Raw genomic sequence first — 230,686 nt, 5'->3', positions numbered from 1 at the left:
GCGCACATAACCTTTTCCAGAAAAATGTAGATTACATCGTTACCGATAACGAAATTGTTATCGTTGATGAATTCACTGGTCGAACAATGCCTGGAAGACGTTGGTCTGAAGGCTTACATCAGGCTGTTGAAGCTAAAGAAGGCGTTCATATCAATGCCGAAAACCAGACGATGGCTTCTATCACATTCCAGAACTATTTCCGTTTATACGACAAATTATCAGGGATGACAGGAACGGCTGATACCGAAGCATTCGAGCTTCAAGAAATCTATGGTTTAGAAGTGGTTGTTATTCCTGGAAACAAGCCATTGGCTCGTGAAGATGGTAATGACTTGGTATACATGTCTGAGGAAGAAAAATATCAGGCAATCGCAGAAGAAATCGAATACTGCCAGAAGAAAGGTCAACCAGTCTTAGTAGGTACGGCGTCAATTGAAACATCTGAGGTGCTTTCTCGTTTACTTAATGAAAAAGGCATCAAGCACGAAGTACTAAATGCTAAGCAGCATGAACGTGAAGCGAATATTATTGAAAATGCTGGTCAGCCGGGGGCTTTAACCATAGCAACCAATATGGCTGGTCGTGGTACCGATATCGTTTTAGGTGGATCTCTAGATGCTGACCTAAGAGAATTAGGTGAAGATGCGACTGAGGCACAAAAAGAAGCGGCAAAAGCTGAATGGCAGAAGCGTCATGATGCCGTAATTACTGCAGGTGGTTTACATATTATTGGTACAGAGCGTCATGAGTCACGTCGTATTGATAATCAGTTACGTGGACGTGCTGCACGTCAGGGCGATCCTGGTTCTTCTCGCTTCTTCTTGTCTCTGGAAGATAACTTAATGCGTATATTTGCCTCGGATCGTGTTAAAGCGATCATGCAGCGCTTAGGTATGGAGAAAGGGCAGGCGATTGAAGCAAAAATGGTGAGTAAGTCGATTGAAAATGCTCAGCGTAAAGTTGAAGGGCATAACTTCGATATACGTAAAAACCTACTTGAATACGATGATGTTGCCAATGATCAACGTAAAGTGATCTACGAGCAACGTGCAGAGCTTCTTGAAGCCGCAGACGTTGAAGAGTCGATAGCTTCATTCATCGAAGATGTGGTTGAAAGTACCATTGATCAGTATATTCCACGTCAAAGTATTGTTGAGCAATGGGACATTCCTGGCTTAACCAAGCACCTTAAAGAAGAAATGTCGGTAGATCTTGATATTCAAGGTTGGTTGGATTCTGATGATGAGTTGCACGAAGAAACGTTGAGAGAGAAAATCCTTCAGTCAATTCAGGGTATGATCAAAATCAAAGAAGATTTGATCAGTTCTGAACGTATGCGTGAATTAGAACGTGATGTGATGTTGCATGTTGTCGATACACATTGGAAAGAACACTTGGCTTCTATGGATTATCTACGTCAGAGTGTTGGTTTACGTGGCTATGCACAAAAGAATCCAAAGCAGGAATATAAGCGTGAAGCTTATGAAATGTTCGAAGAGCTGTTGGGTAAAATCAAAACAGACGTGGTGACTTTCTTAACGCGCCTGGAAATTACAGTTCCTGAAGATTTAGAAGCGCTTGAAGAAGAGCAAAAACTCTTACAAGAGCAAGAAGAAGTCGATCTGGATTTTGTCCACGCTGATGCAGAAAGCGCATTAGGGTCAAGTGATCCTGCCACTGATTTACCACCACCTGAGGCTATGAAGCCCTTCAAGCGTGATGTTGAAAAGGTAGGACGTAATGATCCTTGTCCTTGTGGTTCTGGAAAAAAATATAAACAATGTCATGGAAAGCTAGCCTAAATGCCTGTTAATTTCATACCTGCTTCTGAGCTTTCTCCTGTACAAGGAGTGAGATTAGCTTCAATAGAAGCCAATATTCGTTATAAAGATCGAGATGATCTAACCTTAATCGAGGTTTCTGAAGGCTCTAGTGTCGCAGGTGTATTCACCAAGAACGCTTTTTGTGCGGCACCTGTAACAATCTGTCGAGAGCATTTGAAGACCACTGATGGTATTCGTTACCTAGTTATTAACTCAGGTAACGCTAATGCCGGAACCGGCGAAGAAGGCATGACTTCAGCTGATCTTATTTGTGCCGAAGTAGCAGAAGAAGGTATGTGTAATCTGGATTGCGTATTGCCATTTTCAACGGGTGTAATAGGTGAGCAATTGCCTTATTGGAAGATCGTTGAAAAAGTGCCAGCGCTAATCGAGAGTCTGGATGCGAATAACTGGATGCGTGCTGCCAAAGCAATCATGACGACTGACACCGTGCATAAAGGTGTGAGTAAGCAATTAGAGATTGATGGCGAAACAGTGACCATTACCGGCATTTCTAAAGGTTCAGGAATGATTGAGCCGAATATGGCGACAATGCTTTCTTATGTGGCAACCGATGCAGCTATCAAGCAATCTGAATTGGAAGCTATTTGTCAGGACATTACCACGCAAACGTTTAACTCAATTAGCGTTGATGGTGATACATCGACGAATGATTCATTTGTATTAATGGCAACAGGTAAGTCTGGTGTTCAGCTTGATGAAAAGAATAGTGACAAGATTATCTCGGCACTAAGCGATGTTTGTCAGGAGCTTGCACAGGCAATTATTCGAGATGCTGAAGGTGCCACTAAATTTGTCACTGTCAGTGTTGAACAAGCCCCAGATTATGATTATGCAAAAGAAATAGCCTACACGGTTGCGCGTTCACCTTTGGTCAAAACGGCATTATTTGCCAGTGATCCAAACTGGGGACGAATTGTTGCAGCGATCGGGCGTGCTCCTGTTGAAAATATCAATATCAGTAAGTTAACCCTGTATTTGGGTGATACCCTGCTGATTGAATCTGGGGAACCTGCTGATAGCTACACGGAAGAGCAGGGTCAGGCAGAGATGAATAAAGAAGAAATTACCATCCGTGTGGTGTTAAATACGGGGGATGCCAAGGCCCATGTTTGGACTTCTGACTTATCTCATGACTACATCACAATAAATGCTGATTATCGAAGTTGATTAACGGCTTACTAAACGTTAGCTTGTAGAAAGAATCAATATTAAACGCCCATCTTGGGCGTTTAACGTATCTGGCGTTTCTACTTTACAGTAGTAATGTTTAATATGATTTAGTGGTCATAAACTTCGCTATTAATTATCGGGTTCGATGAATATGAACTAATGTCGGGATTTTCAAACTAAGCTATTGTACGTATGATAAAACTCATTTATTGATCAGTTAGGTGAGTCTAAAATCAACCGGGCAAATATAAAAATATCTCGTTAAATAAATGAAGACAAATACATGAAAATAAAAGTACACCCCCCCACTTATAGCCTGTTTTTTATATTATTACTGGTTAATCCGTTGATGGCTTTTCAGGTTTTTGCTGGAGAAAACTGCAATGCAGTGCGCGCTCAATATCAGTGTCCTGTAAAAAAACATCGATTGCATTTAAGTTTTGATGATGGCGTGGGTAGTGTTACACCTAAAATTCTTGATGTGCTTAAACGCGAAAACATTAAAGCCACTTTTTTGATTTTGGGCAATAAGGTTGACTGTAAACAATATAAACCGGGTAAGTCGCTAGAACTGTGTAAGCAGCGTTTTAATACGCTTAAGCGCATAAAAAGTGAAGGGCATGACATTGGTTCTCATAGTTATCAACATTATCATCATAGTAAGCTTAGCTTGGCTGAATTGAATAAGACTATTCTTGACTCTAAGAAGATCCTTGAGCCATTTTTTACCACGCAACCACCCGTTTTTAGACTGCCTTATGGCGATGGCTGGTTTAATCAGAAAGATCAACCACAGGTGATGGAAGCCCTTAAGAAAGCTGGCTTTGAGCATCTTGGCTGGGAAATGACGGCTTATGACTGGAATGAAAAATACCAACACGGTGATCAAATTCTGGATAACGTGATGGGGCAAATGTGTAAAGGTCGTGGTCGAGATGGTGTGGTTTTGTTTCATGATGGAGTGTTCGAAAACGAACATGAAGGTCGTGTTTTTACCGCTAATAACCTAGCACGCTGGATTCCTAAATTACGTTGTGCGGCTGATTTTGTTCCATTGACTGATGTGAAGAAAAACTTCAAGAAGAGATAGAAGGAGAATAAGAGTTGATTATACGTGTTGCTGTCGCGGCGATTATTAATCAGGATAAAGAGGTTCTGATTGCGAAACGTTCTAAAGATCAACACCAGGGAAATAAATGGGAATTTCCCGGAGGCAAAGTTGAAGCCAACGAAACCAGTCAGGAAGCATTGCACAGAGAAATTATGGAAGAGCTAGGGATCGATATTCAATCGAGCTCAGAAATGACATCTATCACCCATGAATATATCGAAGAGAACCCTGACAATAGCAAGACAGTCATTCTTGATGTATTTGATGTAAGAGATTGGCGGGGCGAACCCAAAGGGGTTGAAGGACAACCGATTCGCTGGGTGACTGTTTCAGAAATAGACGACTACGAATTTCCTATCGCCAATGTAGAGATAGTCAATATAATCAAACATCTTTGAGTAGAAAATTGCTAAGTATCAGTTAAGTTTGACTTTGTTATGTTGCTTCATGTTTAGCTTGAATATTCTGTCAAAGAAATGCTATTTACTTATTTTTTTACATATATTTTCTTATCGGAGCAGATATGAAAAAATCCATCTACAAAATATCTCTTAAACTAATCATTGTACTACCACTGCTGTTCAGTCTGAATACGGCTCACGCTAATGGTTGGTTTGGTAACAACACTAATTATTTTAATGGTTATTCCGGCAATAATAGTTATAACGATTGGCCGGTATGGACGCCGATGTATTGGATGCAGGAAATGTTCGGCAATAATTATAATAATCGTTATTACGGAAATAATGGTCGTTATATGAGCGCTTATGGAAACCCCTATCAAGGGCAATACAGCAATGATTATCAAGCACGATTGAATGGTTACGGTGCTGACCCTTATTCCGGATTATATAATAATGCTTATCCTGGACAGACTTACTATTCGAATCAGGGGTATGCAGGATATTACCCTCATGCTCAGTATCCGCAGAACCAGTATCAAGCTCAATATTATGCACCTAACGCAATACCTGGTTTGACGCCTTTTGGACTTAATCAATATAATCCATTTGCGAGTTCTGCTGGCTATAATAATTTTGGACAATCTTTTCCTGCTTATAACGGAGGAATGCCAATGAATGACTTTGGCTCTTCGGCTTATCCATCGCTGGGTTTTCCGATGAGAAATGGACTTGGTTCAACTGGCTTTGGTTACGGCTCACCTATGAGTGGTTTCGGGTCACCTATGTCTCCTATGTCGCCAATGTCGCCAATGTCGCCAATGTCCACGATGCCAATGGCAGGATTTGGGGGATCACCATTTGCTAGTAATGGCTTCACTCCGTTTAGATAGTATGATTTTATTAAAGAGCCAAAAAGTCGCTCAAAGTAGGGGGGTGGGTTTTTATTCTTTTAAAAGCTAAAAGTACATTGAAGAGTTAATAAGCATTACATCAATGTAAAACGCATATCTCGTGAGTATTGTATTTACGCTATCTAACGTCTATTAAAATCAACTCAGTTTATTTCAACCGTGCTAAATTCGGCATGTCTATCTAAGGCGGTAATAGATTTTATTTTATCCAGTCTGATCTGGGTTATATCTTGATTGATATCGGACGCTACTTCAGTGCTGATAAGCAAAAATTCCTGTTTATCTGCGATTCTGGTTGTTTCGGCGCGTCCTTGAATTTCGCTTCCATCCAGTAGCTTTATAGAGAGTTTGTAATGCCTTAAACAGGCAATCTCAATATAGTCGTATAATTGACATTGAATTGGGTTATAGGTCATTTCTCGTCACTTTCCTTTCTGCCTGCGTGTGTTTTAGGATAAGCGATATTTTCATACTCAACGACTTCAGCTTTGCCATTGTGACGATAGATTCGTTTATTTTGATTAGGATAATCGCCAATATCGTGTTTTAAGCGCTGTCCCATGACTAGGCAGACAAGTGTCTCATTGCTGTTATTAAATAGACTGTGGGCGACTTCATTCGCAGGAAAACCAATAAAGTCACCTTTAGTCACAGTATAGGTATCTTGTTCTATCGTTAGCTCACCACTACCCTCAAGAATATAAATGCATTCTTCTTCGTATTGGTGTTTATGAAATTCAGTGGAATCACGATCCGGTTCAACAGCGATCATGTGAACGCCCATCTGGGACATGCCGACAGCATCTCCCAGAGACTTATTCAATCTTATAGCGTTAGGATTGAGAAAGTGGGTGATTTCTTGTCCTTCTAACGCCTCTATATCAGAAGCGGTTAAAAGGTATTTACGGGTATTATCTGTGATGTTACTCACTCTCGGCAGGAGGGTTGATTCCTGTCATTCCTACGGTGCTGTAACCACCATCAACATACATAATTTCTGCTGTGATACCGGAAGCCAGGTCAGATGATAAGAAAGCTGCTGCGTTACCTACTTCTTCAATAGTAACATTACGGCGTAACGGAGCCGCCCCAGAGAATTGCTCTAACATCTTACGGAAACCTTTGATTCCCATTGCGGCAAGGGTGCGAATAGGGCCAGCAGAGATGCAGTTGACACGAATACCTTCTGGTCCAAGGTCTGATGCCATGAAACGTACAGCCGACTCAAGACTTGCTTTTGCCATGCCCATGACATTGTAGTTTGGTATAGCGGATACAGCGCCTAAGTAGCTAAGTGTCAGCATAGAAGGATTTTCACGACCTTTCATTAGTGGTCGAGCCGCTTTGGCCATAGCGAGGAAACTATAAGCACTGATATCGTGCGCGATTTTAGAACCTTCGCGAGTAGTATTATCTACAATACTGCCTTCCAGTTCTTCTTTCGGGGCAAAACCAATTGAATGGATAAGGATGTCTAAGCCATCCCATTTTTTACCTAACTCGGCAAAGCATGCATCAATCGATTCATCACTACCTACATCGCACTCAAGCACGATATCTGATCCAAACTCATTGGCGAATTTTTCAACACGACCTTTTAGACGTTCATTCTGATAGGTGAATGCCAGTTCAGCACCTTCACGATGCATAGCTTGTGCGATGCCGTAGGCAATTGATTTATTACTTGCGATACCCGCAATAATGGCGCGTTTTCCGGTTAAAAAGCCCATAAAATTCCTTTTGCTTGTTTCTAATTGAAAGAGGGAATAATACGACTCAGGCGAGGTTTTTACAATCTTATGCACTTACAATCTGTAAGCGGGGTCTTGAGAAAGGTGATTCCCATGAAATTCATCATGGGAATCGTTTTGATTTTATCTTTTAGCATTAGTGTTATCTAAAAATATCACTAAATGAAAATGATTAATCTAGAACAAATGTTACTTTAAGGCGTACATTGTAAGCAGATACTTTTCCGCCTTCTACTGATACGCTTTGATCCGCAACCCATGCGCTCGTGATGTTCTTAAGTGTTTTATTAGCGCGTTCTACGCCATTATCGACAGCATCTTCAAAGCTCTTTGTTGATGTTGATGTGATTTCTGTTACTTTTGCTACTGACATATTTAACTCCTTTGATTAGTAATTATTTTTTTCGTCTTTCATAGTTTCTTACATTTTTGTCTTTTATCGAGACTTTGTGACGTCTATAGCTTAATGCTAAATTACAGCTGACCTACAGACGTTAGCAATTGTTTGTAGGCAATTAAAGTGTAGTCGTTCAAATTAGAAGGTGTTATTTATTTGCGATGACGTGAATGTGATGAATCGACTGTCTTTATTAGTTTAAAATATATTTTAAAGACTATTTTAAGATGGTTGCACCATCAGCTTCATCGAGAAAAACTTTATTTATTTTGTAGCCATTAATTTCGACATAACCGTCTAAGCGACTATCTCTGTCTAAACTAAAGTTGAATCGATAAACACGCTGGAATCCCATTCGCCCAGTGTTAGTACGAATTAGTTTTAAAGACTTCAGTGAGGCCGTTTGGTCCAGAAATTGTGCGTGAATTTCCTTACATGCGTTCGCTGAAGCCTGCAGAGCTATTTCTTTGGCGCGAACGGAATTCATCCAAAACCATGCGATGCTAGCCAATATGAGTAGTATTATTATGCTTGTCATTTGTTAGTATATGTAAGAGCTTATGGATAAATATGATGCCGAATAATTAAAATTCAAGATGAAAAGTATGTTACCAGAGATAGAGTTACCAGAACTAAGAGAACTAGAAGATATTATACGAGAGGTTGCGAAAGAAGAAATTCTGCCTCGTTATAATAAGATAGATTTTGTGGTGAAAGGAGATGGTAGCCTATTAACCGAAGCAGATTTATCTACAGATAAGCGAATTCGCCAGTCCTTGGCAGAGCGATATCCAGATATCGATTTCTTAAGTGAGGAAATGGAACCAGAGCAACAGGAAGCTTTGGTCAAGAACTCGGAAAAGCTCTGGTGCTTAGATCCCCTGGATGGAACCAGTAATTTTGCTGCCGGCATTCCTTTGTTTGCTACCTCGCTCGCATTATTTGTTAACGGTGTAGTGCAAATTGGAATTACTTACGATCCGCTTCGAGATGAGATGTTTAGTGCGGTTAAAGGGCAGGGGGCTAAGTTAAACGGTGAAGTACTAAAATGTGGCGAGAGTGGTTTTGACTTGAATAAGTCTATTGCTATTGTTGATTTTAAACGATTAAAGCCTGATCTCGTGCAACGCTTAATTTCCCATGCACCTTATAAATCCCAAAGAAATTTGGGTAGTTGCGTACTTGAATGGGCGTGGATGGCTGCCAATAGAGGGCATTTGTATTTGCACGGTGGAATGAAGTTATGGGATTTGGCGGCAGGTACTCTAATTTTGTCCGAGGCAGAAGGTCATGCCTGTACACTTGAAGGTGAAGATGTTTTTAGACCGTCGATGAAGCCTCGTTCTGTTTTGATCTCACCGGATAAAAAGCTATTTGATCAGTGGAAAGATTTTCTAATTGATCAAGAGAAGCAATAAGCACCAACTATGAAAAGCAAATCACTGTGGGCAGGATTCTTGTTGTTAACGTTTGTCATAACCTTGCCTGTCAGCTGGGGGATGTTAGCTAAAGTAAATTTTTTATATCCGGTGCTACATGATGTGGTCGGTATTGATAAGCATATAGAGATTTATGCGCCTAAGAATAGAAAAAATAAGTTAGGTTTCGAAAAGACCTCTAAAGAAGAACGGGCTCGCCTGTTTTTAGGCATTGTAGATGCCATACATAACCATGGTGAAGGTTTATCTGCACTTAGCTATACGGCAACGAGTAATCAACAAGGGACAACCCAGTTAATGCCATTGCTCACTGAGCCTGAGATTGTGCATTTGAAAGACGTGGCTGTATTGCTGGATAAAATTAAGCCGCTAATGCTTATATTAATCACTGTTTGGCTGTTTGTTGTTATTGTTCTTAAAATGAAAAAAGTGGGGATGCCTGATGCTGTCCAATTTTTGTGGAGTGCGTTGCTTTTAATAAGCTTATGTGGATTATTATTGTTATTAGGCCCTGAGAAGATATTCAATCAGTTGCATATCTGGGCATTTCCAGATGAGCATCAATGGTTTTTCTTCTATGAAGACTCATTGATGAGTACCATGATGAAAGCGCCTGTAATTTTTGCTTATATCACTGGGATATGGATTATTTTATCAATCGTTTTGACGAGTATCATTTTGAAGCTATTTAGCTTGCCAATACTATTAGGTGCATATAAAAAAGCCCATGCATAACGAATGCATGGGCTTTTTAGAAAAGAACAATTTATTGTTAGTCGAGCTTATCTACTAACGATTTAATGTAAGTCATTCTGGTGTGAACTTCCTCTTCGAGTCTGTTGATTTCATCAAGGATGATCGCTTTATGCTCTTGATGAGTATGTTTCAGTTCTACCACCTGATGTAGTTCATCGATAACTTTATTCAAGAACGGAGAAATTTCACTAAGAATTTCAGTGCTGTTAGTTCCACTGTCTGCTACAACCATGCGCTTAGATCGAGCAAATCTGAATTTCTTGCTATGCGGCAATAAAGAGCCTTTCTGACGTTTATAGACAACGCGTAAAATGTCTACGTCATTAACATTCTGTAATGAGTATCTTGATATGTCTTCTGGGTTTTGGATGCCCATTTCATGAAGAGAAGGATAATTAACTGACATATTGTCTCCTAATTAAAAGTAGTGTTGGTATTAACATTCTATCAATTACTTTAGCTGGGAATTGATATGCTAATTAAAAATTCACATATTAAAAAACCCCTTATAAGTAGGGGGGTGGGTTAAATAGAGATATTAGACCCATTTTGCTGTTTGTGCATGATTTTATGCATAATAAAGCGATATAAATCAAAGTTGTAATGATCTTCAACGCTAATAAATATAAGCCTTTAAGGTATAAATGGCAGATAAAAAAAAGCCCGCGATGAAATTAATCATCGCAGGCTTTTCAAGCTTAATGCTTTTTTAGCTTATCTGTCGTCTTCGTCAACAAATGTGCCAATAGGCTGCTTCTCTACAACTTCCATATCACTATCAGCATCTGGAGTAACGATTACTTTAACAGTAGTCTCTACATCAGTGTGTAAGTGAATAAGTACATCGTACTCGCCAATAGCGCGAATAGGACCTTCTGGCATACGAACTTCGCGACGTTCGATATGTACGCCTTTAGCAATAATTGCTTCAGAGATTTCGTGGTTAGAAACCGAACCAAATAACTTGCCTTCCTGACCAGCTCTTACTTCGATATTAAGCTCACCAACACCGTTGATAGCCACAAGACGATCTTCGGCTGCTTTAGTCGTTTCTGCTGCTGCTTTTTCTAGTTCAGCGCGAATAGTTTCAAATTCTGCAATGTTAGTTTTCGTTGCAGTTTTTGCTTTTTTCTGAGGAACTAGGAAGTTACGTGCGTATCCAGATTTAACTGAAACGATATCGCCGATCGCTCCTAAGTTCTCAATTCTTTCCATTAATATAACTTGCATGGTTATCACCTTTTCGACCCTTGGGCCGGTTATCTATTTAATTAACGTATTCTTTAAGTAGTATTGCCTGGTTTCTTACGACGAAAATCAACAAATGTGTCAATAATTCCGAAAGTTGCAAGCAGTACAATCATTTGTATCAGCAATAAAAACATCATTAAATAGAGGCCAATTAACCAGGCTTTATTCAAGTTATGTTTTTTTACCAAGGCATGTGCCAGAGCTAAGCCCTGAAACATAAAAACTGCAATCCCCACCATAATGAGTTCAACAACTAGCTGATTCATGGTGAGTACTGCTATTGCTATACCTACTAGTACTGCAATAGCGGCTTGTTTGCCCAAATTAATCTGGCGAAACTCTTCACCAAAACCACCCGGGTTATACAATACTGCTTGCCAATTCCTCGCGATGATCAATGATAGTATTGATATCAATGCTAGGGCAGCGGCAAATGTTCCTGTCATCCACTTTGCGACATCATTGATACTCTCATCAATTTTGGCATCGCTAAGTTGATAGCCTTGTTTAAGCAAGGGTTTGAACTGTTCTAATACAGGCTTCCAGTATGCTGCTGCATCTGGTTGCATGAAATGAAACAATAAAACACCTGCTGTTGCTGTTAGCAGAACTAGCTGTAAGGTTTTACTCCATGATTTTGTTATGGCAAGCGCGCTTGCTATAACCACCATAGGCAACCAGTTGGCTAAACCTGCTAAGAAGCCTCTACTTGCTTGTTGATCTAAAGCGACACTAATGATTAAAAGAGTGACACTAGCAAGTAGAGTGTAAATGATCCCTTGTTGCCAACCCTTACGTAACGTTATTAATGCAATAGCTGCATTATTGAAAACGATAAGGGGTGGAAATAGTAATGAAATCAGGGTGGATAAAACAACAAATATCGCTGCTTGTATCCGGCCTGCCATTATAAAGCCGGCCATCATTTAGTTCTTCCTATCTATTCTTAATATTATTTGTGTTGATCCGTGTAAGGAATCAACGCAAGAAAACGAGCGCGTTTAATAGCAGTTGCTAATTGGCGCTGGTATCTAGCTTTAGTGCCTGTAACACGGCTAGGTACAATTTTACCTGTTTCAGTAATGAACGCTTTTAAGGTATCAAGATCTTTATAATCTATCTCTTTAACACCTTCTTTGGTAAAACGACAAAATTTTTGACGACGAAAACGTTGTGCTGACATGATTAACTCCTATTAATTAAATGATTTTCTTTCTGGCTTCTTTTCATTCTCTTTGCTGAGAATTGAAGGGTCAGTGTCAGCTTCATCGCGACGGATAACCATATTGCGAAGTACTGCATCATTGAAACGGAATTGATCTTCAAGCTCACTTAATGTAGCTGAATCACACTCGATGTTCATAAGCACATAGTGTGCTTTGTGTAATTTAACGATTGGGTAAGCTAAAGGACGACGACCCCAGTCTTCTAGACGGTGGATTGTGCCTTTATTGTCTTCGATAAGCTTGCGGTAACGCTCTAGCATGCCTGGAAGTTGGTCGCTTTGATCTGGGTGTAGCAGAAAAACGATTTCATAATGTCTCATAGTTATCTCCTTATGGACAAGTTGGCTATGATTTTTGTGTTTTTTACTGTGTAAATTACAGCAAATTTCATAGCAAGGAGGGGTCATAGACCCACGGAACGCGGCATTATTATGGAAAGCAAATTAAATGTCAAACAGTACCCGCTATTTCTTATGCATTAAGGAATTTATACGCTGAAATGATAAAAGAAAACTGCTTTATGTTAATCATGGCGGAAGAATATTTCAGTCAATCAAGCGCTTATGTCCTAGACTATGCTCTAGGAGGAAACAGAATAAGAATGAGTTTATCAGTATTGTTGATTCAAAATACAGGTGTCCCTGAGGATATCAAGGTAATGCTTGAGTCGAAAATACCACATTTGACGTTAGCTCAATATGATTATGCTTGTTTGCAACTTCTGAGCAGGGAAGAGCTGCTACAAAAGCTCAAGCCTTTTGATCTGGTTTTTTTTGATAATAAAAAAGAATGTAAAAAACGATCTTTGCAGCCGAATAAATGTTTGTATTGGAAAAATATTTCAGATCTATCGTCGAAAATAGATGTTTATCTACAACTGCGAAGGTGTTTAGCGCTTTTCCCTCTTAATCTGAAACACTGGGTGTTAGTAGAGGTTCTACATAACAGTCAGGATTGTATTATCTATCGGGGCGTCAATAAAAAAGGTGAGTCTGCCGCGATTAAACGCTTTAAATTTAAACCGAATGAATTATCCGATGAGATGATTCAAAAGTTTTTAGAGCGTGTCGAAAGGCAATGCGCTATCCGCTCTGAGGGTTTAGTGCACTTCTATGATGGCGGTATCTGCAATCATGCCTTCTATCTGGTGATGGAGTATCTCGAATTTGGTACATTGAGACAGGCTCTTAATAATTGTGAGAGATCTCTTCCTTTATTACATGCCTTGGAATGGTTTAGAGAAATCACGTCTGCCCTCGATTGTGTACATAATGCTAATTTAATTCATCGCGATTTAAAGATAGATAATGTAATGCTCAGAAGTGACGGTGTGCTAGCACTCACCGATTACGGTGTATCTAAAAGGATATTGCTCGATGCGGGTTTTTTGAAAGAAGATGAACTGCATTGTTCGCCACATTATGTAAGCCCTGAATTAGTTGCAGGGGAAGATTGCACAAAAGCGTCCGATATCTATAGCTTGGGTGTGATCTTCTATGAGTTACTGATGGGGGAGAAGCCCTTTGCGGGAAATAGCCCGACAGAACTTATGATGCAACATGTTATGGCACCCATACCGATTTTGGATGAATCCATTGCTCATCTTCAGCCAGTGTTAAATAAAATGATGGCTAAGTGCCCGGATGATCGGTTTTTAAGTCCGGGTAAAGCGTTGAAGATGCTTGAGTCTCTATTGAGAAAAGAGCCTTCTTATCAGTATGAACAACATGCACCCCCCACCTTATAGGGCTTTTTTTAGTTTTGATACGCTCTAAGTCTATTAAAGGTAGCCCACCATTTTCATTTCTTTTTCGCAGGCTTTAACTATGCGATTTTGTAATTGAGGTTCTAATTCAGTTTTCCAGCGGTTTGCTTCACCTTTGTGGAAGAATTCTTGACCAACAGTCTCGCGAAACCCTGATTTTTTTTCCTGTTGTTTTAGTTTGTCAAAAGCACACGCTTCAATGCTCTTATGCACAAGGTCTTTATCATAGTCCAGATTGAGGAATTGTATTATTTCACTTAAAACTTCAAAAGTATTAGATAGAAGATCTTCGTATCGAAGCGCATAAACTGGGTAGGGTAGGTTTCGCATCCAGGAAGCCACATGGATATTCCAGGAAAGCTGGGGAACAAAAAGACCTTTATTAGGGAAGCGAGTAACAAACTTATTATCTAAGAGTTTATCGACTGCTTCTTTATTAGTGGACGTGTTGTAATGATTTTTAAATGACAAAGCAACATCTCTAGGGTCTCTTACGATATAAATAGCTGCTCTGGTAATATCGTGTGGAATTTGTGCAACACCTGACAGGTCAATATTACAGTCGTGTGTTTTTAGCATTAAATTGCCACCGGCGTCTTCTAGCATTCGCATCATTGCCGCAGGTTTGATCAAGGCCTGGTCAGATGTTGACCATTCTTCGATAGGTTTTTTTATAATGCCATCATAGTACTCTGGATTTTTATCACCGGTTTGCATGATGTTGTTAATCGTTACTTCACCATTGTTTGAGTACGCTGTTATTAGCGCTCTTACCCAGGTGTTGCCGCTTCTAGGAAAGCTGGCGATCCAAGTGATTTTGCCCGTATCTTGTGTCATTTTAGTAAAACCCTAATAACTCTATTGTTTTAATCAGTTGAGTGAATTGCGGCAATATTATAAGCTGTAATCTAGCCTGATTGATAGTTTGTCTATTTCTTACCATTAAATATTTTGTTGTAAAATTGATACACTTTTGTGTGACTGTTGTTTTTTTTTAACAAAATTTGTTGCAAAAAATCTAAATTAGGCTAAAGTAACCATGTCCTAGCGAAGGTCTTAATTGATTTTTGCGGGTTTTTATTAATTTTCGGGGTTAATTCGATGAAAAAGAATATTATGATTAAAACAGCAATTGCTGGCGCGATTGTTGCTGCTACAACTGCTACAACTATAGCTGATACTACACTATACGGTCGTATGCGTGCAGGTCTTGTATGTACTGATGACGGTTCTAACACAGATTGTGGTTTAGAAAATCGCTCTTCACGTTTCGGTATCAAAGTAAACCAGGAAATCTCTGATGGTTTAACTGCATTTGGTAAGTACGAATTCGGTGTAAACCTTGATGAAGGTGCACTTTCTAACGGCGAAGATACAAACCGTTTAGCTTATGTTGGTGTTAAAGGCGGTTTCGGTGAAGTTTCTATCGGTACTCGTTGGTCTCCATTGTACAGCTACGTAATGAGCCCTGTTGACCCATTCCAACTTCTTGGTGGAACTTCTGGCAACAACGTATGGGATTTAGCTGGTGGCGGATACCGTAAAGGCGATTCTATCAACTACAAGAACAAGTTTGGTACTACTGGTATGCACCTTATGGTAGTAATGGACGACGACGACGCTGATTACGGCGGAGCTGACGCAAACGGCGATACTGATGCAATCGATGAAGTACAAATCGGTGCTGGTACTAAAGCTGGTCCAGTTAACCTAGGTTTTGCTTACCGCGACGTAACTGATCAAGGTTCACAGATTGGTATTCATGCTGGTGGTAAATTCGGTATGGCTAACCTTGGTGTTTCTTTGTTAAACACTGATCCAGAGAATGGTGATGATGTTCTTTCTGTTGCTACTCTTGCAGGATTTGGTCTTGGTGGCGGAAAAAGCGTTAACGTAAGTATCCAGACTACTGACGAAGATAACGAGCCATTAATCGTTTCTGCTGAATATGCTCACAAGCTTAGCAAAAATTACCAGTGGTTCGCAGCAGTACAAAATGCTGACGACGGTGATGATTCTACAGATGACGTACTTAAGTACGGTGTTGGTATGCGTCTAGAGTTCTAATCTAGTCTCATAACTATGCACAATAAGAAGGACGCCTTTGGGCGTCCTTTTTTGTGCCTGAAATACTCTTAATTTATCTTAAAATTACAATATCTATTTTATATGTCATATTTTGGGTAATTATTAGTATTTAAGAATGTAAAATAACTAAGTACAATAAGCTTCTTACAAGTAAAAAAATAAAACTAAAATGATTTCTAAAAATAAAATTATATATCTGACATTGTGTTCATTTTTGTCATTAGCGCTGATGTCTGTTTCATTTGCAGAAACTCGCTACAAAGTTAAGTCTACAGATAATCTAAATAAAATTATCGAAAGGTATTATTCGCAAAGTGATTTAACAAGGTCTCAATTATTAATAGGATTGTTAGCCAGGAATCAAGAGGCATTTCGAGGTGGTAATATCAACTTCTTGCTCCGTGGAAAACAGCTTATATTGCCCAATGAGTCTGATATTGAAACGCTGTCTGACGAAGAAGCAAAAGCTTTGCTAAGCGAACATGCGCGTTATTTCAGAAGAGGGCAGACGGGAGATTTTGGTTCGCCGATCGCCAACGGTTATCTTGTTAACAAAAGCAAGAAGGCAGATGTTATTCAAAATAAGCAAGAATTACAGACCATTAAAATTGATCAATTAGAGAAAGAAAGCGATGATCTTCGTAAACGATTAGATCAACTTATCGCCGACAAGAATGAGAGCGATGCGCAATTACGTAAAGTTGAAGAAGCATTACAAAAGACCTTAAGTAAACCGCAAGCTGCTGATACAGATGCTACTGCAACATCTCAAGCTCAGAAATTTGAGGAATCTAAAAAAAAACTAGATGAGCAAGCAAAGGAAAAAATTGATACTTTTCAAAGTATTAATGCTGAGAAATCTCAAATATCAAATGCTCAAAATCAACTAGAAGTAAAAGATAAATCCACAAGCGTTAGCGCAAACACTGAAGTCTCTAAAGAGGCTGGTATGAAGTCGATTATGTCGATGTTAGAGAAATACTATTTGCCTATTATCGCTTTCCTATTACTTCTATTTGGGTGGATGTTCTGGGTTAAGAGTAAACAAAATAGATTGATTGCAGATGAAGTGAATATTCAGCCGGAAATTGAAAAGGCTTATCTGGAAGAGAAAGATTTTCTTAATGTTGATATGGAACAAGAGCCTTTAAAAGATAGCGTAAAGATTGATATGGCTGTAGCTTATATTGATGCAGGGGATATTGATTCTGCTAAAGATATTTTGCATAAGTTGATCAATGAAGGTAATTCTCCTCAAAGAGACAGAGCGCAAAAACTATTGAATACTCTTTAGTTTTTCTAACTAGTGCGTATCAATGAAAATGCGCGAGTCATTTCTTTTAATTGTCCAATAAATGAATCCAGTGAATAACAGGAACGTTGCTAGCTGCTTGTAAGTGAGTCTGGCAGCCTATGTTTCCAGTTACGATCATCTCTGGCGTATGTTTCTGTAGACTTTCTATTTTATTTTGCTGAAGTCTACTTGAGATCTCAGGCTGTAAAATGGAATAGGTGCCGGCAGAACCGCAACATAAGTGTGAATTTTCAACGGGTAATAAATTATATCCACAATCACCAAGAATTTTTTCCACCACTCCTGTGATTTTTTGTCCGTGCTGTAAAGTGCATGGAGGGTGCCAACTAATTTTGGTTTTCTCTGGTGCATTTAATTGTTTGTAATCTTCATTAATTACAATCTCGGAGATATCTTTGCAAAGCTCTGAAATACGCTGAGCTTTGCTGGCATATTCTGAATCGTGTTGTAAGTGGTGTGCGTATTCTTTTACCGTTGCGCCACAGCCACTTGCTGTCATGACAATAGCTTCGGCGCCGCTTTCAATTTCGGGCCACCAGGCATCAATATTATTTCTCATAAACACCAATGCTTTTTCTTCCTCACCTAAATGCTGGCTAACAGCTCCACAGCATCCCGCTTTTTTGATTGTGAGTAATGATATTCCAAGCTTGTCTAAGACGCGTGCGGTAGCCGTATTTATATCTGGTGATAGTGCGGGTTGCACACAGCCATCAAGAATTAGCATTTTACGGTTATGAGAATTGCCAGGAAGTAATCCTTTTGTGGTCTTTCTTGGGATTTTTTTGCGCAATACTTTAGGGGTAAATGGCTTGAAAAACTGACCGGCTTTCAATAAAGGGGTAAAGCGTTTCTCATAAGGAAGTATATTCAGAATGAGTTTGCGAGTGACTCTCTCTTTGAAGCTTCTTGGAACTTTTTCTTCTATTAAACTACGACCTATATCGAGCAGTTGAGCGTATTTTACGCCTGATGGGCAAGTAGTCTCACAATTGCGGCAGGTTAAACAGCGATCTAGATGAAGCTGAGTTGATTGGGTGACCTCTTTGCCTTCTAGTAGTTGTTTGATTAGATAGATACGGCCTCGTGGGCCGTCATTCTCATCACCTAGTAGCTGATAGGTAGGGCAGGTCGCATTACAAAAACCGCAATGTACACAGGTTCTCAGAATTGCATCAGCCTGCTTGCCTTTTGTAGTATTCAATAAAGAAGGTGTGATATCAGTTTTCATAGTATTAAGCCCTAGGTGTTATAAACCAGAGTAGATTCGTCCAGGACTAAAAATGCCGTTTGGATCCATATTACGTTTGAGTTGTTTGTGTAATAGCATGAGTGGTTGATCTAGCAAAGGGAAGCAAGGTGTTTCAGGCAAGTCCCCTTTAAACATATATGCATAACCATTGTTTGAAGTCGCAATATTCTGAATGATGTTGGCTGGAGCATTGCTATTAATCCAGCGCTGAGCGCCACCCCATTCTATGAGCTGATTGTCATCGACACTTGATATTTGTTTTGTCGCAGGCGGTAAGGATAAACGCCATAGCGGCTTATCAGTGCGTCCGAAAAAGTGATGTTGATGATCACGAATATCTGTCCAGAAATCATCGTAATCGCTTAATAAATCAAAGCCTAATTTCTTTTTGGACTGCTCAAGTACGGTTTCACTTTCTGATAGGCGCAAATAGACTTGATCATTAAACCAGGCGCTAGCTGTGATCGGTAATTGCTGCAATCTGGATTCTTGAAAAAACTGTAGTGCTGATTTCTGATCAGATTCGAACGTGAGTGTAATTTCTTTTGGTGGTTTGGGTAATAGCCTCAATGAAACTTCAAGAATTACACCCAGTGTTCCTTGCGAACGAACCATCATGCGAGACAAGTCGTAGCCAGCTACATTTTTCATCACTTGTCCGCCAAAGCTAACAATCTCGCCGTTACCATTTATGATCTTTACACCGAGAATGGCGTCCCTAACTGATCCGGTATAAGCGCGTCTGGGGCCGGAAATTCCAGCAGCAATAGCGCCACCAATGGTTGTTTCTGTTGTGTACTGAGGTGGCTCAAAAGGTAGAATTTGATTGGTGTTATTGAGTAATGCTTCTAGATCAGATAATAAAGTACCTGCCCTCAATGTTACGCAGAGTTCTGTTGGTTCATAGCTGATTATGCCGGTATGCGGGCTAATATCTAATGGTGTGGCATCAACCGTATTGCCGTAGAACGCCTTGCTATTTCCGCCGTGAATATAGAGTGGTTGTTTGTTTGCTATCGACTCTAGTACGCGTTGTTGCAGGTCAGAACTAATATCGTTATCTTGTATTGTCATGTGTGTCACAAAGGATAAATTACCCAAAGCCTTTTCGTAGTTGTTTGCGTTACTAAAAAAGTGGCTAAAAGTAGGGGGGTGTCATTTTAAAATAATTACTCGTTTTTATGTGTTTAAAACGCTAAAAACGAGGGATTTCAGGATGTGGCAATTGGCCGTTATGTACATGCATTCCGCCGAGTTCAGCGCAGCGGTGTAATGTGGGCACCGCTTTTCCGGGGTTGAGTAATGCATCCGGATCAAAAGCATTCTTAACGGCAAAAAACTGAGTGAGTTCTTCGGGTGAAAACTGTACGCACATCTGGTCAATTTTCTCATGGCCTACGCCGTGTTCGCCGGTAATAGTACCGCCCACTTCTACGCAAAGCGTCAAGATATCGGCGCCGAATTTTTCAGTTTTCTCAAGCTCGCCTTCTTTGTTTGCATCGTACAAAATTAATGGGTGAAGATTGCCGTCTCCTGCATGGAAAACATTGGCTACACGTAAACCACATTCTTCAGATAATTCGCTAATTCTTTTGAGTACGTAAGCAATCTGTTTTCGGGGAATGGTGCCATCCATGCAATAGTAATCAGGTGAAATTCTTCCAACAGCGGGAAATGCAGATTTCCTTCCTGCCCAAAGTCGTGCTTGCTCATCTGCAGAGTCAGCAATTACGATATCGTCTGCATTTGCGTTGCGCAGTGTTTCTGAAACGGTCTCGATTTGCTCTGCCAGTTGCTGTTCGCTTCCATCTAATTCACACAGTAAAATAGCTTCTGCATCAAGCGGGTAGTTGGCTTTAGCGAAGGCTTCTGCCGCATGAATGGCAGGTTTGTCCATCATTTCTAAACCAGCGGGAATGACGCCCTCAGCGATAATGTTAGCAACGGCATTGCCTGCATCTTCAACTTTTTTGAATGACGCCATCAAGACTTTAACGGCATGAGGTTTAGGTAATAGTTTCACCACAATCTCAACGATAATGCCGAGCATGCCTTCAGATCCAGTAATCAATGCTAAAAGATCATAGCCAGGCGTGTCTAATGTCTGGGAGCCTAAAGTAACTAATTCGCCATCGACGGTCACAATGGTTACTTGCTGAACATTATGAACGGTTAGGCCATATTTTAAGCAATGCACTCCGCCAGCATTTTCTGCCACATTGCCGCCAATAGAGCAGGCAATTTGAGAGGAGGGATCGGGTGCATAATATAAGCCGAAAGGTCTTGCTGCTTCGGTAATGGCTAGGTTTCTAACGCCGGGTTGAACCGTTGCGGTTAGATTGTCAGTATCTATCTTCTCAATTTTATTAAATCGGGATAACCCTAAAATGATCCCGCCTTCGTGCGGTAATGCACCGCCTGATAAGCCAGTGCCAGCACCGCGAGCAACAATCGGTACTTTCAATTGAGAGCATATTTTTGTAATACGTTGTACTTGCTCAATCGTTTCGGGCAAAACAACGGCAACGGGAAGCTTTTGATAGGCTGATAAACCGTCGCATTCATAAGGTTTGATCGCTTCTTCACTGGTGAGTAGATATTCTTCTGGTAGAATTTCGCCTAGTTGAAAAAGTAAATTATTACGTGTATTTGTATCTAGAGACATTCCACCATTCTAACCTTTCATATACACTATTGCCCAGTTCTTATGCTAGGTCTTTGGAGATATATTTGTCACTTTCATTCACTCTTTCTGGTTCGCAAGCATTGGCAATAATGGCTGGTGGTTCCGTAGGTGCTTTAGCGCGATATGTGCTGTCGTCAGTTGTGACTGAAAAGCTCGGCGGAAACTTTCCTTATGGAACGCTTACGGTCAATGTTATAGGCTCATTTTTGATGGGTTTTTTGGCGATTGTTCTGGTTGAAAGAATGGAGCTGGATCCATTGTTGCGGTTGGCTATTTTTGTTGGGTTTCTTGGTGCTTTTACCACATTCTCGACATTCTCTATGGAAACCATGAATTTATTCGAGGAAGGGCTGCATGCGCGGGCTTTGTTGAATATGTTTATCAGTGTGATGTTAAGTGTACTAGCGGTATGGCTAGGATTTATAATCGGAAAAACAATCAGTTAAATGACTCGTTGAGTCTTTTGGGAAAATTAGATGTTAGATATAAAATTATTAAGAAGCGATATCGATGCAGTTGCAAAACAATTGTCACGTCGTGGTTTTGAATTAGATGTAGCGGCATTCCAGTCTCTGGAAGATCAGCGTAAAACATTACAAATGACCACGCAGGATTTACAGAACGAGCGCAATACAAGCTCAAAAATGATTGGTAAAGCCAAAGCGAATGGTGAAGATATTCAGCCATTGCTCGATGAAGTTGCTGACTTGGGTGAAAAGCTAAAAGCAGGGGAGCAACAACTCTCTGATTTACAAGCTCGAATTGATGAGATTGTAAGTGGGATTCCGAACATTCTTAATGAGTCTGTGCCTGACGGTAAAAGCGAAGAAGATAACGTAGAAATCAGACGCTGGGGCGAGCCTGCTTCATTTGATTTTGAAGTTAAAGACCATGTTGATCTTGGGGCGACAAATGGCTGGATGGATTTTGAATCAGCAACCAAGCTAACCGGTTCACGGTTCGTTGTGATGCGTTCAGCGATGGCGCGTATGCATCGTGCACTCATTCAGTTTATGTTGGACACGCATACCACCGAGCACGGTTATGAAGAAGTCTATGTGCCGTATATTGTTAATTCAGACAGTCTTTACGGTACTGGGCAATTACCTAAATTCGCTGAAGATTTATTCAAGTTAGAGGGCGAGTTTGGCGATAAGGATTTTTACCTTATTCCAACAGCAGAAGTGCCAGTGACCAATCTAGTCAGAGATGAAATTGTCGATGCTGATAAATTGCCAATGCAATACACGGCACACACACCTTGTTTCCGTTCAGAAGCGGGGTCCTATGGTCGTGATACGCGTGGCTTGATTCGCCAGCATCAGTTCGAGAAAGTTGAATTGTTACACTTTGTAAAACCTGAAGATTCGGACGATGCACTAGAAAGACTCACTAGACATGCCGAGGTTATTCTAGAGAAATTAAAGCTTCCATATCGCACCATCGTATTGTGTACGGGTGATACCGGTTTCTCATCAAATAAAACCTATGATATTGAAGTATGGGTGCCAGCTCAGGAAACCTACCGTGAAATATCTTCTTGTTCGAACATGAAAGACTTTCAGGCGCGTAGAATGCAAGCGCGTTTTCGTAATCCTGAAACCAATAAGACTGAGTTGCTTCATACATTAAACGGTTCTGGTCTTGCGGTGGGTAGAACGTTGGTGGCGATTGTTGAAAATTATCAGCAAGCGGATGGAAGTATCAAAGTACCTGAAGCCTTAATTCCATATATGGGTGGTTTAACAGAACTTAAGGCCTAGCCTGACACAGAGCAGCAGAGCACATAGCGCACAATAACTCAGGGTTTAACAGATCATTCTAGATGTCTTTTGAATGATTTTAGATAATGCAGGGTTACGTTTTTAAGCATGTACACCCCCCTACTTATACGAGGTTTTTATTCTCATGAATAGAAGCCTCGTTATCTGGGTTATGATCACTCGGTATCAAGCACTTTAGCGAGACTCTTTCTAATTGTAAATTACTGTAAAGCACATGCTTGATGGGAACTTTTCTTGTTCTTTTTTTATCGAAACTACCTTTTGTAATATCGTGATACACCGCGAAAAACTATCGCACTAATATAAATTTTGAGTCAGGAAATGAAAGCCAAATCTATCGTCCAAATCATCAACGAGTTTAATAATAATAAAATATTCCAGTTTTTTATTATCGCTGTCATTGTCGTTTCGGCATTAATGATTGGGGCGAAAACGTATGATATTGATCCAAAATACATAAGTTTTCTGGGGTATCTGGATACGGCAATTACCCTGTTGTTTTTATTCGAAATTGTGGTCCGTTTTATCGCCGAAGGGCATTCGCTGGCTTTCTTTAAGAAAGGCTGGAATGTTTTCGACACGCTGATTGTCGGGATTAGTTTGGTCCCTATCGAAGATTCGGAAATGGTGTTGCTGGCCCGTCTGGTAAGAATTTTCCGTGTGCTTCGACTTATTTCAATTATCCCGGAATTGCGTATATTAATCTCTGCGTTACTCAAAGCATTGCCGCCGATGGGTTACGTACTGCTATTAATGTTCATTATGTTTTACATCTATGCGGCAGTCGGTAGCTTCCTGTTTGAAGATATCAATAAAGTGCTGTGGGGTGATATCGCGGTTTCCATGCTCACATTATTCCGTGTCGTTACCTTTGAAGACTGGACGGATGTCATGTATGAAACGATGGAAGTTTACCCGCTGTCCTGGATGTTTTATCTGTCATTTATTTTCCTTAATGCCTTCGTGTTTTTAAACATGATGATTGGTATCGTTATCGAGCGCATGCAGGCAGAACACGATGCCTATAATTTAGAAAATGACGAGGGTGATGTTTCTGACATTAAACATATCCATGAGGATACCCGGGCGATTTTAAAGCGGCTGGAACAATTGGAGTCTAGATTGATAGAACAAGGGGGTTCTGAATTTTCTAATCAAAAGAAAGCAATATGATCTATCAATGATTATTTAAAAAAATGCCCTCAAAGTAGGGGGGTGACTAAAATAAACATAAATCATCTGGACAACTGCTTGTCCTAACGTTCTAATTCTTATTAAATAAGCGTTAAATTAACAAGGCACTTTTAGCAATGACTGAAAACGAAAAACCACTTAATTTCATCGAAAAAATTATTGAAGAAGATCTCGCCTCTGGAAAAGTTACAAGCGTTCAAACCCGCTTTCCACCTGAGCCTAACGGTTATTTACACATAGGTCATGCGAAGTCGATTGTTTTGAATTTTGGTCTTGCTGAAAAATACAACGGCCAATGCAATCTCCGTTTTGACGATACCAACCCTGAAAAAGAAGAAATCGAATACGTTGATTCGATCAAGCAAGATGTCGAGTGGTTGGGATACAAATGGAATGGCGATGTGCATTTTACTTCTGACTATTTTGACCAGCTTTATGACTGGGCAGTTACCTTAATCAAAGAAGGTAAAGCGTATGTGTGCGATCTTAATCAGGAAGAGATGCGCGAGTACCGTGGCAACTTAAAAGAGGCTGGAAAAAATAGTCCTTACAGAGATCGCAGTGTTGAAGAAAACCTCGATTTGTTTGAGCGCATGCGCGATGGCGAATTTGAAGATGGAAAGCGTTCTCTGCGGGTTAAGATCGATATGGCGCATCCGAATATGCAAATGCGCGACCCTGTTATTTATCGTATAAAGAATATGGAACATCACCAGACGGGTGACAAGTGGCACATTTATCCATCTTATGATTACGCACATGGGCAGGGTGATGCAATCGAAGGAGTGACGCATTCCGTATGTACTTTGGAATTTGTCGAGCATCGTCCTTTATATGAATGGTTTATTGAAAATTTACCGGTTCCGTCAGAGCCTCATCAATATGAGTTTTCTCGCCTGAATGTGAATTACTCGGTAACCAGTAAGCGTAAATTAAAGCAGTTGGTTGATGAGAATATAGTTAAAGGTTGGGATGACCCGAGAATGCCAACGATCTCTGGCATGCGTCGTCGCGGCTTCACCGCAAAATCTATACGAGACTTCGTTGAAAGTACCGGGGTGACTAAAGTCGATGGTGTGGTTGATGTGAGTCAGCTAGAGTTTTCTGTACGTGAAGATTTAAATAACGTGGCACCGCGTGCGATGTGTGTGATGAATCCATTAAAAGTGACGCTATGGAATGTTCCAGAAGATATGACGGAATACCTTACTGCACCTCTACATCCACAAAATGAAGAGATGGGAACGCGTACGTTGATTTTTGATCGTGAAATTTATATCGATAAGGCGGATTTTCAGGAAGAGGGCAATAAGAAGTATAAGCGTCTAGTGATTGGTAAGCGCGTACGTTTACGTAATGCATACGTCATAGAAGCTGATGAAACAGTTAAAGACGCTAATGGGGAGATCATTGAGGTAAGAGCCAGAATCATCGAAAACACGTTGGGTAATAACCCGGAAGATGGCATTAAACCCAAAGGTGTTATTCACTGGGTGTCAGCATTGCAGAATGTTGATTGCGAAGTGCGTATCTACGACCGATTGTTTAATGACATAGCGCCAGATGCTGGCGGCAAAGACTTTATGGAAGGCCTCAATCCGAGTAGCCTGGAAGTGCTTACAGGTTGTAAGGGTGAAATAAGCTTGATGGACCCAAAAGCAGACGTGCCCTATCAATTTGAAAGAGAAGGGTATTTTTTCCTGGATTCTGATTCAGTGATAGACGCGCATGAAGAAAACGAAAAACTAATCTTCAATAAAACAATAGGATTACGAGATACCTGGGAAAATAAATAACCCGAGTAACTAAATTTTAATTGTATTTATGCTTCAAAATTACAAAAAAGCCTCGCATTGCGAGGCTTTTTTTATGAATGCTGTAATAATGCCTCTAAGCAGCAGTTACATTAACAGCGGCAGGGCCTTTGGCTCCATCTTCTGTTTCAAAGTTCACTTTTTGTCCTTCTTCTAAAGACTTGTAACCATCCATTTGGATAGAGTTGTAGTGAACAAAAACATCATCACTTCCGTCATCTGGAGCGATAAAACCAAAACCTTTACTACTGTTGAACCACTTAACTGTACCTGTAGCCATTCCTAAGAACCTCTAAAATATAAAAAATAACGCAGACTTTATGCAGAAAAATGCTGAATAAAATCAGCAAAAAAACGGACACATCACTTATCTGCGAGGAAGCCGTTAAACTGCTTCAGGGTAAATACTAAATACTTACCATCAAAAACTGCATGACCAGAATATCATAATTACAGAGAATTTCTATACTGAGGTGTTTTTTTTGGGGTTAATAAGATAAATTATATTGATATGGTCGACCGTTTAGGTAGGTTGTAGCTGCTGAGAGCTTAAAAATTCATCAAATAAAGCAGATAAAAATAAACTTAATTAATGGCTTTCGCTTTATGGCTTAAGATTTTCAATACTGCTTTGTACGCCAGCTAGATTTGCAGGTTTTATGAGTTGAGACCAGCTTTTTCCTGAACGCGTAATTTCGATGCGATAAAATCACTGTGTGAGACATGAATTAAATCAGCAATACGACGAATAACATGATCCTCATGTTTATCTAATACATTATCTGAAAATGCCACTTTCCAAAGCTTTTCAATCAATTCAATGCGCTGTGTTGCAGAGTAATGTTGATTGATCAAACTGGTAAATTGAAAGTTGTCTGTAGATTCTGCATGTTCTTGTCTCGCAAGATCAAGCAGTTCCTGGGCTTCGTCTTTATCGAGACCAAAAGATTCTTCCACCAGTTTGAGCAACATCGCTCTTTCTTCAGGTGCATTTTCATAATCGGCTTCAGCGACTTCTATCATCAGCGAAGCTAATGCTAGTTGTAAGCGATGCTCAGAATCAAGCTCGGACGAGCCTGATTCTGCAATGAAATGATTTTCAAAAAATTGTTTTATTTTTGGTAGCATTTTTAAGATTTAAATTCTCTAATCAAATTGCTTCTTTTTCTAAGTATTTTTAGATTTCAGCAGGTTTACGCGAAAGGGTTTGTTTTTTCTCCATCGCTTTTCTTACCGCGCGTTCTGCACGATGACAGCAATTATCAATCGCTGCATATAAATTTTCTTCACTATCTTCGATAACAACCGTCGGCATTTTCTGTAACTCTACATGAATCAGGCAATGTTGTGCTTCACCACCTTTTGGACCATTCTCGTCAGACAAATGAACATGAACATTGATAATTCTATCGCCATAGTTACGAATCATAGGCTGAAGCTTCTCTTCTGTATGAGTTTTCATTGCTTCTGTTACTGAAAAATTTTGAGATTGAATATCGATCATTCTTTATTATCCTCTTGATAGGTCTTTCGTTATTTTTGAAGTTCTCGTGTGTAGTTTGTGAATAAATTATTCCCTACAATTTAACTATAGTTTCAGAAATCGTAAATTCAAGCCAATTGATTGTTAAAAAGTAGAATATTTTACTAGCATCATGGAGCAGTTTTTATTATCCTACGCGCTCTTTGAAGTTTATCGACTAGAAACTTCAAGGAATACAACAATGGAGAGGTGACTGAGTGGCCGAAAGTACCGGTTTTGAAAACCGGCGACGGGTTAAACCGTCCCAGGGTTCGAATCCCTGCCTCTCCGCCATATTTCAAAAGAAACCCACTGATTTTCAGTGGGTTTTTTGTTTCTGGGGTATGTAGAACCGTCAAGAAGACCGTCAAATAGGGTTGTTACAACTCTTATTAATACCTCTCAGCTAATAAACAAAAGCATAACTAAGAAAGGAAAGGATATGATGAGAAACCAAATATTGATGAGCGTGATCTTATTTTTTACCTTGATAAGTAATCCCAGTTACGCAATGCAAATTTTTGTTATAACGCCCACAGATAAAACCATTGCATTAGAAGTTGAAGCAAATGATACAATTGATAACGTTAAGGCGAAAATCCAGGACAAAGAAGGTATCCCTCCAGATCTGCAACAATTAGTTTTTGCTGGAAAACAATTAGAAGATGGAAGAACCTTGGCTGACTATAATATTCAAAAAGAATCAACGCTATATCTTGTTCTAAGAATAGAGGAGCCAAAGTCTATTCCTACACTTTCACTCTGGGGATTTTTTCTACTCACAACCTTATTAGCTATTTTTGGCTTAAGACGTCGCCCAATAAATCAGGCTTAAATTCATTGAGATAAACTATTCTTGCCTAATAAGGGAAGACACATCGATTTTAGGTAATATAATTTAAGGGCATAGGACTAAGCATCGCCCTTAGTGATTATTAACAATATCGCTAGAAACTAATATCCACTCCCTAGCTACTTTTACAGTTCTAACAGGTCTTTTTTATTAATATCTGAGAGATTGCCAAGACAGTCTTTGCTGGATTCGGGATGGCGGAGCTTCAGGGATTCGAACCCCTGACTTATCAATTCATTTTTACACCCCCCTACTTATAGGCACTTTTTTAAAAAAGTGCCTATAAGTAGGGGGGTGTATTCAAGTATCTAATTTAGTGTTTATTGCTGACTAAAACTGACTTCATCGCCATTTCTTTTGACGGTAACACCTGTCATATCAAAAACGTGCTCATCGCCATCTTCAAGAACCTTTAACTGTTCTGGTCCGCAGTTGATTTTAAATCCTTTGACAACGCCACAGTGAATTGATCCTAATTTATCGTAATAGCCTTCTTTTACTTCTACTGATTCTGACATGTTTTCTCCTGAAAAAAGGGTGTAAAGAAATTATGGGTGTAGTGCATGAATATACAGTTTTTCTGCAGCTTTACGAACTTCTAAAAACATTCTTTGAATTACATATAGATATGAGTTTTTCATATTTATAAGTAATTCAAAGCGCTTTGATAATCACCATTGTCCAGATTTTTACTCATTGTTATTTTTGTCTCAACTGTAAATTCAGATGTTATTGTGAAGTAATTGCTGGACTAAAATTTTTTATGAGATACCCTAATCTATAGAGGTATTACGCAATATATGAACCATGAAGAATGGCTCAAAAGAATAAACATAAAAACGTTTCATAGTTAATTTTATAGGTAATTAGAAAGATGGATCAAAGACCAAAAATTACAATTTCATCACTCGATGCTGAAAGGCTGGAAGAGATGATTGATTCCTTAGGAAATAATCAATTCCCGGGTAAGGAGGAGCTGCTTGCGGAAATAAGCCGTGCAGATATCGTCGAGCCAAATGAAATGCCGTCGAATATCGTTACCATGAATTCGAAAGTAAAATTTAAAAACAAATCATCAGATAAAGAGTTTTCGTTAACGCTCGTCTACCCAAACAATAGCAGTGGTGAAGCAACCGTTTCGATACTCGCGCCTGTTGGTAGTGCCTTATTGGGCCTTACAGAAGGCGATGAAATAGAATGGCCAAAACCTGGTGGTGGCGTACTATCAGTAAAAATTATTGAAATAGAATACCAGCCAGAACGAGAAGGCGAATTTCACCGCTAGCCAATACGGTTAAACGTGCGTGTCTGATCGCAGTGATTCACCTTGAATCACTGCGATGATTTCTCTAATAGCATGCTTTTATTAGTACTCACCTAAATTATTCATTTAACCATCACCTAAATCTTACTTAACCCTTAAAATATCATTCCAGCTTGTCGTGTACTTCGGGGATAATAGATTCTGATTCATATACCAGCGCTTCTTGCTTTCAGATCCTAGCCTTAAGGTTTGCCTGCCATATTTATTGTTCACATGATCCATGAGTTTCATGCGCTGGCGTGCGTTGCTATCGTATTTTTCGGGTTGGAATAAACACAGTTGCTGTTTGCTGTCGGGGATTATGTCTAGAATCATGATGCCCCCTTTTTGATATTCGTATCCGTCTTTGTAAATATTCTCCAGAATGTAGGTTGCCATCTTGATAAACGTGGCAGTGTCTGCAGAGTATTGGTTTAGGCTTACAGTTCCTGCATTGCTGTATTTCGGGCTATCATTGAACGGGCTGGTGCGAATGAATACCTGAATGCTGCTGGCCACGCTGTGTTGTTTTCTCAGCTTTTCACAGGCTCTGGCGACATAGCCGGAGATTAGCGAGCGTAACAGTTGATAGTTGGTGATTTTGTTTTTAAAGCTACGAGAAACGAGTAGCTGTTTCTTTTCCGGTAGTTCCTCGATAGAAATGCAATTTTCGCCGTTTAGTTCACGTTGCGTGCGCTGCATAACCACACTGTATTTGCGCCGGATCCAGGTGCTATCTGCTTGTGCCAAATCGTACGCAGAATGAATACCACAATGCTGGAGACTCATCGACCATTTTCGTCCTATGCCCCAGACATCACCAATGGCTATTTTTTTAAGTACATTGTCTATTTGTTGCTGGCTATCAAAAACGAACACCCCCCCACTTTTAGGCGTTTTTTTTGCTACGCGATTGGCAATCTTCGACAGCGTTTTGGTGCTACCAAAACCAATCGATACTGGCATTCCGATCCATTTGAGTATTTTCTCTCTAACCTCCAAACCGTGAGTGTTTAAATCGAAATGATTAAAACCACGCATATCGGCAAAGGCTTCATCGATTGAGTAGATTTCGATATTGGGTGACAGGTATTCCAATACGCTCATAACGCGTGCGGATAAATCACCGTAAAGTGGGTAGTTAGAGGAAAATACATGAATACCTTTCTGCTTCATTTCTTGTCGAAATTTAAATTCGGGTGCACCCATGGGAATACCCAGCGCCTTTGCCTCGTTGCTTCGGGCAATTACACAGCCATCATTATTTGATAACACTACAATCGGTTGGCCTTCTAATTCTGGCCTGAACAATCGCTCGCAGGAGGCATAAAAGTTATTGCAGTCGACAATAGCAAACATGATTTATACGGACTAATATTGATGAATAGTCGCGGTGACCACGCCCCACACATGCAGCTCTCCATGCACGGGAATGTCTTTATGATGCTTACTTTCCGCTTTTAATAAAATGCCATTGGGGTGGTTGGTAATGAGGCGTTTCACCGTGGTTTCGCCATCAACCACCGCGATGATAATATCCCTATTGGATGCTTCAAGAGAGCGATCAACGATCAAAATATCATTCGGGTAAATACCGACGTTAACCATCGAACGCCCAACAACACGCACAAAAAATGTTGCCTCCTGATGTTTGATGAGTAGTTTATTGAGGTCCAGGTATTCCTCGATAAAATCATCGGCGGGCGAGGCAAAACCGGCGCGTACTTTATTGCCATAGAGCGGAATCAATACAGGTTTGGCAGATGGGCTTAATCGCTTTATTTCTATTATTTCGTTTGTCATAGTAAAAATAAGCTTAGCAGAAAATAAATAAAAAGCGAACAAAAAGCGAACATAAGTGTACTGGGATTTGTTTTCAGAAGAAAAGGACTAAGCAGAAACGCTAGCGAGACTTTATTGGCGTGTAGTGACAGTCACAGTGAAACAAGTATGTAATTGAGTTCTGTCTACTCTAAACAGAATAAACGTACTTTAAAAAAACGCCCCAAAGTAGGGGGGTGACTATGAATATCGCATGAAATCAAACATTACACTTCATCGTATTTTTTCGCGATTATTGATAATCCAACGTACACTTGGTCAGAAACTCTATAAATAATCACAATAAGTTGGGGAAAGTGGGCGCTTTGAATACACAACTACATCACGAAATCAGTTCCAGTCTTACAAAATTAAATAAGGTTATCTTGGGAAAAGAGCAGCAAGTACAGCTCGCTTTTACTTCTATTTTAGCCAATGGTCATTTGCTGGTTGAGGACTTGCCGGGTATGGGCAAAACCACATTGGCACATGCGCTATATAAAGTCTTGGGGCTTGATTATAACCGTGTCCAGTTCACTAGTGATCTATTACCTGCTGACCTTATTGGTGCGTCGGTTTTTAATGCGCAGACCTCATCATTTAGTTTTCATCGAGGCCCAATTTTTAGTTCGATATTTTTGGCGGATGAGCTTAATAGAGCGACACCTAAAGCACAAAGTGCTTTGCTAGAGGCGATGGAAGAAGGTCAGGTGAGTGTTGATGGGGAAACGCATGATTTGCCGAAGCCTTTTTTCGTGATTGCTACTCAAAACCCGCAAAGTCAATCGGGTACGTTTCCATTGCCTGAATCTCAACTGGACCGTTTTTTATTACGTATTTCATTGGGATATCCTGATCCTGCGATTGAGAGAGAAATTTTAACGGGCAAGAAAGGTAGAGCTTCGCTGGATCAAGTAAAACAGGTTTTAAGCAAAGAGAGCTTATTACAAATTCAGCAACTCGTTCCTGAAATCAAAGTATCAGATACCTTACTGGATTACGTTCAGCGTTTAATAGCGCAAACACGTCAGGATGAATTATGTCATCTGGGCTTGTCACCACGTGGCGCGATTGCTTTAGTAAAGTCTTCACAAGCGTGGGCTTTATTACAAGGCCGAGATTATGTGTTGCCCGAGGATGTGCAAGCGGTATTTGTCTCTGTTGTTGGACATCGCATTGTGGGTAAAACTGAAACCCAGGGTGATCAGTTGGCGCGTCATATCTTGCATTCGGTAGATAGTGTCGGTGGTGGAGTGGCAGCAGTCGCTTAATTGGCATCTGTCAATTTTCTACTGACATAAATAATAATGAATAGCTCTCTTGGCAACTTCAAACTCTCCAAATTTAAGCTTGGGTCTAAGAGCTCTGAGTCTAAGAATTCTGTGTCTAAGAGCTTTGGCTCTAAGAACTTCGGATCTAAGAAAAAAGCTAAGCCAAAGTCTGAAGAAGAAAGTAATCAGAAGTTGCCGCAGTGGATGGAAAAACGCTTTCCTGAAACACGCCAAATGACACTGGACCTCAAACGTATTTTTGTTTTTCTCACCGGAACCAGTGGCGCCTTGCTAATAGCTATCGGGTTATTATTTCTAATGGGCGTGAATTTTCAGAGCACCTTAATTTACGCATTGAGTTTTTGGTTACTAGCACTCATTGTCATTTCGATCTTTTTTACCTATCGAAACCTCTCTGGTTTAACGCTTAGGGCTGTTCAGGCAAGTCCCTGTTTTGCTGGGGAAAAGGCTGTTTTCGAATTAGAAGTATCCTGTCCTAAACAACAAAAAAAGTCAGCAATATTTATCGGCTGGAAAAATCAGGATGTCGCGACGGTTAATTTACATGATAACCACACCATCCATATCAAACTGTCTCATAGTACAAAGCATCGAGGGCGCTTTAAGCCAGAAAAATTAAGCATTTTTACCAGCTATCCGCTTGGTTTAATAAAAGGCTGGTCATACGCATTGCTCAATATGAATAGCATTGTTTACCCCGCGCCTTTGCTTCAGGAAAGCGAAGACAAGGGCGATAGTCTGGATGAAGAGGCTGATCAGGGAATGGAAATTCCTCGCGGAACGACAGACTTCTCTGGTATCCGTGATTATCAGGCGGGAGATTCGCCACGACACATCCATTGGGGAGCTTATGCGAAAACTGGCAAGGTACAGACCAAGACCTTTGTCGATTATGCGAGCCACGATCTTTGGCTAGATTGGGATGCTCTATCAATTTCAGGAACCGAGATTAAGCTTTCTCACTTGTGCGCAAAGGTGTTGCAATATCATCAGGAACAACAGGTGTATGGCCTAAAAATTCCGGGCAGAACGATTCAGCCAGCAAGCGGTGAAGCGCATCGAAATACCTGCTTAACAGCGTTAGCTCTGTTTGGTGAGGGTGATCATTCTGATGCTCAGACTCAGGTAAGCACTGATGGGATAGGGAGTTAAGCGGAATGTTTGAGAAAGGTTTTCCTCAAGACAAACTAATTACCTATTCAGGGATGCTGTGGTTGCTCGCCGCACAAATCGTGGTGATGCTGCCATTGATTTTCTATTTACCCATCTGGTTATTGCCAATACTCATATTTTCCGCTGTTTGGCGAATCAGGGTGATGCAAGGGCATAACGCGCAACCCGGTAATCTTATTAAGATCATTATCGGTTTGCTTGGATTAGGGGCGCTCGCAGCCAGTGGCGTTAAAGTAGTGTCTCTGGATATGATGGCTTCGTTGCTAATGCTTGGCTTTGCCTATAAAGCGCTGGAAGTGATTCAGCGTCGCGATGGTATGGTGGTGATCTTAACCGGATTTGTTCTGATTGGCGTGTTGTTTCTGTATAACCAGTCGATGCTGATAGCACTCTACGGTGTGCTTTCAATGACAGTGCTGACGGGGGCATTGATTGCGATTCAACAATCTAAAAGTTATGCCATTTTGCCAAATCTTCGATTGTCATCGATGATGTTATTGCTGTGTTTGCCGTTAATGCTTTTGTTTTTCTTTTTTGCGCCTCGCTTCGAACCTTTCTGGAAAGTACCACAAACAAGTGGGCATGCTAAAACAGGCATCTCTGACAGCATGACTCCTGGCGATATCGCAGAATTGAGTCAGTCTGATGATCTTGCTTTTAGCGTTAAATTTGAGGGTAAGCGACCTGGTCAGAATGAGTTGTACTGGCGCGGTTTGGTGTTACAGCACTTTGATGGGAAAACCTGGACGCAATCAGATATTCCCAATGGGAAAGGCATCAAAATTGGTAATGATCGACTGTCTGAAAAACAAGTGGCAGAGAGTATTGTAAAACGCGGTGACAGCGTTGAGTATGAAGTGATTTATGAAAAATCTGGGCAACCCTGGTTATTTGCGTTAACGCCCGTTTTAGAGGTGAAAGGTCGTGCCTTTTTGGGCGGAGATTTTCGCATTATTTCCTATCGTGATATCAATGAGCCTAAACTGCTGAAACTCACTAGTTATCCTAATTCGTTACGAGAAGTCGAATTATCGGATTATGATCGTGATTTAGCCTTGCAACTTCCAGAGAATGGCAATCAGAAAAGTCGTTTCTTGGCAGATCAATTAATGGCTTCGTCTGCAAGTAATCAAGAATATATAAATCGCGTTTTAGATCGTTTTAGACAAGACCAGTATTTTTACACCTTAAGACCACCAACATTAGGCAGTGAAAATTCAATTGATGACTTCTTAATCGACAGTAAAAGAGGTTTTTGTGCGCACTATGCTGGCAGCTTTGTCTTTATGATGCGCGCAGCGGGAATTCCAGCACGTGTTGTTACGGGCTATCAAGGTGGTAAATGGAATGAGCAAGGGCAATTTCTGGCGGTACATCAATTTGATGCGCATGCCTGGACTGAAGTCTGGTTAGAAGGCCAGGGTTGGGTGAGGTTTGATCCGACCGCCATGGTTGCACCTTCAAGAATAGAACAAAATCTTGAGACGGCGATGGAAAGTGAAGGGAGTTTTCTGGAAGATAACTTTCTCTCCATGTCTAAAATCAAATGGCTGGATGGCATTCGTGAAAAAATAGATTCTGCCCAATATGCGTGGCGTCGACATGTATTAGGTTACGATAAAAACGCCCAACAAAACTTCCTGAAAAAGATGTTTGGCGAACTGTCAGTGCAGAAGATAGGCTTAATCGTCGGAGGTCTCTTCGCAGGTATTATTTTGCTGTGGGTTATGTTCCTTGGCTTGGCTCGCAAGCGTGAAACAGAAGCGGAAGAACATCAGCTGTATCGACGCTTTTGCGATTTGATGGCTAAAAAAGGCGTGACTAGAGACATCTCTCAAACCCCTGAAACGTTTCGTCGATTCGCCATGCAGGAATTGCCCGATTTAGCTGGAGAGATAAATCACTTTTCTCAAGCTTATTCTTCCGTTTGTTACGATCCTTCCATTCAAAGCAAGCATCAATCGTATATTGATGACATGAAATCGTTGCTGAAAAAACTCAATCGTTAATAGATTAAATTTTATCTAATCAATTGTTAAAAAAAACTGCCTGTAAGTAGGGGGGTGTATTCTATACTCTACACAAATGGATGAATTAGAGGTTGTTGAATAGATGCCTGAATTGGTAGACCGCGAACACGTATTACAATTACTGTCTGAATGTGCTGATGTGAAAGGTCAATTCACAGCCAATGAGTACGAAATGTATTCGCATATCAAAGAAAAATACGATAACGAAACCGATGAATCTTTTGACGATAAGATCTGTCTGGAAGTCATGTTGAGAAATATTTCTATCCGTAAAGACCTCGCCATTGACAAAAATGATATCACGCGAGTCATTGATGTTGAGAAGAAGGGCTGAAGGATTATCTTCGATGAAAGTAGATGGATTACTCGAAACGGGTGTTTTTGAAACGCTACCTTTAGATAAAAAATTAGACAAAAGCCTAGAGAATTCATCGAAAAGCAATCAGGGGGTCACTGCCCAACTAGCTGCCTCGCTGAGAGATAATCGGACTATTTTCGTTAAACTCCGAGAAGGTAAAGTCCATTTTGTCAGTAGTACCCGAAATCTCTATTTTGTAGATTCTCTGGATTTCCCAGTCTCAGAAATGATTAAGAAAGTATTCAAAGGCTTGAAGCAAATTCCGAATATCAATCAATGTTATTTAGATCAGCATAGCTACTTTAAAGGGGCTTTTTGTATTCATTTAAATACATCCCAGCATGATGCCGTTTTAGTCGCATTGAGGCTCCAGGGAATTGTTATTAAAGTCACAAAAACGGCTATAAGTAGGGGGGTGTGATTGTCTTCTTCAGGCTTACTCTATAAGCCATTTTTTAGAGCAATTACATCACATAAAATTTAGTAAAAAAATCAAATAGGTTAGACGTGAATATACTCCAACAATTAAACGACATTTTCACTCCAGAGAGAGTGTTAACAGACGAAGATTCGTTACAGAATTACGGCAAAGACTGGACTCAGGTTTATACTCCTGACCCCTTGGCAATCGTTTTTCCTACCTCTACAGAAGAAGTTCAAGCTTTGGTCAAGATGGCCAATGAAGAGGGTGTTGCATTAGTTCCTTCTGGCGGCAGGACGGGCTTATGTGGCGGCGCGGTTGCGATGAATAAAGAGATTGTCGTGTCGTTTGACCGGATGAATAAAATACTGGATTTTAATTCGATAGATCGAAGCGTGGTTTGTCAGCCTGGTGTGATTACTCAACAATTACAAAATTTTGCTGAAGAAAATAATCTTTTTTATCCGGTCGACTTTGGTTCATCGGGTTCCAGTCAATTGGGTGGAAATATCTCTACGAATGCGGGTGGTATCAAGGTGGTTCGTTATGGTCTGACACGTAATTGGGTGCTGGGACTAAAAGTTGTGACGGGTGCTGGCGAGGTTCTGGATTTGAATCATGGTCTGGTTAAAAACGCGACCGGTTACGACTTCCGGCATTTGTTTATTGGCGCAGAAGGAACTCTAGGGTTTATTACTGAAGCGACAATGCGTTTGACGAATATCCCAAAGAATTTAACCGTGTTTGTACTTGGTGTGACAGACATTCCAGCATTGATGCAGGTGTTCGAAACGTTCCAGAATACAATCGAGTTGAGTGCGTTTGAATTTTTCTCTGAAGATACATTATCGTTGATGGTAAATGATAAGGGTTATGCCAGACCGTTTGATACGGAAGCGCCGTATTACGCTTTAATTGAGTTTGAAGTTGATCACGAAAGTAAGGAAGAAAGCGCCTTACAAGCCTTTGAGGCTTGTGCAGAAGAGGGCTGGGTGGTCGATGGAGTTATGAGTCAAAGCTTGCAACAAGCAAAAGATTTATGGCGCCTAAGAGAAGATATCTCAGAAACAATTTCAGCTTACACACCTTATAAAAATGACCTTTCGGTGAATATTTCAAAGGTACCAGAGTATCTTGATAAGGTGGAACAAGCAGTCAATCAGAACTATTCCGAATTTAAAGTGCTCTGGTACGGCCATATCGGAGACGGTAATTTGCATTTGAATATTTTAAAGCCAGATTCGATGGAAGTATCTGAATTTTTTGAACAGTGCTCAAAGGTAAATCCAGACATATTTGAAGTAACCAAAAAGATGAACGGTAGTGTTTCGGCGGAGCATGGCATAGGCATAATCAAGAAAAATTACCTAAAATATTCACGTTCAAAAGAAGAAGTGGAGTTAATGGCTTCAGTGAAAAAAATATTCGATCCTAAAGGGATTATCAATCCAGGAAAAATATTCTAACTACATAATTAATCTATCTATTTATCAAAAATATAAAAAAATAAGTAGTCAATTAATTTATTTTATATTTTTAAAATTTCCTGAAACCTATGCATACCAACAAATTGCAAGGAAGCTAGACTTGCTTTTTGATTGGTGTGCATTTCTTAGGCTTGACTATTTTTTTTAAAAATGTTCTTTTGTCTGTCATAAGAAGAACTGATGAATCCCCCATGCATCAGATTTTCTAAAATAATAAGCTGCTTATTACAAGGAAGATAAACAGCCGGTTTTAATGCTGAAAGATTAAAACCAGATAACTAGAAACAATAGTAAATACAAACCAAAGGATATGCGCCCATGCTTTTTCGTACTCTTGGATTGGTAACACTGTGTGTTACTTTAACTGCTTGTAATATATCTGGATCAGCTCAAAAAGGGCCCTTCAAAGAAGGCTCCAGGGTATCAGCTACACAGTTAGATTCTCAATCTTCTCCTATCTCATCAACAACGCTAAATACTCAAATATCGGGTACTCAGGGTGAGTTTCTGGTTGATAGAATTGAATGGAGTGGCTGGACTGAATTAATAGCGACAGGCCAATACTTTGATGAGTACAATAATAGTGAAAGCAGTAATGAAATAACGTTAAATGTAATCACAAATAAAGATCGTCGTTTTGACACAGCTAACATTAACCTTTTTACACATTTGGCTGCTGCAAGAATTCGTGCTCAAGTCGCTGATGGGGAAAGCATTAGCAGGGCGTGGCGTGACACTCAAACAGAGATAAAACAGTTATTTAATTTAAATCGTGTCAGTAGCAATAGCAGTCGTGGAGTAGAGCAGCTGGACTTGCTTCGTGGGAATGGCAGTTTTAGAAGAGATAATGCCAATCTATTATTATTCACGGGGGCTTTTTTAGCTAATGGTTCGAATAATGATGACTTGCAATCTTTAACAGATGATTTTGCCGATGATGCCCAGTTTAATGGTTCTGGTGTTAATGTTTTTAATAACATCGCTATTAAAGCAGGGGAAAGCGGCCTTCTAGATGCCTTATCCAGTAATCTAAAGTCACTGGGTGTGCGCAATCCACCAAACAGCGGCGACATGAGCGAGCTTCCTGATTGGGTAAACACTGATGAGGTAACTGATAATGTACCACCAGTAATTTTAGTAACAGGTCAAAACCCGTTAACTATCGTTGTGGGCACTCAATATAATGATGATGGCGCAACAGCCTTGGATGATACCGATGGCGAAGTGGCAGCAACTGCTGTTGATGGTTCAGATATTATCGACACCTCAGAGGTTGGTGAGTTTACGGTTACCTATGAAGCAACGGATATAGCTGGAAACACTGCCACTGCTACACGAGTAGTTATTGTTGTAGAGGGGACTGATAATGAACCTCCAACCTTAACGCTTTTAGGTAATAACCCTGATCAGATTGAAGTGGATACTAGTGGTGGTGTCGTTTATGGAGATGAAGGATATACCGCTACAGACAATCGTGATGAAGTCGTTAATGTAATTGTCGATGGTGAGGTAAACATGGGTGTGTTAGGCACATACACGCTTACTTACACTGCAACTGATGCTGCTGAAAACTCAACAATCGTTGAGCGAGAAGTGAATGTCGTGGATACGACACCACCTGAAATAGAACTTGATGGAGCAAACCCTCACGTTATAGAAGTTGATACAAGTGAGGTGCCTGCAGCCTATGAAGAGCAGGGCGCAACAATTACCGATAATTACGATACTGAGTTAAGCTACGACGTCGATTACTCACAACTAGACACAACACAAGCTGGCACTTACATCATAACCTACACAGCAATTGACTCATCAAATAATGAGGCAGAACCTGTTACACGTGAAGTGCAAGTCCAGGAAGCTGAGAACGTACCTCCGACGGTCATTGCAGGAGAAGATACGTCGGTATTGATTAACTCAACAATCACATTAGTAGGCACAGCTTCTGACTCTGATGGTGGCATTGCATCCTATGTGTGGACAGATGCTGAAGGCAATGAATTAGCGACTACCAATGAATTTGTATATACCCCAACCTCTATTGGTGCTCATGAACTTACGCTAACTGTAACTGATGATGATGGCGCTGAAGCAAGTGATTCATTGATTGTTACAGTTAATCTGCCACAGCCTTATCAAATAGTTTTTAATTCTGCGACTGTTACTGTTCCTCGTAATATTTCTGTGTCGGAATTAACCCAGTTACTTGAGGGGAATTCATCGGTAAGAAATGGAGAAACCACAATTTCAACCGAAGCTTCTTTTAATACCTCTAGTGTGAACACAAACACTCCGGGTTCTTACACTGTCGAGGCATCTGTAACTGATCCATACAATGGAGTGATCACACGCGATTTAACCGTAGTTGTCACCAACAGCTCACCAGTTGCTTCTGCGGTTAACATTACTATCGAGGAAGATTCTAGCAATAATGGTATCTCACTTAATGCAACAGATGCTGAGAATGATCCATTGCAGTATTCGTATCCTTCCAGCACTGCAAATGGTGCTATTACTGGAAGTGGTTCAAGCATTAATTACACGCCGAATACCAATTTTTCTGGCACAGATAGCTTTACTTACACCGTAAGTGACGGTTTTGCTAATTCATCGGCAACTGTGACAATAACTGTAAATAATGTGAATGATGCACCGGTTGCAGAAACTAAGACAATCACCCTAGAAGAAGATTCGTCAGGTAATGCAGTAGAATTAAATGCAACTGATGTTGATTCTGAAGCATTGGAGTTTACGGTTGAAACACAACCAGCTAATGGATCTCTAGAAGGAACGCCACCTAACCTTACTTACACACCTGAGGCAAATTTCTCAGGAACGGACAGTTTTACTTTCGCAGTCACTGATGGTCAAGCTAGTTCCAAAGCAACAGTAAGTATTGTTGTTAACTCTGTGAATGATGAGCCTGTTGCTGATTCTTTACCAGTAACAGTTGAAGAAAATTCGGTTAATAATGCAATTGTTTTAACAGCAACTGATGTAGATGGTGACCCTCTTGAGTATGCCGTTTCTGTTGCCCCAACTAATGGTTCCTTAACAGGTGATGCCCCTAGTCTTAGATATACGCCAAATGCTGACTTCTTTGGAAATGATAGCTTTGAATTTACCGTTGGTGATGGAACAGCATCATCAACAGCAATTGTTAATATAACGGTAAATGAAGTTGAAGAAGAAAATATGCCGCCAACGGTTAATGCAGGCTCTGATAGGGAAGTTATTTGGGGTGAAATAATTACTTTAACTGCAGTTGCAAGTGACCCAGATGGTGAAATAGTTAGTTATGATTGGCATAGTGGAGAGTCGGATACTCCGACATATTCGTTAGACACTAGTGATTTAGAGATTGGTGCCAGTTATTCTATTGATGTAACAGTTACAGATGATGATAATGCCACTGCTAGTGATACTGTTATTATTAGTATTATAGCTGATCCAAATTCTCCCGCTGAAATAGCTTTCAGTTTTGAAGGTGCAGACCCTCAGAGCGACCTACCTGTATTGACAATTGATACCACTGATTTTGCCTCGCCGGATGAATTTCATGCGTTTTTAGAAAATGAAATTACTATTCGGGATGGTAATGGGGTTGTTTATGATAATAGCGAGGAAGATTACTATTACAATTATTATTACGAACCATATGGCGAGTCAACATTTGATCCTACAGTAGCAGGTACTTTTGATGGTGAAGTAGGTTTTTGGAATGTTGATACTGACCAAGGGCCTAGTCGACTATTTAGAGTTGTTATAACTGAGCCTACTCGGGTAATACCTGAACTTACCCAGGCGCAGATTGATGACTATCTAACTGTGATAAACACAGCGAGAGCTGAGCCACAATATTGTGGAGAAGAGCAAGTATTGTATCCTGCAGTTTCTCCTCTAACATGGAGTGATAAGCTTTATAGAGCTGCGTACGAGCATAGTCAGGATATGGCAATAAGTGATACTTTCTCACACGATGGTTCGGGTACTGCTTCTGATTGGACAGGGTCTGATTTGGAAGTGCCAGGCCCAAGTAGTGCAGAAGAAAGAGTCGCAACTTATGATTATCAATGGACTAATTTAGCAGAAAATATAACCGCAGGAACTAATAGGGATACAGCCCAAAAAGCGATTGATTCTTGGTTAGCTAGTACCACCGGCCATTGTGAAAGTATGATGAATGCTGATGTAAGAGAGGTCGGTTTAGCGTTTGCTGCAAATGCAGATTCTGAATATACGAACTACTGGACTCAGAAATTAGCTAGACCTTCAGGTTATGTTGATGACGCAATAGTCAATGTCAGAATTACTACAGCAGATGGTGCTGTAGTAAGCGACGTAAGTGTGACAACTTCAGCAGGAACCGAGCAGTCAAACGCTAGTGGAAATGCTAGCATGGTGTTATCAGCGGATCAGGAGTATGTGTTAACGCTGAATAAAGAAGGTTATGCTACGCAAGTGTCTCCTATAAAAGCACCGTTAGCTGGAGAGCAGATCAGTCTTGATTTCACTATGATTCAACGGGGTGCTGTTCAGAGATTTAATGCTGAAAGTGGAGGGGTGATAACAGGCGCTAATGGAGCTTCGGTTTCTATCGAACCTAATTCTTTCGTAATTGGAGATGGTCAATATGTAACCGGTGATATCGAGGTCACGATTACACCTGTTGATGTATCTAATCCTGCATCTTTGGCAGCATTTCCGGGAGAGTTTACTGGTACACAATTAGACGGTACAGATACGCCTATTATCAGCTTTGGAACGGTTGAATATAAATTCACTCAGAATGGTGAGGAAGTTCGTCTTGATGAGGAATCAGGTGCAACAGCGGATATATTAATCCCAATATATGTTGGTAATTACCAGAATGGAGATCCTATTCAAGTTGGTGATCAAATACCTTTATGGTCACTTGATGAACAAACAGGTATATGGACGCAGGAAAGTGTTGAAACTAGATCAGCAGATGAGGGTTTTGGATATGTTGTATCAGATCCATCTTCCCCAACTGGATTAGCATTACAGGCAACAGTAAGTCATTTCACCTGGTGGAATTGTGATGTGTCAATGAGAGCTGGTACAGCTAATGTTAAAGTAGGCGACTCTCAATCAGGTTCCGCAGTAATAAAAGCTGTTGCTAGTGAATCCTGTAATATCGGCTGGAGACCAAATATCGTTGAGACTGTAATTAGAATTGGAGAGACAGCCAATGGATTGTATATTCCTAGTAACTGTGAGGTTTGCTTTAGTGCGGAACTCACCTATGACTCCGGCTCTGTAGCAAACACGATAACTCAATGTGAGGAAGTTGATCAGTACGGGACAGTTGGAATAAATCTACCTGTTCCAGATTTTGGGCCACTTAATATTGAAGCAAATGGAAGCAATGAATCGCTAGATGTTCAAGGAGTTTTAGGTTTTGCTAGTCCTCGTGTGCAATTAACAGCGACCACTGTTGAAACGTCTGTAAATTATGTAGTAAATCCTAGCTTACCCACCGGTCTTTCTTTAAATGTAATTAATGCTACACGTGCAGAGATTGTTGGTGTGCCAACAGCGGCAGGTAATTATAGTGTTGTTATACAGGGTACTGATTCTACGGGTACAGAAACAGATAGTATTACAATCAATTATAATATCGTCGATCCTGCTAACACCGAACTGCCTGTATTCATTAATGAACAAATTTACATCACATTTTCGGAGCCAGGTGGTTTTTTTGATCCAGATACTAGTCAGATCTGGGATTTAAATCCTTATAATATCGGTGGTACTAGTACAAACTGGAGCTTGGTTGAAAACGATAATGGTCCAGTTCCTGAGTGGCTTGAGCTAAGTCCCAATGGTACTTTGACATTTGTTGAGGAATTTCAATCAGAATATAATAGCTGGAGGGGTTTTGTTCGGGCTTCAACAAGTGCTGGTACAGCAGAAACTGAATTTAGGGTATGTTTCAGCATAGATTGCCCGAGTGAATCTACTCCGATTCCAGGTGACTATGCATTGAGTGTTTCAGGCTATACCGAGTTCTATCCATTTTTTATATCTCCTTTCAAAATTTATTTAAATCAAGAATCAACTGAAGATATTACGGTAGATTATGTTATTCGTGAGAGTACCTCTGATGAAATTTTACCTTTTGGAGTAAGTGCAATAGCTGCAATTGCGGGGCAGGACTTTGTTATAGAAACTGGAACTTTTGTTATACCTGCGGGCACTTCAGAGTTTGATTTGGAATATAACGGGGTATTAGACTATCAGGTCACCGAGCCACCTTACTACCCTCAAAAGGTGTTTAGTATAGATATCTCTAGTTCAAATTCTGGTGTTAGGATGGAAAATGAAACAGGGTTAGCATGGATTAATTCAGGTGGTTTGCAACTTGACTAACTTAATGATGTTTTCATAAATAAAATAATCTTCAATAAAAAAGCGGCTTTGAGCCGCTTTTTTATTCTTTACTAATTACTTAATTACTTAATTACTTAACTACTTACGATTCTTTCTCCAGCGTTTTTTACGTTCAGCTTTAGTCGCTTTTTTATCTTCTATTTTCTTTTCAGATTCAGCCTGTGCTGTGATATTTTCATTCTCAAAAGAAATTGGCTCTTCGAGTGTTATTCTACCCAGAGTTCCTAATCGGAATTCATTGATCAGGATCTTACAGGCTTTATCTATTTCAACTTGTCCGCCACTGCGTAAGCAGCCTCTTTGACGTCCAATGATCTCAATGAGCTCAATTTCTGTTTGTGGACACTCTGAAAGCTCATAACGCTTTGTCAATAATTCAGGGTAGTGTTTGATTAAGTATTCGGCTAAATAAAATGCTGCATCATCACTCTCAAACGCTGTGTCTTTTATGGCGCCTGAGATAGCTAATCGATATCCACTGTGTTCGTTATTAATATTTCCCCATAGAAGTCCAGGGGTGTCGAAAAGAACCACGTCATCATTGATTTTAATGCGTTGTTGTTGTCTTGTAACGGCTGCTTCGTTACCCGTTTTGGCAATGGTCCGACCTGTTACGGTATTAATGATGGTTGATTTTCCGACATTAGGAATGCCTACAATCATCGCATGAATTTCTCTATCTCTAGCGTCGCTGATGGTCACCATTTTTCGGCATAGGCTTGAGATTTGTTTGATTTTTTCAGGTTGCTCACGAGAGACACAGAGGGTTTTAATGCCTTTATCGCGCTCGTAATAAGCTTGCCATTTTTCAGTTAATTCTGGATCTGCCAAGTCACTTTTATTAAAAATCTTGATGCAGGGAATATCTCTTGTCGAACTATTACGAATAGCCGCGATCATTGGGTTTTCGCTAGAACCTGGCAAACGTGCATCGAGCACTTCTATGAGTAAGTCCATTTCTGGAAGCTTTTCACGTATTTCTTTACTGGCCCTGTGCATATGGCCGGGAAACCATTGAATTTTCATATTGTTATTAAGCTGTCCATATTTTTAGATCGAATCAGACCATTTTACACGCCAATCTACAAATGTCACTTTGAATAGCAGGGTAGGAGCTATAGGTTCATAAATACTTCTACCATTAGTCTAGCGGTTTAAAAATGATAGGGTGATTATGGTAGATTAGGAGGAGAACTGTTACCAAGTAATAATAAAAATTATCACAACCCCAGTGAGAGAGAACAAAATGTTAGATTCAGTGAAAGAAATCCTTACTAAAGAAATAGATCTTCACGATGTTTTAGATAAAGAGATAGATACTAAACATCTGAAAAAATTCCTTGCTCAAGAAATTGAAATTAAAAAGTTAAAAGAATTATTGGCCACAGAAATAAAGCTGAAAGAATTTCTGGTGCAAGAAATCGATGTTAAAAAAATGTTCTCTACTCATGAGCAGGCTAAAATTGATAAAGAAGAAGCAGAATATAAATCAATTAATAAAGCGGTTAGCGATAATAACTTAAAGATGTTAGACGCAGGCTCAAAAAAAGCCGAAGCAGCTAAAGAAAACACAGAAGAAAATAAGCATAAAAACGCTGAAGCTAATGCTGTTCCAAGCCCTAAAAAACTCCCTCCTTATGATTACAGTTTAATCAAAACGCTTGAAGAAGAGCAGGCCGAATTATTGTTTGTTTATAAGGAGATGATGAAACATGCGGAAGCTGAGCAATACAGTGCAGCGGCAGGTAGGCTGGAAGCCTTTTCATCTAAAATTAAAGCCCATTTTCATAAAGCAGATAAGGAGCTTTACTCGTACCTTAGAACCTTCATTCAGCTCAAATACCCGAAGCGTGAAAGAGCGTTTAACGAGTTAAACCTCGAGATGAAGAATATCTCTATAGAAATTTTCTTCTCGATAACACAAAGTCCTCATATTCCTGTGAATGAAAGAAATCGCAGTGAATTCATCAAAGAGTTTACTCACTTAGGTAAGCTATTAGAAACACGTATTCACCGAGAAGAAACGGTGTTACATGTTATGTATGACGAAAGTAATGGACCTACTGATATTAGTTAAATTAAAGCTTTGTATCTTAATGGTGTAATTGTAATGCTAGAAAGATTACAAATACTACAAAGTAGCATTAGCCATTTTTTGCTACTAATGTCTCATTGGAATACTTACAGTCGATAGCGCTGATCAAAATCTTTAAAGCCGCATAGCTGATGTGGATAATTTTTCGTTAATCCGATACATTTAAAACGTTCCCCCATTTCTGCGGGGAGCGTTAATGTACGTACCTGTTGTGCGAGTGTGTATTGATCATCTAAATTATTTTCCAAAGCGTGTTTAAAGTATTCTTCTAAACCTGTATTCGCCAGAAAACACGCTTGAGAAGTAAACCCTGCAACCTCCAATTTAGAGGAGTCAGCAGCTTCTGCAACTGCTGTAAAATCAACGTTGGCAGTGATGTCTTGTAAGCCTACGTTAAGCAATGGTGCTTCGTTCACTAAATGCTGATAATGGCAAATCAAGGTGCCTTTATTGCGCTCTGCCAAATAATATTCTTTGCGTGGGTATCCATAGTCAATCAAAAGCACCAATCCTTCTTCTATGATTTCAGCGATTGATTTTAGCCAATGCGTTATATGTGAATTGATTTCTGATGTGTAAGGAGTCGCTTCTTTAGGGATATTCAAACGTAATACGCGATCATGAAGTGCCGGATTGGTTTCAGTCGCAGGTCTTAATTGTTCGAGAAGCGCATCATCCTGCCAAATGACATGATGTTCGTAGACGATGTCTCCATGTTGGGTAAATACATCAACGGGCATGGCGTCTAATACTTCATTGGCTAACACGATGCCTGAGAAGTGTTTGGGCAGGGTGGTTAACCAAGTGACTTTGGTCAGTAAATGTGGCGCTTTTGATTCAATCGTTTGTTTCTGGCGCTGTTGCAATTCGGGACTCAGATCGAGAATGAAATAAGTCTCAGGTAAGCTGTTTTGCTTTTCAAGTTCCAATAGGATTTCGGCAGCCATAATACCCGTGCCTGCGCCAAATTCAAAAATGCACCCCCCCACTTTGGAGGCTTTTTTTGTGTATATTGACTTTAAAACCTCGGCACATTGATTCGCAATACACTGTGAAAATAGCGGTGATATTTGCGGTGCAGTTGTAAAATCTCCCTGTTCACCAATTTTGTGAGTGCCTGCGACGTAATAACCCAAACAAGGTTCGTATAAAGCCATTTCCATATAGCGTTTAAAACTAATGCTACCACCATTGCTTTCGATTGCGTTTTTTATGTTAGCGACTAACTTTTCGCTATGTTCCAAGGCATCTGCGGAAGGTTCTGGTAAACTCTGAACGTGTTTCATGGGCTTAGAGTATATAGGGATTAATGACTATGCAATTATTGCAGGGAAAAGTAGCACTGGTAACTGGATCAGCTCGACGAATTGGCGCTGTAACGGTTCGTGCTTTGCATCAACAAGGTGCCACCGTGGTTGTGCATTATCGCAACTCCGCAAATGACGCCAAAGCGCTTTGTGATGAACTCAATGCCATGCGTGAAAATTCCTGTTTGATGCAGCAAGCAGAATTAGCCGATATAGATTCTTTGCAAAGCATGATTGATCAAATAATCAGTAAAACGGGAAGGTTGGATATATTAATCAATAATGCCTCGAGCTTTTATCCGACAAAAGTGGGAGAGATTAAAGAATCTGACTGGGATAATTTAATGGCTAGCAACCTGAAAGCCCCTTTGTTTTTATCTCAAGCTGCCACACCTCATTTAAAAAAGGTACAGGGCTGTATCGTGAACATGGTTGATATTCACAGTGAGCGTCCCTTAAAAGACCACCCCGTTTATTGTTCGGCGAAAGCAGGTTTGGCGATGCTGACTAAATCATTAGCCAAAGAACTGGGGCCAGACATTAGAGTGAATGGCGTCTCGCCCGGTGCGATTTTGTGGCCAGAGGATGATGACGATAGTCCAGAAATGAAAGCTCAGCACCAATCGATACTGGATAAAACTAGCTTGAATAAGACAGGATCAGCGGAAGATATTGCAAATACGATTATGTTTTTGGTTACTCAGGCAGACTACATAACCGGACATATCATTCCCGTTGATGGCGGGCGATTGTTGAATCAATAAAATCATACTTAAACATGTTTTAAAAAAAAAGCCCCAATGTAGGGGGGTGACTTTAGATGTGGTTATAGGCCATTTAACAGATAAAAAAACAGATTAAAACGGGCAGTAATTCTATATGGACAGTATTTTTCTCTTAACCATCGGATTTATTTTTCTCGGTGCGTTGTTATCCAATGTACTGAAATGGAGTAATAAAGACCGAGTACTTAAAGATTTGCAGGGCTTTCATTCCACCATTGAAATGCAAAGCGGCAAGAAAGTCTGGGGTAAAACGAATATTTATTCGAATGGTATGGAGCTACACTTTTCTCGCTCGGCCTCAAATGCTTTGGGTAATCCTATCAATTCGTTCATTTTCTATGGGGTTGATATTGATAAAATTCGCACGATTTTCAGAAATCACGGTGAGTTATCCGAAAAGAATCAATTAAAGCGAGCCAAAGAAGTGGCAAGGGTTTCTAATCCTGACTTTTTACATCGCTCGTCGCGTAAATTACGAATCTTTTTTAACGTATTTAATGATGCGATTGGTGAAGCGTTGAATGTGTTTTTAAGTCGTATGAAAGGTTCGGGTGGTGTGCTTTCTACACAGGGCGATTACATTAAAAAAATGGGTACCACAGCGCTATCTTCTAGCGGTAATGAGTACGACCCCATTCTTGAGTCCTATATCAATAAACGGGTAAGTGTGAATCTCGAAGACGAACATGGGCACAGCGAATACTGTGGTTATTTAAAAGAATATTCATCTGCATGGATGTCAGTGCTGAATTGTAGCGTAACGCATGCGCACAAAATCGATTTGGATGACTTGACGCGTTTATCGTTGCAGCGAGATCTGGATTTTCAGTATACCTTGTATGAAGTAAAACCGGGTGAATATGCTTTGGACGTTAAAATAGACGCGTATGGTGAAGAGCCGATGAAGCTTATAGGCGTAAAAGGTGGTGATGACGACAAAGATGTTGCGGAAAATACGCGAAATTATCAACATAGATTGAATAAAACGCTGAAGCAAGGTGAATCGCTGTCATTTACACTGAATAATTTACCTACTGAAACCCTCATAGACGTTGACCCAACTTTGTTACCGCTATCAATTGAGATGGTTTCTGAAGTTCGCAGAGAGGGTGAATTACCCGAAGCGTATTTTACTCATCAAAAACTATTACCAGAGTTAAAGCTGGAGATTGAATCTACCCATATTGCTGATGTTTATTTGCCACGAACAATTGCAATCGTTAGGCATAGTGCCGGCTAATGTAACTGAAAGACATGCTTTATTAGCGATGTATGGTGTTAGGCATGTACCGTCATTTTGTGCGTTTCAATAAGATCGGACTCAAAAAAGCTTATTAATAGATCGCAGGTTTCTTCTATGCGTTTCTTTCTCTTTGGGAATGCTGTGAATTGCGCTTTTTTCCAACTCTCGATTTCATTCTTCATATCTTCTGCGCTGAACATATAAATGGAACCGCTTTGATTTAAATGACGCATAAACCAGGGCAATGCAGCTTTGGTGATCATGAATGCTTCCTTTTTGGCAGGACTGCTTTCGCTGCGTTCCTCGACCCATTCGTCTATGGCAATATCCAGAGTTTGCTGGCTAAAGACAAAACAGATGTTTGTATTATTGTTAGTGTTATTCATAAGCTTAGTTATCAAAAAGAAAGGGTGTTATGTTTGTTTGCGCACCTTTTAGTATAAGGTGAATGTTAAGCAAATCAAATGACCTGAGTAAAAGAACAAATAAAAAATCAAGCCAAGCGAAGCCTTAAAAATATGCCTCAAAGGTGGGGGGTGTCATTTTTTATTCTTTGTGGCGACCAAGATCACAAATTTCTTATTACTGGCGACCGTCTGGCAATTACCAAAAAGCTTCTTTAGTTTAATGTGATAGGCAAGGTGTCGATTTCCGACTACCCAGAGTTCACCGTTTTTTTGTAACTTTTGCTGGCTTTGTTTAAACATGGTCCAGGCAATATGGTCGCCGACGGCGTGAGCCTGATGAAAGGGCGGGTTACAGAGTATTAGGTCAGGAGTATCACCTTTATATTGATCAAGGCTGTTACTCATTAAAAACTCTGCATCGTCAGTATTTTTATCGATTGTTTCGTTACTGTAGTTAATTTTTGCAGAAGCTATTGCAGCGTAAGATTCATCAGTAAAACTGATTTTTGCATGGGGTATTAATTGTTTCGCCGCAATTCCAAGAATTCCGTTACCGCAGCCTAAATCAATGATATTAGGTGCTTGCTCGGCATATTCTCCATGTTGATTTAAATGCTTTTTAATTGTCTCCAGAAAAAAGCGTGTGCCGATATCCAGATGATCATTGGCAAACACATTGGCAAAATTCTGTAGATTTATTCCAGATGATTCATCTTTAATGGTTTTCGGGTAGGGAGAAACGACATTATTTTTCTGGTCATTTTGTGCATAAATCAATCGTGCTTTTTTGGTTGCGCGCGAAGTCGTTGTAGTACCGATAATTTTTTCAAACAGCTTGAGTGTCGAGGTGTGAATATGTTTGCTCATGGCTGCGCCGATAATCACCGTTTCAGGGTGTATATGTGGCTTAAGTCGGCACAGTTGATCTTCCAGCAACGATAAAGTCTTGGGTATTTTAATCAAAACCAGATCGTACTTTCCTTCTGCTTCTTTTGTCGATGGAATTAATACGGGACTAGCAGAGATTTTATTGAGAGATAGGTTATGCGTAGTGGCAAGGTGTGAGATAAATGAATCAGACCAGCTATGCACCGAGTATTCATTAAAGGCTAATGCAAGAGCGCCAAAAGAATCATTGGCTATAAGTGGGGGGGTGACTAACAGATGAGAATAGTCAGTAAGCACTGTTTCTATTAAAAGCTCATCGGCGGCATCCCAGCCACGTAAAGTATCGTTTTTGATTTTTGGCAGGCGTTCCAGCTGGAATTCACCCGAACGAATATTTAATGTTTCCACGATTATCCTTGACGATTTTTACTTAGATAAGGCTTGGTGTAGTTTTGATTTAGCCCTAGCTTTGCTCTAGATTAGGTCGGGGAATTGTAGTCTAAAAATGGAATGACAGGTATTTTATAAGTCTCTTACAACACGAAAACCGAGATTGGTGTCCATTTCATCATATAAGCGTTTTTTTCTGGCGGCACTGCGTGCGTGGATCGCTTCATCGAACCATGAGCCGCCTTTGGTAACAATCGCAGAGCTAATAAAGCCTGAGTCATTTGAGCCATCTCGATTGCTATTAACATGAGAATCACGCCAAGGTGTGCTGGTAAACTCCCAGACGTTGCCGTGCACTTCATGTAAGCCCCAGTTATTAGGTGGTTTGCACCCCACTTCCAAAGCGGTTGCCATGGGTGAACATAAAGGTAAAAACCAGCGCTTCTTCTTTTTCGCTTCATTGTAGGGAAATAGCGAATGAAAATGCACTTCCTTACAAGTGACTTCGTCGCCAAAATGAAACGCTGAATTTGTGCCTGCGCGTGCAGCGTATTCCCATTCAGACTCTGTGGGTAATCGGTAACGTTTTCCCGTTTGATCGCTGAGCCATTTCAGGTATAACGCGGCATCCGCCATACGAATATTAATTACCGGTTTTCTTCCTTCGGACCAAATTAGGTCATTGCGCAAAAACCATTCTGTATCTTCACGAAATTTTTCAAACTCTTCTGCGGTTACTGTAAAACGACCAATCGCAAAAGGTTGAGTAATATGCGTGTAATGCTGGGGGTATTCGTTAACGGAGTGGCCGAATTCATCACGGTTCGATCCCATTTCATATTGGCCAGCAGGGATAATAGCTAGCTCAGGTCCTTTGCCGCCGATCTTTAAGTCATCAGCAAAGTAGGGGGATAGATTAAATTTCTTCGCCGTATCTTGTTGCAGCGCTTTAATCTCATTTTGATTAAGCTCTGGCAAAAACTTGCTAGAGTTTAAGTGGCTATCTGCTGTCTCTGGTGTCGTTGAAGAATACATATAAAAACAAGCTATATTAATAAATACTTATATTATCGCTTTAGTTTTGAATAGAATTCAAGAGTTAGATCAATAAACAGATATAAATATTGATTAGAATCGAATTTTTATTTTCTCTATTAAATTTTATAATTTAGTAAGAACATTATGCAAGAGCCATAGCAAGTGTGTACAATCTCGGCTTTGGGTTTTACAAATCTTTAGGTTGTATCCTTGAGAGTTGTAATCGAATCCCCATAATTAAATAATCTTAAATTTTGGAGTAACAGTGTATGCCTTGGAATGAACCAGGTGGCGATGATAAAGACCCTTGGAGTAAAGGTAAATCGGGTGATAATTCTAATGGAGGCTCTAAAGAAAGTTCGAAAGGAAATTCTAAAGGCAATCCAGTAGATAACATTGAAGATATCACGCGTAAAATGAATGATAAAATCGGTGGCTTATTTGGGAAAAAGAAATTGGGTAGTGGTAATGGCCCAAGCAGTACTTCTCTAATAATAATCGGTCTTGTGGCACTATCTGCATGGTTGGCAACAGGATTCTACACAGTAGATTCTGCGCAACGTGGAGTAGAGTTTAGATTTGGTGCATTCACCGAAACAACGCTTCCTGGCTTGCATTGGCATATCCCTTACCCAGTTGATACGGTTGAGCTTGTTGATATCGACCGAGTTCGTACAGCAGAAGATCGTACGCACATGCTGACACGCGATGAAAATATCGTCGATTTAGGTGTTGCTGCTCAGTACAAAATCAAGAATGCAGAAGATTACTTATTTAATATCTACCTTCCAGATTACGAAAGAAACCAGTCAATTGGCACACTTTTTCAAGTAATGCGAAGCGCTGTTAGAGAAATTGCCAGTCTTAATACCATGGATTCTATTTTGAAAGAGAATCGTGGCGCGATTGCTCCTGATACTCGTATCGTTATGCAAAAAGTATTAGATGACTACAAATCAGGTTTAGAAGTTGTCAAAGTCAACGTAACTTATGCTGAAGCTCCAAAGCAGGTTAAAGATGCATTTGATGATGCCAACAGAGCGCGTGAGGATTTGGATAGATTCAAAAATCAGGCGGAAACTTACGCAAACAGCGTAGTACCTATCGCTGAAGGTAAAGCATCACGCTTAAGTGAAGCGGCGACTGCTTACGAAAGTCAGGCAATCTCAAAAGCAGAAGGTGATGCGTCACGTTTCAGTCAGTTAGTTGCTGAATACGAAAAGGCTCCTGATGTAACCAGAAAACGTCTTTACCTGGAAACAATGGAAAGCGTTTATGCAAATACAACTAAAATCATGGTTGATTCAAAATCAGGTAACAATTTATTGTACTTGCCATTGAATCAACTAAATACGAGCAAACCATCAACCAGTGCAACGGATGATTTTGATCCAGCGACAGCAGGTTTAGTAGAGCAGGCGCTAAGAAATCAAAGAGCCCAGCAGAGCGGTAGTATTCGCGATGGTGTAAGAGACGCAACGAGAGGGTCACGATAATGAAAAATATAGTAATTATTGTTATCGCGGTTATCGTATTTATTTTTGCTACGGCAACCTATACGGTAGACCAGCGTGAAACTGCAATTAAATTCCGATTCAAGGAAATTGTAGAAACTGATATTAAACCAGGTCTACATTTCAAAATTCCTTTTGTGAATACGGTAGAAAAGTTTTCAAAGCTTATTTTGACGCTTGATGCGCAACCTGATCGTTTCTTAACAGGAGAGAAGAAATACGTACAAGTAGACTTCTTTGTTAAATGGCGTATTGCCGATGCCGGTGTATTTTATCGTGCAACTCGTGGTGACTTGAATCGTGCTCAGAACCGTCTTGAAAGTATTATGAAAGATGGACTTAGAAACGAATTTAGTACGCGTACGGTTAAAGAAGCAATTACCGGTGAACGTGGTGAAATCATGACCGAATTGCGTGAAAAAGCGGCAGAGTCTGCCAAGTCTCTGGGTATTGAAATTGTTGACACTCGTGTCAGTCAAATTGACTTTCCTGAGTCTGTTAGTGAATCTGTTTATGAAAGAATGCGTTCTGAAAGACAACGTGTAGCTCAGGACTTCCGTTCTCGTGGTAAAGCTGAAGGTGAAAAGCTTCGCGCTATTGCTGATCGTCAGGCTGTCATTATTGAAGCAAATGCTTACCGTGATGCTGAGAAAATTCGTGGTAACGGTGATGCTAAGTCTGCTGAAATCTACGCGAAGGCTTATCAGAGAAATCCAGAGTTCTACGCTTTTTACAGAAGTTTAGGTGCTTACAAGAAGTCGTTGGGTAATGGTGGAGATATTATGGTTATCGAACCTGATGCGGAATTCTTTAAGTACTTCAAACAACAAGGTGGGCAATAAGCCCGCTTTGTGTTGTATTGATTAGCTTAACTTCACACTTTAAATAAACGTTAATTACGTTATCATTTACGTGATTAACGTTTACTGGTTATAACCTTCTATGAATTGGCACGATTTACTCAATGCGATTGCATTATTGTTAATTCTTGAAGGTTTATTGCCTTTTATAAAACCCGAAAGTATTAAGAAAATTTACCACACCATGTCGCAAACCCCTGAAAGTTCCTTGCGTATGATTGGTTTGGCAAGTATTGTTGCTGGTCTTGTTTTGCTATACTTAAGTTAAAACCGATCTAAAACTAAGTATACCTCCGCTACTAACCCGTTTAGTTTCTGAGCTACTTTTACAACTACTCTTACTCTTGTAATTAGATATCCCATTATTTTTATATGAAACAACTGTTATGAATACGTGGTTACTTCCTGAGGGCATCAATGAGTCACTTCCTGATGATGCAGAAAAACTAGAAAAATTACGCCGTCAACTTGTAGACCGTTACGCAACATGGGGATACCGCTTGGTTATGCCTCCTATGGTTGAGTACTTAGAGTCTTTACGAGCAGGTATGGGCACTCAATTAGATTTACAAACGTTTAAAATTACCGATCAACAAAATGGTCGGATGATGGGCGTGCGTGCCGATATGACACCTCAAATTGCGCGTATCGATGCACATCGAATCTCAAAAGGTGACACCAAAGCATCAGTAAATCGCTTATGTTATATCGGAACAGTTTTAAGAACGCGCAGTGCACAACAAGGTGGTTCTCGATCGCCTGTACAAGTAGGTGCTGAGATTTTTGGTCATTCCGGCGTAGAGAGTGATTTCGAAATAATCTCTTTAATGCTGGACACTCTACACAGCATCAATGTTACTGAGTTGGTGTTAGATATTGGACACGTGGGTGTCGTCAATGGCGTTGCTGAATACGCAGGTTTAACTAAAAACCAGCAGCAAAACTATTTTGATATGTTGTCTCGAAAGTCTATTCCGGAAATTAATGTCTGGGTAATAGAACAAGGCTTATCAGATTCTGTAGGTGCAATGCTTGAAGCTCTTCCTATGCTGATTGGTTCTAATGACGTTATTGAAACAGCTAAAGAACGCTTGAAAGAAGCCGGCCAACCTGTTTTGGATGCGCTAGAGCATCTTGAGAATATTACTCAGCTAGTTAGCAATAACTTCCCTGAAATTAAAGTAAATATCGACTTGGCAGAAATGCGTGGTTATTCATACCACACTGGTATTATGTATACCGTTTATTTGCCTGGACGTGGTGAATCAATCGCTAACGGTGGCCGTTATGATGGTATTGGTGAAGCCTTCGGTAATAGTCGTCCGGCGATAGGTTTTAGTACTGATCTGCGAACCCTTGCTTCAATGATGAAGCATACAGAGATTAAGTCTGATGGGATCTTGGCGCCGTTTACACTTGATAAAGATCTGGATCAGCTAGTCACTGAACTACGCCAACAGGGTAAACGTGTAATACGTCAGTTAGATGAGAGTTCTACAGCAGTTTCTGAACAGCAGGGCTGTAACCGAAAGATTGAAAAGCAAGGTGATAACTGGATAGTTGTTGCAAACTAAACCGCATCAGCATTAACCGCCTTATGCGTAAACGCTGATAAAGGCAGAAAAGTTAATCGCTAGCGAAAGAACATTATTGTGTTAGGTAAATAGTAAGGAATTGAGAAGATGGGAAAGAACGTTGTAGTGCTAGGAACCCAATGGGGTGACGAAGGTAAAGGTAAGATTGTTGATCTACTTACAGAAGACGCTTCAGCAGTAGTGCGCTTTCAGGGTGGTCACAATGCTGGTCATACCTTGGTTATAGATGGTAAGAAAACCGTACTACACCTTATCCCGTCTGGCGTTTTACGCGAAGGCGTGGAGTGTATTATCGGAAACGGCGTCGTGTTAGCCCCTGATGCATTATTAGAAGAACTAAAAATGCTCGAAGATGAAGGCGTACCAGCGAAAGAACGTCTTAAGCTTTCAGCGGGTTGCCAATTAATCCTTCCTTATCACGTTGCTCTGGATATGGCTCGTGAAACGGCACGTGGCAATAAGCCTATCGGCACAACCGGCCGTGGTATTGGCCCAGCTTACGAAGATAAAATTTCTCGTCGCGGTTTACGTTTAGGTGATTTACTCGATACAGAGCGTTTTACTGAAAAGCTAAAAGAAGTGATGGAATATCATAACCACGCGCTTAAGCATTACTTTAAAGCAGAAGAAGTGAGCTACGAAAAAGTACTCGCTGAAAGCCTTGAGATGGCGGAAGTTATGCGTCCAATGGTGATTGATGTGCCTCACACATTGAGTAAAATGCGAAAATCCGGCAAGAACATCATGTTCGAAGGTGCGCAAGGCACATTATTAGATATTGATCATGGTACTTACCCTTATGTAACTTCATCAAGCACCACGGCGGGGGGAGCATGTACGGGTTCTGGTGTGGGTCCAAAAGATTTGGATTACATTCTGGGGATTACTAAAGCTTACACAACACGTGTTGGCTCTGGTCCTTTTCCTACAGAATTATTTTGTGAAATTGGCAAGCACATTGCAGAAGTTGGCAAAGAGCAGGGCGCAACTACAGGTCGTGATAGACGTTGTGGATGGCTTGATGTAGTTGCACTTCGACGTGCAATGGAAATCAACAGCATCACTGGTGTTTGTGTGACCAAGATGGATGTACTTGATGATTTAGAAACCATTAAAATCTGTGTTGCTTATGAGTTAGATGGCGTGCAGATGGAAGTACCGCCGATTAATACGCCTGAATTTGCGCGTTGTACGCCAGTGTTTGAAGAAATGCCAGGTTGGCAAAGTAAGACCTTCGGCATCACTAAGTACGAAGATTTGCCAGAAAAAGCCAAAGCTTATTTAAATCGTATGTCTGAATTACTAGATACGCCGATTGATATCATTTCAACTGGTCCTGATCGTGATCATACGATGATTATGCGAAACCCTTACGAAGTTTAACGCTTCGTAACTAATGCCCTCTCTGGAGGGCATTTTTATTTCTGTTTTATTGTTTTTACCAAATTTAAAGTATCAATTTACTAGCAAGTACTCATTCAAATGCGCTTAGATAAACTACTCTCCAGTTCCACTGCTTTCACTCGTTCATTAGCCAAAGTTGCGATCAAAAAAGGCAAAGTAAAAGTTGATGGTGTGGTCGTCAAAAATCATGCCCAAAAAGTAGCTGAAGATGCTTTAGTTGAGTACATGGGCGTTAGTATTAAAAAGCCCAAGCCACAATACATTATGTTTCATAAGCCTGCGGGCGTGGTTTGTGCAAATAGCGATGAGGATCATGAAACGGTATTCGATTCATTGTTTCTGCCGCGAGTGGAGACTCTGCATATCGCCGGTCGTTTAGATATTGATACCACGGGACTTATTCTCATCACAGATGATGGCCAATGGTCGCATCGGGTCACTTCACCGAAACACAATCATGAAAAAAGCTATTTGATCGATTTGGACACGCCGATCACAGAGAAACAAATTCGAATATTAAGTGAAGGAGTGCAGCTCAAAGCTGAAGAAAAACGCTGTCTTCCTGCCCAAATTGAGGTGTTGTCAGAACTGAAAATCAGAATGACGATTACCGAAGGTAAATACCATCAAGTTAAGCGTATGATGGCTGCGGTAGGAAACCATGTGGAAAAATTGCACCGGGAACAGATTGGAAAGATCAAGCTCGATGAAAGCCTCAAAGAAAACCAGTGGCGCGAATTAACTGCAGAAGAGATTGAGCTAGTTTAAATAAAGGCCTGGCCCTGCATAAATTCTATTTATGTTTTCAAAGTGCAAAAACGTTATATCATTCAAAAGTAGGGGGGGGGCATTGGCTATTTTGTCCTGGTCTTTATTTAACTAAATCTAAATAGGAATAGCTAAGGCGCTACCAAACCTTCCTGTTTCAACACACTACCCTGAAAAAGATCTATAAAACGCTGTTGATGTCGGCGTAAGTATTTATCTTTTTTGTAGGCAATCTTGGTCGTTTCCCATGGAAATAATTCACTGAGGTCTCGCAATACTAAGTCACTGTCTTTATCTGTTACATAGGTCATATTAGCAATCACACCCACACCCATACCGCTGCGTACATAGGTTTTGATAACATCGGTGTCGGCTGCACTCAATACAATTTGAGGCTTTAATCCCGCTTTTTTAAAGGTTTCGTTGAACACTTCTCTACCAGTAAAGCCATGTACGTATGTGACAATCGGATAGGTGCTGAGCTTTTCCAGGGTAATCTCATCACTCTCAAGCAAAGCGCTGTCTTTTAGGGTGATCAAACTTCTATTCCAGTTATAACTTGGCATACTCACAAGGTCCTTACTCTCGCTAAGCGCTTCAGTGCAAATGGCAAAATCAACTTCATCGTGAAGTGCTTTTGTAACCAGTTGTTGTGGTGTTCCCTGGTGGATTTGTAATTCAACCTCTGGATATTCCTGACTGAATGCTTTAATTACAGGGGGCAAAATGTACTGAGCCTGAGTATGCGTGGTACCTATACGTAGCATCCCTTCGAACTCATTGATGTGATCATGAGCGATCTCCAGAATGCTATTGGCATTGGCTAGCGTGCGATAGGCATAAGCAACGATTTCATCACCTACAGGAGTTAAGCCTGCTAAACGTTTACCTTTCCGATTAAATAATTTAACCCCTATCTCTTCTTCGAGACGGCTAATTTGCTGCGATACAGCTGATTGCACCAAATGTAACTGGTCTGCGGCTTGACTGATATTTAAATTATTTTCGACAACTGATATCAGCGACTTAAGCTGTTTTAGATCCATTACCTTTCCTGTGTCTTCTATATCATATATTATGATATTAAATTAAATTTAATCATTTTACGTGAATAGAAGTCTACTGTAAATTTCACTCCAATATATTAATTCGAGCTGGACAACATTATGAGAGCTTCTACTTCACCATTAAAAACTACAGATGCGTTTATCTTGTCGCTGTTTGATGAAGATGAATTTATGACTAATCCAGATCTTTGGACGCGTTCAATTGCAGAGCAACTAGCAGCGAATGCCGAAATTGATGAGCTAACCAAAGAGCATTGGGAAATCATCGAATTTATTCGTGATCGTTATATGCGTTTAGGCGCTATTCCACCGATGAGTCGTGTATGTAAAGCATTCGGACACGAAAGAGATGGCGTACGTAAGTTATTTGGTGGTTGTTTACAGCTTTGGCAAATATCTGGATTACCTTACCCAGGTGAAGAAGCTAAAACCTATATGAATTAATTGCCACAGATAAGTGGCTGAAAGTAGGGGGGGATGATTAAGTCATCCCTTTTTTTTGCATAAAGATTTACTTTTCAGAATTATTTATCTGACGTTAGCTAATACTTCTACAGAGTCTTGTCTGGATCTGGATATCTCTGAACGCTGCAAGGCAATAGCATCAAGTATTGGCATCGGGCGACCTATATAAAATCCTTGTATTTTGTTTACACCGAGCAGCCTCAGTGCATTATATTCTTCCTGAGTTTCTACGCCTTCTGCGATAATTTCTGCATTTGTTTCTTTTGCAAATGAGATTATTGCTGTCGCAAGCGCATGTCGGGCAGGGTCGACATTGACATCATGAATGATACTCGTATCAAGTTTGATAACATCTGGGGCTATTTCAAGAATATGCTGAAAACTGGCGTAACCTGCGCCCGCATCATCTATGGCTAATAGAATTCCTCTGTCACGAAGTGGTTTGAGTGCCTCGCGAAATTCAACATAGTCAGTAATAGGAGCATGCTCAGTAATTTCTAGAACGACTTTCTTTGGAGAAATCTCCTTAAGTGCCGTGGCTATCGCGCCATTTATTATATGTTCTGGTGATGTATTAATGGATACGTAGGTATCTTTTGGTAGCTGTTCAAGTTCCGTTGTGGCTTTCTTGATCGCCATGATCTCCAGATTCGCAGAAACTCCGACTTGTTTGGCCTCATTTATCCATACATCAGGAGTACGATAAGGGTTTGTCATTACGCGTAATGTTGACTCATATCCAGTTATTTTATCTTGCTGGATATCGTAAATGGGTTGATACACCATATTCAGTTTTGAAGGATCTAGGATTGAGATCACTCTATCGGTCATCTCTTTTTTCTCAAGATTAGATTTAATATTGCTGTCTATCTGTTTACCTGCGAGATCGGCAAATATACGCAACATGCTGAGTTCGCGTTCCCCTATGGTCTCATCTGTTTTGTGATTAAAACAACAGAAGGTCCCATAAATGCTACCATCTGCAATGCGGATAGGAACACCCATGTAATGACGAATAGAGAGTGCTGTCGTAACATCGAGTTTTTCTGTGATAGGGTTTTTTAACGTATCTGTAATATGTTCGGGTATCTCACCGTTTACAATTTTATGGCAATAAGTTTCGTTCACAGGGTCAGAGTCACCTGCTTTAATTACGCACGATTCTTTTTTCGAATCGATATATTTGAAAACGCGTTTACCTTGAGAAAACTCAGCGATAAAAGCAATATCCATATCAAGATGGGTGCGAATGGCGCTTAGAATTTGTTGCAAATCTTCAGAAACTGACTCGCGGTCTTTTCTGGCGTTAGCCAAGAGAAGCTCAGCCAAAATCTTTTTATTCACTAGGTATGTCCATTTTAAGTTATGGCACGATATTAAGTTAATACAGTTGTCATATATACAGATATCCGATGAATGCGTGTTTAACTTTATTTATAAACTCAATTACTTAGAAAGATTAATAAAAAAAGTGCCCCAAAGTAGGGGGGTGACTTAGATAATCTTTTTTGGCCAAATAGCCTGCTAACTTAAGTGGTTTTTTAAGACTCATAAGTCGAGATAGTTGCTTGCATTAGAATAATTGAATGCTTTTCATTCGCTCGGAATGATTTAATCGTCCAACATAGTGTATGACGCGTATAGCTTAGAGCACATGGTGATTTGTAAAATTTGATAAGCAGATAGCCACGATAGAACTGAACACTAAATATTAAACTTTGAATGTATAAAAACAGGATCGTTATAATGAGCAATAAAGAATACACACCACCAAAAGTTTGGACATGGGATACTGAAAGTGGCGGTAAATGGGCAAGCATCAATCGCCCAATTGCAGGTGCAACGCACGAGAAAGTTTTGCCCGTAGGTGATAAGCCCCTGCAATTATATTCACTAGGAACACCAAACGGCGTGAAGATAACGGTGATGCTGGAAGAACTGCTAGCACTAGGCAAAGAAGGCGCAGAGTACGACCTACACATTATCGATATCGGAGAAGGCGAGCAATTCGGATCCGACTTTGTGAAGCTAAATCCGAATTCAAAAATTCCCGTATTGCTTGATCAATCAAAATCACCCCCGCAATCGGTGTTTGAATCTTGCGCAATTTTGCTCTATCTCGCAGAAAAATATCAAGCCTTATTGCCGGAAGACAGTGTTGACCGAATGGAATGCATTACCTGGTTGTTCTGGCAAGAAAGCAGCGCCTCTTTTCTTGGTGGTGGTTTTGGTCATTTCTACAAATATGCACCATACCCGATGGAGTATCCGATTGATCGTTATACCATGGAAACCAAGCGACAATTAGATGTGTTGGATCGTCATTTGGCTGAACGTGAATACATGTGCAAAAGCGGTTATTCAATCGCTGATATCGCTATCTGGTCGTGGTACGGACGTGTAGCACTGGGTGATGTTTATGATGCAACCGAATTTCTAGATACCGCTTCATACAAGAATGTGCTGAGATGGGCTGAGTCAATTCAACACAGAGAAGGAGTGAAGAAAGGACTTGAGTCTGCGTTGTGATAATTGATTAGAGACCCGCCGAGATTGGTTCACAAAATCGAAGGTCTCGGGATGCTCTGATCGAACCCATTGGGGGTTCTCATAGATCCGATTCGTTTCAAAATAAAAAAGCCCACTTCAACGAGTGGGCTTTTTTTGTATTTGGCGGAGAAGGAGGGATTCGAACCCTCGGTACCGGTAAAGGTACACACGCTTTCCAAGCGTGCTCCATCGGCCACTCGGACACTTCTCCGTATGCTTTGTAGCAAGGGTGCGCAGTTTATTCTGTTTTGATAAGTGTGACAAGTGAGATGTATTTTTTAGCACCCTTTGTATAGAAAAATAGCTTAGCCGAAGCTTTGCTGAGACAGCGTTGGAACATTGTGACGACGACCCGAAGGGTGAGGTTTTCATTTAATACTATGAAAAAAACCTCATAAAAGGTGGGGGGTGTCATTTTTCCTGTTAAAACGAGCATTATCAATAACTCATGTCTGGACGCTTCGTCATGCTTATGCAATTATTACCAGTCCTTTTTAACGATAGTTAAAGCATTTTCTCATGAATCAACAAAGCTCTAAAAATACCCCTGAATTAACTGAAGATTACCAGCAACTGCTCGATTATATTCCAGTAGATGGCTTGTTGAAGGATCGCGTTATTTTAGTCACGGGTGCCGGTTCTGGTATTGGTAAAGAAATATCATTGGCGTATGCGCGTTTTGGTGCAACGGTGGTGTTATTGGGAAAAACACTGAAAGAACTGGAAGTCGTCTACGATGAGATTGAAGAGGCGGGATACCCTGAGCCCGCTATCTACCCATTGAATATGGAAGGTGCGGTGACAAAAGATTATCAGGATATGGCGACTACCATCGAAGATAAGCTGGGTGGGCTTGATGGTATTGCGTTAAATGCGGGTTGGTTGCCAGCGTTTATCCCATTCAAAGAATATGATCTTGAGTTATGGTCGAAAACGACAATGGTAAACTTACACGCTAACTTTTTAATCACTCAAGCGTGTTTGCCTTTACTTGAAGCCTCTAAAGATGCGGCGATTGTTTTCTCTGCGCATGATTCACGCAAAGCCTATAACGGTGCTTTTGGTATCGCTAAAGCGGGTTCACAGGCAATGATGGATATATTGGCTGATGAATATGATCTGCCGGATAATTTCATTCGTGTGAATAGCATCGATACAGGTCCAGTCGACACTCAAATGCGCCGCATGAATTTCCCGGGTGAAGATATGACACAGGTTGCAAAACCTAATGCTTTAGTCGGACCTTATTTGTACTTTATGGGTCCAGATGCAGGAAAACGAACCGGTGAGAAAATTACTTTTGGCAAACTATCCGTTGATACTAAATGGCCGGGTGCTTAAGCCTTTTTGCATAGGCTGCTTTAGTTATTACCACTTTTGCGCATTCTTTTACTCACATTCTAGTGACTCATGAAACAAGATAATATTTTCGCTAATAATCAAAAAGTCGTGGATTTCGCTTTTGACGATTCTGTGGCGGATGTGTTTCCTGACATGATTCGTCGATCTGTGCCTGGATATGAAACGGTCATTTCCTTACTAGGTGTTTACGCTGGTCAGTACGCCAAAGATAATAGCAATGTATATGATCTTGGTTGCTCCTTAGGCGCAGCGACTTTAGCGATGCACCGACAAACATCATCACGAAAGTTGAAGCATATTTGCATCGATAATTCTGAGGCAATGGTGAAACGCTGCCAATCTCGTTTGGCTCGTCACATGCCTGAGTCTGATTTAGACGTCCTGTGTGAAGATATCGAGAAATCAGAGATTAGCAATGCGTCTTTAGTGGTAATCAACTTTACTCTGCAGTTTCTTTCTCCTGAGTCGCGCTTAAGCTTATTGAAAAAAGTTTACGAGGGTATGTTGCCAGGCGGAGCGTTGATCTTATCTGAGAAAATTATTTTTGATAACGAGGAAGAGAATCAACAGCAAATCGAGTGGTATCACAATATGAAGCGCTCGAATGGCTATAGTGATCTTGAAATCAGCCAAAAACGTGCGGCTTTAGAAAATGTAATGATTCCTGATACCCTGGAACAACACCAGACCCGTTTGCAAGAAGCTGGTTTTTCTCAGTCTTACCAATGGTTTCAGAGCTTTAATTTTATCTCTCTAGTTGCTTTGAAATCCTAAGAAAGAATATAGTAATGTCCGAAAACATGATTGTTAATTTTGAAAGCTTGTATGCTGATTTAGAAGAGAATGACTTTGTCGAATGGCAGGAAGTACTTCCGCAGCAACTATCTGCTATCTTTGAAAAGCGACAACACGGCAAGAAAGAAGAGTGGGAAAACATTCTTCAACAGCTACCAGAGCTTCAGGCATCTAGTATTGATATTTCCGCGGATAAAGTAAGAATTGGTTCAGCTGAAGATTGCGATCAGGAAACTAGTGAGTATTTGCTTTCACTGCTCAAAAAGTTACACCCCTGGCGCAAAGGTCCTTATGAATTATTTGGTATCCATATTGATACAGAATGGCATTCAGACTGGAAGTGGCAAAGAATTCAATCGCATTTAACGCCTTTAAAGAATCGACGAGTTTTAGATGTCGGTTGTGGTAACGGCTATCACATGTGGCGTATGTTGGCCGATGGTGCAAAGTTGGTGGTTGGTGCTGACCCTAGTCAGTTTTTTCTTGTACAATTTCAGACCTTAAAGAAATACGTGGGTGAAAAACCTATACATCTATTACCCTTCAAAGGTGAAGAGTTGCCTGCATTCAGTAAGGTATATCAGGGCAAAGGCTTTGATACGGTATTTTCAATGGGGGTTTTGTATCATCGCGTTTCCCCCATCGAACACTTACAAGAACTCAGAAGTTTTTTACGCGCAGATGGCGAATTGGTATTAGAAACATTGGTCATCGAAGATGAATCAAATCAACAGAGCCATGAGTTGTTATTGCCCGAAGATCGTTATGCGAAAATGCGTAATGTCTGGTTTTTACCCACCCCCCCACTTTTAGTGAGAATGTTAGAAAGAGTGGGTTTTAAAAATGTACGGGTAGTCGATATAAACCAGACCAGTATTGAAGAGCAGCGCTCGACGGACTGGATGGAATTTGAGTCACTGCAAGATTTTCTTGATCCTGAAGATCATAATAAAACCATAGAAGGATATCCTGCCCCCAAAAGAGCGGTCGTTATCTGTAACCGTTAAGTTGTTAGAGAATACGCCCAACGATTAAGGTGACCAAAAAAGTGCCTGTAAGTAGGGGGGTGACTTTTTATAATCACTATATCTACCCTTAAGCCCCAGTTTTTGATACTGTGTGCAGACTTAATAAAACCAAAAACAGATCAATCGATATGACTCAAATAATTGCCGTTGCTAATCAAAAAGGTGGTGTTGGTAAAACAACCACCAGCGTTAATTTGGCGGCCTCTTTGGCGGTTATTAAGCGCCGTGTGTTAATTGTAGACATGGATCCTCAAGGTAATGCAACTACTGGTATTGGTTTAGATAAACACGAAATGCCGGTGTATTTAAGCGATGTTTTGCTGGGTGATGCAAAGGTTGATGAAGCGATTCAAACTATCCCCAATATGTCTGTGTCTGGTTTAGCGGGTGGTCCTGATCTAACTATTGCTGAACTTGAAATGATGAAAATGGGCGATCGTGAATACCGCCTGCAAAAAGTATTACAATCGGTAAAAGGTAATTACGATTACATCATTATAGACTGCCCACCTTCACTCAATATGTTGACGGTAAATGCTTTAGTTGCGGCAAATGGGGTGCTTATTCCCATGCAATGTGAGTATTATGCATTGGAAGGTCTTTCTGCATTGATTGGTTCGATAGAAACCATTCGTAGCAATTCGAACCCAAAGCTGGAAGTCATCGGACTTTTAAGAACGATGTACGATCCGCGTAATAATCTGTCGCGTGATGTTTCTAATCAATTGGCCCAGCACTTTTCTGATACCTTGTATAATACCTCGATTCCGCGCAATATTCGTTTGGCAGAGGCGCCAAGTCATGGTTTGCCAGCATTGATGTATGATAAGCGATCAAGTGGCGCATTGGCTTATTTAGCGCTTGCAGCTGAAGTCATCCGTAAAGAATCATCGCGACAAGCCGCTTGATAGTAGTTGTTTAAGTCAGTCTAATAATCTTCGATAGGGAATTTGATAATGGTAAAAAAACCAGGACTAGGTCGTGGCTTAGATATGCTACTAAGTTCGGCTGTAAAAGATGATGCTGCAAATAAAGACAGCGAACTAAAGAAACTACCCGTTGAAAAAATCAGAAAAGGTGAGTATCAGCCACGCTTATCTATTGACCCAGATGCGCTTCAAGAGCTTGCCGAGTCGATCAAAGCACAAGGATTAGTTCAACCTATAGTCGTTCGTAGAATCGATGGCGGTGAATATGAGCTGATAGCTGGCGAACGTCGCTGGCGTGCGTCTCAAATAGCGGGTATGCATACCATTCCTGCGATTGTCCGAGATATTCCTGATCAGGCTGCTGCAGCAATGTCTTTGATTGAGAATATTCAACGTGAAGACCTTAATCCACTGGAAGAAGCGATTGCAATGAGCCGTTTGATTGCAGACTTTGGTTTGACACATCAGCAGACGGCGGAATCAGTAGGTCGCTCCAGAGCCGCTGTCAGTAATCTATTACGCTTGCTTGATCTTGAAGAAACTACCAAAGAATTATTAGACACAGGTAAACTTGATATGGGCCATGCGCGAGCGTTGTTGGCTTTATCAGGTGCGAAACAGGTTGAAACGGCACATATTGTTGCAAAGAAAGAACTGTCTGTAAGAGAGACTGAAAAGCTGGTAAAGAAAATAGCAAACCCCGAGCTAGCTGCAGATAAAAAGACGCCCGTGAAGAAAGCCCTGGAAGTGCAGAAGCTTGAAGAGTCCTTATCGCAAACTTTGGGTGCTCAGGTTGCCATTCAGTATAACAATAAGGGCAAAGGTAAACTGGTTGTTGAATACAATAATCTAGATGAGCTCGACGGTATTCTTGAACATATAAAATAAACAAAGGTTGTTTAGATAACTCATAACACTTATGGACGCAGAAATTTTATTTCTTATGTTGGAAAAGGATGAGTCTGAGTTTTTGGCTTATGCTAATGATTATTGCGATTCTATCGATATAAAAGAAGTCACTTCAGAGTTATATGTTGGTGACTGTAAACTACTGTTTACCCATTCTGTTTTAGACAATGAAACCTTGTTTTGTGGCAAGTTAGAAATCAGGTTAGGGCGCGAAGAGTACAACTGCACAGACCATGCAAAAGCGATGTCGGTCTTTAGAAAATTAAGAAATTATATTAAGAAAGGCTATTGGAGTCGTTTGGCATACAATCATCAAAACAAAAAAGGAAAATTAACGCCATCTCGAAATCACTGGCTTGGTCCTGTAGCTAAAAAGTGGAAAGAGGAAGACCCTTCAAATCATATTTTAAAGTTATCCAAAACAAGCTGGATGATATTTGATATTGGTTTTTAGGTAACTGATTTCATTAGAATGCAGTTAGCATTAAAATTCAGCAACAATACTCGATGCGTTGAGTGAAAACTTAGAAGCAGCAACCACTCTTACCGGTTTAGAGAATAGGTAACCCTGAACAGAGTCTGCGCCTAAACTTCTAACCAGATTTAACTGCTCAAGGGTTTCAACACCTTCAACAACAGACTTTACCCCAAGACGTTTTACCAGTGAGATGGCAGATTCTAAAATCGCTTTGTTACCATCGCTCGCACTGAGTAACAAACTTCTATCTATCTTTACACTATCTACGGGCAAAATAGATAAGCGGCCAAGGGAAGAATAGCCCGTGCCAAAGTCATCGATAGAAATTGAAAACCCATTCGCTTTTAATAGATTGATCGCTGGGATTAAGTGATCTGTAGGGATATCTCCATCCTCAGTAACTTCAATGCAGAAACGTTCTGTGGGTAGATTTGCATTATGGAAAGAGCTGATAAATTCGTTCAGTGTATCGGTATTATTCAGCATATAGGGTGGTACATTAACGTTGATATCTACTTTCGGTAGTTTTTCAAAGTTCTCAGCGACCATATTAATACACACTTTTGTGAGCCCGGTTAACAAGCCATAAGCTTTTGCCTGATCAAGAAATTGGCTAGGACGTAGAAGCCCATGTTCATCAGACTGCACGCGAATTAATAATTCCAGTGCTTTAAGAGAACCATCTTTCAGATTATAAATAGGCTGAAAATGAATAGGTAAATAGTTTTGATCTATCGAGCTTTGTAATATCTCTCTAAGTTCTAGTCTCGGGAGATTATCATTATAATTAACGGAAAGTGGATTTTCTCTTTCCTTATATAAAGTAAAATCTTTGTGTAATTCTCTAGCTTCCTTTAACGCAAGCTCAGATTGTCTAACTAATTTTTCTGGTTTGATGGGATGTTTACTGTGGCTGGCTCCAAAAGTTAAGGGAACTGCAACTCTCTTGCCGGAGACCATATCCCATATGCCTAATTCTTGTTGGAGTTTTGCATAAACTTTATATATATGTTCTTGAGGAGCCTGGAAGACTGCTAAAAAACTATCGCTACCGATACGAGCAACAAATAAGACATCACTGAGATTTTTTAGTCTTTTGCCTAAGCTTATTAATACATTGTCTCCAAATTGCCTTTCGTGCATATCATTGATCGATTTGAAGTCTTCAATATTAAGGGTGAAAACCAACATATTTTCTTTGTCATCTATTAAATGACGTATACCTAAATAATTAGGTAACCCCGTTAATGCATCAGTAAATGCGATTGATTTTAATTTCTTGCGTTGTTTTTCGTAATTTCTGAGTAGCACTGAGATTCTTAAAATAACAATTAGACTTAGTGTTGCTCCGACAATGGCTAATAAGTAAGGATCTAGAGGAGTAAGATTAAATTTCCATCTATAAATTACGCCAATTGGAGTAACTAACAATGCAAGAATTGAAGAACTCCAGAGAAACTTTAAACCCAGAACCTTTGCTTTATTAGGGTCATAATTGTAATTATAGTTTTCAGTGAGTATGTGTAGAAAAGCTAAGACGCCAGCAAATTTGTAACAAAACCATTCAATATCGTTTACTGCTTCGCTGTTACCAAAATAACCGATGCTGTTGAATGCATTGACTAATAAGTAGGTAGATAGCGTTAATATCATAATGGCGCTTATAAGATCTTTGATTTTAAATGAAATCAGAAGTCGTAGATTTACAAGAAGAAGACCTATCAGCACTGCTACTAAAAACGCATGCGAAAACTGAAGTTGTTGGTATAAGGTGAGATCTTTAAGTGCAAACTGCAGTAGGTTTGGAGATAATATGAATAAGAAACAAATTACCGAAAATAGGCACAATATGAAATCAATGGCGAAGCCATTTATACGATAATTCGATTCTATTCGTAACAGTAAGCTTAAGCTGAAAAGACTTAAAATGCCTATGCCAATTTCTTTTAGCCATTCATTGTTAAAGAATGAGGCATCAAATCCCAAGTATGGTAACGAAGATAAAATATCCTCTGCTACGAGAATTAAAATAGCAAAAACAAAAATTCCCCAGGGATAGAGAGGTTTTTTGTGGATAAAAATGGCTATTAAAAGAGGGATGGCTGTGAAAGTAGCCAGTAGGATATTAAAAAAGTGCTTTATTTCTGAGCCGTTTGTAAAGAAAGCTATGCAAATCGCAGTAGCAAAAAGAGCAAAAGCATAAAATTGCCAGAAAGCTGACAGCCCTGCATCTTTGACTTCACTAGAAATTTGAGTAATTTTCATTTACAGTTTTAGCAGTTATTTAGACGTTGTTATTTTTATAATTACTCAGCTTTTCAACTGATTGGAAACTTCTAAAATATAGTTACAAAAGCCTTTTATTGGCTTTTGTTAGAATGCAGCTTTTTTTATATTCTATTTATAATTATATCGAGTTAATTTATTTTTTACTTTTATGCAAGAGAGTTTAAATCAATATAAAAATTATTTTCAATATATCTGACGAGTTGCACTTTTATTATTAGATTTTTATTTATTATCAGATTTTTATTAAAACTGTTTTTGTATTTCTTCTTTTATTTTATCCCTAATAATTCTTTTTAATTCTTGAGTATCATTTTTTTGAACGTTCCTATTTGCTGGAGCAGGGCTGTTTGACGCAATCGTAAATGTTTGAATGGTTGTTTCACCGGAAGCTACTCTAACCACTTCGCTGCCACTGAGGCCTCTGTAATTAACACTGACTGTGTGTCTTATAGGTGCTAATTCAAATTCACCTATTGAGACACCGTTTGCTCGTGCAACGATTCTGCCTCGCATGTCTTTGACAAGTAGATTGCCTTTTAGGGGACGGCCAGCTTCATCAATGATCCTGCTCCTCAAGAGTCCTTTGCGAACGCCAAAGTCACTTGTTCTAAAAATCAAACGTGTATTTTGATTTTCTCTGATTGTTACATTTTGACTGCGACGTTGATTTTTATGAATTGCAGTAACGGTGTATTGGCCTGTATCTAATTTAAAATTTCCTGATTTGACACTGGTTAGCTCAACTATTTTTTTACCTGCTTTTGTAGCGACTATAAAATGGGTATTTAAATTTTGATTTGATCCGTTTTGATTATTATCCGCTTGCATTAAAACGTTTAAAAATCCACTTGGAATAATGCCATTATTTACGGGTTTAGCGGGTTTTTGAGGGGCAGGAGTTGCAGACCTTTCTGTGGTGTCAGGCGCTGTCAGATTATCCATCAAAAAGGTTTCGTTTAATTGCTGATTAGCCGAAATACGAATGGTTTTAACGTTGTTTTTTCTGTTCTTTGATCGAACAGTAATTTTATATACGCCTGGTGCTAGCTCAAAAGTACCTGAGTCTACATAGATTTTTTTATCTAGATGCTGACCGGCTGGGGTTTGAATGTAAATATTTGATTTTAACGGCCTGTTATCTGCTGCATTTCTAGCCAGAATGGTGATGCTGGCGTTTTGAACCGCAGCTTCATCTGCTTCTGGAACAGGTTCAATAGCGGGTTGTGTATCAACTTGGTTAGTTTCTTGTTGAGGTTCTACTGCTTTAATTGTGACATTTTCTGTAATTTGGATGCCATTATCACTAGAGTTTCCAGAGGTTTCGGTATCATCGGATACATTGGTCGTAGATGTTTCCGTGGTATTAACGGCAACTTGAGGAGCATCGAAGCGAAAAATCTCACTCAATGATTGTCCTGCTATTACTCTTATATTCTTATTGGATTGTCCGGTTGGACCTGCAACACGAATCTTATAATTGCCTTGTGCCAGTGAAATTTCAGTTTTAGTCACTGATTTTAACTCTTGTACCAGATTTCCTTGAACATCAGAAATCGTAATATCAGCATTCACAGGGGTGCTGGAGCGAGTATCAAAAACCCTGATTAAAACACGTCCCTGTGCAGCAGCTTCTTGAAGCTTAAACGTTTCCTGTGTTGATTCGCCTGCCTCTACGACAACGGTTCTAAAGTCGCTTATGCTGCCACTTCTTACGGTTACTTTATAACTACCTGCATTCAGTTTGAAAAGGCTGTTTGTCACATTGTTTCTGGTAGCGACGGTCTCACCATTGTCTTTTTGAACGATGAAATTTGATCTAACGGCTTTATTTCCAGCACTCGTTGAAACAGCAGATACTTGCAATATCCCAATGGTCAGTGGTGGTTTAAGTTCGAAAACCTGATCGGTTTTAGAGTCGGCACTAATCGATAGTTGCTGGGTCTTTTCTACCGTTGGAATCGGTCTATCGGATGGTGTAGCAGCGGGTGTTAAAGTCGCTGTTATTTTATATTCACCCACAGGTAGTTTATACGTGGCTGTATTTACATTACTTGTCTTTGCAACTTCAGTATTTTCTTTATTCAGAATGACAAAAGAAGCGTTAAGTTTTTCTTTATTGTCTGGATTGATCGAACTGACGGTAAGCATGCCGAATTGAAGTTCTTCAGGTTTCTCCGGTTCTTCCTCTTCTAAAACAGGTTTGTCTGCATCTTTAGTAGAGTCCGCAATTTCGTCAGCGTTTGTTTTTTCTTGATTAGAAGTGAGTTGCCCAGATTGTTCGGCATTATTATTGGTATTGTTATCTGAGTTTTCGGTGTTTGTTGAATTTTGCGGATTAATGCTAATAGAGGGGGCTGGAATATTCGAAGAGTCTCTGCTTGTTGAATTGTTGATGTTGGTATAGTCATCTGGGGATTTACTTTTATCTAATAAGCTCATTGTTCCTACAATGGCTAATATTAGGACAATGCCAATCATGATGCCTTTTAATAACTGAGACATTCCTCCAGAGCTACTCATAAACAATCCTGTTTAAGTGATTTTTTAAAGAGCAAATAATACAACATTTCGCTTGAAAAGTTATTAATTGACCATACATTTTTGACATCTTTTATTAGAACTACCATAGGATTTATTAGGAAATTAACAATGGCTGAAACAAAAGTGAAAAAAGAGAACATGGAATTTCAAACTGAAGTAAACCAATTGCTTCATTTAATGATCCATTCTCTGTATTCAAATAAAGAAATTTTTGTACGTGAATTGGTATCTAATGCATCAGATGCTTGCGATAAGCTTCGATTTGAAGCTATTTCAGATGATTCTTTATATGAAGGAGATTCTGAATTACGCATAGAAGTAGAATTTGATGAAGAGGCTAATACAGTCACTATCCGCGATAATGGTATTGGTATGACGCGAGAAGATGTCATCAATAATATCGGTACTATTGCAAAGTCGGGAACGAAAGAGTTTTTATCAAAACTCTCTGGTGATGCCGCTAAAGATTCAAACCTGATTGGTCAGTTTGGTGTTGGTTTTTACTCATCATTCATCGTCGCTGACAAAGTAACGCTAACGACGAGAAGAGCAGGTGACAAGCCTGAACAAGCTGTCGTTTGGGAATCAAACGGTGAAAATGGCTTTACCTTAGAAGATACAACAAAAGAAGCGCATGGAACTGAGATTGTTTTGCATCTTAAAGAAGATGAAAAAGAATTCGCCAATGATTATCGTTTACGTTCAATAATTTCAACGTATTCAGATCATATTCCTTTACCCGTAAAGATGCGTAAACGCGATGAAGAAGGAAAACTGACTGAAGAATGGGAAGTCGTAAACAAGGCAAATGCGCTTTGGACCGAGCCTAAAAGTAATCTTAAAGATGAAGACTACCAAGAGTTCTACAAACACATCGCTCATGACTGGGAAAACCCGTTAGCCTGGAGTCATAATAGTGTCGAAGGTAAGTTAGAGTATAAATCACTTCTTTATATTCCATCAAAAGCGCCTTTCGATCTTTGGGAGCCAGAGCAGAAAAATGGTATTAAGCTTTATGTTCAACGTGTTTTCATTATGGATGACACCAAGAACCTAATGCCTCATTACTTACGATTTGTTCGTGGTGTTATTGATTCTAATGATTTGCCATTAAATGTTTCAAGAGAGATTTTGCAAAGTAATCATGTTGTAGAGTCTATGCGCAAAGCTTCGGTGAAGAAGGTTCTTGGTTTGCTTGAAAAAATGGCGAAGAACGATAAGGAAAACTATCAAAAATTCTGGAATGAATTCGGGCGTGCTTTAAAAGAAGGTCCTGGCGAAGACATGGCGAACAAGGAACAAATCGCTAAGTTATTACGTTTCTCATCAACGCATACGGATTCAGAAGAGCAGACGGTAACGTTAGAAGATTATGTTTCTCGCATGAAGGAAGAGCAGGAAGAAATCTACTACATAACAGCAGAAACATTTGCTTCTGCTAAAAACAGCCCGCATCTTGAAGTATTCCGTAAAAAAGAGATCGAAGTTTTGCTATTGAGCGACCGAGTAGATGAGTGGTTAGTAAATGGCTTACAAGAGTTTGATGGTAAGAAACTTCAATCAGTTGCGAAAGGAGAGCTTGATTTAAGTAAGTTCGATACTGAAGAAGACAAAAAAGAACAGGAAGAAGTAGACAAGAAAGCAGACGGTATTATCAAACACCTTAAAGAAGTTCTGGGTGAAAAAGTTGAAGATGTACGTGTTTCTCATCGTTTAACATCATCTCCATCTTGTATTGTCTTAAATGAGCAGGACATGGCGCTTTATATGCAGACACTAATGAAGCAGGCAGGGCACGACATGCCTTCAAATAAACCTGTTTTAGAAATAAATCCAACGCATCCATTAATTGAACGTATGGAAGCTGAAACGGATGATGAGCAGTTTGGAGATTGGGCAGAGATCCTGTTTGACCAAGCATTGTTAGCAGAAGGCGCGCAATTAGAAGATCCAGCTGGATTTGTAAGTAAGCTAAATAAATTAATGCTTAAAATGTCGTAATAGCTGTTTTATAACGTTACCAAAGGCGCATAATTCTATGCGCCTTTTTTATGTCTGTGAAAAAGGCACCCCCCTACTTACAGTCCATTATTTTTTATTGATCATTCTTTTATGCTTATTTAAGTTGAAAGGATGGTGGATACCACTGGTCTGATAGTTACTGATAAATGTTGATATTTAGCCGAATAACGGTAATCTGTGAGTGAATAATATAAAAATAATTGGTTTAATTTATCTACATGAAACGTAATTTTCATTATTAGTGCCCGAAAAATAATGTGTACTCAGTAATAAATAAATAAACCTTTTACTCGATAATTTTAAAAATAATAGAAAGTAAATACATACATGTTAAACACAAGAACACGCATTAAAGGCTTTTCAATGATTGAGGTTTTAGTAAGCCTTATTGTCATTGGTGTAGGTATGCTGGGTCTTAGTGGATTGCAGATTGCATCAATGAAAGGGACGAATAACGCCCACTCGAGAACAACAGCAAGTTACCTTGCATTTGAACTTGCCGAAAGGATGCGCGCCAATCAGCTGGGTGTCGATGGCGGCTTTTATGATAATGATGTGAGTTGTGATGTCGTTGAAGAGTTGTGTGAGAGTGACGGCACCGCTTTAGATGCAAATACTACCTATTGTACTCCTCAAGAAACAGCAAGATTCGATACGCAAGAAGTCATGTGCGGAACATTAACGGGTGCAACAAGAGAGGGTGGTATAGCGAATCTGCTTGCAAATGGCTCTCTCGACGTAAGTTGTGTTGGCCTTTGTTCCCAGGCAAATATTGAGCACAATATTACTATTAGCTGGAATGAGTCTAAAACTCATGAAGATCAACCGGACGAAGATCAAGTCCAAACAATAACAATACCGGTTATCCCTTAATCCATAAATAGGATTGCAATATTAGTGATGAAACATAAACAATTTAAAAACACAGCTTATCATCAGACGGGTTTGTCGCTGATAGAGTTGATGATATCAATGGTGGTTGGATTATTTCTGTTGGCAGGCGTAGTAACTAATTTTCTTGGTACTAAAGATGCCGATCATATGCGTGATGCAATTAGTAATATGGATGCTAATGCAAATGAAGCGCTTACAGTTTTGAGAACGACAATCTCTCATGCTGGATACTCTTCCATGGAAAATATTCGTCTTGATAAGCCTTTTTACACGGCATCAGATGGCGTATTGACGAACGAAAATATTTGTAGAAATGGATCAAAACCTAACCGCTGGACACCTGCTTTTAATAGAAGAACCAGAGACATCAATGTGCAAGATAGAATAACGGTTGTTTCATTGGCTGATAACCCATGTCGTGACGGTGCGACTAGTTGCCCAAATATGGCAGATGTTAATCCAGCCGCCTTACATTATACAGATTGTTTGGGTAATGGTGGCGAAGCGACAATTCGAGATACAAGAGCAGTTTATTGCAGTACTGACCCAGATGTGGGTATGCCGGACCCTACCCAGGCGAAAATATACAGCACCTTTAGAATAATTAGAAATCCGAATGTGCCAACTCGAGATAGAGGTTTGTATTGCGAAGGAAGCAGAACCTCAGGTCATATTGATACAAAAAGAATTGCAGATAATGTCGAGGCGATGCAATTTTTATATGGCGTACGTCAGGAAAATGGAAACACATCATACCGAACAGCTAACCAGGTTGAAGATGATGACCAATGGGGCATGGTAAGAAGTGTTCAGGTTGGGTTGCTGATGCGTTCAGAAAATCAATATTTATTGAAGCAACCAAGCACAAAAAATACGTATAGGTTATTAAAAGAACCCGTGACTATTGCAAACGATGATTTACGTCGATTATTTAAAATATATACGACAACCATAAATTTAGAGAATGTTGATACTGGAGCTCTCCTATGATCACGAAGAATAACTTAAAACTATCTCACCAGCAGCGCGGTGCGACATTATTTACATCGCTGGTTTTTTTGGCATTAATGACCGTGGTAAGTGTTTCGGCAACGAAAGTATCTTTATTAGACTTACTTGTTGCAGGCAATAATCAACAGCAAATGCGGAATTTTCAAGATACTGAAAATGAATTAAAGAAACTCACAAGAGTAGAAGAGTTAATGGTGCCAATGATTCATGAAACACCAGGAGAAGAATTTAATGCCACTACTGGTATTTTCTCGGTGCCAGCTAAGGCAGGCGATCATGGTGTTGAAAGAGAGATCCGAGATACTTTTAAAAGGTATACATGTGGTGGCTTTGAAGGTCAGGCAGTAAGCATTGGTCCTGATGTTGCTCCTTGTGATTTATATGATTTTCAAGTTAGACAAAGAGCATCCAATTCTGGAGTAAAAGATCGCCACAATCGCGGAGCTGGAAAAGAAAAACCTAACGCGAATAAAAACAGCTACTTGTAAGATAACGACTCAATACATTTTAGATATAGACCAAATTAATAAAAATAACCTAATCCCTAGGGGATGAAAATTATGAACAAATTAACGAATAAAATCAGCACGGCAATTAAAACAGCATTATCCCTGTCGATGCTCGCATCTTGTATAACCACCTACGCAGAAGATACTGAAGTTTTTTATTCGGTCAATGTTTCTAAGCCTAATTTGCTGTTTGTGTTAGATGTTTCCGGCAGTATGAGTGGCACGATAGAAGTATCATCGGGCCCAGGGACTGCGGTTACGAGTCAAATAAAAAGTTCAGTAGAAGATGGTTCTCAAAATGGAAGCAATTCTAATGTCGTTACAAATCAGAATTCTATTACCTTTAGCCAATATAATTTAAGTCGTTTCAGATTTGATAATTTAGGTATACCACAAGACGCTAATATCACTGATGCTTATATCCAATTTGAATCAGCAGCAACCACTTCTGGCGATGTTACTGTGAGAGTTTACAGTGACGACACAAATAACTCGCCTTCCTCAGACGGAAATTATTTTAGTGGTAATTTCAATCGTGGTTATGATTGGGAGATAAGGGAAGATTGGGCTGCAGGTGACAGGACTGAGGATCAAAGAGTTGACGTAATGAGTGTGTTGCAGGAGGTTGTTGATAGAAATGGCTGGCAACAAAACAATGGCGTATCATTTTTCTTATATAATGTTTCAGGTGGTTCTCGGTCAGTATTCACCTTCGATGATAATTTTGGAACAGTTCCAGAATTACATGTTGAATATACAGATGGTTCTTCCTACAAGAAAAAAATAGATGTAATGAAAGAGTCATTACGCACCGTTTTAGAAGAAGCACCAGACAATGTTAAAATTGGTTTGATGAATTATGGTCAGGAAGGATTGAGTATCTATAACCCTCAAAATAAAAGACATAATTCGGTTTCGGGTATTGCGTTTCCTGTTACAGATATCAATGCAAAAGCAAGAGATGTTATAACTTCTAATTCTGATGTTTATGGTTTGCCTAGTTTCCCTGATGAAAATAAAACAGTTCGTGAGTATGTTGCTGATATTGCGGATAGCTGGAATGAAAATTCATTTACGCCTATTGTGGATGCACTTTATGAAGCTGCTTTGTATTATCGTGGCGAGACCATGCATTATGGTCAGAACTCCCCGTACATCAACGGAGCACACCCAACAACCTATTCTGGAGATGTCGTAACTAAAGATATTAGATATGTTGCGAGAGACGTAACATCATCAAATGCACAGAAGTATATTTCTCCAATTGAAAGTAGTTGTCAGGAAAACTATATCGTATTAATGACCGATGGAGCTCCTACATATAGAGTTAGTTACAATAATTCTCAAACTACTAATGAAGGGCCTTTTGCTTCTATCCGAGGAACCTCTAAAGGACCTCAGGGAACTCTGGCTTCTGCCATAGGTGCATGTGCTTCGCCTCAAGGAGCAGGTAATGCCGGTAAATGTGGTGCAGAGATTACGCAATATATAGCAACCCATGATAATTTACCTGATCCAACGGGTTCATTTCCTAATGGCCAAGAAGGCAATCAATACATTGAAACATTTACGATTGGTTTCGGAACAGGAGCGGGAACAAGTACTGAGACATATTTGAAATCATTAGCCACTTATGATGACGGTATTCCAGGAACAGAAGATGATGGGTATTTTGAAGCATCAAGCCCAGAAGCGTTGGCAAATGCATTTAAAAACATTTTGGCTGCAGTTGCAGCACCTAAAGGTACTTTGGCATCACCAGGTTATAGTGTGAATGTTAAAAGTGGTTTAGAGCATGAAAAGGATATTTATATCCCTGTTTTTGATCGCAAAAATTCATCAAGATGGGCAGGTAACCTTAAAAAATTCAAAATTGTCGATGAAGACGGCCTTCGTAAAATCAAAGGTAGTAATGGTGCAGAGGCAGTTGACGAGCTTGGTGGCTTTACAACAAATGCCTTGGATTATTGGTCTGAAAGCCCTGCGGCAACTCCTGATGGAAAGTTGGTGCAAAAAGGTGGTTTAGCAAACTTGTTAGATCCATCAGAAAGAAATGTTTATTCTGATATTGTGAGCAATGATATCTCAACAGCTAGTAATCAATTGACTGAAGGAAATATAGCCAACATTACAAATGATGTATTGGGTATATCCCCAACCTCTACTGTTGCATACCGTAAGAAACTGGTTAACTTCATGCGTGGCTGGGAACTCGGAGAGCCAAATACTGAAGCCCGTTATCATATGGGAGATATGCTTCATTCTGAGCCTCTCGTTATCACTTATAACAGCGGAGAGAATGGTGTCAAAAAGCAATATATTTTTGCTGGTACTAATGAAGGTTATTTGCATGCGTTTGATACTGCAGATACGGGCTCAAATGCTGGAAAAGAGATGTTTGCTTTTATTCCTAGTGAGTTGCTTAAAACAATCACGGAATCACAATATTTAAATGAAGGAACCGCCGAAGATCATAAATACGGTGTAGATGGAAGTATTACCTACTGGTTTAACGATGTTGATGAAGATGGCGTTGTTGATGTAGGTAGTGATCAGGTTATTCTTTATTTTGGCTTACGTCGTGGTGGAAATTCTTACTACGCACTTGATGTCACGAATATAAATGCGCCTAAACTATTATGGAAAGTGAACTCAGAAGACACGGGTTATGGTTTGTTAGGACAATCATGGTCACCCCCATACTTAGCAAGAGTAGGAGTAGACGGATCAACCTGTGTGAATGGACGCGAGAACTGTAAGGAAGTCGTTATCATCAGTGGTGGTTATGATCCAGATGAAGACAGAAATATACCTAACACTCAATTAGTCGATGACGCAAAATCATCAGTTACCGCAAACGAAGGTAATGATATTTTCATTATCGATGCAATTAACGGTGGCGCACCTTTATGGAAGTTAAGTAGTGCTGTTTCTAATCCATTAGTTAACAGCGTTCCAGGCGGTATTCGCATACTCGATACGAATTACAATCAATTTATCGATCGTATGTATTTTGGTGATACAGGCGGCAACTTATGGAGAGTCGATCTTAGTGAAGCAATTGGTTCATCTGATGAAGAGTCAACTATCACTAAATTAGCAGAACTCGGAGATGGTGGAAGAAAGTTCTTTAATGAGCCTGATGTTTCAGCGTTAAAGCTAAAAGGTAAGACGGTATTTGCAGTATCTATTGGTAGTGGATTTAGAGCACATCCGTTGGATAAAACGATTGATGATAAATTCTATGTGGTACTTGATAGGTCTCCATTTAGTAAGTTGGATGAAGATAATTACAATACAATATTAACAAGTACCCTGGCTAGAATAACAATAGATGAATCGGGTGTAACCCAAACGGGAACATTAGCTGAATCTGATGGTTGGTTAGTGCATTTGCCTGATTCGGGTGAAAAAGTACTAGCGACAGCAGTTACCTTTGACGGTGTCATCACATTTACAACACTGGTTCCTGAAGTTTTAACATCGGGAGTGGGTATCGATCAATGTGCTGCCCCAGCAACTCAGGGTAGATTCTATGCGATCAATTTGCTGACTGGAGAGCCTGGAATAGATCTAGATGGAAGTGGAGACGATGATTCAGATACGTCTGATCCATATAATCCTGACTCAATAACCGATAATGATATATACATCACTGTGGCGAAAGGTGAAATCCCTGGAAAGCCTCAAACCATTTTTAATCCTTTAGATGTGGTCGCTGGAGTATGTACTCATCCAGTAGACATTCGAATTGGTAAGAAGCTTTCTCAAGCGACGGGCTACGACGCATGTAGATTGGAGTCTGTTTATTGGAGTGATCCTGTTAGTGATCAATAAAGCACTAGATGAATAGATAACAAATTGATAGCTAGGCATATTAAGAAAAATAGAGAAATAACTATGAATAAGAAAATTAAACTAACAATAAGCATGCTGTTATTTTCCCCTCTATTGTTGTCTATGGAGGCGCAAGCAAAAATCTATAAATGCGTTAATACAGAAGGTAAGGTTTATTACAATGATAAGCCTTGCCCCGTTACCAGCATAGAAAAAGAAATGAAGGCGGCTAAAGATCCCGTTGATGGTTATGTGCCGCCCAAATTTGTACCGGATGCTCCAGAAGAGGGAAGTAAAGGTATAATGATTGGTGATGATTCCAGTAGAGAAATAGACAGCAAACAAAGTGAAAATGCTAAAGCTGAAGCCAGCACTACTGGTGGAGGTGGCAGCAATCAAAATTCTAGTTCTGGAACAAATGCAGATACCGCTTCCACAACAAGTCAGTCAAAAGAAACGAACAACACAAGTACGGCATCTCAAAACAATACTGAATCAGCTAATAACAGTTCACCCAATGAGTTAGAGAATGTTAAATACGTTGAAAGTAGAACTAAAAAAGAATAACTAAAATAAATAACTAAAAAAAATAATAAAAGGTCATCGTTAACGATGACCTTTTTTGTTTGAAATCAATGCTGTTGTTATTTGATTGACACCCCCCAACTTACAGGCCTTTTTTCTATAGGCTACTAGGCACCCCCCAACTTACAGGCCTTTTTTCTATAGGCTATTAGGCACCCCCCTACTTACAAGGCCTTTTTCGATTCGCAATTGGGCACCTCCCCACTTATAAGCTCTTTTTTATCTTTTTTATCTTTTTCTCTTGCCAATTTAAAATTGACGAAAGGTAGTTTTTTATTTACCGATTGTCTTAAAAAATTGCTTTTCTCGCATAATAAGTTAATCTGGTTGACATAAATAAAAATAATGTCAAATGAGTCCTCGTATAGGACTTACTAATAATAAAAATAAGCGATTTAAGCTATGAACAGATTGGCACGGCCACAACGTGGCTTTTCACTAATAGAAGTAATGGTTAGCCTGATTGTTATTGGGATAGGATTACTAGGCCTAAGTGGTATGCAGGTTGCATCGATCAAAGGGCTAAATAATGCCCACTCTAGAACAATGGCAAGTATTCTCGCATCAGAACTTGGTGGACGAATGCGTGTGAACCGCTTGGGTGCTGCAGGTGGTTTTTATGAGTCTGCGGTTAATTGCAATACATTGCAAAAACAATGTCGCGGTAACACTTATTGTACCCCTGCAGAAACAGCACGATTTGATATCCAGGATGTCATGTGCGGAGTAAGGAAAGGTTCAAAACGTGTTGGTGGAGTCGTTAATACATTGCCTGCCGGAACATTAGAAATTGCTTGTGACGGTGGTTGTGCAACTCCGAATGTTGATCACAATATAACGATTGAATGGACTGAATCTAAAGCGCATGAAGATTTAGGGGGTGAAGAAGAAAGGTCATCAGTTTCTATAGTGGTGAGGCCGAACTAAAATGCAAAAAATAATAAAAAATAATTCTAGTCTATTTAAAGGTAAGTCGGGCTTGCAGGCTCAGTCGGGCTTATCCATGGTTGAATTGCTTGTTTCTATGGTTATCGGCCTATTTCTGTTAGCTGGCGTAGTGACAAACTTTGTTGGAACTAAAGACAGTGATCGCATGCGTGATGCGATTAGTGAGATGGACGGAAATGCAAGATCTGCACTAGAGTTGATGCGAAAAACTATTATGCATGCCGGGTACCCTTCGATACACAGCAAAATTATTGATAAGCCTTTTTACACTGATGCAGATGGTCCTTTGGATAATCCCGTTTGCAGAAATGGCGTCACATTAGAAAATCAACAACCGTCATGGAATAGAAAAACCAGAGATGGCGCAAGTGATTTAATTACTGTTGCAGCATTAGCGGATAACCCCTGTATTTCAGGTGTTACAGAATGTACAAATTCCCCCGCAAATTATAATTCGCGTGCCTTAGTTTATTTTGATTGTACAGGCGGAGGAACATTACGAGATCAACGCGCAGTAGCGTGTAGTGCAGATCCAGTGAATGGCATTGCTCCTCCTTTTCAACCATCAGATGCCAAAATTTACAGTACTTTTCGTGTTGTAAGGAACACTTCTAGTGTTGATGACGACAGAGTTTTATTTTGTCACGGAAGTCGTGGAGGAACTCAACCTATTATTGAAAATGTAGAGTCTATTCAGTTTCTTTATGGTGTCCAACGTGATGACGGTTCGATTAATTATCAACGAGCCGGAAAAGTTGAAGATAGAGGTGAGTGGGAAAGTGTAGTGAGTGTTCAGGTTGGGCTTCTACTAAGATCTTCAAATGATAACTTATTGAAAGAAGATAGCTCGGTCACCTTTTATAATGTGCTGGATAAAAAAGTAAACATTTCTAGTAATGATTTACGCCGTTTGTTTCGTGTTTATACAACAACGGTTTACCTAGCTAATAAAAGCTCAGGGAGGATATTAAATGCTGGTAATTAATCAAAATAACAAGTCATTAAATTCTTTGAAAAAACAACAGGGTGCAACGCTGTTTACCGCACTGGTGTTTCTTACGTTGATGACAATCATTACGGTCTCTGCAACAAAAATTTCTGTGCTTGATATTTTAGTGGCGGGTAACGACCATCAGCAAATGTCCATTTTTCACGAAACAGAAAATGAATTAACTGATTTTACCGCAACAACTAAGTTGATTACGCCACTGGAAAGACAGGATGCAGGACTTACTTTTGGAAATGGCGGTGGCAAAGTTAACGGTGTAGAGACTGATGATAATACATTCAGTTTTGCTGGAGCGCCTTCTGGGACTGTAGAAATTATTACCGATTTAGAAGAGCTATATGCCTGTTTAAGAGATGGTGTGGGTTCTAGTATTGGTCCGGGTGTTCCTAATTGTAGGCTCTATGATTTTCAAATAAGAAAAACAAGCGATAAAAATAAATCGGTTAGAGATCAACATCACAGAGGTGCAGGAAAAATGGTGCCTAATTCAAAAAGTAAAGGAAGTTATCTCTAAGCGTTTGACGTTAGAAAAGTGAATTCAATACAAATAAACAATGAAAATAATTTTGAGTACTGATCGTTATGAAAATTTATCTAGATAATATGAAAAAAACTTATTTTATAAGTGCATTGGGCATAACAATGCTGGCGCTAATGGGGTTCTCGTATGCTGATGATACCGAAGTTTTCTACACGGAAAGTGAAATAAATAATAACGTATTATTTATTATGGATAACTCGGGCAGTATGAAAGAAGAGGTTGATGGAACCTCTGCCGTCGGAGAGAAGACTACAGTTTCTAGTGCCATCATAGATAAAAACGAAGATGCTGATGAGCATAATTTTCCAAGCCTGAGGGGAACAGCTCATAGTGGCAATATTCTAGAAATGACTAAAGATGGATTATTTACTCAAAAAGTTGGGTTACGCTTTAGGGATTTAGATATACCCAAAGGTGCAAAAATTGATTCTGCGTTTATACAGTTTACGGCTAGCAACTCTAGTTCTTCCTCTACTACGTTAGATATTAAAATTCAAAACCATGATAACCCATCTGCTTTTGAAAATAATCTTACCAATATTTCAAACAGAACGCTTTATGGTACATCAGTCTCCTGGTCCGTTGATCCATGGGTTGTTGGTGAGAGTGGGGCGGCACAACAAACACCAGATTTGAAAAGTCTGGTTCAATTGGTTGTCGATAGAGGTGATTGGGACCCTAATGATGCGATGGTGTTTGTCATTTCTGGTTACGGAGAAAGAAATCCCAAATCAAGAGATAACGGTGATGGTTCAGATGCGCCAGTATTGACGATAACGTATGAAGAAGTTACCGGTAAGAAAACACGTATGCAGGTAATGCAGGATGCATTGAGAACAGTTTTGACGAATGCTCCAGATAACCTTAGCGTAGGTATCATGAATTATGGTGATAACTCAAACTGGCGAAAAAATTATCCTAACGGGATTAAGTTTCCTATTACTGCTGTTACCAGTCTCGCAAGACCCATCATAGAAGACTCAATGATGCTTAATGGAACAGTTCGTTGGGATTACAGTAATATTCCAGAGCCAAGCGATACGGTCACGGTTAGAACTTTTTTAAGTGAAATTGCCGATGACTGGGAAGCAAAAGGAATGACTCCTATCGTTGATGCTTTGTATGAAGCGTCACAGTATTTCCGAGGTGAAGAAGTCGACTACGGTTATGATTATGCGAGAAAAAATTACACGTGGGCAGCACATCCTTCAACCTACGCAGGAGAGCCCGTTAATCAAAAGAATGACTCAGGTTCATGTGATGCATCACCTTCTGGATACAGAGTTTGGAACGATAGTATAGCTGACTGGAGAGCAGGAGAAACATGGGGGAAAATATGCCCAGCTGATCGCTTTAATCCGTCTGGACCTGGTTTAGCCTCTAATTGTGCAGGTACTGAATATAATTGTAAGACTGAGTCATATTGGGGATGCAGAAGTTCGTGGGTTGGTGGAACCACAACATGTACCGGTACGGATGAAGATGGTAACCCTACAGGTTGTTCGACAACGGGTAAATATTGTAAAGACAATGATTATGGCACTATCACAAATTCATCTTGTTACTATGCGATTTGTAAAGATTCGCCATTACCAAAACCTAAGTATGAATCACCCATGAAAGATGGTTGTCAGAGTAGCTTCATGATTTTGATGTCTGATGGCAAGCCGGAATACTCGAATGGCGTAAATCGAGATCCTTATTCATATAGTAGAGTAAAAAGCCTAATAAACAAATCTAGTTGTGACATTACGCATGGCTTCAGAAGTGGGCGTTGTGGAGCAGATTTAACGCAATATCTGGCGACTCATGATAATCAGCCAAACGTCAATGGAGATCAATTCTTGCATACTTATGTTATTGGTTTCTCTGAAGGTATTACACCTGAAGCCTCAGAATACTTACAAAGTCTGGTGACGTTGGAAGATGATCCTGAGACGGCTAAAAAAGAAGGTTATTTCTCGGCGACTAATGAAGCTGAACTTGCGGATGCCTTTTCACAGGCATTAGATGAAATAGCGGAAGAGGCACGTTCTCAAGCATCTCCCGGTTACAGTGTAAATGTGAAAAGTGGTCTGGAGCATGAAGATGATATTTACATTCCGGTATTTGATAAATCCAGTTCTTCACGTTGGGCGGGTAACTTAAAGAAGTTTAAATTGGACGATGTTGGTGATAGCCGAATCATTAAAGGTAAAGATGGAAATGGTGGTTTAACGAGTGCCATGACTGAATTAGGCTTATTTAAAGATGAAGCCTGGGACTTGTGGTCAACAAGCGCAATCCCTGATGGTGATGTGGTACAGCAAGGTGGAACAGCAAGTTTGTTAACGAACCCTGCTATACGTAATCTGTATTCGAATGTCTCAGGCAATACATTATCTGAGATCAATGTAGCTAATACCGGTATCACTGAGGAAATGTTATTCGATAAAGATGAATTAAATTTGAATACCGTTGAAGCAGCAGCTTACCGCGCTCAGCTAATCCAGTTTATTCGTGGCTGGAAAAATGGTCAGTTTGACAGTAATGCAACGCCTCATGGAGTTGCGCGTAAACATATGGGAGATATGCTGCATACCGAACCTGTAATCATTACCTACAAAAAATCTACAGACGATGCGGCGAAAAAACAGTATATATTCTCTGCGACCAACGAAGGCTATTTACATGTGTTTGATAGTACATCTGGTGAAGAAATATTTGCCTTTATGCCAAAGGAATTATTAAAAAATATAGAGCCACAATTCACCGGACAAGGTCCTCATAAATATGGAATTGATGGCAATATAAGTTACTGGCACGAAGATGATCCGGATAACCCAAATGGTGAAGTAGATTCAGGTGAAAAGGTATATTTATACTTTGGACTTCGTCGCGGTGGTAAATCATATTATGCCTTGGATGTGAGTAATATTCACAAAGGGCAAACGCCAACAATGCTTTGGAAAATTGACGGTGATGACAGTCAGTTTAGCCGAATGGGACAAAGCTGGTCGATGCCTTACTTAGCGAACGTTCTAGTAGGCTCTGGTAGCAGTGCCGTTAAAAAAGAAGCAGTCATTATTGCAGGCGGAAATGATCCTGTTCTTGATTATGACGAGGATTATGAGCCAGCTGATGTCGTGATCTCTAAAACGCCAACGATGGGTGATGATATTTATATTGTCGATGCAAAGACCGGAGATAAACTTTGGTCGATGCGTGAAACACTTGGAGCGAAAGTAACTCAGGCTTTCCCTGGTGGCGCAAGAATTCTTGATGTAAATAAAAATAACATCCTTGATCGAATGTATTTTGCAGATACAGGAGGTAGCGTTTGGCGACTTGATTTCCTAACAGAGTCGTTATCAAATAATGCTGAAGACTTTAAACTAACCAAGTTGGCTGATTTAGGGACGGCAGGATCTTCCGCGGCTCGTAAGTTTTATAATGAGCCAGATGTAGCTTCATTCAGATCAAACGGTAAAACAATGTTTACGGTTTCAGTTGGAAGTGGAATGAGACCTCATCCAATGAATGAAGAAATAAATGATCATATGTTTGTGATTCTGGATAAATCGCCATTAAATAAGTTGGATGATGATTTCACCCCAATCCAACTTTCTGATTTGGCAAAAGTTGAAATTGATGTTGTGGGTACAGGAACCACTCTTACCAAAAGCATTACACAGGATTCAGATTTTGAAGGTAAGCAGATTACAGAGACCGATAAACTCGGTTGGTATGTGAATTTCTTTGAATCTGGCGAAAAAGTATTGGCACCTGCAATTACCTTTGAAGGGTCAATCACTTTCACTACATTAGTACCTAAGGTTTTAACAACAGGTGAGTTAATAAACTCTTGTGCTGCTCCGGCAACTCAGGGGCGTATTTACGCAATGAATCTGTTAACCGGTGAAGCCAGTATAGATATGGATGGAAACGGAGTGATTAATGATAATGATGTTTTCCAGACAATATCTGCCAGTGAAATCCCAGGAACGCCTCAGCGTGTATTCAATGAATTAAGCTGTGAAAACGGAGAATGTTCTCACGAAGTTGATATTCGAATTGGTAAAAAGAGTACCGAAGTCGGCACTATGGATGTTGAAGCTATAGAGTCCATTTATTGGAGTGACCCAATGTAAGTTGGGATCAGTGATAGTGTAAATTCAGTACTAGCCTCACGAGTGATTTTTATCCTCGTGAGGCTTATGTTTTAGGTAGTTCTTTAATATATAAATCCTGTTTTGAATAGGGGATTTCAATGTTTTCTTCGTTGAATCTCTTATAAACAGCACTATTCAACTTGTGTAATGTTCGGCCCCTTAATTCTGGATTTTCTATCCAGCAAAGCAGTTCAAAATCTAGACTAGATGCCCCAAAAGCACGAAAACGTACTCTTGGTTCTGGTGATTTAGGGACGAGTGGCTCATCTTCCGCAACCTTCATTAAGATATCATTGACTTGGTCGATATCAGTTCCATAGGCAACCCCGACTTGAACCCTTATTCTAAATTTGGGGTGAGGGCCACCACTCTGATTGGTGACTTTGCTATTTCCCATGATGGAGTTTGGAACTGTCACTTCAACATCATCTCGTGTGATTAAACGCGTACTACGTAAACCGATATGTGTAACTTTGCCTCGCTGATTGCCATCCAAGACAATGTAGTCACCTATTTTATAAGGTGTATCTGCGAGTATAAAAACACCAGAAAATAGATTGGCAAGGGTATCTTTAGCGGCAAAGCCCACAGCTATGCCTACGATACCGGCAGAAGCTAACCAGGCTGTCATATCAATTCCCCATATTTGGAAAATGATGTAAACGGCTACGGCGACAATTAAAAGCTTTGATACGTTATCAAACAGGGGAAGCGTTTGCGGTTGAATGAGTCTAATGTTGTTCCTATTGCCACCCCATGCCAGTTGTTGAAGAATAATTTTAGATACTCTAACTAACGCTATCATCCAGATAATAACGCCTAGGGTTTTAAAACCAAAGATCAGGTAATCGGTCAATTTATCTGAGAGAGGCATACGATTAACTCCAGCAGAAAAGCCTGTCATTAAAAGTGAGTAGTAAATAGGTGGTCTGGCAATTGCTAATAAACGATCATCAAGAAATGATTTTGTTTTGCTGGTTAGGAATTTTAAGGTACGAAAAATAAACCAAGAGAGTAGAGAAGCGAAAAGAAAGGTCACTCCCATAATCGCAATACCTTGCGGCCAGGGTTCACCATCAAAATAAGCCAATAAAGGAGCAAGGTATTGTTCTAGGTTATCCATTCTATTTCCCAAGGGCGCAAATAATTTTCGCAACTGTAGCAGATAGCGTGGTAAATGGAAAAACACACCCCCCTACTTACGGACACTTTTTCTTGATTCATTTATAATAGCTATTTAAATGCTACCGTTTGCTTTAGAAAGCTTGTGAATCATTTTCAATAACGATAAAATCCTTCCCCTTACTTTTTAGTGTGGACTTGAATTGTGTTCAAACATAACCATTCATTCAAGTACACATTATAAAATAAAGGCGCGTAGCTCAGTTGGTTAGAGCATCGTCATGACATGGCGAGGGTCCTCGGTTCGAGTCCGAGCGTGCCTACCAAACAATATTTTTACACTTTTTGTTAATTAATGATAAACACGTGGCCTCTCGTAAGGGTCACCACTGGGGAATAAAATGCCAACAATCACTTTGCCAGACGGCAGTCAGCGTTCATTCGACAACGCAGTATCCATTTTAGACGTAGCAGCAGATATCGGTCCGGGTTTAGCGAAAGCAACACTTGCAGGCGCCATTGATGGAAAACAATATGATGCAAGTCATATCATCGATGAAGATGTGTCGCTAAGTATTATCACAACCAATAGCCCAGAAGGTGTCGATGTAATACGTCACTCTTCAGCGCATTTGATGGCCCAAGCTGTTAAACAGTTATTCCCAGAAGCTCAAGTGACTATTGGTCCTGTAATCGAAGATGGTTTCTTCTACGATTTTTCTTATGAGCGTGCGTTTACGCCAGAAGATGTAGATGCTATCGAAAAACGCATGCAGGATTTGATCAAACAGGATATTCCTGTTGAACGCAGTGTGATGTCTCGTGATGAAGCCGTTCAGTTTTTCCGCGATATGGGTGAAACCTATAAAGCTGAAATTATTGAAAGCATTCCAAGTGATGAAGATTTATCTTTGTATAAACAAGGCGATTTTATCGACCTTTGTCGCGGTCCTCATGTGCCAAGCACAGGTAAAATACCGGCGGTAAAATTAACAAAACTTGCTGGTGCATACTGGCGTGGTGACTCTAATAATGAGATGTTACAACGCATTTATGGCACAGCATGGGAAAACAAAAAAGCGCTTAAAGCTTATTTGCACCGTGTAGAAGAAGCAGAGAAGCGTGATCACAGGAAAATAGGGCGTAAACTTGATTTATTCCATATTCAGGACGAAGCGCCAGGGCAGATCTTCTGGCACGACAAAGGCTGGACAATTTATCAGGTGATTTCTCAATATATGCGTGACCAACAACGCATGCGTGATTACAAAGAAGTGAATACACCAGAGTTGGTGGATTTTTCTTTGTGGGAGCGCTCTGGTCATGCGGCAAAATACAGTGAAGACATGTTCTCACTAGAGTCTGATGGTCGTCAGTTTGCGCTAAAGCCAATGAATTGCCCTTGTCATGTGCAAATATTCAACCAGGGCCTAAAAAGTTATCGTGACCTTCCATTAAGAATTGCTGAGTTCGGTGCGTGTCACCGTAACGAGATGTCAGGTGCATTGCATGGTTTAATGCGTGTGCGTGGGTTCGTGCAAGATGATGGTCATATCTTCTGTACAGAAGAACAGATACAGCCTGAAGTTGCCGATTTTATCGATTTTTTACACGATGTGTATCGTGACTTTGGTTTTGAAGATGTTATCTATCGTTTATCAACTCGCCCAGAAAATAGAGTGGGTAGTGAAGAAGACTGGGATAAAGCAGAAAAAGCACTAGCAGATGCATTAGATGCTCAAAATCTGGAATGGGAAGAGTTGCCGGGTGAGGGTGCTTTCTACGGTCCAAAAATCGAGTTTTCTTTAAAAGACAGTATTGGTCGTGTGTGGCAACTAGGAACAATTCAAGTCGATTTCTCAATGCCTAATCGACTTGATGCAGAATATGTTGCTGAAGATGGTTCCCGTAAAACTCCTGTAATGTTGCATCGTGCAATTTTAGGTTCTTTTGAACGTTTTATTGGAATTTTGATCGAACATCATGAAGGTAAATTCCCGCTTTGGTTATCACCTGTTCAAGCTGTGATAATGAATATTACGGATAAACAGTCTGATTTTGTGAAAAAAGTAGAAAATACCTTGAAAAAAAGCGGTATTAGAGCTGTTTCAGACTTGAGAAATGAGAAGATAGGCTTTAAAATTCGCGAGCACACGCTTCAACGTACCCCCTACCTTTTAGTTGTTGGTGATCGTGAAGTAGAAACTAACTCAGTTGCAGTGCGTACATTATCAGGCGAAGATCTTGGTAGTTTACCGCTTGATGAGTTAATAGAACGAATTACAAAAGAAAATGCTAGTTGCGGATTACCTGAATAATAGTATTGTTCAGGTAAATTTATAAGTTATAGAGGATAAAGAGTATCGCTAAACCAAAGAAGAATCGAGTCAATGAAGAGATTAACGTGCCACAAGTTAGGCTTATTGATAAGGATGGCGAAAACGTAGGTGTCGTTAAAACTACTGAAGCAATGGAAAAAGCAGCAGTAGATTCATTAGATTTGGTTGAAATAGTACCAACAGCCGAACCACCAGTATGTCGCATTATGGACTACGGTAAGTTTAAATTCTCGCAGAGTAAACAAAAAGGCGCTAATAAGAAGAAGCAGAAGAAGACACAGGTTAAAGAAATTAAAATGCGCCCTGGAACTGATATTGGTGATTACAATATCAAACTGAAGAAATTAACAGAGTTTCTTCAAGAAGGGGATAAGACGAAAGTAACTATCCGCTTTAGAGGTCGTGAAATGGCTCACCGTGAGTTAGGCATGGAAATGCTTAAGCGCGTAGAAAAAGATTTAGAAGAGTACGGATCAGTTGAGCAGTTCCCGAAAATGGAAGGTCGCCAAATGATTATGGTGATTGGTCCAATTAAGAAAGAAAAAGGTCAAGCTTAATCATAAACGTTGTTGTTTCTTCAACGTTTAATGCAAGTAGATCTGGTATAAGTAAATCAAGAATTTATATCATTCCTTAAGGAGAGGCACTCTTATAGGAATGTTTTACTCATCATAGTTTTCAATGTTTAGATTGTTAAAATTTAGATAAAACTATGACCAATATGGAGAGTTAAGATGCCTAAGATGAAAACTAACAGCGGCGCTGCAAAGCGTTTCCGCAAGCGTGCTAATGGCACGTTCAAGTGTAAGCAGTCTCACCTGCGCCACATCCTTACTAAGAAAAGCAGCAAGCGTAAGCGTCATTTACGAGCTGGTGATGTCGTCGAAAAAGTCGATACACCAATGGTTCGCAGAATGCTTCCGTACGTTTGATTGATTATTGAGGATATAGAAAATGGCTAGAGTAAAACGTGGTGTTACGGCACGCGCAAAACACAAAAAAGTATTAAAAAAAGCTAAAGGTTATTACGGTGCACGAAGCAGAGTTTATCGTGTAGCGAATCAGGCAGTTACTAAAGCAGGTCAGTATGCATACCGTGACCGTCGTCAAAAGAAACGTCAATTCCGTAGTCTATGGATTGTTCGTATCAATGCGGCAGCTCGTATGTTTGATATGTCTTACAGTGTGTTCATGAACGGACTTAAGAAAGCAGAAATCGAAGTAGATCGTAAAATGTTAGCTGATTTAGCTGTACATGATATCGATGCTTTTGGACAGTTGGCTGAGAAGGCAAAAGCTGCCCTAGCTTAGTTTTACTGTTCCGCCTCACTGTTGCTTCTGGCTTGATGTTTTTAACAGATTGCTTTTTGTCATAGATGGGCGAATAAAAGATGTAAATCAAAGCGAGGAAAGGTTTCTGCCTTCCCTCGCTTTTTTTGTGCAAAATTTTTGTAACTTTTTTATTTATCAGTAAAAGTTACTCGAATAAAACTCAATAACGGATTACGGAGACTTCAGTGGATAAACTGACAGAACTCATGCAGCAAGCTCAACAGCAGCTTGATGCGGCAACTAACCTAACAGAGCTTGATGATGTACGTGTACATTATCTTGGTAAGAAAGGATTAATTACTGGTCAATTAAAGCAGTTAGGTCAGCTTCCTGCGGAGCAACGCCGTGATGCGGGTCAAGAGATCAATAAAGCCAAGCAGGCTTTATCTGAGTTAATCAATGCTAAAAAAGAATCTCTTGAAGCTGATGCGTTGAATCAACGATTAGAAAATGAGAGTTTGGATATTTCTTTACCGGGTCGCAAAATGGGTGAGGGGAGTCTACATCCGGTAACTCGCACAGCTAAGCGTATTGAAGAAATATTCATGCAGTTAGGCTTTGGTGTTGAAGTAGGTCCTGAAATTGAAGATGACTATCACAATTTTACCGCGTTAAATATTCCTGATCATCATCCGTCTCGTGCTTCTCACGATACTTTCTATTTTGGTGATGGCACCTTATTGAGAACACATACATCTCCGGTGCAAATTCGCACAATGGAAAATCAAGAACCACCATTGCGTATCATTGCTCCTGGTCGCGTTTATCGTTGTGATTCAGATGTTACGCACAGTCCGATGTTTCATCAGGTTGAAGGTTTGATGGTAGATAAAGATGTTACCTTTTCAGATCTTAAAGGTATTTTAGAAGCATTCTTTAAAGCATTCTTTGAAGTAGAAGATTTACCTACTCGATTTAGACCTCATTATTTTCCGTTCACAGAGCCTTCGGCTGAAACCGATATACAGTGTGTATTGTGTAATGGGGATGGCTGTCGAGTTTGTGGAAACACCGGTTGGATAGAAGTGATGGGTTGCGGCATGGTGAATCCAGAGGTTTTCCGTCACGTTGGAATTGATCCAGAAGTTTATACGGGTTTTGCGTTTGGCTTCGGTATCGATCGTTTAGCCATGCTTCGATACGGTATTGATGATTTGCGTAAGTTGTTTGACAACGATGTGCGTTTCTTAAAGCAGTTTGCGTGAGGTTGATATAAGCATATGAAAGTTAGTTTAAATTGGTTGCGTGAATGGGTTCAACTTGACGCAGCAACAGAAGAAATTTCTCACCAACTCATTATGTCGGGAACCGAACTGGATGGAATAGATCCAGTTGCTTCTGCGTTTACAGATGTAAGAGTAGGTCAAATTAAAAACATTGAACAACACCCTGATGCAGATCGTTTACGAGTCTGTCAGGTTAATATTGGTGAAGATGAGCTATTACAGATTGTGACGAATGCCACTGTCGAGCTCGAGCAAAAAGTTCCGGTAGCGATGATTGGAGCAGTGCTTCCTAGTTCTGAAGCAGGTGTGAAGCCCCTTAAAATTAAAAAGGGAAAATTGCGCGGTGTTTTATCACAAGGCATGTTCTGTGGTTCAGAAACACTTGGCATGGGTGAGGCTGGAGAAGGTTTGCTGGCAATTCCTGCAGATGCCGAACTGGGTAAAAACTTAAGAGAAATTTTTGATTTAGATGATGTTGTTCTAGATCTCGATGCGACCCCAAATCGTGCAGATTTATTATGTGTGGCAGGTGTCGCTCGTGAGTTAGGTGTCATCATGCAAGCGCCTGTTAGCGAAGTTACTGTTAACACCGCAGCATTAGATCACGAGCAGGATTTCCCAGTAAAAATCACTGCAGACACATTATGCCAGCGCTATGTGGGTAGAATTATTAGTAACTTAGACGTTACTGTTAAGACTCCTGATTGGATTGTTGAAAAGTTACAGCGTTCTGATATTCGTAGCCTAGGCCCAGTGGTTGATATCACAAACTATGTCATGCTTGAGTTAGGGCAGCCGATGCATGGTTTTGATTTTGATAAACTTAGCGGTGGCATTGATGTAAGAACCGCAGTTGAAGGTGAAAAGCTAACCTTGCTAGATGGTAAAGAAATTACTTTAAGTGCTGATACCATGGTAATAGCGGATGAAGAAAAAGCACTCGCCTTAGCTGGAATTATGGGTGGAGAAGAAAGCTCTGTTACAGATGATACAAAAAACATCTATTTAGAAAGTGCCTACTTTGTTCCTGAAAAAATCATGGGAAAATCTCGTAAGTACGGATTACATACAGATTCATCTCATCGATTTGAGCGAGGCGTGTCACCTGACTTGCAAGTTAAGGCGATTGAACGCGCGACACAGCTAATAACTGAGATTTGTGGTGGCGAAGTAGGGCCATTTAATGATGTCAGTGCTAGAGATGATCTACAGCAGCGTGATGCTGTACATTTCGAGCGCAGACGTATCAAACGTCATCTAGGTATAGAGATAGATGATGCACGCGTTGAAGATATTCTGACGCGTTTAGGTTGTAAGGTTGATTCAGCTGAGAATGGTTGGAATATTACTCCACCTGTTTTCCGCTTCGATCTGGCTACACCTGAAGACTTTGTCGAAGAGGTTGCTCGCATCTATGGTTACGATAATATTCCCGCGCGTTTACGTCCTATGGAACCTCGTATCGCTAGAAAAGAAGAAACGCTGGTCGATGAGAATACCTTACGTAATATTCTGGTTAACAGAGGTTATCAGGAAGCGATTACTTATAGTTTCGTACCTCCAGAGGTTGAATCATTATTAAGCCCTGATCAAGAGCAGATAGCATTATCAAATCCGATTTCTGAAGAGTTATCGATCATGCGCAGTACCTTGTGGTCAGGATTAATTCCAGCGCTTGATAAGAACGTAAAACGTCAACAATCACGTGTTCGTTTCTTCGAAACAGGTTTAAGCTTTTTAAAGACTTCTGAAGGGTTGACTCAGAGAAAGAAACTGGCTGGCGCAATTACCGGTAATGTTTATTCTGAGCAGTGGAATGCAGAATCTAGAAGCGTCGATTTCTTCGATCTAAAAGGTGATGTTGAAGCATTGCTTGAGGAAGCAACAGGTCAAACTTTCGAATTTGTGAAGTCTGATCATACGGCATTACACCCGGGTCAATCTGCCAATATAATTTCTAATGATCAGGTTGTTGGTGTCTGCGGAGCCTTGCATCCAGCTGTCGAAAAGAAATTAAGCTTAGATCAGCAAGTATTTGTTTTTGAACTGGATATGGATAATATCTCTCAAAAAGAATTACCTGAATACACCAAGCTTTCACCTTATCCATCAGTGCGAAGAGACCTTGCGTTATTAGTGAATAAAGATGTTCAGTATTCAACGATTGCTAAGGTATTGAATAATTTGAATATTCAACAGATGGTCGATAGCTTTATATTTGACGTTTATTCTGGGGAGAATGTAGATTCAGGACAAAAAAGTCTCGCTTTAGGCTTGATTTTTCAGGATTTTTCGCGCACCCTAGAAGAACAAGAAATCAGTGCCCATGTTGAGAAGATCATGGACGCACTTAAAAATCATACAGGGGCAGTGTTACGATAAATAATTTGAAAGGAAGAGGCATGTAATATCCTTTCCTTTGTAATTATATTTCTAAATACACCCATTGTTATCTATTGTAAGGAGAGCAGCAATTATGACATTGACGAAAGCAGGCATGGTTGAACATCTGTTTGATGAATTAGGGCTAAATAAACGAGAAGCAAAAGAACTTGTAGAAATGTTTTTCGAAGAAATTAGAACGGCTTTAGAAGAAGGTCAAAATATAAAATTATCAGGGTTTGGCAATTTCATGCTGCGCGATAAAGCACAACGTCCGGGTAGAAATCCAAAGTCTGGGGAAGCTATTCCAGTCAGTGCTCGTCGTGTTGTCACTTTCCGTCCAGGTCAAAAACTAAAGCAAAGAGTAGAAAAGTATGCTGGAAGCATCCAATAATAAAGAACTACCTGCAATACCAAGTAAACGGTATTTCACTATAGGAGAAGTCAGTAATCTTTGTGGTGTAAAGGCTCATGTCTTACGCTACTGGGAGCAAGAATTTCCTAATCTAAAGCCCATGAAGCGTCGTGGTAACCGTCGTTATTATCAACGTGATGACGTGCTTTTGATTCGTCAGATTCGAAGCCTATTGCACGAGCAGGGTTATACCATCAATGGTGCGCGTCAAAAATTATCAGGTGTAGAAGCCGACGATGATAGTGCTAAAGCGAATCAGCTTTCTCGTCAGTTAATCACAGAGTTAGAAGAGATTTTGAGAGTACTCAAATCCTAGAAAGTTATTAATTAGTCTGGGTAAGTTTCTGTAATTGCACTAAAACTCAGATGAAATTAGAAAAAGGCACCCCCTACTTATAGGGGGTTTTTATTGTCCGAAGGAAACGTAAAGGCTTCAGGAAGTAAAAATACACGTCTTTGTTCTTTAAGGTTGTCATGATCATCTAGACCAATTTCAACATAGCATTGCGCTCTATCTTTAAAAACCTCAACTGGGTTTTTCTGTAAATCTATGATGTCTTTGTAATTAAGCTCAGACAGCCAAAGTGTTTTATTAATCGCTAGATATTTCTTATCTGTGTTTTGAATAGTATTCGAATATATCCATGAACCTCGAAGATGATTGTCAGTGGTATCTTCAGGGGAAATTTTTGAGCCTTCAGGATAGAACAATCTTCCCTTTATGAAGCAATGGCGTTCGTCTATTTGCTGGTTTTTTAATACGTCAATTTTATGAGAAAAATACCCTTCGTGGTTATTACTCAACTGCGATTGGTGAGTTAATAAATGGTCTAATTTTTTTCCCAGTTGATCTTTTGTATTGGTGCCAAACCAGCGATATGGGTTTTTATAGGGTTCGGTTCCTAAATAAAATTTCACACAGACTTCCAGATGAATAACCTTGCCTGTCGAAATTTCTTTGATAATAAAGTCAATCTCACCATAAGTGATGCCATCCTCAATAATCTGGATATTTTGTTGAATGAGTTCGTAATTAGGACTAATGCTTAGCCAATAGGAAACTAGAGTTTCAAATCTATGTCCCAGTCTTTTACTTTTTGCCTGAGATAGATGTTGCTCTAAAGGTGACGGGTCTTTATCTAATTCGAGTAAAGTCGGCAGACAATCCTGAAATTCGTTTTGGCATTTATCATGATCCCACCAATAGGTGTTTTCAATATGACCTGATTGTATCGGTGGGCTGGCAATCACCCACGCAAGGTCCCTAACTAATTTTGTGCTGAAAGTGGGGGGGTGACCTATCATTGATTAATCATTTGATTATTAATTTTTCTGCCATACAAGAATGCGATTATTCGCTGGCATGGCAATATCATCGACAATCGACATATTATTTTCCTCGGCAAGCTTATTAAGCTTTTCGAAGTCTTTGATACAACTCTTGGGGTCATTATTCTTTAACCATTGATCAAAGTTGGCGTTGCTTTCGCTGGTGTATTTCTCTTCGTAGTTAAAGGGTCCATACAAAATAAAGTAGCCATTTGACTCTAATAAGGGGCAAGCATGATTGAAGTAATCAACCACATTTTCCCAAGACATAATATGTACTGCATTGGCTGAGAAAATAACATCATAGTTTTCTTCGGGCCATTCATCTGCACTGACATTGATGGACAAAGGGTCTCGAGTATTATCTAAGCCTGCTTCATCCAGCCACGCTTTAATACCACCGTGGTAGATACTTTGATCGCTGGTTTGCCAGATAAGGTGTGGCATCTGTCCGGCTAAGAAAACTGCGTGCTGTCCTGTGCCACTTCCTATTTCAAGTAAGTGTTTTTTATCTTTTAATAGCGGCTTTAAAACGTCGAGTATGACTTGCTGGTTTTGAACGCAAGATTCTGAAAATGGCTTCTGTATATGCATAAGCGTTGTCGATTACTTTTCTTCTTGGTAGGGAGACTTGAGTGAGTTCATATAAGCTTTAACGCCAGCTTGTTCATGTTTCACAAAGTTTTCAATGGACTCCTGAAACGGTGAATTATTCAGCCAATGGCTAGATCGAGTCAACGTTGGAATAAAGCCTCGCGCGATTTTATGTTCGCCTTGAGCGCCAGGTTCGAATTTTTCTAATTTATGTTCAATACAATATTCGATACCTTGATAGTAGCAGGCTTCAAAGTGGAGTTTGTCTATTTGTTCTATACAGCCCCAATGTCTGCCATAAAGTATCGTATCACTCGCGTACATCAGTGAGCCTGCGATGCATCGAGCTTTGTCCGTTTGATTATCTTCTGTAGGTTGTGAAACATCATCGGCTAATACCAGAATCACTTGATCGGGTAAGGACTGTGCGAATTCTTTGAAAAATCCTTCATTCAGTGTCGCTGTTCCATACTTTTCAGCAAACGTTTGCTCATAGAATCTTGAGAAATTTTCCCAGTCTTCATCTGTTGCTGTATGGCCGTTCAATACGCGCAAATTAACCGCTTGTTGCTCAACTCTGCGACGTTCTTGTCGAATATTTTTACGTTTCTTGGGTGTTAGCTTTGCCAGAAAATCATCAAAATGAGAATAGTTTTGGTTATGCCAATGAAACTGGCAATCATGACGGGCAAGAAGTCCGTAATTTTCCAGCCAGTCCTGTTCATCACTATTTGCAAAAAGGCAGTGAAAGCTACTATAGTTTTGTTCTCCGGAAAATTGTTTGATCGTCTCTATCAAGATAGGGTAAAGCTCGTCTTTTCTATCTGCCTGGCATAGCAGGCGTTGACCACTAGCCGGTGTATAGGGAATTGAAGAAACTAATTTGGGGAAATAGGGGATGTTGTTTCGATGATATGCATCTGCCCATGCATGATCGAAGACAAACTCGCCATAGGTATTGGTCTTTGCATAAAGAGGCATTGCGGCGAGTAGTTTTTCATCTTCATAGATGGCTATATGGCAAGGGTGCCAACCGAACTCTTCGCTCGCACATCCATGAGTTTCTAATGCCGATAAAAATTCATGTCGTACAAATGGGTTATTATCCATAACCAATGTATTCCATGCTTCGCGAGGTATCTGCGATATTGCTGAGTGAATGTTTATCTGCATTAATTTATTTTAGAAGTTATTATCAATCTGGTTACAGTATGAAATATAAGGACTATTTTCGAAATTGAAAGAGTATCATAGCTACCAATCTGAAAGTGAAAAGAAGCATAAGAAACGGGGTATTTTCTCACGTGTCTTGAGACTCTTTGCGCAAGTCACATTGCTTTCGGTACTATTATTATTTGCTGTGCTATTAGTATTTCGCTGGGTGCCTTTACCCACATCATCGTTCATCTATAAACAAAACTCTCTCGCATCTCATTCTCCTGAGATTTATGAAGCAGCCGAATACCAGTGGGTAGATTGGGATAGCATCCCTCCGCATCTTGCCTTGGCAGTTGTTGCAGCGGAAGATCAGCGATTTCCCAATCACTGGGGGATAGATACCATTGAATTGAAAAAAGCGCTGGCGCAAAACAGTAGAGGGAAGTCTCAACCGCGTGGTGCTAGTACGATAACTCAGCAAACGGCAAAGAATCTATTTTTATGGAATCAACGAAGTTATCTGAGAAAATTGATTGAGGCGGGTTTGAGTTTGTCACTGGAAATTGCATGGCCCAAAAAACGAATTCTAGAAGTGTACTTAAACATTGCGCAATTTGGTGATGCTATATTTGGCGTAAAAGAAGCAAGCCGAATATTGTTTGATAAAAAAGTGCAAAATTTATCGGTAGAAGAATCTGCAATGCTTGCTGCAGTATTACCTAAACCCGCTATTTCTAATGTGAATGACCCTAGTCCATCATTGCTTAAACGTCAGAAGTGGATCTTAAAACAAATGAAGCAATTGGGCGGTACTGATTATATACGTAAGCTTTAGTTCGTTTTCTTTCAGTAAATGCCAGACGTAAAAAAGGAGCTATGAAAGCTCCTTTTTGGTTTCTACTTAAAGGTCAATTTAGGTTGCGTTGATCCATTGTCCATTTGCATTTTTACAGGCTCTGCCATGTACTTGCTGCATACGACCGTCAATCCAGGCATCCATTACGTAATCACGACACTGGGTGGGTTGCCCATTTACATTACCTTCGTATTTATTGATGGGTGTAAATTCGTAATTGGTTTTGGTATTTGGATTGTCCCAGGCAACTTTTTGATTATTGGGTGCTGTTTCCAATGATTGATTGATTCTGCGTTGATCTTCCTGATCTAATCCACGACCTACGTTACCACCGATCATGCCACCAACAACCGCACCGATCACTGTCATGGCAGTTTTACCATTGCCTTTACCAAACTGATGACCAACAACGCCACCAAGAACAGAACCAGCAATAGCACCTTGTTGTTCTTTGCTGGTATTGCTGCAACCACTGACAACCAATACCGATGAAAATACAACAGCCAGCATCGCTGTGGCAGGTTTTATAGATAATTTATTATTCATGTTTACCCCTTATAAGTATTCTTAGTTAAAGTCTTCAGAATATTGGATTCCTAACTTCACTATAAGTTCCAACAGAAGTAATGGACCATGACCTATATCAGGTTTTCTTTATGTTTCAGCGTTGTTTCAACTTTGTTTTTACTGTGATTCTACTAAGGCTCTCGTATGTGTTTCCTATGCTCCTCTTAAATTTCCTGCATTGCATAGGATTTCATAAGGGATGGTTTCGGCCTTTTCTGCGACAGTGTCGACACTGAGATTTTTTCCCCAGAGTTCAGCCCAGTCACCAACCTTGATTGGGTTTTCCTTATGATCGTCTGCATTCACGACAATCATATCCATAGCCACACGACCGAGTAATTCTGTCGTTTTTCCGTTGATCCAAACAGGAGTGCCACTTGCTGCATGCCTCGGGTATCCATCGGCATAACCGCAGGCAATCACTGCAACTTGCATATCTTTAGGGCATTGCCATGTGGCAGAGTAACCAATACAGTCACCTTTTTTCAAGTCATGTACAGAGATGACAGGTGCTTCAAACGTCATCGCAGCCTGCAAATCAAAAGAGTCTCTGTCTTTGTCAGTAAAAGGAGAGCTGCCGTACAGCATGATGCCAGGACGAACCCAGTCTGCATGTGCGTCTTTCCAGACTAGAACGCTCGCAGAATTACTGAGACTCTTAGGTGCATTTATTCCTTCACAAGCTTTGTTAAAAGTACTTATCTGATCCTGTGTCGTAGATTTATCCGGTTCATCAGCGCTTGAAAAGTGAGTCGCTAGCATTAGGTTGTCAGGATTTACTTGAGGGTGATTTTTTAACTTAGTGAAAAGTTCATGGATGCGCTCGGGCTGAAAGCCTAGTCGATGCATGCCAGAATCGACTTTCAAGGTAATGTCGAATTTATGCTTTTTTGAATATTGATCGAGTAGTGTTAATTGACGTTCTTCGTGCACCATCAATCGTAAGTTTAAATCTGCCGCGATATTCAGGTCATCATTGTTTTGGTAGCCTTGAAGAATTTTGATAGGTAAATCTATGCCACCTTCGCGTAGAACTACTGCTTCAGGAACACAGGAAACCGCAAAAGCATCCGTATCCGGGTAGAGAATGCCTGCTGTTGCTACTGAGTTGTGGCCATAGGCATTGGCTTTTATGACAGAGAAAACTTTAGAGTCTGGTGCGCATTCTTTGGCACGTTTTAAATTATGCTGTAAAGCTTCTGGGTGAACGGTAATGCGGGCGGAACGTTTCATAAGCTACTTCAATAAAATATTAGAACAATGTGATTAGAAAGGGTTAGTTCTCAGGTGCGTAAATATCAGGCATAAAATTATCAAAACGGGTGTATTTACCGGTAAAGGTCAAACGAACTTTACCAATCGCACCTTGACGTTGTTTGCCGATGATTACTTCGGCCATGCCTTTGTCTGGGGTGTTTTCGTCATACACTTCATCACGGTAGATAAACATGATTACGTCCGCATCCTGCTCGATCGCTCCTGATTCACGTAAGTCAGACATGATGGGGCGTTTGTTAGGGCGTTGCTCCAAACTACGATTTAGCTGGGATAGGGCGATCACTGGGCATTCCAGTTCTTTCGCGAGTGCTTTCAGGGATCGTGAAATTTCTGAAATTTCGGCGGCACGGTTATCTGATTTTGCACCGGTTTGCATTAACTGGATATAGTCGAGAACAACTAGACCCATATGCCCATGCTCACGATGCAGTCGACGACATTTTGCACGAACTTCTGTGGGAGACATAGCAGCAGTATCATCAATAAATAACTTAGTCTCACCAAAGGCTTTTACTGCCATGCCGATGCGAGGCCAATCTTCTTCGCGAATTTTACCGTTTCGAATATCATTTAACGGAACGCGCCCCATTGAGGCAAACATTCTCAAGATCAATTGTTCCGCGGGCATTTCCATACTGAATATGGCGACTGGCTTTTTGTCATTTACCGCAATGTATTCTGCGAGGTTCATCGAGAAGGTCGTTTTACCCATGGACGGACGACCAGCGACGATAATCAAATCACCTTTCTGTAAACCAGAAGTCATACCATCAAGATCGGTATAGCCAGTTGAAGCACCGGTAAGGGCGTCTGTTGATTTACTTAGCTCATCGATTTTTGCTAGCGTCGATTTAAGTAAATCTTTGATGGTGTGGAAATCTTGTTTTCGGTTGCCTTGTTCGGCGATTTCGAAAACCTTTTTCTCAGCCTCATCAAGTAGCTCTTTACTTGGTCTATCGCCAGCATTAAAAGCTTCTTCGGCAATTTCTGAACCGATACTGATCAGCTGGCGCAATACCGATTTTTCTCGCACGATATCGGCGTAGGCTTTAATGTTAGCCGCACTCGGTGTGTCTTTCGCGAGCGTACCCAAATACGCAAGACCACCTGCATTTTCAAGTTCGTCTCTGTCCTTTAACCACTCGGATAGGGTAATGACATCACGAGGTTTGTCGGTTTCGGCTAAAACGGCGATTGAACGAAAAATGAGGCGGTGATCATGACGATAAAAATCATGTTCGGTTATGATGTCCGCAATTTTATCCCACGCCATATTTTCCAGTAACAGTCCACCAAGTACAGATTGCTCTGCTTCGATTGAATGAGGGGGAACTTTTAAATGTTCTACGGCTGAATCTTGAGTGAGGATGGCTGACATGGTGTTAGTTTATCTTGGATAGCGTTTAATAGTTAGTACCAAATCTTATGGATTGATTGGTCATAAGCTGTGGATAATATGTGTTTAACTTTTGGGGGTGAATCCATAAATAGTGAATCTATAAACGAAAGGCACCCCCCTACTTACAGGGCTTTTTTTCTGAGTATTTTATAGCGAGTCTTTATTTCATGCCTCGGCTTTTCTTGATCGTGTCGTATGCCGTCTGAATTTCTTGAGATCTTTCAGTGGCTTCTTTAATCATTTCCTCAGGAAGGCCTTGGCCCATCAACTTATCGGGGTGATATTCGCGTACGAGGCGACGGTAGGCTTTTTTGATTTCAGCATCAGTGTTGTCCTCGGAAACGCCCAAGGCTTGATAAGCCGCACTTATGGCATTGACAGAGGTGTATCCACCCGCGCCAGAACTCTGTCCACTGTGTTGATATTGACCGCCCGAGAATTGATCCTGACCATGAATCATCGCCATTAATTGTTCAAAAGCCTGTGGTGAATAGCCGAATTGTTGTGCGATAGATCTGAGTAATTCAGTTTCAGCCTGATCGAGTTTTCCATCAGCAATAGCCACTCGTATCAAATAAACCATGACCATTTGCTTCATGTTTGGAGAGTTGGCGTTTACCCGGTTGAATTCCTGAATCAGGGGAGCGATATTGAAGTCTAACTTGGCACCTTCCTGAAAATGATTGATCGCGCGTTTGCGATTCTCGGCACTCATATTGAGTTGTTTCATGAAGGTTTCAACGTGAGCGATTTCTTCTTCAGAAACACGACCGTCCGCTTTCGCCAGTTTCCCCATTAAGGTGAAAACGGTTTTAAAGAAGGCAGCTTGTTTATTGGTTTTTATTCCGGTGATACCGCCAACATTACCAAAACCACTGAGTTGCCCTATGAGTCCGCCTGAGAGTTTGAAGCTGATAAAGCCACCAACAAGAAGCCCGATAAAAGCCATAAAAAAGCTGTCAAAAACAAAGTAGAACAGTACTGCTGTTATATATTTAATAAATTTCATCGTTGAATCATGGTGGTTTATAGGGGGTTATCAAGCACTGGGGTAGCTAAAGCCGAGTGTTTTAATGCGTGTTCGAATTCGCGGTTTAAAGTAAGGTATTCTAATTAAACAGAGATTTAATGAAAGGCATTTCGATAAAAATCGGGAAGGGGGGTTAATGTTCCGGTTTCAGACCAGCCTTTTTTTTGTGCCATATCGCTGAAACTTTCTATACGTTTTTCATCTTGTGGGTGAGTACTGAAGAACTCAGCAGGCTCTTTAGATTCCATCGCCGCGCGTTCATTATGAAATATTCGAAACAATTCAGCGCCTCCGTTCAGATGACCGTATAGCGCTTTCAGGGTATTCATGGCTTCAATATCAGACTGTTGCTCCATCTTACGACTAAAGTGCAAGGTGGAGAGTAATCCGGTATCCCCCAGTATTTGACTGTCTGCGCTTCTACCTAATGTCGTCATTGCGATCGACACTGCGATACCTCCACCCAGGGATTTAATCGGGTGTCGATATTTTACGTGTGCAATTTCATGCCCTAACAGGGTGACTAAGGTATTTTCGTTTGGGAGTTTTTCCAGCAAGCCTTTAAACATAAATACATTTCCACCCAGTGTTGCAAAAGCATTCATCGTATCTGAATGCATATAGTGGATTGTAATTTTCATTTCTTCAGGAAGATTTTGTGCTTTGCTGATTTTATCCGCAAGTTGTTGTAGGTATTTGGTGATTTGCTGATGGTCACTATTGTCATCATGAGCAGAGACATCGTACAAACTCGCTACTTTCTTTTCCGCGTTATAGGGGATTAGCCCCGCTAGCCAACTACCGCCTAAACTGAGTACCAACGAAACCACAATCACGAGCGCAATTGATCCCACCAGCAACACAGAAAATTCCTTTAAAGGGTTCTCTTTACTGGTGTTAATGTCTTCTGGTATTTGTGGGTTTTCGTATTGCATGGCTGTGAGAGTTAACCGTAAATATGGATAGTTTGTGTTTTATGTAACTAAAGCTTTTTTAAAGCTGTGCCATAGGCATGTACTTCGATAATCGGCATTTTACGGCTGTCTTGCCCAGAAATGCTGGACGTCTCGTATTTCACATTAAAGACTAATTCTGCACCAAATTGTTGTGCCTGATCTTTCATGCGCAATACGGCTTCGCGTCTTCCTCTATCCAGTAGCGTTTCGTAAGTGCTTATTTTCCCGCCGAATAAATTGCGCAAACCAGCGACAAAAGTTTTGAAGTAATCGTTAGCGATGACGACATTTCCGGAAACCAGTTTTTGTTCGTATCGATTATCCTGAGGAGGCATTCGGCTTGCCATCGCTGGCAATTGATTCATCACTTTTTCTCTTTCGATCAGGCTGATGAAATGTTTCTTTTCTGCGCGTCGGCCAAAGAAATAGCCCAGTGAAACTAGGACAGCGACTATGAGAATTTGATCCATAATTTGTACCGTAAAACGCTTTTTTAAAAAAGTGCCCCAAAGTAGGGGGGTGGCTAAATATTTATTTATTAATTCTAATTAGAGTCTATGTTTCAGATTCGTCAAGAATAACGGCAGTACCATAAACATAAATTTCAGCTGCCCCCGCTGTGATGCTGGAAGTGGAAAATCTCACGTTGAGTACCGCATTAGCGCCCACCGAACGGGCTTGCTCAATCATGCGCTCGGTGGCTTCTTCACGTGATTCCTGTAACAGTTCGGTATAGGCAGTGAGTTCACCACCGAACATATTTTTGATTCCCGACATGATGTCACGACCCGCGTGCTTGGCACGAACAGAGCTACCTTGAACAAGTCCTAGATGTTTGGTGACTTTTCTACCCGTCATAAATTCAAGGTTTGATATCAACATGTCGTAATTCCTTAACAGATTTAATGTGTTTTAGTAGTGTATCAGTTGCTACTTAGTTCATATGTGAGTTCGAAGTAAGTTAGATTCTATAATTCAGAAACAGCCTTTGTAATGCGTTTAATCGCTTCTTCAAGCAAAGATCGACGACAGGCAAAGTTGAGTCTAATAAAGTTTTTATCACCAAAGTAGACGCCTGCTGATATGCCGATGCCTGCGTTTTCAAAAAAGGATTCGGCATTGTCGAGTGCTAGATCGGAGACATCAATCCATGCAAGATAGGTCGCTTCTAAAGGGAACATCTTCAAGCCTGGTATAGCGTTGATTTCTCGTAGCAGATAATCGTGGTTCTCTCTTAAATAATCGATTTGCTGTAGTCTCCAGCTTTCACCATGTTTAAATGCCGCCTCAGTCGCAGTTTGCCCCAGAATGCTGACCTCAGGAGCTTTTTCCAAAACATCCTGTTCAAACTTTTTGCGGATTTCGTCATTGGGAATAATAGCAAAACCAAAATTCATTCCTGCCAGATTATAGGTTTTGGTCGCTGCCATCAGTGTAATACTGCGGTTTGCGGCATCTTCATTCAGGTTGCCAAAGGGGTAATGCTTTTTATTTTTATCTAAAATCAAATCACAATGGATTTCATCCGAACAAATCAATAAATCATGCTTTTTACAGATAGCCTGTAGTTGCAGTAATTCTTCTTCGGTATAAACGGTTCCACCAGGGTTATGGGGATTACAAAATAGAACCATTTTAGTTTTTGGGGTGATAGATGCTTCCAGAGCAGCGAAATCTAAAGTCCATCGTTCGTTTTGTAACTGCATCGGGACTCTGATTCTTTCCCTCTTTGTATTATTAATAACGAAATTAAAGGGAGGATAGATAATTTCGGGCACCATGATTTCATCATCGTCGTCTCCTGCGAGAAGCGAAGAGAAGGTTAGCCCATTCACAAGACTTGAAAGCGGCACAATCCATTCACTTTTTATGGACCAGTCATAATGATAAGAAAGATGTGAGGTAATGGCTTCACGAACACCCGCAGTACCTTGTTCGGTATAACCAAAGACACCCTGAGCAACTCTTTGATGTAATGCCTCAACAATCGCAGGAGTGGTCTCAAAGTCTGAGTCTGCAATCCAGAAGGGAATAATATCTTTGCCTTTATATTTATCCCATTTTTTACAGTAAGTGTTTTTTCTATCGATTATTTTATCGAAATCAGTTTTGCTGTTTATGTCAGTGTTTGTGTCAGGATTTACATTGGTGTTTAGATCGGTATTCATATCTACTTTGGTGTTCTCTCATTAATATTACGGCTTATCAGCCCTGATTCATTTTATGTGTGATTTCAGGCACAATATGTTGAGTTGTTACTGCTTGCAAACGAAGTTTTCAATTAATCTAAATAAATGTTTTTTCATTCATAGGATGCCATTCATTGGCTTATAGAATATGGCACAAACTACCCTGATAATCAGTACCTTAAAGAAAACGCTTAAGTCGCATGGGAAAACCTATGCCGATGTAGCAGCGCATTTAGGGTTGTCTGAGGCGAGCGTAAAGCGCATGTTTGCTCAGCAAACAGTGAGTTTGAATCGTTTAGATGCAATTTGTCAGATGCTGGATATGGAAATCACCGAATTAATGCAGAAGGTGAATGATTCTACAGCCAGACAGATCAGTGAACTCAGTGACGAACAAGAGCAGCAATTAGTCAGTGATAGAGAACTGTTACTAATTACGATTATGGTAATCAATAACTGGACTCTGGAAGAAATTCTACAGGCTTATAATTTCACAGAAGCACAATGTATTCAGCATTTAGCCAAGCTTGATCGCTTGAATATTATCGAACTACTGCCGAATAATAAAATTAAGATAAAAATATCTTCAAACTTTAAATGGCGAAATAACGGTCACATCCAACGATTTTTTAGGGAGAGTATCGAATCGGAGTTTTTTAATTCTAAGTTCTCAAAGCCGGAAGAAAAGCTAGTCGTTTTGAATGGTATGTTGTCGCATGAATCAAATGCAATTTTTCAAAGAAAACTGGAGCGACTTGCCAGAGAATTTGATGAAATGGCAAAAGAAGACGTTACACTTCCACTGAGTGAACGTCTTGGTTATACCTCGGTTTTGGCCGTACGTGATTGGCGCTTTACTGTGTTTGATGTCTATAAAAGATAAGGCATGCAGCCTTAATTAATTTGTTAGCTGTTTGGTTCTAATCAATCGGAGCATTAAGCTTCGTACCTTCTACAATGACACCACCTCGATTTCCAACATCTATATTACCGTAGCGTTCCTTAAAGATTGGTGGCAATTCTCTGTCGTCAGGCACACTTAACCATAAGCGTAATAGGTGACGTCTGTTTTCTCGCTCTGGCCAATCCATAAAACCACGTCTGTCGTGCAGCATGCTGTGATTGTGTACAAATTGCATATCGCCCACTTCCAGTTTCATGGATAGGTTGAGGCTTTCATCATTCGCTAATTCATCAAATAAATTAAGCGCATCGACATAATTTTCTGGTAACTCTGGTACGCCGTCAAAGCGTTGTCCGGAATCGATATACTGCCTTTGATAGATAACCGTTAATTTATTCTTGAACCAGCTAAACACAGGTATGGTGAAAAAAGGTTTTTGTCCTGGTTCGACTTCACCTCTTTTATCTGTAGCGACGGGAGAGAACAGTAATTTAACTAAATCTGGTCGACGTTTTAACATTTCATTATAGATCGACTCTGCACTCACTAAGAGCGACTCACCGCCGGACTTTGCCGTCTTTAAACAGATGAGGCCAACGACATCAGCACTATCTGTGTGAAACGTTTGGCGCGAATTCGTTTGGTAAATTCTGCTGTTTGGGTCGTTCTCATCTGCGCCGATATCACGCACATGACCCAATAGATGACCTGCGGCATTTTGTGAGCGAGGATTGCCAAGATGGGAGCCGATTCCCATAAAGAGCGTGGCAACTTCTTCTCTATTATAGGTAGAGATATCTAAACCTCTGAATAGCTTGAAGCCCAAGCCATCGGTAAGCTCTGATTTGATTTTGTTGAGCTTATTCCCTAGCAAAGGTAGTTGAAAGTTATCTTTAGATATTGTTTCTAGCTTTAAATCAGATGCAATAAACTTTGCAACGGCCTCGTTAATCTCATCAATATCTTCCTGCTTAAACGTATAAACCCATTTTTCTGGTGTATTTTTGATGGAAGGACCTTTCCAGGCCGTTTCTGTAGTTAATGTAGGAGGGAATTTAGACGAGTAAATAGGTGGCAGGGTATTCATCAAACATTCCTTAAACTAAAAGTATTAAAAAATAAGCCTTAAATTGAACCGCTAAAAAGAAGTTTTTTCAATGGTTCAATCCGTCTAGTGATGTTTCTTTCTTGAAAATTTCAAAAAAACGGGCTCAAAGTAGGGGGGTGACTTAGTGCTAATTAGTCATTATAAATCAACTCAGGAGCAGGGCAATTTTCTAATGAATATTTATTTTTGTTCATTAATTAAATTATTCTTAAGTCAGAAAAATGAAAAATATTTAATTTAATTTTCATTTTTTTTGCTTAATTTTTGAACAAAAATTCGCTATTAAAACCATCAACTTAAGTGTGGTTTTTACAAAAAAAATGAAATTGAAATTTAGTTTTTATGAAAACTAAATGAAACTATTTGAAATTCACTAAGTCCTATTTTCCGAAGCGACAACATCAACATTATGAGGTGGCAGCGAGGGAATCGACTTGTGCCTTATTTTAATAAGTTGTTGTTTCATATTTGTTAAATAATATTTAAAAACTTTTTAAGGAGTCAAAAATGACTATCAAAAAAACAGCAGTAGCAACTTCAATTTTATTGGCAATAGGTTTTAGTTTGCCAGGATTTGCAGAAACCAAGACTGAAATGGTTGACGGGGATGCTGTGACCATCGATTGCATTACAACAGCGGAAGTGGATAAGATGTCAGACGAAGATAAGGCAAATCTTAAATTGCCGATCTGTGAAGAAGTTGAGAAGAATGCAGACGGAACGACGGCTACTCAATAGTCTAGTTTCACAAAGCACCTGTTATTTTGCAGGTGCTTTGTCATTTTTTAATCCTGGATTTTTTGAAAAATTTGATGAAATAAAAAAATCATGATATTGAATGTTTCTGAAAAAAATCTCGATATCAAGCCAAAAGTAACGGAGTGTAATTTTACTGCTTAAAAATAAAAGTATTAAATATCGATACTCTGAATATGTGTTTTTAACACTATTCTTGTTTCAATAGTCAAAAGCTGATCAGTACCATTATTCTTTTCGCATATTGATTTTAGACCTTGTTTGACGCTCTTGCGCAGACTCTCTAGTAATCATTTTCTATGCTTAGAAAGGATGTTGAAATGATCAAAATTTGGCAAATTGCTATAAATAAATCTGCAACTGCAAAAGAGCGTAATGTCTCAGAACTGATAAATCCACACCATAGATATCAAAGAGCGTTTTATGCATTTTGTTTACTCTTTTTGGCTGTTGTTGCCCTGTCAGGATGTTCAGGTTTGGTAAGTCAGAAATCTGGACAACATACCGTTTCAAGTAGTTTAGCGAGTTTTTTATATTCAGGAAAAGGTTCTAACAAGCTTGAAAAGTCTGGCCCCACTTTACTAGAGCTTCCCATCAAAGTGGGAATAGCATTTTTGCCGTCGCAACATTGGCGAAATGGCTCGTTAGACGAAAGCACAAAATATCAACTTCTAAATAAAGTTAAACAGTCCTTTGGTAAACACCCTTTTATAGAAAATATATCTATCATTCCTAGTACCTATCTTAGACATCATGGAACTCAGAAGGGACAGGGTTTCGACACCCTCCAGCAAGTGGCCAATATTCACGATGTTGATATCATTGCCTTGGTTTCATACGACCAACTGACCCGATCAGAACAAAACAATGCTTCTTTACTCTATTGGACGATTGTTGGCATGTACGTTATTCCGGGTAATGAAAATACGATACAAACCTTTGTCGATACTGCCGTATTTGATGTACGTAGTCGTAAGTTATTGATGCGTGCGCCAGGGGTGAGTAAATTAGCTAAACGATCTACTGCTATTGGTGTTGATAGTGTGATGACTCAAAAATCACGACAAGGTTTCGATGTGGCTTTTGACGATATGATTAAAAACCTGGATCTTGAGCTGATTCGTTTTAAGGACAGAATTAAACATGATGGTTGGGTTAAAACAAATAGTGGCTCGGTCAAAATAACGAATCAATCTGCTTATTCAGCGGCAGGATTTTTAGATGTGAAATTATCACTGCTTTTAATATTGTTGTTTCTATTTAAGTTTACGCATCCTCAATTTAAATATCGGAAAAGCACATATCAAAATACTGCGAGCATAAAAAAAGGCTAATTAAATTAGCCTTTTTTTATATTTATATGAAAACTTACTTCATATGCAGGGCTTTTTTAACTTCAGCCATTGTATGAGTATGCGATGTGTCCCCACCATTCTTATGTGTGTGAGTAATAAAAGTGCCGTTAGGTAATTGATGCTGATGTTCAACCCCAGCTGGAGCCATTACTGCGGGAGCAGCGCCTTCAATTTGTTGTTGAGATGCTTGAGCAACAGAGATACCTGTAACTATAAATGCAAAACTTGTAACAGCTAATACTTTATTCAAAGTCATATTTTAATCCTCTTTAGTTTTTATAAGATGGGTTAGTTCAGAGTTTAAATAAGGCGAAAAGTTCAATGATAGGCTAGATTTTAAGCTTCGATTTAAACGCAAGAACAGTATGAGAATAGCTTATGTGATAATACATTGCACAAATAAAAAGAGGCTATTAATAATTAATTATAAAAATATTTTCTAGCAAAATTTTTATTGGTTTTTCTATTGGCTCTTCTGACAATTCATCTATCTATAAAAGACACTTAGTTTAACTCGCATGATTCATCTGACGTTTATTTGCTTTGCCTTGTTTGTTGTTCTTTCTCGAGTTTAATATCAATTCCAAGGATCCTTTCTGTTTAGTGCGTTGATGATCTTTTTCTAAATACTCACGCATTTGTTCTTCAGGAATAGCCAGTTCATCGCTTACAACTTCATACAGTAATTTATATAAACGGGGTAAAGCGATTTTCCAGGTGCTGCCTTCGGTATTGTGTAGCGCATCTGATAATTGCATAAAGCGCTTAAATGCGGAGGTGTTCTCGTTAGGATTTTTAATACCCAGAATAAGAGGCAGCGTGTGTTTAAATCTGCCAGAGTTGGCAATCATATCCCAGTAACGCGCAAATCGTTTTACCCGCTGCATCTCAGTGAAGGAAATATCTTTGGTGGTTAATATTGTATAGGGAGGAGTGTCGCTATAGACCAATTGATAATCTTCATTGTGACGATTAAGAGGAGCGCCGCGCAGTCGCTTTAAAATTCCAAGCTGAATTTCTTGTGGGTTCAATGCCACTAACTGATCAAAACTTTTGCCAAAATTATCCAGAGTGTCACTGGGTAAGCCAAAAATTAGATCGGCATGGATATGAGCGCCAGTATGTTCTCGTAACCACAGTAGATTCTCTTTGGTTTTATTATTATCTTGTTTACGACTAATCAATCCCTGAATTTCAGGGTCGAATGTCTGTACCCCAATTTCAAATTGCAGTGAATCTTTGGGAAAGCGCATCAATGCTTGCTTGAGTTTTTCTGGAAGATTATCCGGGATAACTTCAAAATGAAGATATAAATTATCCGTCATGCGCTCCAGAAAAAATTCAAGAATAGCGACACTGGTACTCACCTTTAGATTAAAGGTTCGATCGATAAATTTGAAATTACGCGCGCCACGTTGATAAAGCTTATCCATTTCCTCTAGAAATGCACCTAACTCAAATGGCTTCGAGGTCTTATCTAGCGATGATAGACAAAACTCACATTTAAATGGACAGCCTCTTGATGCTTCTACGTAGATCAAACGGTTGCTTATGTCCTCATCACTGTAGAATTCATAAGGTGATGCTATTTTATCCAGTGTTTCAGCAACGCCTTCAATCACTTTGTTCAATGGTCTTTGACCATTTAGAACTTGTTCGCAGAGTACACGAAAACTGATTTCACCCGGACCTTTAATGATGTAATCAGCGAGATCTACGCATTCTGGTTTATCTGGCAAATGACTGACTTCCGGGCCACCTAAGACAATGCTAACCTCTGGAGCAACCTGTTTTAATATTGCAACGGTTTCGCCGATTTCAGTGACATTCCAGATATAAACACTAAAGCCAATTATTTTGGGGTTGGATTCAAGTAATTTTTCAACAACATCGATAGGGCGTTCATGGATGGTAAATTCTTTGAGTATGGTTTGAGATTGCAATTCGCCAAGATTAGCGTACAGATAACGTAATCCAAATGCTGAGTGTATATAACGCGCATTTAAGGTACATAAAATAATGTTAGCTGAGGGTGTTGTCATAAGGTTTGTCATTATTGGTCTAATCTGAAGTATTGCACAGCGTTATGAGCAGTGCGACTGCAATCAAAGATCTAGGTAATATTTATCTTGGGTGATTTGAAATATTAGAGAGAAAACAGAAATCATGTATCACATAAGCACCAGGAATGTGCTGCAACAAAAAAGCAGAACATTGATTCACATGTTCTAAAAGATGTCTTTTTGTTTCGTCTTAGTTGCTTAAGATACGGTTAATAAATTAGAGTATCAAATACGCCTAAGCGAAGATCATGATACCAATCACTATCAGCGTGACGACGATCATTTCTTTTATGGCTTTTGGGTTTTTCATTTTATCGACTTTTTAATTATCTACGTTTTAAGTATTATTTGAATTATTAGTGGTTAAAAAGCGTAACAATGTTCATTGTTATAGCCCCCGATTTTACCACAAAAGTGCCCTGATTAAGTTACCCCTTATCTGAAATGTCAATCAGCCAAAATGCCTTGTAATAAAGGGGTTAAAAGGCTAATAGGTAAATATATAGAAGGGGTTTTTAGCATATTTTGGCTTCACTCAAAGTTTCTTAAAATGAAGCCAGTTAAGTCCAATGAAATTCAGCTATAAAAACACCCGCCAATCTATGTCAGTCAAACAGGTGATTTTTCGTTTAACCGATATATATTTAAGTGTTCGCTTTAACCCAATCTATGATTTGTTGGGTATTCATGGCGCCAGCTTGTCTGGCTACCGATTGCCCATTTTTAAACACTAAAAGACTGGGAATACTGCGAATATCAAATTTGCTTGCTGTTTGCTGGGCAAGTTCGGTATTTACTTTGGCAAAGATAACATTGGGTGACATTTTTGCCGCAGCTTCAGCAAAATCAGGCCCCATCATTTTGCACGGGCCACACCATTGCGCCCAGAAATCTACCACGACAGGTAGATCACTTTTTGCGATAACCTTGGCAAAGTTATGATCTCTAAGCTCTATCGGTTTTCCGGTAAAAATAGCTTCCTTACATTTACCGCACTTGGGATTATCATTTAAACGGTTGTCAGGAATTCGATTTACTGCGCCACACGCGGGGCACACACATTGTTTAGAATCAGTCATTTTAGACCTCTTTATTACGTTTGTTGACGGCTCTTGTAGAACCCTTTAATAATTAAATAGTGGCGTTTATTCCTGAAAATTCAAGAAAAAAACGCCTGAAAGTAGGGGGGTGACTTTATTAATCCATCTGGAGCTAGATGAGTCTTCAGGAACAGATAATCAGGGATAAATAAACTAAAGATTCATAACGACGCCATAAATATTCCCATAAAGAATCCCTAAAGAATTATCGAAGATTAATGACAGAACCTGGGTAGTAAAATATAACGAGAAAGGTTTATTATTGGGCTATAGTTAACTCACATTTATTTCAGAAAAAGACGCTTGTAATGACACTCGAAAAAAATACATTAGAACAATTATTCGCAGAATTAACCGATGTTGTCGGTGATCGCTTCTCTACCAATATGAATAGCCGTGAAGTCCACAGCAAAGACGAGTCCTACCATATTCCCAAACTGCCTGATGCCGTGATAATGGTTCATAGCACTGAAGAAGTTTCTGAAATTGTAAAGCTTTGCGCCAAATACCAGTGCCCTGTTATTCCTTTTGGCGCGGGTACTTCTCTGGAAGGGCAAGTAATCCCTGAAAGTGGGGGGGTGTCATTAGATTTTACAGAAATGAATAAAATACTGCGATTGAGTGAAGAGGATCTGGATGTCACTTTGCAAGCAGGGGTTACACGCAGACAACTTGCTACTCACCTGAGAACATCTGGCTTATTTTTCCCCGTTGATCCTGGTGCAGATGCGACTTTTGGCGGAATGGCCGCTACCAGAGCATCGGGAACCAATGCGGTTCGTTACGGCACAATGCGCGAAAATGTATTGGGTTTGACCGTGGTCATGGCTGACGGTGAAATCATAAAAACCGGGGGACGTGCCCGTAAATCATCAGCCGGATATGATCTGACAAAGTTAATGATAGGCTCCGAAGGTACGCTCGGAATCATCACCGAACTTACCGTGCGTTTATACGGAAGGCCAGAGGCTATGGCGGCGGCTGTCTGTGATTTTGAATCACTCGAAGGCGCGGTAAATACCGTGATTGAAACAGTACAAATGGGTATCCCTGTTGCCAGAATAGAGTTTCTGGATGAAGTACAAATCGATGCAATCAACAAATATTCAAATCTGGATTACCCCTTAAAACCCACTTTGTTTTTAGAGTTTCATGGCACAGAAAAAGGTGTCGTAGAACAAGCTCAAATGGTGGGAGAATTAGCCGCAGAAAATGGCGGCAATGAATTCCAGTGGAGTGATAAAGAAGAAGAGAAAAATAAATTATGGCGTGCGCGACACGATGCGGCTTACGCCTGTAAAGCATTACGTCCGGGTGCAGGTATGTGGGCAACCGATGTGTGTGTGCCTGTGTCTCGTTTGGCGGAGTGTATTCTGGAAACCCGAAAAGACATTGATGAAACTGGTCTGCTATCCCCCATTGTTGGTCACGTGGGCGACGGTAATTTTCATACAGTGATGTTAGTCGATACGGATAATGAAGATGAGATGAAAACCGCTATTGCCTTCAATGAAAGACTCTTAGCGCGATCTTTGGCAATGGGTGGAACGATTACCGGAGAGCATGGGATCGGAACAGGTAAAATGGAATTTCTGCTTAAAGAGCATGGCCCTGCAGTGAATGTTATGAAAACCATTAAGCAATCATTGGATCCGCTAAATATATTGAATCCCGGAAAAGTCGTGGCAATCAATAGTTAATAAAAAAACGCCTCAAAGTAGGGGGGTGGGGATAGAAAAATAAACAGGTTTACACTTTTTTGTTGTTATCCATAACATCAATTTTTATGGATAACAAAGGTCTCCGTATAGGCTTATTCTTGCAAGAAGAACTGATTACGGGATGATTTCTACATCGAAATTAATCGACTTTATCAATAATTTTAGACCTACTGTCTATCTTCACCTGTAAAACAACTTCTCTACCTGATAGGTAGTGACAAAAGTTAACAAAAAAGTGGATATTTTTTGTCACTCTTTTTTTGTCTCTTCTTGTTGCACTTCTTGGTTAAACAAAAACTTTATAAATAACAGTGACTTATTTTGTTTCTAAACTTGGCATACAACTTGCTTAGTTAAAACTAATACTAAAAATAAGACATAAAACTAAAATAATCAAAATTTATAAAGAGAGAAAAAATATGAGCGCAGAAAGAAAAATAGATTTTTTATATGAAAGTGCAGAACAAGTTGAAATAGCATTTTATAAAGCGTTTGGAGAGGGTGATTTTTTATTGATGGAATCTTTGTTTGCAGATTCTGGAGTGAGTAGTACGCATCCAAATAATTCTACAATCATTGGTCGTAAAAAAGTCGTTGATAACTGGGAATTTTTACTCGAAGGAATTCCACAAACCACAATCAACCGAGAAGTGTTAAGCGTTACAAAAGCACCTGGTATCGAAATTCATCTAGTACTAGAAAGCTTTGTTGCTGATATAATCACGGGTGAGTTATCTGAAGTCTACGCAACAAACGTTTATGTTCTACAAGAGAATGGATGGCGTTTACAAACGCAACACGCGTCTTTACCTAAGCAAGCCTCATTCAATACTGAATTTTTCTATAAAGATAAAAATGTAATGAGCATGCAAATGAGTAAATCGCTGAATTAATTTTCAGCTCTGCTTTGTTTTATAGTTCGTTTATTGATTCGTTTTTGATTGTAGCGGTGTATTAAAAAAGCATTGCTTATGATTATAACAATCAGATTAAGTCGTAATTAATCGTTAATTAGATAATGCTTATTGTTATTAGTAAAAAGTTACGTCGGTGAAGGGAATTTCTTTCCAAAGGTAAAAGCTTCAGCTGTCGGTCCAAATTCACGAATCTGGTCAAGCTTGTCTTTACCTTCTTGAATAGTAGGGATGTGTCCTGCCGGCACCCACCAAAGCGTTTGATGTATTTCTCCCATTTTGTCGAACCATGCATCTCTGTCTTGTAATAATTCAATATGAATCGATTTGTAAACAAAAGCTCTTAGTGAATCAATATCCCGCCAAACACTCATATTGATCAGTAATAACGGATCGTTAAAAACACTAACGGATCCATCGTCACCATCTTCTGTTTCAAGCCGCCAGATAAACCCTGGTGCATTATCCGCGAGGGTATGAATTTCATCGAGACGAGAGATAAAGCCTGACATGATTTCAGAGTCCTTATCTGCTTTCGCTTGCGCAATATTGATTTGCGCGATGTGATACGAGATATCCTTATTTTTCATAATGTGCCAACTTTGATCATTGCAAAATCAGCACCCAAGTTAACACACTGTCTGACCACTTTGAATAATACTTCAGGCGTCAGGTTCTGAAGAGTCCCCCATTTTAAAAAGAATAAAATGGAAAACCCATCATCAGAACCCCGCTTAAAAAAACGCTTATAAGTAGGGGGGTGGCTTTTAAACTCTCAAAAACCTCGTCAAATCTGTTAAGAGATCATCCCAGCTCCAACGGTATTATTCGAATGGCTGTCGATCACAATAAATGCACCTGTCGCTCTATTGTCTTTATAAGCATCCGTAAATAAAGTATTCGCCAGCTTAAATGAAACCTGTGCAATATCATTCATTTGTAATTCATTGACTGATTGTTGTTCCAGATTGTTGACGTCTATTTTGTGCTTTATATCGATTAACTTTGCTTTACTTTCACGTGTCGTGTGTCGGATTTGATAGGTTTTTGATTTATCCAGAGGAGTATCGTCAAACCAGCAAATAGTTGCATCTATCTGTTTGCTTTGTGTCGGTAAATCAGACGTCTTAACAATCATATCGCCCCGAGAAATGTCAATTTCATCGCTTAGCAATAACGTCACAGACTGTTCTTTAATGGCATTATATTTTTGTACGTCTCCCAGCTCTATGGCTTCAACAGTAGAGATTTTCCCCGAAGGAAGTACCGTGATACTTTCGCCTACTTTAATTTCACCAGACTCAACTCTTCCCATAAACCCACGGTAATCGTGAAGTTCGGGCCTAGTAGAATCTTTAGGTCTGCATACATATTGAACAGGGAAGCGGAATGGCTTGGCCTCATGACTTGCAGCACCATTATTTTCATTGTTGTTTTCGTCAGCTATGAACTGAGAACCTAACTCAAGCCTTTGCATCAAGGTGTTGCCTTGATACCAGTCTAAGTTATCTCCTCTTTCTACAACCATGTCTCCCTTTAATGCAGATAGAGGGATAAATTCAACCGTCTCAATACCTAGCTCTTCGGCAAATTTGAGGTAGTCCTGTTTGATGGTTTCAAAGATGTTTTCGCTATAATCCACTAAATCCATTTTATTTACTGCAACAACCAGATTCTCGATACCCACTAAATGCGAGAGATAAGAATGTCTGCGGGTTTGCGTTTGAATTCCTTTGCGTGCATCTACCAAAATAATAGCCAGATTTGCGGTCGATGCAGCGGTCACCATATTTCGCGTATATTGCTCATGACCCGGCGCATCTGCGATAATGTACTTACGTGTTCCCGTAGAAAAATAACGGTAAGCCACATCAATCGTAATCCCTTGTTCACGTTCAGCCTGAAGGCCATCCGTAAGTAGTGCCAGATCAATTTCTTGTAAGCCTCTTTTCTGCGAGGTTTTATCCAATGCAGACAAGGTATCGGTGAGTATCGACTTGGAATCAAACAGCAAACGCCCAATCAGGGTACTTTTACCATCATCAACACTGCCACAAGTGAGTAATCTTAATAAACCGTTGTCTATGTGATGGTTAGAAGTTAATGCAGTCATTAGAAATATCCCTCTTTTTTGCGTTGTTCCATCGCGGCTTCGCTTGATTGATCATCAAGACGTGTTTCTCCACGTTCAGTAAGTGTTGTCGATGCGGTTTCGAGAATGATTTTTTCAATCGAATCAGCATCTGAGATAACAGGAGCTGTACAGCTGATATCACCTACTGTGCGAAAACGTACCTGTAAATCAATGATGTCTTCATCTTGCTTAGCAGGGGTGATATTGGTAACAGGAACGATATTTCCATTGCGTTTAACCACTGGGCGTTGGTGTGCAAAATAGATACTCGGCAAGCTTAATTGTTCGCGATGGATATATTGCCAAACATCCATTTCAGTCCAGTTAGAAATAGGGAATGAACGAATATTTTCACCTTGATGAGTTCGCGCGTTATACAGATTCCAAAGCTCTGGGCGTTGGTTTTTAGGGTCCCACTGACCGAATTCATCACGAAAACTCATAATTCTCTCTTTCGCTCTGGCTTTTTCCTCGTCGCGGCGTGCGCCACCGATGCAGGCATCAAATCCGAATTCTTCAATTGCCTCGAGTAAAGTGACAGATTGGTGCTTATTACGAGATTCATCGGCATTTTTAAGTACGACTGTTCCGCGTTTCATCGAATCTTCGATAGTGCGCACAATCAGTCTTTCGCCTAATTCTTCGGCGTATTGATCACGAAATTTAATCACTTCTGGGTAATTATGACCCGTATCAATATGCAGTAAGGGAAACGGAAAACGGCTCGGACGAAACGCTTTTTCTGCCAGGCGAAGTAAACAGATTGAATCTTTGCCGCCAGAAAAGAGTAGTACCGGGTTTTCACATTGCCCCGCTACTTCGCGCATAATATGGATAGCTTCTGACTCTAACCAGTCAAGGTGCGAAAGCTGATTGTTCGTCATTTTTTGATCTTGATATAACATGGTAAACCTTCAGTTTGAGAAGCGAAGGAGTATCTACTAAATCATGTTTCGAGATTAGTGATATTAATTGATGTATTTATCTAATTAATGAATATATGAGACAAACAAAGCTAGAGCGGCCCGTTTCTGATATTTAAACGGGTTAGAAACGATTTATGCGTAAAACGTAGAGGGCAAATAAAGGACAGAAAGAGAGCTATAAAGAGAGATAGAAATAAAGCCAAACGGCTTGGAAAGAGTGCACGCTGAAACTATGATGACTTTTTAACAGCGTGTATCTGGAGGTATTTCAGTTAAAGATAAAATTAATGATGCAAAGCTTCTAAAATCTGCTTTAACACAATATCCGCACTTTGCGCATCGGGATTTGTTTTCGCCATTACGCGGAGTCCCCAGATATTCACCATCAAAAATTTAGCTAAATCAGCGGGGTTTTTATCGGCGGATAGTTCACCCATTGCCTGAGCTTGCTGTAATCCTTTAACAAGTTCATCCTCAACCGCTTGCAACTGCAAGTTTGCTTTGGCTTGCACAGCATCATTGTGGGATGCCATTTCGAGGATAGAGTTCACAATTAAGCAACCACGTTTATCTGTGCTTTTGCATTTATCTACAATACCTTTTAGAAAAGCTTCGATGGCACTTAGGGGAGAGCTTGAATCATCAAAATATTGTTTCAGTTGAGAAACAGAATTCAGGCCGTAAAACTCTAGCGTCTCAAGAAATAAACCTTCTTTGGATTTAAAGGCAGAATAAATACTGCCAGGATTCAATTTAGTAGAATCTACAAGATTGGGAATGCTCGTCATCGAATAGCCATTATTCCAAAAGGTATTCATTGCATTTTCTAGCACTTCATTACGGTCAAATTCGATTGTTCTAGCCATGGTATCGCCTGTTTCTCATGCGCAAATTTTTAATACAAAAACTGCTTAATAAAATTAATCTTATAGCAAATGTAAATCATTTCAAGATATTACTTGAATGAGCATTCAATATAACCTAGTCTTATTCTTGAATAATCCTTCAATTATAAGAGAAATCTCCAATGAGTACACTAAAAGAAGAAATTGATGCGTATGAAGTTGTTAAAGCACAAAATGTTCCTGCGCCTACATTAGCAATAATGAATGATGCCACGACAGATTTAATTGCAACTGGTATTGAAAATAAAGCACTTAAAACGGGTGATAAAATTCCTGAGTTCAGCCTGCCTAACCAAAACAATGTGGTTAGTTCGATCACAGAACGTCTCGATGCATCTATGCTGGTTATTACCTTTTACCGCGGCGGTTGGTGTCCTTATTGTAACTTCGAGTTAAATGCTTTTCAGAAAATGATTCCTGAATTCGAAGCAGCAGGCGCAAAGCTTATCGCTATCTCTCCAGAGGTACCTGATCATTCTTTAAGCACTCAACAAAAGCACGATTTATCTTTTGATATCCTTTATGACAAAGGAAATGAAATCTCAAAAGAGTTCGGTCTAGTGTTTACTTTGCCTCAAGAAATTCGTTCAATTTACGATACTTTTGGTATTGATGTTGTCGACCACAACGGTGATGACACTTTTGAATTACCATTACCAGCAACCTACGTCGTAAATCAAGCGGGTGAAATTGTTTATGATTTTGTCGACCCGGATTACACGAAGCGTTCAGAGCCAGCAGACGTTTTAGCTGCGGTAAAAGCAAACGCTTAAATAGTTACTGAATAAAGTTAACAAGCGTCAATAGATTCTGATAGCAAGCGAGTTAATGTAGCTTGTTATCAGAACTGAATAGATTAAACACAGGATATAGAGATTTAGAATAGGGGAGTAGAAAAGCAGAATCTTAGGATTTTCTAATTGGCTTAAACATTAACTTTTAAGCTCTCTAACTCTTTCTTCAAGGCTTCGTTTTCTTCTCGTAGCTTCTTGAATTCATGATGAGTAAAGGCTTTTACTTTCTCAAGATTAATGAGTTGTGGGATATATTTAGGGCAGTTCCAGTCCATCGCAATCACTTCAATGGTCGCAACGCGATCTACTTTTCCCTGACCTTTTGTTTCCAGCTTTTTGCAAAGCGCAGGGTCTGCATCTTTAGCGTGTTGCATTTTGATGTGACCGAGAATTTTTAAGCGGGATTTGTTTTCATAGTCCATTAAAAACAGTGAAACTTTATCGCTTATTGCTGCGTGTCCCATGGTGATGAATTGACGGTTGCCACTGTAATCCGCATACCCCAGCAGGTTATCACCAAGCACTTTCAAAAAACCTTTTGGACCGCCACGATGTTGAACATAAGGCCATCCTGTCGATGAAACCGAGGAAATGTAAAAACTCTCTCTGGAAGAAATAAAAGCAATATCAGACTCATCCAGTGCTTCTTTCGTTCGACTGGGATATATCTTCTCATAGGTCTTTCCGACACCGTCTTCATCCTGAAGATTGCGTACTTCATTTACAAAGAGTATCTCTGCGTAATTATCCATAAGTTTTAGTATGCGGCTGTATGAGTTAGCAAAATTTGTTGATTACTTTTATCATTATAGTTTATAAGCCAAATACTTTAACACAAAATTAAGGTGAATTTAATTAATACATTATTACTTATTGGTAATCTTTCTAAGGGCAGATGTCTTCTGTAGATATAAAGCTGTGTATAAACCCACTTATATAAAAACATTGCAGAATTTATACTGATGAACGTTTGTAAAGTGTTCTGTATGAGCCCTCTATTGTTACCCTCTAATTTTGTCCTTTATATAGGCTCTGAGAAACGATCGATTTTTAAAGATAAACTCTGCAAAAACATATCAATGACGGGCATATTTATTGCATACTATATTTAATTATCCACACTGATAGATATCGGCATGAAACACAGTAGCTTTAGCGGAAAACCTGAATATCAAAACTTTAAAGAGTTGGATCGTTTCCTCTCTGAAGGCATTAAAGACGAAACAACCAAAGAGCAACTCAATAAAGCACTTCAATTTGTCTATGACGTTCAGGATGAGAATGATCATCGCCCTTCATCTCTCGACATTGCATATACGCTGAAGAAACTCGGTGTCGATGCGCAAACCTTAATTGCCGCATTATTAAGCGACCCAAGATTGCGCGACAACCTTGACCCTATCTTTTTGGAAGAGCAATTCAATGAGCGTATCGCCAAGCTTGCGAATCACGTTAACTGGTTGAATACCTTTAAAGAAGCAGACCTGTCGATAGACTATATTCCCGAGCAGGCAGAAGCATTACGCCGCTTATTATTAGCCACAGTAAACGATGTTAGAGCCGTATTAATCCGATTGGTATTTCGTTTACATCGTCTACGAAAACTATACGAAGAAGACTCGGAAACCCAATACGCAGTCGCTAAAGAAACACTGGATATATTCACGCCTCTGGCCAATAGACTCGGTATCGGTCAAATTAAATGGGAGATGGAAGACCTCGCGTTTCGTTATTTAGAGCCTGAAAAGTACATGTCGATTGCGAATTCAATGGACGTGAATCGTGCAAAACGTGAAAGCATCATCAATAACTTTGTCGAACAATTACAAGGATTGTTAGAAAAAAATAACATCAAGGCAGAGGCTTATGGTCGCGCCAAACACCTTTACAGCATCGCAAAGAAAATGCAGCGCAAAAATCAGGAATGCCACGAACTGGCAGACTTGTTAGCGGTAAGGGTTATTGTAGAAAATGTCACTGAATGTTATCAGGTGCTGGGTATTGTGCATGGTTTATGGAAGCACCTACCGCAAGAATTTGACGACTACATTGCCAACACCAAAGAGAATGGGTATCAATCAATTCATACCGCTATCTTCGGCCCAGAACAGCAAATCATCGAAGTGCAGATACGCACCAAAGACATGCAAGAATTTGCTGAACACGGTGTGGCCGCACACTGGCGTTATAAAGAAGGTAGTAATCAAGATCAGGCGATGGAAAAAACCATCGAAGCATTACGTGGCATGCTGGAAAACCCGATTGACGACGACGCCTTACTGGAAGAACTAAAACCCACATTCTTCAATGATCGCGTCTACGTACTGACCCCGAAAGGGAATGTCATCGACTTGCCACAAAAAGCCACAGCGCTGGATTTTGCCTATTTTGTGCATACTGAAATCGGCGAACACTGCATCGGTGCGAAAGCCAATGGGCAGCGAGTACCACTCAGTTATCCTTTAAAATCAGGTGAGCGCGTAGAGATTTTAACCGACCCGGAATCAACACCTAAGCTCAACTGGTTAAACCATAATAAGCGTTTTGTAACCACTGCCAGGGCCAGAGCAAATATCCGTAACTGGCTTAAAACTCATTACAAAGATACCCATTTTACCCAGCTGATTTTGAGCGACAGCCATTCGGGCTTAGGCAGTCGTGAAATCTTAACCGCACCGTGTTGTCACCCACAGATCGGTGATCGCATCATGGGAGTCTATCAACTCGATGGCACCATACAGGTGCATCGTGCTACCTGCCCGAATGCGTCAAAAAGCAAACATGGGCTTCCTACACTAGATTTAGAATGGGGCGAAAAAACCGACAAGCTTAGGCATACGGTTCATCTCGAAGCGTTTGATCGACAAGGACTGTTGCAGGATATTACAACGCTTCTCAATCAATCACAGGTCAATGTACTTAAAGTGAATTCAGAAACTGATCTGGCCGATCAATCGGTAACGATGGAATTATTTATAGAGTTGGAGCCAGAAGACGATTTGAAACATCTCCTTAAACGCATGGAATATATTCCAAATGTGATTAAGGCGAATGCTGCTTAAACTTTTTTAAAGAGAAAAAAAGTGCCTTAAAGGTGGGGGGTGCCTTTTTAAATGTTTTTTCGTCTTATTCTTTATGAAGCCCTTAATCACTAGCTATTAATCAAACCTTTAATCAAATCTTTAATCAAACCAATGACGGGTGCGGTTGGCAAAAGCCACTAAGGTCAACATTACAGGCACTTCCACTAAAACACCTACCACGGTGGCCAATGCAGCACCTGATTGTAAACCAAATAAAGAAATAGCAACCGCCACAGCCAATTCAAAAAAGTTGGACGTGCTAATCATGCAGGCGGGTGCCGCAATATTATGCGGAAGTTTAATGGCTTTTGCGGCAGCGTAAGCAATCGCAAAAATACCGTATGTTTGTATCAATAACGGTATCGCGATTAACACGATAGCCAGAGGTTTGGCGATGATTGTTTCTGCCTGAAAACCAAATAACAACACAACTGTTGCTAGTAAACCTGCTACCGAAATCGGTTTAAGTTTCTGGATGAAATTATTAAGTGTTGAAGCGTCTTGCTTTGCATTCAGTGCTTTGCGCGTTAACACACCTGCGATCAAGGGGATTACGACATACAACACCACCGACAACAGTAAGGTATCCCAAGGTACAGTCACATCAGTAACGCCCAATAAAAAGGCAGTGATCGGCGCAAAGGCAAAAATCATGATCAAGTCATTCACCGAGACTTGCACCAAGGTATAGTTTGCATCGCCTTTAGTCAGGCTGCTCCAGACAAACACCATTGCGGTACACGGTGCTACACCCAGTAAAATCATACCTGCGATATATTCTGTAGCGGTTTGCGGGTCTACCAGATCAACAAAAATAACCCTGAAAAATAGCCAGCCTAAAAACGCCATACTAAACGGTTTGATCAACCAATTAACAACCAATGTCAGAAACAAACCCTTCGGCTTTTTGCCAATATCTTTTATCGAAGAAAAATCCACCTGAATCATCATCGGGTAAATCATCACCCAGATAAAAATAGCGACAGGAATATTCACATGAGCAATTTCCAGTCCGGCAAACCACTGGAATAAACCGGGAATCACACTCCCCAGGATTACACCGCCAACGATGCACAACCCCACCCACAAACTCAGATAACGCTCAAATAAACCCATAATAATTACCTCTCTAACAGATCATTCAATGTTGATCATGATCTTTCGCTTTGTATGTTTATGTAAAAAATCATTCATAAAAATGAGTATTAAGAATTAACAACATTGAGGACGATTTTCCATCGCCTTCAAACTTGTTTGTAGAACCTGCAAAGACTCTTTATTGGTGCGACTCGTCGTTTCTAATATTTCTGTCGCCCACTCGGGAAGGTTCTTTGATATCGAATAAAATACCCATTGTCCTCGTCTTACATCATCGAGAATGCCGCAGGCGCGGAGTTGAGAGAGATGTCGGGAAATTTTTGGCTGGCTATCGTTGAGTGCTTCCACCAACTCACAAACGCAGAGTTCGCCCTCAACAAAAATGAGGAGTGTGGCGTTTAATCGCGTAATGTCAGATAAGCATTTGAAAAACTGTAAAGGTTCTTTCATGGTTGCAATTCTTTATATATGGATATCCGTATATTCGGATATAGTGTGGTTTTAGTCAAGTCTAGAAGCGAGATTGTTTTTTGATTTTTTCATTAGAATGATTAGAGCGCGGTTATCAGGTGATTTTTTAAAAAATGCCTTAACGTCGATTTATTCCGACGCCAGGGCGAATATATCGTCTCGACAGAACAAGAATTGATCCGAGAGGTGGTTGCCACAGGGGATGATGTTATTTACATGATCTGTTTAAAAAGTGCCTTAAAGTAGGGGGGTGACCTTTTTATCATCATCGTTAGGTTCTCTAACGGTATTTACCAATGTTGAATCAGAGTCTCTTTTTCGTAGCTTTGAGGCTTTTTGATTCTCTTCGGGCTTTGGTTACTGGCTACGAGTTCATTTTTTTGAACAGACAAAAAACGAACCAAAAAAATCTGCTCAACAAACAAGCCGTAAACGGTTCCCTCGCTACTCGAAAATTGACGAGGTTTTAGAACTCGCTCCCAAGGTCGCTCAAACAGCTAAAACCTTATTCGCCAATTTCCTGCGTTGCTCGGCTTGATTGAGTGGGAATTGAAAAAATATCGCTTGAATATAATAAGTGCCTGAAAGTCGACTTTTTACGCCGCTAGGAAGAATAAATCGTCTCGACAGATCAAGAATTGATCCGAGAGGTGGTTGTAGCAAGGGTTGCTTTTATTAGGCGATCTGATTAAAAAAGCGCCTATAAGTAGGGGGGTGACCTAAACCTTTAAAACCGCACTAACTTCATCACCCATCCGCATAATCCCCGATTGAATCACTCGCGCATTTATCCCTCCATGTCCGCGTACTGCGTTATAACCGCCGGGGCCAAACGTTTCTTCCATAAACGAACAAGGGTGACAGAGTCCTGTGTATTCGAGTATCACTTCGCCGATCTGGAATTGTTTGTCTTTGAGTGCGAGTAGATTGATGCCGCTGATGCAGATATTGCGGCGTAATAGAGCAGGGTCTACGGATTCTAAACCGAGTGTTGAGGCGATTACGGGTAGGTGTTCTGTCTGGATTAGGGTGACTTGTCGATTGCCTGATCTGCCTGCGTAACGATCACCTGTTAAACCATGTTGTGTTTTAGCTTCGACCGCATCGACAACTAGCATTTCCGCCCGTCGTTCGGGGCGTACGCCTATCCATGTGACTTTGCCTTTTTGCGGAAGTGTTTTGAAGAGTATGTCGAGTGTTTTCATTTTTGTATTATGTCAGGTTTTAGAAACTGACTATAAAAAACCGCTGTAAGTGGGGGGGCTGCCATCTAAATTCTAGCTAAGCCGATAATTTCAATAAAACCGCACCCATCACAGTCATGCTAACTACTACGACTTTGAGCCAGTTAAATTCTTCTTTCAGAAAGAATACGCCGATGATTAAAGCAAAGCTGATACTGGTTTCGCGCAGGGCGGTGACCAAGGCGACCGGAGCCTGAGTAAATGCCCAGACGATAATTGCGTAGGCGAAAAAGGTGGCATTGCCGCCGATAAAAAAAGCGGCTTTCGCTTCTTTAGGAATGCGTTTGATGAGGCCGGGTGATTGGCGTTCGGCAAGTACCGGGAAGATTAATCCATAACTGAGTGCGATGATGGCGTAATAGCTGAATGCATTGTTGGCGAGTTTGGCGCCCAAGGCGTCGATAATGGAATAACCAGCGATACAACAGCCCGTGATTAGCGCTAATTTAGCGGCCTGGAAATTACGTTTGCCATTCGATTGTTTGCCGATTGCGGTGACTAGAATCCCCAGAACGATCATGGTGATGGCAAGTATTTGTAACAGGCTGAATTGTTCCCCTAGAAAGAATATAGAGAACATCGCGACAATCAATGGTCCAGAACCACGCGCAATAGGATAGACCTGAGTCAGGTCGCCGGTTTCGTAGGCGTAGAGTAAGATGAAGTGATAGGCGATTTGCACCGCAATACTGGCGATGATATAGCCCCAACTTTCAACTGCGGGAAAAGGGAAGATGGCTAACACGACCAGCGAAATGGGGATGCTGCCCATCACCACCGCCGCCATATTCAGTCGTTTGTCATTCCCGCCTTTTACGATTGCATTCCATACGGCGTGAAGTAATGCTGCGAGAATGACAGCGAAAAATACGGTAGTTGTCATGGCTTGAATTTACTCATAAAACAGTTAAACACTGAATTCTATTTATCACGTCGATTACAGCGAAGTGGAGATAGTATTGAAGTGAAATTACATCCCTAAATTGGCGAAAAAAAGCCCTATAAGTAGGGGGGTGACCTTATTATTCTATTCGAGTATAGCGCCAGTTAGCATTAAAGAATATCCTCTATGTAATAGAAATAAAATGCATAAAAAATTATTTTTTGTTGGCAAGTAGCGACAATAAAATCTAGTTGGAAATTGACGAGAAACAAGGAAAGGGGTTGCTTCTCATCAGCTAAGCTTTATGCGTGCTAGTATGAATATATACTCTATTTATTGTTTAGATTGATCCGTTAAAAAATCAATTATAAAACATTATCTGCACTAGAACTCACAGCACAAAACAATGAGGAATACATGATTCATGCTGAAACACATCGATCGAATCGCATAGGCTGGTTGCGTGCCGCAGTTTTGGGTGCAAATGATGGTATCGTCTCTACATCCAGTTTGATCATTGGAGTAGCGTCAGCAAGCTCGTCGCACGATGGTATTCTACTTGCTGGTGTCGCTGGTTTGGTTGCCGGTGCAATGTCGATGGCAGCAGGTGAGTATGTTTCTGTCAGTTCACAGGCAGATACTGAAAAAGCAGATCTTGCCATCGAAAAGAAATCCTTAGCACTAAATTTTGAATCAGAGAAAACCGAGCTCGCACAGATTTATGAAAAGCGGGGTATCGAACCTGTTTTAGCAAAAAAAGTGGCAGATCAATTGATGGCTAAGGATGCGTTGGGTGCGCATGCGAGAGATGAAATTGGAATTTCTAAAGATAATAAAGCCCGACCTATTCAAGCAGCCATTTCTTCCGCGGCAACCTTTACTATTGGCGCTGCTTTGCCATTGCTGATTGCATGGATTAAACCCGGAGATCAATTAGTGCTGTTAGTCGCGATTTTTTCTTTGGTGTTTCTGGCTATGCTGGGTGCCATCGCGGCAAAAGTGGGTGGTGCTTCAATAGCTGTCGGTGCCATTAGGGTCACTTTCTGGGGCGCGCTCGCAATGGCAATAACGGCGGCCGTGGGTAAACTATTCGGTGTGACAGTCTAACTTTATCTCGTCTCATTTTTAAAATGACAGTTAATAAAAGGCTCAGTATTCAGTAATTCTGTTAAGCCTTAATACATAGCCTTCATACAAAGGTCTGCACCCATTCCACCAGTTTGGTCAACGATGCCTGATCGCGTTCCGACAATTCTTCGTGGGCTAATTCTTCTAGACTAGCTTGAAGTTGTTCGGCGGTTAGGGTGCAATCATATTCACCGTCGATTATTTTAGCCTGACAGAATGCTTGCCATTGCTTTTGCTCTTTTTCATCGAGAGTCTCAGGCCAGTTTCTGGCGCGGTATCTGGGGTAGAGTGTTTGCAGTCGGCTCGATTTGAATTCGGGTGTCCAGTTGCTGAGCTTTTCGGGTGATGAGGTTAATACCATATTACACAGTTTGCGGTCGTCATTGCTGATAAAACCACCGTAGAGTGCAGAGTCGGCGTCTGATACTTTCTGCTCACGTTTGCGGCTGTACATTTCTTCCAAACGTCGGATGAGTGTGTCATCGGCAATCAACTGTTGTTTGTGTGCTTCGATTTGATCCCAGTCTATTTCCCAGCGTTCTGCAAGTTCGGGCGTGAGTGTATTCGTCGGTGAAATTGCTGGTGACTTATTGATGTGAATACCTTTTAGCGCGATGTGCTGATGATTTTCATCGCGTTCGGCTCTTGGCTTATAAAGGTTTTCGATGATCTGATCAACGCTCATGTCTAACATAGCGCTAGGGTCGTGACGCAGGTCGTAACAGATGATTTCGTTTTTATTTACGGGATGCACAATCAACGGCACGATGGGTGAGAGACAGCCTTGAGTGGCGGGGAACATGCCGCTTACGTGCAACATGGTTTTACGTTGTGCCATTTCGACCGTGGTATTGAGTAACGGTGCTACATTGTTTTTGATGCGTAGATCAAAAAAGTAATCGTACAAACGTGGTTGTTTGGTTTTGATCAGGCGCGCGATATCGATGGTGGCTTTCACGTCGACTAAGGCATCGTGCGCACCAGCTTGTTCGATATCGTTGGCGGCGGTTAAGTGTTCTAAACGAAAACTGGGTACGCCTTCTTCGCCTTCGCGATCTGGCCAGTTGATGCCTTCAGGTCGCAGTGCATAAGTCATGCGGACTAAATCTAAAATATCCCAGCGGTTATTGCCGTTTTGCCATTCGCGTGCATAGGGGTCGATAAAGTTACGATAGAAACCAAAGCGCGTGACTTCATCATCAAAACGAATACTGTTGTAGCCAGCACCACAGGTGCCGGGTTGTGAGAATATTTCGTTAATTCGACCAAAAAATTCGGCTTCGATATACCCTTTTTCAAAGGCTAATTGCGGGGCAATACCGGTGACGCGAACGGCATCAGGGTGTGGCAGAAAATCATGCGTGGGTTTGCAGTAAAACATTACTGGCTCACCGACAACTTCCAGATCTAAATTGGTGCGGATACCCGCAAACTGCGAAGCGCGATCACGTCGTGGATCAACACCCCAGGTTTCATAATCGTGCCAGAAGATGGTTTGTTCAGTCATATTTTAAAGCGCCAAAAATCGTGGGTGTTCTTCCCATAAAAAAAACATCCTATAAGTAGGGGGGTGACTTTCTTAGACTCACCAAGAATCAAGAAAGTCCATCGTAGATTCCATAAGAAATCGTCGATGTACAATGGTTGAGTTACATCTTTTTTCTTTATATATGTCAATAATATAACTCCCAATATTATCAGCTGTTGCGGATAGAGTGTATTATTAGTGCTCATCTTAAAGGTAGTTTTACTATGTTGTGGTTAAAAGCGTTTCATATTTTATTCGTGATGTCATGGATGGCTGGCATATTTTATCTGCCACGCATCTTTGTGCATTTTGTCGAAGGTAAAGAGGCAGGGCAGGATGTTGATCGATTAGAGATTATGGCGCGCAAGCTGTATGGCTTTATGACAATCATGATGGTGATTACTTTAGTCACGGGAACGTGGCTATGGCTGGCTTACGGTTTTGCGGGTGGCTGGTTGCACGTGAAGTTATTGTTTGTGGGTTTGATGATGGCGTATCACTTTTGGTGTCGCTTGCGCATGAAAGAAATGCAGCAGGGACACCTTGATCACAGTGGTGTCTTTTATCGCTGGATGAATGAGTTACCGTTGATTTTGACGATTGTTATTTTAATTATGGTCGTAGTTAAGCCTTTCTAATGTTTAAACTATTCTAAAGTCAAAGCCGTTCTAACGTTTAAGTCATTAAAACCGTGACACATTGAACGTACGTTGACATAAAAAAAGCCAGATTAATTATCTGGCTTTTTTTATGAGTGTGCATTTTAAAAAATGACTGGTTAAACAATCTGCTCGATAAAATACTCAGGCTAAAATTGATTTATGTGGATATCTCAAGGCCAGATTAATAGTAAAGTCGGCAGATAGAAAACGGGTAAAAAAGGCCTGAAAGTAGGGGGGTGGAGGTAATCATTTGAACGAAAGGCTGTGTTTAAATTACCAATGGTTTTCCTTTACATAAATTTACATTTTGTACACATTCTTTGACATTTTCTCAAAATATACTCCATCGTTTACAGCAAAGACTTCAAATAATGCCTAGTACTTCTCTATCTTACCGACCAGAAATTGATGGTCTCAGAGCCTTTGCTGTTATTCCCGTTATCCTGTTTCATTTTGGTTTAGACTGGATTCCGGGTGGGTATATTGGCGTTGATGTATTTTTCGTTATTTCAGGCTTTTTAATCACCAGCATTTTATTAAAAGATTACGATCAGGGCGTTTTCAGTTTCAGCGACTTCTGGTTGCGTCGCATCAGACGCATTCTTCCGGTTTTGGTGGTAATCGTTCTCGTTACACTCATCGCCAGCCAATTCTTACTCTATGCGCCAGATATTTATTATCTAGGTAAACAGGGGATTGCCTCCTTATTATCTTTCGCCAATATTAGCCAATGGCTGACCGCGGGTAATTACTGGGGTTATGCCGCGGAGAATTCACCGTTATTGCATACCTGGTCTTTGTCAGTAGAAGAACAGTTCTATCTGATCTTTCCGCTATTTATTTTTATTGCGCTTAAGTACTTTAGAAACTGGCTCGCGCCCTTGGTTTTGGTGCTTTGTGTGTTAAGCGCGTTGCTGTTTATTTATGGCACTAAAAATCATCCAGATGCGACTTTTTATCTGCTACCGACAAGAGCGTGGGAGTTAGGTGTCGGCGCATTTTTAGCGATTGCAGTGTATAAATACCCAGCGTTTTTCCAGCGTAAAAAAAGTAGCACCTTGCAGGTTTTGTCTCTTGTTGGTTTATGCGTTGTCGCACTATCGTATTTCTTCATCGATGGTCACGATGGCATATCACCGCTGCTGATTCTTCCCGTTATTGGCGCAGGTTTAATCATTGTTTTTGCCAGCGGTAGTCATACACTGGTGAATAAAGTGCTATCAATTCCAGCGGTGGTGTATGTCGGTAAAATTTCCTATTCATTGTATCTGTGGCACTGGCCCATATTGGTGTTATCAAAGAACTTAAGCTTGAAGACACAAACCGAATATTCGATTTATTTACTTTTCGGGTTGATGATGGTTTTATCGGTTATTTCTTACCACCTGATTGAAAAGCCTACCCGTAAGAATAAGAAAACAGTCCCAGTCGTGCTGACTGTTCTGGTGCTTGGGGTTATCTATTCTTACACCCTGACGCATTCAGATTATGCAGAAGATATTTCCATGTATAGCCAGACGCAATGGGATGGTGAGCTTTACAACAGCAGCCCCAGCAAAGAAATTCTGGATACCACCAAAAGGAAAATGCAGGGGATTAAGGTATCTGACAATAAAGGAAGAAACTGGCAAGCCTACAAAGAAGGAGGGGTGGTAAAGCATTATGGTAAGGACTCACCTGAAATCGTTGTACTGGGAGATTCGCATGCATTAATGTGGGCAAGCACCCTGGACCAAATTGCTAAACAATTGAATAAAACCATAGATTTTTATGCGGCTGATGGAACGCCAACGTTTTTTAAGATTCCCGTTACTTTGGGTGACAGAACAATCTTTTTCACGGCAGAAGAAAAACGTGATTACGATGAGGCACGCTTAAAATACCTGAAAAAATGGAAGCCTGAAACCGTCATTATTACCCAGAGTTGGTCAAATCTGGAAAGTGTAGAAAGCACGCATGATTTAATTAAATTTCTGGGGGAGATTGGCGCAAAGGTGTTTTTAATCGAGCAACCGCCAGAGCTGTTTTATGGGGATAAAAATGCCACTCAATTTCTCTCTCATTATGGAATGAAACCACGTGAGGGCGAGAAGCAGTATGTGCCTTTTGTAAATTCTGCGTTGTATCAGTACGGACGAAAGTCGGTAAGAGACATTGTCGATGCTTGTAACTACTGTGAATTAATTGAAATCGCTGATATTTATATGAAGGGAGATCAAGGCTGGGTGCTGGATGGTTCGGATGTGTTATATATCGATGAAGATCATTTGAGCAGTGCAGGCTCATCAAAAGCACAACAAAGGATTATGAAGGCCTTAGATACGCGGATCAGTACAAGGATAAGTTCACAGATAAATACGCACCAAAATAATACAAAAGCTGAATATCACTAATCACATTTCAATGAAAAAATAGCGATTAGCTAAACTTGAATACAGAAAATCAGCGCAAAAAAAAGGGAGGTGACTTAAAAAGCCACCTCCCCACTTACAGGCTGTTTTTTGAAATTTATTTCCAGCCAGCTTTATCCATCACCTTAACGGCATCGGCGTTCTTTTCGCCTAGCTGAGAAAGATTTAGAGAATCAGCTTTAAACTTGCCCCAGGAAGACAGTGTTTCACTCCAGTCTGCTGAGGTGAGTACCGGATATTCATAATTCACTTCTGCATACCATTTCTGAGAATCTTTAGTGGTTAAGAATTCCATCAACTTCTGTGCATTCGCTTTGTTTTTAGCGGCTTTAGTCATCGCAATACCACTGACATTCACGTGAGCTCCACGGTCAGCCTGGTTTGGCCAGTAAATAGCCACTGCGTTAGCTGCTTTCTGTTGGCTTTCGTCTTTGCCGTGCAACATTTTTCCGTAGTAATAGGTGTTTGCTATAGCAAGATCACATTCACCCGCAGCTGCTGCTTTAATCTGATCACGGTCACCACCTTTTGGTTTACGCGCTAGATTTTTCACAAGCTTGTCTGCCCATGCCTGAGTTTTCTCTTCGCCGATATTGGCAATCATGGAAGCAACAAGTGACTGATTGTAAATGTTTTCAGAGCTTCTGATACAGATGCGGTCTTTCCATTTGTCATCTGCCAGTGCTTCATAGGTAGATAATTCTTCAGGCTTCACTTTGCTTTTTACATAGAAAATAGGGCGTGCGCGTAATGACAGGCCATACCAGAAACCTTCAGGGTCACGATACTCAGCAGGGATTGCTTCATTCAAAGCAACAGATGTTGTTGCTTGTAAAACACCGGCTTCTTTGGCTTTGTGCAAGCGACCTGCATCAACCGTGATGAATAGATCAGCAGGGCTATTCGCGCCTTCTGTTTCCAGACGCTTTAATAAAGGTCCTGCTTTTGCCGTGACCAGATTAACTTTTATGCCGGTTTCTTTGGTGAAGTTGTCCAGTAAAGGCTTGATGAGGTTTTCTTTTCTCGCAGAATAGAGGTTCACTTCGTCAGCCGCATAGCTGATTGTTGGCGCTGCCAAGGTGCAAGCCAAAAGTGAAACGACGCTAACGATTTTTTTCATGAGGTACTCCAAAACATAACGTTTAATTAATGATGGAGTGGATGTTATTGCAAATAAGAATGATTTGCAATAACACTTGTTTAATAGTGAGTATTATTCCTATTAACTTTTTTTAATGTAGAAATAATAAGCCGTAAACGCTTGTTTACTCAGGCTCTGCGTACAAAATCAATGAATGATCCAGTAGCTTATAACCGTGCTCTTTCGCGATTTCTATTTGACGTTGTTCGATAATCTCATCATGAAACTCAATGATTTTACCGTTTTTCATGTCGACAATATGATCGTGGTGTTCACCCTTATCAAGTTCAAAAACAGCTTGTCCACCTTCAAAATTATGGCGAATAACTAAGCCAGCGGTTTCGAACTGGGTCAGAACCCGGTAGATGGTGGCTAAACCAATCTTGGAATCTTCCTCACGAAGTAATTGATATAAATCTTCCGCACTGAAGTGTTTTTCTTTAGAGGTTTCCAGAATTTTCAGAATTTGTACGCGAGGCTGAGTGATCTTTAAGCCTGCTTCTTTGATATCGTTTTTATTCATAATTAGTTTGGGTGTTTTTAGTATGAGTGAACTCAGGGGTTATTATTTACTTTGATTAACTTTATAGTTTAGTTCATTTTAAGTAATACTCATAGCGGATACAAATAACTGATTCAGAGAAAAATCAGATCATTAGTCTTTAGTTTGAACAATTTAAGTTGGTTTTTGCGCTTCAATAACGTTTTTAGCGCTACTTTTCCGTTGAATTTAACGACAGATTACCCGTAACAGTAAGTAGTGTTTTAGCCAACGAATCTGCAGATATCATCTGTTCCGTTTGGCTTTTCATTGGATCTGATATTTTAGATTGAGCATTCTGCCAAATAAAATAATCAGACTCTTCCTCGTCATAATCAAGCTGCTGGTAGATATTCGGCATACTCGGGATGTGATCTCCGTAAAAGCATAAAGCCTGTGGTTTTTTTGATTGGGAATAGGCGTGGGTTAACTCTGCGATCATCTTATCTGCGTTTTGTAGATGCCTAAGATAGACCGTTAAATCGTTAGCGGCTGTTAACGGTTTTTTCTCAAAATAACTGTGTTGCTCTTCTGCGGTGGTTTTTTCCAAATGCAGAGGTCCATGGTTTTCCATGGTTATGGCGAATATAAATAAGGGCTGATCAGGCTTATTTGTTTCGTGTTGATGCGTGATTTCCAATATTTTATCAGTCACTGCCTGATCCGAAATATAAGGCCCAAAGGTGTTGTTGCTATCGAAGTCTTTAATGTCGATAAACTCATCAAATCCCATTTGCGGGAAAATTCTGTCTCTGCCGAAAAATGAATCAGGGTGGGGATGAATACACACGCATCGATAGCCTTGCGCGCTGAGATAAGAGGCAATCGAACTGATAGGCATTTTGTGTAAATACTGATAAGGGTAATAACGATAAAGCCCTAAATCTTGATACTTCAATCCACTCAAAAACGCAAACTCGGTACGCATGGTGTTTGCGCCCCAGGCAGGGACTTTGAGTTTTCCGAACTGGGTTGATTGTTGATTACAATTATCGAAGTTCTTCAACACATCGGGTTTGATCGAGTCATGCAGTCGTCGCGCATCAAAAAAGGATTCGCTCTGAATTACGGTTATATTAGAAAAAACGCCCTCAAAGTGGGGGGGTGACTTTTCATTATTTACTTTATCTATATTTTCAATTGCAGAGTTAAAAGGAGACTCTGCTAAGGTAGATTGGATCGTCTGTTGATGCGCTGGTGTGCGAGCCTGAATAGCGTAGACAAAAATCGAATTGAGTAAGCCTAAACACTCGATATCCTGATCTGGTTCCTGAGTGAGTGTGAAGCCTAAGGCTATTTTTCGGGCGATAAAAACAAACGCTGCGATCGCTAAAATACTGATTAGAATCCGCTGTGCGGTAAATGCCATGGCAGGTTCCAGACTAAGCACCGTAATGATCAAAGCAATGATTATAATGGGAGCTGCAATAACAGGTAACAGCCCTAGAAAAGGGAAATACAAACGAGGGTGCTTAAACGCCTGTGAAAACATAGCGATGTCCGAGAAAACCAAAGGCTCGCGTAAGGCTTTGTATTTTGCGTTACTGACACCGCTAAGAATGATTAGAAATATGGAAACCGCCAATGCCGAAAAAATAGGGCGTTGCACAATGAGGGTCACGGCTAAAAACAGTATCGATACCAATAAGGCTTGAAGCAAAGCGGTTCTGAAATTGATTTTAGGTGTTTTTGGTTTTACCCAGCGCTCTGGTAGAAATGAAAAAGCGATGGTTAACAACAGCGCTAATGCAAGCGTCGGAAAATACGAGGGCAATAAATCCTGCATCAGCGTTTTCCGGCACCGAATAATAGATTCATAAACCAGTCTGCAATTCGCGCGGGCATCACACTTAAAAACCACGTACCCAAATTAAGCGGGAATGGGAAGGTGATGCTTGGTTTTTGTTTTTCGATACCATTAACGATGATATTCGCGGCTTTTTCTGGCGTCAGCATAAACGGCCTATCAGAGATAAACTGGTCGCTTAAGTCTGATTTTACAAAGCCAGGGTAAACCATCGATACTTTTATACCATCGTGTTTTAACCAGCCACGGATTGCTTCGCCATAACCTTTTAGTCCGGCTTTACTGGCGCAATAGCTAGGTGTGATGGGCATGCCATAAAAGGCTGCAAGCGAACTGATGATCGCGATATGTCCCTGTTTGCGAGCCTGCATTCGCGAAATCAATGGGTTAATCGTAGCCAGCACGCCATTCAGGTTGGTATCCACGACTTGGGTTATTTCTTCCCAGGTTTCAGCTTCGCCTTTTCTTCCGACGCAATTGGTAACACCTGCATTACAGATAATCAGGTCGATTGGGTATTGGGTGTCGATTTCTGTGATCAAGTCCTGAAGCTTTTGGTATTCGGTGACATCAATCGAATGTGTCATCACTTCTGCAGATTTGTTGCTACAAAGCGTATTGACCGCATCCAGTTTCTGTTGGTTTCTGGCGAGTAAAATCAGGCGGTTTTCTGGTTTTGCCAAGCGTAAAGCGATGGCTGATCCTATGCCGCTGCTGGCGCCGGTGATGACGATAGTCTTCTTATTCATATGCTTAGCCTGAGCTTCTTAACAGTTGATCGGCATCCATTTTATTGTTCGTTACCGCTGCGTTTTCAGAGGCCTCAACGTTGTTATTGTCTGGTTGTAACTGTGGTGTATTTTCAGCAAAGCGTTTTATCGTTGCATCAACGGCCATTTTAATGCCTTTTTGATTGTAGAAACTGCCGTTGATTTGAGTGTGTTCAATATAGCTTTGTTTGAACGCATCGAACAATTCAGCATCAGGTTTTTCGGTATTCGCCCAGAAATCATCTAATTCACCCTGAAAGGTTAGGCCAGGTATATCAAAAATGGCGGAACCTAAAGCAATCACCGGACACCCCACCGCTAAAGCGGATGTGCCCACCGTACTATTCACCAGCACAGTGCCTTGGGCATGTTCGAGTAATGCGTTCAGGTTACCTGCTTCTAGGTAAATGACTCTGTCTTTACCTATCTGGTATTGATTACAAAGCGACTCAATGATCTTAGGGTAATTGATAAACCACGGATCAAGCGGATGCAGTTTGATAACGAGTTTGGCATGCTCAGGTGCCTTGGTGGCGAATGATTCAAGCGTTGTTTGAATCACGTGTTTCAGACTCGTAAAGTCAGAATGCAGTCTAATTTGAGAATCCGCTTCTAGCTGCAAGGGCAGCAGGTAAAATGGTGATTTACTCGCAATTAACCTTTTGATTTGTTGATTAGACTGGCGTTTGTAATACAGCGAAACCATCGGCATGCGCCTGATAAATCCCCAGTACTCTTGTAATGGGCTATCTGGTCTGTGTGTTTCGTATTTCGGAAACATCGGCTTGAGCAGTGTTTTCGCGAGGTGATAACGAATATCGTGCCATGCGCGAATGGCTAAACCACCGCCAGTATTTTCACTCTTGTCTTGCCAGTCTGGATTACGTTCAACGTGTTGCAGAAACCATTCTGGTTCGTTTTCGGAATGTTGGTAAACCTTTGAGTAAGCGTTAACGCCATTACCATCCAGGGTGACCCAGTTAGGTCTGAAATAACCTTCTTCGAATACGTGAACAGCGATACCTTGCTGTTTTGCTAATTCAATGGCTGGAACGTGCACAGGACGCGTATCACCAAACAATGCGATATCGGTAATATTATGGTCTGTGAAAAGTGTTTGATAGAACTCGGGAAGTTCTTCCAGTGATTGTTGAAAATTGATGTGATTGAGTGCCGTCGAAAAGAAGCGCCCAGCGAGCAAATCACCACCACAAAAATTGATTTTGAGTGCTTTATGTCCGGCGTCGATTAAGGCTTTTTCAAGCTCAGCAAAAAAAGGACTCGCTACCCCTTGGAGGAGAAGAAAGGATTTTTGCTGAGGTGTCACTTCTGCTGGCACTTGATTTGGCTCTTGAGATGACAAGTGAGTAAAACTTATTCGCGACCGATTAACTCAATTTGATATCCATCAGGATCTTCAAGAAAGGCAATGATGGTGCTACCGGCATTCATTGGGCCAGCATCACGAATCACTTTTCCGCCTGACTGCTTCATTTTTTCACAGGCTTCGTAAACATCATCGACACCAATGGCAATATGGCCGTATGCGTTACCCAGATCATAACTTTCAACGCCCCAGTTATGGGTTAGTTCTAATACTGTGTTATTTGCTTCGTCACCGTAACCCACAAAAGCAAGGGTGAATTCTCCTTCTGGGTAATCTTGATGACGTAATTCCTGCATGCCTAAAACGTCTGTGTAAAAAGCGATGGATTTTTCTAAGTTACCCACGCGCAGCATGGTGTGTAGTATTCTCATTTTTATAAGTCCTGTTATTTATTACTATTCAATTACTCTACATTTAACCAAACGTGTAATTGTGGAAGTACCCGAACGTCAGTCCAGTTTAACGATTGTACTGCATCAATCAACCAAAGCATTTTTTGTTTTTGGTCGTATGGCGAATTTTCTTCCTTGTTTTCTAAGTCGTCAGCAGTTGATCGGTTATCAACATTGATATCGGCATTATTATTACAAGGCTGTACATAACAAGGCAATTGTGGATATTGCTCTGCAATCTCTTTTGCCCAGAGTAAATCATCCTGATCTGCCACAACAAATTTGAGTGAAACATCGGGATGCGTCTGGCTATTTATAATCTCAAGCGTTTCACAAGCGTCTAAACAACGTTGCAGGCCCTTATGTTTGAAGCGCATTCCAGAAGAGGGTGGTTTTGGGCTAAACGTCAATTGATCGAGTAAGGCAAACCAGGGTTTTGCAATACTGCCCTGCGTTTCCATGGAAAACTTATAGCCTTTCGCCTGACCCAGTTTAATCAGTGGTTCCAGATTTTGCATCGCAGGATTGCCGCCAGATAGCGTAATCCACATGGCTTGTTTATTACTGAGCGATTCTATTTTGTTGAAAACAGATTCGGCATCCATGTTTTTCCAGTCATTATCAAATTCGGGCAAAACTGCGTAACCGGTATCGCACCAGCTGCAACGGTAATCACAACCCGCCGTTCTGACAAAAATCGTTTGAGTACCAATCAACGCGCCTTCGCCCTGAATCGTGGGGCCAAAGATTTCCGAAATACTGATTAAATCAGTGGAATCATTACTCACAGATTCTGTAGAAAAAGTGCCTGAAAGTGGGGGGGTGACTATAGATGGAATGCTCATGGTCTATATTCGGCCCATGTTTTAGGCGTCTCACTGACGCGTACCGCACTCACTTCTGGCCATTGTTTTTTTGACCAATCGTATAAGAAATAAGCCAGATTCTCGGCAGTTGTATCATCGTGACCAAATACTTCATTGAGATGACGATGATCAAGCGTGTCGTCTATATATTGTTTCAAGGCATCGAGATCATTGTAATCTCGTACAAATCCTGTTGAGTTGAGCGTTGCTGATCTCAATTCGATTTCGACAATATAGTTGTGTCCATGCAGTCGGTGACAGGGATGATCGCCAGGCAAGTTAAGTAGCTGGTGCGAGGCGCTGAAAGTAAATTGTTTGCTTATTGTATACATGATGATCTTCTATTCTTCTTGTTATAAAGAGCTATGTAACTGATTGCCAATAATCGGCATCGGCGTATTCGGTAGGATCTTCAATACCCGCAAGGTGAAATGCCTCGCGGCGCTCAACGCAGGTGCCACAACGACCACAGTGCTTTTCCTGTCCTTTGTAACAAGACCAGGTATCAACCACAGGTACGCTATATTTTGCTGAATCGCGGGCGATTTCAGTTTTATCCAGGTGCAAATAAGGTGTGTATAGCTCAATCTCCGACATGCCGTCTAAAGCCATTTTTTGCATCGCTGCAAACGATTCAATAAAGTCTGGGCGACAATCCGGGTAGATAAAATGATCACCGCCATGCACCGCCATGGCTACCGTATCTGCATTTTGTGAAGACGCCAAACCAAAGGCAATCGTCATCATAATTGCGTTTCTATTAGGTACAACGGTGGTTTTCATGCTTTCTTCAGCATAATGTCCATCGGGCACGTCGATGTCATCGGTAAGGGCAGAGGTAAGCTGTTTGCCAACCTGACTTAAATCGATAATGGTGTGTTTTACGCCTAACTGTTTTGCGCAATGTGCGGCAAAGTCGAGTTCTTTGCGATGGCGTTGTCCGTAATCGAACGACAAGAGTGATGATAGCGTGCCTTCGCTGGCTACTTTGTAGGATAAAGTAACAGAATCGAGGCCGCCCGAACAAACTACTAGGGCTTTCATATTTCCTTCTATGGGAGATAATTCTCCCCGTGTTTTTTACCTGGTGCGTCGACAGGGGTAAATCGGTTGATTTACCAGCGCGGTATTATAACCAAAGGTTTTTTAAAATGCGATTGTTGTTTGATGGGAAGATAATTCTATAAAAGAGATTGAAATATTGTATATATATGGCAGTTTGTTCAATTTATGGATTTAAATGCTGTTATCTGCTAGATTCGGATGCGCGAGGGAGGCGTTACAAGTGATATTACTCATAAAGAATACTTAATTTGAATAGCTTGATTTAAAAAATAAATATTCTTCTTTAAATAAGAAAAACACACTTTTAACGCCTATGTATCTTTATATTTAAGAGAGAAGCGTAGAATGCAAAGGAAATTATTAATAACTAAAAAACTGGCTCGTAATATCAGTCTGGGCGCTATATTAATGGCAGTGCCTACAATAGGGTCAGCATTTACTTTTACAACGTGTGGAGCGACAGGGCCAGAGGGCCCTTTGCAAGCGGCGTGTGACACGGCGTACACAGGCACTGATTTAGAAGGGTTAGTCACGGTTGCAGCAGGAATACAAAGCTGGACTGTTCCAGCAACTGGACTTTATCGTATCGAAACACAGGGCGCTCAGGGAGCTTCAGGAGATGTTGATTTTGTGGGAGGGCTTGGGGCTCAAATAATCGGGGAGTATTCATTAACCGCCGGATCAGTTATTCAGGTTGTTGTTGGTCAACAAGGAATCGGACAAAGTAGTGGTTCTAATGGCGGCGGTGGCGGCGGAAGTTTTGTTGTTGATAGTTCAGATACTCCAATTCAGGTTGCAGGTGGCGGCGGCGGTACGAGAAATTTTGTTAGTCAAAATGGGTGTGATGCATCCATCACCGAATTTGGCATTATAGGCAGCGGAAGTTCTGAGACCTCTGCCTGTACTGTAAAGGCTGTAGCTTTAGGCCTTGGAGGAGCTGTATCTTCAAGCTGGGGCTCCTCCGGTGCGGGTTTCAATGGAGATGGTGCGGATGACTCTACTTATGGTTTCGGAGGCTCTTCCTGGGCGAATGGCATGAGCGGTGGTGATGCTAGCTTACCATCATTCGGGAATCAAGCCCATGGTGGGTTTGGCGGCGGCGGTACGGGTAATGGCGGTTATGGTGGCGGTGGCGGTGGCGGCTACTCCGGTGGTGATGGCGGGCGTGTTGCTGGTGGTGGCGGTTCTTATAATACCGGTGCTAATCCCGTAGCAACTGCAGCTGTATCATCTGGCGACGGTACGGTTATCATTGACTTACTTTCGGCAACAGCAACAAATGTGGCTCCTATCCCTACTTTAAGCCAGTGGGCACAAGGCTTGCTTATTTTATTATTGTTGGCATCTGCGGTCTTATTACGTAAGAAATCTTCAATAAGTTAAAACCAATCTTTTAAAGAAGATTAGCGTTTAAAACGCAATTGCTAAAAGCACCCCTGTAAAAAGATAAAATAGTTTAAGTTTTATATAAACAGGGGTGTTCCTTTAATTTTGACCCTGAAATATTTTATCTGTATATCACTCGTTGTTAAAAAGTGCTCATAAGTAGGGGGGGGGTGGCTTAATACATCAATTAGGCTTCATTCTCTTTTAGAAATTTGCGTATAAACAGTCTGATTTCTCTGGCGGCACTGGTATCCATATCTTCGCAGAGACTCACAAAGCGATCTCTGTCTTCAGTCGCAATACGAATCACCAGTTGGCTGTCTTTTTTGTTTTTCTTTTTTTGTTTTCTGGCTTTCTTTGTTGTATCTGAAGATTCAGTCATAGCTACTTCGCATTTCTCTTTTCAATTGGTCGTATTCCTTAAAGTGCCAAAGTTGCATTTTTTTATAGGAATTAGCTTCCCAGAGCTCTTTGTCTTTCAGGATGTTACACGCCTTGGTCTGGTATTTTTTATTCGCAATATTATCCGTGATGTGATCACTGCCACCAAAACAACAGGTATCGTATAGGTCAGTCACATCCGGATTAATGCTCGAATGTTCGTGGCCAAGCCAGTGGATCATTTCGTGAAACATCAATGAGCTGCGGTTTTTGTAGCGATGCATCGTATCAAGATGCACGGGTTTACCGTTAGATATTTCTGCTATTTGTTCTTCGTTTAATTTGAAGAAGTTACGATAAGTTTCGGCGTTGAATTTGTCCGAAATAAATCCGCCAATTCGATAGGTATCAACTATCACACCGGGATAGCGAATAGTGCGGGTGATATCGTCTTTTTTTAGTTGGGCTTGCTTATCGGAGGGTAGTGTAGAGATTGCATAAGCGAAGGTTTTATCTTTCACACAGCGAAATGTTTTGGCCTGTTTGCTGTTCAATATTTTAATCAACCGCAAGGCTTGTTCTTCATGGTAAGGGTGTAATTTTCCTGCTGGGCTATTGCCAGCAAGACATTGCAATCCGGTTTCTAAACCCTGTTTTATGTCCCGCAGAAGTTTTGTTTTACCTATATTGTGTTTATTGGAATCTGAGTTTTTGTTAACAGCGTATTGGAAGCCACTTTCGTTTTGTGCTTGATCGTTGTTGTGATTGTCATTAGCGTGATAAGGGTAATCTTCACAATCTTGTATCTGGAAATGAATTTCATCAACGTTTAGTAGTGGGAGATTTTCTGATTGTTTGCCTTGAGACTGAGAGATTGAAACGGTATGAAGTGCGGGTGATATCTTTATTGTCGCTGATGGCTCTGTTAAAAGAGGCTCAGAGGCGTTGCTCGGTTGTGAAATTACCGATAAGAGAATGATGCTCATTGTAGCCAGAGGTCTGGCATGCCACTTCATATTACCTCCTTTTTTATTTACAGAGTCATAAAGCTGACTATCAATATAACATACAATGTATATTTAATGTATATACGTTTTTTGGGGTGGTTGTGCGTTGAGATGATGACAAGTGTTCTCTAGAAATAGTAAGAACGATGACTGGCCGATTAAAATAAAAAAACGCCTATAAGTAGGGGGGTGCCAAATTCTATTAGCTGATTGATATATCTAGTAAATAGGTCTAGTTAACAGGGCTGATATAAAATTCAATCAGTGCTTTTTTGTCGTCATCAGACAATTTTCTAAAACGTTTTTTCATTCGTCTAGGCATATAGCGATCACCTTCGCTAAGCACTTCAAACTGGCTTTGAAGATAGTTTTTCCATTGGCCTCTTAATAACGATGCGTCTTCAATATTGCCGGTGCCTTCGTCAACATGACAGTTCTCGCAGAAATCCATGTGGATAGCTTTGCCTTTTGCCGCAAGCTCCTGATCAAATGTTTGTGATGCAGGTTTTGATTTCTGATTGGCCAGAAAAAAGGCAATAGCTTCAATCTCATTTGACTTCAGCGATTTGGCAATTTCATTCATGTTTGTTTCTGTCTTATCGCCAGTTGCAGCGCTGTCCTTTAGCTTAATTGGCTTCGATTTTCTATCGCCTGATTTATACTGATCCATAATGTCGAAAGTCAAAATAGCCGAAGTCCCTGCAATATTGGGAATCTCTTTGTCTTTGCTGTTGCCATCTTGTTGGTGGCATTCGCTGCATTTTTCCTGAAACAGCTTTTTACCAATATCATCATCAGTCGCTAAAGCGTGTGTGCTTAGGCTCAGGATAAAGATCAGAAAGTGAAATGTCAGAGTAATGCGCATGATGATAAGTGACTGTTATAAATAATGAAGTACAATCTAAGTTAGAAGTTATGTCAAAAAGTTATGTCTAAACCAGGTCAAAAGAGAAGATTATGTCTCTAAGGCATTATGCGGAATACGCCCCATAATGGTTTCATTTCCTGCTTCTGGATTGCTCGGTACATTAAAGGCTAAGAGTAAGGATATTCCCGCAAAAACAGCCCCTACGTAGAACACCAAAGAAGGCGAGCTCAACCATAAAGCGCCAAAAATCACCGGTATAACGACCGCTGCAATGTGATTAATGGTGAAAGAAACGCCGGCTGTTGACGCAATATCAGCAGGGTTAGCAATCTTCTGGAAATAGGTTTTTTGTGCAATCGCCATGGCGAAGAATAAGTGATCTAGAATATACAGACCTACCGCAATATTTGAATTTTCTACCACAGCGTAGCCGCAGAACACTGCGATCAAACCAATATATTCAAGGATTAATGAATTTCGCTCACCGATTTTACCTATAAGCCTGCCGATTCTGGGCGCCATAAAAATATTAAAAGCGGAGTTGATAAGAAACAGTATGGAGATTTCTCCGACACTAAATCCAAACTTTTCTACCATTAAAAATCCCGCGAAGACCACGAAGATTTGACGGCGAGCACCACTCATAAATTGCAAGGCGTAATAGAGCCAGTAGCGTTTACGTAGAATGAGTTTTTTACTTTGGTAGACTTTCTGCGGGAAGTCATCGAAATGATTCCAACTGTAAAAGGCGATAAATAAAGAAACGCCGCCACCGACAATGTATATCCATTTGTAATCAAAATGGAAGAATTCGAATAATAGCCACACCAGCGAAAATGCCAGGATCGATGCAGCGGCTTTTGCCGCGATCATTTTGCCTAAAAATTCAGGTGCATCTTTCTTGCTCACCCATTGCAGAGTCAGCGAGTTTTGAATGGTTTCCAGATAATGAAACCCCATCGACATTAAAATTGTGGTGAGATAAAAACCAATAGCAGAAGGGAAAAAGCCGGTGAGTAGTGTTCCTAGTCCCAATAAAACCATCGAGACATAAGCCATTCGCTGTTCGCGAATAAGCAGTAGAACGTAGATAATCGTAAACGCAAGAAAACCGGGGATTTCGCGAAGGCTTTGTAAAATGCCAATTTCTACACCGGTAAACGCAGCACGTTCAATCGCAAAATTATTCAACAGGTTTTGCCAGACAGCAAAACTCATCGCTGTACCTGCAGCGATAAGAAGCAGTAATAACTCAGGAGAGTTCTTAGTGATTTTCATGTCTACGTCTTCAACTCTTGTGTCGTTAATTTGCCCCTGGTGTTTGTCAGTTAAAGAAGATAAGTGCCGAATCCCAGGGGTGAATTAAGCAGTGAAAACTAGTTGGTAAACTGAACCCATGGATACTTCTTGTCGTCTTTTACGTGTGACCAGAATAAATCACCCGAATTTCTCCAAGGGTCTAAAATGATTCCATCAGGAACGCCTTTGCCTTTGGCTGTCACAACCAGTGTACTGTGCTCTCTCCAGTAGTTACGTCTAAAGGCAACAGCATGGTAGAACTGTAGGGATTTCATTGGCTTATTGATTTGTTGGCCCATGTCATGCGTCCATTGGTAACATAATCCACGCGGACGTTTACCATAATTTACCAGCACATTGTGGTAAAGAGGAGGGCTCATCAACTGATAACGATTCGCTAATACTTTTGGGTAAAGTACGGCTTCTCTCGCGACAAACTGCGCCTCACTTTCAACAATATTGGGTCCTAAGCCCATAATTGCCTGTGTTAGTTCTTTAATCTTTTTGTTGTCATACTCATCAATGGCATTAACAACGGTTCTACCTTGTTTGTTTACATGTACGCCTTGGTACTGAATTGATGAACAGGCACTCAATAACAGTAAAGCAGTAAGTAATAAAGACAGTTTTAGCGTAGATTGATTTTTCATGGCAGGTAATAACATTTAATTCGTTTCTTTATTATTCACGTCAGGAACAGCACTGTAAACTCTTCGTGTGTATTCTTCCCAGTCATATTCTGGATCTTCACGGGTCTGTAGTACTAATAAATCGCCTGAGTTTCTCCATCCATCAAGAATGTAAGCATCTTTAATGCCTTTGCCTTTTGCGGCAACGGTTAAAACATTATGTTCGTATTTTCTGCCCTGATTGGCAACCGCACGATTCAAGGTTAAGGTTTTGTAAGTTCTACCTTTAACGATTTGCTCGCTCATATCACGCGCCCAGTGGTAGCATAAACCACGATCTCTACGGCCTGTGTTAACCAGTACATTATGAGAGTTTGGTGGTGCGATTAATCTGTATTGGTTCGCTAGATATCTTGGGTAAAGAACTGCCTCACGTGCTACAAAGCCTGCTTCCTCAGGATCAATGTTAGGTCCTAATCCCATAATGGTTTCAGTCAAAATTCGGATTTTAAACTCAGTGCTTGAATCTATTGCTGAAACCACTGTTTTGCGATTTTCGGCATCATAGCTCACTTCGTCATAGCGAATATCTTTAACGATAGGGCTCATGGAGCACGCAGAAAGTAGCATGCTAGACATGAGGAACAGGGTGGATAATATACGTTTCATAAGTTACAGTTTTTAAATAAAATTTAATTGTTGGGTTTGGTGAAATACATCAAGTAGTTCACGCTAACATCGCTATTTAATTTATAGCTTTGAAGTAGCGGGTTATACGTCATGCCCTTTATGTTTTCAAGTTGCAAGCCAGACTTTCTTGCCCATGCCTCAAGCTCTGATGGTTGTATGAACTTGGCATATTCATGCGTCCCTTTAGGTAGCATATTCAACACATATTCGGCGCCTAAAATAGCAAACGCAAAAGCTTTTGGGTTACGGTTAATGGTAGAAAAGAAAACACTTCCTCCCGGTTTAACCAAATCTGTGCATGCTTGAATAATTGAACCAGGGTCTGGTACGTGTTCAAGCATTTCCATACAACTGACAACATCAAATTGTTCTTTTTCCGTTTTTGCCAGCTCTTCTACGGGAATTTTCTGATATTGAATATTCTCGATTCCAGCTTCCAGTGCGTGTAATTCAGCCACAGAAAGAGGAGCCTGTCCCATATCAATTCCAAGAGTATCCGCGCCACGCAGTGCCATGCTTTCAGAAAGTATGCCGCCGCCACAACCGACATCGATTACTTTTTTACCTTTTAAGCCGCCAGCATGCTGCTCAATGTAATTTAATCTGAGTGGGTTAATATCGTGTAATGGTTTGAATTCACTGTCTCTATCCCACCATCGATGTGCTAAGTCTTCGAACTTTTTGATTTCATTGGCATCAACATTCACAGCCTTGCTTGAAGGTTGGTTGGTATTTGTATCGTTTAGTTCATTATTATTAGCTGATGCGTTTTTAGCTGATTCATTTTGAGCAGTCGCATTATCTATTGATGTATTTTCAGTTGAAGCTTGCATTGCAATTCCGTATTGAGAATAGTTAAGAAATAAGACTGTTTAAGGAGAACAATGATGGATAAACAATAATGAATAGTAAGGGCTGAACATTTCATATTTTTGAATGAATAAGTGACAGATAGCTTTGCTATCGACCTTAATCTGAGAAAAATATTGAAAATTACGCGTATAACCCTGACATCATGTTCTCATGAAATAGTCTGTATACGTTATTATATCGAATATGGATTCATAACTGCGAAATAAATCTCGAGGTATTAATAAAGTCTACAATGTTTAAATATTTCTTTGGAATAGTTGCGGTACAAATTGCAACAGTTGCGCTGGTATTACTCGCCCCTGAATTAGAGGGAATAGGGTGGTTACGCTTGTTGATTCCGTTATTCGTTATCGGTTTTTTTACTGCTTTTTGGTTTAACTCAATCGCATCGCATAAAAGTAAAGATGAGGTTTATGAGGCGAAAGCTCAGCACGCTCGTGAAAGAGAAAAGATTCAATTGAACGCAGAACGCGCTAAAACCAAGTTGGTGCAAAAAACGCAGCAGCAAATTGCCAGAGAAGCCAAAATCACCCACAGCAAAGCCAACTTTAAAGTAGGGGCAGCATTTGCCGGTACCATAGGCGCAGGTGCTTTGATGCTATTGACGGAGTTACTGACCATGGGCTTATTAACAATTAGCACGGCTGGTGGTGCACTGGGCGGCTATGTAATGCGCGCCAGAAAAGAAACTAAATTATTAAAACAGATCAACCAGAATAATGGGAGTGACAATCAAGCAGGCAATAACGTACTGAAAAAACCCGTAAAAACCATACCCAAATCAAAAGTTAAATCATCGCCAAAAAAGTAATTAGCCACCCCCCTACTTATAGAGGTTTTTTTAAGTGGCTTTTAACAAATTAACCAGATATCACTTCAGATTCTGTAATTGCTTGTCATGAACCTTACTTAAAACGAGTATGCAGACAATCGCTCCTATCAGTGCTAAAAACATATCTGATTGAGTATCCCATTCATAACCTTGCGTACCTAAAAAGGCCACTGCATCATCTCCGCTTGCTACCGCAACCCACCACTCGATGAGCTCATAGAAAGCGCTAAAAGCCAGAGTCACTGAAACAATGAAGGTATTTAACCAGGCTTTGCCGTTAACCGCATTCTTACGAATCAATATTTCTCTGGCGAGTAGGGCGGGTACAAAGCCCTGAAAGAAATGACCGACCTTGTCGTAATTGTTTCGTTCGGCGCCAAATAGACCATCAAACAATGGGACTTCAGCATAGGTGTAATGTCCACCTATCATCAGCACAATACAATGTAGCAAAATGAAAAAATACAGTATGGATGTTAAGTGAAAAGTCTTGAAGGTATAAAGCATTAAGCCCGCGCCAATGATGGCTGGCGACGCTTCCAGAAACCAGGTGAGTGTATCTTTGGGGTTAATTCCCGACCAGATTAAAACCACTAAAAATATTAAGCCCCATGCGTATTTCATACTCTTTATCCTTACCGTCTTAATGTTTTTTTCTGATTTGCAGTATAACAATTAACGCCATGCCGAAGCCCATAATGACAGATGCAAAAATCAACGGCATCGAATAATTACCTGTTGTTTCTGCAATCATCCCTGCAATGGCTGGTGCAACTACTTGCGCGATACCATAACTCAAGGTTAATTTTCCCATGGGTTTAGCAGGTTTGGTGGGGTAAAACTTGCCAACCATGGTCAGCAGTAAACTCACTATGCCCACAAAAGTTAATCCAAAGAAAAAACCGCTGAGTAAAACGCCCGATAAGCTATGACTAAAAACCGGAATAATAATACCAACAATATTAATGCCATAGGCCCAGAACAATGCCTTTAACTCGCCGACTTTTCGGGCAATCCGATCCCATAAAATAGCCGCCGGTGCCGCCGCAATACCGGTGACTAGCCAGACTAGCGAACCTTTGCCAGCCAATTCAGGCTGATGATCGACAATGGCGACCAGAAATGTAGCGCTGATAACATAACCGATACCGGCACAAAAATAAGCCACGTATAAAATCAACATCCAGCTTTTTTCTGGTGGCGTGTCCAGTAGAGTTCCGCCAGCTGTGGTCTGATGGTGATTCACCGGCTTTGGCAACCAGCGCCATGCGGGAATAGCAATAACTACTGCAATCGCAGAGTAGACATACCACTGTTGCGCCCAATCCAGCTTATTCAGCATCATCATCGAGAGTATCGCGGTAAGGCTTATGCCTAAACCGATGCCAGCGAAATGTATGCCCAGTTCGGGCTTGTGTCCGTGGCGGATCATCCAGTTAAGAATCAAACCGGTTCCCACCAGTAAGCACGCCGCACTACTCAAACCACCAATAAAACGCATAATTGACCAGACGATGTAATTGTCGGTCACTCCCATGCCTACAGTTGAGAGGACTGCGACAATCAAACCCACGCGATAAAGTACGTCTTTGAGTTTCAGGTCACTGATTGAGGCAGCGATAATTGCCCCCAGCATATAACCCAGATAGTTAATGGTGGCGAGCCAGCCACCGCTGGCATCATTCAAATACGTCTCATTGATCATCACCGGCAACAAGGGCGTGTATGAAAAACGCGAAATACCCATCGCTAAAATAAGGCTAAATAGCCCCGCAAACATCACTTTTAACGGATGATCTGTTTTACTATTTGGCATATTAGAAAGGGGATTCCTGTCGCAGGTTTGGTTTTTTTGTAGATTTTTAAACGAATAATTACTGCGTAATAAAATCTATAGTCGTGTCGATGACTTCTTTGTTGAGTAAAATTTTACGATGACCAAATCCAGACGTGATGAGCTTTTTTGCCTGTGGTTGACTGTTGTGCAGCGGTAACACTTCCTCTATCGGAACTTCGTGATCTTGATCGTCATGGATCAATAGTAGTTCACTGTCGCAACTTTTGATGGTTTCTAGTGGAGAAATTTCATTCCAGTCCCATCCGACATGATATTCATGGGCAAACTTTTTTAATGCGACTTGTTGCATGGCATCCAGAGTGGATTGCCTTAAAGAGAAAAGATCGCCAAAGATTTCGAGGATAAATTCTACGCCAGAGAATGTACTTATCAATACCACTTTGGGCGTTTTAACACCAAACTTATCTATCGATAATAGTGTGGTGCCGGTACCAAAAGAGTGAGCGATAATCGCCTCTACTGGGCCTTCCTGCTTAATGACTTCGGCAATTATCGACGCGCCATCCAGCATGTTTGAGTGTTTGCCCGTTGAGTCACCATGACCCGGGATCTCGAAGCCAACAACGCGATAACCTGCTGCAACCAAGGGTTCGATGAATCCCATTAGCTGAGAACTTCTACCGCCCCAGCCATGCGCTAGCAGAATTGTTGGGCCTTCTCCCCAGCTACGCACAGAAATCTGTCGGTCTTTGATGTTTATGAAGTGCAACTTGGCACTTTCACGAATGGGTTTTTCGCGCCGAGGAATAATGACTTTGGGAGGCGTCATAAACAGTCGTAAGGCTAATTTGCCCGCCAGAGTGGGTGAAATAGCGCCGACAATTTTGAAAACAAACGTGGTTAAACTAAAAAATGCCTTCATTGTGAAAGGCATATTTGTGCTTTTAAAGGGGTGATCGGTTTTATTTGTCATACATCGTTTCTGCTGTTTTATGCTGTGTTTTTGCTGAAACACACTTTAGTGTTGAATTGAGCGCACCAATAATAGACGCAAATTACACCAGATACACTAAATACTAAGCGGATAGGCTTTTTGCTTAGCTAATCGATGGCTTCATGGTTGATTTTATCGAGTATCTCATCAACTATTTTATCGACTGATTGTTCTATGGAAACCGTTATTGCCAGCTCATCATTTGTCGGTTTTTCTAACGTTTCTAACTGGCTATCCAGCAGGCTGGCAGGCATGTAATGCTCTGTTCGGGACTGCATTCTTGATAACAGGGTGTCACAACTTCCATCGAGATAAACAAACAGTATTTGTTCTCCTGAAGCATTCAACAGGCGTTGGCGATAATTATGTTTTAGCGCAGAGCAGCTGACGATAACGCCGTTGGGTACTACTTTGTTTTTATCCTTTTCGGCATTACATTTTTCATGAATGGCAGCACCTAGGGCATCAAGCCACGGCCAGCGATCGTCATCGGTTAAGCCAATGGCATTTGACATTTTTTCTATGTTTGCCGGTGGGTGGAAGTCATCGCCTTCTAAAAAAGGCAGTCCTAACTCTGATGATAATGCTTTACCGATCGTGGACTTACCGCAACCGGATACGCCCATCACGACAATCACAGGTATGTTATTTAAATAGGCTGTAGCGTTGTTCATAAAGGTAGTGTGTTCGTCGCAAATCAGTTAAAGAAGTCGTGAATGTTATACATTAAATAGTCGATTAAGTATCTGATAGAATATTGCACTGTTATGTTACTAAATGGCTGTTGATAGATTCATGAAAATTCTTATATACATCGTACTTTTTGTGATCTTTGCTATTGCTGCCGTGGTGGGTGGGGATTATTTTTATGATCAGTACAATGCGTCTGCTGATTCATCTGATTTTTCAACTACCAATTCAGCTATTAATTCAACTACCAGTTCAGTTACCAATTCAACAACAAAAAATAATTCGCAAAAGCTTGATGTTGCAAAAGATACGCAAGCTGTTAGCGCTATCCAGAGCAAAGCTTCTGGTAATAAAATAGACCAGAAGGGTAGCACTGCATTACCCCAACTTGAATCAAAGGCACCCCCCCACTTACAGCGAGGTTTTGATTGGTCGCTTCCAAGTTATGCGGGTGAAGCAAAGTATTCAGGGTTAACCACAGAACGGAAATCTACCAATAAGGCCGTTAAAAATCGCTTTTTAATGGTGTTATGGAATCAGGCGAATCCACAACCAGGTGTGTTTGATTTCTCAGCATTCGAAAAAAAATTAAAAAGCATCGCCCCTCAAAGAGCTCTAGTCAGATTAGAAGTTAACTCATCTTGTGAAGCGCCTGATTGGGCACTAAAGCAAATGCAGCAAACCTCAGACAAGTCCCTGATATTTTGGGATAAAGCCTATTTGGATACCACACGCCCCTTTATTCAGGCGTTCGCCAAGCGCTATGCTGCAAACCCGCAAATAATCGGTGTTCAACTGGGGTTGGCAGATGGGGAATTTGGTAAAGCGGCGGATTCCTGCAAAGACTACGACAATAAAAATGGCTGGGGCGAATTCTGGATGTCGCCTCCCGAGCGTCAGGAGGCCGAGCAGTCTTTTGGTTTTACCCCAGAAACTTTTGAACAGGGAACGATCGCTAATATAGACCTCTATGCCAAGGCATTCGGCAAACACAAAAATAAACTGGCATTCACCAATATTGGTACCTTGTTTACTTATGGCGAAGGTTCTGATGCTTATAATCAAAAGCTAAAAAACATCGCTCACTATGTGATAGACAAGGGTTTAGGGAATAGAGATGGCGCCATCGAGCGCTGGATGAGTTACACCGATAAAGTCTATGGCATGGTATTCAGCAGTTTCACTGATGGTAGTTGCCGAATGGATTTTAATGAAGATTTTGCAGATAAAATTGAAGGACGTTACTGGGGTACTGAAAATGAATTCTATGGCGATAGCTCTTATGTGATTTCAGATGTTGGTCCCATTGAAAATGGTCCGTATCGTTTTTTGATTACTTCGTTACGAACTTTGCAAATGCGTCGTAATTTTATGTCTATCACGACTAGCATGGACAAGACTGATCACCCTGATTATAAAACTCAGGAATTTCTGGTGTATTTAAGCCGAGTGCTGGGTAAAACCAAAGAAAATACACCAGATGCTTTCGTTTTGATGGGAGAACGTTATATCGCGCCTTATCGCTTGGCTGATCAGATGGATGCGGATTGTGTTAAGCGAGATAAGCAAAAAGTAACCGTCAGGTCTTTTGGTCAATGGTTACAGGAAAGCCCTCAAAATACGCAAGTTGAAAATCGTCCAGCACTCAAGGTGAGTATGCCTAAATCTGAAAATTACTGGTATCAGGGGTTCTATTTACCCGAAGGTATTGATTACGAATATTTTGCCCGCGAAGCCAAAATATTCAGCTTTGATGTTAATGATAAATTGGCAGAAATACGCTGTCAGGATGGTTGCGACGTTGAAGTAAAAGCTATTTTTAAAGACACCGTAAAAACATCGCTGAGTATTGAGGTCGCAGAAGGCGTAAGTCAAAATCTCGAAACTTTGGGCGATAATAAAATCAAAACGGCAACTTTCACGTTGAACTCGCGTTTTAACAACATTAAGCAGAATTCAGATCTAATGCTTAGGAGCGGGCAACATGCAATCCCGCTGATTATGTTGCGTATGAATCTGCTTTAGTTGTCACTAGAATATAATTTAGGACTGATTAGACCTGACTGCAAATTGATGGAAATTTACTGAACATGCTCATTATCTCTCAAGCTGTATCCATTCCCGATGATGAAATCGAAATATCAGCAATTCGTGCGCAAGGTTCGGGTGGGCAAAACGTCAACAAGGTTTCATCTGCGATTCATTTACGTTTTGATATTGCCGACTCATCACTTCCTGAGTTCTACAAAGAACGCTTGCTGGCGTTGAGTGACAGCCGCATCAGCAAAGATGGCGTGATCATTATCAAAGCACAAACTCACCGTACTCAGGAGAAGAATCGCAAAGATGCGTTAGAGCGACTTCAGTTACTGATTAAAAGTGTCTCCTTAGTCCGTAAAGCGCGCAGGCCAACTAAGCCCAGTCGAAATTCACAAATTAAACGTGTGGATAAGAAAACACAACGCGGTAAAACCAAAGCCTTACGGAAGAAAGTGGATAGAGATTAGAAATTCTTGCTTAAAGAAGAGAGGGGGGTACCTTTCGTTTTTCTGAAAAGAATAATTTATCTGCTAAATAACTTTATTCACTATTTGATAAATTCTATACTCCTTTCCTATAAAATTTTTTATATGCAAGGGAGTTAAGAATGACAATAAGTAAAATGGGGTTAATCATTGCAACTGCGGTTTTGATTTCTGCGTGTTCAGGCGGATCAGATAGTAGTTCTACAGCTTCTGGTAGTAAGCCAGAAAAGAAAATGGCGGCTAAGCCAGCAAAACCTGCAGCGACAAAACCTCGTGGTAGCAAAATCACAGGAACAATCAGACCGGGCAGCAAGTTCTCAAAAATTAAACTGGGCATGAGTATGGCTCGCGTTAATTCTACAATTGGTGGACCAAACGACCTAAAGCGTCATGAAACTGGTAAGCGTTGGATCCCTTTCTACTATGGTAGTGACGTACAGCGTATGCAGGCCTTATACGATGGCGAAGGTTGCTTAACGTATAACGGTGGAAACGTATTCGGCGGCGGTGGTAATAAGCTGATCGGAATCAATGTTGATCCATCAGGTGCTTGTTACTAAACACAAGAATAAACAATCAAAAAGCCCGTGAGTGAAATCATGGGCTTTTTTTTGTTCTAAAAAAAGCCTCTAAAGTAGGGGGGTGCCATTAATAAAAACTAAGAATAAATTGGGAGTTGCGGCAACGCCCGACGACTTAAATATTCAGCGCCGTTTTCTGTGATCACAATATTTTCTTCATGCACCATGAGTTTCCCTGGGGCAAACTCCATGCCTGGTTCGAGTGTCATCACCGTTCCTACTTCAAACACTTCATTATCCCAGGGAGTATTCGAAGGTGGCTCAGTCAGTTGCAAACCTAAACCATGTCCGTAGCGACCCACTGAATCTCCCAAAGCACCTGCTTTTTGCAGGACATTGTTCATTGCGTGAAATAAATGGGCTGGCGTGTTGCCCGGTTTCGTTGCTAGGAAGCCTTGTTCGGTTGCTTCCCAGACAGCCTCATAGGCATCAAGCGCGCTTTTATCTACTTTGCCGAAACCATAGTTGCGGTCGAAATCACAGTAGTAGCCATCGAAGGTACAGCCGGTATCGAGTATCAAAACATCGCCATCTCGAAGAATACGCGCGCCTGCAGGTGAAATAATATCGTTATAGCCACCTTGATCAGCGCCGCCGACCAGATAAGCCACATCATCAACGCCTTCAGTCAGACATTGAATTTTGAATGCACGAAATATCTCGCTGTCACTCATTCCGGGGTGCACAAACTCAAACAGTCGCTCGAAAACGGAGGAAACCGTTTGTGCCACATAGCGCAGTTTCTCGATTTCTTTGGGAGATTTAACCATCCGCTGACGACGCATGATGTGTGTCGCATCTACAAAGTCGACTCGATTATCATGCTTTTTCAAATTAGCCTTGATCTGATCCAGATCGCATAACGGCATACGCATGTGCGACTCTTTTCCCGCACTAATACCGATGTGTTTAAAACCACTGTTTGATGCGGCACGCGTCACTGCTTCAACCAAAGCTTCCGTGAGTAGGCTAATGCCATCATCTGTTGGGTGGGGCGATGACCAGTGTCGAATATCACTCATCCATCCCTTTGCCATACACTCCACGCCGATAGTTGGAATAACCGCTATGGGCAAACCTTCGCTGGGTAAAACCAGATACCAGGGACGCGTTGGGCTTTGCCAGAATTGGGTAAGATAGCCGGTGTAATAATTAATATCGTGTTCGGTGGTCAACAGAATTGCAGCCAGTTGTTGCTCACGCATTTTGTTTTGAACAAGCTCAAAGCGCTGTTCGAATTCTTCGTTCGCAAAACCGCGTTCTGGCTGATGCAAAGTCTGTGTCATTTGAACAGATTTCCTTTGTTTGATGTGAAGTTGTCAGATGAGTTATAGGTCAAATCCAGTCCTGCATGTCTGGCTAAGTCCCATGCTAAAACCTGATTGCTCGATAAAGCCGTAATCCCCGTTTGTGCTTCTACTTCAGCAAGAATATGCGCGCACTTTAAATTGGTACAAGCCATAAAAACGGCATCAATGTCTGGATTATTTTTCGCTAAGTTAATCGCATCGCGTTGAAGGGTGGCAGGGGAAATTCGGCCAACAAAGCGATCTTCTGCTTCATCATAGGTAGCAGATGCAATTACCTGAATACCATTGGATTCAAAGTATTGAATCATTTCAGCACATACGCTTTCGCTATAGGGCGCGAGATAAGCTATTTTTTTGGCGTTAATCGATTGTAAAGCTGAGAGTGTGGCGGTTAATGGATTCGTCACCATTTTACAGGGGCGCTTCTCAGCAACTAATTCGGATATTCTGTCTGCTCCGATGAGTAAGGCACCAGATGTGCAGGCGTAACCCAGTGCATCGAATTCAGCTTCAATCGGAAACTGCGACATGGTATCGCCAAGATGATTTTCCATTTGCTGGAGTAATTCTTTAGTGACTTCATTCTCAAACGGAATACGATTCACAAACAGACTAATATTTTGATTCGCAAAGTAAAAACGAAACTCATCTTCAATAGTGACATCCGACTGCAATACGATTAAACCTAGCTGTTTAACAGTTTCTTTGGCTAATAAATCGTATTTTAAGGTATCCATTTCGATGCATTAACCTATTGCTTGTTTCCTATGATTTCCTTGTACAGATCAGGATCCGTCGCACCTTCGGTACCCAGCATGAAAATCACCGAATTTTCATCGATATGGATAGATTCTTTGAGTTCTGGATTATCCATGATGGTTTTCAAGGTAATCAAACCCGAAGCCGAACATTCACCACCGACAATATCCGGTCGGTCACCTTCCGATTTTGCCAGATAACGCATCATGGGTTTTACGCCTTCATCACTCACCGTGATTACATGGCTTGCACCGTGTCGCAGTATCGGCCAGGCCAATTCGGATACTTCACCGCAGGATAAGCCCGCCATCAGTGTTTCATCGACGATATCCACTAAATAGATTTGATCGCGTTGCATGCTTTCTAAAACACAATCAGACATGCGAGATTCCATGATGATGATTTCAGGTAAATTATCGCGCCAGTGCTTCCAGAAGTAGGCGATTAACGCGCCTGCCATACCACCGCAACCGGCTTGAAGAATAATATGTGTTAACGACTCTTTTTGCTGCTCTATTTGCTCGATGACTTCAGCGGCTAATACGGTATAGCCTGCCATCACTTGTGTGGGTATTTCGCGATAACCTTCCCACGATGTGTCCGAAACAATTTGCCAACCATTCGCATCAGCCATTTTGATGCATTCGGCGATAGAATCATCATAATTACCATTGACTCGATGCACCGTTGCGCCATATTCCGCTAAGCTTTTTGCGCGGGCTTCACTGACTCCCGCATGGATAAAGATATGACAAGGGATATTCTTTTGCTGTGCTCCCCAGGAAACGGAGCGGCCATGATTACCATCGGTCGCTGTACATACTGTAAGTGCAGACGCATCTCCGGTTTTTTCTCGCGCTTCCAAAACAGTCTGCACGGCATAAGCGCCGCCCAATGCTTTGAATGAGCCTAAATTTAACCGTGTTGATTCATCTTTATACAGAACCTTTTTTACGCCCATTTGTTTGGCGAAATCATCTAATGCAATTAAGTCAGTTTGCTTGTAATCAGGCCACTGGGTAATTGATTGATAAGCAGTTTCACAGATTCCGGTTGGAAACAAATCATCGGCCACTTCATGCATGGCGTTGCTTTGTTTTGGATTCTGGTAATAGTTAGCGTATGTATATTTCAAATGATGCTCCTATTAATAAAACAACCAGGTCAATTAAACATAGCTGTCTTGATAAAACAGTAAAAACGGGGGAGAAACTTATACTGTGTCTTTATTACTGTTGCTAGTTATTACTGTAGCTAGGATTCAGGCATTTGTACTAAATAATATTAAACACATCAGCATTTCATTTTTTCTTTATTTATCTATAACGAACGACGAAATAAAAAAAGCCTTAAAGTAGGGGGGTGACCAATTTTTTTACAACTTAACAAAGAGTATATTTTATTAGAATTAGAATGAATTCTCAGTGTTGACGCTCAGTTGCACATCGTCGACATCACTATCGCCATTCAGAGGAAATGCCAAATCAATGTGGATTGCTTTGGTAATACTGCTACGGGTAGGAATCATGCGCAGTCCGACCCCAACATCGGCTAACACATCCAGGTCTTTGCCATCACCCCAGGCGCTGCCAACATCGGCGAAAACTGCCGCCCCAAATTTTGCTAAATGGAGTGGGTACCAGTCAAAGTGATAGCGTTTTTCTGCGGTGAAAACCAGAGACTTATCGCCACTTTCATAACCTTTAGGGTAGGCGCGTAAACCGGTATCTCCACCTAATAAAAGTTGCTCGTCAGGTTGTAGATTCGATTGGTATTTAAACGTACCAGACAAGTAAATATCACTACCGTGCTCGTCAAATAAATACCATTCTGCCTGCAAGTTCAGGCTGTCTCCTTCTAACTCACCAGAACCGATATAGGAGTTGGCTTCCATATTGATAAACGCCAGACTGTTTTCGAATTCATAACCTTTTTCAAAAGACGCATTCAGGTTAAGTTGATTATCGGTAGAACCAAATTCTTCTCGCAGTAAGCCGACTCCGAGGGTGTAGTTGGTTCCCAAGGTAATGTCTTCCACTTCGCCCATACTTTTGAAATTGGTACGAGTGGTATAGCTTTCACTGTCGTGTTCGTATTCAAACCAGGGGTAAGATTCTGTCAGGGAATAGTAATCTTTATAATCTGATTCCGTGTATTTCCAGCCGACCTTGTAACGGGTGACTTCGTTCTTTGCAGAGTCATCTGTATCAGTATCATCAGATTCAAGACCATCAGACCAGCCCCAGTAAGCCGAATGTTCTGATTTTTTTACCGAGACTTTACTGCTCACGTCGCCCTTGTCATAAAGGGAGGTTTCTTCACTCAGGCTTGATGTCGATAGCCCCCACGCTTTGCGGCTATCCAGCTCGAAAAACGGCAGGGATAAATCAACCTCGTGTCCTTTGCCATCGGAGTTGTCTTGTACCGAGGCATATAATTTTTGTCGGGTGCCTAAAAAGAGTGAATTGGTATAGCTTAAAAAGGTTTCATCACGCTCTTCATCGCTTTTATAGCCGACCACAAGGCCTTTACCCGAACCCAAGAGGTTATGTTCCTGTATTTCGAAACCAGTTTTGCTATTGCCGCCAGATTGGCTAAATGAAACGCCGGGTGACAGCGTCCATTTATCCGTGGTATTTACCTGTATGTTGACGCGATTACCGCACAACTCAGAAGGCATAATATCTGCATCTTGAATATAGCGATTACTACGAACGATACGTTCTGATTCTGATAGTTTGCGCGGCTGGAATATTTCGCCTTCTTTAAACAGTAACTGGCGACGAATAACAACCGGTTTAGTGCTCACATGCAGATTATTGGCAACCCTGTGAATCGTCTTTGATTCTTTCGGATTGTTTAAATCAAACACATCTGCCGCATTAATCTCGACCTTGCCTACGATAAGATTAGGCTTGTTTTTAAAGTCATCCGTCCACGCGATACAGCTTTCATCTGCAAATGCTGGAGATACCGCTGAAAATGGCAAAAGTAAACAGCAACATAAAAGCAGTTTGTTGTTTGGCTTGCAGTTACAAGCGTTTTTGACTGTATTTTTTAAGATAATATTTTCTTTTGTTTTTATAGTTATGCCCATGGTCTATTTTTTGACTATTTGAGTGCTTTTGCAAGAAGAAAAAATATCTAATTGCTTATCGTGAACCTTTGTTTCAATAGACAGCATCCCGAGTATGGAGCTGAATAAATTATCATGTGAAAGTGCTGTTGCAGATTTACTCGCGACACAGTCCTTATTGATACTGTGTGTTTTTTCATAGCCCTTAGACAACCAAAGCATAAATGGAACTTTCTTTTGGTAATCTGGCGCGATCATATAGGGTAAACCGTGCAAATACAGATTATTTTCCCCTAAAGATTCGCCATGATCAGAGATATAGACCATCGCCGTATCAAATTGTTCTGAATTCTTCTTTAAAAAGTTAATTGATTTATCCAGAAAAAAATCCGTGTAAAGAATCGCATTGTCATAAGCGTTTACAATTTCTTCCTGAGAACATGAAACCAGTTGATTGGTTTTACACACTGGCGTGAATTTCTCAAATTCTGCTGGATAGCGCTTGCTGTAGGTAGGGCCGTGATTGCCTTTTTTATGCAGAATAATGACACGGTCACCTCGCGGGCTTTCAATCACCGCATTCACTTTAGTGAGTTGTTCATTGGGTGCAGTGTCGGTGTTACTGGCATCCACAATGTGTTGTAAATCATCAATTAATACTTCATCCACGCAGTTGCCCGTTTCGCAAAATTTAGGATTAAGCTTATCCAGCATGTGCTCGTATGCAATGCGGTCACAACTGTGTTGGCAGCCGGTATTATTATCTCTCCATAAAACTTTGTAACCCGCATGCGAGATCACATCGAATAAGTTCTCGTACTCTCTGCCTTTATCAAAGTTAAATTCATCGCGGGTAAATTTAGAAAACATACACGGCACAGATACCGCGGTCGCCGTTCCGCAAGAAGTCACGTCACTAAAATTGATAATATCCTGTTTCGCTAATAGCGGATTGGTGTTGCGTTGATAACCATTTAAAGAGAAATTCATCGCTCTAGCGGTTTCACCCAATACCAGAATAACTAGCGAAGGTTTACGCGGAATGCCATTCACAGCATGAACATCGCTCAGTACCAGTTGCGCATCATCTTCAATCGGCTTTAGTTTGTAATTTCTTTTTCTTAAATCTTTGGCAACAATCGATTTAATTGAGCCAATATAGTTAATCGGATTAATTAGATGACGCGCTTCACGGTTATTTCTACCGAAGAACGAAAGCTCTTTGTAATTGCTGTACAAGGTGCCGCCCAATACGGCAGAACTGATTAGAATGACTAAGCCTTTAGCAGCCAGACCTTTGAAGAAGGGTTGGTAGTTGATTTCGGTTTTATACAATAACCATGCTGGAACCACGCCCAGTAACAGTAGCGTCATCACTAATTTATAACTAAATAGATCGGTCGCCTCATGCACATCAGTCGCAAAAATATTACGAATCATGCTTTTATCAATCATGATCGCATAGTTATCCATAAAGTATGCAGCAGAAGCAGAGCACAACAGAATGATGATTACGATCGGTTTAAAAATGGGTTTAAAGCTGAATAAAGTCAGCAAAATATTAAACACGGTGACTAATATCAAAAAGAAGGAAATTCCAATAACGGGAGATTCTGACAGTGGTTGCAGGCTTAATATTTTTGACCAGAAAGAATAGTTAGTGAATAACGTTAAATATAAGGAAATCAGTAAAGTGACTTTCCACAGTGATAATTTAAATGTCATAGAAAAATGCTCTGGGTTGGAAATCTTGAGATGAGCGAAGTTAGTGAAACTGACGTCTTCAACCTCAAGAGTATTTGCCGAGCTTATTGAAACTATGTGCCGGAGATAATGGGCAAGTGCCCCATAAATCGGCAATTGGGTCGAATGACCCATGCCGTATTTGTTCTATTTTTAAGAGTATTTAGTTGTTAGAATGCGCGCAATCTATGACATCAATACAAAAAATCATACTTACCCTGTTTTTCATTGTCTTCGCTCTCTACAGCGCTTATGAGGTCTTTGAGGAGCTTACTGATTTTTCAGATGGGGAATCATTAGCCCAAGCCTGGGTAGAAATTGGCATTGTGATTATGTCGCTCGCAGGTTTACTCTATTTTGCCTATATCATTGCCGTACAAGCCAAAGAAAAGATCAAGCTGAAAGATAATTTAGCCGATGTGAGAAAGCAGTTAGAAAGCTCAAACATACGTTTGCAGGATGGCAAAAAAGAATACCAGAAAGTCATTCAGTGGCAATTTAGCGAATGGGGATTGTCGCCCAGCGAGCAAGAAGTCGCTTTGCTGATGCTCAAAGGTTTGAGTGTTAAAGAAATCTCTGCATCTCGAAATACGCACGAAAAGACGGTAAGAAAACAAGCCTCAGCGATCTATGAAAAATCAGGATTGGGCGGCCGACATGAATTATCTGCGTGGTTCTTTGAAGACTTATTGTAAATCGAAACGTTAAAACACACCCCCCTACTTACGGGCACTTTTTTTGAATGATAATAAAAAAGTGCCCATAAGTAGGGGGGTGTCAAACATCTAATTATGTAGATGCTTGCTAATAGGTCATCAATCGGCCATTTCCAGATCTTCAGCAATTACTTCGATGCCGGCTTTAGCGCAGGCTTCGTCGATATCTCCACCGGGCGCGCCGCTCACGCCAATCGCCCCGTAGATTTTTCCACCGATATTAATGACCGCACCACCGGCAGACATCAATACGCCATCGAACATGCCCACAGCAGTATTTGCACGATCTGCCATGGCTGAGGTATCAGCACTGAAATTCACTGCGGTATAAGCTTTTGCTTTACTGATCGGGATAGAAACAGGTGGTGCCAAGGTGTCACGCACAACTGCCTGAACAATTCCGTTTTTATCAACCACGGTAGCGGTTGCCTGAAAACCTCTTTTACGACAATCCAGCATGGCGCCTTGTGCGGCAGCGGTTGCAGCTTCAGATGACAAGCGTGCGATTTGCACGGTCATAGGCGCATCTTCTTCATCTGCAAATGCAGGTGTGACAAATGCAGTGACTATTACAGCGCCTATTACAGTGGCAACGCTATTCATCACTAAGGTCTTTTTTGAAATTATTCTTGGTTTTTTCATTTTACCCTCCATGTAGTAGATAAGGTCATTTTCTATCAAATGACGCAAAAATAGAATGCGCGATAACCCTAATCCCCACTGGTGAAAACCCTGTAGGTTTTTTACAATTGGGCTATCATTAGCAACTACTCTTTTAATTACTGTTGTGATTAATAATAGAACATCAAAACTCGAGTAACAAAAAACGCATCAAAACAGAGCAATAAACTAACCTCAAAATAGACTAACGAATAATCCTAACTAATCATCTAAACGAAGCCATAAAATATTATGAAAAACGCTCAAGCACAGACTATTTACCTCAAAGATTATCAACAACCTGCATTCTGGATTGATACTGTCGATCTGGCGTTTGATTTGTTTGATGACCACGCAATTGTTACCTCTAAAGTACAATATCTGCGAAACGCAGAAGCCACGGCAACCGAACTGGAATTGTTTGGCGCCGAGTTAGAGCTGCAATCGATTACCTTAAATGGCTATGAATTGACGGATAAGGATTATGCGCTAGAAGATGAAAGTCTGATTCTGTCAAACCTGGCAGATGAGTTTAGCTTGGAAATCGTCACCAAAATTTATCCGCAAGACAATAAGTCTCTTGAAGGTTTGTATCAGTCTAGCGGAAACTTCTGCACCCAGTGTGAAGCGCAAGGGTTCCGCAAAATCACTTACTTCCTCGATCGTCCTGACGTGATGGGTAAATTCGTCACCACGATTCGTGCCGATAAAACAAAATACCCAGTGATGCTTTCTAACGGCAATCTAATTGATTCAGGAGATCTTGATGAGGGTAAACACTTTGCAGTCTGGGAAGACCCGTTCAAAAAGCCTGCCTATCTTTTCGCATTAGTTGCGGGTGATTTAGAGCACGTAACAGACAGTTACACCACCACATCAGGCAAAGACGTAAAGTTAGAAATTTACACCGAAGCGCACAATATCGACAAATGCGATCACGCCATGCAATCGCTAAAACGCGCGATGAAATGGGATGAAGATCGCTTCGGACTTGAATACGATCTAGATATCTACATGGTCGTTGCCGTTGATGATTTCAATATGGGCGCAATGGAAAACAAAGGCTTGAATGTCTTTAACTCAAAGTTGGTTTTCGCTAGCCCAGAAACCGCAACAGATAATGATTACACCAATATCGAAGCAGTCATCGGCCACGAATACTTCCACAACTGGACAGGTAACCGCGTCACCTGTCGCGATTGGTTCCAGTTAAGCCTTAAAGAAGGGTTAACCGTTTTCCGCGATCAGGAATTCACTGCCGATTTACACTCGCGTGCGGTAAAACGTATCGAAGATGTACGTAGTTTAAGAACGCTGCAATTCGCTGAAGATGCAAGCCCAATGGCGCATCCGATTCGTCCATCATCGTTTATGGAAATCAATAACTTCTACACCCTGACTGTGTATGAAAAGGGCGCTGAAATCGTTCGTCTTTACAACACACTGCTAGGTCAAGACGGTTTCCGTAAAGGCATGGATTTATACTTCGAACGTCACGATGGTCAAGCGGTTACCACCGAAGACTTCCTCGCGGCAATGGCCGATGCCAACGACATGGATTTAAGCCAAATGCAGAACTGGTACGATCAAGCCGGTACGCCAACGGTTGACGTAACCATGGATTACGACGAAGAAGAAAATAGCTGTACCTTGAACCTCACGCAGTCATACACCACCACGCCAGAAGCCAATGCAGAAGATAAAAAGCCATACCTGATTCCCATCAAAATCGGTTTGATTGATGTTTCAAGCATCAAACCGGGCAAAGAGCTATTGAGCGAAACCATCCAGCTAACCAAACAAACGCAAAGCGTGCGATTTAAAGGCATTACTGCAAAACCATTGCCATCATTGCTTAGAGATTTCTCAGCGCCTGTAAAGCTAAACTACGATTACACCACTGAAGAAACCATCTTCCTGATGCAACACGATAGTGACCAATTTAATCGTTGGGAAGCCAGTCAACGTCTCGCAAAAACGCTGATGATGCAAATGCTCGAAGACAAAGCAATGGGCAAACCAATCGGAGTAGAGCCTGAAGTTATCAGTGCCTATCAACAAGTCCTGATGGATGATGATTTAGATAATGCGCTGAAAGCAGAAGCACTAACGCTACCATCAGAAAATGACCTGGCGGAAGCGATGGCATCGACAGAACACAAAGCCGATCCAGAAGCGATTCACGAAGTCCGCGAACTGATCTTGAAAACCATCGCATCGAGCTTACGTATTCCACTAGAAAATACCTATGGGCATTTAATCAACCAACTAAGCGCAGAAGAATATTCACCAGATGCAGTAAGCATCGGCAAGCGACGTCTAAAAAATACCTGTCTGGCTTATATCAGCCAGCTCAACGATCCTGCCGTCGGCGCGTTGATCTATCAGCAATTCTCTCAGTCATTAAAAGAGGGCGGCAACATGACAGACACCTTGGCAGCGCTAAGTTGTTTATCAGACATGCAATGCCCAGAACGCGACCAAGCCTTCGCTGATTTTGAAGCGAAATGGGAACACGACACTTTGGTGATGGATAAATGGTTTGTAATGCAAGCCACATCAAGCCTGCCAGATACCTTAGACAATGTTAAAGTATTGATGGACCATAAATTATTCGACATGAAAAACCCGAATAAAGTCCGTTCACTGGTTGGCGCATTCGCTAATGGCAACCCAGTAAACTTCCACAGCGCGGATGGTTCAGGTTACGAATTCCACGCAGACCGGGTAATAGAACTGGATGCCTTCAACCCACAAGTTGCCTCAAGAATGGCTCGTGCGCTAATGAACTGGAGACAATATGAGCCAGGACGTTCTGAGTTAATGCGTGCGCAGTTAGAGCGTATTAAGGCGATTGATGGGTTATCAGGGGATGTTTTTGAGATTGTTAGTAAAGCACTATAGTACTGTTTAATATATCGTTCGGCGCATGGATAGACTTTGCGCCTTACGATATAAGCCAAACAGGAGCAAAAATCCTGCGTTATTATCTACGTGTTTTTGATTTACTTTTTTTTGCGATATAGAAAAACCGCCCCAAAGTAGGGGGGGTGGCTCTATAAAATGTTTCCCATGCTACAACCAGCACTGCACCATGCTTCCCCCACTTAGTCTTAGTGAGTCTTAAGGAGCAACTTTCATGATAGAAGCTCTCTTCTAATGTCTCAACGCTTATCAATTTCTTGTCTTTTATAATGTTTAACAGTTTCAGTAGTTTACTGAATAGTGCAGTCGCAATATCAAAGATTAGATTTTTTCATACCTTTGTTAGTGAATTTGTTTGTGCTATAAGTGCTACAAGGGAAGCACCGTTGTCGTTCGATGCAACACTAATTCAACATAATAATAAATGCCTACTGACCTATTAGTTTTAACGTGTTGTAGAGGCTTTAATGCAGGCAGGGAAGCTCAGTAATCAATTGTTTTTTATCAACTCACGTTTTGCGACGTGCATTTCTGTGTGTCTGACTTTTGATTTTTTTGTTGTTTGGCGCCTCGTATTCAACACATCAAATCAATTTAAAAATACCCTCTTACCCCATTATGTCTAAAGTTATAAAGAACGCTATTCGCTCTCATACAGTTTTTTTGCATTAACGCGTGTTCATAGTCTAAATATGATGATCAACTTACGCGTTTTACCCATATTCCCTCGTAACTCCATCACCCTAAACAATCTATAAGGTATACAGTATTATGAAATCGCTTAACGTTGAGAGTCACCCTGATAAAACATGGCTAGGTCGAGCAAAAAACAGCTTTGATTTTTTAGGGTTTAGAATTACTCCCACCAGTATTCAAGCATCAAATACTTACGTGTCATGTCGAAATAAAAAGGTTCTCTGGCATTATGAGAAAGGTGCGAATAATAAGCCCAGTGGGCAGTATCTTAGACAGTGGTTGGGGTGGAGTTTGTGTGGGCTGATATCGGTATGTTCGACAGTTTATGCGGCTGAGCCCGCCACCGACTGCGAATCGTCTGTAATAGATGACGTTGATTTGATTTTACGACTTCCGAGTGGAGGGGGGGCTGTTTACGGGCCATATATGTTGGGGGATACTAATTTTAACATCCCGCAAATATGCGAGTCGCTTACTGCTCCAGACCTAGATGATACCACGTGTTTAGAAGGGACTCCGCCTTTTATCATGACTTCAAATATACCGTTTTACGCAAACTTAGTCAGTGGAGATCTTCGCTGCACTTATCAAGTTACGATTACTGATACCGCAACAACTGCTGTTGATATAACTGCAACGTTGCGATCAATAGCCGATCCAACAGCGGTACCAATTTTCACTCCCCTAGGTATAGTAGCAACGATTAGTGGTCTGCTTTGGTTTGGACGTCGTCGTTCGATAAAACTTAAAAGCTTACAAACGCGGTAACCCGCATATCGGAGATCGGATAAGTCTCGCCATCCGATATTTGTGTGTTAATGAACATATTCATATCGGGTGACGGTGCGTTTATCCGACTTACGGATAGGATATCATTAAAAAAACTGCCCCAAAATAGGGGGTGACCTTTAGGTATGCTCAACACACATTGGCTTATGCCTTTTGTGGTATGGGATTCGTTTTATACATCAACTAAACTGACTTGAGTTACAGTCAATCCTAACTCCAAATCACAGGAAGTTGTATGTCTGCAGAACACCCGATTATTGCATTTGTTAGTTCGGCCGGTGCTGGTAGCGCTGCGGTTACGCAAGCGTTTGAGAATATCTTTTTTCGCGAGCGCGTTAAGGCGGTTTATATTCAGGGCAATGCGTTTCATCGTTATGATCGCAAGCAAATGCGAGTTGAAATCGAAAAAGCCAAGGGTGAGGGTAAAGTCTTAAGTCACTACAGTCCTGAAGGTAATCATCTGGATAAACTGGAATCTCTGTTCTTTCAATATGCGGCTGTTGGTACTGGAATGTCGCGTTATTATTTGCATACGCAAAAACTCGCGGATCGTTTTGAACAGGAGTCGGGCACCTTTACTCCGTGGAAGGAGCTACCCCGAAAGAGTGATCTGTTGCTGTATCGTGGGCATCATGGCGCCGCGGTGTGGGGCGATATTAATCTGGCGCAGTATCCTGATTTGTTGGTGGGTGTAGCGCCGAACGTCAATCTCGAATGGATTCGTAAGATGAAGCGCGACAATACTCTGCGCAATTACACTCGCGAAGAAGTTCAGGATACGATTATTGATCGCATGAGGGATTATGCGGAGCACATCACGCCGCAGTTTTCGCGCACTCACATCAATCTACAAATGATTCCGATCGTGGATACGTCCGATCCGTTTTCTGCCAGAGATGAGCCGACGCTTGAAGAGTGTTATTTAGTGATCAATTTTCAGAAAATTGATAATCCTGATTTCCCCCGTTATTTGCAACATATTAAGAATTCGTTTATGTCTGGTAGAAATACCATGGTCGTTCCTGGTAGTCAGATGATGCATGCGCTGGAAATTATTTTGATGCCTATAATTCATGAACTGGTGAAGAAAAGCCGCGAACTACGCAATATTAAAAAACCACCAAAGCAGAAGAAAAGCGGCTTACTGGGGTTGTTGTACGAATTGTAAACCATGGTAACAAAGCAGCTTGTACGGCTAAACTAATCTAAACTAAGCCAAAGCATCTGGCGATTAGGGATTCAGTAGATCTAATAATACATCGAAAAAAAAACGCCCCAAAGTAGGGGGGTGCCTTTTGACTATTTGTTTTCAAAAGCTAGTTGTTCTCAAAAGCTTGGATCGATTAATCCAAACTGACCAATCTGTCGAGTGCCACAGTCGATCTCTGCGTTAAGACAACGCGTGACGATGAGATCCATCCACGCAGGGTCCCATGCATCCATGAAATCGGCATGCAGTAGTTCACCTGGTTGCGCGCCGTTGGCTGCATCGGAAGAGAGTTGATATCCTTCCAGCGAACCACCAATTTCCCATGATGCTGAAATAGTCAGCTCGGGCAATAGCACCGGATGTGTGCTGGGGCACTGACCACCGTTATGGTGTGCGACATGATCTTTGCCGTTTGCTGAGGTCAGTTCGACACCGTTCCAGCATTGAGGAAAGCCAACCGTTGCGCGTAACCACTGTGGAGCCTCATCGGGTAGGTATCGCTGTTCATTATCGCCACCTTGAAAATCAGGACCCGTTGACCAGTTGGTGAAGGCTCCATCAAAGTAGTTCGGGTTTTGTGACGAGATCATCTGCAGACCTGCAGGCATTGAGATGATGGCGCTAGCATCTTGTCCTTGATAGCCCGTTTTGTAATAGTTGAATATGACATCTGGAATAACGGGATTACCTTCTGGGTCGAGCAGGGTAGGCATCCAGTAGGCTGATTTGTTGATGGCGCCACCAGAACAAGACGCTCCAGCAGGTTCGTTGATTAGGGAATCGTAGGTTGAGTTGCGGTTGGTTGCCGCATTGCCCCAGAATATGTGTTCGTGATTCGAGATAGCACCTGGGTTGAGAATAGGGTCGACAGTCTCTATCCGAACAGGATGACACACAAAGCGAGATTCACCAGCAGCGGCGCTACCCTGATATCCGTTGTATTCATCAAGTATTTCGTTGCTAACCGCACCCAGATTTTCGATGACACGTGGCTCGCTAGTAGCTGGCGTTGTTGGTGTATCTGGAATAGTTGTTGCTGGAGTTGTAGGAGTTGTAGTCGAAACAGAAGAGCCACTATCGTCACCTGTCTGCTGCGTTTGCTCTTCGGATTTACTTCCACCACCTCCGCAAGCGATCAAGGCAACAGCAGAAAATACCATGATCAATGTATTCCGCTTTTGGTACATACGTTCTCCTGACTTGATGGTTGTGGCTACTTATTCTTTATATAAATTAAAGCTAGCATTATATGTGAATAGCATAACAACTAACGGATAGGCGAAGTATTAATTTATTGATCCTTTATTTGCGTCAATTATTGCGTCAGTTATTGCGCCGATTATTGCATCAACGTCTTTTAGTGGATTCAGCAAAAATGTTCTATTCACTTATGTATCCTTTCGGACTTGTAGGACCATAAATAGCGCGTTTATTGCCGGTGTAATAAGCCCATAACTGATTCCCAAAATCGTAATGCCACCATTCGCTATCCAGGTTTGTGAACCCTTGATCTATCATTGCCCAATATAGGCATCTTCTATGAGTTTGCGCCATGCATTCCGAGTGTGTCAGTTCTTGCTTGGTTTCTAAGAACGCTGTGTGCGACTCAGGAATGCCTTCGTCGAATAATGAGCCCATGTCTAAAATCTGACCATCTGAATCGCTAAGCGTTACATCAACAGATCCACCGGTGAGATGAAAACTGGGAGACTTCACATCGCTGCTCGGTTTGGCAACAAACTCCTGCGTTTTCTGTAACAGTTCAGCCTCCCCAATGAGAGGGTTGTTCGCACGAATAGATTCTTTAAAGGTATCAAAAAGGTATTGCTGAACGCGAGTTGGTCGCCAGCTATCCAGTACAACGAGTGTGTAGCAAGCGGGTAAAGAGCTTGCTACATTGAGTAAGCGCAGATAGACACTTTGGCGAACGTAACACTGACTAATCGCACCGGGAATGCCTTGTTCGGCATAAACCGGTACTACCTTAATCTGTGAATCGGTTTGACTCAATTCCACGAGTGGCTCGTCGTTCTCTTCGATCAGGATTTGACTGACCTTGTTAAAATCGAGATCCAACTTGACGTTGATGGGTGAAAGATTCATTTGTTGGGAAACTGCGTTCACGTTGTTATTCCATTATGCTCGGAAGCCAAAGTGTTAAACCTGGGAAAATAATTAATAAAAGAAGCACGAATAATGCTGTCAGTACGAAAGGCCAAATCGTTTTAAATAAGGATACGATATCCAGACCTGCAACAGCCGCTGCAACATACACACAGGCTCCCATCGGTGGTGTAATCAATGCGATAGTGATGTTTAGCGTAATGATGACACCGAGGTGAACTAAATCTACGCCAGCCATAGCTGCTACAGGAACAACGATTGGAGTTAGTAGCATTAACGCTGATACTTCTTCCATGAACATACCGGTGACAAAGGTGATGGCACTGATAAGTAGCAGGATTACTATTGGTTGATCAACATAGGGTGTTAATAACGATAAAAACTGGCTTGGAACCTGAGCATACGCAAGCAACCAGCTAACCGTTGCAGATGCCGCCATAATAAGGAAGATGGCTGAAGTAAGTCGTGTGGTATCTACCACTGCTTTCCAGAATGAGGCAAAGTTTAAGTTGCCCAAGACCACACCACACAATGCCACATATAGTACTGTTAGCGCGCCAGATTCAGTGGGTGTTACAAAACCCAGAACAATACCAGCGACGATTATGAAAGGGGCGACAATTGCAGGGAGAGCACCAACTGCTGTCGTTACAAGTTCTGAGAATGTTGGTAATCGACCGCGGCTTTCTAACCCGTTACGCCATGCATACCAAACATTCATTCCCATAAACGCTACGCCTAGTAATAGGCCGGGGATTACACCCGCTAAGAACAAACTGCCTACCGAAGTGTTGGTCAATGATGCATAAAGAATCATGAAAATACTTGGAGGAATGATTGGACCAATCAAGGAGCTTCCAGCGGTTAAGCCTGCCGCAAAAGCGGTTGAGTAACCTTCTTTTCGCATTGTCGGTATTAGGAGAGATCCTAGTGCAGAGGTATCCGCAACAGCAGAGCCATTGACGCCTGCGAAAAAGACACTAGATACTACATTTACATGACCCATTCCTCCGCGAAGGTGGCCTACTAACAAGTTTGCAAAGGCCATCAGTCTATCTGTCAGGCGTGCCACATTCATTAGATTACCCGCCAAAATAAATAGTGGGATAGCCATCAAGGAGAATACGTTAATCCCTGCAAAAAACTGTTGAGGCATCATGCGTGGAATCATGCTTGGGTCTACAAACATAAAGCCCACAATCGCAGCAGCAAGCAGAGAAATGAAAAGTGGTAAGCCCAATAGAACATGCAGCAAAAATACCGCGAGCATTGCAAAAGTCATGGTTGTGCCTCATTTGTTGGTGCTTTTGTTGTGGGTTCGTCTGTCTGCGGTCCTTGAAGCAAGGCATGAAAAGCGAGTAACGCAAAGCCAATAGGCAGTGATAGCATCGGAATTGTTCTTGATACCTCGAGGCCAGGGGTGCTGAATATAGAAACAGACATCGCATATCGGTAGCTAAAAATAGCAGCTCCGGTCGCGATTACGACGGTTATTAACCACTGGTAAAGAATTACAATCTTGCGTAATCGTCCTGATAATAGATTTTCGATGACATTTATGCGCATGTGACCACTTTCAATCCATACGGCACCTGCGGCAATCATTACGCCGCCAATGATGAGAAATCTGGCAAGCTCATCAGTCCAAATGGGAGCGCCGCCAACGACATATCGCATTAGAACGCCAAAAAGTATTATTAATAGATCTAAGAAAAGCAGAAAACTAGCGATATTCATGGACAAAGGCCCACTGATGGCAAGTATGCGAGAGACATAGTTACTCATGACTAATCCTTTTTTGAGAAACAGGGGCTAAAAAGCCCCTGTTTGAACCCGTGGAACAGGGTTGATTTATCGTAATTTAGTTGCTCATTCCAGCGTCTTTTAACGCTTTATCGATATATGATTGATCGATTTTTTGAGTCTTTAACCATTTTAAATAAGCAGGTTGAGCCATAGTCTGGAATTTTGCCATTTCTTCTTTATTAGGACGAATCACGACCATTCCTTCTTTTTCCAGGTATGCAATACGACCGTCAACTTTTTCTTCGTTGTGCTTGCGAGCCATTTCATTAGCTTCAGCGACAGCTTCTAGTAATTCGCTACGAGTTTCCTTATCTAAACCGTCAATGAATGCCGCGTTGCCAACAAGGAATTGATCTGAATACTGAATGTTAGCAAGTGTCAGGTACTTTTGTACTTCATAAAGGCTACCAAGAATGATGTACATCGGTGGATTCATCTGACCATCAGCGATGCCTGTTTTCAGACCCATGTAAACTTCTGACCAGGGAATTGGCGTTCCAGATGCGCCGAATGCTTCATAAAGAGCTACCTGACTCGGATCCATTGCGCGAAAACGTAGACCTGAGAAATCAGCAGGTGATGAAATTGGCTTTTTATTGTTCGTGAATGCGAGAAATCCACCTTCTTCTACTACGGCTAATAGCTCTAAACCAGCGCGCTTACGTAATGCAGCTTTAACATCTTTCCAGTATGCGCCTTCATCAAAAAATTTACGTGCTGAAGCAAAGTCTTTAAATAGGAATGGCATTGCACTAACAAAAACCTCTGGCACTAACGGTGAAACTCCACCAAAAGAGGCAATATTCAGACTTGGCGTACTGATTGTCTGTTCCATGCGTTCCTGTTCTTCACCTAGCATGCTGTTGGGGTAAAGCTTTAGTTTAATCTCACCATCGGTTTTCTCTTCGATTAACTTCTTGAGGTTTGAGGCGAAAACATGGACTGCATTTTTCTCAGCATCCGGTGCTCCGTTATAACTCAAGTTCACAGAGGTTGCAGCGACTGCATTTCCAGCAAAAAGCATTGCGCCGAAACAGGCAGTTGCTAACGTAGTTTTAAGGTTTAGTTTCATTTGGTGCTCCTTTAGTGATATGTCTTTGTGGTATGTCGTGTTTTGCCAACTTTTATATTCGGCTTGACGTGAGTATAAGTGTTGCTCTGTTGCCTATTCAAGACTTCCTGTGTTGCATTTATGTCAACACTAGGAGTTAACCAATCGCGGCGCATCTGCATTGAAAAAACGCATCCCTTTATGTAGTTGTTCCAGACAGGCTTTTGTCGCTACAGTCATCTCTCTACCTGTAAAACTAACAATCTGGGCGCGAGCACCACTCAAAACGCTGTGTTCCATAGGGATCACTTCAATTGAGCCTCTTTTCACTTCTTCGGAAACAGTGAGTTCTGGCATGAAGGTTATGCCGATTCCGGAGCGTACGAAGTTTGTTAATACTGCGACTGAATCCGTATGCAGACGCGCATCGAAAATAACTCTTTCCTGATGTGCGACCGCATTCACCATCTGCCTCATTCCGAATGAAGAGTTCATCAAACCTATTGGCCACTTGGTGATTTCCTGAAAGGAAATAGGGCCGGTACTTTTTGTGAATTGATGTCCTGCGGGAACGATCAGGTCTAGTGGTTGCCTAGTTTCGACATGACAATGCAGGAGTTTATCTTTAGGTGGCGCATAGAGCAGTGCCAGATCTACCTCGCTCTCTTTGATTAGCATGGTGGCGTCATTGACTCCACACATTGTTACTTCGAGATCAACACGTGGATGTTCAATCATGAAAGTGCGAATGGGCTCAGATATTAAATCTGCGATAAATCCTTCACCAACAGCAATCCGCACCTTACCGGTGACTACTCCTTGAAGCTCTGCTAAATGCGAAAGTGTCGCTTCTTCTGCCGCTTGCTGGCTGTGGTAATGATCAACCAGGAGTCTCCCAGCTTCTGTTATTTTGGAGCCGTCAGCGTGACGTTCTAATAACTTTATATCGAGATTTTCTTCCAGTTGGCGAATCTGTCTGCTAACTGATGATACATCTATACCAATCAATGATGCCGCTCTGCGAAGCGAGCCTCGGCGAATGATGGTGCTGAGGTAATAGAGTGCTCTAGCGTTTAACATTTAATTTACCTCAAGTGATTGGCTAATCATTCAGTGATGATAGTGACTATATATTGTGAATATATATTGTGAATATTTTTGTGCTTATATTAATGAATAATCTCACTCCACTTTTCGTTCTTCTCGATAAAGTATTTAATGAACGGGCACTTAGCGATAATTTTATATTCTTGTTCGTAGCCTTCTTCTACCAGCTTTTCTAGCGTCTTTTCTATCAGTATTTTTCCGATGCCATTCCCACGGAGTGCTACAGGCACTTCTGAGTGTGTTAAGTACATTTTGTCTTTTTTGATGATTTAATCAACTAATGCGCGAACGGGTGTTTCTACTTCATCCATACTGACTTCCAGATAGAGTTGTTTGTTTTCCTTGTCGTGGATTATTTCGCTGATTTTCATGGTCTTCCTGATGCTTATTACTTGTGGTTGGCTGTGATTGTAAATGCATCTTTTAATCTACAGGCTATCTTTCGTTAAAACGCTAAAAACCTAATTCGTGGTCTCTTGATAAGCGTCAACTCCTCTACATCCTATTAATACTATGATAATCGTAGTTGAAGATATACCTTAAAACGGTTGTTTTACACGATGTAAACATATTAATTACTGGAGGTATTAAAATGTACAACAAAATTATTGTCCCTACCGACTTGTTGAATGAGGCATCAACGCTTGATTCACTTAAGAAGGCGGCAAGCTTATCTGAAAAGCCTCAAATTACCTTATTGCATGTACTTGAACAGGTGCCACACGATCTTTCTGTAACACGCGAAACTATGGCTAAATGGCTAGAGAAGTCTGGCGTAGATGCTAAACCGGAAATACGTGATGGTAGAACCTCTTACCACGAAATTATTCAATTCGCGAAAGAGAGCGATGCGGACTTAATATTGATTAATTCGCATAAACCTGGATTGGGAGATTATTTACTCGGTTCGACGGCTGCTAAAGTTGTGCGCCATTCACCGTGTTCTGTGCTGGTAGATAGATAAATTAGATTTACCAGAAACAACGATATGGGAGATCCGACTTTTTCAAAGTCGGGTAGTGTAGTCGGATAGTGTAGGAGGTCGGGTGGTTTGATCGCCCAGATTGTTAGCTAGGCCGGATAGAAATGTGATGTAGTGCATTCATCTGGCCTACGCTTCTAAGCGTTTTATCTAGTTCTTAAAACTAGTTTAAAACTATCTAAAAAAACGCCCTCGCAAAGCATAAATTATTCGGCTACGCCTCACCCTAAAGGGTCATCTAAAGCCGCATCAATATTATTCCGCGAAGCATAAGTTTCTTTAGTCATTTCATACAACAGAATGAGCCGAGATTTATCGAGACAAAAGCATTGCTGTTTAATGCTTACCCAAAGGGAAGGCGCAGCCGCATAAAAGTCACTTAAAGTAGGGGGGTGCCAATTATTCTTCTGTGTAAGGCTCTATTTGTGCATTTTCAATGCGATAGCCTGCTGCACCAATACTGGTCCTTTCTTCTACAGCTTTTAGTTTTCCTGTAATCCAGATGGGAAGTGATGACTCTTCTGATTTAATCCCTTGGCCATTTTTTGCTTTGATCATTACGGTCTGGTTAATCGGTGGTGCGGGTACATGAATACAGGCGCCAAAATAAGGGACCAATAGAAACTCGCTGATGATGCCATTGTTGTTTTCTAAGGGGGCAATGAATCCCGGCATTTTAATGGTCTTGCCATCTAGTGACATATTCACTGGTGCGTTATCCAGTTCAGCCTGAATTTTACCGTAGAGTTCCATCGCCTTTGGGTCATCGTCTGTGAGGCTTTCTAATTCCTCACTGTATTTATCGATAATGACACTCGGGTCATAGCTTTCTGGAATGAGCTTATCCCAACTGATTGTTTCAACGGCATTGCTGTCTTGTTGTTTCGCGTTTGCTGTTTCTTCAGTGTCCGACTTATTAGTGGTTTCGGGAGTGGTATCGGCCACAAGCGGAACTATTGTTTCTTCTTTCGTTGTATCTTTGTCTTTGGTTTTAGCTTCCGCAGTTTTTGCGGTATCTACTTTTGATTCAGCACTGGTAGTTTGTTGTTCCGTATTTTTTGAAACACTATCAGCCGCTTCTTCACCGCAAGCGGATAACAATAAAGTCAGAAATGAAACCGCTAATATGGATGATAATTGATTGTTTTTGAACATGAGTTTTATTTTATAAATCCTTTAAAATCAATTTAGACCTTTAGCACCAAACCGTCTTGTAACGATCGTCGGTAAGCGATGAGGCCTGGCAATAAGCTGAAAAATAATCCTAACAATAATGCGCCGCCGATAATAGCCCACTGTTCGGCATCGGGGAACATAATATCGATATGGATTCCGTATAACTGTACCAAGAGTGGCTGAGCGACTAATTGCACAACATAGCTTGCAATAAGTCCTAAAATACAGCCGCCTAAAACAACCATAAACGCTTCAAGTAAAAACAACGCAATAATATGCCAGGCGTGCGCACCCACTGTTCGTAAGATCGCCATTTCGCGCCTTCGTTCATTTAAAGTGGATAATAATGTGGTTAACATGCCAAGTAGGCCGCTGAGTAAAACCAGAAAGGCGATCGCGACTAATATTTTTTCAAAGTTACCCAACGTATTCCACAAAATAGCCAGCGTTGAGCCGGGTAAAATGGCTAATAGTGGTTCGGCTCTGTATTGATTGATTTTGCGCTGCATGCGAAACGTGGCGGTGCGGTTTTTAAGACCAAGCATGAATGCGGTGATGGTTTTGGGGTTGAGTTTCATCTCTCGTGCTTTCTCCGCAGATATTTTGATGGGAGAAGGAGAGCCTGACAACCAATCTACGTGAATCGCTTCTATGGCTTGTAAAGACACATGCACGGTTTGATCTACGGGTGTGCCGGTTCGTTCTAAAATACCCGAAACACGAAAAGGCTTATCGCCATGCTCGGCAAATTTTGTAGAGGTTAAACCATGCGCCAAGGTGATTTTATCGCCGAGTTTGTACGACAGCTTTTTCGCGACCTCGCTACCAAGAACCGCGTCATATAAATCATCAAATTGCTTTCCTTTGGCGAAGGCGAGGTTTTTACCCCCTGCAAAGCGGTAATATTTAAAGTAATCCTGATTGGTGCCCAGAACCCGAAAGCCTTTGTGGGAATCACCGAGTGATAACGGCACTGTCCAGTCTGTTTCTGGAAATGCGGCAATTTCTTGATAAGATTTCCATGACACGTTGTTGGTGGCATTGCCGATGCGGAACACGCTGTACATCAATAGATTAAGTGGACCACTGCGTGCGCCAACGACTAAATCGGTTTGAGAAATCGTGTTCACAAAACTGCTTTTGCCTTGTTTACGAATGGTGTCGACAACCAGCAATAACATAATGCTCAAGGCGATCGAAACACTTGCCAGTATCAACCCTGTTTTTCTATTTGCCGCGCTTTTGAAGGCTATTTTGAGGAGCTTCATGTTTATTTTGCATCTGCTTGATTGTGGTTTATCTGATTATTGTCTGACGCGTTATCTACGTTATTAATCGTCGCGAGACTCACCATTCTATTAAAACGATGTTGAATTTGGGTGTCGTGGCTGACGAATATCAAGGTGGAGCCGTGTTTATCCGATTCCGTAAAGAGTAAGTCTAAAAAACGATCTCGATTGTCGGTATCTAGAGCCGATGTTGGTTCATCGGCAATGATTACTTCCGGGTTGCCAATTAAGGCTCTGGCAACCGCTACACGTTGTTGTTGTCCCATACTTAAGCTGGAAACTTTGCTGTGTAATAGATCGCCTGAAATTTCCATATCAAGCAATAATTGTTTGGCCGTTTCAACGGCATTTCCGGCTTTTTCAAGACGCGTTTTTGAAAAGTCGCAAGACAGCAAAACATTATCTAACACCGATAAATAAGGCAGTAGATTAAATTGCTGGAAGATCACACCCAAATGATCGGCGCGAAAACGATCTCTTTTGGATTCTGAGAGCTTGGCAATATCAGTTTCGAGTATTTCCAGCTGTCCAGATTGGGGAGTATTGATGCCAGTGAGTAAATTGAGCAGGGTTGTTTTACCACTGCCGCTAGGGCCGTGTAGAAAAAGGTGTTCACCTTTTTCTACTTCTAACGATGGAATGTTAAGCGTAGGCTGCTGTTGACCTGGCCAGCAGTAGCTTACGTTCTTTAAACGAATGATCATTACTTTTTCAATGTTAAAATAGGTTGTTTTTTACTTAACTCAGTCGCTGATTGTTGGCCGTTTACGATGATTTGTGCATCGATGTCTTCAAATCCTGAGAAACGTTTGAAGAAATTGCTTAGATCCAATTGCGTGAGTTTAGTTGCATTTTTGCAGTTGTAAACAACTTCTACATCAATATCGGAGTGAGTTGATTCTTCGTGTTCTTCATGTTCTTCATGTTTCTCGTCGTGTTCATTCTTTGCTTTGTGTTCGTCGTCATGATCATGCTCATCTTTTTCTTCGTGTTCATGCTCATGTTCGTCTTCATCCTCATCATGATTCCCAAATGGCTGATCCACATCGACTTTAACGATTTCACACGCAGCGTTTTTGTCCATTTCTATAAGCGTTGAAAGCTTTTTAAGGTCTTTAACGGCATGCTCGACAATTTCTTTTTGTTCACTGTTTTTTGGCTCATGTTCAAAGCCAAACACATTCATTGCCGGAGTTTCCAGCATGATAGCTAGCTCACTTTTTTCTTGAATAACATTGAGCTGTGCCTTTCCATGTTGATGCGCACCGTGCTCGCGATGTTCGTCTTCGCTTGCAATCGCAGAAGTTGAAATTGCTGCTGTTAAAGCCATAGAAGATAAAACCACAGAAGTTAGAGAAGAGGCGGCATTAGTTTTCATCTTAAAAAATCCTTAAAAATTTCTGTCAATCAAAGAAAAGTAGCAGGGTAAGAAGCTGCTACCGATAGTAAAAAGATATGATAATCTTGTTATCATCATTGTAATGTTAAAGTTATGTTATATTATATCATTTAAATTTACGACTACTATTTTAATCGAGTTAAAGCATCTTATGATTCATTGTGAAAAACATAATCACTGTATATCGACGGCAATCAAACAGGGCGAAGAGATATGCAATGAAAAGGGTCTTAAATTTACCGCGATAAGACGCAAAGTATTAGAACTGGTGTGGGAGACTCACAAGCCTGCAAAAGCGTATGATATTCTGGAAAAGCTGGCTAAAGAGGACGGTGCTCCCGTGCCACCGACTGTTTATCGTGCCCTGGATTTTTTGTTGCAAAATGGGTTAGTGCATAGAATTAACAGTCTCAATGCATTCGTCGGTTGTTCTCACCCTGGCTTGCATAATCAATGTTTTTTTATGATCTGCACACACTGCGAAAAAGTAACGGAATGTTGCACCACAGAGCTTGGTAAGGCTATTGATATTACTACCAAAGAAAATTCATTCACCAGGGAATCTGTTTCGCTTGAAATTCTGGGTGCTTGTCAATCTTGCAGTGCTTAGATACTTGCAATGCTTAGATAATAGAAGGAATTCACAAAGTTTGTTGTTTGGCCAATTCTAAAAACAATTTCAAAGTCAAATCAAAGAGCTAACAAGAACCTAGCTAGTTCCTAACTAAGCTCCTAACAAACACTTCGGGCTAACTAAAAAAGGCCTATAAGTAGGGGGGTGTCAATTCAATGCTCTTCAGCTTTCTCAAATAATAAACAATCATAACGTTATTTATATTGCTTGTTCTAGACGATCGGTCTAATATCGCATCTTACAACGCCTATTTATCATTATCTTATCTCTACGTATTAACATATATGCTAGAGAGAGTCGATAAACAGCGTATCTATTGCTTGTCTATATTGTGTTTAGATATGAATGAAAACCACTTAAATGACTGTCCAGACTGGAGATACTTACTGTTAGAGTGCTATGAGCTTTATCGGCACCTGGATTCTGGTGGAAGTGATGTTATCCGATCGCATCAGCGCAAGGTGCGTGAAGCCATTAGTCGTTCGATGAAAGTGAACCCAGAAATATCTATTGACGTTATAGCTGATAAGCCGGTGACCAAACACCTAAAACGTGCGATGGATGAAGGCAAAAGTCAGGCTCATGTTTCGATGATTCGTTGTTTCGAATCGATTCAGGAACAACTCAATTGGCAATACGGCTATGAAAAAATGCCGAGAGGGCTAGAGCATAAATACGCGTATGCCGAAATCTGTGGACCCAGTGGGCCTGTTGTCTCTGAAGAAGTGATTTTAGGTGTGGTTTTATTTGCACCGGGTTGTATCTATCCGTCGCATGCTCATGACGGTATTACAGAAAGTTATATATGTCTTTCAGGGTCGGTTTCGGAAAACAATCAGGGTGTTTATTCGCCTGGATCAATGATTTTTAATCCGCCTGCACATACGCATCGAATTACTGTCTCAAAACGAGAACCTGCGTTATTACTGTATGCCTGGGTGGGCGAGAAAGATAATTTGAAACAACAGGAAATGGTGTTTAGTCGTAAGAAGTCTAAACAGTAAATAAAAGTTTTACCGATTGATCATTTGATTATTGGTGAATTTTATTGTGAGAACCGTCATTTAATACCCTTTATAATGCCGTCAATATAAGATATTGCTGTGCAATAATTTAGCTTTGTGTGTTGTGATATTTTTATATATTAATTGGAAAATTGTTTTAAACAGAAAAATGAAAAATATCATCTTCGCTATATTTGCAGTTGTTGTCGCGCTGTTTTCGGGAATCAATGTATTTGCTGCAGAGAAGCAATTTGTCATTGTCGGTGACTCTTATCCCCCTTATTCCTACATTGAAAACAACGAATTCAAAGGCACTGATGTAGATATCATCAAAGCGGTTTTTGAAAGACTCAAGATTAAACCCTTATTTAAATTCAGACCATGGGCCAGAGCCATAGCAGAGGTAAAAAGTGGAAGGTCCGATGCTATTTATTCTCTATTTCGCACTAAGGAACGAGAGGCCTATCTCACTTACCCAGTGATGCCTTTGAGCTACGAAAAGAATATTCTCGTGGTTAATGATGACAGCGATAAAACGGCTAAATCATTAGAGGATATCAAGGGCTGGAGAATCGGAGTAGTCACTGAAAACTCATACGGAAAATCCTTTGATGAATATAAGGATGTGTATCGCGTTGAAAGCATAAGTAATGAACTTCTGGTGCTGCAACTTGACGCTAAAAAGCGTTTTGATGCGATTATTATCAACGAATTATTATTCGACACGATTGTTAATCGTTTTGTCGCGAAAGGTGATATCAAAAATCCCGCTTTCAGAAAGCTGGAATATGTTCCTAATAATGCACCGTTGTATATGGGTTTCTCAAAAAAGAGCCTTAGTGAACACAAGGATATCGTTGAAAGGTTTAGTGATGCCTTGTTTGCTTTAAATAACGAAGGCGTGGTTGATAAAATCATGAATCAGTATTCGAATCAGACCACAATGAAAGAAACAACTGTTACTGAATAGGCACTGTTACAGAATAAGTAAAGAATTAATCAAAAAAACGCCTCCAAAGTAGGGGGGTGTATATTGGTAATATAGTAAGGGAGTAGTAGCGAAATAAGCACTTTCATAACCTACGCAAGCCTAAAAAATACATTGCTAAAAGAGGCGCAAGACCATTAAACGCTTTAAAACTGGCGACTAAATCTTCTATCAATCTGGAAAGCTGATTAGTTAGATATTGGCTGATAAATGTGAATTATCAGTAAATATAAAAATATTATAGTCAATTACAGTATGTACGGTACTTTATTGCGAATAAGCGGTCTTGTGGAGATAAAAAGTCTGTTCTAATATGTTAGAAAACAATTTTAATTTAAAAATAAAAATATGAAATTACTTTTACTATCATTTCTTGTGATCTTCGCGATGACGGATGCCTATGCAAAAGAGAGGCAGCTTACCATTGTGGGTAATTTCTATCCTCCGCATTCTTATATAGAAAATGATGAGTTTAAAGGCATTGATGTTGATACCATCAGAACAGTGTTTAAAAAGTTAGGTATCAAACCATTATTCAAATTAAGACCATGGGCAAGAGCTTTAGCAGAAGTAAAAAGTGGTGAATCTGATGCAATATTTCCCTTATTTAAAACGAAAGAGAGAAACGTGTTTTTGGAGTATCCAACCGAACCTTTGAGTTACGAAAAAAATATTTTAGTGGTTAGTGGAGATAGCAAGAGAACAGCGAAAACCATTGAAGATATTAAGGGTTGGGGTATTGGTGTAGCGGCTGAAAACTCTTATGGGGAAACATTTGATGAGTATCAGGATATTGAGCGTCTTGAGGCAACTAATAACGAACGTTTGGTGCTACAACTAAATGCCAAGAATAGAATAGATGCGATTATCATTAATGAATTAGTGTTCGATACTATCGTGAGTAATTATATCAAAACGGGAAAGATTAAAAGAGCGAACTTTAGAAAGCTCGAATATGTCCCAAACAATGCGCCATTATTTATAGGTTTCTCCAAGACCAGCGGGATTAATCATGAGCTACTTGCAAAAAAGTTTAGCGACGCAATGAAGCAGCTGAAAGAAGAAGGTGTGTTAAAAAATATCATTGTTCATTAGACCTATTAGACCTATTAGACCAAGAATACTCTCTGTAATAATCGATTCATTTGTAGACAAAAAAGTGCCCCAAACTAGGGGGGGGGGACTTAATTCATGGGATAAAACGGCTTATTCACTTTGTATTAATTCAGCGTGAAATATACTCGCTGTTTACCGATAGATTTAAGCTATCCAGATATTAAAGCAACCTAAATATTAAAGCGCAGCAAATACTCATGAATAAAAATAATACGAAAACTGACTTCACTATCTTACGTTGGGCGGCTCTATTAGAAGGATCATCATTGTTACTTCTATTGTTTGTTGCAATGCCATTGAAATATTATGCTGGGATGGCGGAAGCGGTAAGAATAATTGGTCCCCTGCACGGTGTTTTATTTTTGTCGTTTATCGTTTTATTGTTTTTGCATGCAGTAAAAAGAGAATTAGGGATTATAAATACACTGCTTGGTTTTGCTGCCTCATTTATTCCATTTGGTACGTTTGTGTTTAAGGCAAAAGCCTTGGCGTAACATAGCCTTTACAAGGCTTAAAAAAAGCCTCCAAAGTAGGGGGGTGGCTTCGCTTAAATTTCGATTAATGGAGTATTGGTAAAGGGTATGTTGCAAGCCTTTCTGGCTTGTTCAGATGATAACCCTGGGCGAAATCCACGCCAATCTCTGAGATTTTTCTTAAGATTTCTGCATCTTCAACAAATTCTGCAACCGTTTGAATAGACATAGCTTTTGCGGCTTCTGTAATAGACCTGACTACGATCTGGTCGATTTCATTGGTACAAATGTCACGGATGAAAGAACCATCAATCTTCAGGTATTTTACGGGTAAGTTTTTCAGGTAGCCGAATGAAGAGACGCCGGTGCCAAAATCATCCAGAGCAAAACTCACGCCATATTGTGAGGCATTATTCATAAAGCGGATGCATTTGTTGAGATTGGTAATCGCTACCGTTTCTGTGATTTCAAGACACAGGTTTTTTGCTTCTTCCGGGTGTTCTGAAATTAACTGATAGAGTTGTTTTCTGGCACAATCATCACTGAGTGTTATGCCAGAAAGGTTTACATTCACATCGGTGTCTTTGCAGTGCTTTATATATTCTAAAGAATTTTTCACCACCCATAAATCGATGGCGGCTATTTTTCCATAACGTTCAGCTGCAGGCAAAAAGGCATTCGGCAGGATGATATTGTTTTTGTGTTCCATCCGTAGAAGAATTTCTATGTGGTCTTTTTCTTCTTCTGCAATCGCCATGATTTGTTGCTGATAGAGTACAAAATTATATGAATCATCAATACTTGATAAGGACTTGTTGACGTGATTAATGTAATTAATTTGTCTGGTAGGGTCCTTTTTAGACGTGTTTAGTGCGTTTTCCTGAGCTAATGTAACCTGATTACGCCCGTTATTTTTGGAGAGCATACAGGCATCATCTGCTTTAAAAAATACCATATCAGCATCTTTATCTTCGGGCTTAATCGATGTTACGCCTATGCTGATTCCGATGGTAAAGACGTTGTCTTTCCACTGAAATCTTAAACGTTCCACTTTTTCCCTGATTCTATGAGAAAGTTCTACGGCATATTCTATTTCGCAGCGTTTGGTGATGATACAAAACTCATCACCGCCAATTCTGGCCAGATGGTCTGATTCTCGTATTTCCTGCTGCATGATCTCTGCAACTTGTTTTAAAAGAGCATCGCCCGCCAAATGTCCGCCTAGGTCATTGACATACTTAAAACGATCAAGATCCATGTAAATCAACGCATGATTGTGCGATGTGTTTTTAATTACAATATGATCGAGGATCTTTTCGAAACCACTGCGGTTTAAGCACTCTGTTAAATGGTCATGGGTTGCCTGCCACGCCAGTGTTTGTTCCATTTCATAGGTTTCTGTGATGTCATGGAAAGTAATCACAAAATAGTAATTACTCCCTGTATGATTTTGTCGCTTATCTTTTATTTTTTGTACATTAATTTCACAAACGCTGGTTTTTCCGCTTTGTGTTTTAAAAACGATAGGTTCCTTGGGCGACCAGGTTGTGTTTTTTGACGCAATTCGTTCTAATTTCTGGGTGATATCTTCAGTTTGGTCTATGTTTAATAGGCGAAAGTATTCATAGTACTTTTTATCAATATCGATATGACTTTCTACATCCATGTAAATGCGCGCAGAGTCATTCGCATAAAAGATTTTTTTGTTAAAGTTGATCGCAATCACGCCATCTTTAATCGCGCCCAAAATTGTTTCAAATTTTTGTTTATCAAGTCGTAATGCACTTGATATTTCATGGATTCTATTTCGTTGTTTGGTATTTAATTCAAACTGTTTACGGCTAAGATAGGCTATAGAAAATCGAAGTACAGGTGGAATTAAAGCCTGTATTAAACTTTTATCGAAAGCTTTTAATCGTCTCTCTAATAAAATATAGCCGAAATTTTTGATGCCAAAACTATAGAAGAAACTGCCGTTGTGTTCGATTTCTTCGATATAACTATTTTCTGTCGGTAAAGGGTTAAAGTAATAACGCGCAAGTTTCTGGTTTTCAGAAATAATATCTTTTGCAGATAATGGAATACAAAATGACTTTTTACGAATGCCAACGAGTTTATTGCTTTTCTGAAAGAAATGAATTCGCTTCAAATTAAGCGTCTTGATTGCTTTAAAAGAAAATTCTTTTAGCAACGCTTCAGGGCTTGTATGAGTACCGATTGATAACAGTAATTCGTGTTGTAACGAAATTAAGCTTTGTGCTTCACAATGAATCATTTGTACATCCTGGATACCACAAGTGACATATTATGCAAACGTAATAAGCCCGCTTCGTTGGTTACCAGTTCCCCTAGGGAAGCGGTGCCAATAATTGATTCTGTGGGTTTTAATGCGTTTGAAATTCGAGAAAGTTCTGTATCACTGACAGACCCCATGTGCGCGCGTCTACCGACACAACTAAAGATTAGCGATAAGTTATGATCTGGTTTGTTTTCAATGATTAGATTATTCAGGTTTTGATCAACATAATTGAGTAAGGATTTTGGCTCACCCGCAAGAATGTATATATTAGAAAACTCTGGGATATCACCCATAAATTCGATGGCACCATCACTATAACGAAATGCATCACGTACGATGAGTTCTTCGTCGTAATACTTTATTCCGATGGGGTGTTGGCCTAATAGCTCTTCGATGGATTTGTCAGAAATATCCTCTTCTACATTGTCTTGAATAAACTTACGATATTGCTCTTTAATGGGCAGGTAATCTAACGCTTTTAAACGGTAGCCTGATGCCTCGGTAACCAGGTGCGGACCAGATAAGGCTGACCAACCATGACAAATTTTATTGTCTTGATAAAAAGGTAAGTTAATCGTTTGTAAGGCATCCTCAAGAATGCCGTCATTGGTAAAAATACAAGGTCTTTTATTGTCCTTTAGGTAGCCGGCACCGCCACCTGCAAATCTATAATCGAATTCATTTCGGTAGTAGAGGGCATCTAATGCTTCTTCTAAGCATTTTGCTTTAGCATCGATAAAAATTAGACAACCTTCGACATCGGGTGGTTTGCTGTCTGAATTTGATTCGGTATACAGTTCTGACTGCGTATTGCTTATTTCCAGAAATGTCTTAACCTGAATTGGGTGGTTCCATGCAATAACGACAGCCCCATCGTTGTAATAGCTGTCATCATGAATTATTTCTGGGAATATTGCTCCAGACACTGTGATGTCAATTGTCTTTAAATACGCGCTTAAAGAATCCATTTCAGGCATATAGTCTGCCGCTATAATCAGGGTAACGCCTTTTGCGCCTGATTCCATGGCATTGTTTATCAAATTTGAAATATGTTCTGTGGTTCTTATTTGATTATCAAAACTGACTGAGAAATGGTTTTTATGCATAAAGTGGATGAGTTTATTTTTATTATATTTTTTTGTTACGATTAAAATTTCGAGGAATAAGCCCAGAAATACTGAATAATTATTATTAACATAATAGCTAATAATAACTGTAGTGGTAAAAACTTCGGATAAAAGGTTTGTATAAAAAATTCTTTTCTATGAAAACTATTTTTGAATAGAAGTAAAGTTTTGATATTCGAGTATTTATTCCAGAAGAATTACAAAAAAATGCCATAAAAGTGGGGGGGTGTACTTTATTATTCTATACTCTTACTTTTACCTAGAGTGTTAATGATGAAGTTGCGATTGCCCTTTCTTCTCAGTGTGTTTTTCCTATTCTTTCTCTCTTTCGCATCAGGGGTTATTCACGCCAAAGAACTTAAAAACCAAATTGATACAAAAGCACTAGCGGATAAGATGGTTGGTCATTTCATCAAAAAAGAATTTACTGAGGGAATGGCAGTAGCTAAGCCACATTGGCCTTTACCTAAAGTTGAGCTTGATAATCTTATTAAAACCATAGAAAAGCAGTGGCCCATTGTTGATCAGCGATTTGGTCAGGCTGTCGGTTTGGAAATGGTGAGTAAAGAAAAAATAGGAGATTCATTTTTACGTTATTACTATCTACATAAATTTAATAATCACGCTATTTACTGGAAGATAACGTTTTATAAGCCCGAGAAAAACTGGGTTGTGAATGGCGTTAGCTTTAAAGATAACCTGGACATTCTGTACAAATAAACGATTACTAATCAACTATGAATAATAAAACACAAAATAACGAAGCAGCAGACAACGACACTGAGCTTGAACTACTCGCCTCTCAAAATCTCCGTGATGAGTGGTTGATGCTTGAAGATATTAAAAGGGGAGAATCTAAAACGCCTTTGGAATGGTTTATTGCAGCATTAGCGGTAGCCTTTGGTGTTTGGCATATCCTCACTAATATTTTTCTTAATGAGCCGGGGCTTTGGCAAAATGCGATTCATTTTGCAGGCTTTGCTTTTTTAGCTTCTACTATTTATAGCGCTTTTGGCAAGAATAAACACAAACCCTGGGCGATTAAGCTTGATCTCTTTTATGGTTTACTCGTTGCTGCATCTGCGCTCTGGGTGGCCGCATCAGAATCGCGAATTTATGATGATACTTTAGCGGTTACCGGCCAGTCTTGGCAGTTTAGTCCTGTGGATTGGTTAGCAGGCGGAATACTACTATTTGCTGCGCTGGATTTATCCCGAAGAGTATCTGGTTGGGTAATTCCAATACTCATCCTGTTGTCGCTGTCCTATATTATGTTTTTAGGCGAACAGTTACCGGGTGTTTTTCGTTCGGCTAGTTTGCCACTCAATGACATCATGTTCCGCTCTTTGTTTAACGACGAAGGTATGTTCGGAATTTTGGCGAGCATCTCATCCACAAATATTACCTTGTTCATGATTTTTGGTGGTTTTCTGGTGGTCTCAGGCGCCAGTGATTTTGTTATCGAAAGTTCAAAATTAGTTGCAGGGCGTATCCGTGGTGGTGCTGCATTTGTTGCGGTTCTATCATCTGCCTTAACAGGCACGATTAGTGGTTCAGCGATAGCCAATACAGCGTCTACAGGCGTTATTACGATTCCATTGATGAAGTCTAATGGTTTTCGTGGCAGGTTCGCAGGCGGTGTTGAAGCGGCGGCATCTACCGGTGGGCAGTTAATGCCACCAATAATGGGTGCTGGTGCCTTTGTTATGGCGAGTTACACGTCTATTCCGTATTCGACCATTGTGGCGGTTTCGGTTGTACCTGCGATTCTTTATTTCCTTTCTGTTGCATTTATCGTGCGTATCGAAGCGGTTAAATACAAAGTAGGTGATGATCAGGACTTGGTTATTGATAAAGGTAAAATCATCTCTGGTGGCTTAACCTTCATCCTTCCTTTAACGGTGATGATCTGGTTGCTAATGACAGGTGTAACCCCGAGTTATGCAGCGTCATGGGCGATTGCAGCATTGGTGTTGGTATCCTGGGCAACGTTAGTGATTGGCAAAATATTAAACCGCGATGATTTTAAACCTACGGTGATGGGCCTCTCGCGCATTGCTGAAGCCTTTATGTTTGGTATTCGAGCATCAATTTTGACCGGTGTTTTGTTGGTGGCTATCGGCATTATGAATAATGCGATTGTTACCAGTGGCATCGGTAATAGCTTCTCGTTGATGATCGCGCAATGGTCTCAGGGGTCGATGGTAGTTGCCATCATACTCATAGGATTAGCATCATTGGTCTTGGGCATGGGGCTACCAGTTACTGCTGCTTATATTATTCTCGCTATTTTGAGTGCTCCTGCTTTGGCTGGGATATTAGCGGATGGTGTAATCGTTGATCAATTGGTTCAAGGGATAGCTGATCCAGGTAAGTCGGCTATGTTTATGTTAGTCGACAGTCCACATGTAGCGTCGATAGCCACAGGGATGACTCGACCCGAAGCGCTAGAGTTAATGTCTGCTATTCCGTTTGAAGTGGCTATAACGCTTCGTCCAGTATTGGTCGATGCTGAACAATTAACCATGTACTTACTGATTGCACATTTAATCGTGTTCTGGCTGAGTCAGGACAGTAATGTTACTCCACCAGTGTGTTTAGCCGCATTTACCGCTGCGGGTATTGCAAAATCACCGCCTATGGCGACCGGTTTCCAAGCATGGAAAATCGCAAAAGGTTTATATATTGTGCCTTTGATGTTTGCTTATACACCTCTGATTAGTGGCAGCTGGATGGAAATTATTCAGATTGGTTTCTTTGGGCTATTTGGCATTTATGCACTGAATTGTTTGGTACAGAATTACGCTGAAGGCCCCTTGAAAATCTGGCATTACCCGCTATTAATATTAGGCATTATTGGTGCTTTCCTACCTTTAAATATTATGGCGAATATAGTGGGTGCAGCGTTGATTACCCTTGTCGTAGTGTTGACACATAAAGGTTTATTGAAAGAAAGCCTCACTGAAAGCGCAGCATAAATTAACGAGACAATTGTTTTAATGCGCGTTTTTATACGCATTGTATAGATTAAACAAACACCAAGTTGATACAGGATTATGTTAGATCAAACAAATAATAAAGTGATAGAGACGATGCTGAGTCATCGTTCGATTCGGAAATTTCAAGATAAATCCATAGATACCGAAACACTGGAAACAATCATTGAATGTGGGCAGGCAGCGGCATCATCCAGTTTTATTCAGGCTTATTCAGTGATTCGTGTTACCAATAGTGATACGCGACGTCAGATTGCAGAAGCCGCAGGTGGGCAAACCTGGGTAGAAGATGCCCCTGAGTTTTTAGTGTTTTGTGCAGATTTAAAACGTATCGAAGTAGCCTGCATCGAACAGGGGGCAGGTAAGCTAGAGGGAAACACCGAGCACTTTTTGGCAGCTAGTGTTGATGTAGCTTTAATGGCTCAGAATGTCCTGCTGGCCGCTGAATCGATGGGTATGGGTGGAGTTTTTATAGGGGGGATTCGCAATAATCCGCAATTGGTGTCTGATTTACTCGGATTACCCGATGAGGTTTATCCGGTATTTGGCATGTGTTTAGGTTGGCCTTCGATAGACCCTGATGTTAAACCTCGCTTTCCAGTAACAACTATTTTGCATCATGACCATTACGCAGCTGAAAAAGTGGAATCTCAAATTGAGTCTTATGACGCACAGATGGAAGCTTATTACCAATCTCGTTCAGGTAAAACACGTGTTTCTAATTGGTCAGAGCAAACAGCGAAAGCCGTTCAGGATAAAAAGCGCGAGCATATGCGATCTTTTTTAAACAATCGCGGATTACTGATTAAATAATTTCACATCCTTTGCCATGCTCCTTTTATCTAAAGGAGTATGATATTTATTTCTAAATATCAAATAAAAACAATCTCTTGATGACTCTCGTATTAAATCCATCAACAAGGCTGAGATTGATTTAAGTCAACTATTTTAATAGTGTGCAAATAAAATACTTTACTAACAAGATAATTGCGAGTAAATTTAAACCTACGTTAAGTAAGTTAATAATAATTAAAAGCACAAAACGCTTAAGAGAGGGAAAACAACACGTATTCTGATTGATTCATATTTATATAACTGAAGAATAAAGCGAAAGAATAGTTGTTCTTAAATAGTCAGTAATAATTATCAGAAATCCGAAAAAATTAACTTACAACAAGTCATTTTGAAAAGTGTTTTTTATAACGTTTTTCGATCAAGAATTGAGTCTTAAGGAAGAGAACTTAAGTATCATTTGGGCTCAATGTGAGGGTATAAGAGAATAATCGTTGGTGGTTTTATTTCATTGTCTACTATCGATTAGTTGGTTATTAATCTCATTATGGTTTGGTGAGACGATCAATTAAATCTTAAATCCATTATATAAAGCGGACTCCGGTCCGCTTTTTTTTGTCTCTCATATTTATCTATAATTTTGAAAGTTCATCTAAGCCATTGAGTTATTGGGCTTAAATACATTGTTATTAAATAGACTATAATTAGTAAAGCTGCTGAGCAATAATTCTCAGGTTTTGGTAAATTATCAGCGTTTGGTATAAGGAGCTTAGTGACTTATAGTAAATCTTCCACAATATTTTTCACCAGTAGAACGACTATTATTGTCATTCTAAGTATTCTTTTGGCATTTATTGCGATGAATACCAAGCGTATAGATCATCCCCAAAGTAGCATATCAACCAGGAAAAACACCGATTCAGCAAACGAACAAAGTTTCTTCTCTGAGCTTTTTCATGTAATACAGAAATTAAATAAGCAGGTCGATACTAACAAGCTTCCTATTATTCTCGCAGACTTGAAACCTTCTATTCCTTTTGCAGATTTAAATTTCAGGCTACATGGCATTGTTTACAAAGGCGATAATAGCAGTTATGCATTGATCTCTCAGCATGGAGGAGTGCAGGAGGTTTATCAAATAAAATCAATGATCTACCAAAGAGCGATTGTCGATGAAATCACTAGGGATAAAGTAGTGGTTAACTATTATGGCGAAAAGCATGTGTTAGAAATGGGGGGCTATGGAAGTCAAACTAAGGTGCAATATTTGAATGAGATTTTTAATGATGTGAAGGGCGCTGATGAAGATATTTTTCAACAACGAGTTATGCTGGAACAGGATAAACGTAGAAACCCAATTCGCTTATTAATGATCAGGCGGCCTTATGCCGTTTATGAACAGGGACAGTTTCTTGGGTATAAAATTATGCCAGGTGGAAATGCAGATCAGTTTATTCGACTAGGCTTTCAAAGCGGTGATATTTTAACCAGCCTCAATGGTCAAACTTTTGAAGGACCGGGCATGCAACAATTTATCATCAATGAATTAACTCATTCCCGTAACATTGATTTGGTGGTCGTTCGTGATCAGGACACTCTAAGTATTATCTATGGGTTTTAAAGAATGGCTTTTTTATCGGGTGGATTAATTTTAAAAATTGCTCGACCAATTAAGAGTCTTGTATAATCAAATAATTGTGCACAACTTAAATAAATGATATTTATCAATATATATTAAATGTTAGATGCGATAAGGTTGTCTGCAAATAACGTTTATTGACGGTTGCATAGTAAAAATAAGAGGTAAATAACAGATATGTGGCTAGTGAGATCCAAGTTGCTTTGGGGGAGACTTTTTATTAATTTGAAAAGCCAATGCAATGATTAAAAAACTATTATTTATAACAATACTTTTTGCTCAACTATCAGTACCTGTATACGCGGAAACCGTAAAACTAAACTTTGGGGTTTATGGTTCTGAACGGCGTAACTGGGTGGATGATCAAAATGCCCCCATTCTGAAAAATCTTGAAAAAAATCTGGGTGAGCAGCTTAATCAAAAAGTAGAAATTAATGTCGTCTTTTTTCCTGCCTACAAAGATGCCGTCGATGCGCTTGTGAATAAAAAAATTGATTTCTCACGTTTAGGCGGTGCTTCATACGTTGAAGTCAAACGTAGAAGTCCAAATGTCTCAATCCTTGCGGCAGAATCCAATAAAGGCCAACCTTATTATGATGGGGTAATCGGCGTACTTAAAGATAGTCCTATAAAAAAGTTGGAAGATCTGAAAGGTAAGAGTTTTGCCTTTGGCAATAAATCATCCACGATAGGCAGATATTTATCTCAAAAATTCTTATTTGAAAATGGTATCAGCGCAGATGATTTGGCGGGTTATAACTACTTGGGACGACACGATAATGTCGCCATAGCGATTATTCGTGAAGTGTACGATGCCGGGGCTTTTAAAGAAGATATTCTTAGAAATAAAAACTTCAGTAAAAGAATAAGAGCATTAGCAAGATTTAAAGCGCCGACACAATCCTGGGTTGCTCGTGAAGGGTTGGACCCCGTTTATCTAAAAGGTCTTAAGAAAGGTTTGTTAAACACGCCTAAAGAAGTATTCATCATCAAGAATAGAGATGGTTTTATCGAAAGTAAGGATAGTAATTTTAAAAGCCTCAGAGCATCGATAGAAAATAATGCATTCTTTTTCCTGAACAATGTGGCCCCGGCCAAGCAGTAATTATATCTCTGCGTCTATCTTGTAAAAAAGGCCCCAAAGTAGGGGGGTGACATTTAGTTTTGAAGAATGTGTGTTAAACGCTCGTACAAGATTGAAACCAGCTTAGGATGCTCGCTGATCAATGGGCTGATCGAAATCTTAAACGCAGGGTATTTTTTCATCACGTTATCACAAATTTCGATAATATCACCGCCTTCACCCGCATGACTTCCCGGAAGAAAAAACATCAATATAACCGAAGCCTGTGTTTCACCTGCCTCTGCTTTATGTATTAACCAGTCTTCTAAAAGATCACCATTAAAATCATATTCTTTCCCTTCGCGGCGTTCCATTACCGCTTCTTCTAACGCAGCAGGATTTGCTCCGTTTTCAGCTAACTTTTCTCTAACACGATTCGCCAAATGTTGCCTTACTGCGGTAACTCTGGGAACCGGCGAGCCGTGGTCTACAAGTACCACATTTTTAAGGTCAGCATAGTTTTTAGATCGATCAGAATCGTTAAAAACCTTTAATGCTGTAGCGATAATATGATCATATATGATCGTACTCAGTTCCTCTTCCCCCTGAGGAAGCGGATAGATGGTGTCGGCAATTTTTATCGTAATTGGTCCGAAGGTTTCTTCCAGAGTAACAACCTCGTCTGGAATGAAAGAGGTCAGTGCTCTACTATTCCCAAAGAACAGGGGTAGCAGAATAAACTCTTTCTCTCCTTTGGATAGCTGTTGTTCCATGAAATAGCTAAAGGTATATGCTGGTCTGCCATTTAATTCGCTCTCGGGAATTCGATTGGAGTGCTTGCAGGATACGGGGTGAATTTTAAATCCGGATTCTATGCTTAGTATTTCTGCCAAATTTCGAAGTTGTAAAGTGGCATTGGCACGAAGAGATCCATTATCAATGAGCAGAATGCATGGCATTTATCGTTTTCCTGTGTCGTAAAACTGAGTAAAAATATAGTAATAAAAATGCTTAAATGATGTCTATCTACCTTAAGTTCATTGTGGTGATCGAGCAATCTATTGTTGATATGTCAGCTTCAGAAAGCTTATTCAACTATTTAAGCCAACAAGCGTTATCAAAGTTAAATCAAAGAAATCCTCATAACGTTCTATAATTCACTGAGAAAGAGGGCTTTATCTTTTCGGAGCAGGTCCTGTAGTTTCTCTTACAATTAATTCTGCTTCTAACTCAATACGCTCAATAATATTAGTCTTATCTTTTATCTGCTGCAAAATGTAATCAGCCGCTTTTTCGCCCATGCGTCTAGAGGGGGAATTTATGGTCGTTAGTGATGGCTTTAAGAAAGGCAATATCTCTATATTATCAAAACCCGTAATCGATAAATCTTCAGGAACTCTTATGCCTCTTTCCTGTGCGCCATGTAATGCACCAATCGCGAGAACATCATTACCGCAAATGACCGCGGTAATATCCGGGTGCCTATCCAGTAATTTATGGAAAGATTTGCTACCATTTTCTACGCTGAAGCGACAGTCAATTACTCGGTCGTCCTCTAGTGTAATTCCGGCTTCATCCAGTTGTTGTTTCAGTCCTTTAAATCTTTCTTCCGCACGGTCATTGTTTTCTCGGGTACCAGAAATGACACCAAAACTTTCATGACCTAATTCAAGCAAATGTGTAGTGATTTGTTTGCCCGCCTTAATATGATCAAAACCAATACAGCTGTATTCTGAATCAGGATCATAAATCCACAGATTAACAATAGGGATCTGATAACGATTGATGGCCTTGTAAATTTCGGGATGATGTTGAGCACCTACCATCACTATCCCATCAATGCCTCTGGATAATAACGTTTGTACTTCGCGTAATTCTATTTCTTCAGAAAAGCTATTGTTGGTTAACAGCAGGGTGTAGTTGGCTTTGTTTAAACCTGTTTGTAAATATTGAAGGGCTTTAGAGAAGATACTGTTATCAATCGTAGGAACGATTACCCCTACCGTATTTGTACGTCGAGATGCAAGCGCTCTAGCCGCGCCGTCAGGCACATATCCTAATTCATCAATCGCCTGATTAATTTTCTGTTGGACTTCAGTGCGAACCTTATCGGGGGCATTCAGGCAACGTGAAACAGTCGCAGTAGACACATTAGCTTTAGTGGCAACATCTTGTAGGGTCGGTTTTTTCTTTTGCATATGGGGTTCAAGTGTAACAGCGAAAAAATAAATTACCTACAGGTCTAATTTAATAGTACCTGTTTTCAATAGCTTAACTTTTTTGTGACAAATTAATTGTAATTTTATCGCGTAATAAATTGACAAGAATCATTTCGATTACTAATATGTAAGCGCTTACATTAAATTATTCTGGAGAACACAAATGGCTGTTACCTATATCAAAAAAGCGGAAATGAACGCGACAACATTAGAAGACGATACACGTGAAATCGTTTCAAAAATGCTTAAAGAAATTGAAGCAGGTGGCGAAGAACGCTGTGCTGAATATGCAAAACAGTTAGATGGTTACGAAGGAAATATCGTCGTTACACCAGAAGAAATCGAAGCTGCTGAAGGGCGTTTATCTCAACAAGTTAAAGACGATATAAAATTTGCTTACGACCGTGTTTATGGTTTTGCCGTAAAGCAACGCGAAGCACTCATCGATTTTGAAACGGAATTGTCTCCGGGCTTATGGGCGGGTCAACGCCAAATACCAATGCAAGCGGCTGGTTGTTATGTTCCCGGTGGACGTTATGCTCACGTTGCATCGGCGATTATGTCTGTGGGTACTGCTAAGGCAGCGGGTGTTGATCACGTTATCGCATGTTCTCCACCTAAACCTGGCCATGGAATTAATGATGCGATTTTATACACTGCCAACTACTGCGGCGCAGATACAATCCTGGCACTTGGTGGTGTTCAAGGTATCGCAGCAATGGCCTTTGGTTTATTCACCGGTAAGCCAGCCGATATTCTGGTTGGTCCTGGTAACCGCTTTGTTGCTGAAGCAAAACGTATGTTATACGGCAGAGTAGGTATTGATTTATTTGCAGGGCCAACGGAAATCGCCATCATCGCTGATCATACGGCTGATCCGGTTCTTGTGTGTTCGGATCTTGCTGGTCAGGCAGAGCATGGTTTTGATTCACCAGCATGGTTATTTACAACAGACAAAGCGCTAGCAGATAAAGTGATCGAGATGATGCCAGGTGTTATCGCTAAATTACCAGAAACTGCACGCAATGCTGCAACAGCAGCGTGGCGAGATTACGGCGAAGTCATTCTTTGTGATACCGATGAAGAAATGGCGGTAATCAGTGATCAGTACGCAGCTGAGCATTTAGAAGTTCAGGCAGAAAATCTAGATTGGTGGGTTCAGCGTCTTCGTAACTATGGCTCACTATTTGTTGGTGAAGAAACAACGGTTACCTACGGAGATAAATGTTCTGGTACTAATCATATCCTACCTACTAAAGGTGCAGGCCGTTACACGGGTGGCTTATCTGCCAGCAAATTCGTTAAAACTGTGACGACACAACGCATGACTCGCGAAGCAAATCGTGAAGTAGGTGCGGCAGCGGCAAGAATATCGCGTCTTGAAGGTATGGAAGGTCATGCCCGTTCAGGTGATGATCGTCTCGCTAAATACTTCCCTGAAGAAGAATTCCTACTAGAGATTCCGGGACATGGCGTTGAAGCTTGATCTTAGCGGTAAGGTAGCACTCATAACGGGTGCTACTTCCGGAATCGGTGCGCAGCAAGCGAGAGCTTTAACCGCTGCGGGTGCCAGTGTGGTTTTGATTGGGCGTCGTGAAGATCGCCTGAAAGAACTAGCCAAAGAAATTCGTGATAGCGGCGCAAAAGCGGAGTATTTAGCCGCAGATCTATCTGATGAAGGTCAGTGGGATATTATCGTTGGTGCAAGTCTTAATTTTTTCGGTCGCGTCGATATTCTGTGTAATACCGCTGGTGTAAACCTGCGTCAGCATGCAGATGATGTAACTTCAGAAAGTTGGGATCAAACGCTCACATTGAATTTGAAAGTGCCTTTCATGTTGGCACAAAAATTAGTCCCAAATATGCGAGAGCGTGGCTGGGGCAAGATTATCAATGTCGCCTCATTGCAATCCGAGCGAGCATTTGCAAACGGAATCGCTTACGGCGCATCGAAAGGCGGTATCAGTCAGTTAACGCGTGCAATGGCCGAGGCCTGGTCAAAAGATGGAATAGGGTGTAATGCGATTGCCCCCGGTTTTTTCCCCACTGAATTGACGGCTCCGGTTTTTGAGCAGTCTGAGCTAGCCGATAAACTGGCACAACAAACCGCTATTGGCCGTAATGGCAATCTCGAAGATCTTGATGGCCCCTGTGTGTTTTTAGCGAGTCACGCGTCTGATTATGTGACAGGACAAACGCTTTATATCGATGGCGGGTTTACTGCCAAGTAAGGCTTTTACACCTTCTGGGTATCCCCCAAAAAACCTGCTCAAAGTAGGGGGGTGCCATTAGCTTAAAACAAGTATGCACCGATTCTTTTACAACGAAGGAATAATGCATAACGCAGGAAAAAATCAGAAAAAAATAAGAGAAATATCAGAGAGATTTAACTAAAAACAGGAGGATAAGATGAAAGCACTCGTTTACACAGATACGCAAGAAATCACTTACCGTGACGAACCACAACCGAGCCCAAGAGTAGGCGATGTTGTGATGAATGTGTCTGCTGCAGCAATATGCGGTTCTGATATGCATGCGTATCATGGGCATGATGAACGCCGAGTTCCTCCATTGATTTTAGGTCACGAAGTCTGTGGCACAGTTATAGATGGTAAACACGCAGGTAAGCGCATGGTTATCAATCCATTGATGACCTGTGGGGTTTGTCATGACTGTTTGAGTGGACGCAGTAATCTTTGTACCAAACGGGAATTAATTGGCATGTACCTGCAAGGCGCATTCGCTGATCAAGTCGCGATTGAAGAGCGCAACTTATTGGAAATCCCTGATGATATGAGCCCTATCAGTGCGTCAATTACAGAGCCAACCGCTACCGCATTACACGCGATAGCTTTAGTTGAAAGAATTGCTTATAGACCGTTGTCAGAAATGAAGTGTCTGGTTTTAGGTGGCGGTGCTATCGGTTTGTTGGCGGCACTGGTGCTGAAAGCGAAAGGCGCGTCACAAATAGACCTTGGAGAAACCAATGCATTAAGACGCGCAAGTATAGACGAACAACATTGCGCGACAACCTATGACCCAATCAAAGAGCAACCACCGCATTCGGGAGATTACGATGTGGTTTTAGACTGCGTTGGTTCTGGCATTACCCGCAATGTGTCATGCGAAGCCGTAAGACCAGGTGGCATCATTTCACACGTCGGATTGCAAGACAGTAAAGGTGGTTTTGATAGCCGCAAAATTACACTTCAAGAAGTTACAGTGTTAGGTAATTACTGTTACACCACGGCGGATATGAAAGCGTCAATCGACATGCTTTATCAAGAAAGACTAGGAAATTTAAATTGGATTGATGTGCGTCCGATGTCTGCAGGCGGACAAGCATTTGATGATTTACATAACGGGCGAGTTGCTGCAGCCAAAATCGTACTGCAACCTGATCATCTCATTAATTAGTGATCGAGTAATTTTAGATCGCGAAATTAGAACTACCTTGTTTAAGAAGAAAATGATTAAGGATTTACTATGAACAACCCTCAAAAAATCTGGGCAGCTTTATCACATAACTCAGTAGATACTGTTGCATATTTGCCCTGTAATAAATTAAATAATGTTATGAAATACAAGCCAGATGAGTTTGATGTTTGGGATATCACCAAAGAATCAGCAGGCTTGGGTTTATGTTTTGGTCGTAGTCTGGCGGATAAGCGCACTGCAATGATGATTCAAAATACCGGTTTGGGCAATCTGGTCACAGACCTGTATACCATGCAAAAACTGTATCAAACCGCATTGCCTATTTTTGTTTCGTGGCGTGGGCATTACAAAGAGCCTATCGAAGCACAGATTATTTTTGGTGATAAGGTAGAAGACTTGCTCACAGCAATCGACGTTGAATATAAAATTCTCGCAACTGCCGATGATCTTGTCGGTTTAAATGAGGACGTTGCGACTTGTTTTAGCGAGAACAAAGTAAAAGTATATCTACTCTCTCCTGAATTATGGGAAGAAAACCTGCCGGATTACCATCAGTTTGGTGAGCCTAAAATCAATGCGATTCAGGTTGAAGCACCAGCGTACGACGGATCTCCTTCGGTAAACCGAATCGGTGCGATAGAGCAGATTATGGAAGTGGTTGATGATAATGACATCGTACTGTCCCAAATCGGTTTCCCCTCAAAAGAGGTTTACAACACGAAAGACAGAGATAACAATTTCTATATGTTGGGTGCATTAGGTTCTGCCACTGAAGTGGGCATCGGGTTGGCAAAATCAATTGAAGGTAAACACGTCTACGTTATCGATGGCGATGGTTCGTTCTTCTTTAACCCGAATCAACTGTTTGATCTGGTGGCGTATAACCCATCGAATCTTACAATTATTTGTCTGGATAATGGCAGTTGGGGGTCGACCGGTAATCAACCAACATTGAGTTCGCAGGGTTATAATTTATCTGCCGTGGTTCGTTCTATGGGTATCGAATCTAGCGTGATGACGGATGATGTCGATGAAATGGCACAAGCGATGAAAGATAAAACACGTTTCTTACATTACATGATCAATGCGGGTAATGATAAAGTCGGTGGTGAAATCCCCATGAAAGCCATTGAGATTAAAGACCGTTTTATGAAGTCTATTCGTTAAACATAACGTTAAACTTAACGGTAAAAATAGAACGTCCCCAAATACAGAGTGATACTTCGAATGAGTTTTTCATGGTAAAAATGAGAAACTCGTTCGAGCGTATACTAAACTGGGGAAGGGTGGCTGCATAGTCAGAAAGTATTATTCAAATGCCAAGTTCTTAAAATAAAAGAGGCTGTTAGAGACAAATGGTACAAGCACTAATCAGAAAATCTGCCTGTGTTGCTGATCTTAAAAAAAGAGCGAAGCGGCGTATCCCCAAATTTGCATTCGATTATATTGAAGGTGGCTGTAACAGTGAGCTAGCCTTAAGCAATAACAGAACAGCATTAGATGATATTTTCCTTAGACCCGAGTATTTACAGAAATACCAAACACCGGAATTAGGTACGACGTTATTTGGCAAACAGTATGCCTCACCCTTCGGGATTGCACCCTTAGGTTTGTCAGGTTTGGTCTGGCCGGATGCCTCAGCAATGCATGCGCGAGCAGCGCTCAAAGCCAATATTCCATTTGTTCTTAGCACGGTTTCTACAATCTCAATTGAAGATGCAGCGAAGAACGCAGAAGATAATTTCTGGTTTCAATTATACCCACCTGCAGATGAAGAAATCCTCGATGATATGCTCAAGCGATTGCTTGACGTTGGTTGTCAGAATCTAGTCGTCACGGTTGATGTGCCAACACCTAGTCGTCGCATCAGTGCGATTAAAAGTGGTTTGGCAGTACCGCCTAAAATCACTGTGAAAAGTGTGTTTGAAAGTACCATTCGACCATTTTGGTCATTGGCCACGGTAAGAGCTGGTTTACCGCAATTCGCCACGCTTCGACCCTACATTAAAGATGCCAAAAATATTGAAGACATTGCCACGTTTATTCGTGTCACCCTGCGCGATGTCGTTGATGAAAGTAGCTTAAGAAACCTTCGGGATAAATGGCAGGGTAATTTAATCGTCAAAGGCATTAGCCATGTCGATGATGCACTCACGGTAAAAGAAATTGGTGCTGATGGCATTATCGTTTCAAATCACGGTGGTCGTCAGTTGGATGCCTCTTTACCGCCAGCAGAAACCTTAGAAGAAATTATCGATGCTGTGGGCGCTGATCTAACTGTGATGGCAGATAGTGGTGTGGAAACCGGGGTAGATATCGCCAGATATTTAGCACTTGGTGCTGAAGCGGTATTTGCCGGAAGAGCTTTTTTATATGGCGTTGCAGCGCATGGAGAGCAGGGCGCAGAACATACCATCGATTTATTAAGAGATGAGTTGGAGCAAGTCATGTCTCAGGTGCATTGTGCTAAACCCGAGTTAATGCATCAGTATCTGGAGTGATCTGGTTTTTAGTGATTAATTGATTTTTTATATAATTAGCATTTAATAGAATTGTTAGTATTTTGGTTTGATAGAGAAAGATCAGAGGCAAAGATTAAAGCCACCTCCCTATTAACAGATACTTTTTCAATCATGATATTCTCAACCCAATGATGATATCTAACAACACACCATACTTTACAGAAATAGCGCAGCAACTAAGTTCTGTCGTAGATAGAGACGTTGAGTTTGTAAGGTCAGAATCCATCGGTGGCGGCTGTATCAACCAGATATCCAGACTCACTGATAGCAACGGGAGTGACTGGTTACTCAAAGAAAACCATCCCACATATCTAGAGATGTTTGCCGCCGAAGCCGATGGTCTGGCAGAGATTCAATCCAGCAAAACGATTAGAGTTCCAGAAGTGTATTGCCATGGAAAGACACAACAAAGTGCTTACCTGGTGATGGAATATATTGAACTATCTTCTGTCAGCGCGAATGCCAGGACTGGCGAACAATTAGCGCAGATGCATCGACATGTTATGCCTGAATTTGGTTGGTTTAGGGATAATTATATCGGCACCACTCCACAGCCAAATAAACAGTATTCCTCATGGATTGAGTTCTGGAAAAGCCAGCGTTTACTCCCACAGCTAGAACTAGCCAGAAACAAAGGGTTTTCTAAAAACGATTACGAGTCTGGCGTGCGTTTAACGGAGAGCCTAGGCGTTTTCTTCGACACTTATGAGCCACAAGCATCTTTGTTACACGGCGATTTATGGGGAGGCAATCAGTCACAGGATGACATGGGGAATCCTGTTATTTTCGACCCTGCTGTGTATTACGGGGATCGCGAAGCGGATTTGGCAATGACTGAATTATTTGGTGGATTCAGCGCACAATTCTATTCCGCCTATAAGGATTGCTATCCAGTAGATGAGGGCTATTCGACGCGTAAAACATTATATAACCTCTATCATATTCTCAACCATTTCAACTTATTTGGCGGCGCTTATGCCTCTCAAGCAAAGACTATGATTAACAATTTATTGTACGAATGTTAAAAATGTTTAAAAAAATATGAAAAAAAAACGCCTCAAAGTAGGGGGGTGGCTATTAATTTCTTCTGTTTAGTTTTTAAGCAAGAACAAAACCTTAAAAACGCTTTGTAATAAAAGGCTGAAAATTACGCGCTAAAAGCACATTAGAATTACTGTTGCCCATATAAACTTATTTATGTTTTTGTGGTCTAACCCCGTTACCCGAGATTATTCTATTTCGGGTTCAATGTGAGGGATACACTATGATAATTCGTACAAGATTTAAATTTTTTGTTTTCTCCTTTTATACCTTGTTATTTTCTGCTTTATTCTCCTTATTACTCTCTTCTCCTCCTGCCTTTGCAGACCTCCCCGAAGCTGTCACCACTAAAAAAGAAATGGTGGTTACGACAAACCCGCTTGCGACAGCTGCGGGTGAAAAAATACTGAGGAATGGAGGTACGGCTGCCGATGCCATGGTCGCGGTGCAAACCGTACTTGGTTTGGTTGAACCACAGTCGAGTGGTTTGGGTGGCGGAGCTTTTGTGGTTTATTACGATGCCCGAAAAGGCAAATTAACCACCTTCGATGCCAGAGAAAAAGCACCCGCATCAGCCACTGGCGATCGTTTTGCAGGGCTAGGTTTTGTTGAAGCCTGGCAAAGTGGTTTGTCCGTAGGTGTGCCAGGTACTCCCAGAATGATGGAATACGTGCATGATAAGTATGGTCGTTTACCATGGCGAAAACTCTTTAAACCAGCGATAAAACTGGCACAAAAAGGTTACCCATTGACGGGACGAACCAGTGAACAGGTTCAAGGTCTGCTAAGCCGAAATGCAGCGTGTGATGATCGACTTTATTTCCGTGACCCCACCGCTTTCGAATATTTTGCAAATGCTGATTGTACGGCAAAAGCTGAGGGAACCATGATGTTCAATCAACCTTACGCCGATACGCTCAAAAAATTGCGTAAAAAAGGCGCAGATGGATTCTATTCTGGCGATATCGCTGAAGCCATTGCGGCAGCGACACAAGGTGATTTAGCCATTGCAGGTGATATGACGGTTGAAGATCTTGCTAACTACAATGTGGTTGAACGTGAGCCAGTCTGCCTCGATTATCGTGGTCATAATGTGTGTGGCATGGGCCCACCTTCTTCAGGTGCGCTTGCTGTTGGACAAATCCTCGGTATTTTAGAAAACTTCGATGTCTCTGGAGATCCATTGGCAGTTGAAAACGTCCATCTGTTTACGCAGGCAGGCAGATTAGCCTTTGCCGATCGCGGAAAATATGTGGCTGATAGCGATTTTGTCGAAGTCCCTGTCGATGGCATGTTAAATAAAGATTACCTGGCAACACGCGCAGCGCTGATTGATCCTGAGATGGATATGGGCACGGCATCTCCGGGTGTACCTCCCGGGGTTATCGAATTAGCAGCCGCTGATGTGACCGCAAAAAATAGCGGTACCAGTCATGTTTCTATTGTGGATCAATGGGGAAATGCCTTATCAATGACGACCACTATCGAGAGTTCCTTCGGTAATGGCGTGATGGTGCATGGATTCTTATTAAATAATGAGTTAACAGACTTCTCATTTTCCGCAGAAGATAGCGAAGGTGTTCCGATAGCTAATCGCGTCGAAGCGAATAAACGTCCTCGTAGTTCCATGTCACCTACCATCGTGTTTGATGAAGATGGTCGATTAGAAATCGTGACTGGATCACCGGGTGGATCAAGAATTATTGGTTATACCGCACAATCAATCATGAATATCATTGATTTTGGACTTGATCCTCAGGAAGCGATTAACGTTCCGCACTATATGAATCGTAATGGTCGAACGGATGTAGAAATACCTATTGTTGATGTAACGCTGGATTATGATGCCGAGGCACTTGCCCTATCACTGAAAGAATTAGGGCATAGTGATCCAGGTGTGCCTCTGGAAGATCGCTCTGTGGGTGTCATTGCCCAAACCAGTGGACTATCGATCATTCAGGTCGTAAGAAAGTCTAGAGGTCACGGACATCATCACAATAACTATGGTGATGAAGAGGAAGAGGAAGTTTACGATGAGGTGATGCAGGAAGTGATCGATGAAGTGGATGAACTGGTAGAAACAGAAGAGTTGCCAGAAGATACGTTGACAGATAATGTTTCAGCCAAAGTGTCAGCTAAAGGTGCTTCTAAAAATCGTGGAAAACACGATTACTCCAAAAGACACTGGAGAAATCATTATCGTACTACTTTAGTCGGTGGTGGTGATTACCGTAGAGATGGAACGGTAGGCGGAAGATAGTTTTAGCTTATTGTTAAAATCTCAGGTGAGGGCGCTTCAGGGCGTCCTCATTTTAGAACGTCCTCATTTTATTCTAAAGGCACCCCCCTACTTATGGACCGTTTTTTTTCAGCAACTAATCAAGTTGCTTCATATTTTCTAATACAGTTGTTCGTAATTCATGCAGAGCGCCATCTATTTCAGCCACACTGAATTCATTATCTTTACCGAGTTTTTGCCAGTTTTCACCCCAGGTAGTGACTAATTTTTCTGATTTTTCTAAAGTGATGTCAGACATCAAATGACTCAAATCTTTAATCAACAATACTTCGGTCCAGCCGCCTCTGGGGCTTCCCTGATAATTATCTTTTTCGAAGTGCGATAAATAGGCTATTTTCTGCAATTCACCCACGTGAATGATTATCTCAAAACCTGCGGTACGGATGTTTCTATTAGACTCACTTTTCTCATTTCTCCAGGTGTTGTATCCCAACGCAGAAAAAGCGACCAACAGGCTAATGATAGCGAGTGAGTTTTGTTTTATTTGTTCCGAAATCTTCATTGTTTACCTACTTTTTCGTTGATTATAGATTGTTAAAAAAATCGTAAAAATCACCTAAGTTACTGATAAATAAATGTATAAAATTCTCTTGAAAAGTATTTAAAGAACCACACTATTGTAAGTGTAAGACATAAGTCGCTAGCCGATTATGACTTATAACTTTATTAATTAATTTATTGCTTCTTAGGAGAATAAAAAATGAATACTATAGATTTAACCCCATTTTACCGCAGTAGTGTAGGTTTCGACCGTTTAGGGTCTTTGATTGATTCTGCAATGCGTTCAGAGCAATCAGCTGGTTATCCACCTTACAACATCGAGGTCGTTGGAGAGAGTCAATATGCAATCACACTTGCCCTAGCAGGTTTTGATGATTCGGAAATTGATATCCAGACTGAGAAAGGTGTATTGACCGTAAAAGGCAAAAAAGAAACCAAAAATGAAAAGGCAAATTACCTGCATCAAGGCATCGCTAACCGTTCATTCGAGCGTAAGTTTAACCTTGCTGATTATGTAGAAGTCAGTGGTGCATCGCTCGATAAAGGGCTGTTGACGATTCATCTGTTACGCGAAATTCCAGAGGCCATGAAGCCAAAGAAGATTGCGATTAACAGTAACGCTGGCGATACCCTTTCGGTTGAAGATAAGGTCGCTAATCAAAACAACAGTACTCTCGAAAACAAGGTTGTCGAGAATAAAGTTGTTGAAAACAATGCACCAGCTAATAGTAACCCAGCCAATAATGCTTCTGAAAGTTACCTCAACGAAGCATCTAAAGGGCAAGCTGCTTAATTAGCAACATTGAGTTTAACTTTTGTTTTTACTTACGTTTTATTCAGGTTTAACTGAGGTTTAACTCAATTCACTAAAGACGGTGAAAAAGGCAGTCGTAATGACTGCCTTTTTTTGTGTGAAAATTTCATGCATTGGCTGCTAATCGTTTACAATTCTCAGCACTTAACGATCAAAAAGAACTTAACGATCAAAACAGATAACTTAAATAGACAATTCAAATGGCAAACTATGGTGAAGGTGCTGCAACCTATAATGCAGTTGGTGGCGAGAAGGGTTTAACGGCTCTGGTTAATGACTTTTATAAAATCATGCATGAGTCTCCAGATTATAAAAAAATCCGTGATATGCACCCGAAAGATTTAGACGTAACCACCGATAAGTTGTTGGTGTTTTTAACTGGCTGGATGGGCGGCAAGAGTGAGTACTCGAAAAAATACGGTCCAATGAGTATTCCTGGTGCGCATAGTCATTTAGCCATCGATGAGCTGGAGCGTGATATGTGGCTAAGCTGCATGACAGAAGCCTTAATCAAACAAAATTACCCTGAAGACTTAATTGAATACTTAATTATTCAGTTAGGCAGACCGGCAGAGAGAATCAGGGAAGTTAGCGTGATGATGCGCGAGAAGAAACAGAAATAAGCCGCAACAAACCTAAGTAGAACCCAGATAAAATTGAAAAAGCCACCCCCCTACTTATAGGCACTTTTTTATATGGGAGGCAGGAGAGCAATCACCAGATTTTGATCTTATGGCAATGGCTTTTAGCTGACAAAACATACCAAAAAAGGCCACTAAAGTAGGGGGGGGGGCTTTTATAAATCGTATAACGGGTTATTAGACTACGGTTAATACATCACAAGGCGCATGATTAATCACACCATTGGTTGATGATCCTACCAAACGCGCTAAACCGCGACGTCCGTGAGAACCCATCACGATTAAATCTACATTATTTTTACCCGCGTACTCTACAATTTCGTCGACGCGATGACCGGATAAAACATGCACATCAATATTTTTATCAGCAAAACCGAGTTTTTCGATGTGTTCTGTTAATTGTTTCTCGATGTTGGCTATGTGCTTTTCTTCTTGTTCCGGGTTATTGATTAACACCGGTACAGCCAACTCGCCAATGCTGGGGTAAAGCTCCGCAGAAAGTGTTTCAGCCGCATGCACCAAAGATACTTTTGCGGAAAAAGGCTTGGCCAGTTCAAGCGCTTTTTTCAGCGCGATATCAGCGTATTTAGAAAAATCAGTCGCGACTAAAATGTGTCGGTATCCCACGTATTCATTTTCCTCGGCTTTGTTATCGACTTCTTTGAGCCAGTTGATTGCATCTGAATCATTATCAAAAAAGTGAACTTCGGCCTTCATAAATAGATTACCGAGTTCGATCATGACTTTTTCCCAGAGGCTTTCTCCGACAAATGCGATTCGCAGGAAGTCTTCTCCGTGATTCAGTCCAATCTTCAAATCTTCCCACGCAGCTTTCGCTGACCAGCCTTCAAAATCCTCAACCTTGATGAGTAAAGACAGCGGGCTTTCTTTTTTTAGGATTCGCTCTAGTTTAGGGCGAAAAACTGAATAATCTTCCTCGACCAGTTTGCCACTAATTTGAAAAGCATAAATATGGGGTTCGTTTAGGGGAATCTCTTTAATCATGACTTATCTCCAATTAGTTTTTGGTATAACTCATCCACTGAAGCGGTGATTTCCTGATTCATTTGAGCTAGTAAATCATGCTCGTCCTGATCGCCCAGGTCTTTACTTACATTTTTGCTGTAACGGTTGGTTCTGGTAATTTGCTTTCTTACACCAGCTCTTAACTCATCCAGTTGTTTTAAGGCTTTTTCATAATCACCTTGCCATTGCATGGCGTCGTTAAACCAGATTTGTTGCTGTTCAGAAAATTTACTGGCATCGGTTGCCATGTGCTTTTGTAAGTCTTCAGTAAACTCGTTAAAGTCTACAATGGTTTTATCCGCAACTTTTGATAATGAATTCCAGATATTCTCAACCAGATAGGCTTTATCAAAGGCGAAGGTTTCTTTAAGACTTTGATTAAGACGATTAGAAGCATCACCCCATTCACTGAGATTGTTTTTTAATTCGTCGCTGACTTTATCGACTTCTTCGCGGCTTAACTCACTCCATTCGCTGATTTTTTCTTCGGCTTCCTGAAAAGCTTCTTTTAAAGGTTTTTTTTCTTCATTAACGAGCTCTTCAACATGTTTTAGCATGCTCTTGTATGCTTTTTGAAGTTTGTCTTGTAGTTCTATGCTGTCCATTTTGTAATCCTCCCACTGAATTTAAAACGACTAAATTACTTATCTCTATGACTTTACTATAGTTTCAATGTTCAAAAATGTATAAGACTTAAGTCAACAATCATGCGTTTTAGACCGCGATTAATTAAGTTGGTTTACTCATGTGATCTTTAAAATAGTTAATAAAATAAAAATGAATCATCAATGGCATGCCGTTTTGCGTAAGGTCTTTAAATGACTGCAATGGTTCTAAATAGATTTTGCTGGCACCTTTGGGGTGGAGTTCATCATAGGAATTCTTGTACTGTTGATAATGCTTTTTAACCATTTTATTGTTACTTATATCAGAACCTTCGGGTACCTGATCGATGGCATTGAATAGAAAGGTTAACGGGATCATTATCCCTGAATTGAATATGACATAATCAGGAATGATTCCAGAGTCATTCTCACCATATTCCATAATGTACATGAGCTTGTCGCTATCACGATTGAATAGGTTTTGATTAAATTCGGTGAGGTTGGTCTGAAAAATCTTTTCACCTTCCAACAGTAAATAATCGGTAAAGGCGTGGATCGACTCAGTGAGTTTTTTATTCGATTGGCTTAAGCGGAATTTCCACAAGCCCAATACATCTAATCGGTTTTTATATTTAGCGATGCTTTGATCCATTACCTCATCAGAGTTAATCATGAGGTTGGTATAAAAATGCCAAAATGCAGGATGTGTATTGGGTTTTTGTTTTTGCCAGCGTAGAATTTTCCCATGTTGTAAGCCTAAATCGCAATGTATCGCTTGGTCTTCTCGCTCAAACTTTACTTTGATAGACTGGCGATAAAAGTCATCATTGAGGTCATCCGTCTTTTCGTCATATTCTTTGTTATCTGCGTACCAGAGCCATTCCACGGCATGTTCTGTGTCACTAAGGCGTTCGTGCGTCCAGCCATTTTCCTTGGTTAGGACCTTGTTCAATTCATCTGCTATCAGGTTTATTTTCTTTTGCTTGTTTCCATCTTTATTAAGCTGTTTAAGCTTGGCTGATTCGATGTTATACGCACTGAGCAAATCATCATTACTGGTTTCAAAGTCCAGCCAGAAACGAAGGATGAATAAGGTATCTAGCTTATCCGGCTGGATATTGTCTTTGACGTCATCCCATTGCTGTAAAGTTAAATAACCATCTCTTTCTTTATAGGTTTTTATGCCTGCATCAATGGCTAAAGCCTTGCTTTCAATGACGTTTGAATCGGTTATAAAAGCGGGAAAATCTTTATACGCGTTTTCATCAATATATTCTTCAGCGAAACAATTCGATGTCATTACATACCATTGAAGGGTCAGAACTTTGTTTTTCTGTTCTGCCGCTTCCTGCATAATAATATAGGCAAGTTGAGTGATGCTTAATCGACTGGGGGGCGTTGCTGAATCAGTCAGTGTTTTGTTTTTTACCAGTTGATCCCAAAGCTCTGACCCGTAATCAAAATACAGTATTGGTGCACCAGAAACACTGTCTTTTTCGGCGTAATACTGATCAACCCATGTGCCTCTTTGTTGCTCTAAAGTTTTCTCAATATCGACAAGTTGTTCTGGTTTCTCTTTAAAGGGTGGGTAATCTTTTAAGGGGATTTGATACAAATAGCCGGTTTCGATCAAAATCTCTTTGACTCTAAAGTGGGTGAATCCCGTATCGAATAATGCTTGAAATCGATAAAGGTTATAGATGAGTTCGCGTTTTGCTTGTTGTTTTTTCTTAGATTGATTCAGCAGAATAATACTGTCTTCGACCAACCCTTCAATTTCGTGCATCGACATTTTGCTGGTGTATCCCGTAAGTTAAGATTTTATCTATATTGAAGCTGCGATATCGTCCATCGCTTTAGCCAGTGCAAAATCTTTTTCAGTAATGCCGCCAGCATCATGGGTCGTTAAATCTACTTTCACTGTTTTGTACACATTAAACCATTCTGGGTGATGGTTATCTCGCTCGGCAATAATGGCTGCCTGAGTCATAAACCCAAAAGCCTGAATGAAGTTTTTAAAAACAAATTCACGGTGGAGTTTCTGTTCTTTGATCTGCCATTGATTATGACTCGCTAGAAATTCCTGTATCTGTTGTTCTATTGCTTTGCTGGTGCTCATAATAACTCCTTAAAAACGTTATATAGTATTGGGGAGAGGCTTTAGATATACATCTACATCTACATCTACATCTAAAGTTAAAGTAAAACTATTATCGTTCCACGCTAGCCATTTTTAAACCGGCAAATATAAGCATGGCTCCGGCTGATTTGTTGATGATTTTTATCGCTAGCGGTTTCAGGCCAACACTCATGGATTTCCATCCCAGATAGGCGTAAAGGCTATAACAGACTATATCCAGGAGGAATGTGATTGCACATAAAATCAGTAGTTGAGGAATGATGGCTTGCTCAATATTGATAAACTGCGGAAGCAATGCCGAGAAATAAAGCAGTGCTTTAGGGTTTGAGAACTCAATGATAAATCCCCGAAAAAATACTCGGTGATGACGTCCTACCTGTTTTTCTTCTGGCTTGATAGAAAGTGGCCCTGAACGACTTAGTAATGCGCTGAGACCTAGATATAACAAATACGCTACACCGATCCATTTAATCACTGAAAATAAAGTGCTGGAGGCAACTATCAGGGCCGCGATACCTGTAGCGGATAACACAAAATAGACGATATTGGCTGCGGCAATGCCAAGAATTACAAACAGTGAACGTTTGAAGCCATTGGATGCCGCTTCGGCAGTAACGGCAATGGCTGCCGGCCCGGGGGAGAGTACGACAACAAATGTTGTGAGAAAGAAAAGTAGTAATGTATCAAAGGGGATAATCATATTTCGTTCTCTTTAACTGTTTCTAGTTGTTTCTAGTTCTTTCTAATTCTCTGCTAAATAAATATTATGTGATTAATTTCAAGGCAAAGTAGGGTGTTATATTTAGCATGATTATCGCAATTTTATAATAGGCGAGGTAATGCATATACAAGCCTTGAAGCTTCTCTTTATCCATACCCAGAAGACGACTGTGTATAGTGCTAATAGGGTCTTTTAGAACGATAAGTAATATCGTGGAAAAAACCAAAAGACCCATATTGATCACTGAGCACCAGCCGAAGAACGCTATTAATTGTTCCGGGTTGTCCATAATGGCTGTTACTTAGCATCCTCAGTGGCAGAAATAGATGTGTCTAAATCTTTGACGATACCGTCTTCGATACCATAAACCCAACCGTGAACCGTTAAATCAGCACCATTTTTCCATGCTCTTTTAACAATGGTGGTGTTCGATACATTCTTTACTTGCTCAATGACATTTAATTCACAAAGACGATCTACTTTTTCATGCTCATCCAGATGATCTAGTTCACCTTCATGAAATCGCTGCACGTCTTCAATATGACGTAACCAGTTATCAATCAGACCATAGCTCTCATCATCCATCGCTGCTTTAATTCCACCACAGCCATAATGGCCCACCACAATAATATGCTTTACCTTGAGTACATCAACAGCGAACTGGATGACTGATAAACAATTCAAATCAGTATGTACCACGACATTGGCAATATTTCGATGAACAAAAACTTCTCCGGGAGGAAGATTGATAATCTCATTCGCCGGAACACGACTGTCTGAACAACCTATCCAAAGAATTTCCGGTGCTTGTTGCTTAGATAGGGAAGAGAAAAATTCAGGGTCTTTTCTCTTGATAGAGTTTGCCCATTTCAAGTTGTTTTCAAATAAGTGATCTAGATTTTTCAATTGAAATATTACCGTGTTTTAGTTGGTTTTAATTGGCCCCTAATATAGTGGTTTTTTTCACTGAAGCGAATTGAACTTTTATTGTTTAGGGTTATATTTTATTGATTGTTTAGTGAAATTTAATAATTGGGGATGGTATTCATAACCACTGCCCAGCAGTTTAAGACAATGATAATCAGTAAAAATAAATTACCTACTTTTTTACTCAGTGAGACGATCAGGACTACCGCGATTAATTGCAAAAACTTACCAATGAAAACACCGATGTATAGTCCAAGATTATCGATCAACCATGCGACTACGTTATTCGCTTCTGCATCTGAGCTTAATTTACTCACGAAATACAAGGTGGTGAGATAATCAAAAATGATGGTGACTATGAGTATTGCCCACCAAACGCGATATCTTTTTAACGAAAATAATAAGTTATCTTTTAAGGGTATATCCGAGCCTAAAATTTCCATGGTGCTGTTATTTGTTTTTTCTGCTGCTTATACGTGTATTGATGATTATAAATGGCCCACTTTACCGTAAAGTATTAAAATGGCTGCGCCAATAAACACAATAATACCGGTTGATATTATCAGTACTTTTTTTATTTTATCTTTACGAAATTCGTTTTCCAGTATTTTTCGTTGTTCTTCATTCATGCAACTTAACCTTTTATTTTCATGTTATGACGCGTTTCTCGTGTGACAGCTATCTAATTTCTGAGCTTACTCGTAGGAAAAGGTCTCATCGTCTTTAAGAAACTGTAATATAGGGGGCATATTATCAAAGCAGGCCTTTTATGTCTTATCAAAACGGTTCATCTTCATCTGGTCAAAACAAGTCACGTTCGTCATATCAGGCAATCATGAAAAAACCTTACTGGGTGTTTGATATGGACGGCACCTTAACCATAGCGCAGCATGACTTTGATGCAATTCGTGAAGAATTAGGGCTACCGGAAGGTTTGCCTATTTTAGAATCCCTGGATAAGTTGCCTGCGGCAGAAGCCAACGCCTTACATACTAAATTGAATCAGATAGAGTTAGATATCGCCCATCAATCAAAACCTGCAGAAGGTGCGGCAGATTTATTAGAGTCTCTATCGCAGAAGGGATCGAAGCTTGGTTTGCTGACCCGAAATAATGCAATCAATATTGAGGTGACATTAAAAGCAGCAGGGTTGTACGAATTTTTTGACGTTGAAAACTTACTCAGTCGAGATTGTATTAACCCGAAACCTGCTCCAGACGGAATCAATAAATTGCTTTCAGGCTGGCAAGCTAAACCTCAGGATGCTGTCATGGTCGGAGATCATTTACATGATTTACTGGCAGGGAGAAATGCACAAACATTCACACTTTATGTAGATCAGCAGGGTGAGTTTCCGTTTAAGGATCATGCTGATATCTGTATCCAGTCCTTATCGGTTTTACATCAAGTTTGAAGCTGTTCTTGATGTAAATTTTGACGTTCAATGGTCTGGAATGCATTCTGGCGGATATTCATGACTCTATTTATTGGTTTTTTACACCCCCCCCACTTATAGGCCGTTTTTTTGTATCATTCTTTTAACTACATTCTATAGCGATATTGTTTAGTTATATTCTTTAGTTATTTTCTTTAGTTACAACAAAAGTGTGAGACCTATTAATACGGGAGTAACAAGCGTCATACCAACATTTAACCCTAATAGAGGTTCAATATTGGCAAACTGCCGGGTTCTGATTTCTTCAATATGAGTATGAAGTCCACGAAAGACTTTGATGCTCGCCAATAAAGGCAGTATTGATATCAATGACAGCGCAGGCAAAACTTTCAGACTCACAAGCATAATAATGATTAGACCCGTAATCATAGTATTGATTGCATACAGCTTTAAGCTGTTCTCAATGCCATAAACAATAGGGAAGTGACGTCTTCCTACCGTTTTATCTGCCTTAATATCGGGGAGTTGATTTAATAGCAGCAGATTATTCACCAGAAAAAACGGAATCAATGAAAGAAAAAAGGTGTGTATTGAAAGGCTGCTTGTTAACACTAAATAAGTGCCCATTATCATTATTGGTCCGAACGCTAAACCAGGGGCAATTAAGCAAAAGAAGGGGCTACGGTTCAGCCAATTAGTATAGCTTATTATTATTATAATGCCGAAAAGCCCAAAAGGTAGTATACTCGGGCCGTTCTTTATAATAAAAAACAGACCAACCAATATGGTTATGGTTAAAAACACTAGAGCGCTAGAAAGAACGTTGCGAGATGAATTGGGGTTAATAATTAATGCACCACTGCCACCACTGAAACGGGTTTTTTCAGTGAGTGCGTCCAATCCACTTTTGAAGTCGTAGTACTCGTTAAAGCTATTTACACTGATATGTGCTGACACTGCACCGAGGGCAATCAGCAACAAATCAATGACTTGAAAGGATGAACGGTTGTAATAGACTGCCGAATAGGAAAGGAAAATACTGCTGAAAGTAAGCGTTAAAAATGGCAAACGCATTGATTTTAATAGAGTTTTAATGTTCCCCTTCCTCATTCAGTGTTTTTTATATTTATAGTGAAATAGTGTTAGAATACCAATAGAAAAAATTTGCACACAAAAGTTTTGTGATTAATTTCTAAGCAACGTGCATGTGTATTTTAAACTACAATTGTTTTATAAACCTATAACAGAGACAACAATGATGAACTTTGATCTAAATCAATTTATATGCTTTAACTTTTATAACGGCTGGCGAGAGATTACCGGGTTTTACAAAGATACCCTTGGTATGGATGTAACTCCTCAAAAAGTTTATGTGTTAGAAATTCTTGATACCAAAGAAAAACTGACCATGAATGAATTATCAAAAAAGATGAATTTGGATAGTTCTGCCGTTTCTACGCTTATTTCCAGAATGGAAAAGAAAGAACTGGTAAAGCGTACTCATGGAACAAAAGACAGACGTACAGTATATGTGCAACTAACTAGCGAAGGGGAAGCGGTTAGAAACACCTTACGTGAAAACTTTGGTACGTTAACAGACAATATCAATGAAAATATTTCTGAAGAAGACATCAATAAACTTCAAGAAATCGTTGGAAAAATTACAGAAAATCACAAAAAATTAATGGAACAATCTTAATTTATTTTCTATAAAAAATACTATCATTGTTAATTCACAGGCTCTTTCTAGAGCCTGTTTAGTATGTGTGACTTTTAGACATCGCTTTTTATACCTCGATGTTTATACCTCAATACTAGAAACAAATGTTTGAAACTCGTGCCTATTACTCGTGCCTATTAAAGGCACCTAAAAAAGGTGCTCAAAGAATGCGTTTTAAAAAGCATGAGACGTTAACACTTGCTGTTAACGTTTAGTCACTATCCGCATTTTATCTACCTCCAGTTACCTCAATAAAAGTACCCGTTGTATAGCTGGACTCATCCGATACTAACCATGCGATAGCAGCCGCCACTTCCTCTGCTTTGCCCCCACGTTTCAATGGAATATGCTTTTTTATCCTGTCCACGCGATCTGGTTCACCGCCATCGCTATGTATATCGGTATAAATTACACCAGGCCTAACCCCATTTACACGAATGTTCTCTTCTGCAAGTTCAGTTGCTAAACCTAATGTTAGAGAATCAATAGCCCCTTTTGACGCTGCATAATCAACATATTCACCGCCAGAACCTAAACGCGCAGCCGCTGAAGAGACGTTGACGATGGTTCCGCCTTGCCCTCCATGTTTTGGCGACATACGTTTAATCGCTTCTCGGGAACAAATGAAATAGCTGGTGACGTTAGTGGTCAGGATTTTATTGATTCTATCTGCATCTAATTCTTCTACTCGACATTGCTGCATTAAGATTCCTGCGTTATTGATCAGCGTGTGTAGTGTTCCAAATTCCAGATCGATGATATCGAATAGATGTGCCACGTCAGCTTCAATCGAAACATCAGCTTTTACAGCAATCGCTAAGCGTCCGTGTTTTCGGACCTCATCCACAACAAGGTTCGCAGATGCTTCATCGTTGTGATAGTTAACGCAAATATCATAGCCATCCTTTGCCAAACGAATAGCGGTTGCCGCACCAATACCCCGACTGGAACCTGTGATCAATGCAACTTTGTTCATGCTTTCCCTCTCATGTTTGATAACTCTATGTGTTAATTCTTTAATCTTAATTTAAGAATAGAATAAAAAAGGCTCCTAAGTAGGGGGGTGACAATAATAGTTATCATTAAATCAAAAACACCGATTAATTTGGCAAGCTTCGAGTTTTAGAACTATCCTTTTGAATACAAAAAATGGGAGATTCAAATGGCTTGTCAATATTTCGCACCCTGCGATCATGGGGCAGATAGTTTTACTATCGCAATTCCAAAAGTAACCTTTGGCAGAGGCACACTGGCTGAAGTCGGTGAACGTGCTCAATCACTAAAAATGTCGAGTGTTGCACTATTTACTGATAATTTTTTGAAAGAGGGACCTTATATAGAGACGGTTACCAATTCACTAAAAAAAGCGGGAATTGATTACCAGGTTTTCTCTGATATTCTTATCGAGCCGGATGATGTGTGCGTTGACGATGCGGCAAAATTCCTTACTAGCCATGATTTTGATGGCGTGATTTCGGTCGGTGGCGGTTCGGTTATTGATGTGGCGAAAGCGGCAATGGTTTGCGCGAAGTTTCCTGCGCCAGTACGTGATTACTTTGCACCACCTGTGGGTGAAGGTAAGCCGATACCAGGGCCGTTATTACCGCATATTGCCTGCCCAACAACTGCGGGTACGGGTTCTGAATGTACCTCGATTTCAGTGATTCGAATTCGCGAGCTGAACACCAAATTTGTGTTTGCCAGCCCGTATATGTTGCCCGATCAGGCTGTTATTGATCCGACCTGTTGTGAGTCTCTCACACCGAAAGCGGTTGCATCCACAGGCTTTGATTTACTCAGTCATGCACTCGAATGTTATACCGCAAGAGCTTATACGCAATGGGATAAGGTTAAAAACCCGAATGCTCGACCACTCACTCAGGGAGCAAACCCCTGGAGTGATCTAGCGGCGACACAAGCGTTAAAAATAGCGGGTGAATACCTAATACGTGGTGTTACAGATGCGAGTGACCATGAAGCCAGAGATCAACTCATGTGGGGATCAGCGTTGGCGGGCATGGCTTTTGGTAATTCAGGAACACATTTGCCGCATGCCTTATCGTATGGTGTGACCCACTTAATGCATGACATCACTACCGAAGGTTATGATGTTAAATCTCCGTTTGTGCCACACGGTATCAGCGTTGTCGTGACTGCACCCGCCACATTTAGATATACCGCGGAAGCAACACCTGAAAGACATCTTGAAGCAGCGACATTTTTACAAGCAGACCAACGCGGCGCGAGCACAGCAGATGCGGGTGAAGTGGTTGCCAACCGTATTATCGAATTGATGCGTGGCACGAATATTCCGAACGGTTTGAGTGGCGTTGGTTTTACTGAAAATGATGTGACACGATTAGCTGAATCTTCTATTCGTCAAGGGCGTGCGATCGCAAATGCACCGAGAGAAAGTAACCTCGTTGATCTTGAAAATATTTACCGTGACGCAATCAGTTATTGGTAAAAAAAGCCCTGAAAGTAGGGGGGTGTATTATTCATAAACGAATAATACATTCCCTTATTCCTATTCTCGTTTTCATCCTTCATACATCCTTTCTTTGCTTTCAGAGAGCAAAATACTCGAATTCAGACCTAGTTCAGTGAGTAACACTTAGAATACACAGACTATTAATACATCCAGAACACCGGGAAAATAATAGCTGCAAAATAAAAACAACAATATTCAACAACAGTATTCAACAACAAGGTATTCAACGTGAACAAACAGAGATTAGGTCGTCTTTCAATTCTTTTGCTATCTGCAATTCTGCTGAATGCTTGCGAATTATCTTATGAGAGTACGTCACCAAATGACGTTGAGCCAACTGAAGCCGAGGCTGCAAAATCAAAGGCAGAAACACACAAGTCAGCACCTAAACCCATAAGCAATCAACCGTTATCGATTATATGGAACAACGGTGAAAAGCGAATCCCTGATGATGTACGTCTATCAGACCCGTCTTCTTCTATGTCTTTTGTTGATGGGAAAATGGTAAAGGATGATGCTATTCCCTTGATCGATTATCTGGCCAAAAATGGAAAAATAGAATTCAGAAAGGGTAAGGACTTTTTTCCTGATTGGGCGTTAGATATCGATGTTAAAAACCTAAAACCCGATTCTATTATTCGATTAAGTAACCAAACAACGACACTACAAATAACACCAGCAGGAGAAAAACTACCTAAATCAACTTTTCTAAGGAATACCAATGGGGTAATAACCACAGGCAAGTTATCCAACTTGGGAATGCCTATTAACGTCGATGTTAAAACGGGTGATGCAAAGGACGGTATTTATCATGTTCAAGGGAAATCATTCGCAACCATCGGTGATATTCGTGTTAAGGATGGAAAACTTGATAGGCATTACGATAGTTTTCGCACACTAGAACTTGTTACAAGAGATTACCTCAAACAAAAAACAGGTGTTTCGGCATTAATTTTGAAGCACGTTCAATTCAGCAGTGATAAAAACGCCAAAGGCAAAAGCGAAGGCGTAGCAGGATTGCTAGTTTTTAGCCACAAAACGGCGGAAGATCAAACGGCACTCACACGCGTGCACATGCTTAAACAAGCCGAAGGGTGGGTAGCTGATAGAATACTGACGCCAACAGAGCTGATCCAGGTTTCTAGAAAGGGCAAAAAGCGAGAAACGGATCAAATGAAAGTGGCAACGTATGAGAAAGTCGAACGTTTTCTTGAAGAGAAAAAACTCAACAATCATATTGATTCCAGCATACGTTGCAGAAGCACGAAAGAGATTGGCCTGTGCACAGCCAATATTACGGTATTAGAAAACAACGAAAAGACGTGTACGAGAAAGGCTTACCTCTTTAACAAAGCAAAGGAATGGGAGTTTAGTAAAGAAGTCAGTCCAGACCTTAAAATTGATTACAAAACTAAACAGCTGGTTAAAGATAAGAGAAAGGCTAAAAATCTAAAAGAATATATTCTTAATGAATCTATGGGTTTGATGTTTGGTAAATGTTCGATGTTTTAGGCAAGTGTTGACCGAATCGATTTTTGAAAAAACAGCCTCAAAGTGGGGGGGTGTGTTCTAGTATTTTCCATGCCTTGCCATCGGGTTCAACCTGATGTTTAGCCCATTCCAGAAACTCCTTGCGGGTTGAGTAGCCAGAGCTGCGTTTGTTTTTTCCTTCGATGACTTTATAAATTACGATATCTTTATCTGGATCTGCACTTTTAGTGCCTTCAATATTAGGAGAGGATTCATCGACAATCTGGCGTACCGTCCAGTTCTCGCCATGTTTGGCGCTGCTGTAATAACTGCCTACAATCATTTTCTTCGGATCGAATGATGCCTGCTGCGATTTTTTAGTCGCAATGTTATAGATTCGAATCAAATCATATTCACTAACATCAATAAAAGAATCAATCTCACTCAGTGCATAAACGAAATCTTCGTGTGTGATTGATGGAATCACTTCAGTGTCAGGACTTGGTGTCTCAATCTGATTTTGCTTTTGTTGTGAAAAGCGATGCAATAAAAAGGGGTAACGACGCCAGGCAAATGGATAGTTAAATAAAATGCCGACCATCAAAATCACAACAACATTGAGAAGAATAGGGGTGAGAATAAACTGGTAGCCTAACTCATGCGTGGCACTTCCCCCGATGACTGCTGACAACGCCGTTGCACCACCAGGCGGGTGGATGCACTTCAAATAATACATCGCACCAATCGCAATGCCGACCGCAAGGCTCGCTGCCATCAATTCGTTGGGAATCAATTTCGCACAACTTACCCCAATCAAAGCTGAGATCAGATGACCGCCAATCACCGGCCAGGGCTGGGAGAGTGGGCCGTGTGGAACAGCAAACAGCAATACCGCAGAAGCGCCCATAGAAGCGATGATTAAGGCGGTACTGCTAGTATCACCACTCAGCATTTGTTGGCTAATAATGATAATGAAGAAAATAGCTGTAAATCCCCCCGTTGCGGATACTATTTTCTCAATGTGGCTGACTGGGGATTGGGCAATTCCGAAGATTGTTTTTAGCTTGGTCATCTACTCGCTTTTAAACTTGGTGAGTTTACTTTCATCAAAAACTAACCGGTCAATTTTTAAGTAGGCGACACGTTCTTCGCTGGAGATGGCTACTTGTTTTATGCCTTCTAACGCTAACAATTCATTTCTTGTTTTTTCAATGTTTTGTAAAGCGTTTAAATTCAATTTAAAAACCTGGTTCTTGAAAAAGTCGGGCTTTGGTAAGCTTACTGCTACGATTAAAAAGACAATCGCGACCAAAGCACCAAAAATAAACACACCTGAAATGCCCCATGATTGCATCACCAAGCCACCGACTGTGCCTCCGAAAAAGATACCTAAAAACTGGGCGCTGGAATATACCCCCATAGCTGTACCTTTGGTGTTCACATCGGAGTATTTAGCGACCAAAGAAGGTTGTACGGCTTCCAGAAAGTTAAAACCAATAAAGAATAATAAAAAGGCAAACATCAAAGGATAAAAACTGGCCTGACTAATACCTAATAAGCCTTGAGAAAGCACCAGTAACACAACGGCAATAACGAACATGACTTTAATTTTGCGGTATTTCTCCGCGATGATAATCATCGGTAAAGAAACGATGATTGAAATTAACAGAACAGGTAGGTAAATCTTCCAGTGCTGGGTCGTTTCGAGGTTTAAGTAGTCCCGGAATATTAGTGGTAAAACCGTGAAATTAGCAGTCATTAAAAGGTGTAATAAGAACACACTGAGATTCATACGTAATAGGGTGCTTTGCTGCAATACAGGTTTTATATAATCACCAATAATTCCGGCATCACGATGTGTTTTCGTTAGTGTTGGGGTTGGTACTACAAACTGTATTAACAGTATGCCAATAATCGCTAACACGGCAGTTACCCAGAATACGCCAGAAAGCCCAGCAACCTGGCTAATCAAGGGTCCCACGACCATTGCTACTGCAAAGGCTATACCAATACTCATGCCGATAAACGCCATGACTTTTGCACGGTGATCTTCTCGGCTTAAATCAGCAGCTAATGCCATTGTGGTTGCTGCAATAGCACCACTGCCTTGAATTGCTCTGGCTAAAATAATGACATAAATATTATCTGAGAGCGCTGCAATAACACTGCCAAAAGCGAATACCAGCAAGCCTCCAATAATGACAGGCTTGCGACCAATCTTATCGGAAAGTAGCCCTAAAGGGATTTGTAACGAGGCCTGAGTTAGGCCATAAATACCGATACATAATCCTATTAGAAAAGGTGTGGAATTTTGTAGCTCTTTGGCAAACAGCGGCAAGATCGGTAAGATCATAAATAAGCCGAGCATGCGGGCTGCAAAAACAGCAGCTAATGATAGTGCAGTGCGGGTTTCGAGCTTATTCATAAATCAGAGCAGTTTTCCTTCGCAGGGCTTTTGTGGGTGCTTTAATGTTGTTAAAAACTTCTTAATAACTTAAAGGTTGCTATCTTTTTATCAAGACGGCGATAATAACAGATTAAGTTAAAAACACAGATACTGAATTAAGAATGGATAATATATCTTTACGCGGCGCGCGAACACATAACCTTAAAAATATTGATCTGGATTTGCCTCGCGATAAACTCATCGTCATTACGGGGCTTTCTGGTTCTGGTAAGTCGTCGTTAGCATTTGATACGATTTTCGCTGAAGGGCAGCGTCGCTATGTGGAATCACTGTCTGCATACGCTCGTCAATTCTTATCGATGATGGAAAAACCCGATCTTGATCATATCGAAGGTTTATCTCCTGCCATATCCATTGAGCAAAAAACCACTTCGCATAACCCGCGTTCAACCGTAGGAACGATTACCGAAATCTACGATTATCTTCGTCTTTTATACGCGCGTGCGGGTGAGCCACGTTGTCCGGAGCACGGTAATGCCTTAGATGCGCAAACAGTCAGTGAAATGGTAGACCAGATCATGGCTTTACCTGAAGGCAGTAAGTTAATGATGTTGGCACCTGTGATTCGTAATCGTAAAGGCGAGCATTTACAGTTGTTTGAAGACTTTAAGAGTCAGGGATTTCTGCGTGTCCGAATCGATGGCGTGGTTTACGATTTAGATGATGTGCCGGAACTTGAGTTACGCACAAAACACACGGTTGAAGTCGTTGTTGATCGATTTAAAGTCAAAGATGATATGCAACAGCGTTTAGCGGAATCTTTAGAAACAACCTTACGTTTGGCAGATGATTTAGCTGTTATCGCTTGGATGGATGAAGACGATGCCAAAGCCAACGAAGAGATCCTATTCTCTGCTAACTACGCGTGTAAATTATGTGGCTATTCTCTGCAAGAGTTAGAGCCGCGCCTGTTTTCTTTCAATAGCCCAAGTGGTGCATGCCCGACCTGTGATGGTTTAGGTGTAGAACAGGTTTTTGACGAAGAGCAAGTGGTCAGTAAACCGCAACTGAGTCTTGCAGAAGGCGCGATCCGAAGCTGGGACAAGCGCAATAATTATTACTATCAAATGATTACATCGTTAGCGGAACACTACGATTTCGATATTGAAACACCGTTTCAGGATCTGCCTAAAAAGATTCAGAAAATCGTGCTTTATGGTAGCGGTAGAACCAAAGTAGATTTTACTTATGAAGGTAAGAAAGGGCAGCGCTTTATTCGCACCCATCCTTTCGAAGGAATCATCCATAATCTAGAGCGCCGTTACAAAGAAACCGATTCAAATGGCGTGCGTGAAGAGTTAGTAAAGTACATGTCGGTACATGCCTGTTCGAGTTGTCATGGTTTGCGTTTGAACGAAGCGGCACGCAATGTATTTATCACTGATTTAAATTTACCAACAATAACGGATAAAGCGATTGGAGAATGTTTTGAATTTTTCGAAACGCTGAATCTACCTGGAAAGCAGGGAAAAATTGCGGATAAAATTATTCGTGAAATCAAACTGCGTTTAGAATTTTTAGTGAATGTGGGTCTTGATTACCTAACCTTAAGTCGTAGCTCAGAAACACTCTCGGGTGGAGAAGCGCAACGTATACGTCTGGCTTCTCAAATAGGAGCTGGCCTTGTTGGCGTCATGTATGTGTTAGATGAGCCATCGATAGGCTTGCATCAACGCGATAATGATCGTCTGCTGAAAACACTCAGGCATCTGCGTGATCTTGGCAATACCGTGATAGTGGTTGAGCATGATGAAGACGCAATCCGACTCGCTGATTATGTCGTCGATATTGGTCCTGGTGCAGGCGCTCATGGCGGCTATATTGTTGCGCAAGGTAAGCCAGAAGAAATCGAGCAGAATAAAGATTCTGTCACTGGTCAGTTTTTATCCGGTGTGCAGAAAATAGATGTACCGAAAAAACGCGTAAAAGCTGATAAAAAGAAAATGCTTAAGGTGATTGGTGCAACGGGTAATAACTTGCAATCAGTTTCTGCGGCTATTCCCGTTGGCCTTATGACGTGTATTACAGGTGTTTCTGGTTCGGGTAAATCGACCTTAATCAATGCGACTTTATATCCAAATATCGCTCACTTTTTAAATAACAGCTCGCTACGTCGCGCACCCGTTGAAAAAATCGAAGGTTTAGACTTTTTCGACAAGGTTGTGGATGTTAATCAAAGCCCAATAGGTAGAACTCCACGCTCAAATCCAGCAACGTATACGGGCGTATTCACGCCAATTAGAGAGTTGTTTGCGGCAACTGCCGAAGCACGATCTCGTGGTTATTTGCCGGGACGTTTCAGTTTTAATGTTAAAGGCGGTCGCTGTGAAGCCTGTCGTGGAGATGGTGTAACGAAAGTAGAGATGCACTTTCTGCCTGATGTTTATGTTCAGTGCGATGTCTGTCACGGCAAACGTTATAACCGTGAAACCTTAAACGTTCATTACAAAGGGAAAAACATCTACGAGGTTTTGGAAATGACAGTCGAAGAAGCCCGAGTCTTTTTCGATGCGATACCAGGCATCAAAACTAAACTGCAAACCTTATTAGATGTTGGTTTGTCGTATATCACTCTGGGACAAAATGCGACAACCATTTCAGGCGGTGAAGCACAACGCGTCAAACTCGCAAAAGAGTTATCTAAACGCAGTACTGGTAAGACTATCTATATTCTGGATGAGCCAACAACTGGATTACATTTCCACGATGTGAAAGTATTGTTATCGGTATTACACCGCCTACGTGACGAAGGTAACACCATCATCGTTATCGAACATAATCTCGATGTTATAAAAACCGCAGACTGGATTATCGATTTAGGTCCTGAAGGTGGAAGCCGAGGTGGACAGATAATCGCCACAGGTACACCAGAAGATGTGGTTAAAGTTAAAGGTTCGTTTACGGGTGAATATTTAAAACCGATGTTGTAGAGGCATCTAAAAAAGTGCCTATAAGTAGGGGGGTGATAAGTGTTTTTGCTTTTTAATCTAAAGATTAAAAGCAGCTTTCACTAAGCTTGATTCCTGCCAGTACATCAACCACATGCTGTTTTGCTTTCATTACAGTTTCAATACTCATATAAAAATCAAAAAAAAAGTGCTGTCATTTCTTTGGCAACAACTTAAGGTTCATTCGCTTTAAGCTAATTAACCCTATTTCAGATTGAAATCAACCTTCTCAAAGTAGGGGGGGGGCGACCTCGCTCTATAGCTCTGTGTGTTTTTAATATGGTAGTCTTTTAATAAAAACTAAAATAAATTATTAAACAATAACTTAGACTAATCTAAAAAATGCTTTGCATATTAATAATTCGTTAAGGTTGTCTTTGATATATTGCAGCCGATTTACTGATATTAATCACATAATTTTAACAATAGCTGAATTAATTCCATTTCAATGTTTTCTTTAGGAATGTCGATTCCAAATATGAATTTACTTTCAAGCTAAACACACTCTCTCAAAGAGCTGGGGAAAAATGATTATAAATACACTTACGATATTTAGTTTACTGCTCCATAAATTTGATAGTTTTTTCAAATTTGTTTTGGCGAGTTTATTCATAGTATCCACAACAGTTATTCATGCTGCTACACCAGTGGTAAACACGACAATAACGTTAGAAAAAACGGGTTCAGAACCTTTTGATACAGGTGTCAGCTGGACTGGTGATGGCCCAGGTGGCGTCGATGGTGGAGTTAATGCAGGTTTAGATGCTGACGAAAATAATAATATCGTCCGTTTACAGGATTCTATTACTTATCGTGTAGAAGTATCAGTGAATGATAGTGACGTCGAAGATTTGACAGCTACTGTTACATTAAATGAAAAACAAAAATGGATCACCATTCCTACGGGCTGTAAAACAGATCCTAGTGAGGTCGGGTCAGAGGGTATTTCTGAAATTCGTAATAGTGATACTGAGTTATTTTGTAATATGGGGCCAGCTATCGAGGGGACAACACGTGTGTTTTTCCCTGCTGCCAGAGCCGTAGGTCTTGATCCTTTAACTGGCGATGTGACTCGAAACGACGATATCGTTACTGCTGGCGTAGTTGCCGAGGCAGTTTCTGTAGAAAATGGAAATTCTGCTCCTGCGTCTGATGGTCCTACTTCCGTTGTTGTTACCGGTTTTTTCCGAGTTGATTTGCAAAAAGAGCTTAAAAGTACAGCTGTTGATCCTGATACAGGTGCTTCGCTTTATAGCGCTCCTCTAAAAAAAGGTCCTACCGGTAGAGCGGGCTCTATTATCGAATACACAGTCTTGGCTGAATATGTTAAAGGGTCACTTCTCGCTGATGGTGATAATGATACAACATCAGGAGGAAGTCCTGGAATTGCAAGCTATAGAATTATTGATGTTTTGACAGA

Annotated in this window: 214 protein-coding genes and 3 tRNA genes (2 of these 217 cut by a window edge); 106 read left to right on the top strand and 111 right to left on the bottom strand. The window is 40.6% G+C overall.

Annotated features, from left to right (window positions below):
- The 5 genes from secA to EV695_RS16355 all read left to right on the top strand — a co-directional run.
- On the top strand, positions 1–1,802 hold the 3' portion of the coding sequence (gene secA / locus EV695_RS16375) for a preprotein translocase subunit SecA (protein WP_131907038.1). Its footprint begins 943 nt before the window's first position; the window shows 1,802 of its 2,745 coding nt (coding positions 944–2,745); its start codon lies beyond the left edge, outside the window; it ends in the stop codon at positions 1,800–1,802.
- Positions 1,803–3,014: a bifunctional glutamate N-acetyltransferase/amino-acid acetyltransferase ArgJ gene (gene argJ, locus EV695_RS16370; RefSeq protein WP_131907037.1), complete on the top strand. Its 1,212-nt coding sequence runs from the start codon at positions 1,803–1,805 to the stop codon at positions 3,012–3,014. It abuts the gene before it with no gap.
- 286 nt (positions 3,015–3,300) lie between these two features.
- Positions 3,301–4,107, top strand: coding sequence for a polysaccharide deacetylase family protein (locus EV695_RS16365; protein ID WP_131907036.1), 807 nt, complete (start codon positions 3,301–3,303; stop codon positions 4,105–4,107).
- Between the two features lie 14 nt (positions 4,108–4,121).
- The gene (mutT, locus tag EV695_RS16360; RefSeq protein ID WP_131907035.1) at positions 4,122–4,526 is read left to right on the top strand and encodes an 8-oxo-dGTP diphosphatase MutT; all 405 of its coding nucleotides are present in this window, start codon (positions 4,122–4,124) and stop codon (positions 4,524–4,526) included.
- Positions 4,527–4,834: 308 nt separating this feature from the next.
- Positions 4,835–5,422 carry a hypothetical protein gene (locus tag EV695_RS16355; RefSeq protein ID WP_131907034.1) on the top strand — a complete coding sequence of 196 codons (588 nt, stop codon included), beginning with the start codon at positions 4,835–4,837 and terminating at the stop codon, positions 5,420–5,422.
- Between the two features lie 164 nt (positions 5,423–5,586).
- Here the strand turns inward: EV695_RS16355 and EV695_RS16350 are convergent, their stop codons facing one another.
- The 5 genes from EV695_RS16350 to EV695_RS16330 form a co-directional block, all read right to left on the bottom strand.
- Entirely contained in the window at positions 5,587–5,859 is a 273-nt protein-coding gene (locus tag EV695_RS16350) for a Rho-binding antiterminator (RefSeq protein WP_131907033.1), read from the bottom strand.
- Positions 5,856–6,374: a cupin domain-containing protein gene (locus tag EV695_RS16345; protein WP_207907117.1), complete on the bottom strand. Its 519-nt coding sequence runs from the start codon at positions 6,372–6,374 to the stop codon at positions 5,856–5,858. The genes EV695_RS16350 and EV695_RS16345 overlap by 4 nt, the downstream gene beginning before the upstream one ends.
- The gene (locus tag EV695_RS16340) at positions 6,367–7,173 is read right to left on the bottom strand and encodes an enoyl-ACP reductase FabI (RefSeq protein ID WP_131907032.1); all 807 of its coding nucleotides are present in this window, start codon (positions 7,171–7,173) and stop codon (positions 6,367–6,369) included. Before EV695_RS16340 ends, EV695_RS16345 begins: the two co-directional genes overlap by 8 nt.
- 193 nt (positions 7,174–7,366) lie before the next feature.
- The gene (locus tag EV695_RS16335) at positions 7,367–7,567 is read right to left on the bottom strand and encodes a dodecin family protein (RefSeq protein WP_131907031.1); all 201 of its coding nucleotides are present in this window, start codon (positions 7,565–7,567) and stop codon (positions 7,367–7,369) included.
- Positions 7,568–7,808: 241 nt separating this feature from the next.
- The gene (locus EV695_RS16330; protein ID WP_131907030.1) at positions 7,809–8,129 is read right to left on the bottom strand and encodes a DUF3301 domain-containing protein; all 321 of its coding nucleotides are present in this window, start codon (positions 8,127–8,129) and stop codon (positions 7,809–7,811) included.
- Between the two features lie 67 nt (positions 8,130–8,196).
- Here EV695_RS16330 and EV695_RS16325 point away from each other — a divergent pair, with 67 nt between their 5' ends.
- Both EV695_RS16325 and EV695_RS16320 read left to right on the top strand, forming a co-directional pair.
- Positions 8,197–9,009, top strand: a complete 813-nt coding sequence (locus EV695_RS16325) for an inositol monophosphatase family protein (protein WP_131907029.1) — start codon at positions 8,197–8,199, stop codon at positions 9,007–9,009.
- A 9-nt stretch (positions 9,010–9,018) separates the two neighbouring features.
- Entirely contained in the window at positions 9,019–9,765 is a 747-nt protein-coding gene (locus tag EV695_RS16320; protein WP_131907028.1) for a lipoprotein intramolecular transacylase Lit, read from the top strand.
- A gap of 37 nt (positions 9,766–9,802) precedes the next feature.
- On the opposite strand, the gene EV695_RS16315 is transcribed toward EV695_RS16320, so the two are convergent.
- The 5 genes from EV695_RS16315 to rpsF form a co-directional block, all read right to left on the bottom strand.
- On the bottom strand, positions 9,803–10,192 hold the full coding sequence (locus EV695_RS16315) for a DUF3461 family protein (protein ID WP_131907027.1): 390 nt from the start codon (positions 10,190–10,192) through the stop codon (positions 9,803–9,805).
- Positions 10,193–10,500: 308 nt separating this feature from the next.
- Positions 10,501–11,016: a 50S ribosomal protein L9 gene (gene rplI / locus EV695_RS16310; RefSeq protein ID WP_131907026.1), complete on the bottom strand. Its 516-nt coding sequence runs from the start codon at positions 11,014–11,016 to the stop codon at positions 10,501–10,503.
- Between the two features lie 53 nt (positions 11,017–11,069).
- The gene (locus EV695_RS16305; protein WP_131907025.1) at positions 11,070–11,963 is read right to left on the bottom strand and encodes a YybS family protein; all 894 of its coding nucleotides are present in this window, start codon (positions 11,961–11,963) and stop codon (positions 11,070–11,072) included.
- Between the two features lie 26 nt (positions 11,964–11,989).
- Positions 11,990–12,220, bottom strand: coding sequence for a 30S ribosomal protein S18 (rpsR, locus tag EV695_RS16300; protein WP_131907024.1), 231 nt, complete (start codon positions 12,218–12,220; stop codon positions 11,990–11,992).
- 12 nt (positions 12,221–12,232) lie between these two features.
- Positions 12,233–12,583: a 30S ribosomal protein S6 gene (gene rpsF / locus EV695_RS16295; protein ID WP_131907023.1), complete on the bottom strand. Its 351-nt coding sequence runs from the start codon at positions 12,581–12,583 to the stop codon at positions 12,233–12,235.
- A 281-nt stretch (positions 12,584–12,864) separates the two neighbouring features.
- Here rpsF and EV695_RS16290 point away from each other — a divergent pair, with 281 nt between their 5' ends.
- Positions 12,865–14,010, top strand: coding sequence for a serine/threonine protein kinase (locus EV695_RS16290; RefSeq protein ID WP_207907116.1), 1,146 nt, complete (start codon positions 12,865–12,867; stop codon positions 14,008–14,010).
- A 33-nt stretch (positions 14,011–14,043) separates the two neighbouring features.
- Here the strand turns inward: EV695_RS16290 and EV695_RS16285 are convergent, their stop codons facing one another.
- Complete coding sequence (locus tag EV695_RS16285; protein ID WP_131907021.1) at positions 14,044–14,865, bottom strand: sulfotransferase domain-containing protein; 822 nt, start codon at positions 14,863–14,865, stop codon at positions 14,044–14,046.
- 264 nt (positions 14,866–15,129) lie between these two features.
- On the opposite strand from EV695_RS16285, the gene EV695_RS16280 reads away from it, so the two are divergent.
- A complete protein-coding gene (locus tag EV695_RS16280; RefSeq protein ID WP_131907020.1) occupies positions 15,130–16,095 on the top strand; it encodes a porin in 966 nt (321 codons plus the stop codon).
- Positions 16,096–16,285: 190 nt separating this feature from the next.
- On the top strand, positions 16,286–17,410 hold the full coding sequence (locus EV695_RS16275; protein ID WP_131907019.1) for a motility hub landmark protein FimV: 1,125 nt from the start codon (positions 16,286–16,288) through the stop codon (positions 17,408–17,410).
- Positions 17,411–17,456: 46 nt separating this feature from the next.
- On the opposite strand, the gene glcF is transcribed toward EV695_RS16275, so the two are convergent.
- From glcF to EV695_RS16260, 3 genes are all read right to left on the bottom strand, one after another.
- Complete coding sequence (gene glcF, locus EV695_RS16270; RefSeq protein ID WP_131907018.1) at positions 17,457–18,662, bottom strand: glycolate oxidase subunit GlcF; 1,206 nt, start codon at positions 18,660–18,662, stop codon at positions 17,457–17,459.
- Positions 18,663–18,680: 18 nt separating this feature from the next.
- On the bottom strand, positions 18,681–19,757 hold the full coding sequence (glcE, locus tag EV695_RS16265) for a glycolate oxidase subunit GlcE (protein ID WP_131907017.1): 1,077 nt from the start codon (positions 19,755–19,757) through the stop codon (positions 18,681–18,683).
- A 121-nt stretch (positions 19,758–19,878) separates the two neighbouring features.
- Complete coding sequence (locus EV695_RS16260) at positions 19,879–21,348, bottom strand: FAD-linked oxidase C-terminal domain-containing protein (protein ID WP_131907016.1); 1,470 nt, start codon at positions 21,346–21,348, stop codon at positions 19,879–19,881.
- 65 nt (positions 21,349–21,413) lie between these two features.
- Here EV695_RS16260 and crcB point away from each other — a divergent pair, with 65 nt between their 5' ends.
- From crcB to EV695_RS16240, 4 genes are all read left to right on the top strand, one after another.
- The gene (gene crcB, locus EV695_RS16255) at positions 21,414–21,815 is read left to right on the top strand and encodes a fluoride efflux transporter CrcB (RefSeq protein ID WP_243651671.1); all 402 of its coding nucleotides are present in this window, start codon (positions 21,414–21,416) and stop codon (positions 21,813–21,815) included.
- A gap of 30 nt (positions 21,816–21,845) precedes the next feature.
- Positions 21,846–23,132: a serine--tRNA ligase gene (gene serS, locus EV695_RS16250; RefSeq protein WP_131907015.1), complete on the top strand. Its 1,287-nt coding sequence runs from the start codon at positions 21,846–21,848 to the stop codon at positions 23,130–23,132.
- A 342-nt stretch (positions 23,133–23,474) separates the two neighbouring features.
- The gene (locus EV695_RS16245) at positions 23,475–24,326 is read left to right on the top strand and encodes an ion transporter (protein ID WP_131907014.1); all 852 of its coding nucleotides are present in this window, start codon (positions 23,475–23,477) and stop codon (positions 24,324–24,326) included.
- 137 nt (positions 24,327–24,463) lie between these two features.
- Positions 24,464–26,143: a glutamine--tRNA ligase/YqeY domain fusion protein gene (locus EV695_RS16240; protein WP_131907013.1), complete on the top strand. Its 1,680-nt coding sequence runs from the start codon at positions 24,464–24,466 to the stop codon at positions 26,141–26,143.
- 94 nt (positions 26,144–26,237) lie between these two features.
- Here EV695_RS16240 and EV695_RS16235 read toward each other — a convergent pair whose 3' ends face one another.
- The 3 genes from EV695_RS16235 to hpf all read right to left on the bottom strand — a co-directional run bounded on the left by EV695_RS16235 (position 26,238) and on the right by hpf (position 27,665).
- Positions 26,238–26,441, bottom strand: a complete 204-nt coding sequence (locus EV695_RS16235) for a cold-shock protein (protein ID WP_131907012.1) — start codon at positions 26,439–26,441, stop codon at positions 26,238–26,240.
- Positions 26,442–26,818: 377 nt separating this feature from the next.
- Positions 26,819–27,289 carry a tellurite resistance TerB family protein gene (locus EV695_RS16230; protein ID WP_131907011.1) on the bottom strand — a complete coding sequence of 157 codons (471 nt, stop codon included), beginning with the start codon at positions 27,287–27,289 and terminating at the stop codon, positions 26,819–26,821.
- A 49-nt stretch (positions 27,290–27,338) separates the two neighbouring features.
- A complete protein-coding gene (gene hpf, locus EV695_RS16225; RefSeq protein ID WP_131907010.1) occupies positions 27,339–27,665 on the bottom strand; it encodes a ribosome hibernation-promoting factor, HPF/YfiA family in 327 nt (108 codons plus the stop codon).
- A 222-nt stretch (positions 27,666–27,887) separates the two neighbouring features.
- Here hpf and EV695_RS16220 point away from each other — a divergent pair.
- A tRNA-Ser gene (locus EV695_RS16220) sits at positions 27,888–27,977 on the top strand.
- Between the two features lie 148 nt (positions 27,978–28,125).
- A complete protein-coding gene (locus EV695_RS16215) occupies positions 28,126–28,518 on the top strand; it encodes an IPTL-CTERM sorting domain-containing protein (RefSeq protein WP_207907115.1) in 393 nt (130 codons plus the stop codon).
- Between the two features lie 338 nt (positions 28,519–28,856).
- Here the strand turns inward: EV695_RS16215 and EV695_RS16210 are convergent, their stop codons facing one another.
- Complete coding sequence (locus tag EV695_RS16210; protein WP_131907009.1) at positions 28,857–29,054, bottom strand: hypothetical protein; 198 nt, start codon at positions 29,052–29,054, stop codon at positions 28,857–28,859.
- A gap of 356 nt (positions 29,055–29,410) precedes the next feature.
- On the opposite strand from EV695_RS16210, the gene rnk reads away from it, so the two are divergent.
- On the top strand, positions 29,411–29,821 hold the full coding sequence (rnk, locus tag EV695_RS16205; RefSeq protein ID WP_131907008.1) for a nucleoside diphosphate kinase regulator: 411 nt from the start codon (positions 29,411–29,413) through the stop codon (positions 29,819–29,821).
- A gap of 123 nt (positions 29,822–29,944) precedes the next feature.
- Here the strand turns inward: rnk and EV695_RS16200 are convergent, their stop codons facing one another.
- Both EV695_RS16200 and EV695_RS16195 read right to left on the bottom strand, forming a co-directional pair.
- Positions 29,945–31,198: a Y-family DNA polymerase gene (locus EV695_RS16200; protein ID WP_131907007.1), complete on the bottom strand. Its 1,254-nt coding sequence runs from the start codon at positions 31,196–31,198 to the stop codon at positions 29,945–29,947.
- 12 nt (positions 31,199–31,210) lie between these two features.
- A complete protein-coding gene (locus tag EV695_RS16195; RefSeq protein WP_131907006.1) occupies positions 31,211–31,642 on the bottom strand; it encodes a LexA family protein in 432 nt (143 codons plus the stop codon).
- 344 nt (positions 31,643–31,986) lie between these two features.
- Here EV695_RS16195 and EV695_RS16190 point away from each other — a divergent pair, with 344 nt between their 5' ends.
- The 7 genes from EV695_RS16190 (at position 31,987) to EV695_RS16160 (ending at position 44,814) form a co-directional block, all read left to right on the top strand.
- The gene (locus EV695_RS16190; protein ID WP_131907005.1) at positions 31,987–32,931 is read left to right on the top strand and encodes an AAA family ATPase; all 945 of its coding nucleotides are present in this window, start codon (positions 31,987–31,989) and stop codon (positions 32,929–32,931) included.
- 36 nt (positions 32,932–32,967) lie between these two features.
- Positions 32,968–34,104 (top strand): DUF58 domain-containing protein, encoded by a 1,137-nt coding sequence (locus tag EV695_RS16185; RefSeq protein WP_243651669.1) that lies wholly within the window; start codon positions 32,968–32,970, stop codon positions 34,102–34,104.
- Between the two features lie 5 nt (positions 34,105–34,109).
- Positions 34,110–36,134, top strand: coding sequence for a transglutaminase TgpA family protein (locus EV695_RS16180; protein ID WP_131907004.1), 2,025 nt, complete (start codon positions 34,110–34,112; stop codon positions 36,132–36,134).
- Positions 36,135–36,237: 103 nt separating this feature from the next.
- The gene (locus EV695_RS16175; protein ID WP_131907003.1) at positions 36,238–36,489 is read left to right on the top strand and encodes a hypothetical protein; all 252 of its coding nucleotides are present in this window, start codon (positions 36,238–36,240) and stop codon (positions 36,487–36,489) included.
- Entirely contained in the window at positions 36,470–36,934 is a 465-nt protein-coding gene (locus tag EV695_RS16170) for a hypothetical protein (protein ID WP_165874738.1), read from the top strand. Before EV695_RS16175 ends, EV695_RS16170 begins: the two co-directional genes overlap by 20 nt.
- A gap of 86 nt (positions 36,935–37,020) precedes the next feature.
- Positions 37,021–38,400, top strand: coding sequence for an FAD-binding oxidoreductase (locus EV695_RS16165; protein ID WP_131907001.1), 1,380 nt, complete (start codon positions 37,021–37,023; stop codon positions 38,398–38,400).
- A 339-nt stretch (positions 38,401–38,739) separates the two neighbouring features.
- Entirely contained in the window at positions 38,740–44,814 is a 6,075-nt protein-coding gene (locus EV695_RS16160) for a tandem-95 repeat protein (RefSeq protein WP_131907000.1), read from the top strand.
- A gap of 99 nt (positions 44,815–44,913) precedes the next feature.
- On the opposite strand, the gene ylqF is transcribed toward EV695_RS16160, so the two are convergent.
- Positions 44,914–45,861 (bottom strand): ribosome biogenesis GTPase YlqF, encoded by a 948-nt coding sequence (gene ylqF / locus EV695_RS16155; protein ID WP_131906999.1) that lies wholly within the window; start codon positions 45,859–45,861, stop codon positions 44,914–44,916.
- 220 nt (positions 45,862–46,081) lie between these two features.
- Here ylqF and EV695_RS16150 point away from each other — a divergent pair, with 220 nt between their 5' ends.
- The gene (locus tag EV695_RS16150; protein WP_131906998.1) at positions 46,082–46,912 is read left to right on the top strand and encodes a hypothetical protein; all 831 of its coding nucleotides are present in this window, start codon (positions 46,082–46,084) and stop codon (positions 46,910–46,912) included.
- 104 nt (positions 46,913–47,016) lie between these two features.
- Here EV695_RS16150 and EV695_RS16145 read toward each other — a convergent pair whose 3' ends face one another.
- Positions 47,017–48,216 carry a class I SAM-dependent methyltransferase gene (locus tag EV695_RS16145; protein WP_131906997.1) on the bottom strand — a complete coding sequence of 400 codons (1,200 nt, stop codon included), beginning with the start codon at positions 48,214–48,216 and terminating at the stop codon, positions 47,017–47,019.
- 29 nt (positions 48,217–48,245) lie between these two features.
- Between EV695_RS16145 and EV695_RS16140 the strand changes: the two genes are divergently transcribed.
- Together EV695_RS16140 and EV695_RS16135 are read left to right on the top strand one after the other, a co-directional pair.
- Positions 48,246–49,001 (top strand): pteridine reductase, encoded by a 756-nt coding sequence (locus tag EV695_RS16140; RefSeq protein WP_131906996.1) that lies wholly within the window; start codon positions 48,246–48,248, stop codon positions 48,999–49,001.
- Between the two features lie 115 nt (positions 49,002–49,116).
- On the top strand, positions 49,117–50,262 hold the full coding sequence (locus EV695_RS16135) for a hypothetical protein (protein WP_131906995.1): 1,146 nt from the start codon (positions 49,117–49,119) through the stop codon (positions 50,260–50,262).
- A 38-nt stretch (positions 50,263–50,300) separates the two neighbouring features.
- Here the strand turns inward: EV695_RS16135 and EV695_RS16130 are convergent, their stop codons facing one another.
- From EV695_RS16130 to EV695_RS16120, 3 genes are all read right to left on the bottom strand, one after another.
- Positions 50,301–50,651, bottom strand: a complete 351-nt coding sequence (locus EV695_RS16130; protein ID WP_131906994.1) for a hypothetical protein — start codon at positions 50,649–50,651, stop codon at positions 50,301–50,303.
- A gap of 153 nt (positions 50,652–50,804) precedes the next feature.
- Positions 50,805–51,968 (bottom strand): methyltransferase, encoded by a 1,164-nt coding sequence (locus EV695_RS16125; RefSeq protein WP_131906993.1) that lies wholly within the window; start codon positions 51,966–51,968, stop codon positions 50,805–50,807.
- A gap of 114 nt (positions 51,969–52,082) precedes the next feature.
- Complete coding sequence (locus EV695_RS16120; protein ID WP_131906992.1) at positions 52,083–52,985, bottom strand: formylglycine-generating enzyme family protein; 903 nt, start codon at positions 52,983–52,985, stop codon at positions 52,083–52,085.
- 272 nt (positions 52,986–53,257) lie between these two features.
- Between EV695_RS16120 and hflK the strand changes: the two genes are divergently transcribed.
- The 6 genes from hflK (at position 53,258) to EV695_RS16090 (ending at position 59,129) form a co-directional block, all read left to right on the top strand.
- Complete coding sequence (gene hflK / locus EV695_RS16115) at positions 53,258–54,484, top strand: FtsH protease activity modulator HflK (protein ID WP_131906991.1); 1,227 nt, start codon at positions 53,258–53,260, stop codon at positions 54,482–54,484.
- Entirely contained in the window at positions 54,484–55,344 is an 861-nt protein-coding gene (hflC, locus tag EV695_RS16110; RefSeq protein ID WP_131906990.1) for a protease modulator HflC, read from the top strand. Before hflK ends, hflC begins: the two co-directional genes overlap by 1 nt.
- Before the next feature lie 100 nt (positions 55,345–55,444).
- Entirely contained in the window at positions 55,445–55,630 is a 186-nt protein-coding gene (locus EV695_RS16105) for a DUF2065 domain-containing protein (protein ID WP_131906989.1), read from the top strand.
- A 118-nt stretch (positions 55,631–55,748) separates the two neighbouring features.
- The gene (locus EV695_RS16100) at positions 55,749–56,936 is read left to right on the top strand and encodes an ATP phosphoribosyltransferase regulatory subunit (RefSeq protein ID WP_131906988.1); all 1,188 of its coding nucleotides are present in this window, start codon (positions 55,749–55,751) and stop codon (positions 56,934–56,936) included.
- Between the two features lie 108 nt (positions 56,937–57,044).
- Entirely contained in the window at positions 57,045–58,340 is a 1,296-nt protein-coding gene (locus EV695_RS16095; protein ID WP_131906987.1) for an adenylosuccinate synthase, read from the top strand.
- Positions 58,341–58,439: 99 nt separating this feature from the next.
- Positions 58,440–59,129 (top strand): 16S rRNA pseudouridine(516) synthase, encoded by a 690-nt coding sequence (locus EV695_RS16090; RefSeq protein WP_131906986.1) that lies wholly within the window; start codon positions 58,440–58,442, stop codon positions 59,127–59,129.
- Between the two features lie 131 nt (positions 59,130–59,260).
- Here the strand turns inward: EV695_RS16090 and EV695_RS16085 are convergent, their stop codons facing one another.
- Complete coding sequence (locus tag EV695_RS16085) at positions 59,261–60,175, bottom strand: LysR substrate-binding domain-containing protein (protein ID WP_131906985.1); 915 nt, start codon at positions 60,173–60,175, stop codon at positions 59,261–59,263.
- A 120-nt stretch (positions 60,176–60,295) separates the two neighbouring features.
- Between EV695_RS16085 and EV695_RS16080 the strand changes: the two genes are divergently transcribed.
- Positions 60,296–60,640, top strand: a complete 345-nt coding sequence (locus tag EV695_RS16080) for a TusE/DsrC/DsvC family sulfur relay protein (protein ID WP_131906984.1) — start codon at positions 60,296–60,298, stop codon at positions 60,638–60,640.
- An 84-nt stretch (positions 60,641–60,724) separates the two neighbouring features.
- Here EV695_RS16080 and EV695_RS16075 read toward each other — a convergent pair whose 3' ends face one another.
- A complete protein-coding gene (locus EV695_RS16075) occupies positions 60,725–62,005 on the bottom strand; it encodes a sensor domain-containing phosphodiesterase (protein ID WP_131906983.1) in 1,281 nt (426 codons plus the stop codon).
- 402 nt (positions 62,006–62,407) lie between these two features.
- On the opposite strand from EV695_RS16075, the gene yghU reads away from it, so the two are divergent.
- Positions 62,408–63,190, top strand: a complete 783-nt coding sequence (yghU, locus tag EV695_RS16070; protein ID WP_207907114.1) for a glutathione-dependent disulfide-bond oxidoreductase — start codon at positions 62,408–62,410, stop codon at positions 63,188–63,190.
- Positions 63,191–63,332: 142 nt separating this feature from the next.
- Here yghU and EV695_RS16065 read toward each other — a convergent pair.
- Positions 63,333–63,422 (bottom strand) — tRNA-Ser (locus tag EV695_RS16065).
- A gap of 308 nt (positions 63,423–63,730) precedes the next feature.
- Here EV695_RS16065 and EV695_RS16060 point away from each other — a divergent pair.
- The 6 genes from EV695_RS16060 (at position 63,731) to EV695_RS16035 (ending at position 68,688) form a co-directional block, all read left to right on the top strand.
- Positions 63,731–64,552, top strand: coding sequence for an SDR family NAD(P)-dependent oxidoreductase (locus tag EV695_RS16060; RefSeq protein ID WP_131906982.1), 822 nt, complete (start codon positions 63,731–63,733; stop codon positions 64,550–64,552).
- A 69-nt stretch (positions 64,553–64,621) separates the two neighbouring features.
- Complete coding sequence (gene cmoA, locus EV695_RS16055; protein WP_131906981.1) at positions 64,622–65,347, top strand: carboxy-S-adenosyl-L-methionine synthase CmoA; 726 nt, start codon at positions 64,622–64,624, stop codon at positions 65,345–65,347.
- Between the two features lie 14 nt (positions 65,348–65,361).
- The gene (gene cmoB, locus EV695_RS16050) at positions 65,362–66,375 is read left to right on the top strand and encodes a tRNA 5-methoxyuridine(34)/uridine 5-oxyacetic acid(34) synthase CmoB (protein WP_243651667.1); all 1,014 of its coding nucleotides are present in this window, start codon (positions 65,362–65,364) and stop codon (positions 66,373–66,375) included.
- A gap of 149 nt (positions 66,376–66,524) precedes the next feature.
- A complete protein-coding gene (locus tag EV695_RS16045; RefSeq protein ID WP_131906980.1) occupies positions 66,525–67,304 on the top strand; it encodes a ParA family protein in 780 nt (259 codons plus the stop codon).
- A gap of 48 nt (positions 67,305–67,352) precedes the next feature.
- On the top strand, positions 67,353–68,213 hold the full coding sequence (locus tag EV695_RS16040; RefSeq protein WP_131906979.1) for a ParB/RepB/Spo0J family partition protein: 861 nt from the start codon (positions 67,353–67,355) through the stop codon (positions 68,211–68,213).
- 31 nt (positions 68,214–68,244) lie between these two features.
- Positions 68,245–68,688, top strand: a complete 444-nt coding sequence (locus tag EV695_RS16035; RefSeq protein ID WP_131906978.1) for a hypothetical protein — start codon at positions 68,245–68,247, stop codon at positions 68,686–68,688.
- A 30-nt stretch (positions 68,689–68,718) separates the two neighbouring features.
- Here EV695_RS16035 and EV695_RS16030 read toward each other — a convergent pair whose 3' ends face one another.
- Entirely contained in the window at positions 68,719–70,977 is a 2,259-nt protein-coding gene (locus EV695_RS16030) for a bifunctional diguanylate cyclase/phosphodiesterase (RefSeq protein ID WP_131906977.1), read from the bottom strand.
- A gap of 267 nt (positions 70,978–71,244) precedes the next feature.
- Positions 71,245–73,521, bottom strand: a complete 2,277-nt coding sequence (locus EV695_RS16025; protein ID WP_131906976.1) for a hypothetical protein — start codon at positions 73,519–73,521, stop codon at positions 71,245–71,247.
- A 129-nt stretch (positions 73,522–73,650) separates the two neighbouring features.
- On the opposite strand from EV695_RS16025, the gene htpG reads away from it, so the two are divergent.
- From htpG to EV695_RS15975, 10 genes are all read left to right on the top strand, one after another.
- Positions 73,651–75,543 (top strand): molecular chaperone HtpG, encoded by a 1,893-nt coding sequence (htpG, locus tag EV695_RS16020; protein ID WP_131906975.1) that lies wholly within the window; start codon positions 73,651–73,653, stop codon positions 75,541–75,543.
- A gap of 348 nt (positions 75,544–75,891) precedes the next feature.
- Complete coding sequence (gene pilV / locus EV695_RS16015) at positions 75,892–76,437, top strand: type IV pilus modification protein PilV (RefSeq protein WP_131906974.1); 546 nt, start codon at positions 75,892–75,894, stop codon at positions 76,435–76,437.
- A 27-nt stretch (positions 76,438–76,464) separates the two neighbouring features.
- Positions 76,465–77,448 (top strand): PilW family protein, encoded by a 984-nt coding sequence (locus EV695_RS16010; RefSeq protein ID WP_131906973.1) that lies wholly within the window; start codon positions 76,465–76,467, stop codon positions 77,446–77,448.
- Entirely contained in the window at positions 77,445–77,957 is a 513-nt protein-coding gene (locus tag EV695_RS16005; protein ID WP_131906972.1) for a pilus assembly PilX family protein, read from the top strand. Before EV695_RS16010 ends, EV695_RS16005 begins: the two co-directional genes overlap by 4 nt.
- Positions 77,958–78,029: 72 nt before the next feature.
- Positions 78,030–81,815 carry a pilus assembly protein gene (locus EV695_RS16000; protein ID WP_165874737.1) on the top strand — a complete coding sequence of 1,262 codons (3,786 nt, stop codon included), beginning with the start codon at positions 78,030–78,032 and terminating at the stop codon, positions 81,813–81,815.
- Between the two features lie 63 nt (positions 81,816–81,878).
- On the top strand, positions 81,879–82,382 hold the full coding sequence (locus tag EV695_RS15995) for a DUF4124 domain-containing protein (protein ID WP_131906970.1): 504 nt from the start codon (positions 81,879–81,881) through the stop codon (positions 82,380–82,382).
- A 420-nt stretch (positions 82,383–82,802) separates the two neighbouring features.
- Positions 82,803–83,327, top strand: a complete 525-nt coding sequence (gene pilV, locus EV695_RS15990; RefSeq protein ID WP_131906969.1) for a type IV pilus modification protein PilV — start codon at positions 82,803–82,805, stop codon at positions 83,325–83,327.
- 1 nt (position 83,328) lies between these two features.
- A complete protein-coding gene (locus tag EV695_RS15985; RefSeq protein WP_131906968.1) occupies positions 83,329–84,333 on the top strand; it encodes a PilW family protein in 1,005 nt (334 codons plus the stop codon).
- Entirely contained in the window at positions 84,320–84,871 is a 552-nt protein-coding gene (locus tag EV695_RS15980) for a pilus assembly PilX family protein (protein ID WP_131906967.1), read from the top strand. The genes EV695_RS15985 and EV695_RS15980 overlap by 14 nt, the downstream gene beginning before the upstream one ends.
- 89 nt (positions 84,872–84,960) lie before the next feature.
- A complete protein-coding gene (locus tag EV695_RS15975) occupies positions 84,961–89,028 on the top strand; it encodes a pilus assembly protein (protein WP_165874736.1) in 4,068 nt (1,355 codons plus the stop codon).
- Positions 89,029–89,092: 64 nt separating this feature from the next.
- Here the strand turns inward: EV695_RS15975 and EV695_RS15970 are convergent, their stop codons facing one another.
- Complete coding sequence (locus tag EV695_RS15970) at positions 89,093–90,172, bottom strand: mechanosensitive ion channel family protein (RefSeq protein WP_131906965.1); 1,080 nt, start codon at positions 90,170–90,172, stop codon at positions 89,093–89,095.
- Between the two features lie 248 nt (positions 90,173–90,420).
- On the opposite strand from EV695_RS15970, the gene EV695_RS15965 reads away from it, so the two are divergent.
- The 9 genes from EV695_RS15965 to EV695_RS15925 all read left to right on the top strand — a co-directional run bounded on the left by EV695_RS15965 (position 90,421) and on the right by EV695_RS15925 (position 98,181).
- A tRNA-Val gene (locus tag EV695_RS15965) sits at positions 90,421–90,497 on the top strand.
- A gap of 75 nt (positions 90,498–90,572) precedes the next feature.
- On the top strand, positions 90,573–92,489 hold the full coding sequence (thrS, locus tag EV695_RS15960) for a threonine--tRNA ligase (protein ID WP_131906964.1): 1,917 nt from the start codon (positions 90,573–90,575) through the stop codon (positions 92,487–92,489).
- Positions 92,490–92,533: 44 nt separating this feature from the next.
- Positions 92,534–93,067 (top strand): translation initiation factor IF-3, encoded by a 534-nt coding sequence (gene infC, locus EV695_RS15955; RefSeq protein ID WP_131906963.1) that lies wholly within the window; start codon positions 92,534–92,536, stop codon positions 93,065–93,067.
- 177 nt (positions 93,068–93,244) lie between these two features.
- Positions 93,245–93,442 (top strand): 50S ribosomal protein L35, encoded by a 198-nt coding sequence (rpmI, locus tag EV695_RS15950; RefSeq protein ID WP_131906962.1) that lies wholly within the window; start codon positions 93,245–93,247, stop codon positions 93,440–93,442.
- A 22-nt stretch (positions 93,443–93,464) separates the two neighbouring features.
- Positions 93,465–93,821, top strand: a complete 357-nt coding sequence (gene rplT / locus EV695_RS15945; RefSeq protein ID WP_131906961.1) for a 50S ribosomal protein L20 — start codon at positions 93,465–93,467, stop codon at positions 93,819–93,821.
- A 206-nt stretch (positions 93,822–94,027) separates the two neighbouring features.
- Positions 94,028–95,047: a phenylalanine--tRNA ligase subunit alpha gene (pheS, locus tag EV695_RS15940; protein WP_131906960.1), complete on the top strand. Its 1,020-nt coding sequence runs from the start codon at positions 94,028–94,030 to the stop codon at positions 95,045–95,047.
- Between the two features lie 15 nt (positions 95,048–95,062).
- Complete coding sequence (pheT, locus tag EV695_RS15935; RefSeq protein WP_131906959.1) at positions 95,063–97,450, top strand: phenylalanine--tRNA ligase subunit beta; 2,388 nt, start codon at positions 95,063–95,065, stop codon at positions 97,448–97,450.
- Positions 97,451–97,544: 94 nt separating this feature from the next.
- Positions 97,545–97,844 (top strand): integration host factor subunit alpha, encoded by a 300-nt coding sequence (locus EV695_RS15930; RefSeq protein WP_131906958.1) that lies wholly within the window; start codon positions 97,545–97,547, stop codon positions 97,842–97,844.
- Positions 97,825–98,181: a MerR family transcriptional regulator gene (locus EV695_RS15925; protein WP_131906957.1), complete on the top strand. Its 357-nt coding sequence runs from the start codon at positions 97,825–97,827 to the stop codon at positions 98,179–98,181. The genes EV695_RS15930 and EV695_RS15925 overlap by 20 nt, the downstream gene beginning before the upstream one ends.
- 77 nt (positions 98,182–98,258) lie before the next feature.
- Here the strand turns inward: EV695_RS15925 and EV695_RS15920 are convergent, their stop codons facing one another.
- From EV695_RS15920 to EV695_RS15910, 3 genes are read right to left on the bottom strand one after another with little or no spacing between them, the layout of a single operon-like run.
- Positions 98,259–99,170, bottom strand: coding sequence for a DUF1853 family protein (locus EV695_RS15920; protein ID WP_131906956.1), 912 nt, complete (start codon positions 99,168–99,170; stop codon positions 98,259–98,261).
- 18 nt (positions 99,171–99,188) lie between these two features.
- Positions 99,189–99,788, bottom strand: coding sequence for a DUF938 domain-containing protein (locus EV695_RS15915; RefSeq protein ID WP_131906955.1), 600 nt, complete (start codon positions 99,786–99,788; stop codon positions 99,189–99,191).
- 12 nt (positions 99,789–99,800) lie between these two features.
- Positions 99,801–100,961 carry a GNAT family N-acetyltransferase gene (locus EV695_RS15910; protein ID WP_131906954.1) on the bottom strand — a complete coding sequence of 387 codons (1,161 nt, stop codon included), beginning with the start codon at positions 100,959–100,961 and terminating at the stop codon, positions 99,801–99,803.
- 64 nt (positions 100,962–101,025) lie between these two features.
- On the opposite strand from EV695_RS15910, the gene mtgA reads away from it, so the two are divergent.
- Positions 101,026–101,781: a monofunctional biosynthetic peptidoglycan transglycosylase gene (mtgA, locus tag EV695_RS15905; RefSeq protein WP_131906953.1), complete on the top strand. Its 756-nt coding sequence runs from the start codon at positions 101,026–101,028 to the stop codon at positions 101,779–101,781.
- Between the two features lie 78 nt (positions 101,782–101,859).
- Here the strand turns inward: mtgA and EV695_RS15900 are convergent, their stop codons facing one another.
- From EV695_RS15900 to EV695_RS15865, 8 genes are all read right to left on the bottom strand, one after another.
- Entirely contained in the window at positions 101,860–102,348 is a 489-nt protein-coding gene (locus EV695_RS15900; protein WP_131906952.1) for a glycine zipper 2TM domain-containing protein, read from the bottom strand.
- 174 nt (positions 102,349–102,522) lie between these two features.
- Entirely contained in the window at positions 102,523–103,602 is a 1,080-nt protein-coding gene (gene alr, locus EV695_RS15895; protein ID WP_131906951.1) for an alanine racemase, read from the bottom strand.
- Between the two features lie 43 nt (positions 103,603–103,645).
- Positions 103,646–105,025, bottom strand: coding sequence for a replicative DNA helicase (dnaB, locus tag EV695_RS15890; protein WP_131906950.1), 1,380 nt, complete (start codon positions 105,023–105,025; stop codon positions 103,646–103,648).
- Between the two features lie 181 nt (positions 105,026–105,206).
- A complete protein-coding gene (gene djlA / locus EV695_RS15885) occupies positions 105,207–106,055 on the bottom strand; it encodes a co-chaperone DjlA (RefSeq protein WP_131906949.1) in 849 nt (282 codons plus the stop codon).
- A 116-nt stretch (positions 106,056–106,171) separates the two neighbouring features.
- On the bottom strand, positions 106,172–107,011 hold the full coding sequence (locus EV695_RS15880; RefSeq protein WP_131906948.1) for a M48 family metallopeptidase: 840 nt from the start codon (positions 107,009–107,011) through the stop codon (positions 106,172–106,174).
- 47 nt (positions 107,012–107,058) lie between these two features.
- Positions 107,059–107,502 (bottom strand): YbjQ family protein, encoded by a 444-nt coding sequence (locus EV695_RS15875; protein WP_131906947.1) that lies wholly within the window; start codon positions 107,500–107,502, stop codon positions 107,059–107,061.
- Positions 107,503–107,587: 85 nt separating this feature from the next.
- On the bottom strand, positions 107,588–107,914 hold the full coding sequence (locus EV695_RS15870; protein ID WP_131906946.1) for a YbjQ family protein: 327 nt from the start codon (positions 107,912–107,914) through the stop codon (positions 107,588–107,590).
- 86 nt (positions 107,915–108,000) lie between these two features.
- Positions 108,001–109,200 carry a MalY/PatB family protein gene (locus EV695_RS15865; protein WP_131906945.1) on the bottom strand — a complete coding sequence of 400 codons (1,200 nt, stop codon included), beginning with the start codon at positions 109,198–109,200 and terminating at the stop codon, positions 108,001–108,003.
- Positions 109,201–109,369: 169 nt separating this feature from the next.
- On the opposite strand from EV695_RS15865, the gene EV695_RS15860 reads away from it, so the two are divergent.
- A complete protein-coding gene (locus EV695_RS15860) occupies positions 109,370–110,104 on the top strand; it encodes a helix-turn-helix domain-containing protein (RefSeq protein WP_131906944.1) in 735 nt (244 codons plus the stop codon).
- A gap of 37 nt (positions 110,105–110,141) precedes the next feature.
- On the opposite strand, the gene EV695_RS15855 is transcribed toward EV695_RS15860, so the two are convergent.
- Positions 110,142–111,212 carry a TauD/TfdA family dioxygenase gene (locus tag EV695_RS15855; RefSeq protein ID WP_131906943.1) on the bottom strand — a complete coding sequence of 357 codons (1,071 nt, stop codon included), beginning with the start codon at positions 111,210–111,212 and terminating at the stop codon, positions 110,142–110,144.
- A 528-nt stretch (positions 111,213–111,740) separates the two neighbouring features.
- On the opposite strand from EV695_RS15855, the gene EV695_RS15850 reads away from it, so the two are divergent.
- The gene (locus tag EV695_RS15850; RefSeq protein WP_131906942.1) at positions 111,741–111,971 is read left to right on the top strand and encodes a hypothetical protein; all 231 of its coding nucleotides are present in this window, start codon (positions 111,741–111,743) and stop codon (positions 111,969–111,971) included.
- Between the two features lie 338 nt (positions 111,972–112,309).
- A complete protein-coding gene (gene rhlP / locus EV695_RS15845) occupies positions 112,310–113,323 on the top strand; it encodes a rhombotarget lipoprotein (RefSeq protein ID WP_131906941.1) in 1,014 nt (337 codons plus the stop codon).
- Between the two features lie 34 nt (positions 113,324–113,357).
- Here the strand turns inward: rhlP and EV695_RS15840 are convergent, their stop codons facing one another.
- From EV695_RS15840 to trxC, 3 genes are all read right to left on the bottom strand, one after another.
- Entirely contained in the window at positions 113,358–113,600 is a 243-nt protein-coding gene (locus tag EV695_RS15840) for a hypothetical protein (RefSeq protein ID WP_131906940.1), read from the bottom strand.
- A 253-nt stretch (positions 113,601–113,853) separates the two neighbouring features.
- Positions 113,854–115,386, bottom strand: coding sequence for a B12-binding domain-containing radical SAM protein (locus tag EV695_RS15835; RefSeq protein WP_131906939.1), 1,533 nt, complete (start codon positions 115,384–115,386; stop codon positions 113,854–113,856).
- A 665-nt stretch (positions 115,387–116,051) separates the two neighbouring features.
- Positions 116,052–116,486 carry a thioredoxin TrxC gene (trxC, locus tag EV695_RS15830; protein ID WP_131906938.1) on the bottom strand — a complete coding sequence of 145 codons (435 nt, stop codon included), beginning with the start codon at positions 116,484–116,486 and terminating at the stop codon, positions 116,052–116,054.
- 329 nt (positions 116,487–116,815) lie between these two features.
- Here trxC and EV695_RS15825 point away from each other — a divergent pair, with 329 nt between their 5' ends.
- Together EV695_RS15825 and EV695_RS15820 are read left to right on the top strand one after the other, a co-directional pair.
- Positions 116,816–118,207: an FAD-binding oxidoreductase gene (locus EV695_RS15825; protein WP_131906937.1), complete on the top strand. Its 1,392-nt coding sequence runs from the start codon at positions 116,816–116,818 to the stop codon at positions 118,205–118,207.
- Positions 118,208–118,647: 440 nt separating this feature from the next.
- On the top strand, positions 118,648–119,121 hold the full coding sequence (locus EV695_RS15820; protein WP_131906936.1) for a YybH family protein: 474 nt from the start codon (positions 118,648–118,650) through the stop codon (positions 119,119–119,121).
- Between the two features lie 149 nt (positions 119,122–119,270).
- Here EV695_RS15820 and EV695_RS15815 read toward each other — a convergent pair whose 3' ends face one another.
- The 4 genes from EV695_RS15815 to EV695_RS15800 form a co-directional block, all read right to left on the bottom strand.
- Positions 119,271–119,732, bottom strand: a complete 462-nt coding sequence (locus EV695_RS15815) for a DUF3291 domain-containing protein (RefSeq protein WP_131906935.1) — start codon at positions 119,730–119,732, stop codon at positions 119,271–119,273.
- Positions 119,733–119,938: 206 nt separating this feature from the next.
- Complete coding sequence (locus EV695_RS15810) at positions 119,939–121,255, bottom strand: sulfate adenylyltransferase subunit 1 (protein ID WP_131906934.1); 1,317 nt, start codon at positions 121,253–121,255, stop codon at positions 119,939–119,941.
- Positions 121,255–122,160: a sulfate adenylyltransferase subunit CysD gene (gene cysD / locus EV695_RS15805; RefSeq protein ID WP_131906933.1), complete on the bottom strand. Its 906-nt coding sequence runs from the start codon at positions 122,158–122,160 to the stop codon at positions 121,255–121,257. The genes EV695_RS15810 and cysD overlap by 1 nt, the downstream gene beginning before the upstream one ends.
- Before the next feature lie 326 nt (positions 122,161–122,486).
- Positions 122,487–123,068, bottom strand: a complete 582-nt coding sequence (locus tag EV695_RS15800; RefSeq protein WP_131906932.1) for a TetR/AcrR family transcriptional regulator — start codon at positions 123,066–123,068, stop codon at positions 122,487–122,489.
- Between the two features lie 161 nt (positions 123,069–123,229).
- Between EV695_RS15800 and EV695_RS15795 the strand changes: the two genes are divergently transcribed.
- Positions 123,230–123,880, top strand: a complete 651-nt coding sequence (locus EV695_RS15795; RefSeq protein WP_131906931.1) for a peroxiredoxin-like family protein — start codon at positions 123,230–123,232, stop codon at positions 123,878–123,880.
- A gap of 152 nt (positions 123,881–124,032) precedes the next feature.
- On the opposite strand, the gene EV695_RS15790 is transcribed toward EV695_RS15795, so the two are convergent.
- Positions 124,033–124,653 carry a pyridoxamine 5'-phosphate oxidase family protein gene (locus EV695_RS15790; protein WP_131906930.1) on the bottom strand — a complete coding sequence of 207 codons (621 nt, stop codon included), beginning with the start codon at positions 124,651–124,653 and terminating at the stop codon, positions 124,033–124,035.
- 384 nt (positions 124,654–125,037) lie between these two features.
- On the opposite strand from EV695_RS15790, the gene EV695_RS15785 reads away from it, so the two are divergent.
- A complete protein-coding gene (locus tag EV695_RS15785; protein ID WP_131906929.1) occupies positions 125,038–126,963 on the top strand; it encodes a RelA/SpoT family protein in 1,926 nt (641 codons plus the stop codon).
- A 120-nt stretch (positions 126,964–127,083) separates the two neighbouring features.
- On the opposite strand, the gene arsB is transcribed toward EV695_RS15785, so the two are convergent.
- The 4 genes from arsB to EV695_RS15765 form a co-directional block, all read right to left on the bottom strand.
- On the bottom strand, positions 127,084–128,100 hold the full coding sequence (gene arsB, locus EV695_RS15780) for an ACR3 family arsenite efflux transporter (protein ID WP_131906928.1): 1,017 nt from the start codon (positions 128,098–128,100) through the stop codon (positions 127,084–127,086).
- 96 nt (positions 128,101–128,196) lie between these two features.
- Positions 128,197–128,532, bottom strand: a complete 336-nt coding sequence (locus tag EV695_RS15775) for a metalloregulator ArsR/SmtB family transcription factor (protein WP_131906927.1) — start codon at positions 128,530–128,532, stop codon at positions 128,197–128,199.
- A 740-nt stretch (positions 128,533–129,272) separates the two neighbouring features.
- On the bottom strand, positions 129,273–129,758 hold the full coding sequence (locus EV695_RS15770; protein ID WP_131906926.1) for an MOSC domain-containing protein: 486 nt from the start codon (positions 129,756–129,758) through the stop codon (positions 129,273–129,275).
- A gap of 76 nt (positions 129,759–129,834) precedes the next feature.
- Complete coding sequence (locus EV695_RS15765) at positions 129,835–130,680, bottom strand: DMT family transporter (RefSeq protein ID WP_131906925.1); 846 nt, start codon at positions 130,678–130,680, stop codon at positions 129,835–129,837.
- Positions 130,681–131,097: 417 nt separating this feature from the next.
- On the opposite strand from EV695_RS15765, the gene EV695_RS15760 reads away from it, so the two are divergent.
- Positions 131,098–131,787, top strand: coding sequence for a VIT1/CCC1 transporter family protein (locus tag EV695_RS15760; protein WP_131906924.1), 690 nt, complete (start codon positions 131,098–131,100; stop codon positions 131,785–131,787).
- 82 nt (positions 131,788–131,869) lie between these two features.
- Here EV695_RS15760 and sbcB read toward each other — a convergent pair whose 3' ends face one another.
- Positions 131,870–133,315, bottom strand: coding sequence for an exodeoxyribonuclease I (sbcB, locus tag EV695_RS15755; protein ID WP_131906923.1), 1,446 nt, complete (start codon positions 133,313–133,315; stop codon positions 131,870–131,872).
- 245 nt (positions 133,316–133,560) lie between these two features.
- Here sbcB and EV695_RS15750 point away from each other — a divergent pair, with 245 nt between their 5' ends.
- Positions 133,561–133,974 carry a CopD family protein gene (locus EV695_RS15750; protein ID WP_131906922.1) on the top strand — a complete coding sequence of 138 codons (414 nt, stop codon included), beginning with the start codon at positions 133,561–133,563 and terminating at the stop codon, positions 133,972–133,974.
- A 395-nt stretch (positions 133,975–134,369) separates the two neighbouring features.
- Complete coding sequence (locus EV695_RS15745) at positions 134,370–136,391, top strand: acyltransferase family protein (RefSeq protein ID WP_131906921.1); 2,022 nt, start codon at positions 134,370–134,372, stop codon at positions 136,389–136,391.
- A gap of 115 nt (positions 136,392–136,506) precedes the next feature.
- On the opposite strand, the gene EV695_RS15740 is transcribed toward EV695_RS15745, so the two are convergent.
- The 9 genes from EV695_RS15740 to queC all read right to left on the bottom strand — a co-directional run bounded on the left by EV695_RS15740 (position 136,507) and on the right by queC (position 144,357).
- Positions 136,507–137,529 carry a Fe(3+) ABC transporter substrate-binding protein gene (locus tag EV695_RS15740; protein WP_131906920.1) on the bottom strand — a complete coding sequence of 341 codons (1,023 nt, stop codon included), beginning with the start codon at positions 137,527–137,529 and terminating at the stop codon, positions 136,507–136,509.
- A gap of 145 nt (positions 137,530–137,674) precedes the next feature.
- A complete protein-coding gene (gene fur / locus EV695_RS15735; RefSeq protein WP_131906919.1) occupies positions 137,675–138,073 on the bottom strand; it encodes a ferric iron uptake transcriptional regulator in 399 nt (132 codons plus the stop codon).
- A gap of 190 nt (positions 138,074–138,263) precedes the next feature.
- Complete coding sequence (locus EV695_RS15730; protein WP_131906918.1) at positions 138,264–139,877, bottom strand: LTA synthase family protein; 1,614 nt, start codon at positions 139,875–139,877, stop codon at positions 138,264–138,266.
- Entirely contained in the window at positions 139,877–140,647 is a 771-nt protein-coding gene (locus EV695_RS15725; protein ID WP_131906917.1) for an SDR family NAD(P)-dependent oxidoreductase, read from the bottom strand. Before EV695_RS15725 ends, EV695_RS15730 begins: the two co-directional genes overlap by 1 nt.
- Before the next feature lie 4 nt (positions 140,648–140,651).
- A complete protein-coding gene (locus EV695_RS15720; RefSeq protein ID WP_165874733.1) occupies positions 140,652–142,007 on the bottom strand; it encodes a capsule biosynthesis protein in 1,356 nt (451 codons plus the stop codon).
- Between the two features lie 35 nt (positions 142,008–142,042).
- Positions 142,043–142,426: a lactoylglutathione lyase gene (gene gloA / locus EV695_RS15715; RefSeq protein ID WP_131906915.1), complete on the bottom strand. Its 384-nt coding sequence runs from the start codon at positions 142,424–142,426 to the stop codon at positions 142,043–142,045.
- A 32-nt stretch (positions 142,427–142,458) separates the two neighbouring features.
- Positions 142,459–143,292 (bottom strand): 7-carboxy-7-deazaguanine synthase QueE, encoded by an 834-nt coding sequence (gene queE / locus EV695_RS15710; protein ID WP_131906914.1) that lies wholly within the window; start codon positions 143,290–143,292, stop codon positions 142,459–142,461.
- Positions 143,289–143,645 (bottom strand): 6-carboxytetrahydropterin synthase QueD, encoded by a 357-nt coding sequence (queD, locus tag EV695_RS15705; protein WP_131906913.1) that lies wholly within the window; start codon positions 143,643–143,645, stop codon positions 143,289–143,291. Before queD ends, queE begins: the two co-directional genes overlap by 4 nt.
- A gap of 31 nt (positions 143,646–143,676) precedes the next feature.
- Positions 143,677–144,357 (bottom strand): 7-cyano-7-deazaguanine synthase QueC, encoded by a 681-nt coding sequence (queC, locus tag EV695_RS15700; protein ID WP_131906912.1) that lies wholly within the window; start codon positions 144,355–144,357, stop codon positions 143,677–143,679.
- A 366-nt stretch (positions 144,358–144,723) separates the two neighbouring features.
- Here queC and EV695_RS15695 point away from each other — a divergent pair, with 366 nt between their 5' ends.
- Positions 144,724–145,761: a glycine-rich protein gene (locus EV695_RS15695; RefSeq protein WP_131906911.1), complete on the top strand. Its 1,038-nt coding sequence runs from the start codon at positions 144,724–144,726 to the stop codon at positions 145,759–145,761.
- Positions 145,762–145,951: 190 nt separating this feature from the next.
- On the opposite strand, the gene EV695_RS15690 is transcribed toward EV695_RS15695, so the two are convergent.
- The 7 genes from EV695_RS15690 to ubiG form a co-directional block, all read right to left on the bottom strand.
- Positions 145,952–146,146 (bottom strand): hypothetical protein, encoded by a 195-nt coding sequence (locus EV695_RS15690; RefSeq protein ID WP_131906910.1) that lies wholly within the window; start codon positions 146,144–146,146, stop codon positions 145,952–145,954.
- Positions 146,139–147,161 (bottom strand): hypothetical protein, encoded by a 1,023-nt coding sequence (locus tag EV695_RS15685; protein WP_131906909.1) that lies wholly within the window; start codon positions 147,159–147,161, stop codon positions 146,139–146,141. Before EV695_RS15685 ends, EV695_RS15690 begins: the two co-directional genes overlap by 8 nt.
- 223 nt (positions 147,162–147,384) lie before the next feature.
- A complete protein-coding gene (locus tag EV695_RS15680) occupies positions 147,385–148,017 on the bottom strand; it encodes a c-type cytochrome (protein ID WP_131906908.1) in 633 nt (210 codons plus the stop codon).
- A 90-nt stretch (positions 148,018–148,107) separates the two neighbouring features.
- Positions 148,108–149,298, bottom strand: a complete 1,191-nt coding sequence (locus tag EV695_RS15675) for an MFS transporter (RefSeq protein WP_131906907.1) — start codon at positions 149,296–149,298, stop codon at positions 148,108–148,110.
- Between the two features lie 98 nt (positions 149,299–149,396).
- Positions 149,397–149,984, bottom strand: coding sequence for a hypothetical protein (locus tag EV695_RS15670; protein WP_243651665.1), 588 nt, complete (start codon positions 149,982–149,984; stop codon positions 149,397–149,399).
- On the bottom strand, positions 149,985–150,617 hold the full coding sequence (locus EV695_RS15665) for a hypothetical protein (protein ID WP_131906906.1): 633 nt from the start codon (positions 150,615–150,617) through the stop codon (positions 149,985–149,987).
- A 23-nt stretch (positions 150,618–150,640) separates the two neighbouring features.
- Positions 150,641–151,471 carry a bifunctional 2-polyprenyl-6-hydroxyphenol methylase/3-demethylubiquinol 3-O-methyltransferase UbiG gene (gene ubiG, locus EV695_RS15660; RefSeq protein ID WP_131906905.1) on the bottom strand — a complete coding sequence of 277 codons (831 nt, stop codon included), beginning with the start codon at positions 151,469–151,471 and terminating at the stop codon, positions 150,641–150,643.
- 272 nt (positions 151,472–151,743) lie between these two features.
- On the opposite strand from ubiG, the gene EV695_RS15655 reads away from it, so the two are divergent.
- Positions 151,744–152,322 (top strand): hypothetical protein, encoded by a 579-nt coding sequence (locus tag EV695_RS15655; protein WP_131906904.1) that lies wholly within the window; start codon positions 151,744–151,746, stop codon positions 152,320–152,322.
- Positions 152,323–152,382: 60 nt separating this feature from the next.
- Here EV695_RS15655 and EV695_RS15650 read toward each other — a convergent pair whose 3' ends face one another.
- From EV695_RS15650 to EV695_RS15635, 4 genes are all read right to left on the bottom strand, one after another.
- Complete coding sequence (locus EV695_RS15650) at positions 152,383–152,967, bottom strand: DUF2238 domain-containing protein (RefSeq protein ID WP_131906903.1); 585 nt, start codon at positions 152,965–152,967, stop codon at positions 152,383–152,385.
- Between the two features lie 19 nt (positions 152,968–152,986).
- Complete coding sequence (locus EV695_RS15645) at positions 152,987–154,159, bottom strand: YbfB/YjiJ family MFS transporter (RefSeq protein WP_131906902.1); 1,173 nt, start codon at positions 154,157–154,159, stop codon at positions 152,987–152,989.
- 58 nt (positions 154,160–154,217) lie between these two features.
- Complete coding sequence (locus EV695_RS15640; protein WP_131906901.1) at positions 154,218–155,114, bottom strand: alpha/beta hydrolase; 897 nt, start codon at positions 155,112–155,114, stop codon at positions 154,218–154,220.
- Between the two features lie 128 nt (positions 155,115–155,242).
- Complete coding sequence (locus EV695_RS15635; RefSeq protein ID WP_207907113.1) at positions 155,243–155,809, bottom strand: gluconokinase; 567 nt, start codon at positions 155,807–155,809, stop codon at positions 155,243–155,245.
- 121 nt (positions 155,810–155,930) lie between these two features.
- On the opposite strand from EV695_RS15635, the gene EV695_RS15630 reads away from it, so the two are divergent.
- From EV695_RS15630 to EV695_RS15620, 3 genes are all read left to right on the top strand, one after another.
- Positions 155,931–157,850 (top strand): hypothetical protein, encoded by a 1,920-nt coding sequence (locus EV695_RS15630; protein ID WP_131906900.1) that lies wholly within the window; start codon positions 155,931–155,933, stop codon positions 157,848–157,850.
- A 65-nt stretch (positions 157,851–157,915) separates the two neighbouring features.
- Positions 157,916–158,332 carry an alternative ribosome rescue aminoacyl-tRNA hydrolase ArfB gene (arfB, locus tag EV695_RS15625; protein WP_131906899.1) on the top strand — a complete coding sequence of 139 codons (417 nt, stop codon included), beginning with the start codon at positions 157,916–157,918 and terminating at the stop codon, positions 158,330–158,332.
- A 140-nt stretch (positions 158,333–158,472) separates the two neighbouring features.
- The gene (locus EV695_RS15620) at positions 158,473–158,910 is read left to right on the top strand and encodes a hypothetical protein (RefSeq protein ID WP_131906898.1); all 438 of its coding nucleotides are present in this window, start codon (positions 158,473–158,475) and stop codon (positions 158,908–158,910) included.
- Positions 158,911–159,008: 98 nt separating this feature from the next.
- On the opposite strand, the gene EV695_RS15615 is transcribed toward EV695_RS15620, so the two are convergent.
- The 5 genes from EV695_RS15615 to EV695_RS15595 all read right to left on the bottom strand — a co-directional run bounded on the left by EV695_RS15615 (position 159,009) and on the right by EV695_RS15595 (position 165,801).
- Entirely contained in the window at positions 159,009–160,217 is a 1,209-nt protein-coding gene (locus tag EV695_RS15615) for a M24 family metallopeptidase (protein WP_131906897.1), read from the bottom strand.
- A complete protein-coding gene (locus tag EV695_RS15610) occupies positions 160,214–160,978 on the bottom strand; it encodes a maleate cis-trans isomerase family protein (RefSeq protein ID WP_131906896.1) in 765 nt (254 codons plus the stop codon). Before EV695_RS15610 ends, EV695_RS15615 begins: the two co-directional genes overlap by 4 nt.
- A 14-nt stretch (positions 160,979–160,992) precedes the next feature.
- The gene (locus EV695_RS15605; RefSeq protein ID WP_131906895.1) at positions 160,993–162,135 is read right to left on the bottom strand and encodes a diaminopropionate ammonia-lyase; all 1,143 of its coding nucleotides are present in this window, start codon (positions 162,133–162,135) and stop codon (positions 160,993–160,995) included.
- 273 nt (positions 162,136–162,408) lie between these two features.
- Positions 162,409–163,989 (bottom strand): BamA/TamA family outer membrane protein, encoded by a 1,581-nt coding sequence (locus EV695_RS15600; RefSeq protein WP_131906894.1) that lies wholly within the window; start codon positions 163,987–163,989, stop codon positions 162,409–162,411.
- 111 nt (positions 163,990–164,100) lie between these two features.
- A complete protein-coding gene (locus tag EV695_RS15595) occupies positions 164,101–165,801 on the bottom strand; it encodes a phosphoethanolamine transferase (RefSeq protein WP_165874732.1) in 1,701 nt (566 codons plus the stop codon).
- 206 nt (positions 165,802–166,007) lie between these two features.
- On the opposite strand from EV695_RS15595, the gene EV695_RS15590 reads away from it, so the two are divergent.
- Entirely contained in the window at positions 166,008–166,514 is a 507-nt protein-coding gene (locus EV695_RS15590; RefSeq protein ID WP_131906892.1) for a helix-turn-helix transcriptional regulator, read from the top strand.
- 120 nt (positions 166,515–166,634) lie between these two features.
- Here EV695_RS15590 and EV695_RS15585 read toward each other — a convergent pair whose 3' ends face one another.
- Positions 166,635–167,177, bottom strand: coding sequence for a GlcG/HbpS family heme-binding protein (locus tag EV695_RS15585; RefSeq protein WP_207907112.1), 543 nt, complete (start codon positions 167,175–167,177; stop codon positions 166,635–166,637).
- A 270-nt stretch (positions 167,178–167,447) separates the two neighbouring features.
- Between EV695_RS15585 and pepN the strand changes: the two genes are divergently transcribed.
- The 3 genes from pepN (at position 167,448) to EV695_RS15570 (ending at position 172,773) form a co-directional block, all read left to right on the top strand.
- Complete coding sequence (gene pepN / locus EV695_RS15580) at positions 167,448–170,099, top strand: aminopeptidase N (RefSeq protein WP_131906891.1); 2,652 nt, start codon at positions 167,448–167,450, stop codon at positions 170,097–170,099.
- Positions 170,100–170,891: 792 nt separating this feature from the next.
- A complete protein-coding gene (locus EV695_RS15575; protein ID WP_131906890.1) occupies positions 170,892–171,584 on the top strand; it encodes a hypothetical protein in 693 nt (230 codons plus the stop codon).
- Between the two features lie 256 nt (positions 171,585–171,840).
- The gene (locus EV695_RS15570; protein ID WP_131906889.1) at positions 171,841–172,773 is read left to right on the top strand and encodes a phosphoribulokinase; all 933 of its coding nucleotides are present in this window, start codon (positions 171,841–171,843) and stop codon (positions 172,771–172,773) included.
- A gap of 158 nt (positions 172,774–172,931) precedes the next feature.
- Here the strand turns inward: EV695_RS15570 and EV695_RS15565 are convergent, their stop codons facing one another.
- The 7 genes from EV695_RS15565 to EV695_RS15535 all read right to left on the bottom strand — a co-directional run bounded on the left by EV695_RS15565 (position 172,932) and on the right by EV695_RS15535 (position 179,154).
- Complete coding sequence (locus tag EV695_RS15565; protein WP_131906888.1) at positions 172,932–174,002, bottom strand: DUF1996 domain-containing protein; 1,071 nt, start codon at positions 174,000–174,002, stop codon at positions 172,932–172,934.
- A gap of 193 nt (positions 174,003–174,195) precedes the next feature.
- Entirely contained in the window at positions 174,196–174,939 is a 744-nt protein-coding gene (locus EV695_RS15560; protein ID WP_207907111.1) for a M15 family metallopeptidase, read from the bottom strand.
- A gap of 4 nt (positions 174,940–174,943) precedes the next feature.
- A complete protein-coding gene (locus tag EV695_RS15555; RefSeq protein ID WP_131906887.1) occupies positions 174,944–176,221 on the bottom strand; it encodes a TRAP transporter large permease in 1,278 nt (425 codons plus the stop codon).
- On the bottom strand, positions 176,218–176,724 hold the full coding sequence (locus EV695_RS15550; RefSeq protein WP_131906886.1) for a TRAP transporter small permease: 507 nt from the start codon (positions 176,722–176,724) through the stop codon (positions 176,218–176,220). The genes EV695_RS15555 and EV695_RS15550 overlap by 4 nt, the downstream gene beginning before the upstream one ends.
- A 76-nt stretch (positions 176,725–176,800) precedes the next feature.
- On the bottom strand, positions 176,801–177,817 hold the full coding sequence (gene dctP / locus EV695_RS15545; protein WP_131906885.1) for a TRAP transporter substrate-binding protein DctP: 1,017 nt from the start codon (positions 177,815–177,817) through the stop codon (positions 176,801–176,803).
- Positions 177,818–177,946: 129 nt separating this feature from the next.
- On the bottom strand, positions 177,947–178,876 hold the full coding sequence (locus EV695_RS15540) for a LysR family transcriptional regulator (protein WP_131906884.1): 930 nt from the start codon (positions 178,874–178,876) through the stop codon (positions 177,947–177,949).
- 89 nt (positions 178,877–178,965) lie between these two features.
- Positions 178,966–179,154: a GNAT family N-acetyltransferase gene (locus tag EV695_RS15535; RefSeq protein WP_131906883.1), complete on the bottom strand. Its 189-nt coding sequence runs from the start codon at positions 179,152–179,154 to the stop codon at positions 178,966–178,968.
- 341 nt (positions 179,155–179,495) lie between these two features.
- Between EV695_RS15535 and EV695_RS15530 the strand changes: the two genes are divergently transcribed.
- Entirely contained in the window at positions 179,496–179,867 is a 372-nt protein-coding gene (locus EV695_RS15530; protein WP_131906882.1) for a universal stress protein, read from the top strand.
- 417 nt (positions 179,868–180,284) lie between these two features.
- Here the strand turns inward: EV695_RS15530 and EV695_RS15525 are convergent, their stop codons facing one another.
- Genes EV695_RS15525 through EV695_RS15510 form a run of 4 tightly spaced genes read right to left on the bottom strand, consistent with a single transcriptional unit; the run spans position 180,285 to position 183,728 of the window.
- Positions 180,285–181,040, bottom strand: coding sequence for a DUF3299 domain-containing protein (locus tag EV695_RS15525; protein WP_131906881.1), 756 nt, complete (start codon positions 181,038–181,040; stop codon positions 180,285–180,287).
- 32 nt (positions 181,041–181,072) lie between these two features.
- Positions 181,073–182,329: an ABC transporter permease gene (locus tag EV695_RS15520; RefSeq protein ID WP_131906880.1), complete on the bottom strand. Its 1,257-nt coding sequence runs from the start codon at positions 182,327–182,329 to the stop codon at positions 181,073–181,075.
- Positions 182,330–182,331: 2 nt separating this feature from the next.
- Positions 182,332–183,054 carry an ABC transporter ATP-binding protein gene (locus EV695_RS15515; protein WP_131906879.1) on the bottom strand — a complete coding sequence of 241 codons (723 nt, stop codon included), beginning with the start codon at positions 183,052–183,054 and terminating at the stop codon, positions 182,332–182,334.
- On the bottom strand, positions 183,054–183,728 hold the full coding sequence (locus EV695_RS15510) for a ZrgA family zinc uptake protein (protein ID WP_131906878.1): 675 nt from the start codon (positions 183,726–183,728) through the stop codon (positions 183,054–183,056). The genes EV695_RS15515 and EV695_RS15510 overlap by 1 nt, the downstream gene beginning before the upstream one ends.
- A gap of 172 nt (positions 183,729–183,900) precedes the next feature.
- Between EV695_RS15510 and EV695_RS15505 the strand changes: the two genes are divergently transcribed.
- The 5 genes from EV695_RS15505 to EV695_RS15485 all read left to right on the top strand — a co-directional run bounded on the left by EV695_RS15505 (position 183,901) and on the right by EV695_RS15485 (position 187,985).
- The gene (locus EV695_RS15505; protein WP_131906877.1) at positions 183,901–184,359 is read left to right on the top strand and encodes a Fur family transcriptional regulator; all 459 of its coding nucleotides are present in this window, start codon (positions 183,901–183,903) and stop codon (positions 184,357–184,359) included.
- Positions 184,360–184,724: 365 nt separating this feature from the next.
- On the top strand, positions 184,725–185,387 hold the full coding sequence (locus tag EV695_RS15500) for a dimethylsulfonioproprionate lyase family protein (RefSeq protein WP_131906876.1): 663 nt from the start codon (positions 184,725–184,727) through the stop codon (positions 185,385–185,387).
- 169 nt (positions 185,388–185,556) lie between these two features.
- A complete protein-coding gene (locus tag EV695_RS15495; RefSeq protein ID WP_131906875.1) occupies positions 185,557–186,357 on the top strand; it encodes a substrate-binding periplasmic protein in 801 nt (266 codons plus the stop codon).
- Between the two features lie 366 nt (positions 186,358–186,723).
- Positions 186,724–187,470 carry a substrate-binding periplasmic protein gene (locus tag EV695_RS15490; protein ID WP_131906874.1) on the top strand — a complete coding sequence of 249 codons (747 nt, stop codon included), beginning with the start codon at positions 186,724–186,726 and terminating at the stop codon, positions 187,468–187,470.
- Positions 187,471–187,688: 218 nt separating this feature from the next.
- Positions 187,689–187,985, top strand: coding sequence for a DUF3817 domain-containing protein (locus EV695_RS15485; RefSeq protein ID WP_131906873.1), 297 nt, complete (start codon positions 187,689–187,691; stop codon positions 187,983–187,985).
- Positions 187,986–188,049: 64 nt separating this feature from the next.
- Here the strand turns inward: EV695_RS15485 and EV695_RS15480 are convergent, their stop codons facing one another.
- Both EV695_RS15480 and EV695_RS15475 read right to left on the bottom strand, forming a co-directional pair.
- Positions 188,050–190,239 carry a sensor domain-containing protein gene (locus EV695_RS15480; protein WP_131906872.1) on the bottom strand — a complete coding sequence of 730 codons (2,190 nt, stop codon included), beginning with the start codon at positions 190,237–190,239 and terminating at the stop codon, positions 188,050–188,052.
- Entirely contained in the window at positions 190,236–191,369 is a 1,134-nt protein-coding gene (locus EV695_RS15475) for an FIST C-terminal domain-containing protein (protein ID WP_131906871.1), read from the bottom strand. The genes EV695_RS15480 and EV695_RS15475 overlap by 4 nt, the downstream gene beginning before the upstream one ends.
- Before the next feature lie 291 nt (positions 191,370–191,660).
- Between EV695_RS15475 and EV695_RS15470 the strand changes: the two genes are divergently transcribed.
- From EV695_RS15470 to EV695_RS15450, 5 genes are all read left to right on the top strand, one after another.
- On the top strand, positions 191,661–192,110 hold the full coding sequence (locus tag EV695_RS15470; protein ID WP_131906870.1) for a hypothetical protein: 450 nt from the start codon (positions 191,661–191,663) through the stop codon (positions 192,108–192,110).
- A gap of 17 nt (positions 192,111–192,127) precedes the next feature.
- Complete coding sequence (locus tag EV695_RS15465) at positions 192,128–194,368, top strand: TRAP transporter permease (protein ID WP_207907110.1); 2,241 nt, start codon at positions 192,128–192,130, stop codon at positions 194,366–194,368.
- A gap of 78 nt (positions 194,369–194,446) precedes the next feature.
- The gene (gene nfsA / locus EV695_RS15460) at positions 194,447–195,199 is read left to right on the top strand and encodes an oxygen-insensitive NADPH nitroreductase (RefSeq protein ID WP_131906869.1); all 753 of its coding nucleotides are present in this window, start codon (positions 194,447–194,449) and stop codon (positions 195,197–195,199) included.
- Between the two features lie 751 nt (positions 195,200–195,950).
- Positions 195,951–196,799: a type II secretion system protein N gene (locus tag EV695_RS15455; RefSeq protein WP_131906868.1), complete on the top strand. Its 849-nt coding sequence runs from the start codon at positions 195,951–195,953 to the stop codon at positions 196,797–196,799.
- A 259-nt stretch (positions 196,800–197,058) separates the two neighbouring features.
- Positions 197,059–197,922: a PhnD/SsuA/transferrin family substrate-binding protein gene (locus EV695_RS15450; protein WP_131906867.1), complete on the top strand. Its 864-nt coding sequence runs from the start codon at positions 197,059–197,061 to the stop codon at positions 197,920–197,922.
- 53 nt (positions 197,923–197,975) lie between these two features.
- Here the strand turns inward: EV695_RS15450 and EV695_RS15445 are convergent, their stop codons facing one another.
- Entirely contained in the window at positions 197,976–198,839 is an 864-nt protein-coding gene (locus tag EV695_RS15445; RefSeq protein WP_131906866.1) for a sirohydrochlorin chelatase, read from the bottom strand.
- Between the two features lie 216 nt (positions 198,840–199,055).
- Positions 199,056–200,078, bottom strand: a complete 1,023-nt coding sequence (locus tag EV695_RS15440) for a LacI family DNA-binding transcriptional regulator (RefSeq protein ID WP_131906865.1) — start codon at positions 200,076–200,078, stop codon at positions 199,056–199,058.
- Between the two features lie 184 nt (positions 200,079–200,262).
- On the opposite strand from EV695_RS15440, the gene hisD reads away from it, so the two are divergent.
- The 7 genes from hisD to ggt all read left to right on the top strand — a co-directional run bounded on the left by hisD (position 200,263) and on the right by ggt (position 209,360).
- Complete coding sequence (hisD, locus tag EV695_RS15435; protein WP_131906864.1) at positions 200,263–201,585, top strand: histidinol dehydrogenase; 1,323 nt, start codon at positions 200,263–200,265, stop codon at positions 201,583–201,585.
- Positions 201,569–202,330 (top strand): SDR family NAD(P)-dependent oxidoreductase, encoded by a 762-nt coding sequence (locus tag EV695_RS15430; protein WP_131906863.1) that lies wholly within the window; start codon positions 201,569–201,571, stop codon positions 202,328–202,330. The genes hisD and EV695_RS15430 overlap by 17 nt, the downstream gene beginning before the upstream one ends.
- A gap of 178 nt (positions 202,331–202,508) precedes the next feature.
- Positions 202,509–203,516, top strand: coding sequence for an alcohol dehydrogenase catalytic domain-containing protein (locus EV695_RS15425; RefSeq protein WP_131906862.1), 1,008 nt, complete (start codon positions 202,509–202,511; stop codon positions 203,514–203,516).
- Between the two features lie 69 nt (positions 203,517–203,585).
- Positions 203,586–204,704: a thiamine pyrophosphate-dependent enzyme gene (locus EV695_RS15420; protein WP_131906861.1), complete on the top strand. Its 1,119-nt coding sequence runs from the start codon at positions 203,586–203,588 to the stop codon at positions 204,702–204,704.
- Positions 204,705–204,892: 188 nt separating this feature from the next.
- Complete coding sequence (locus EV695_RS15415) at positions 204,893–206,038, top strand: alpha-hydroxy acid oxidase (RefSeq protein WP_131906860.1); 1,146 nt, start codon at positions 204,893–204,895, stop codon at positions 206,036–206,038.
- A 149-nt stretch (positions 206,039–206,187) separates the two neighbouring features.
- Entirely contained in the window at positions 206,188–207,084 is an 897-nt protein-coding gene (locus EV695_RS15410; RefSeq protein WP_243651659.1) for a fructosamine kinase family protein, read from the top strand.
- A 239-nt stretch (positions 207,085–207,323) separates the two neighbouring features.
- Complete coding sequence (gene ggt / locus EV695_RS15405) at positions 207,324–209,360, top strand: gamma-glutamyltransferase (protein WP_131906859.1); 2,037 nt, start codon at positions 207,324–207,326, stop codon at positions 209,358–209,360.
- A gap of 115 nt (positions 209,361–209,475) precedes the next feature.
- Here the strand turns inward: ggt and EV695_RS15400 are convergent, their stop codons facing one another.
- Positions 209,476–209,901, bottom strand: coding sequence for a hypothetical protein (locus EV695_RS15400; RefSeq protein ID WP_131906858.1), 426 nt, complete (start codon positions 209,899–209,901; stop codon positions 209,476–209,478).
- 198 nt (positions 209,902–210,099) lie between these two features.
- Here EV695_RS15400 and EV695_RS15395 point away from each other — a divergent pair, with 198 nt between their 5' ends.
- Together EV695_RS15395 and EV695_RS15390 are read left to right on the top strand one after the other, a co-directional pair.
- Complete coding sequence (locus tag EV695_RS15395; RefSeq protein ID WP_131906857.1) at positions 210,100–210,693, top strand: Hsp20 family protein; 594 nt, start codon at positions 210,100–210,102, stop codon at positions 210,691–210,693.
- A gap of 221 nt (positions 210,694–210,914) precedes the next feature.
- Positions 210,915–211,337: a group II truncated hemoglobin gene (locus tag EV695_RS15390; protein WP_131906856.1), complete on the top strand. Its 423-nt coding sequence runs from the start codon at positions 210,915–210,917 to the stop codon at positions 211,335–211,337.
- Positions 211,338–211,532: 195 nt separating this feature from the next.
- Here EV695_RS15390 and EV695_RS15385 read toward each other — a convergent pair whose 3' ends face one another.
- From EV695_RS15385 to EV695_RS20210, 9 genes are all read right to left on the bottom strand, one after another.
- Complete coding sequence (locus tag EV695_RS15385) at positions 211,533–212,360, bottom strand: universal stress protein (RefSeq protein WP_131906855.1); 828 nt, start codon at positions 212,358–212,360, stop codon at positions 211,533–211,535.
- Complete coding sequence (locus tag EV695_RS15380; protein WP_131906854.1) at positions 212,357–212,986, bottom strand: zinc ribbon-containing protein; 630 nt, start codon at positions 212,984–212,986, stop codon at positions 212,357–212,359. Before EV695_RS15380 ends, EV695_RS15385 begins: the two co-directional genes overlap by 4 nt.
- 124 nt (positions 212,987–213,110) lie before the next feature.
- Positions 213,111–214,778 carry a hypothetical protein gene (locus EV695_RS15375; protein WP_131906853.1) on the bottom strand — a complete coding sequence of 556 codons (1,668 nt, stop codon included), beginning with the start codon at positions 214,776–214,778 and terminating at the stop codon, positions 213,111–213,113.
- Positions 214,779–214,811: 33 nt separating this feature from the next.
- Positions 214,812–215,105 carry a 4a-hydroxytetrahydrobiopterin dehydratase gene (locus EV695_RS15370; RefSeq protein ID WP_131906852.1) on the bottom strand — a complete coding sequence of 98 codons (294 nt, stop codon included), beginning with the start codon at positions 215,103–215,105 and terminating at the stop codon, positions 214,812–214,814.
- A 91-nt stretch (positions 215,106–215,196) separates the two neighbouring features.
- The gene (locus tag EV695_RS15365; RefSeq protein WP_131906851.1) at positions 215,197–215,826 is read right to left on the bottom strand and encodes a LysE family translocator; all 630 of its coding nucleotides are present in this window, start codon (positions 215,824–215,826) and stop codon (positions 215,197–215,199) included.
- Positions 215,827–215,890: 64 nt separating this feature from the next.
- Positions 215,891–216,136 (bottom strand): DUF6868 family protein, encoded by a 246-nt coding sequence (locus EV695_RS15360; RefSeq protein WP_131906850.1) that lies wholly within the window; start codon positions 216,134–216,136, stop codon positions 215,891–215,893.
- Positions 216,137–216,144: 8 nt separating this feature from the next.
- On the bottom strand, positions 216,145–216,753 hold the full coding sequence (gene can, locus EV695_RS15355) for a carbonate dehydratase (RefSeq protein WP_131906849.1): 609 nt from the start codon (positions 216,751–216,753) through the stop codon (positions 216,145–216,147).
- Between the two features lie 119 nt (positions 216,754–216,872).
- On the bottom strand, positions 216,873–217,217 hold the full coding sequence (locus tag EV695_RS15350; protein ID WP_131906848.1) for a hypothetical protein: 345 nt from the start codon (positions 217,215–217,217) through the stop codon (positions 216,873–216,875).
- A gap of 45 nt (positions 217,218–217,262) precedes the next feature.
- A complete protein-coding gene (locus EV695_RS20210) occupies positions 217,263–217,403 on the bottom strand; it encodes a hypothetical protein (RefSeq protein WP_165874731.1) in 141 nt (46 codons plus the stop codon).
- A gap of 140 nt (positions 217,404–217,543) precedes the next feature.
- On the opposite strand from EV695_RS20210, the gene EV695_RS15345 reads away from it, so the two are divergent.
- Positions 217,544–218,188 (top strand): HAD family hydrolase, encoded by a 645-nt coding sequence (locus tag EV695_RS15345; RefSeq protein ID WP_207907109.1) that lies wholly within the window; start codon positions 217,544–217,546, stop codon positions 218,186–218,188.
- 180 nt (positions 218,189–218,368) lie between these two features.
- On the opposite strand, the gene EV695_RS15340 is transcribed toward EV695_RS15345, so the two are convergent.
- Complete coding sequence (locus EV695_RS15340) at positions 218,369–219,244, bottom strand: prenyltransferase (RefSeq protein WP_165874730.1); 876 nt, start codon at positions 219,242–219,244, stop codon at positions 218,369–218,371.
- A gap of 184 nt (positions 219,245–219,428) precedes the next feature.
- Here EV695_RS15340 and EV695_RS15335 point away from each other — a divergent pair, with 184 nt between their 5' ends.
- Positions 219,429–219,869, top strand: coding sequence for a MarR family winged helix-turn-helix transcriptional regulator (locus tag EV695_RS15335; protein WP_207907108.1), 441 nt, complete (start codon positions 219,429–219,431; stop codon positions 219,867–219,869).
- Positions 219,870–220,119: 250 nt separating this feature from the next.
- Here EV695_RS15335 and EV695_RS15330 read toward each other — a convergent pair whose 3' ends face one another.
- The gene (locus tag EV695_RS15330; protein ID WP_131906845.1) at positions 220,120–220,866 is read right to left on the bottom strand and encodes an SDR family oxidoreductase; all 747 of its coding nucleotides are present in this window, start codon (positions 220,864–220,866) and stop codon (positions 220,120–220,122) included.
- Between the two features lie 186 nt (positions 220,867–221,052).
- On the opposite strand from EV695_RS15330, the gene EV695_RS15325 reads away from it, so the two are divergent.
- Together EV695_RS15325 and EV695_RS15320 are read left to right on the top strand one after the other, a co-directional pair.
- A complete protein-coding gene (locus EV695_RS15325) occupies positions 221,053–222,357 on the top strand; it encodes a hydroxyacid-oxoacid transhydrogenase (protein ID WP_131906844.1) in 1,305 nt (434 codons plus the stop codon).
- A 252-nt stretch (positions 222,358–222,609) separates the two neighbouring features.
- On the top strand, positions 222,610–223,893 hold the full coding sequence (locus tag EV695_RS15320) for a hypothetical protein (protein ID WP_131906843.1): 1,284 nt from the start codon (positions 222,610–222,612) through the stop codon (positions 223,891–223,893).
- Between the two features lie 37 nt (positions 223,894–223,930).
- Here EV695_RS15320 and EV695_RS15315 read toward each other — a convergent pair whose 3' ends face one another.
- Together EV695_RS15315 and EV695_RS15310 are read right to left on the bottom strand one after the other, a co-directional pair.
- The gene (locus EV695_RS15315; protein WP_131906842.1) at positions 223,931–224,923 is read right to left on the bottom strand and encodes an HPP family protein; all 993 of its coding nucleotides are present in this window, start codon (positions 224,921–224,923) and stop codon (positions 223,931–223,933) included.
- A complete protein-coding gene (locus tag EV695_RS15310) occupies positions 224,924–226,276 on the bottom strand; it encodes an MFS transporter (protein WP_131906841.1) in 1,353 nt (450 codons plus the stop codon).
- A 143-nt stretch (positions 226,277–226,419) separates the two neighbouring features.
- Here EV695_RS15310 and uvrA point away from each other — a divergent pair, with 143 nt between their 5' ends.
- Complete coding sequence (gene uvrA, locus EV695_RS15305; RefSeq protein WP_131906840.1) at positions 226,420–229,248, top strand: excinuclease ABC subunit UvrA; 2,829 nt, start codon at positions 226,420–226,422, stop codon at positions 229,246–229,248.
- A 545-nt stretch (positions 229,249–229,793) separates the two neighbouring features.
- Positions 229,794–230,686: the start of an SdrD B-like domain-containing protein gene (locus tag EV695_RS15300; RefSeq protein ID WP_131906839.1), read on the top strand. 6,586 nt of this gene lie beyond the right edge of the window; 893 of the gene's 7,479 nt are visible here — the first part of the coding sequence; it begins with the start codon at positions 229,794–229,796; its stop codon lies beyond the right edge, outside the window.

This window comes from Cocleimonas flava (assembly GCF_004339015.1).
GTDB lineage: Bacteria > Pseudomonadota > Gammaproteobacteria > Thiotrichales > Thiotrichaceae > Cocleimonas > Cocleimonas flava.
The sequence above is the reverse complement of the archived record's forward strand: the minus strand, read 5'-3'. Positions and strand labels throughout refer to the sequence as shown.

Excerpts from the sequence above, each read along its gene's own strand:
- argJ (WP_131907037.1), top strand. The coding sequence starts at position 1,803 with ATGCCTGTTAATTTCATACCTGCTTCTGAGCTTTCTCCTGTACAAGGA.
- EV695_RS16365 (WP_131907036.1), top strand. The coding sequence starts at position 3,301 with ATGAAAATAAAAGTACACCCCCCCACTTATAGCCTGTTTTTTATATTA.
- EV695_RS16355 (WP_131907034.1), top strand. The coding sequence starts at position 4,835 with ATGTTCGGCAATAATTATAATAATCGTTATTACGGAAATAATGGTCGT.
- EV695_RS16350 (WP_131907033.1), bottom strand. The coding sequence starts at position 5,859 with ATGACCTATAACCCAATTCAATGTCAATTATACGACTATATTGAGATT.
- EV695_RS16340 (WP_131907032.1), bottom strand. The coding sequence starts at position 7,173 with ATGGGCTTTTTAACCGGAAAACGCGCCATTATTGCGGGTATCGCAAGT.
- EV695_RS16335 (WP_131907031.1), bottom strand. The coding sequence starts at position 7,567 with ATGTCAGTAGCAAAAGTAACAGAAATCACATCAACATCAACAAAGAGC.
- EV695_RS16330 (WP_131907030.1), bottom strand. The coding sequence starts at position 8,129 with ATGACAAGCATAATAATACTACTCATATTGGCTAGCATCGCATGGTTT.
- EV695_RS16325 (WP_131907029.1), top strand. The coding sequence starts at position 8,197 with ATGTTACCAGAGATAGAGTTACCAGAACTAAGAGAACTAGAAGATATT.
- EV695_RS16320 (WP_131907028.1), top strand. The coding sequence starts at position 9,019 with ATGAAAAGCAAATCACTGTGGGCAGGATTCTTGTTGTTAACGTTTGTC.
- EV695_RS16315 (WP_131907027.1), bottom strand. The coding sequence starts at position 10,192 with ATGTCAGTTAATTATCCTTCTCTTCATGAAATGGGCATCCAAAACCCA.
- rplI (WP_131907026.1), bottom strand. The coding sequence starts at position 11,016 with ATGCAAGTTATATTAATGGAAAGAATTGAGAACTTAGGAGCGATCGGC.
- EV695_RS16305 (WP_131907025.1), bottom strand. The coding sequence starts at position 11,963 with ATGATGGCCGGCTTTATAATGGCAGGCCGGATACAAGCAGCGATATTT.
- rpsR (WP_131907024.1), bottom strand. The coding sequence starts at position 12,220 with ATGTCAGCACAACGTTTTCGTCGTCAAAAATTTTGTCGTTTTACCAAA.
- rpsF (WP_131907023.1), bottom strand. The coding sequence starts at position 12,583 with ATGAGACATTATGAAATCGTTTTTCTGCTACACCCAGATCAAAGCGAC.
- EV695_RS16290 (WP_207907116.1), top strand. The coding sequence starts at position 12,865 with ATGAGTTTATCAGTATTGTTGATTCAAAATACAGGTGTCCCTGAGGAT.
- EV695_RS16285 (WP_131907021.1), bottom strand. The coding sequence starts at position 14,865 with ATGACACAAGATACGGGCAAAATCACTTGGATCGCCAGCTTTCCTAGA.
- EV695_RS16280 (WP_131907020.1), top strand. The coding sequence starts at position 15,130 with ATGAAAAAGAATATTATGATTAAAACAGCAATTGCTGGCGCGATTGTT.
- EV695_RS16275 (WP_131907019.1), top strand. The coding sequence starts at position 16,286 with ATGATTTCTAAAAATAAAATTATATATCTGACATTGTGTTCATTTTTG.
- glcF (WP_131907018.1), bottom strand. The coding sequence starts at position 18,662 with ATGAAAACTGATATCACACCTTCTTTATTGAATACTACAAAAGGCAAG.
- glcE (WP_131907017.1), bottom strand. The coding sequence starts at position 19,757 with ATGACAATACAAGATAACGATATTAGTTCTGACCTGCAACAACGCGTA.
- EV695_RS16260 (WP_131907016.1), bottom strand. The coding sequence starts at position 21,348 with ATGTCTCTAGATACAAATACACGTAATAATTTACTTTTTCAACTAGGC.
- serS (WP_131907015.1), top strand. The coding sequence starts at position 21,846 with ATGTTAGATATAAAATTATTAAGAAGCGATATCGATGCAGTTGCAAAA.
- EV695_RS16245 (WP_131907014.1), top strand. The coding sequence starts at position 23,475 with ATGAAAGCCAAATCTATCGTCCAAATCATCAACGAGTTTAATAATAAT.
- EV695_RS16240 (WP_131907013.1), top strand. The coding sequence starts at position 24,464 with ATGACTGAAAACGAAAAACCACTTAATTTCATCGAAAAAATTATTGAA.
- EV695_RS16235 (WP_131907012.1), bottom strand. The coding sequence starts at position 26,441 with ATGGCTACAGGTACAGTTAAGTGGTTCAACAGTAGTAAAGGTTTTGGT.
- EV695_RS16230 (WP_131907011.1), bottom strand. The coding sequence starts at position 27,289 with ATGCTACCAAAAATAAAACAATTTTTTGAAAATCATTTCATTGCAGAA.
- hpf (WP_131907010.1), bottom strand. The coding sequence starts at position 27,665 with ATGATCGATATTCAATCTCAAAATTTTTCAGTAACAGAAGCAATGAAA.
- EV695_RS16215 (WP_207907115.1), top strand. The coding sequence starts at position 28,126 with ATGATGAGAAACCAAATATTGATGAGCGTGATCTTATTTTTTACCTTG.
- EV695_RS16210 (WP_131907009.1), bottom strand. The coding sequence starts at position 29,054 with ATGTCAGAATCAGTAGAAGTAAAAGAAGGCTATTACGATAAATTAGGA.
- rnk (WP_131907008.1), top strand. The coding sequence starts at position 29,411 with ATGGATCAAAGACCAAAAATTACAATTTCATCACTCGATGCTGAAAGG.
- EV695_RS16200 (WP_131907007.1), bottom strand. The coding sequence starts at position 31,198 with ATGTTTGCTATTGTCGACTGCAATAACTTTTATGCCTCCTGCGAGCGA.
- EV695_RS16195 (WP_131907006.1), bottom strand. The coding sequence starts at position 31,642 with ATGACAAACGAAATAATAGAAATAAAGCGATTAAGCCCATCTGCCAAA.
- EV695_RS16185 (WP_243651669.1), top strand. The coding sequence starts at position 32,968 with ATGAATAGCTCTCTTGGCAACTTCAAACTCTCCAAATTTAAGCTTGGG.
- EV695_RS16180 (WP_131907004.1), top strand. The coding sequence starts at position 34,110 with ATGTTTGAGAAAGGTTTTCCTCAAGACAAACTAATTACCTATTCAGGG.
- EV695_RS16175 (WP_131907003.1), top strand. The coding sequence starts at position 36,238 with ATGCCTGAATTGGTAGACCGCGAACACGTATTACAATTACTGTCTGAA.
- EV695_RS16170 (WP_165874738.1), top strand. The coding sequence starts at position 36,470 with ATGTTGAGAAGAAGGGCTGAAGGATTATCTTCGATGAAAGTAGATGGA.
- EV695_RS16160 (WP_131907000.1), top strand. The coding sequence starts at position 38,740 with ATGCTTTTTCGTACTCTTGGATTGGTAACACTGTGTGTTACTTTAACT.
- ylqF (WP_131906999.1), bottom strand. The coding sequence starts at position 45,861 with ATGAAAATTCAATGGTTTCCCGGCCATATGCACAGGGCCAGTAAAGAA.
- EV695_RS16150 (WP_131906998.1), top strand. The coding sequence starts at position 46,082 with ATGTTAGATTCAGTGAAAGAAATCCTTACTAAAGAAATAGATCTTCAC.
- EV695_RS16145 (WP_131906997.1), bottom strand. The coding sequence starts at position 48,216 with ATGAAACACGTTCAGAGTTTACCAGAACCTTCCGCAGATGCCTTGGAA.
- EV695_RS16140 (WP_131906996.1), top strand. The coding sequence starts at position 48,246 with ATGCAATTATTGCAGGGAAAAGTAGCACTGGTAACTGGATCAGCTCGA.
- EV695_RS16135 (WP_131906995.1), top strand. The coding sequence starts at position 49,117 with ATGGACAGTATTTTTCTCTTAACCATCGGATTTATTTTTCTCGGTGCG.
- EV695_RS16130 (WP_131906994.1), bottom strand. The coding sequence starts at position 50,651 with ATGAATAACACTAACAATAATACAAACATCTGTTTTGTCTTTAGCCAG.
- EV695_RS16120 (WP_131906992.1), bottom strand. The coding sequence starts at position 52,985 with ATGTATTCTTCAACGACACCAGAGACAGCAGATAGCCACTTAAACTCT.
- hflK (WP_131906991.1), top strand. The coding sequence starts at position 53,258 with ATGCCTTGGAATGAACCAGGTGGCGATGATAAAGACCCTTGGAGTAAA.
- hflC (WP_131906990.1), top strand. The coding sequence starts at position 54,484 with ATGAAAAATATAGTAATTATTGTTATCGCGGTTATCGTATTTATTTTT.
- EV695_RS16105 (WP_131906989.1), top strand. The coding sequence starts at position 55,445 with ATGAATTGGCACGATTTACTCAATGCGATTGCATTATTGTTAATTCTT.
- EV695_RS16100 (WP_131906988.1), top strand. The coding sequence starts at position 55,749 with ATGAATACGTGGTTACTTCCTGAGGGCATCAATGAGTCACTTCCTGAT.
- EV695_RS16095 (WP_131906987.1), top strand. The coding sequence starts at position 57,045 with ATGGGAAAGAACGTTGTAGTGCTAGGAACCCAATGGGGTGACGAAGGT.
- EV695_RS16090 (WP_131906986.1), top strand. The coding sequence starts at position 58,440 with ATGCGCTTAGATAAACTACTCTCCAGTTCCACTGCTTTCACTCGTTCA.
- EV695_RS16085 (WP_131906985.1), bottom strand. The coding sequence starts at position 60,175 with ATGGATCTAAAACAGCTTAAGTCGCTGATATCAGTTGTCGAAAATAAT.
- EV695_RS16080 (WP_131906984.1), top strand. The coding sequence starts at position 60,296 with ATGAGAGCTTCTACTTCACCATTAAAAACTACAGATGCGTTTATCTTG.
- yghU (WP_207907114.1), top strand. The coding sequence starts at position 62,408 with ATGAGCAATAAAGAATACACACCACCAAAAGTTTGGACATGGGATACT.
- EV695_RS16060 (WP_131906982.1), top strand. The coding sequence starts at position 63,731 with ATGAATCAACAAAGCTCTAAAAATACCCCTGAATTAACTGAAGATTAC.
- cmoA (WP_131906981.1), top strand. The coding sequence starts at position 64,622 with ATGAAACAAGATAATATTTTCGCTAATAATCAAAAAGTCGTGGATTTC.
- cmoB (WP_243651667.1), top strand. The coding sequence starts at position 65,362 with ATGTCCGAAAACATGATTGTTAATTTTGAAAGCTTGTATGCTGATTTA.
- EV695_RS16045 (WP_131906980.1), top strand. The coding sequence starts at position 66,525 with ATGACTCAAATAATTGCCGTTGCTAATCAAAAAGGTGGTGTTGGTAAA.
- EV695_RS16040 (WP_131906979.1), top strand. The coding sequence starts at position 67,353 with ATGGTAAAAAAACCAGGACTAGGTCGTGGCTTAGATATGCTACTAAGT.
- EV695_RS16035 (WP_131906978.1), top strand. The coding sequence starts at position 68,245 with ATGGACGCAGAAATTTTATTTCTTATGTTGGAAAAGGATGAGTCTGAG.
- EV695_RS16030 (WP_131906977.1), bottom strand. The coding sequence starts at position 70,977 with ATGAAAATTACTCAAATTTCTAGTGAAGTCAAAGATGCAGGGCTGTCA.
- EV695_RS16025 (WP_131906976.1), bottom strand. The coding sequence starts at position 73,521 with ATGAGTAGCTCTGGAGGAATGTCTCAGTTATTAAAAGGCATCATGATT.
- htpG (WP_131906975.1), top strand. The coding sequence starts at position 73,651 with ATGGCTGAAACAAAAGTGAAAAAAGAGAACATGGAATTTCAAACTGAA.
- pilV (WP_131906974.1), top strand. The coding sequence starts at position 75,892 with ATGTTAAACACAAGAACACGCATTAAAGGCTTTTCAATGATTGAGGTT.
- EV695_RS16010 (WP_131906973.1), top strand. The coding sequence starts at position 76,465 with ATGAAACATAAACAATTTAAAAACACAGCTTATCATCAGACGGGTTTG.
- EV695_RS16005 (WP_131906972.1), top strand. The coding sequence starts at position 77,445 with ATGATCACGAAGAATAACTTAAAACTATCTCACCAGCAGCGCGGTGCG.
- EV695_RS16000 (WP_165874737.1), top strand. The coding sequence starts at position 78,030 with ATGAACAAATTAACGAATAAAATCAGCACGGCAATTAAAACAGCATTA.
- EV695_RS15995 (WP_131906970.1), top strand. The coding sequence starts at position 81,879 with ATGAATAAGAAAATTAAACTAACAATAAGCATGCTGTTATTTTCCCCT.
- pilV (WP_131906969.1), top strand. The coding sequence starts at position 82,803 with ATGAACAGATTGGCACGGCCACAACGTGGCTTTTCACTAATAGAAGTA.
- EV695_RS15985 (WP_131906968.1), top strand. The coding sequence starts at position 83,329 with ATGCAAAAAATAATAAAAAATAATTCTAGTCTATTTAAAGGTAAGTCG.
- EV695_RS15980 (WP_131906967.1), top strand. The coding sequence starts at position 84,320 with ATGCTGGTAATTAATCAAAATAACAAGTCATTAAATTCTTTGAAAAAA.
- EV695_RS15975 (WP_165874736.1), top strand. The coding sequence starts at position 84,961 with ATGAAAAAAACTTATTTTATAAGTGCATTGGGCATAACAATGCTGGCG.
- EV695_RS15970 (WP_131906965.1), bottom strand. The coding sequence starts at position 90,172 with ATGGATAACCTAGAACAATACCTTGCTCCTTTATTGGCTTATTTTGAT.
- thrS (WP_131906964.1), top strand. The coding sequence starts at position 90,573 with ATGCCAACAATCACTTTGCCAGACGGCAGTCAGCGTTCATTCGACAAC.
- rpmI (WP_131906962.1), top strand. The coding sequence starts at position 93,245 with ATGCCTAAGATGAAAACTAACAGCGGCGCTGCAAAGCGTTTCCGCAAG.
- rplT (WP_131906961.1), top strand. The coding sequence starts at position 93,465 with ATGGCTAGAGTAAAACGTGGTGTTACGGCACGCGCAAAACACAAAAAA.
- pheT (WP_131906959.1), top strand. The coding sequence starts at position 95,063 with ATGAAAGTTAGTTTAAATTGGTTGCGTGAATGGGTTCAACTTGACGCA.
- EV695_RS15930 (WP_131906958.1), top strand. The coding sequence starts at position 97,545 with ATGACATTGACGAAAGCAGGCATGGTTGAACATCTGTTTGATGAATTA.
- EV695_RS15925 (WP_131906957.1), top strand. The coding sequence starts at position 97,825 with ATGCTGGAAGCATCCAATAATAAAGAACTACCTGCAATACCAAGTAAA.
- EV695_RS15920 (WP_131906956.1), bottom strand. The coding sequence starts at position 99,170 with ATGATAGGTCACCCCCCCACTTTCAGCACAAAATTAGTTAGGGACCTT.
- EV695_RS15915 (WP_131906955.1), bottom strand. The coding sequence starts at position 99,788 with ATGCATATACAGAAGCCATTTTCAGAATCTTGCGTTCAAAACCAGCAA.
- EV695_RS15910 (WP_131906954.1), bottom strand. The coding sequence starts at position 100,961 with ATGCAGATAAACATTCACTCAGCAATATCGCAGATACCTCGCGAAGCA.
- EV695_RS15900 (WP_131906952.1), bottom strand. The coding sequence starts at position 102,348 with ATGAATAATAAATTATCTATAAAACCTGCCACAGCGATGCTGGCTGTT.
- alr (WP_131906951.1), bottom strand. The coding sequence starts at position 103,602 with ATGAAACGTTCCGCCCGCATTACCGTTCACCCAGAAGCTTTACAGCAT.
- dnaB (WP_131906950.1), bottom strand. The coding sequence starts at position 105,025 with ATGTCAGCCATCCTCACTCAAGATTCAGCCGTAGAACATTTAAAAGTT.
- djlA (WP_131906949.1), bottom strand. The coding sequence starts at position 106,055 with ATGAAATTTATTAAATATATAACAGCAGTACTGTTCTACTTTGTTTTT.
- EV695_RS15880 (WP_131906948.1), bottom strand. The coding sequence starts at position 107,011 with ATGCAATACGAAAACCCACAAATACCAGAAGACATTAACACCAGTAAA.
- EV695_RS15875 (WP_131906947.1), bottom strand. The coding sequence starts at position 107,502 with ATGGATCAAATTCTCATAGTCGCTGTCCTAGTTTCACTGGGCTATTTC.
- EV695_RS15870 (WP_131906946.1), bottom strand. The coding sequence starts at position 107,914 with ATGTTGATATCAAACCTTGAATTTATGACGGGTAGAAAAGTCACCAAA.
- EV695_RS15865 (WP_131906945.1), bottom strand. The coding sequence starts at position 109,200 with ATGAATACCGATCTAAACACCAATGTAAATCCTGACACAAACACTGAC.
- EV695_RS15860 (WP_131906944.1), top strand. The coding sequence starts at position 109,370 with ATGGCACAAACTACCCTGATAATCAGTACCTTAAAGAAAACGCTTAAG.
- EV695_RS15855 (WP_131906943.1), bottom strand. The coding sequence starts at position 111,212 with ATGAATACCCTGCCACCTATTTACTCGTCTAAATTCCCTCCTACATTA.
- EV695_RS15850 (WP_131906942.1), top strand. The coding sequence starts at position 111,741 with ATGACTATCAAAAAAACAGCAGTAGCAACTTCAATTTTATTGGCAATA.
- rhlP (WP_131906941.1), top strand. The coding sequence starts at position 112,310 with ATGATCAAAATTTGGCAAATTGCTATAAATAAATCTGCAACTGCAAAA.
- EV695_RS15840 (WP_131906940.1), bottom strand. The coding sequence starts at position 113,600 with ATGACTTTGAATAAAGTATTAGCTGTTACAAGTTTTGCATTTATAGTT.
- EV695_RS15835 (WP_131906939.1), bottom strand. The coding sequence starts at position 115,386 with ATGACAACACCCTCAGCTAACATTATTTTATGTACCTTAAATGCGCGT.
- trxC (WP_131906938.1), bottom strand. The coding sequence starts at position 116,486 with ATGACTGATTCTAAACAATGTGTGTGCCCCGCGTGTGGCGCAGTAAAT.
- EV695_RS15825 (WP_131906937.1), top strand. The coding sequence starts at position 116,816 with ATGACACTCGAAAAAAATACATTAGAACAATTATTCGCAGAATTAACC.
- EV695_RS15820 (WP_131906936.1), top strand. The coding sequence starts at position 118,648 with ATGAGCGCAGAAAGAAAAATAGATTTTTTATATGAAAGTGCAGAACAA.
- EV695_RS15815 (WP_131906935.1), bottom strand. The coding sequence starts at position 119,732 with ATGAAAAATAAGGATATCTCGTATCACATCGCGCAAATCAATATTGCG.
- EV695_RS15810 (WP_131906934.1), bottom strand. The coding sequence starts at position 121,255 with ATGACTGCATTAACTTCTAACCATCACATAGACAACGGTTTATTAAGA.
- cysD (WP_131906933.1), bottom strand. The coding sequence starts at position 122,160 with ATGACGAACAATCAGCTTTCGCACCTTGACTGGTTAGAGTCAGAAGCT.
- EV695_RS15800 (WP_131906932.1), bottom strand. The coding sequence starts at position 123,068 with ATGGCTAGAACAATCGAATTTGACCGTAATGAAGTGCTAGAAAATGCA.
- EV695_RS15795 (WP_131906931.1), top strand. The coding sequence starts at position 123,230 with ATGAGTACACTAAAAGAAGAAATTGATGCGTATGAAGTTGTTAAAGCA.
- EV695_RS15790 (WP_131906930.1), bottom strand. The coding sequence starts at position 124,653 with ATGGATAATTACGCAGAGATACTCTTTGTAAATGAAGTACGCAATCTT.
- EV695_RS15785 (WP_131906929.1), top strand. The coding sequence starts at position 125,038 with ATGAAACACAGTAGCTTTAGCGGAAAACCTGAATATCAAAACTTTAAA.
- arsB (WP_131906928.1), bottom strand. The coding sequence starts at position 128,100 with ATGGGTTTATTTGAGCGTTATCTGAGTTTGTGGGTGGGGTTGTGCATC.
- EV695_RS15775 (WP_131906927.1), bottom strand. The coding sequence starts at position 128,532 with ATGAAAGAACCTTTACAGTTTTTCAAATGCTTATCTGACATTACGCGA.
- EV695_RS15770 (WP_131906926.1), bottom strand. The coding sequence starts at position 129,758 with ATGAAAACACTCGACATACTCTTCAAAACACTTCCGCAAAAAGGCAAA.
- EV695_RS15765 (WP_131906925.1), bottom strand. The coding sequence starts at position 130,680 with ATGACAACTACCGTATTTTTCGCTGTCATTCTCGCAGCATTACTTCAC.
- EV695_RS15760 (WP_131906924.1), top strand. The coding sequence starts at position 131,098 with ATGATTCATGCTGAAACACATCGATCGAATCGCATAGGCTGGTTGCGT.
- sbcB (WP_131906923.1), bottom strand. The coding sequence starts at position 133,315 with ATGACTGAACAAACCATCTTCTGGCACGATTATGAAACCTGGGGTGTT.
- EV695_RS15750 (WP_131906922.1), top strand. The coding sequence starts at position 133,561 with ATGTTGTGGTTAAAAGCGTTTCATATTTTATTCGTGATGTCATGGATG.
- EV695_RS15745 (WP_131906921.1), top strand. The coding sequence starts at position 134,370 with ATGCCTAGTACTTCTCTATCTTACCGACCAGAAATTGATGGTCTCAGA.
- EV695_RS15740 (WP_131906920.1), bottom strand. The coding sequence starts at position 137,529 with ATGAAAAAAATCGTTAGCGTCGTTTCACTTTTGGCTTGCACCTTGGCA.
- fur (WP_131906919.1), bottom strand. The coding sequence starts at position 138,073 with ATGAATAAAAACGATATCAAAGAAGCAGGCTTAAAGATCACTCAGCCT.
- EV695_RS15730 (WP_131906918.1), bottom strand. The coding sequence starts at position 139,877 with ATGCAGGATTTATTGCCCTCGTATTTTCCGACGCTTGCATTAGCGCTG.
- EV695_RS15725 (WP_131906917.1), bottom strand. The coding sequence starts at position 140,647 with ATGAATAAGAAGACTATCGTCATCACCGGCGCCAGCAGCGGCATAGGA.
- gloA (WP_131906915.1), bottom strand. The coding sequence starts at position 142,426 with ATGAGAATACTACACACCATGCTGCGCGTGGGTAACTTAGAAAAATCC.
- queE (WP_131906914.1), bottom strand. The coding sequence starts at position 143,292 with ATGAGCATTCCATCTATAGTCACCCCCCCACTTTCAGGCACTTTTTCT.
- queD (WP_131906913.1), bottom strand. The coding sequence starts at position 143,645 with ATGTATACAATAAGCAAACAATTTACTTTCAGCGCCTCGCACCAGCTA.
- queC (WP_131906912.1), bottom strand. The coding sequence starts at position 144,357 with ATGAAAGCCCTAGTAGTTTGTTCGGGCGGCCTCGATTCTGTTACTTTA.
- EV695_RS15695 (WP_131906911.1), top strand. The coding sequence starts at position 144,724 with ATGCAAAGGAAATTATTAATAACTAAAAAACTGGCTCGTAATATCAGT.
- EV695_RS15690 (WP_131906910.1), bottom strand. The coding sequence starts at position 146,146 with ATGACTGAATCTTCAGATACAACAAAGAAAGCCAGAAAACAAAAAAAG.
- EV695_RS15685 (WP_131906909.1), bottom strand. The coding sequence starts at position 147,161 with ATGAAGTGGCATGCCAGACCTCTGGCTACAATGAGCATCATTCTCTTA.
- EV695_RS15680 (WP_131906908.1), bottom strand. The coding sequence starts at position 148,017 with ATGCGCATTACTCTGACATTTCACTTTCTGATCTTTATCCTGAGCCTA.
- EV695_RS15675 (WP_131906907.1), bottom strand. The coding sequence starts at position 149,298 with ATGAAAATCACTAAGAACTCTCCTGAGTTATTACTGCTTCTTATCGCT.
- EV695_RS15670 (WP_243651665.1), bottom strand. The coding sequence starts at position 149,984 with ATGTTATTACCTGCCATGAAAAATCAATCTACGCTAAAACTGTCTTTA.
- EV695_RS15665 (WP_131906906.1), bottom strand. The coding sequence starts at position 150,617 with ATGAAACGTATATTATCCACCCTGTTCCTCATGTCTAGCATGCTACTT.
- ubiG (WP_131906905.1), bottom strand. The coding sequence starts at position 151,471 with ATGCAAGCTTCAACTGAAAATACATCAATAGATAATGCGACTGCTCAA.
- EV695_RS15655 (WP_131906904.1), top strand. The coding sequence starts at position 151,744 with ATGTTTAAATATTTCTTTGGAATAGTTGCGGTACAAATTGCAACAGTT.
- EV695_RS15650 (WP_131906903.1), bottom strand. The coding sequence starts at position 152,967 with ATGAAATACGCATGGGGCTTAATATTTTTAGTGGTTTTAATCTGGTCG.
- EV695_RS15645 (WP_131906902.1), bottom strand. The coding sequence starts at position 154,159 with ATGCCAAATAGTAAAACAGATCATCCGTTAAAAGTGATGTTTGCGGGG.
- EV695_RS15640 (WP_131906901.1), bottom strand. The coding sequence starts at position 155,114 with ATGACAAATAAAACCGATCACCCCTTTAAAAGCACAAATATGCCTTTC.
- EV695_RS15635 (WP_207907113.1), bottom strand. The coding sequence starts at position 155,809 with ATGAACAACGCTACAGCCTATTTAAATAACATACCTGTGATTGTCGTG.
- EV695_RS15630 (WP_131906900.1), top strand. The coding sequence starts at position 155,931 with ATGAAAATTCTTATATACATCGTACTTTTTGTGATCTTTGCTATTGCT.
- arfB (WP_131906899.1), top strand. The coding sequence starts at position 157,916 with ATGCTCATTATCTCTCAAGCTGTATCCATTCCCGATGATGAAATCGAA.
- EV695_RS15620 (WP_131906898.1), top strand. The coding sequence starts at position 158,473 with ATGACAATAAGTAAAATGGGGTTAATCATTGCAACTGCGGTTTTGATT.
- EV695_RS15615 (WP_131906897.1), bottom strand. The coding sequence starts at position 160,217 with ATGACACAGACTTTGCATCAGCCAGAACGCGGTTTTGCGAACGAAGAA.
- EV695_RS15610 (WP_131906896.1), bottom strand. The coding sequence starts at position 160,978 with ATGGATACCTTAAAATACGATTTATTAGCCAAAGAAACTGTTAAACAG.
- EV695_RS15595 (WP_165874732.1), bottom strand. The coding sequence starts at position 165,801 with ATGACATTTAAATTATCACTGTGGAAAGTCACTTTACTGATTTCCTTA.
- EV695_RS15590 (WP_131906892.1), top strand. The coding sequence starts at position 166,008 with ATGACATCAATACAAAAAATCATACTTACCCTGTTTTTCATTGTCTTC.
- EV695_RS15585 (WP_207907112.1), bottom strand. The coding sequence starts at position 167,177 with ATGAAAAAACCAAGAATAATTTCAAAAAAGACCTTAGTGATGAATAGC.
- pepN (WP_131906891.1), top strand. The coding sequence starts at position 167,448 with ATGAAAAACGCTCAAGCACAGACTATTTACCTCAAAGATTATCAACAA.
- EV695_RS15575 (WP_131906890.1), top strand. The coding sequence starts at position 170,892 with ATGAAATCGCTTAACGTTGAGAGTCACCCTGATAAAACATGGCTAGGT.
- EV695_RS15570 (WP_131906889.1), top strand. The coding sequence starts at position 171,841 with ATGTCTGCAGAACACCCGATTATTGCATTTGTTAGTTCGGCCGGTGCT.
- EV695_RS15565 (WP_131906888.1), bottom strand. The coding sequence starts at position 174,002 with ATGTACCAAAAGCGGAATACATTGATCATGGTATTTTCTGCTGTTGCC.
- EV695_RS15555 (WP_131906887.1), bottom strand. The coding sequence starts at position 176,221 with ATGACTTTTGCAATGCTCGCGGTATTTTTGCTGCATGTTCTATTGGGC.
- EV695_RS15550 (WP_131906886.1), bottom strand. The coding sequence starts at position 176,724 with ATGAGTAACTATGTCTCTCGCATACTTGCCATCAGTGGGCCTTTGTCC.
- dctP (WP_131906885.1), bottom strand. The coding sequence starts at position 177,817 with ATGAAACTAAACCTTAAAACTACGTTAGCAACTGCCTGTTTCGGCGCA.
- EV695_RS15540 (WP_131906884.1), bottom strand. The coding sequence starts at position 178,876 with ATGTTAAACGCTAGAGCACTCTATTACCTCAGCACCATCATTCGCCGA.
- EV695_RS15535 (WP_131906883.1), bottom strand. The coding sequence starts at position 179,154 with ATGTACTTAACACACTCAGAAGTGCCTGTAGCACTCCGTGGGAATGGC.
- EV695_RS15530 (WP_131906882.1), top strand. The coding sequence starts at position 179,496 with ATGTACAACAAAATTATTGTCCCTACCGACTTGTTGAATGAGGCATCA.
- EV695_RS15525 (WP_131906881.1), bottom strand. The coding sequence starts at position 181,040 with ATGTTCAAAAACAATCAATTATCATCCATATTAGCGGTTTCATTTCTG.
- EV695_RS15520 (WP_131906880.1), bottom strand. The coding sequence starts at position 182,329 with ATGAAGCTCCTCAAAATAGCCTTCAAAAGCGCGGCAAATAGAAAAACA.
- EV695_RS15515 (WP_131906879.1), bottom strand. The coding sequence starts at position 183,054 with ATGATCATTCGTTTAAAGAACGTAAGCTACTGCTGGCCAGGTCAACAG.
- EV695_RS15510 (WP_131906878.1), bottom strand. The coding sequence starts at position 183,728 with ATGAAAACTAATGCCGCCTCTTCTCTAACTTCTGTGGTTTTATCTTCT.
- EV695_RS15505 (WP_131906877.1), top strand. The coding sequence starts at position 183,901 with ATGATTCATTGTGAAAAACATAATCACTGTATATCGACGGCAATCAAA.
- EV695_RS15500 (WP_131906876.1), top strand. The coding sequence starts at position 184,725 with ATGAATGAAAACCACTTAAATGACTGTCCAGACTGGAGATACTTACTG.
- EV695_RS15495 (WP_131906875.1), top strand. The coding sequence starts at position 185,557 with ATGAAAAATATCATCTTCGCTATATTTGCAGTTGTTGTCGCGCTGTTT.
- EV695_RS15490 (WP_131906874.1), top strand. The coding sequence starts at position 186,724 with ATGAAATTACTTTTACTATCATTTCTTGTGATCTTCGCGATGACGGAT.
- EV695_RS15485 (WP_131906873.1), top strand. The coding sequence starts at position 187,689 with ATGAATAAAAATAATACGAAAACTGACTTCACTATCTTACGTTGGGCG.
- EV695_RS15480 (WP_131906872.1), bottom strand. The coding sequence starts at position 190,239 with ATGATTCATTGTGAAGCACAAAGCTTAATTTCGTTACAACACGAATTA.
- EV695_RS15475 (WP_131906871.1), bottom strand. The coding sequence starts at position 191,369 with ATGCATAAAAACCATTTCTCAGTCAGTTTTGATAATCAAATAAGAACC.
- EV695_RS15470 (WP_131906870.1), top strand. The coding sequence starts at position 191,661 with ATGATGAAGTTGCGATTGCCCTTTCTTCTCAGTGTGTTTTTCCTATTC.
- EV695_RS15465 (WP_207907110.1), top strand. The coding sequence starts at position 192,128 with ATGAATAATAAAACACAAAATAACGAAGCAGCAGACAACGACACTGAG.
- nfsA (WP_131906869.1), top strand. The coding sequence starts at position 194,447 with ATGTTAGATCAAACAAATAATAAAGTGATAGAGACGATGCTGAGTCAT.
- EV695_RS15450 (WP_131906867.1), top strand. The coding sequence starts at position 197,059 with ATGATTAAAAAACTATTATTTATAACAATACTTTTTGCTCAACTATCA.
- EV695_RS15445 (WP_131906866.1), bottom strand. The coding sequence starts at position 198,839 with ATGCCATGCATTCTGCTCATTGATAATGGATCTCTTCGTGCCAATGCC.
- EV695_RS15440 (WP_131906865.1), bottom strand. The coding sequence starts at position 200,078 with ATGCAAAAGAAAAAACCGACCCTACAAGATGTTGCCACTAAAGCTAAT.
- hisD (WP_131906864.1), top strand. The coding sequence starts at position 200,263 with ATGGCTGTTACCTATATCAAAAAAGCGGAAATGAACGCGACAACATTA.
- EV695_RS15430 (WP_131906863.1), top strand. The coding sequence starts at position 201,569 with ATGGCGTTGAAGCTTGATCTTAGCGGTAAGGTAGCACTCATAACGGGT.
- EV695_RS15425 (WP_131906862.1), top strand. The coding sequence starts at position 202,509 with ATGAAAGCACTCGTTTACACAGATACGCAAGAAATCACTTACCGTGAC.
- EV695_RS15420 (WP_131906861.1), top strand. The coding sequence starts at position 203,586 with ATGAACAACCCTCAAAAAATCTGGGCAGCTTTATCACATAACTCAGTA.
- EV695_RS15415 (WP_131906860.1), top strand. The coding sequence starts at position 204,893 with ATGGTACAAGCACTAATCAGAAAATCTGCCTGTGTTGCTGATCTTAAA.
- EV695_RS15410 (WP_243651659.1), top strand. The coding sequence starts at position 206,188 with ATGATGATATCTAACAACACACCATACTTTACAGAAATAGCGCAGCAA.
- ggt (WP_131906859.1), top strand. The coding sequence starts at position 207,324 with ATGATAATTCGTACAAGATTTAAATTTTTTGTTTTCTCCTTTTATACC.
- EV695_RS15400 (WP_131906858.1), bottom strand. The coding sequence starts at position 209,901 with ATGAAGATTTCGGAACAAATAAAACAAAACTCACTCGCTATCATTAGC.
- EV695_RS15395 (WP_131906857.1), top strand. The coding sequence starts at position 210,100 with ATGAATACTATAGATTTAACCCCATTTTACCGCAGTAGTGTAGGTTTC.
- EV695_RS15390 (WP_131906856.1), top strand. The coding sequence starts at position 210,915 with ATGGCAAACTATGGTGAAGGTGCTGCAACCTATAATGCAGTTGGTGGC.
- EV695_RS15385 (WP_131906855.1), bottom strand. The coding sequence starts at position 212,360 with ATGATTAAAGAGATTCCCCTAAACGAACCCCATATTTATGCTTTTCAA.
- EV695_RS15380 (WP_131906854.1), bottom strand. The coding sequence starts at position 212,986 with ATGGACAGCATAGAACTACAAGACAAACTTCAAAAAGCATACAAGAGC.
- EV695_RS15375 (WP_131906853.1), bottom strand. The coding sequence starts at position 214,778 with ATGTCGATGCACGAAATTGAAGGGTTGGTCGAAGACAGTATTATTCTG.
- EV695_RS15370 (WP_131906852.1), bottom strand. The coding sequence starts at position 215,105 with ATGAGCACCAGCAAAGCAATAGAACAACAGATACAGGAATTTCTAGCG.
- EV695_RS15365 (WP_131906851.1), bottom strand. The coding sequence starts at position 215,826 with ATGATTATCCCCTTTGATACATTACTACTTTTCTTTCTCACAACATTT.
- EV695_RS15360 (WP_131906850.1), bottom strand. The coding sequence starts at position 216,136 with ATGGACAACCCGGAACAATTAATAGCGTTCTTCGGCTGGTGCTCAGTG.
- EV695_RS15350 (WP_131906848.1), bottom strand. The coding sequence starts at position 217,217 with ATGGAAATTTTAGGCTCGGATATACCCTTAAAAGATAACTTATTATTT.
- EV695_RS20210 (WP_165874731.1), bottom strand. The coding sequence starts at position 217,403 with ATGAATGAAGAACAACGAAAAATACTGGAAAACGAATTTCGTAAAGAT.
- EV695_RS15345 (WP_207907109.1), top strand. The coding sequence starts at position 217,544 with ATGTCTTATCAAAACGGTTCATCTTCATCTGGTCAAAACAAGTCACGT.
- EV695_RS15340 (WP_165874730.1), bottom strand. The coding sequence starts at position 219,244 with ATGCGTTTGCCATTTTTAACGCTTACTTTCAGCAGTATTTTCCTTTCC.
- EV695_RS15335 (WP_207907108.1), top strand. The coding sequence starts at position 219,429 with ATGAACTTTGATCTAAATCAATTTATATGCTTTAACTTTTATAACGGC.
- EV695_RS15330 (WP_131906845.1), bottom strand. The coding sequence starts at position 220,866 with ATGAACAAAGTTGCATTGATCACAGGTTCCAGTCGGGGTATTGGTGCG.
- EV695_RS15325 (WP_131906844.1), top strand. The coding sequence starts at position 221,053 with ATGGCTTGTCAATATTTCGCACCCTGCGATCATGGGGCAGATAGTTTT.
- EV695_RS15315 (WP_131906842.1), bottom strand. The coding sequence starts at position 224,923 with ATGACCAAGCTAAAAACAATCTTCGGAATTGCCCAATCCCCAGTCAGC.
- EV695_RS15310 (WP_131906841.1), bottom strand. The coding sequence starts at position 226,276 with ATGAATAAGCTCGAAACCCGCACTGCACTATCATTAGCTGCTGTTTTT.
- uvrA (WP_131906840.1), top strand. The coding sequence starts at position 226,420 with ATGGATAATATATCTTTACGCGGCGCGCGAACACATAACCTTAAAAAT.